Source organism: Humibacillus xanthopallidus, assembly GCF_006717145.1.
Classification (GTDB): domain Bacteria; phylum Actinomycetota; class Actinomycetes; order Actinomycetales; family Dermatophilaceae; genus Humibacillus; species Humibacillus xanthopallidus.
Genome location: NZ_VFQF01000003.1, coordinates 1 through 227,120, shown reverse-complemented (window position 1 = coordinate 227,120; position 227,120 = coordinate 1). Strand labels below are relative to the sequence as shown.

Here is a 227,120-nt window from a genome sequence, read left to right as displayed (position 1 = left end):
CCGAAGTGTCGATGTGCGGGGGCAGGTCGACCGCGCTGGATTCTTGAGTCGCCCCGCAGTGCCCTCCCGGGCCCGTTCCAGGCGTTCCACCGACGTCAGCTGCGGCCGCCAGGTGCGCTCGTTCGGCGTCGGCGACGAGCTGGCGATAGAGCGCGTCTGAGATCCTGCGCTTCAGGCAGCGCAGTGCTTCCAGCTTCGTCTTGCCCGCGGCGAGCTTTCGCCGGTAGTACGCGCGGCCGTCGGTGTCGAGCCGGATCTGGCTGATCGCGGCGATGTGGATCATGTGGTTCATCCGCCGGTTCCCGGCCCGGGAGAGACGGTGCCGGTTCTGCTCACCGGAGGACGCGTCCAAGGGCGCCGTCCCCGTCCAGGACGCGAACCGGTTCCGGTCGGGAAACCGGGCGATGTCGCCGACGTCAGCCAACGTCCGGGCCGCGACAACGGGTCCGACACCGCGCAGGTCCATCAGTCGGGACCCTCGCGCCTTGACCAAGACCTTGAGCTCGGCGGTGGCCTTCTTCATCTTCGCCTCGACCGCGACCAGGTCGGCCAGCTCCTCCGCAGCGATCCGGCGGCGTGTCTTGCCGGCGATGTCACGCGGGCGCACCGAGGCGAGGATCGCCTTGGCCTGCAACGCTGTCAGGTCCTTCTTCGCCGTGCCCGGGACCAGCTCGGCGAGGAGCCGGTGGAGCCGGTTGACGGTCTGGACCCGCAGCCGGGTCAGCTCCTCGCGGCGGTCGGACAGCATCCGCAACGCCTCGAGCTCCCCGTCGACCTGCAGGACCCGCAGCCCTTCGGTTCGCACGGCGACGACCGCGATGGAGTGCGCGTCCAGCGCGTCGGTCTTGCGGTTGTGGCCGGTGTCGAAGAGACGGACCCGCGCGGCGAGCTTCGCCGGAACGTCCACGACGTGCTCGCCGGACTCGAGGAGCCGCTGCGCCAGCGGACGCCCGGCGCCGTTGCTGCCCTCGACCGCCCACACCCGCTCCGGCCACGTCTTCACGTACGACCGCATCGCGGTGTACCCGGCCTGATCCGTACGGAACCTCCCCGACCCCAGCAGCTTCTCGTGTCGGTCGACGACCTCGATGGTGGCCGACAGCTTGTGCGGGTCGACCCCGATGATCACCTTCGTCATAGCCTTCCTCCTGCACTTCCTCGAACCGACAGGGACGGCGAGGTGGGCAGTGCTGCTACGAGCTGGGCAGACCCCTTTCGAGCCACGCCTCGTCACGGTGCCCGACGGACTGCAGACCGGAAGAGAGCCACACCCCAAACGGGGTGGGCAGCCGCTTGAAGAGCCTCCCGCCGGACACCTGGACCGAGTCTGGCCAGACACCGATCCTGTCGGCAATCGTCTAGCAGCCGCCTGAGGGGCGCCCACGCTTCACCCACATGATGCCGATTTGAGGACGTGGGTGTAGGTGGGCGGTGTCAAGCCGTGGAGCCACCGCGGACTCCGGACCTGTCGAGGTCCCACCCGCGGGGAGGGTCTCGCAGCTTAGTAGCCGGGGAAGACCTTCCGGAGCTCGTCCAGCGTGACGTTGCCGGTCACGGTCACGCCAGCGGCGTGTTCGGGGCCGAGCCGTCCGCTGAGCAGCCGCACCACGGCCTCCGCCGGACCCTCGAACGTGGCCGTTGGATGATCGAGGGAGTCGGTCACGGTGACCGCGTCGGTGATCTCGAGTGCGCCGCCCGGGATCGTCAGGCGGACCTCCCGTTCGATCGCGTCCGGCTTTGCGGAGAACCCCAGCAGGAAGGCCAACGGCCGGCGAAAGAGCTCGACGAGCAGTTCGGCAGAGTCCTGGTCCACGGTCGCCGACGGGTCGACTCCAACGCGGACGTCCCAGGCATGGTTGGCAACTTCATTGAGCCGCATGCCGAGCGCGACCAACAGCGGCACTGGCTCGGGAAGGAAGCCCAGGTCGATCATCAAGCTGTCGCGCTGCTCGATGCTGAGCGCCTCGATTGTGTCGAGGTACGCCTCGTCGTGTTTGACGAACTCGGCTGCCTGGTCGGCCGGGGAGGACGCGTTCCACCGTGCCCAGATCGCCTGGTTGTCCTCAGCCTCGACCCGCTCGCCCGCGGCGGTCGCGATCGGCTTGCTGCCGATTTCCGCACCGCTGCCGATGTGCGAGAGCGCCTGCGCGACGCTCCACTCCGTGGCCCCACTGGGGTCGCTCAGATTGTCCTCGGACAACGTCGGCACCAGCGCGGCGAGGGTGTTGTGGTTGACACGCAGCGCCGCGATAGTGCGCTCGACAAGTGTGCTCATGCCCGACGCAACCATGCAGACCGCGGCCTTCTTCCCGGGGTCACCCAGTACTCCTCGCAACCGTCGGATGTGGTGTCCGGACTCAGACGACGGCTGGGACTGGACGAACATCACGGCAGAAGCCTCCGGCGCAGCCTCGGTGTCCATGTCAAGGGAGCGGCACACCGTGTGGGGTCTGCCGCATGGAGCGGTGGGCGCAGGGACATTGCCCCCTCATTCAAAACCGCGGTTCGTCGGCGTGCGACGCTCCTATGCTTCGTCAAGCAGCTGCGGAGCCATTTTCAAGCAGACGGTAGAGGTCGCGCGCGACGTAGCGGGCTAGGCATCGTCTGATCTCTCGGCTGGTCTTGCCTTCCGCACTGCGGCGGGCGACGTAGTCGCGGGTGGCCGGCTGGTACTGGATCCGGATCCGGACCACAGTGTGCAGGATCGGTTGAGCTGGCGATCGCCGTACGGCCGCCCCACGGCGGCCGGCCAGGCAGTTCAGCGTCCATCTGGGTGGCGGTGGGCCATCCGGCTCGGTGGTTCGGCGCCCGTTCCAGCGACTGGCAGACAGCAGGACGCGTCGCCCGTAACGTGACGAAGATGAGCCGGCCGCCGGCCGCCGACCGTTCAGAAGGAGCGGGACCCATGCGCAGACATATCCTCTCGGCGCTCCTCACGGCCGTCCTTTCCGCTGTCCTCGCGGCCGTGACGGTGCCGTCGGCGACCGCGGCATCGGCCGTCAGCCAATGCCCCACGGGCGGCGTGAAGGTCTCCGCGGCGGACAGCCCGGACACGATCACCGACATCGGCGGCACGGCATCTGCCCCCGTGGTGGTGACGATCACCGGCCCCAGCTTCACGATCACCGCGCCCCGCGACGCGAGCTACACCGTGTGGAACGCGCACTGGTGCCTGAAGTCTTCGACCAAAACTGTCAGCGACCCGTACCCGGGCACCGGCACCGGTGGAACCACCCTCGCCACCAACAGCAAGGGCAAGCCGCAAGACATCGGCTACGTCGTCGTCTACGACGTCACCACGACAATCGGCGCGACGCCGCGCCCGGGGTGCTTCGCGTTCGATCGAGGCTCCTTTTTCGGGACGCTCTATGTCCAAGTCAACGGCGAGAACCCGCAGGCCCCGACCTACGGCACCTACTTCCTCTTCTTCCGCGACTCCGCTTGCACGGAAGCGTCCGGTTACGGGCTGCCGAGCGTCGGCTTGGTCTGGGAGATCCCGGGGACAGACACGTTGGCGAGGTGCCAAGCCCTCGGCGGCTACAGGGCGGAGAAGTCCCTGGAGCCCGGCCTTTTCAACTGCCAGTAGGGGGACGCAGCTCCGCAGCGGTAGGCAGACAGCGACCACTGTCAGGCAGGGCCTCGACTTGAATGCCTGGTCGGGCGGGCGAGTCGCTGATGGCGACGAGGAACACTTCGAGCTACTCATCGAGGAAACCTCCGCGCTCTAGCCGACCTCGGTATTCCGCAGTGGCGGCTCGGACCCGCCCCACATCGCCGTGAAGCGGCAGTGTCCTTCCGCCGCCTATCGCCCACCGCGTGGGCACGCGTCACAGCGCCGCGAGTCATTCCCGGTTGTGGGAGCGCGGGCTCGACTTACCGAAGTGCCTCGGGACCCATTCGTGTCGCCTCAGATCATGGCTCTGTGCGCGGCCCATACTGCTGCAGTTCTGCGCGTACCTGTTCGAGCATTGCTGTGTTCGAGTGCAGGTCCTGGTGCATCATCGCCCGGTCGAGCTCAACCACCTGCTGCAACTCCTCAATCGCGTCCTCGTACCGATCAGCCATGCGGTGGATCATGGCGATGATGTACCGGCGGTTCACGCTCGCGACCCGATCGCCGACGAGCACGCCGACGGGACCGGCGCCCGCATTCGCCGACGCCGCCGGCATGCCTCGCGCCCGTTTCTACAAGACGGTCAAATGGGGTCGCCGCGACGCCCGGCTCGCGGGAGTCCGCATTCGCTCGCCTGCCGCAAGTCCGACAGGTGAAGTTGTGGCCTCCCGGCGTCAACCCTGGATGAGGTTGTGGGCTGTTCATGGGTGAGGCGAGTACCCGTCCGTCCGGGTGGGTGCCACTCATTCCAGGAGGTAACCGTCATGCGCCAACTTCACCGCCGCAGCGTTGTCGCCGCAGTCGTTCTCGTGCTGTTCCAAATGAGCACCCCATCGTCGGCGATGGCGGATGCGCCGACGCCTGTCGATGAGTCGCGCCTGGTGCCAGCGCTGAGCCCGTCCTTCGAGCCGTGGTCGTGCCAGACGAAGCAGGAAGGGCCGGTCTGCAAGGGCGAGCGCCACACCTCGTCGGGTTGGGTGCCTTTCGACCTTGCCTGTGGCGACACCCAGCTATGGGCCAACGGCACCTCGGACCGCTTTCAGACGCGTTACTACAACAAGGACTATCTCGACACCTACCGGGAGTTCCGCACCAACGACATCGACCAACTCAGCACGTCGCCGACGGGGCCTGCGACGGCGACGATCAGCACCAACGTCCGCTTCTCGGAGCCGTTCGCTGTGCCCGGCGATGATCAGACCCGCACCATCACCACCGAGGGTGTTCTCTGGGACATCCGCTCCTCCCAGGGTGCCGCGGTGTGGCGCGCGGTCGGCAGACTGGTCGAGCCTCCGGACGCCGTGGGCACCTTCAGCGGCCATGTGACCGCTGCCGGGAAGACGACCCGCTTTGTCGACGCGCCGCTGCCAGAGGTCCTCAGCGACGAGACCTTCGTCTCGGCCGTGTGCGCGGCCGTCACGGGCAGCAAGTGACTTAAGCCGGACGGGAGGGCGCCCGTCCGGTTCTGCGGTAATGCGGTCGACGCATCGCGGCAATGGACATACTCGATTGCAGATCGGAGGCGCCCGGTGGGCGACGAGGAGCGGCAAGACTACGAGTGGGTCTACCGCGCCCGGTTTGCGTCGGTGGCCCGCACCGTCTTTCTCATCGTGGGCAGCCCCGCGGTCGCCGAGGAGATCACTCAGGACGCGTTCGTCAAGCTGCTGCAGAAGTGGTCATCCGTGTCCGACTACGAGCGTCCGGAGGCGTGGGCCCGCAAGGTCGCGGTACGGATGGCAGTGCGCCACGTCGGCCGTGAGCGGTCCCGCCCCGGTCGCGAGCTGCGCGCCCAGCCAAGGCAGAGCGAGCCGTCACTGCCCGATCCGGAGGTGGCCCGGGCGGTGGCCGCGCTCGCCCCAATGCAGCGTGCAGCGGTCGCGCTCTACTACTGGGAGGACCGCCCGATTCTGGAGATCGCCCGGATGCTGCAGGTGTCCGAGTCGACCGTCAAACAGCACCTCTACCGGGCCCGTGCGCGGCTGGCCGACGTCCTGAAGGAGGAGGTGACCGAGGATGTCCGTTGACGAGAGACTGCGCATCGGCCTCGCCCGGAATGCCCAGAGCTGCGACCCAGACGTCGAGCTGCTGCTGAAGGCCGCGTTGACGCGGGGGCAGCGTGACCGTCTGCTGCGCTGGGCCGGCGTCACGGCTGGCGTCGTGGCCGCGGCGTGCACCGCACTGGTTCTGGCGCTTTCTCTGGGGTGGCGCAGCGACCGCGCGCCCCTGGTCCCGGCGGACGGGGCGACATCGACCGCAGCCCTGCAGGGCCTGTATGCGGCTGACGTCCCCGCGCAGCCGTCGACGCCGAGTGTCGCAGGACGCTGGGTGCTCGAGTTCAAACCCCAGGGCGTGCTGACCGTTACCGCACCGCCGGCCTACCCGGGCGTGGTCTCCGGGGTGCTCTACGCCGTCGCCGGCGACGAGCTGCGGACCGACCTGTTCAGCCAGGACCTCTGCGCCGGCCAGCCGTTGGGCAGGTACGCCATGACCAGAAGCGGGACACGGCTGACCCTCACCACGACCGTGGATCCCTGCCCGCAGCGGGTGGCGGTCCTCACCGCAGCGAGCTGGACGGCACTGCCGTGACGAGGCAAAGACCTGACGAGTCCTGCGGCCGCGCCCGCAGGACTCCACCGAAAGGGACCTGAACGATGAGGGCAGCACGTGCAGCGACGGCAATCCTGGCCAGTGGGGCCCTGCTCGGGGGATGCTCCGGAGGTGCCCAGCCACCTGCCGGTCAAGGGGCAGGGAAGCCGGTAGCCGCCGCGCAGAGCGTCTCGGCCCGACCTTCACCCACCTCCGCAAGGCTCACCGCGATTCCCGATGGGGCCTGGGCTAGGGACATCACCACGGCCGAGCTGACACGACGCGGACTGCACCTGTCGCCGGAGGAGATCACCGCCAACTACCTCGACGACGGCACGGTCCGCATCGTGCTCAGGACGCAAGGATCGCGGTGGTCACTCCTCGTCCAGGACGACCTCGGCGCATACGAAGTCGGTGACCTCGGCACCACGAGCTACGACAGCACCGGGCGTTGGGTCCAGGGCAGCGACAGCACCGGTGGCAGCCTGACAGTGGCCTGGAGAGTCAACGGAGACACCCTGGTCACGTCCGGGATCAAACCCCCTCCGGGGCAGCCGCCTTTGGGCGACGCCGAGCACGTCTTCCTCGAGGGCACCTGGAAACGCCAGAGCTGACTCACGCGCTCTCGAGAGGACGGACCATGCGCATCCCGCAACGCACCCATCGCCCAAAGCTCGCGGCTGCCATCACAGGCTGCCTCATGACCGGGCTGCTCCTGGGGTGCACCCCCACGCCGCCGCCGGTGACGTTTCGACCGTCGCTGGTGTGGGGGGTATGCCCGGCCGACGTGGAGACCACCTTCTTGTCCCCACACCAGTGCGGCACCCTCACCGTGTTGGCCAACCGAGCTGAACCCGAAGGCGCCACCATCACGCTGCTGGTGGGCGAGGTCCCGCCGCCAAGCGGCGTCGCAGTTCCCGGGATCGGAACCAGCTTCGGCCCCAACTTCGGCGATGCCGAGGCGATCTCTGGCGCTATGGCGGCCGGCACCTCCAGGATGGGCCGCACAGGCCTACAGATGGAATGGCGGGGTTCAGGCCCCCACAGCACGCCCTCACTGCGCTGCCCCGAGGTGGACCGTCTCGGTGTGCGGGCGGCCGGTGTAGCCCACGACGACGCCGGTCTACGCGCGACCTTCGTCACCGCGGTCGCCGCCTGCGCGAAACGCCTGCGGTCCCACGACGTCGACCCCGCCGACTACACGACTGCGGCGATGGCTCAGGACATGGAGGACCTGCGAGTCGCCGCCGGGATCGACCGCTGGGAGATGGCCGGTGCGTACGGCACCCAGTCGGCCGTGCTGTTCGAGTACCTGCGCCGCTACCCCGGACGCGTCAAAGCCGCCTACCTCGACTCGCCGGCATTCACCAGCCCCACCGGCTTCTACGGCGGCGCCGCCGCGCTGCAGCAAGGGCTCGACGCCTTGTTCCGGACGTGCCAGCAGACGCCCGCCTGCCGTGCCGACTACCCCGACCTGCAGGGGCTGTGGAGCCAAGCCCTGGACGGGGTTGCCACCCACCCCTTGCGAGGCAGGACCAGCGTCGGTGACCAGCACGTCAGCGTGCTCGTCGACGCCCCCAAGCTGCTGCGCGCCACGAGGCTCGCCCTGGGAGCGGAGGGCGGCCCCCTGACCGCTCTGCCGAGAATCATCAGCGACGCCGCTCACGGCCGGCTCGCCCCCGAACTAGCCCAGACGGTCGCAACAGACCCCATCTTCTGCAGCGGGTACCGACCGCAGTGCCGCGATCCACGATTCAGCCTGGGCGTCTTCCTCACCAACTTCTGCCACACGCCCGCCGTGCATGGCCAGGAGGCCACCGATGCGATCCGCGGAGCCAGCAGCAACCCGGCCTACCCTTCCGTCTTCAAGGACTCGCCGTACACCGAGGCGTGCCCGGCTTGGGACACCCCACCCGAAGGCACCACCCCCACCCTCTCCAGCATCGGGATCCCGCTGCTGCTGATGTCGGGCGGCCTCGACTCGTTCAGCCCTCCGGCCACCACCCAGACAGCCGCCGATACGCTCGGGCCGCAGACGTCTGTCCTCGAGGTCCCGGGGGGCATCCACAACGTCCTCGGCTTCTACGAATGCGCCATCACCGCCCGTAACACGTGGAACCGAGAACCGGCCCGACCAGCCCCAAGAGATGTGTGCGCCAACGCCCCCGCCATGCACTTCCGATAGCTGTCATACACCGTTAGTCGGACAGGCTCTATCCGTCATCTGAGTCTGCAGGGGTAGCCCATTCCGCCGCGAAGCGCCGTCACATTGGGTTATCGACGCGAGTCGTCCACGAGGAGCCCGATGGTGTGTTCGGCTTCATGCGGGAAGACGCCTGTCAGCGCGGGGGGAGATTTGGAGCTGTTCGCTGGGGAGCCACCGGGCCGGGCACGGCGCCGTCTTGGGCGGAAGTCGAGTCGCTGACTTCGACGGGGCGATGAGCGGGCCTGGGCCTGAGGTGTACGCGCTTGGCCTTCATGCTTCCTGGATCTGTTGTAGTCGCTCGAGGGCGAACCAACCGACGGGGACTCGCAGGTTCGCCACGGCGAGGAAGGCGTGTCCGAGGAGGAGCTCGTCCGAGCCCGGCGACACTTGCACGAGGTAGTCGCGCAGTCCCCCGGCCAGGCCTGCCTCCGGCGTCTCGACCGCGCCGTAGTCGAGGAACAGGGCGTTGAGGTAGCGGTTGTTAGTGGCGGCCGCGTCCACGGGGGTGACGGTGAACCTGGCCCATTCGCGACGACCGTCGCGCTGGGCTCGCTCGGTCCAGGGCGAGGTCAGGTCGCTCCCGACGACCGACACGTTGTATCCCAGCGCTCGCCCGTCGGCGGTGTGGAAGCCCTTGATGAAGCGCCGGATGCCGAGCAGGCGCGAGGAGGCGGGCAGGTTCGTGCCGCGCCACTCCCAGCCGGACAGAAGGTTGAAGTCTGGTGTGCCTCCTCGCCGCATGACCTTGCTCAGCCGCCGCGTAGGTGTGGCGACGAGAGCCAGGTAGGCAGGAGAGGCTGGCCGGATCGGTCGCGGGTCGGTGGGCGTCACCATGTCTCGATGATCCTTTCAGCAGCGCGGGTGGCCAGGGCCATGACAGTGAGCATCGGGTTCACGCCAACGGGTCCGGGGAACAGGCTCGCGTCGGCCACCGTCAGCCCACGCGTTTCATAGACCGCGCCGAAGGGGTCACACACGGCCCACAAGGGATCAGACCCCATCCGTGCCGTGCCCATCAGGTGGACGGTCAACAGGTCCAGGTCGGAGGCCCGCACCCGGCGCGCTGCCGCGCGACGAATGTCGTCGCCGGTACGCAACGGCTGATGTCCTCGAATCGGAAGGTGCACGGTGTGGGCTCCCGCGGCCATCAGTGCCTCGCTGACGAGGAGAACCGCTCGGGTCACCCGGTCAGCGTCGGTGGCCGTGACGGCGTACGTCACGGCGACGCCGGTCGATCCGATCGGCCGGACACGCCCGGCGCCGGTGTCCTCGACGAGCACTCCAGCGGTGACGATCTGGTTGTAGGCGGCGAGGGCCTCCCCAAGGGCCGCCCCGTCCAGGGGGAGCGCACGGGCGACGAGGGACGGTGGGAGGTTGACGGCGGCGAGGATAACCCCGTGGGACTCGAACTCACGGACCTGCAAGGACTGGTGGGCGCCCTTCCACCCATCGACGACCTCCTCGAACACGGCCATCACCCCAGCACCCGGGTGGAGGGTGAGGTTGCGTCCGAGCTGGCCCGAGGGTGGTCGCATCCCGGAGCGCAGCAGCAGGGCGGGTGTCTGGATCGCGCCCGCGCAGACGACGACGTGACTCGCCCTCACCTCGAAAGCCCTCGCGGGCCTTGAGGCACCGCTGACCCGCCCGCGAACCCCGACGGCCTGCTTGCCGTTGTGGAGGACACGCTCGACCCGACAGTCGGTCCACACCGTCGCCCCGAACGCCAGCGCACGGGGGAGGTAGCTGACCAGGGTCGACTGCTTGGCGCCGGTCGGGCATCCCCACGTGCAGACGTTGCAGCCCCCGCAGTGAAGGTGGTTGCGCGGGTCCTCGATGACCCGCCACCCCAGCCGCTGCGCGCCCAGGCGCAGCAGTTCCTGGTCGCGTCCGACGGACCCGGCATCGGGTAGTCCCACCGACAGGAAACGTTCGACCCGGGCGTAGTAGTCGTCGAGGCCGCCGCTCGAGAGGGCGGGGTCGCCGCAGGCGACGGCCCACCTGGACAGCACGCCGTCTGAGGCACGGAAGGCCATGCCGCCGTTGATGACGGTGCCGCCGCCGACACAACGCCCCTCGGCGTAGCCGACCGGAGCCCGGCCCAGGGTGGTCGTCGCGCCGCCGTCGCGGTAGAGGGTCCGCAGGGCCTGGGTAGTGGATGTCGTGAACGACTCCGTCGGGTGGTGCGCACCCTCCTCGAGCACCACCACGGACAGGCCGGCCTCGGCCAGCTCGGCCGCCATCACGCCACCCCCGGCTCCGGAGCCCACCACGACGACGTCGCACTCGAGCCGGCCGGGCATCTGCGTGCCGGGTCGGATCGCACCAACTCGGTCACCACGAGACCGGTCAGGGCTGGGCTGGCTGCTGCCGGGTCGGCCGGCGGCGGTCGTCGACCCGGACCCCCGGGAGCGACTCTGCGACGAGGCTGTCGGGGGCAGCGGCGCCGGCGTGACCAGCAACCTGCGATGCGAGGCGATGTCGCTGGACCACGACTGCAGCCGTTCGGCCCTCTTGGCGGCAATGTAGGGATCCGGGTTGTAGCCCACCCGAATGCGGACCTGGGGCTGCTCGTAGTAGGCCATCACCACAACGTCCCGCAGAAGCTGCAGACCGCGACCGAGCGGCCCCCGACGTGACCGGGCCAGGACGTCCCGCGCGACGACCGGGTCGATCGCGCTGAAAGGGAGCCCCCGACGTACCCGTGTGCCGTGCTCGAGAACCCCGGCCAAAGTGAGCAATGCTCGTCTCGACGTGAGATTGAGGGCGCCCACGAAGGCATCGGCCTCGTCGACGGTGGCCTCGATGAGCTCGTCGGTCAGCCCATCGGGCGGACACACCCCGCGAACCAGGGCGGCGATCACCGGACGGCGTCGCCTAAACGACCTCGCCCGCCCACCCCGGCTTCGCTGGAAGGCGGTCACGGTCATCCGGCCCCCACATGCCTGCAGGTCTCAAGTGGGACCGGCGAGGCCCCCACTGGATCGGGCGCAGCGCTCACACCCTCATGGTCCCCCGAGTCACGCCGTCACCGGGCAGAAACGGTCCTGAACTGGCATTGCCTCTCGCCGGCACTCCGACCCGAATTCGAGCCGGTTCAGTCTGCAACTTCAGACCGCCAGCGCCGACGTGACGGCCTCGACCTGCACCCTCGCTGTAGCGACCGGCAACTCGACAAGCCTTCCGTCTCACGGCTGCGCCCACATCCGGCTCGTGGGCAGACGCGCCTACCGCCGCTGGCAGTCATCCCAGCGGGGCGTCGATCGGCAACCGCATCACCGGTGGCCCGATGATGCTGATCGCCCTTCGCACTCGCGGCTGATCGGTGCGGCGATAAGGATCGTCATGGCGACAGTCAAGGTCAGCGAGGTAGCCGCGTTGAGGTCCTCCTCAGCGCCAGCTCGAAGGCCAACCGCAGGCTCCGGATCATGGCCGAGGAGCTCGTCGAGTCCGGCGAGGTCCGAGGTGTGCCAGCCGTGACGGCAGATGACGGCCCGGGTGACGTCAGCCCCGAAGGCTAGGGAGCATCCTCAGGTTCGTCCACGAGGGGCTGTGGTTTCAGCCCCAGTGGGTTGACCCGTAGCCGGTCCGCGGTGACGGAGGCCCAGTCTGGGCGGCTTGCCAGCGTCCGGGCGTGGTCGATGGCCACACCGAGTGCCTGCTCGCGGAGCTCGGGCGTGATGTCCATCGGCTGCGCCGTGATGAACTCGATGTCGGTGACACCGATGAACCCGAAGATGGCGCGGAGGTAGGGCTCCTGGAAGTCGAAGGCGTTCATCGGCGATCCGGGGGAGTAGTCCCCTCCACGCGAGGACACCACGATCATCTTCTTGCCGTGGACCAACGGCACGGCCTGCCCGATCTCGTTGTAGCGGAAGACGTATCCGGGCTGGATGATGCAGTCGATGTAGTACTTGAGGGCGTAGGGGATGCTGAAGTTCCACATGGGGGTCGCGAGCAGGTACGCGTCGGCGGAGAGAAAGTGTTCGATGGCGCGCTCGATCTGCGCCCACGACTCGGCGTGGTCCCTGCTGATCGGCTGGCCGACCATGAGCGTGTACTTCGCCTCGATGTTGTCGCCCGCGATGGCCGGCAGGTCGTCGTTGTAGAGATCGACGGTGTCCACCTGGGCGTGAGCGTGGTGCTCCTGCAGGCTCGCCACGAATGCCGCCGCGACACGCTCGGTGTTGGACTTCTCGCCCCGCGGGGATGCGTTGATGTGCAGCAGCTTCATGGGGATCGCTCCATCTCTGGGTGCAGCCTCGCGATTCAGCTGGCGGCGGCATCCACAGAGTCGCGCCAGACAGAGCGCGCAGACCAAGCGTATGGCGCGGACGGCGACCGGACGCCCGTTGCCGGAAATGATCGGTCCGTAGGTTCCCTCCTCAAACCAACCTGGGCCGGGGCTTCGTGACGGTGAGCGCCGAACGTCCCCCGTACGGGCGACACTGAGCATGCAGCGGATGCATGCAACGGATCGAGCTCAGACGCCCAGTGTTTCCCGGTCCTCGGCCGACAGGACCACCGTGCGCGGACTCCACGCCGTCGGCTGCATCACCTGCTCGGCCAGCCCGAGAGCCGTCCAGCCAGCCTGAGCAGCCGGGCGGCACCCGCCGTAGCGGACCCCGCAAACGTCGGGACGCCCAACGGCTCATGCGCAGGCGGCTCGCAGCAGCAGGCCCGCCTCCTCGCCAGGAACGGGGAACGCTCGGACGAGGAATGCTCTGCAACGGGGCCACCGTTTGTAGCCGGACGCGGGCGAAGTACTGGCTGCGCTCGGTGCGCCGACTACCTGAGTCATACCGGCTCCTATCGCCCACCTTCTCAGCCGGTCGGGAGGCCGTGGTCGTTGCGGTAGGTGCGCAACTGCTGGATTCGGCCGTCCTCGACGGTGAAGATGTGGCAGACCGTGCTGACGTGGTCCTCGCCGTCGAGGGTGATGGTGGACAACTGCTCCACGAGGACGTCCCTGCCGGCTTGGACCACGTTCGTATTCTCTGTCGTCAGGGTGGGTCCCTGGTTGATCGGGGCGTTGAGCCGGTCGACGATCTGGTTAGCGCTCGTGTAGGCGATCCGCCAGGGCGAGTCCGTCCATGGACTGGCTAGTTTCACTTGGACATCGTCTGCGAGGAATCGGCGCAAGGCGTCGAAGTCCTCGGGCCTTTGCGAGTTTCGGGCGCGCTGGCTCGCCTCGATCCACGCCAGGACGAGGGCGACATCGTCGGACATGGCTCGATTGAAGCAGGCCGCACCGACTCGGTTGTTGTCTATGGCGCAAGTGCGCTGACGGAGCAGCGCCGAACCGCCCCGTGTCCCGACTTGCAAGACACTGGGCGGTTCGGCCATAACTGAGTACCTGACATGCGGAAACGCCCATCGGGGTTGTCAACATGTGTCATCGCGTGCGATTAGCGTGCGGTTAGCGGGACGTCCGGTCTCCCGGCCGGGGGACGGTTCGCCACATGCACCAACCCCGCTGCCGTCTCCCGTTCCCCGCACCCAGCAGCGCGTTCTGGCCATTCGCCGAGGCGACGACGTTTCAGGGCCGAGTGCTCGGCCAAGTGCCGCAAGCATGGCTCTGTTAGCCACATCGAAGCCGAAGATGAGCGACCGAGCGACCCTGCCCGCCTCGAACACCCCAGCGCGTCTGTGCTGGCGAAGCATGTGGCCGCCGGACTCGGTGTGCATTCGCCGCGTAGCGCCCGGATGGGTCAGGCGCTCTGCAGGGGATGGATCCGGTCGAGGGCGGCGCCGAGGTGGTCCTTCTCGATCTCGAGGTCGTAGCGGGTCTGCAGGTTGAGCCAGAACCGGTCGGTGGTGCCGAAGTAGCGCGCCAGCCGCAGCGCGGTGTCGGCGGTGATCCGGCGCTTGCCGTGGACGATCTCGTTGATCCGTCGCGGCGGGACACCGATCGAGACGGCGAGGTGGTGCTGGGTGACCTCCAGCGGGTTCAGGAAGTCCTCGAGGAGAACCTCCCCCGGGTGGATCGGCGCGATGGTGGCCATCGGTGTTCCTCCTTCGGTCAGTGGTAGTCGAGGATCTCGACGTCTTCGGGCCCGGCGGGTGTCCAGGTGAAGCAGATCCGCCACTGCTGGTTGATGCGGATGCTGTGCTGTCCGGCTCGGTCACCTCGCAGCGCTTCGAGCCGGTTGCCTGGTGGGACCCGCAGGTCGTCGAGGGTCTCGGCCGCATCGAGCACGACAAGCTTGCGAAGGGCAGTCCGCTCGATCCGCGGGTCGAGCTTCTTGGTGCGTTCTCGTGACCACAGCCGTTCGGTGATCGCGTTCCCGAACGACCTGATCACACAAACGAGCATAACGCGGCGCGTTATGCTCGTCGATCCGAAAGTGCCGACCAAGGGTCTGGCTCGGGGAGATAGCCCATTCCGCGGGCTGTCGCCCACATGGGGCCGGCGCCGCAGCGCCCCCTGTGGGGCAGCGTCGCGGCGCCGTACGAGTCAGGTTTCCCAAGGGGAGCGGCAGTCCGGCCGCCGGACTGTGGCATCAGGGCTGGCCCGCGAGGGTCAGAACGCGGGAGGCATGTCGTAGGTGACCCACATCGTCCGCGTGGCCATCTGGTCGTACTTGGATCGTGCGCGATGGTTGTCGTCCGCGGTGATCCACCGGACCACACTCCATCCGCGCTCAGCAGCGATCACACTGAGCCGTTCAAGCAGCAGGGCGGCGGCTCCCGAGCCACGGTGATCGGGGGCAACGAACAGGTCGTCGAGGAAGCAGCCGGTTGTGGCGGAAAGCGGACGTGCGAAGGCACGGTAGTGCGCCAGGCCGGCCAGCCGGCCATCGGCGGTCTCGGCCACCAACGCGTTGACCTCATGGCCTGGGTCGTTCACCCACGACCACACGAGCGCGGCGGATTGCTCCGTCTGATTCACCTTGTAGAAGTCCGCGTATCCGCGGTACAGGGCCCGCCACTGCGGGAAATCCTCGGGGCGTGCGTCACGGACCTTGACCTCGGACATGTGAGCTGAACTCCTGTGGGTGCGAAAGCCTTAGGTGCAAGACGGTGAGTGTTGTGCCAGGCAGAGGCGGCTGCGCCGGGCGCAGAGCGCACCAGGATCGTCGGCTGCCGGGAGTTGAACGTGATGGCTCGCCCGGCTGTTGCAGGCGAGGATACGTGCGCGTCGGAGGCGGTCACTCGCCGGTGGCGCCGTCCACAGACTCACGGATGAGGTCGGCGTGCCCGTTGTGCCGGGCGTACTCCTCGATCATGTGCAGCAGGATCCATCGGAGGGTGAACTGCCCGTCCCCACGTCGACTCGGCATCACCGACAGCTGGTCCAGCCCGCCAAGACTGAGTGCCTCATTGATGTCACGACGCGCCTGGGCGACTGCATCGTCCATGAGCCGACGCAGCTCCTCGGGGCTGTCGTCGCTCGCAGAGTGCATCTCCCAGTCAGGGTCGGCGTCCCAGTCCGCCGAGTCCCACGGCTCACCCATCGCCCGGCCGTGCAGCACCCGGCCGAACCAGCTCGCCTCGTTCAGGGCCACATGCTTCAGCAGCCCACCCAGGGTGAGTGTCGACGGCGGAAGGGTCTGTCGCAGCTGGTCGGCCGTCAGGCCGTCAGCCTTCATCCGCAAGGTGTCTCGGTGGTAGTCCAGGAAGGCCACGAGCATGCTCGCCTCGTCGGCAACCAACGGCGGGTCGGTGCGCTCAATCGTCATGGGTTGCGACCGTAGTTGTCCCAAGCCCGAAGCGGCACCCAGTTATCGCGGCCGCTCGAGCTGTGCGCCCCCCTCACACGCCCGCTTCTGAGAGCAGGGCGAGGAACCGCTCCGCGTCCCTTACGCGAGGCAGGTTGTTGAACATGACGTACGGCGACGGTCGACCGACGACCCGGTCCCGCAGCCGGAGCAGCTCGTCATCGGTGTGAACGTGGCGCGAGCCCTTGGTGCCGTGCAGCCGGTAGTACGTCTGCTCCGGAGTCACCGTCTCGGTCTGCATGGGGTCCACGACGTGAACGAGGTCCAGCTCGGCGCAGAGCTCGGTGAGCAGCTGCGTGGGCCACTCACCTCGGGGCTCCCACAGCAGGCGACCGACCGGCCGCTCCACCTGCCCCACGAAGTCCCGCAGCCTCTGGACGTTCTCGGCCGTCGGGCGAAAGCTCTTCGGGCACTGAAGCAGGACCGCGGTCGCCCGCAGGACGCGGGCGCACTCGAGAGTGCGCTCCCACCCCGCAAGGACCGTAGGAGTCGTCCGGAAACCTCCCACCTGACCATGTGCGTCTTCCGGCAGAGGTCGTTTCATGCGCCGGTAGGTCGGGCTGTTGGACTCGTGAGTGACGATCTGCCACGCCTTGATCGTGAACTCGAAGTCTGCCGGCACCTGGCTGCGCCATCGCGTCAGCACACCGTCCGACGGAGGCTCGTAGAAGGTGTGCTGCACCTCGAGGACGGGGAAGCGCTGGACGTACGACGCCTGGGAGACCGTCCAGCCGCACAGCCCTACGCGAACGTCCACGTGCCCATCCGTCCCGTCGAGACGTGACCCTGCTGGACGGCATACCCACGCAGTCGCCCTTGGACACCATCGTCACGCCGAGGCGTGCGGGTCCTCCAAGACGTCGCGCCACGAGTGCTGCGGCTCGTAGCCGAGCAGACGGCGTGCCTTGTCGATCGAGTAGAACGTCTCGTCGCGCCCCATCGGTCGGCGCAGCTCCACCCCGGCATAGAAGCGCTCGCGCACCTCGTCGGTCGTCGCGGCGACGGACAAGTCGGCGTTCGCGACGTTGAAGACCTCGTAGCCCAGGCCGTCGACCTCGAGACACCGCTGCACCATGAGCCCCAGGTCGCGGGTGTCGATGTAGGCGAAGATGTTGCGCCGTCGCAGCGCCGGGTCAGCGAGGAAAGCCGGGAACAGCTCGACGTACTCGTGCGGCTCGATGACGTTGTTGATCCGCAGGCCGTAGATGTCGGCGCCGGTGCGGGCCTGGAACGACCGCGCCGTCACCTCGTTCGCGACCTTCGACATCGCGTAGGAGTCCTCCGGCACCGTCGGGTGCTCCTCGTCGACCGGCACGTAGACCGGCCGCCGCTCACCCTGCGCGAAGCACACCCCGTAGGTCGTCTCCGACGACGCGAAGATCACCTTGCGGATGCCGAGCCGCGTCGCCGCCTCGAGCACGTTGTAGGTGCTGAGCACGTTCGTCGCATACGTCTTGGCCTCCGACGTCAGCAGGATCGCCGGCACCGCGGCGAAGTGCACGACGGCGTCGTATGCCGGCTTGGCCGCAAGCTCCAGCTCGTCGAAGCGCGCCAGTCCCGCGAGCGCCGAGTACGTCTCGCCGATGTCGGTGAGGTCGACCCGCAAGTCGGCGACGTCCGGGTGCCCGAGCCTCACGAGGTCGGCGTTGGTGACCTGGTGGCCCTGCTCGGCGAGGAAGGGTGCGACGTGCTTGCCGGCCTTGCCGCTGCCGCCGGTGAAGAAGATGCGCATGCCCTGATCCAACCACCGGCGCGTCCGGCGAAACTCACCCCCACGGCATACGCCGGACGCGCCCACCCCAAGAAGAGCAGCCCCCTACGGGAGGCGGATGGCCACCACCTGAGGCCCGAGCTTGGCGGCGTCGAGGGCGACCTCCTGCGCCCACGGGTGCTCGTCGGCCGTCTTGCCACCGAGGTCGACCCTGAAGCTGACGACGCCGGGCGAGCGGACGACGTCAGCCGACGCCGACCGTGCCGAGAGCAGCGCCTGCACACGGTCGGCGGCACCGGGCCGCACGCTGATCACCATGCGGTCCGAGACTGCCGGCGCCGAGGTTGCCTTGAGCGCAACCGCCTTGGCCTGCACGGACGCTGAAGGATCCGGCCCCATGATCGCGTTGAGCAGCATCCGCGCCGTGCCGCCGGTGAACGCGCGGTAGTTGGGGTCGAAGCCGAAGAGGACGACCCGGCCGTCACCCACCTTCTCGTCCACGACAGCGGACTTGCCGTGCAGCTGCTCCTCGCCCTCGGCGAAGCCCGAGATGAACCAGTCCGGGTCACCCGCAGCCGGGTAGCGCACCGGCGTGGCCCCAGCCGCAGCCGACCAGACGAAGTCGTACTCGTACATCGCCCACGCCGTGTCGCCCACGCCGGCCGCCAGCGGGCTGCGCCCGTCGACCTCCACCCGGATCAGCGAGCCGGGGATGTCGGAGGTCGCGGCCGTGTAGGTCGCGGAGGTGAGGCCGAGCCGGGTGGCCAGCCGCGAGCTGTCGCGCAGCGTGATGAGCCGGCCGCCGTCGCGCACCCACTGGTCGAGGGCAGCCCGGCCCGCCGTGCCGAGGGCGTTGGAGGCGGTGGCGTCCGACCCACTGGGCACGACGAGCACGTCGATGTCGGCCAGCGCACCCCCGGCGATCTGTGCCGCCGTCAGGTCGGTGTGCTCCAGCCCGACGCGGTTGTCGAGCCACCAGCGCAGCCAGCCGGCCGACTCGATCGAGGCGGTCGAGGTGGCAGAGATCTGCCACACGCCGAGCCGCGGGGCCGCCCCCGTGACAGCCGAGACCGGCTCGGCCTGCAGCGCCAGCGGAGCGGCCTGGGGCTTGAGGTCTGCGCCGGAGCGGCCACCCGCGATGTTCTCGAGCAGCGGCGAGCTCCACGCCGTCACGTCGTAGAAGTAGGGGAACGGGACGTAGGTGTCCTCGTTGAGCATCGCCTGGACCCAGTGCTTCTGGCCCTGGGCCATGGGGATCCAGTAGGTGCCGGTCGGCAACGTCGTCGAGGCGGCAGGCCGGCCGTAGGGCGTGTAGTCGGGCACCGTCAGCGGGCGCACGAGCCGGAAGACGTCGACATCCATCCGCTGGAGCCGCCGCACGACGCGCTGCACCTCCTCGGTCTTGGCCGGGTCGTCGGTGCGCAGGAAGTAGTGCCTGACCTTGGTGTCGGGGACGGGGTTGGTGATCTCCGCGCCCTCCCAGTAGAGCTGGTTGGGCTCGAGCTCCCCGGCCACTCCCTGCTGGTAGGCCTTGACGTGCTCGGCACACCACTGCGTCAGCAGCTCGTCGTCCTTGGCTCCCGCGGCGCTCAGCGTCGCCCAGATCGCGACGTACTGCTCCCGCACCCGTTGCGAGGCCGGGTCACCGCTCGACTTCTCGAATGTCATTCCGGCGGCGTTGAATCCGGTGGCCGGCACGCTGTCGCCGTAGCCCATGTAGAACAGGTCGTAGACGTCGCCGTTGAAGAAGGGGATCGAGAAGCGCCCGAAGGCCTCCTGCATCGCCGGGCCGTAGAGCTTGTAGATCCAGTCCAGCGGCGTCTCGCCGATGTCGTGGTAGACCGGGTCGGCGTTGGGCGGGAAGAAGTAGGTCGCCCGCCCCATCTCGTGCGCGTCGATGAACAGCTGCGGTGGCAGCTTGCGCAGCATCTCGACCTTGCCGTCGGTCTCCGGCTGGGTCCGCGCGAACCAGTCGCGGTTCATGTCGAAGCCGTATGCGTTGCGCCGGGTGTCAGCCTCACGCCCGTCGGGGTTCTGGGTCGGGAGCACGACGACGATCGCGTCGTCGAGGATCCCCTGGGAGGCGCAGTCGGTGCGCGCGGCGAGCTCGTAGAGGACCCGCAGCGCGGCGTCGGTGCCGCTCTCCTCCCCACCGTGCACGTTGCCGGCGACCCAGAGGATCGACGGCATCGAGCGGATGATCTGGCGGGCCTGGGCCTCAGGGGTCTTCGGGTCGCGGAGTCGCCCGAGGTCGCGGCCGATGCGGTCCAGCCCGGAGGGGGTCACCCACTTCTCCTGGCCGACGACGGCATACCTCAGCGGGCGCCCCTGCACCGTGGTGGCGAGCACCCCGTCGACGACCTTCGGGCTCGCCGCGGCGACGGCGGTGAGGTAGCTGTCGGACTCCTGCGTCGTGACGTCGCGGTCGCCGAGGTCGATGCCGATGACGTCGCGCGCGGTGGGCACGCTCGCGTCGAGCGTCGGGGCGGTGAACGGGTCACACGGCGCCGCCGCGGCAGCCGACGAGGCCGCCGCGAGCGACGCGGGTCTGGGCGGTGACGCGGCCTGCGCCCCAGCAGTAGGGGCGGTGACGAGCAGCGCCGCGGCGAGCGCCAGCGCAGTCATGCCGCCTGTGAGTCGGACGAGGTGAGTGGTGCCCCTGCCGTGCATGAAAACCCCCATCGAGCGGACGGAGAATCCTGAGAGTTCACTGAACCACTGCTGTCAGAAGTCCGTCAATGCCCACAGATATGGACATATGGCAGCGCGCGTCGACGGCACTGCCCTGGGCCAGCCAGAGGCCGCCACCCCCGTCAGGGCGCCGGCGCAGGTGACGAGGCACCCAGCACGGGCAGCAGCAGCTCGAGCAGCGCCTGCTCGGTCTGCCCCCTGGAGAGGTGCCCGTCGAACCGGAGCACGCGCCAGGTCGTCGCATCGCAGATGGCGATGACCTGGGCCATCCGCCGCTCTCGGGTCCTCGCGTCGGCCACGTCGGCGAGGGAATCGGCGAACGCCTCCCGGCACCAGCCGACGTGATAGGTCCGGGCGCGGGCCGCGAGCTCCGGCACGCCGGGCGCCTGGCTCGCCTCGGCATAGAGCTTGAGGATCAGCGCGCCGTAGGTCTCGTAGTAGCGCACGAGCGAGTGGAGCGTTGCCTCCGGGCTGTCCGCGAGGGCCGCCGCGCGATCGGCGGCGAGCCGGGCGAACTCACGCTCGATCGTGGCGGCCAGCAGCCCGTGCTTCGTGCCGAAGCGCCGGATCACGGTCTGCACGGTGACCTCGGCGTCAGTGGCGATGTCGTCGAGGCGGATGCGGTCGTAGGGGGTGTCGGCGTAGCGCCGCAGCATCGCGTCGATGATCCGTTCGCCGGTCCGCTCCGCGGCCTCGGCCCGAGCCGTCATCCGGTAGGGCCGGACCTCTCCACTTTTCATGCGATCGATGTTAACCTCAATATATTCATGTTAGTAACACTCCTATCAAATGATCCTCTGAGGAGCCCTGATGAACCACCCTGCCGACAGCGTCGAGACCGCAGCGAGCATCCAGCCCGTCCCCACCAAGCCCGTCCCCACGAGGCTCGGCCGGCTCCACGTCCGGTCCATCGGCGACGGCATCCCCACCGTCCTGTGGTCGTCGATGTTCGTCGACAGCCACACCTGGGACCCCCTCCTGCCCCTCCTTCCGACCGGCCGGCGCTACGTGCTCGTCGACCCGCCCGGCCTCGGCCTCAGCGAGCCCCTGCACGCGGCGAGCGACATCGCGGGCGCCGCGGACGCCGCCCTCGACCTCCTCGCCTGGCTCGGCATCGACGAACGCGTCGACTGGGTCGGCAACGCGTTCGGCGGCCACGTCGGCTTCAAGCTCGGCGCGCGACCGGGCGTGCTGCGCAGCCTCGTGGCCGTCAGCTCACCGACCCAGCCGATCCCCGCGCCGCTCCGCCGGCAGATCCACCTCCTGCTCCCGGTCGTGCGGACCGCGGGCCCGGTGGGACCGGCGCGCTCGGCCATCGTCGAGGCGATGCTCACCGACGCCTCTGCGGCCCGTGAGCCGATCCGGAGGGTCGTGACGGAGTCGCTCGGGCGGCCGACCCGCCGCAGCCTGGCCCTGGCCGTCCGGTCGTTCATCCTGAACCGCGTCGACGTGACCGGAGAACTCGCCGACCTCACCGTGCCGAGCCTCTTCATCGCCTCCGACGACCGAGGCGACTGGAGCCCCGCCGACGCCAAGGCAGCAGCCGCACTCGCACCCGACGCCGAGGCCGTCACCATCGGCGCGGCCCGCACCCTGATCCCGCTGGAGCAGCCGGAGGCCCTGGCCGTCCACATCCGGCGGTTCTGGGAGCGGCAGACGCCCGGCCACGGGGACACGCGACGCACGTGACGGCATACGGCCCCACGACGGTCGCTCAGGCGCCCGACCCGTCGTCGGCCGGTCAGTGCTCGTCTCGCGGCTTCGCGGTCACAGCCTCCTGCGGGATCCTGAGGCCGAACGTGCTGCCTTTCCCGAGAGCGCTCCGCACCCACATCGCGCCCCCGTGCAGCTCGACGATCTGCTTGCTCAGCGTGAGCCCGAGGCCTGTGCCCTCCGTCGTCGACGCAGACCTGCTGCCCTGCTGGAAAGAGTCGAAGATGCGGGCCTGGTCCTCTCGCGAGATGCCGATGCCGGTGTCGGTCACCGTCACGACGAGGTCGCCTGCGTCGCGATGTGCGTGAATCTCGACGGAGCCGCCGTCCGGCGTGAACTTGACGGCGTTGCTGAGCAGGTTGAGCAGCACCTGCTTGAGGCGCAGCTCGTCGGCGGTGACGAGCCCGAGGTCCTCCTGGGCTTCGAGCGTGAGCTCGATGTCGTGCAGGGCCGCCCGCTCGCGAACCAGCGATAGGGCCTGGCCGATGATGTCGTCCACCTGGAACGTGGTGAGGTCGAGCTCCATCCGCCCCGCCTCGATCTTCGACAGGTCGAGGATGTCGCCGAGCAGCGCGAGCAGGTGGCTGCCGGCAGCATGGATGTCCTTGAGGTAGTCCTCCTGCCGCTCGTTGAGGTCACCGAACATCCGCTCGAGGAGCACCTCGGAGAAGCCGATCACGGCGTTGAGCGGGGTGCGCAGCTCGTGCGACATGCTCGCGAGGAACTCCGACTTGTGCCTGCTCGCCTCGGCCAGGTCGGCGCTCTGCAGCTCGAGCTGCTGGTAGAGGCGGGCGTTCGTCAGTGCCACCGCGGACTGGCTGGCGAAGGCGTCGAGAAGGTCGCACGTCTCACCACTGAAGGAGCCGGTCTTCTTTCTCCGGACGACCAGGACGCCGACGACCCGGTCAGGACTGGCGAGCGGGACGGCGACGAGCGACTTCCAGCCGGCTGCGTGCAGGACGGCCAGGTGCTCGTCGAGCGGGGCCTCGTCCAGGTCGGGAATCTGCAGGACCCAGCGGCTCCGAGCCGCCTTGCCGACCCACGTCCGGTCGATGTGGATCTCGGCGGCCCGAAGGGCAGAGACCGTGTCCTCGCTCGTGCCGTAGACGGTTCGCACCCGGAAGAGCCTGGTCGCCTCGTCGTACTCCATCAGCGACCCGCCGTCGGTGCCGGAGAGCTCGACAGCGTGCGACACGATCGTGGCGAGCATCTCGTCCGGAACGAGCGTCGAGCTGATCGCGGCACCGACGTCGGCGAGACCCTCCAGCTGCTCGACCTTGCGGGCCAGCTCGGCCGACCTGCTCTCGAGCGCGGCGGACCTGCTCTCGAGCGTGGCGAACAGGTCGACGTGGCGTAGCGCGAGCGCCGCCTGCTCGGCGAACGTCGCGAGGACGCGCTCGTCGACGTCGTCGAAGGGGGCCACCCGGTTCCGCATGACATTGAGGGCGCCCACCACCTCGTCTCCCACGATGAGCGGTGCGCCGATCATCGACCGGAAGCCGGCCATCCGCTGGAGGTCGGACCGGTTGTAGTCCGGGTCGGCGACGGCGTCGGTGATGTGGTGGATCCGGCGGTCGATGGTCACGCGGCCGACGAGGGTGCCGCGGTCGCGCTTGATGGGATGTTGCTCGAGGAGCCGGCGGTGTTCCTCCGACATGCCGCTCTGGCGCGCGATGACGTACGTCGAGCCCTTGACGAGGTAGATCTGCGCGACAGCCGCGTTGAGCAGCGTCCGGGCGTTCTCGACGACGGCGTCGAAGACCTTGTCGGGGTCTCCCGACGAGCTCGTCAGCACCTTGAGGATGTCGCTCGTGGCCCGGAACTGCTCCTTGACCTGCGCAAGACGCCCCACGAGCGCCTGGCGCGACATCACGGCGATGCTGTCCTCCGTGGCCTCTCCGGACCAGACCATGCTCGGCTCCCCATCCTTGGTGCCTCGATGCGCTCCAAGGTGCAGTTTCCTCCCGTCGGACGGCGCGCGGTCGAGAAAGCCGCAACCTCGCGGGGTCGGCAGCGGAGTCGGCGCCGGCTCAGGCCCTGCTGCTCGCGCCCGGGCGACGCGCTCAGCGGCCACCCCGCTAGAGTCGGAGCCGCAACACCCTGTCCTCTCGCCAGGACGGGGTGTTGCGCGTTGCCCACCGGTGCGCGAGCCACCGGCACGGGTACGGAACGTAGGCTCTAGGGTCAACTGGCCCCAGACCAGCACGCCGAGGAGGCACCGTGTCTCAGACTTCATCCCGGATCAGGACGATCCTGCCGACGTCGAGCCGCACCGCGCTCGGCGCGACCGTCGCCACCGGTCTGCTGACCGCGCTCGCCCAGGCACCCGAGCGGCTCAGCCGGCTGCTGCGCGACCGCTACCCCATGGTCGCCGTCACGGGCATGACCGGCGTCGGCAAGAGCCAGCTCGTCGACCGGCTGACCCGCCGCTCCACCGACGACGCCGTGGCCGAGGTCGGCTCGGCCACGATGGAGCGCCGCACCCGCAAGGGCGCCAAGCTGCACGGCTTCCGCTTCCTCGTCGTCCCGGGCGACAACGCCGCCACCCGCCTCGCCGCCCTCGACGAGGTCTTCCACGACGAGCCGGTCGACGGGCTCATCCACGTCGTCGGCTACGGCCACGCCACCCCCCGACGCGCCGGCGGCACGACCGGGGTCGCGACTGCCACCCGCGAGGAGCAGCTCGCCGCCGAGCTCGAGGACTGGACCATCACCTCGCACCGCATCGCCTCGCTGGCCGTGCGCCGCCACAAGCCGATCTGGCTCATCATCGCGGTGACGAAGACCGACCTCTACCCCGACTCCATCGACGAGGCCGTCCGCTACTACTCGCCCGGCAGCGGCACGCCCTTCGGCGACAAGGTCGACGCGCTGCGCGCCCTCGCTGGCGGCGCCAAGCTCTCGATCGACGTGCTGCCCGTCTCGAGCAGCGGCGGCGACCGCAAGTCCGCCTTCCCCGAGAAGCGCGCCGGCGCGATGGTCGACGCCCTCGCCGACCGCCTGGGTCAGCTGAGCGGCCACGCCTGAGCACACGGCATACGGCCCCCGCCGGCGTATGCCGTGTGGCCGAGCGAGCGCCCGCGCGGGCCGTCGGACTCACAAAGTCGGGGCCGACCGCGGTCCTCGTGCTGCGGCCCTGGCCGAGCTCGGCATTTTGTGAGTCTGACGAGCGCTGCGGCGCCGCTCGTCAGGAGACGGCGGCCTTGACGAGGGCAGCGACCTTCTTCTCGACGGCGGGGCTCCAGCTCAGGAGCGCGTAGGAGGCCGGCCACATGTCGCCGTCGTCGAGGTTGGCGGCCTCCTGGAAGCCGAGCGTCGAGTAGCGGTACTTGAACTTGCCGGCGTCCTGGAAGAAGAGCACGACCTTGCCGTCGGTGTTCGCGTAGGCCGGCATGCCGTACCACGTCCGCGGAACGAGCTCCGGGGCGTTCGCGGTCACCGTCACGTGCACGCGTTCGGCGAGGGCTCGGTCGTCCGGCGCCATCTGGGCGATCTTGTCGAGGACCTCCTGGAGCCCGTCGGCCTTCTTGGCGCCCTTCTTGCCCTCGGCGCGCAGCTCGGCCGCGCGCTCCTTCATCGCGGCGCGCTCCTCTGCGGTGAAACCGTCTGACGTCTTCTCGGCCATGCTCGGATCCTCTCGACGCATCAGGACTCGGCACCACTGCCGGTCGGCACACAGGCTAGGCCCGGCCGACCCCGCGGCGCCTCCCGATTGCCGCCTCGGATCTCCCGCCACCCGCACACCTCGGAGCCAGCGGCACACGGCATACGGCGTGCGGCTGACCTGGGCGTGGGTGGGTCAGCTGACTCCGGCGAGGTCGAGGGTCCAGACCGGGTTCGTGGGCAGCTCGGTCACCCGCGGACCGTGCGCGAGGTGGCTCGACGGCTGGAAGAGCGGCACGAACGGGCCGGAGGTGTTGAGCGCGCGCTGCCACGCGGCATACGCGGCCGGTCGGTCGTCGCCCACCGAGGAGCGCGCCGCGTCGGCCAGGGTGTCGATGTCGGCGTCGGCTCCGACCGCCCAGCCGGCGCGCTGGCCGACGAGGCCGCCGGGTGCGAAGGCGAGGTAGTTCTCGGGGTCGGTGTAGTCGGGGTTCCAGCTCCAGAGGCTGAAGGCGTCGCGGCCGGCGCGGTAGCGCTCGAGCGCCTGGGCGGCGGGCAGCGGCGTCGGGACGACGGTGATGCCGACGGAGGCGAGCTGGGTCTTGATGATCGCGGCGACCGAGGCGGTCGGGACCCCCTGGATCGGCAGGTCGCGGGCGAAGGTCAGCGGGATGGGCTGGCCCTTGTAGCCCGAGCGCGCGAGCGCCGCGCGGGCGCCGGCCAGGTCACGCTGCGGAACGACGGGCTCCGGGGCGGCGGTGGCAGTGGCTCCCGGTGTCGGCGTGGTGCCGTCGGGGCCGGGCTCGGTCGTTGGAGGCGCGGACGCGGACGTGGTCGTCGGCAGGGTCGGCGGCACGGTCTCGGTGCCCGGGGCCGTGCCGGTGGGGGCGAGGAGCGAGCCGACGATGCCGACGGGGATGACCCCGGCGGCCGGGATCGCGTCACGGACCGCCGTGCTCACGGCCTGCCGGTCGATGCCGAGACGAACGGCCTCGGCGAAGTCGGCGTTGGCGGTCCAGGCGTTGACGGTCGGGTCGCGGTGCAGCATGAGGAAGGCGGTCGTCGACGACAGGGCCGCCATCACCGACAGCGGCGACGTGGCCGGCGAGGTCGACCCCGGCGTCGGGGTCGGCGTCCCTGCGGCAGCCGCCACCGCCCCCGGGGTCGCGGTCGACGTGCCCGAGCCCGAGCCCGCCCCGGTCGCCGCAGCCGCGATCCGGTCGGCCTGCGCCGGCGACAGGTCGAGCGCGACGTCAGCCTTGCCGGAGGTCAGGTCCGAGACCTGCCGGCCCGGGTCGGCGTCTCGCACGACGACCTCGGGGAAGGCGGGCTGGGCGCCGGTCCACGTGGGGCTGACGGTGAGGCGCACCTCGGTGGCGTCGGCGCCGGAGAGGACGTAGGGACCGGAGCCGGCCGAGTGCGTCGAGAGCCATGTGTCGGCCGTGTCGCCGGGCCCGATCGCGCCGCCGTTGGCCTTGACGACCCGCGAGTTGAGGATGCCGAAGGCCGGGTTGGCGAGCATCGCAGGCAGCGCGAAGTTGGCGTCGGGCGAGGTCAGCGTCAGGGTGCGGTCATCGACCTTGCGCGCGGTGACGTTGCCGAGCATGGAGGCGGCGGCTCCCCGCAGGCCCTTGACCCGTTCGAGCGTGAAGACGACGTCGTCGCTGGTCACCGGAGTGCCGTCGGAGAAGGTGCGTCCGCTCCGCAGCCGAAGCGTCAGCCACTTGCCCTCGGGCGACATCGTGTACTCCGCGAGCCCCGCCTGCGGCTTCGTCTGGTCGGCGCCGTCGTAGGTCGTCAGCGTCTCGTACAGCGCCTTCGACAGGAGGGCGCCGCTGCGGTCGTACTGCCGCGTCGGGTCGAGCGTCGAGTGGTCGAAGACGGTCTCGACGACGAGCGGCGCCGGCGTGGCGCTCGTCGATGTGACCGTCGGAGTCGCCGTCCCCGTCGTCGTCGTGGGGGTGGTCTCGGGCGCCGTCGTGCAGGCCGCCGTGCCGAGCAGCGCCGCCACTGCGAGCAGGCCCATCGCCCGAGCCGCGCGCTGCGCACGTCGGGCGGCGGGACGACGCATGGGGCTCCTCACTGGGCGAGCGCCCCTCGGTCATGAGCGGCGCGACTGGTGCCGGCTGACCACCCGGACGCGTCGAGCGCGCTCCCAGCCGTCGCCGCAGTCTATCCAGCCGAGCCCGCGACGCTCGCTGCGCGCTCGACCCCCGGCGCCAGCACGAGGTAGCCCTGCGCCACGAGCACGACCCCGATGGCCACCCACTTGCCCGTCGGCAGCTCCACCCCGTAGCGCCAGCGGTCGATGAGCACGAGCCCGACCTGGAGCATGACGACCCACCCCATCGTGACGAGGGCGAGCTCGGCGTACTTCAGCGACGACGCGTAGACCCAGAAGAGCACGAGGAAGGCCCCGGCACCGAGCACGAGGGCGCGGACGTTGCCGTTCTCGGCCCACTCCTTGGCGAAGAGAGCGCCGGCGAGGTCGAGCCCGGCGAGCAGCACCATCGCCAGCGTCGCGACGACGGGCACGGGCCAGGCCTCGGGGGCCTTGATCAGCAAGACGTCGGAAGTGCTCATGACAGGGACCTCACGGACAGGGGGCCCACGCCGCGCGGGCCTGTTCCTCTCAGAGCGACCAGCGCCCGGGCTTGATACCCGGCCCCAGCGCGGCGGGTGGGTGCCCCGGCTCCCCGGGCACACGGCATACGCCGTCGGGGTATGCCGTGTGGCCGAGTTCGCCCGGTCAGCGCTGCGACACGACGGCCGCCAGCCGGGGGTCGACGAGCTCAAGCACCCGCACGACCGAGGACCGGGCGTCCTCCCGGGAGGCGGCGGTGACGAGCGCCCCGTAGAGCATGCGTTGGAGCAGGATGACGTCTCCGGCCGTGAGCTTGTCGTCGACGAGCCCGGCCTCCTGCGACCGCGACAACGCGTCGCCGAGAAGGGCCTCGAGGCGCGCGGCCCCTGCCCACTCCGGCCGCTGGTCCTCGTCGAGCAGGGCCTCCACGAAGGCCGCCGACTCGAGGAGGTGACCCACGATCCGGTCCCAGAGAACAAGGAACGCGTCAGGCCCGGTCTGCTCGGCCGCAAGCTGGGCGATCTCGTCGATGTTGTCGCTGAAGACCGCCAGGGCGAGGTCGGTGCGCGAGGGGAAGTGCCGGTAGAGCACCCCTTGGCCGACGCCCGCCTCACGCGCGATGGCGTTGAGCGGCACCCGATAGCCCTCCTCGGCGAAGAGTCGTCTACCCGCGGCGACGAGCGCCGCCCGGTTCGAGGAGGCGGCTGCCGGTCCCCTATTGCGTTGCTGCGTCGGTGGGGCCATGCTGAGATCGTATCCGGACAACAGTGTCCGGATTGGGACGAGAGGTGACCATGGACCGGGTTTGGGACGAGGAGTTCGACGTCGTCGTCGTCGGCACCGGCGCAGCAGCGTTCGCGGCGGCGGTCACGGCTGCGGATGCCGGGCGGTCGGTGGTCATGCTCGAGTCCACGCCTCGCTGGGGCGGGAGCAGCTCCATGTCCGGGGGCGGGCTGTGGCTGCCGACGAACCCGCTCATGGAGCGCGCCGGCGCCGCCGACTCCCGCGACGAGGCCCTGGCCTACCTCGAGGTCACGGTCGGCGACGCCGGGCCAGCCGCCTCGCCCGAACGGCGTGCAGCCTTCGTCGACGGCGTCGCCGACTTCGTGACGATGGCCGAACGCCTCGGGATGCGCTTCACCCGCGCCGCCGAGTACCCGGACTACTACCCGGAGAAGTCGGGCGGCAAGATCGGGCGCGCCCTCGAGGTCGAGCCCTTCGACGTGCGCCGCATCGGCCCGTGGTGGACGTCCGCCCGCGGCCAGGACGGCGTGCCCGCCCCGGTCAAGACCGATGACTTCTGGCTCCTCCAGCGAGCCTGGTCCTCTCCTGACGGCTTCGGCCGTGGGGCGCGGGTGGTCGGGCGCGTCGTCGCCGGCCTCGCGCGCGGTCGCCGGCTCGTCGGCATGGGCGCGGCACTGACGGCCTCGTTCCTCGAGATCGCGCTGCGCCAGGGCGTGGGCATCTGGCTCGAGTGCCCTTTGGAGGAGATCCTCGTCGAGGACGGCCGCGTCGTCGGCGTCCGCGCATCGCGGGGAGGCTCAGCGGTCGACCTTCGCGCACGTGAGGGCGTCGTGCTCGCGGCAGGCGGCTTCGACCACAACACCGCCCTGCGTCAGCAGCACCAGGGCGTCGACGGATCGGCGTCCTCGGGCTCCAGGGGCAACGTCGGCACCGTCATCGAGGCCGCGGCGCGGCTCGGTGCCGCGCTCGACCTCATGGACGACGCCTGGTGGGGCGCTTCGATCCCCCCGGCGACGCCGGACGGCAGCGCCGCCTTCCTCGTGAGCGAGCGGTCGGTGCCGCACAGCCTCATCGTCGACTCCGAGGGGCGACGCTTCGCCAACGAGTCCGAGTCCTACGTCGACCTCGGCCATCACCTGCTCGAGCACGCCCGGCAGGTTCCGGGCCGCTTCTGGATGGTCACCGACGTGCGTCACGCCCGCCGCTACCTGCGGTCGTATGCGCTGGACCCCCGCGCCAACAAGGCCATGGCGTCCGCAGGCATCCTCCACCGGGCCGACACCCTGGCGGAGCTCGCCGACCAGATCGGCGTCGACCGGCAGAGCCTGCAGGAGACCATCGACCGCTTCAACGGCTTCGCGAGGACCGGCATCGACCACGACTTCGGACGCGGCAACTCTGCCTACGACCGTTACTACGCCGACCCGTCCTCGCGCCCCAACCCGAACCTCGGAACGATCGAGAAGGGTCCCTTCGCCGCGGTGGAGATCGTCGCGGGCGACCTCGGCACCAAGGGTGGGGTCGTCACCGACGAGCACGCCCGCGTGCTGACTCCGGACGGGTCGGTCATCCCGGGCCTCTATGCCGCCGGCAACACGAGCGCCTCCGTCATGGGACGCACCTACCCAGGGCCCGGCTCGACCCTCGGGCCGGCCTGCGTCTTCGGTCACCTCGCGGCACGCCACCTCACCGGGACGGTCGCCGCTGCGGCGCGCCCCGCGACGCCGGCCGCAGCCCACTGAGCCTGAGGAGAGAGCCATGCAGATCCAGGACAAGGTCTTCGTCGTCACCGGTGGAGGCAACGGCATCGGCCGTGAGGTCGTGCTCGGCCTCCTCGCCCGGAGAGGCCGGGTGGCTGCCGTCGATCTGAGCGAGGAGGGCCTGGCCGAGACCGTGCGGCTCGCCGGCGCCAACAGCGCTCGCCTCAGCACGCACGCCGTGGACATCACCGACAGCGGCGCGGTCGGTGCTCTCCCCGAGGCTGTGCGCGCTGCCCACGGGGTCGTCGACGGGCTCGTCAACGTGGCGGGCATCATCCAGCCGTTCGTGCGCTTCGCCGACCTCGAGCTGCGCCAGATCGAGAAGGTCATGGCGGTGAACTTCTGGGGCGTCGTCCACACGACCCAGGCCTTCCTCCCCGACGTCACGCAGCGCCCCGAAGGGTGCATCGTCAACGTGTCAAGCATGGGGGCCCTCGCGCCCGTCCCCGGCCAGACGGCATACGGCGCCTCGAAGGCCGCGGTCATGCTGCTCACGGAGGGGCTGTATGCCGAGCTGCGCGCGACGAAGGTCGCTGTGACCGTCGTGTTCCCGGGCGGCGTGGCCACCGACATCGCGCAACACTCCGGCGCGGCGATCCCCGGCGCGGATGCTGCGGCAAGCGCAGCAGCGGGCTCGCTGACGACGCCCGCCGAGGCGGCCCGACAGATCATCGAGGGCGTCGAGAAGGGAGCCTTCCGCGTCGTCATCGGCAAGGACGCCCGCTCCATCGACCGCATCTCCCGGCTGTCGCCCCGACGAGCCACCGACCTCATCGCCAAGAAGATGGCGTCACTCCTCGGCTGAGCGGGCGTGCGCGAGGCGAAGGGCCGGGATTACCTTGTGTGGCATGGGAACAGCGTCGACCGAGCGGCCGCGAAGGCTCGGGCTGGTCGCCGCGGCGTTCGTCGCCGTCGCCGGCGTGCACCTCGTCCTGCAGCTCGCCGACGCGACGGGGCTGCTGTCCGACATCACGCAGGACCTCCTCATGCCGCTGCTGGCGCTCACCCTGGTGGCCGCGACCGTGCCACCGCGCAGCCGCCTCGTGCGGTGGGTCCTGGTCGCGCTGGGCTTCTCGTTCCTCGGCGACGCCGTGCCCGACTTCGTGCCCGGCGACCTCTCGTTCCTCGCGATGGTCGGGGCCTTCCTGCTGGCGCAGGTCGCCTACATCGTCGCGTTCTGGCCGTTGCGCGGCGGCAGCGTCATGCGCCGGCCGGCGCTCCTGCTGCCGTATGCCGTCGTGTTCGTCGCGCTCGTCGTGGCCTGTCGCGAGGGTGCCGGGGCGATGCTCGTCCCGGTCGTCGTCTACGGCGCGGCGCTCGTGACGATGGCCGCGCTCTCGACCGGGGTGTCACTGCTCGCGGGGGTCGGCGGGGCCGTCTTCCTCGTCTCTGACGCCCTCATCGCGCTGCACGAGTTCGCGGGCCTCGACCTGCCGCGGCACGGCTTCTGGGTGATGCTCACCTACGTCGTCGGGCAGGCGCTCATCGTCGCGGGTGTCGTGGGCCGTGAGCGCAGCTCGGCGATGACGACCGCGGCGGCCGCGGCGGAGGCTCAGGGCAGCAGGTCGTCGAGGTAGAGCGGGAGCATGGCCCACCACGTCGGCCAGTCGTGGTCGTAGGACGGGCCCCAGTCGTCGACGCGGTTGGGGATGCCCTTGCTCCCGAGCACGTCGGCGACGGCACGGGACTCGCCGACGTCCTCCCAGCGGCCGCTGCCCGAGGCCAGCACGATCATCCGGGTGCGCAGCGTGTCGAGCGCCGGGCCCTCGAGGCCGCCGAGGAAGCGCAGCGGCGAGCTGAAGTAGAGGTCGTCGTTGACGTGGCCACCGATGAACTGCTCGATGGCGTAGGTGCCGCTCATGCACACGGCCGACCGCACGAGCTCGGGGTAGCGGCAGGTGATGGCGAGGGCGTTGAAGGCCCCGATCGAGGCGCCGGCGACGGTGACCGGGATCTGCTGCCCGCCGAGGTCGGAGTGGATCGCCGGGATGACCTCGCGCGCGATCGCCTCGTGGAAGCCGTTGAACAGGGCGAGCTGGTACTCGGCCGAGCCGTGGCGCTCGGCCATGGCGCGACCGGCGACGCTGTCGACGGAGTAGACCTTCGCCCGGCCGGCCGCGATGAGCGGCTCGAGGTGGGCGATCATCTTGTGCCGCTCGACCTCCTCGGCGTCACCTCCGGCCGTGGGGAAGAGGAGCACGGGACTGCCGTAGGAGCCCCACCGTGCCACGGTGAGGTCCTGGCCGAGGCGGTCGGAGTACCACCGGTCGGTCACCTTCATCGCGCTACCTGCCTCTCTGTCGGTGGGGCAACTCAACCACGGGTGTTTCCGGGGGTCCACGGGCGTCCACGAGCGTCCACCGGGGCCTCTCAGGCCGGTGACCTACTCGTAGACGAACTTCTGGGGGCCGGGGAAGAGCCACGCCAACCCGTCGCCGAGGCGGTCGCGCCAGTTCTCCCAGTTGTGGCCGTCGCGCGACTCGACGTAGCGCACCCGCATCCCGGTGTGGCGGAAGACGGGCACCATCGAGCGGTTCGGCGTGATGAGCGGCTCGTAGACGCCGCACGTCATGAAGATCCGGTCGACGACGGCGGTGGGCCGCTGCCGGTAGCGGTTGACGAACTTCACGACCGGGTCGAAGGCCGGGCCCCCGCCGTGGTCGAAGCCGATGTCGGTGAAGACGAGCGAGGCCGACTGGAGCAGGAGCGAGCCGAAGTATCCCGGGTAGCGCACCGCCGTCGACAGCGAGGCGACGCCGCCGAAGGAGCTGCCCATGAGGCAGCGCGCCTCCGGGGTGTCGATGAGGGGCAGCCGGTCGTTGAGCAGCGGCACGAGCTCGCGCGCGATGAAGCGGGCGTGCGGGGCGTGGTGCGGATACTCCTTGAGCCGGTCGCGAGGCGGCACGAAGACGGCGACGAGCGGGTCGACGTCGAGGCGGTGGATGAGGTTGTCGAGCACCGTCTTCATAGCCGCGAACTGGAGGTAGTCGGTGCCGTCGTGGACGATGAGCAGCGGATAGCGCTGCGCCTGGTTGAAGCGCGCCGGGAGGTAGATCTGCACCGGCTGGTCGCGGCGAAGGGCCTTGCTGCGGATCTGCTCCTCGACGAGGGTGCCCGGCCGGGCCTCCGGGTCGAACTCCGCCCAATCGGGCACGCGGTAGCCGATCGCCGCGCACACCGATGACGACCCCATCGGGCTGTGCGCGAGGCGGCTGTTGAGCGGGTCGTTGAAGCGCTCGTAGTGCTCGCCCTTGCGGATCTCGATCTGGTACTCGACACGCGACCCCTCGGGCAGCACCGTCGTCACCGACCAGAGGTCCGACTCGCCGATCCGCTTGAGCGGCAACGGATCCGGCAGTCCGACGACACGGTGGCGCACCCACGCCTCGTCGACGTCGCCGCGATAGAGGAAGGTGGCGCGCTCGCCCTCGATGATCGGCGAGCCGAAGCGGGTGACGAAGCGGTCGATGGTCGGGCCGTCGAGCGGCAGGTTCTCGCGCAGCCGGTTGACGGCGAGGCGCTCGGGCGGGCTCATGCGGCACCCACCACGGCGATGTGACCGTCGAGGCCGATGTAGCGCGCCCCGGCCGGCAGGTCGGTCGCCCCGTCGGGGAAGCGCACGACGGCGCCGTCGTCGAGCAGGGTGAGGCGGTGGTCGGGGAAGCGCACGACGGCGCCGTCGTCGAGCAGGGTGAGGCGGTGGTCGGGGAAGCGCCTGGCCATGATGCTCATCCGGTCGTGTTCCTCGAGGCGCAGCCTCCGCTTGGCGTGCGGCAGGGCGATGATGCCCGGCAGCCGTCCGAGGCCCCGGTCGAACACCTCGGCCGCGGTGACGCCATGCGGTGCGTGGTCGTGGAAGAGGACGACCTCGTCGGTCAGGGCCATGGCACCCGCCGACCAGGCGACGACCGGCAGCTCCGGCCGGATCTCGACGTCGAAGACGCGCAGGGTCCGCAGCAGGGTGCGCACGTTGCCGCCCGCGATGACGACGCCGGCACACCCGTCGAGGACGGCCCCGATCTCGCCGCGGTGCCAGCCGATCGTGCCGCTCTCGTCGAGAGGCGCGGTGGCGCGGACCGAGCGGTAGAGGTCGTCGAGCTCGGCGGCATACCAGGCGTCGACCGCGCGCACCGCGTCGACGGCGGACTCGAGGGCCGCCGGCCCGATGGCGTGGAGCGACGAGCGGTGCGCGACCGCCTGCACCGCGTCGATGGCCGCCTGCAGCCGTATGCCGTAGAAGGCGCGCAGCTCGTCCTGCCGGTCACGGAAGAGCAGCGCAGCGGCGGCGAAGTGCTCGTCCTTCTCGAGGACGTCCATCATCCGGTGGTGCAGCTGGAGGTTGACCCCCCGACCGTCGAGGTGCCCGGCGAGCTCGGCGTCCTCGCTCTCGCGCTCCTCCCATCCGGAGTTGATCATCGCGATCGGGCCGTCGAGCTTCAGGGAGCGCACCGTGGCCCCGACGGTCGTCGTGAACCGTTGCGGCCCGAGGAGGATCGTCGTCATCAACGCGCGTGCATGCGGATCGTCTGGCCCACGTCGTCGAGGATGGCCCGCGCGGTGTCGTAGTCGTGGTGGCGCACGCGCACCCAGGCGTTGGCCATGTAGCCGGCCTCGACGGACTGCGTGCCGTGCCCGACGGGCGGGAAGTGGGCGTCGATGATCGAGTCGCCGTGCCGGCCCTGGATCTCGTCGATGCCGCTGTAGCCCGTCACCACCCCGTCGTGGTCGGGGCGCAGCGCGACGATGCCGGCGGCATACGTGCGCCTCATCGGCTGCTCGGGGCGACCGTGCGTGATGACGTGCGCCCACTCGCGGTAGACGTCGACCTCGTTGGCGGCGGAGTAGAGGTCCCACGCGCCGACGCCGGGCGGCCGGGCGCCGATCTCGCTGAACTTCAAGCCCTTCGGGCCGTAGAACCACTCCATGTGCGTCGCGGACGTCTCGATGCCGAGGGCCTCGATGACGCGGTGGCCGAGCTCGCGCACCTCGCGGTAGAAGGAGTTGGAGGGGTCGTCGATGATGCGGTTCGTCGTGATGAACTGCGGCGAGATCCAGCGGTGGCGCATCGCCTCGAGGACGTTGGGGTAGTAGTGCGTCGCCCAGTCGTGCGCGACCTGACCGTCGACGGTGATGGTGTCGTAGAAGCCCTCGTGGCCCTCGACGAACTCCTCGATGGCGATGGAGGTCGCGCCCTCGCGCGCATAGCCCTGGAGCGCGTGGAGCAGCTCGTGCTCGTCGTCGACGCGGATGGTGCCCTGGGCGCCCGCGCCCGCGCGCGGCTTGAGGATGAGCGGGTAGCCCTCGCGGTCGGCGAACTCGTGCGCCTCGGCCGAGGACTCGACGGCGGCGCTCGCGGCCGTCGGCACGCCGGCCTGCCGGAGCGCCTCCTTCATCGAGGGCTTGTCGCGGCACAGCCACGTCGTGCGGACGCTCGTGCCCGGTATGCCGGTCGCCTCGCGGACCTGCGCCGCGGGCATCGTGTGCGCCTCGACGGTCGCCTCGAGCCCGTCGATCCAGATGCGGTCCTGGAAGTAGCGCACCGCCTCGACCATCTGGTCGACGTTGGTGACGGAGCCGACGCGGTAGTAGCCGCTCAGCTGGTCGCGCAGCTCGCCGTCGAGGTGCCCCTCCTCCGTCTCGCCGATGCCGTAGACGTTGGCCCCCACGGAGGCGAGCGCGTGCACGAAGCGGCGCTGGTTCGCGGGGAACGAGGGCTCCACGAAGATGATGTTCACGGGCTCGACGCTATCGGTCGGCCCGCACCACCGCCACGGAACTCGGGCGGCGCGCCCCAGCCGGCCGGACGGCATACGGCCCCCGGCGGAGGTATGCCGTCCGCACCTCGCCGCCGACCGACGACCGCGGGCGTATGCCGTCCGCACCTGGCCGCCGACCGACGACCCTTGGTCGTCGCCGGGGTGAGACACGCCGGGTGACAGGCGCTGGCCCGGCACCTCCGCGGACCGATGGTCGTCGGTCGGCGGGGCCGTGGGCACCGACAGTTGAGCCGTTCGTCACGCCGGAGCACGAACGAGCCCGGCCGCTCAACTACGTCTCGTAGTATTCAGAAGGACGCAGCCGACACCTCGGCGACCCGGCCGGGGACTGCCTCGCGGACCTAGGAGACGCCGGTGTCCGGACCGCAACGCGACCTCACCCCGCTGGCCCCGCTCGGCCTCGCCCGTCTGCGCTCGGGCCCGGTGCGCACGCAGCGGCCGGTCTACGTCGACCTCCTGCCGCCGTGCAACGCCGGGTGCCCGGCCGGCGAGAACATCCAGTCGTGGCTCGCGCTCGTCAAGGCCGGCGACCACGAAGGGGCCTGGCGGCAGCTCACCCGCGACAACCCGCTGCCGGCGATCCACGGCCGGGTCTGCTACCACCCGTGCGAGGCGGCCTGCAACCGGGCCGAGCTCGACGGCGCCGTCTCCATCCACGGCGTCGAGCGCTTCCTCGGCGACCTCGCGATCGAGCGTGGCTGGGGCTTCGACCCGCCCACGACGAGCAGCCGTCGACGCGTGCTCGTCGTCGGCTCCGGACCGAGCGGGCTCTCCGCGGCCTACCACCTGACCCGCCTCGGTCACGCCGTCACCGTCCGCGACAGCGGCGAGCTGCCCGGGGGAATGATGCGCTACGGCATCCCCTCCTACCGGCTGCCGCGCGACGTGCTCGACGCGGAGGTCGGTCGGCTCGTCGACCTCGGCATCACCTTCGAGCAGGGGCATCGCGTCGAGGACCTCGACGAGGAGCGCCGCGAGGGCGGCTTCGACGCGGTCTTCGTCGCGGTCGGGGCACACCTCTCGAAGCACGTCGACATCCCCAACGGCGATGCCGCCCGGGTCCTCGACGCCGTGTCGTTCCTGCGCGAGGTCGAGACGGGTGAGCGCGCCGGTCTGGCCGGACGCGTCGCCGTCTACGGCGGTGGCAACACCGCGATGGACGCGGCCCGGGTCGCCCGGCGGCTCGGCGCCGACGACACGATCATCGTCTACCGCCGGACCCGCGAGCAGATGCCGGCACACGAGGAGGAGGCCCACGACGCGGAGGAGGAGGGCATCCGGATCAACTGGCTGCGCACCATCTCCTCGATGGGCGAGCACGACCTCACCGTCGAGCTCCAAGAGCTCGACGAGCGCGGAAAGCCCCACGGCACAGGCCGGTTCGAGACGCTTGAGGCCGACACGGTCATCCTCGCGCTCGGTCAGGCGAGCGACACGACGTTCCTTCGCGGCATACCCGGGGTGGAGTTCGACGACGACACGGTGCGGGTCGACAAGCGCACCCTCATGACGGGTGCGCCGGGCGTCTTCGCCGGCGGGGACGCGGTGCCGAGCCAGCGCACGGTGACGATCGGCGTCGGGCACGGCAAGCGGGCCGCCCACACGATCGACGCGTGGCTGCGCGACACCGAATGGACGCCCCCGCCCAAGCACGAGCGCGCCGACTTCGACAAGCTCAACCTCTGGTACGTCGGCGAGCACGACCGCCGGGAGCAGCACGAGATCGACGCGGCGCTCCGCAGCCGCACGTTCGACGAGGTGCTGACGGGGTTCAGCCGTGACGAGGCCGCCTTCGAGGCCGGTCGGTGCCTCTCGTGCGGCAACTGCTTCGAGTGCGACGGCTGCCTCGGGGCCTGTCCGGAGGACGCCGTGATCAAGCTCGGCGTGGGCCACCGCTACGAGTTCGACCTGGACCGATGCACGGGCTGCAGCGCCTGCTACCGCCAGTGCCCCGTCCACGCCATCGAGATGGTCCCCGAGCCGGGTCCGGAGGGCTGAGCAGCCATGCGCGTCACGATCGACGGCAACGAAGCAGCCGCGGACGTCGCCTACCGCCTCAACGAGCTGTGCGCGATCTACCCGATCACCCCGTCGTCGACGATGGCCGAGCTCGCCGACGAGTGGTCGAGCCACCGGCGGCCCAACGTGTGGGGGACGGTCCCGACGGTCATGGAGATGCAGAGCGAGGGAGGCGCGGCCGGGGCGATGCACGGCGCGCTCCAGGGCGGGGCGCTGAGCACCACCTTCACCGCCTCGCAGGGCCTGCTCCTCATGATCCCGAACATGTACAAGATCGCCGGTGAGCTGACCTCGACCGTCTTCCACGTGGCGGCGAGATCGATTGCGGCGCAAGGGCTCTCGATCTTCGGCGACCACTCGGACGTGATGGCCGTCCGGCAGACCGGCTTCGCCCTGCTGTCGTCCGCCTCGGTCCAGGAGGCGCACGACCTCGCCCTCGTCGCCCAGGCGGCGACGCTGCGCACGCGGGTTCCGTTCGTCCACTTCTTCGACGGCTTCCGCACGTCTCACGAGATCAACACCGTCGAGCTGCTGCCCGACGAGGTCCTGCGCGAGCTCGTGCCCGAGCAGCTCGTCCGCGAGCACCGGCTGCGGGCCCTCACCCCGGAGCGCCCCTTCGTGCGCGGCACGGCGCAGAACCCCGACGTCTACTTCCAGGCGCGCGAGACGGTCAACCCGTTCTACAGCCGCACCCCCGGCATCGTGCAGTCCGTCATGGACGAGCTGGCCGCCCACACGGGCCGGCCCTACGGGCTCGTCGAGTATGCCGGCCACGACGCTCCCGAGGTCGTCGTCGTCTGCATGGGGTCGGGTGCGCAGACGGTCCGCGAGACCGTGACCCACCTCGTCGGCGGGGGCGCGCGGGCCGGCGCCCTGCAGGTGCGCCTCTACCGGCCGTTCCCGGCAGCCGAGCTCGTGGCTGCGCTGCCGGCGAGCGTGCGGCGGGTCGCGGTGCTCGACCGGACGAAGGAGCCCGGCTCCAACGGTGAGCCGCTCTTCCTCGACGTGCTGACGACGCTAGCGGAGGCCCACCAACGGGGAGCGATCGAGACGATGCCCCAGGTCATCGGCGGCCGCTACGGGCTGTCGTCCAAGGAGCTGACCCCGGGCATGGTCTGCGCGGTCTACGACGAGCTCTGGGAGGAGTACCCGCGGTCGCGCTTCACCGTCGGCATCACCGACGACGTCGGCGGCACGAGCCTGCTGTGGGACCCCGACCTCGTCATCGAGGACCCGGCGATGCTCCGAGCCGTCTTCTACGGGATCGGCTCCGACGGGACGGTCGGCGCGAACAAGAACACCATCAAGATCCTCGGGTCGGACCCGAAGGTCCACGCCCAGGCCTATTTCGTCTACGACTCGAAGAAGTCGGGCGGGCTCACCGTGTCGCACCTGCGCTTCGGGCCGCACCCGATCCGCGCTCCATACCTCGTCTCCAAGGCCCACTTCGTCGGCTGCCACCACCTCGGCCTGCTCGAGAAGATCGACGTGCTCGCGAGCGCAGGTGACGGGGCGACCTTGCTGCTCAACGCTCCCCAGCCGGCAGACGAGGTCTGGGACGCACTGCCCAGGCCCGTCCAGCAGGCCATCATCGACAAGAAGCTGACCGTCTGGGCCATCGACGCCGACGCCGTCGCGCGCGAGGCCGGTCTGCCCGGTCGCACCAACACCGTCCTGCAGACCTGCTTCTTCGCGATCTCCGGTGTACTGCCGCGCCGGGCCGCGATCGAGAAGGTCAAGGCGGCGATCCGCAAGACCTACGGGCGGCGCGGCTCGGAGGTCGTGCGGCGCAACGAGGCGGCGGTCGACGCGACCATCGCCGCACTCCACGAGATCCCGGTGCCGGCGGCGGTGAGCACCGACCGCGAGCCGGATCCCGCAGTGCCCGCCGACGCGCCGGACTTCGTGCGGACCGTCACCGCGGCGATGATGGCCGGTCGCGGTGACGAGATCCCGGTCAGCGCGCTCCCGGTCGACGGCACGTATCCGAGCGGCACGACGGCATACGAGAAGCGGCGGATCAGCGACCTCGTGGCCACGTGGGACCCCGACACGTGCATCCAGTGCGGCACGTGCAGCTTCGTCTGCCCGCACAGCGTGCTCCGGGCCAAGTATGTCGGCGAGGACGCCCTGACCGGTGCGCCAGCGGGCTTCCCGACTGCGCCGCTCAATGCCGCCGGGCTGCCGGACACCCGATACACGCTGCAGGTCTATGCCGAGGACTGCACCGGATGCTCGCTCTGCGTCGAGGCGTGCCCGGTCAGCCCGGTCGGCGAGCCGCACCGCAAGGCGATCAACCTCGAGCCGCTCGAGCCGCAGCTGCAGGCCCAGCGCGGCAACGTCGCCTTCTTCGAGACGCTGCCCCTGGCCGAGCGCTCGCGCGTGGACTTCGGCACGGTGCGCGGAACGCAGTTCCTCCAGCCCCTCTTCGAGTTCTCGGGAGCCTGCTCGGGCTGCGGCGAGACGCCCTACCTCAAGCTGCTCACGCAACTCTTCGGCGAACGGGCCACCGTCGCCAACGCGACGGGCTGCTCCTCGATCTACGGCGGCAACCTGCCGACGACGCCGTGGGCGAAGAACGCCGCCGGCCGGGGCCCCGCCTGGTCGAACTCGCTCTTCGAGGACAACGCGGAGTTCGGGCTCGGGCTGCGCCTCGCCGCCGACCTGCACACGGGGCTGGCCCGAGAGCGGCTGCGCGAGCTGCGAGACGTCGTCGGGCCGGAGCTCGCCGACGCCATCCTCGACGCCCGGCAGGTGCGCGAGTTCGAGCTGACGGCCCAGCGGGAGCGGGTCGCCGAGCTGCTCCGACGGCTCGCCGACATCGGCGAGGTCGGCGGCCCGGCCGTCGCCGACCTACGCAGCGTGGCCGACCACCTCCTGCGGCGCAGCGTCTGGATCGTGGGAGGCGACGGCTGGGCCTACGACATCGGCTCGGGCGGGCTCGACCACGTGCTCGCCTCGGGCCGCGACGTCAACGTGCTCGTGCTCGACACCGAGGTCTACTCCAACACCGGCGGGCAGTCGTCCAAGGCGACGCCCCTCGCAGCGGTGGCGAAGTTCGCGTCGGGCGGCAAGGCCACCGCCAAGAAGGACCTTGCGCTGCAGGCCATCGCCTACGGCAACGTCTACGTCGCACGGGTGGCGATGGGCGCCGACCCGCACCAGACCCTCACGGCGTTCCGCGAGGCCGAGGCCTACGACGGGCCGAGCCTCATCATCGCCTACAGCCACTGCATCGCCCATGGCATCGAGATGAGCAAGGGGCTCGACCAGCAGTACCGCGCCGTCGCCTCGGGTCACTGGCCGCTCGTTCGCTACGACCCGACCGTGCGGGCCCGCGGCGGCAACCCGTTCCAGCTCGACTCGCCGCGCCCTCGGATCCCGCTCGGCGACTACGTCTACAACGAGCTGCGCTACCGGATGCTGCGCAGCTCCGACCCCGCCGAGGCGGAGCGCCTGCTCGCGCTCGCGCAGGAGGCCGTCGACCAGCGGTGGGCGACCTACGAGGAGATGGCGACCCGTCCACCCGCGCGGTATGCCGCCGACGCCCGAAGGAAGGGGTGACCCCGATGCCCGACCTCACCACCCACTACCTCGGGCTCGCCCTGCGCAACCCGGTCGTTGCGAGCGCCTCGCCCCTGTCGCTGCACCTCAAGGGCGTGCGAGCCCTGGCCGACGCCGGTGTCGGCGCGATCGTGCTCTACTCGCTCTTCGAGGAGGAGGTGCACCGCGAGCAGCTGCGCGACCTCCAGATCGTCGAGGCCCACGAGGACGCCTTCGGCGAGGCGCTCAGCTACTTCCCGCGCCAGCACACGCCGGAGCCCGGTGCGGCCCACCACTACCTCCGGCAGATCGAGCGGGCGGTAGCCGCCGTCGACGTGCCGGTCATCGCGAGCCTCAACGGCAGCACGCCTGGCGGCTGGGCAAGCTTTGCTGCGTCGATGGAGTCGGCCGGAGCGGCGGCGATCGAGCTCAACATCTATGCCGTGCCCGGTGACCCGCACACGCCGGGCCGCATCGTCGAGGACCGGCACGTCGAGATCCTGCATGCGGTGAAGGCCGCAGTGACGGTCCCGGTCGCCGTCAAGCTGAGCCCCCACTTCAGCTCCGTCGGCGAGGTGGCCCTGCGGCTGGACCAGGCGGGCGCCGACGGGCTCGTCCTCTTCAACCGGTTCCTCCACCCCGACATCGACCCAGAGACCCTCAGCGTGGAGCCGGGGGTCGCCCTGTCCACCCCGCAGGAGGCCAGGCTGCCGCGCGCGTGGATCGCCATCCTCCACGGCCACGTCGCCGGGTCGCTCGCCGCCACGACGGGTGTCGAGACCGCGGAGGACGTCGCCGCCTACCTCCTCGCCGGAGCCGACGTCGTCATGACGGCCTCGGCCCTGCTGCGCCATGGCGTCACCCACGCCACCACCCTCGTCGAGGGTCTCGAGGCCTGGCTCGACCGCAAGGGTTTCGCGCACATCGACGGGGTGCGTGGCCGGCTCGCCGTGCCCCGCGAAGCCGACCCGACGGCATACGAGCGGGCGGGTTACGTGGCAGCCCTCGAGAGGGGACGGGCCACCTACGGATCGCTCACGGGGCAGGGCGGGTAGCCGGCGGGGCTGACCCCGCCGCGGTCAGGAGCGCAGGCCGCCCTGCACGGTCTCGATGTCGTGCGAGCCCTGCTGGTCGCGGATGTCCGCCGGCAGGTCCTCGAACTCCATGACGCGACGCACCTCGACCGACACCTCCCCGAAGAGGTCCGCGAAGCGCTGTCCGAGCTCGATGGCCTGCTCGCGCGAGTCGACCTGAAGCACGGCGAAGCCGCCGATGACCTCACGGGCCTCCGTGAAGGGCCCGTCGGTGACGGCCAGGCCGGCCGCGCTCTTGCGGATGACCGCCCCCTCGGAGCTGTCGTGCACGCCCTCTGCCGCGAGCAGCACGCCGGACTCGGCACACTCGGTCATGAAGGCGCCCATGGCGTCGACGAACTCGGGGCTCGGGTTCCAGGCCTCAGGAAGGCTCTCGTCGAGCTTGTGGATGAGCAGGTAGCGCATGTCGTCTCCTCGGACGGTCGGTGGTGGAGTGGTGAACTTTCGAGGGGCTGTGGTGCCCAGCCTCCACCCCAACGTCGATCGACGGCCGCCCGATCCGACACGAGATTCCTCGAAAATCCAAAGAGCACTCCGTCGCCCCGCGCCCAACCCCAAATCGAGAGAGCACTCCGTCGGCACGCACCCACCAATCGAAAGAGCACTCCGTCGGCAAACGCCCGCCTGAGCCAATCGAAAGAGCAGTTCGTCGCCCTTCGCGTGACCGCGCGGGGTCGCTCGACGGGGCGGATTCCAGTGGTCGTCGCAACACCCGTGTGAAGGGTGTTGTCAATGGTGGGATGCAGTGGAGCGCGGCAGGGTCGTCCCCCGGTACGTCGTGAGGTGTGGCGGCGGTTCTGGGAGCTGACCCGGGCCGGGGCCTCGGTGGAGGCCGCCGCCGCCGGTGTCGGGATCACCCCGACGCCGGCGTGGCGCCAGTTCCGCAAGGCTGGTGGGGTGAACCCACGACTGAAGCCGCCGTCCGGGCGGTACCTGTCCTTCGAGCAGCGCGAGCTGATCGCGGTGTGGGCCGCGGAGAAGGCCGGGGTCCGCGAGATCGCCCGGCGTCTGGGCCGGTCGCCCTCGACGGTCAGCCGCGAGCTGGTGCGTAACGCCCGGTTCGCGGTGCCCGCCCCGTCCGCGCCGCCGGGGACGCGCCCGTCGCCTCGGCCCTACCTGGCCTCGGTCGCCCAGGCCCGGGCCGAGGCCCGCGGCCGGCGACCGAAGCCAGGCAAGCTGGCCAGCAACCCGCGCCTGGCCCGGTACGTGCAGGACAAGCTGGGCGGGCCGTCGCGGTGGAGCCCGGAACAGATCAGCGCCACGCTCGCCCGGACCTACGCGCACGATAAGACCATGCAGGTCAGCCACGAGACGATCTACCAGGCGTTGTACGTCCAGGGCCGCGGCGGGCTGCGCCGTGAGCTGGCCAGCTGCCTGCGGACCGGGCGCGCGGTCCGGCGCCCCCACCGCAACCCCGGCCAGCGCCGCACCCGGGTCCCGGACGAGCTGCTGATCAGCAACCGCCCGGCCGAGGCCGCCGACCGGGCCGTGCCCGGGCACTGGGAAGGAGACCTCATCATCGGCGCCGACAGCGGCTCGGCAATCGGCACCCTGGTCGAGCGGACCACCCGCTACACGATGCTGCTGCACCTGCCCGGCCGCCACGACGCGGTCGCGGTCCGCGACGCGATGAGCCACGCGATCACCACCCTGCCCGCTCACCTGTGGCGGTCCCTGACCTGGGACCAAGGCTCGGAGATGGTCGGCGCCCACACCGACATCCACCTCGCCACCGGGTTGCCGATCTACTTCTGCGACCCCCACTCACCCTGGCAGCGCGGCACGAACGAAAACACCAACGGGCTTCTGCGCCAGTACTTCCCCAAAAGCACCGACCTGTCCACCCACACCGAGGCACACCTCAACGACGTCGCCGCAGCCCTCAACGCCCGACCCCGGAAAACCCTGACCTGGGACACCCCAGCCCAAGCCCTGGCCAAGCTACTCTCAGGCACCAACGAGTCACGTGTTGCTACGACCCCTTGAACCCGCCCGGCGACGAACTGCTCTTTCGATTGGGGAGGGGTGCGCTCTCGATTGCGGGTAATGGGTGGGTGGACTGTCGGGGAGCCGACGAGGTGCTCTCTAGATTGGGTTTGCGCTTTCGGTGGGGGTCAGAGCCAGCCGCGCTCTTGCGCGACGCGGGCCGCTTCGGCGCGGGTCGACGTGCCGGTCTTGCCGATCGCCGAGCTGAGGTGGTTGCGCACCGTGCCGGCCGAGAGGTGTACGACGGCGGCGATCGCCGCGACCGTCCCCCCGGCCAGGGCAACGGTCAGCACTTCGCGCTCACGCTCGGTGAGGGGGTTCGCGCCGTCGACGAGCGACTCGGTGGCGAGCGAGGGGTCGACCACCCGCAGCCCGGCGTGCACCCTGCGCACCGCCTCGGCGAGCTGGCGGGCCGGAGTGTCCTTGACGACGAAACCCGAGGCTCCCCCCTCGAGGGCGCGCCGGAGGTAGCCCGGGCGGCCGAAGGTCGTGACGATGAGCGTGCGCACGCCCGGCAGCGCGTCGCGCACCGCCGCCGCGGCCGTGATGCCGTCAGCACCGGGCATCTCGATGTCGAGCAGGCAGACGTCGGCGCGACTCTCGCGGGCCCGCTCAACCACCTCGTCGCCACGCCCCACCTCGGCGACGACCTCGAGGTCGCTCTCGAGGGCGAGCAGCGCGGCGAGCGCACCGCGCACGAGGGCCTGGTCGTCGGCGAGCAGCACGCGAATGGTCGTGCTCACAGGACCACCTCCAGCACCGTGCCGTGACCGGCGTCTCCGGTCGTGAGCGACAACCGCCCACCAGCGGCCTCGACCCTCTCACGGATGCCGCGTATGCCGTTGCCCTCCGGCCGCCCCTCAAGGCCACGGCCGTCGCGCACGACGAGCCGGTTGCCCTCGAGCTCGACCCAGCACTCGTCGGCGTCGCTGTGCCGCACGACGTTGGTCACGGCCTCGCGCAGCACCCAGGCGAGCACGGTGCGGTGCCGTGGGTCCACGACATCGACGGCGTGCTCACCGTCCGGCAGGTGGGCCTCGATACCGGCACCCGCGAGCGCCCCTGCTGCAGAGGCGATCTCGTCACCGAGTCGCGCCACCCGCAGGCCTCCGACGGTCGCCCTGATCTCGGCGAGCGCCTGGCGGCTCAGCGCCTGGATCTCTGCGAGCTCCGCCTTGGCCCGCGCCGGGTCGAGGTCGACGAGGCGCTCGGCGAGCTCGGCCTTGACCGTGACGACCGTCAGCGAGTGGCCGAGCACGTCGTGCACGTCGCGCGCCACCCGCTCGCGCTCGGCGACGAGCACGAGCTCGCGCGACATCGCCTCGTACTGCCCGCTGCGGTCGCTGACGACGCGGATGCCCGCGGTCATCACACCGACCGCGAAGACGATGATGACGACGACCCACGTGCCCTCGCCGCCGTCGACGAAGAGCGCAACGGCAACTGCCGCAACGACGCTCGCGACACCGATGCCCACGGCCCAGCGCAGCGGCAGCGCGAACATCCCGAACGACACGACGAAGGGCAGGAAGCTGAGCGCCCCGACTCCGATGAACGGCACCGTGGCCAGGGCGCTGACGACGAGCGCAACCGTGAACGCCACGCCGCGCCGCGCGTCGGGCTCGCAGTGCCGACGGCGGCGGCGGTCGAGGTGCTCGCTCCCGAACACGTAGACCGCTCCGAAGGCCACGACGAGCAGCAGCCCGAGGGCGACCTGCCACCAGGGCAGGCCCGACCCGACGATCGCGATGACGGGGAAGACGAGGAAGACGAGCCAGACGGCGCGGATGCCCCACCCGTAGCGCTCCCACGGGTCACGCCCGTGAGAGCCGCTGCGGTCGGCGCCGGTCGTCGCCGGCGCCGCCGGTCCCGTCACCGCGGGTCCCGTCACTGCCGCTCCCTCCCGCGGCGCACGAAGTGGACCGCGCCGAGACTGAAGATCGTCAGCCACACGACGACGTTGAGCACCGGCACCCACAGCGGGTCCTGCGACCCGTCGGTGAGGTAGCCCTCGGTGAGCGGGTAGCGCGCCAGGGCGGCATACCCGTAGAGCGGGGTGAACTTCGCGATGGTGAGCAGGACCCCGGAGAGCGGGATGAAGAGGTTGCCGAGGAAGGCGAAGATCACCATCGTGCCGCTCGCGGCGCCGACCGCGGCCTCGGAGCGGAAGGCCGTGCCGATGAGCAGCCCGTAGACGGCGAAGACGGCCGAGCCGACGAGGCACAGCAGGCCGCTCAGCAGCCAGGCCGACGCGGTCCCGCGGGCTCCGGTGGCCGCGCCCAACGCATACGTGAGCAGGATGGGCACGGCGGCGACGGTCATCGCGATGAGCGACTTCATCGCGATGTAGGAGGAGTCCGGCAGCGGCGTGAGCCCGAGCTGGCGACCCCAGCCCTGCTGGCGCTCGAGCGCCGCCTGCCCGCCGATGCTCGTCGTCGCGGTGACGGCGCCGTAGGCGGCCATGCTGATCATGACGTACATCGCGACGTTGCCGTTGCCGATGGTCTCGCCCTTGGCGTCGACCGTCGCGCCGAAGATGAGGTAGAAGAAGGCGGGCAGCACCGCGGTGAAGAACATCCCGCTCCAGTCGCGGGTGATCCGCCGCATCTCGAGCAGCGTGAAGGTGGCGTTCATCGGGCGACCTCCTCGGGCACGCCGTGCCGTCGAGCCGGTATGCCGTCCGGCGGGCTCTCGGGAGAGGGCTGGGCGGGTGACCGTCCGGTCAGCGCCATGAACGCCTCCTCGAGGCCCGCGGTGGTGATCTCGAGGTCGCGACCGCCGAGCTCGCCGAGCAGGATCCGGGCGACGGCGTCGGAGTCGCTCGCGGTGATGGCGAGGCGCTCGCCCCGGCGCCTGACGTCGGTGACTCCCGGGAGGCCGAAGAGGGCAGCGGTTGCCCTCGCCACGGCGTCGTCGGCGACAACCGCCGTCACCGTGCGACCGCTGGCGCGCGAACGGATCTCGGCCGTCGGGCCGTCCGCGACGACCCGGCCACCGGCGACGAGCACGATCCGGTCGGCGAAGGCGTCGGCCTCCTCGAGGTAGTGCGTCGCGAAGACGACGGTGCGGCCGGCACTCGCGTCGGCGTGCATCGTCTGCCAGAACTCGTGCCTCGCGGTGACGTCCATCCCTGCCGTCGGCTCGTCGAGGACGAGCAGGCGCGGGTCGGGCAGCAGGGCGAGGGCGAAGCGCAGGCGCTGCTGCTCGCCGCCCGAGCACTTCGACACGCGACGATTGGAGAGCTCAGCCAGCCCCGCGCGGTCGATCACCTCGTCGACGGGGGCGGTGACGGCATACGTCGACGCGATCATGCGGACGGTCTCGCGCACGGTGAGGTCGCGCAGCAGGCCGCCCGTCTGGAGGACGGCCGAGACGTGTCCGCCGACGACCGCGGTGCGCGGCGGCCGGCCGAAGACCCGGGCGGTGCCGCTCGTCGGCTCGGTGAGGCCGAGCACCATGTCGAGGGTCGTCGTCTTGCCGGCGCCGTTGGGGCCGAGGAAGGCGACGACCTCGCCCTGGCCGATGGTGAGGTCGATGCCGTCGACGGCGGTGACCACCGTGTCGGTCGACCCGCGCAGCGGACGGAAGGTCTTGACGAGGTCGCGCAGCTCGATCGCCGGCTCCCCCGAGGAGGCGGCGGTCGGGGACGGTGTGGTGTGCATGCGCCCAGCCTGCCCGGCGAGGCGGCTCGGCGTGAACCGCAGACGTCACGACCGGACCATGACAGGTGTCACGGCTGCGGGCTCGGGGGGCGGTGGCTGCGGCGGCACCGCCCGTCGGACTCACAAGGTCGTCGGGGGCTGCCCCCGTGCGGGGGCGGCGGTGGTCGGGCGAGGTTTGTGAGTCTGACCGGCACCGCGCAGCCGGGCGCGATGGCCCCAACGGCGTTCAGGACGTGCCGGATTCGGTTCCGTCGAATCTGCTGCCAGCGCCCCGCGTGCGCCGCTAGGGTCCGAGCAACCGATGAGGAGAGCACGATGACGCCGAGCACGCGCCCGACCCCCGTCACCCAGACGCCGTCGACCGGTTCGACGCGTCCCCCGGCCCGCTGGAGCGGCGTGCTGCGACGCGGCTCGCATCGGCGCGGCGGGGCCGTGACTGCCCTGACCGCCGTGGTTGCGGTGGGCGCCCTGCTGTCGCTCGGCGCCTGCGGCAGCAGCTCGAGTCCCGACCTCAACGGCAAGTCCTACACCTCGACGCAGGTGACGGGGCACGAGCTCGTGGCCGGCAGCACGGTCACGCTCGCCTTCGCTGACGGGCGCATCTCCGCCAACGCCGGCTGCAACACGATGAACGGCGCGGCGACCTGGGACACCGGCAAGCTCGTCGTCCCCGGCCCGCTGGCCTCGACGATGATGGCGTGCAGCGACGAGCTGATGAAGCAGGACCAGTGGGTCAGCTCGTTCCTCACCTCCTCGCCGGCGCTCAAGCTCGACGGCGACACCCTCACGCTGGGCGACTCGACGACCGGGATGACGCTCACGGCGAAGAAGTAGCACGGGTGCTGCACTGACGGCGCTGATGGCGCTGATGGCGCTGACGGGCAGTCGGCGCTGATGGCGCTGACGGGGCTGTCGTGGCGGCAGGGGTGGCAGGGCTGCCCCTGACGAGCGACGGGCTGACCGGCATGATGAGGCCATGGCGGCCTTCGACGTGCACCTCGAGACAGACCTGCCGCCCGCAGAGGCGTGGCGGCGGGTGCTCGACCTGCGCGCGCACAGCGAGGTCATCCCGCTGACGACGGTGACCGGCGACCAGTTCGAGGCCGCATCGCTCGTTCCGGGCTCGCGCTTCGTCGCCCGCACCGCGCTCGGTCCGCTCGGCTTCGACGACATCATGGTCGTCGACTCGATCGAGCAGCCGGCCCAAGGGTCAGGTGCGCAGGCGCGAATCCACAAGGAGGGCAAGCTGATCCGCGGCACGATCGACTTCCGGGTGACTCCCACGACCTCGGGCTCGACGGTCGACTGGGTCCAGCAGATCAGCGTGCGCGGGGTGCCCCGAGTGGCCGACCCGGTGGTCGCCCGAGTGGCGCGGACGGCATACGGCAAGGCCCTCGTCGAGCTGTTGCGCCGCGGCTGACGGCCCGGCGCCGGCGGGCGTTTCGTCCGAAACGGCCCGCTCGCCACTGCGGCGCTGTCACGATGGGCGGATGAGCGACGACTCCGTGGAGGGCGAGCGAGCCATCTTCCGAGTGGGCCAGGGCGCCGGCGGGCAGGGAGACCCAGCGGCACCCCCCGCCGGGCCACCGGCTGCCCCTCCAGCAGCACCACCGGCTGCCCCTCCGGCAGCGCCCCCAGCGGCACCACCGGCCGCGCCCCCGACTGCCCCTTCGGAGCCAGCGTCCATCTGGCACAACGGTTTTGCCATCGTGGCTGCCATCGTGCTCGGGGTGCTCCTCGTGGCCTTCGTCTTCGTGTCACAGCTCTTCGCCGGTGACCTCGGGCTCGACGCCACCCAGACGGCGAAGCTCGACGGCCGGGCGCTCATCGCCGCGCGGGTCATCGGTCCGGTGACGGTCGTCGGCGTCGCCGTGACGCTCATCGGCGTCTGGATGGCGGCGACCGAGTGGCGGGGACGGTTCGCCACCCAGGAGGGGGGCGAGGGTGAGCGGGAGATCCCCGACCCGTCGAAGATCATCGAGGCGCTGGGCAAGCTGCGCGGCGCCGCCCTCGTGCTCGTCAGCGGCGTCGTCATCCTTCTCGGCGTCGCGTGGATGACGAGCGCGACCGCCTCCGCCCCGCCGGCACCCACGCCGAGCTCGACGTCGACCTCGACGTCAACGACACCCCCGGGCCCGACCCCGACCTCGACGGCCACGCCGACGACCTGACGTCGGGCGGCGAACGTCGGGCGGCGAACACACCGAGCAGTCGACAACTCTGCGTGGCACACCTCGCGGGTTTGGCGACTGCTCGGTGTGTTCGCGAGTCAGGGCGAAAACAATCCGGGCGGCGGCGGGGTGACGAACCCCCGGGCATGACCCGCCTCCGACTCGCCCTCAGCGGCATCCTGGCCGCCATCGCCGGGATCGCCGCCGGACACCTCGTGGCCGGTTTCGTCGACCCGGCGACCTCTCCCGTGCTCACGATCGGCTCGACCGTCATCGACCTCACGCCGACGCCGGTCAAGGAGTGGGCGGTGGCCCACTTCGGCACGGCCGACAAGCCGATCCTGCTCGGCTCGGTCGTGCTCGTCACCCTCGTGGCGGCCGGGCTCATCGGGCTGCTCGCACGCCGCCGGCGCGGTGTCGCGACCGGCCTGCTCGGGCTGCTCGTCCTGCTCACCGCGGCCGCCGCCGTGCTGCGACCGGCCTTCGCCGTCGTCGACCTCCTGCCGTCGCTCGTCACCCTTCTCGTCGGGCTCACGGCCCTCTGGTGGCTGACCGGGCTCGCCCTCGCGACAGATCCCGACGGCGAGCACGTCTCGGCACGGCCCACCCGCGAGGGCACGGCGCGGCGCGAGTTCCTCGGCGGCGCCCTCGGTGTCGCCACGTTGTCGGTCCTCGCCGCCGCGGGTGGTCAGCTGCGCGCAGGCGCCCAGGCGGCCAAGCGGCTCGTCCTGCCCCGGCCGTCGGACCCCGCGCCCGCCTTCCCCGCGGGGCTCGAGGCCAAGGTGCCGGGCATCACGCCGCTGCGCACCCCGAACGACACCTTCTACCGCGTCGACACCAACCTCGCCGTGCCGCGCGTCGACGTCGACCGCTGGACGCTCGAGGTCGACGGCATGGTCGAGCGGCCCTTCAGCCTCACCTTCGACGAGCTCGCAGCGATGCCGCTCATCGAGCGGGACATCACGATGACCTGTGTCTCCAACGAGGTGGGCGGCGGCTACGTCGGGGCCGCGCGGTGGCTCGGCGTCCGCCTCAGCGACGTGCTCGACCGGGCCGGCATCACGGGCCCTCCCGACCAGGTGCTGAGCACGGCGGTGGACGGCTTCACCATCAGCACGCCGCTCGACGTCGTGCGCGACGGCCGTGACGCGATGGTCGCCATCGGCATGAACGGCACGCAGCTGCCCGAAGCCCACGGCTACCCGGCCCGCCTCATCACGCCCGGCCTCTACGGCTTCGTCGGCGCCACGAAGTGGCTGACCAAGCTCACCCTCACGACGTATGCCGCCGAGCAGGCCTACTGGACCCAACGCCAGTGGGCGACCGACGCGCCCATCAAAACGAGTGCCAGGGTCGACACGCCCCGACCCCTGTCGACCATCCCCGCAGGCAGGACCGCCATCGGCGGAGTGGCCTGGGCGCAGCACCGGGGTGTCGGCAAGGTCGAGGTCCGCGTCGACGACGGCGACTGGCAGCAGACCGAGCTCGGGCCTGACGTGGGCATCGACTACTGGCGACAGTGGTACCTCCCGTGGGATGCGAAGCCGGGCCTGCACCGCATCGCGGTCCGCGCCGTCGACCGGTCCGGACGACCACAGCTGACCGAGCGCGCCACCCCCTTCCCGAGCGGGTCGAGCGGCATCCAGGAGGTCGTCGTCACCGTCGAGTGATGAACGCCTCTTCCGCGAAAAAACCTGTCCCCCAATCCAATCCGGTTTCCCGCGCGGCTTCGAACCACCGATGACCGTGCACCACAGAGCCACACAGCCACACACACAAGGAGTGACTGACATGAAGAGCATGAAGACGCGCACCACCTTCGTCGCCCTCGCGATCGCCCTGCCCCTGAGCCTCGCCGCGTGCGGCAGCTCCACCAGCTCGACGACCACCCCTGCCGCCGGCTCGACCCCGATGGCCACGAGCTCCGACTCGATGACGAGCTCCACGCCCTCCGACAGCATGACGACGTCGGAGTCGATGGACGCCGCCTCGGCGGTCTTCGGTGAGGGCTGCGCGGCGGTGCCGAAGGACGGCAAGGGCTCGTTCACCGGCATGGCCACCGACCCGGTCGCGACCGCCGCGAGCAACAACCCGCTGCTCTCGACCCTCGTCACCGCCGTCAAGGAGGCCGGGCTCGTCGACACCCTGAACTCGGCGCCGGAGATCACGGTCTTCGCACCGACCAACGACGCGTTCGCCAAGATCCCGGCTGCCGACCTCAAGAAGGTGCTCGCCGACAAGCCGACCCTCACCAAGATCCTCACGAACCACGTCGTGGCCGGCAAGCTCTCGCCGGACCAGCTCGCGGGCGACCACAAGACGCTCGCCGGCACGACGATCACGGTCAAGGGCTCGGGTGAGAACTTCACGGTGGGCAAGATGGACGCCAAGGTCATCTGCGGCAACGTGCCCACGGCCAACGCGACGGTCTACATCGTCGACTCCGTGCTGATGCCCTGAGCGACGAGCACCCTCACTGACGCAGACTGACGGCTTGGGCGACACAATGGATCCCATGTCACGGTTCTCGGTGGTCCCCTCCGGCGACACCTCGCCGGAGGGGACCGCCCGCATCGACCTGGAGCGGCTGCTGCGGCGGTCGGCTGCGGGTGACGAAGAGGCCTTCGCCCAGCTCTACGACGCGGTCTCGTCCCGGCTCTACGGGATGGTCCGCCGCGTGGTGCGCGACCCGGCCCAGTCCGAGGAGGTCACCCAGGAGGTCTTCCTCGACATCTGGCGGCAGAGCGCCCGCTTCGACCCGGCCCGCGGCAGCGCGCTGTCGTGGATGCTCACCATTGCGCACCGCAAGGCCGTCGACCGGGTGCGCTCGGCGGAGGCCTCCCGCCAGCGCGACGACAGCTACGGCACGAGCAACCAGGACGTCACCCACGACTCCACGTCGGAGGCCGTCGTCGAACGGCTGGATGCGGAGCGGGTTCATCGGGCCCTCGCGACCCTGACCGACGCACAGCGACAGGCCCTCGAGCTCGCCTACCTCTCGGGATACACGCACACGGAGGTGGCAACGATGCTCGACCTCCCCCTCGGCACGGCGAAGACCCGCATCCGAGACGGACTCATCAGACTTCGAGACACGTTGGGGGTGACCTCATGAGCGACGACATCCACGCGCTCTCCGGCGCATACGCCGTTGACGCCCTCGACGACAGCGAGCGGGCACAGTTCGAGCGGCACCTCGCCGGCTGCTCCGCCTGCCAGGCCGAGGTGGCGAGCCTCGTCGCGGCAGCGACCGCCCTCTCGTCGCTCAGCGACATGACACCGCCGCCGGCCCTGCGGGCCAAGGTGCTCCAGGGCATCACGACCGTCCGTCCGCTGCCGCCCATCGTGGCGGGCAACGCACAGCCGGTGGACGTCGCCCACAGCGCCCCGGCCCCTGCCCCCGCGGCAGCCCCGGAGCCGGAGCCCGCTGCGCCGCTGCCCCTCGAGACGACCGCTCCCGCGGTCGGGAGCACGCCCGCGGCGCCGGAGACGGCGCCCGACGAGCTCGCGGCACGTCGAGGAGGTCGCCACGCCGAGACCCGCCGAAGCGGCCCGCTGCGCTGGCTCGTCGCGGCGGCCACCGCAGCCATCCTCGCCATCGGCGGCTTCGCGGTCTGGCGTTCCACCGACGGCGGCTCGACGACGGCCCCCACCGTCGCCGAGCAGGTGCGCTCCGCGCCCGACGCCAAGACCTCGTCGAACGTCGCGCTGCCCGGCGGTGGCACGGCCACCGTCGTCCGGTCGCCCTCGCTGGGCAAGGCGGTCGTCATCACGTCCGACCTGCCGAGCGCCCCGGCGGGCAAGGTCTACCAGCTATGGCTGCAAGACAAGTCCGGTCACTTCACGTCAGCCGGCCTCATGGCCGCGGCCGGTGACCAGACGGTCGTGCTCCAGGGCGACGCGGCCGACGCCCAGGCGGCCGGCATCACGGTCGAGCCGGCCGGAGGTTCCGAGCAGCCGACGTCCAACCCGATCGCGTTCTTCTCCTTCGCCTGACAGTCGTCGGGCGGTCACGGGCGCACTCCCGGCTTCCCCAGCTGGCGCCCGCGACCGCCCGACCTTCCCGTCGAGTGCCCACTTCCCGACGCCGGATGGTGTCGGGTCATGGGCACTCGACAGGGTGATGGAGCGCGGGTATTGCGTCGCCGCAGTTAGTGCGGCACGATTGACGGCATGGGCGATCCGCACGAGAGCACGCAGCAGACCATCGACGCCGCCATCGCGGCGGCGACGGCAGCGCTCTCGGCAGCCGACCCTGCTGCGCCCGCCGCGGCGCTGCCACTGCTGCGCGAGGCCCAGCAGCACCTCACCGTCGCCATCGACGAGGCCATGGCCGCGGTCCTCGTCACCGAGGGCGGCTCGATCCGCATGACCGGGGCCCTCGCCGGCCTCTCGGAGAACGCCGTGGGGCCCCGCCTCGCCCGCACGAGGCTGCTCGCGGCATACGGCTCGGACACGGGGCGCGTGACCGCGGCCGGCGTCGAACGCGCCCGCTACGACCTCGAGGAGGGCCGGCACCGCGACGGCACCGACCTGCCCGAGCCACCCCCGCCGATGCGCTTCCGCGCCCGACGGCCCACCTGAGCGAGAGAGGCACACCATGACCGACTCCACCCTCACCCACCTCTACTTCCTGCTCGACCGCAGCGGCTCGATGCAGTCGATCAAGGACGACACCGAGGGCGGCTTCGATGCCTTCATCGCCGAGCAGCGTTCCCAGCCGGGCGAGTGCCGGGTCACGCTGGCGCAGTTCGACGACACCTACGAGCAGGTCTACGCCGACCTCCCGGTCGCCGAGGTACCGCCGCTGCAGCTGCACCCCCGCGGCACGACGGCCCTGCTCGACTCCATCGGTCGGCTCATCGGCGACGCCGGCGCCCGGCTCGCGGCGCTCCCGGAGGAGCGCCGCCCCGGCGTCGTCATCGTCGGCATCATGACCGACGGTCACGAGAACGCCTCTCGCGAGCTCACCCACCCGCAGGTCAAGGCCCTCATCGAGCGCCAGACCCGCGACTACGCCTGGCAGTTCCTCTACCTCGGAGCCGACCAGGACGCCATCGAGGTCGGCGCGAGCATCGGTGTGGCAGCTGCCAATTCGATGACCTACAGCCGCGGCAAGGTCGCTGCGGCCATGGCGGCGACGTCGCGCAACATCGGCCGCACCCGCTCCGCCGTCGCGGCGGGCGCGACGCCCGCCGAGGCCGCCGCCCAGATGGCCTTCGACGAGGAGCAGCGCAACGCCGCCGCGGACTAGGGCGCCCCGACGACGCACGCCCAACTGCGGTGTCGCCGGCACCGGGCGGGGGTACGTTGTCGCCATGAGCGACGACGGGGGCCTGCGCCCCGACCCGACCTCGGGCGAGGAGCGGTTCACCGTGCCCATCCCGAGCAGGCCTGCGCCGCAGCCGGTCTCGAGCCCTGCACCCCCCACGGCCGCCCCGCCGTCGGGCGCTCCCCAGTCGATGGCTCCACCGGCAGCGGGCCCGCCGCTGTCCTACCCTCCGCCGACCTCACCGCCGGTGCCCCATCCTCCGCCCGCCGTCGACCGCCAGCAGACGCAGGTCCTGCCCGTGTCCGAGCCGACCCGCGCGCTGCCGCCGCCGCCCTGGGCAGGTGGCCCGGTGCCCGCTGCGCCCGCGGCGCCCGTTTCGACCCCGCCCGCCACGCCGTCGTTCGAGAGTCCTCCCGACCCGCTGCTCGCCCACATCGGCGCCGCCCTGTTCTGGATCACCGTCGGCTGGTGGGTGACGGTCCTCGTCCGGCTGCTCGGCACGCTCGTGCGCGAGGGCCCCATCTCGACGCTCTTCCTCGTGAGCGTCGGCCGGTGGCCCGAGGAGACGATCGTCGCCTCCGTCATCTCCGTGCTCGCTGCGCTCGTCCTCCTGCTCGGCCGAGGCTCCCGAGGCCGTGACCTGCTCGGGTGGGCGTCGGGCGCCCTCGCGCTCGTCACCGTCGCCGTCGCGATCTGGCGCATCCTGCCGTGAGCCCCGCTTTGGGCGGCCGCCCGTGCTGAGCGCCGCTGACGCCGACGCGGTCGCCGACGCCTACGGGCTGAAGCGTCCCGCGACGCTCGAGGGCCCGGTGGCCCGGGGGCAGCTCGGCCAGGTGTGGCGGCTCGACACACCCGGGGGGCCGTATGCCGTCAAGGAGTGGTTCGCCGAGCCCGACCTCGCCGAGGTGGCCCGGGACACCGACCTCGTGGTGGCTGCCCGCGCCGAAGGGGTGACCACCCCGGAGATCATCCGGACCCCCGATGGCGCCGTCGCGACCCTCCTGCCCGGTGGAGGCGGAGCCGGCGGCAACGGCGGCAACGGCGGCGACGAGGGCACGGCCATCCGCGTCTTCGAGTGGGTCGACCTCAGGCCCCGGACGCGCCTGCTCGACCCTGCCGCCGTCGGCACGATGCTCGCCGGGCTCCACCGGGCGGGCACCCGCTCTCGTGGGTCGGTCGACAACTGGTTCTCGACGGGTGTCGGCGAGACGAGCTGGGTCTCCCTGCAGCAGAGGGTGGCTCGTGAGGGCGCACCCTTCGCTGCCGTGCTCGGGAGCCTGCTTGGCGACCTCGTCGCCGTCGAGTCGGTGATGGAGCCGCACGAGTCTCCGATCGTGTGCCACCGCGACCTCTGGGCGGACAACGTGCTCGGCACTGCCGGCGGCGACGTCTGCGTCATCGACTTCGAGAACCTCGGGCCGGCCGATCCGAGCCAGGAGCTCGCCATGGTGCTCTTCGAGTTCGGTGACGACGACCCCGCGCGGGCGCGGACGATCCACACGGCATACCTCGACGGGGGTGGGCCCGGGCGGGTCACGCGACGGGGTCACTTCACGATGCTCGTCGCGGAGCAGGCGCACATCGGCCAGCTCGCGTGCTCGCGCTGGGTGGGTGCATCGGACGCGGCGGAGCGCGAGCGGCTCGCCGCGTGGTTCCTCGAGATCCCCGAGGACCCCGTGACGCTCGCCCGGATCGACCGGATCCTCGCTGCGGTGACCTGAGCGCGCTCGTCGGGAATACCCCATGGGGGTATGCGGGTTGACGCTCACATGGACACCTCACTGAAGCACCCCGGCCAGGCCCACCCGGCGTCCGACACCGGGCCCGCCCACCGCGCAGCCGACACCCGCCGCCACGGGCAGGAGGCGCATGGCGGCCACCAGGGCCACGACGGACACGAGGGGCACCAAGGGCACCAGGGACATGGGGGCCACGACGGGCACCAGGGTCACGGCGCCGACCATGCCGCGATGTTCCGCAGGCTCTTCTGGCTGATGCTCCTGCTCGCCGTGCCGGTCGTCGCGACCTCCGGGATGTTCGCGATGGTCGCGGGCTACTCCGTGCCCGACACCGGCTGGGTGTCGTGGATCTCGCCCGTGCTCGGCACCGTGATGTACGCGTGGGGTGGCCGGCCCTTCCTCACCGGCGCGGTCAGCGAGGTCCGCTCGCGCCGCCCGGGCATGATGCTGCTCATCGGGCTCGCCATCACGGTCGCGTTCGTCGCGTCGTGGGGCGCCACCCTCGGCCTGCTCGACCACCAGCTCGACTTCTGGTGGGAGCTCGCCCTACTCATCGTCATCATGCTGCTCGGGCACTGGCTCGAGATGCGCTCGCTCGCGCAGACCTCCTCAGCTCTCGACTCCCTAGCGGCGCTGCTCCCCGACGAGGCGGAGCGGCTCGAGGACGGCGAGATCGTCAGCGTGTCGCCGGCCGACCTGCGCGTGAGCGACGTCGTCGTCGTGCGCCCGGGCGGTAGCGTGCCGGCTGACGGAGTCGTCGTCGACGGTCGCGCCGAGATGGACGAGTCGATGGTGACCGGCGAGTCGCGCACGGTGCTTCGGGGCGTCGGCGACCGGGTGACCGCCGGGACCGTCGCCACCGACTCTGGCCTGCGCCTCGAGGTCACGGCCGTCGGTGACGAGACCGCCCTCGCCGGCATCCAGCGACTCGTCGCGGCGGCGCAGAGCTCGACGTCTCGAGCCCAACGGCTCGCCGACCGGGCCGCGGCGTGGCTCTTCTGGTTCGCCCTCGGTGCCGCGGTCGTCACGGCCGTCGTGTGGTCAGTGGCCGGGAGCCCCGACGACGCCGTCATCCGCACCATCACCGTGCTCGTCATCGCCTGCCCCCACGCCCTGGGGCTCGCGATCCCGCTCGTCGTCTCCATCGCGACCGAGCGCGCGGCCGCGGCCGGGGTGCTCGTTAAGGACCGGCTGGCCCTCGAGAGCATGCGCACCGTCGATGTCGTCCTCTTCGACAAGACGGGCACGCTGACGACCGGCGAGCCCACCCTCACGAGCATCGAGGCCGTCGACCCCGCAGACCTCGACGAGTCGGGCGTGCTGGCCATCGCCGCTGCTGCGGAGACCGACAGCGAGCACCCGCTCGGGAAGGCAATCGTCCGGGCAGCTCGTGAGCGCGGCGTCGCAGCGCCTGAGGCGACCGGCTTCACGTCGTCGCCCGCCGTCGGCGTCACCGCCACCGTCGACGGACGCGAGGTGCGCGTCGGTGGGCCGCGCCTGCTCGAGGAGGCCGGCGCGGCCGAGGTGGCGGTGGCCGAGCAGTGGCGCAGCCACGGCGCGATCATCCTCCACGTGCTGCGCGACGGAGCGGTCGTCGGGGCACTGCGGCTCGAGGACGGCATACGCCCCGAGTCACGTGGGGCCGTGACTGCGCTCCACGAGCGTGGCGTCGAGGTCGTCATGATCACGGGCGACGCCGAGGCGGTCGCGCGGTCGGTGGCCGAGGAGGTCGGCGTGCGCCGCTGGTTCGCCGGGGTCCGGCCCGAGGACAAGGCCGCCACAGTCGCGCAGCTCCAGTCCGAGGGCAAGCGCGTCGCCATGGTCGGCGACGGCGTCAACGACGCGCCCGCCCTGGCCCAGGCCGACGTCGGCATCGCCATCGGGGCAGGCACCGACGTCGCGATCGCCTCGGCGGGAGTCATCCTCGCCAGCGACGACCCGCGCTCGGTGGTCTCGGTCATCGACCTGTCGACGGCGAGCTATCGCAAGATGGCGCAGAACCTCTGGTGGGCCGCCGGCTACAACCTCGTCTCGGTGCCGCTCGCGGCCGGGGTGCTCGCCCCCGTCGGCTTCGTCCTGCCGATGTCGGTCGGTGCCGTGCTCATGTCGGTCTCGACGATCGTCGTGGCGCTCAACGCCCAGCTCCTGCGTCGCCTCGACCTGCGGCCGGCCGCGCGGCCGTCGGCAGACCGGGACCACGCGTCCGAGATGGCGACGACCCGTCGTTGAGTCGCCCGGGGCCGGGTGGCGGGCCCTCGATCTCAGGGTCGAGCGGGCGCGTCACCTCGGGCGACGAGCGCCAGCTCGCGGATGTGCGCGATGTCGTCGTCGGTGAAGACCCCGTTGACGCCCGAGATCGTCGCCAGCTTCATCCCGTGCTTGCGCCCGAGCTTGTAGATCTCCTTGACCTTGGCCCACTCGATGTTGCGCCCGACCGTGAAGGTCTCGTAGCGGCCCTCGAGGGCGAGCACGACCGTCTCGGCGAGGCACGCATACGCGACGCCGTCGGGCAGGCCGATGTTGCGCATCCTGACGTCGCCCGGTAGCTCGATCTCGCCCGACTGCACGACGAGGACGTCGGGGCGCTTGGCCACGTCGGCCGCGGAGAGGTCGAGGGGCCGGGCCACGTCGGTGATCACGGCGCCCGGCTTGACCGCCATGATGTCGAGGACCCGCTTGCCCGCCCCCGAGGTGGCGGTGACGATGAGGTCCATCTCGCCGAGGTGGCCGTCAGGGGTCGCCGCGACATGCACGGTCGCTCGGGGGTGCTCGCGCTCGATGTCGTGCTTGAGGTCGAGCAGCTTCGCAGCCTCGGGCGAGACCAGCCAGAGCTCGTCGCTCGAGAGCGCGAGCAGGCGCGCGCAGACCGAGCCGATCGCGCCGGTGGCGCCCACGACCATCGCCGTTCCCCTCAGCCGCCCACCCTCGTCGACCTCGACGAGCCCGAGCCGCTCCAGAGCGTCCTGGGCCGCCCAGAGCGCCCCCGATGCGCTGTAGCTGTTGCCCGTCGTGATCGGCAGCGGCGCACGCTTCGCGACGGTGACGCCCGCGTCACCGACGACCTTTGTGAAGGCCCCCAGGCCCATGACCTGGGCCCCGAGCTTGCGGGCCGTCTCGGCCGCCGCGAGCAGCCGCGAGTAGGTGAACTCCGGGCTGTGCGCCATCAGCTCCTTGGGCGTGCCGCCCACCGTGATGAGCCAGCCCTCCGCCTCCGCGCCGGTGGGCGAGCGTATGCCGGTCACGTGGCTGTAGGTGAAGGGCGGGGTGTAGGCCATCGCTTTCTCGAGGACGTCCATGACCGGGCCGGGCGCCACCTTCGTGATCGTGGCCAGCGGCTCGACGTGGCGGAAGTACTGCTGCGACAGCGGGTGGATGACGAAGGCGAAGCGGCTCTTGCGTCGCGGGCCGTTGGGGTACAGCAGCCGCGCCTCGAGGCCGGCCGCGATGATGAGGTCGAGCAGGTCGTCGTCGGCGAGCCGCCCCGACCGGTCGACGGTCGCCAGCATCATCGCCTCGAGCGCCGCCGCCTCCACCGTGACCTCGAACGGCTGGGGCGTGGCGTCGATCACGAGGTCGACGCCGCGGCTGCCGAGCTCGGCGAGCTGCTCGTCAGAGATCGACGACGTGACGACCGTCTTGCCGGCGAGGTCCTCGAGACCGAAGCCCGTGAGCTCGTCATAGGTGGCCACGACGACGTCGCAGTCCCGGGCCGCCCGTCGGGCGAAGGCCCGGCTGACCGGGCCGGGCGCCCGCAGCAGCGACTGCACCTCGTCGGGCAGCCGTCGCACCGGCCAGAGGCTGAGGTCGGCCGCCTTGCCGACCACCGGGAGCGACACGAGCTGCTCGAGCAGGTCGAGCAGCGCGGGATCGGCGGACTCGACGTTGGGGGTGAACTCGCGCAGGATGCGGATCGAGCGGGCGTGGTTGAGCCCGCCGAGCACCACGGTGCGCGCATTGTTGAAGAAGCCGGGCATTTCCGTCTGGACACGTCGGATCGCCCACTCCTGCAACACGTTCCGCAGCGCGACGCCATCGGTGACGGGAACCGATGTGACTGTCCGACGGATCCTCTCGAGCAGCTGCGGGTCGCCGTCGTAGAGACCGAGCACGCGCGCCTCGTGGATGCCGGTGACGGCGATCGCCGCGGCCTGCTCGGACCATGCCGCGACGAGCGACTCGGCGGCATCGACGTCGCCACTCGTGCCCACCCGCACGATCCGGAAGGGGCGGTCGAGGAAGGTCACCTCCTCGTCGTAGTCCCGCTCGGGACCCGTGAGGCTCACGTGGACGACGACGAGCGGTGCCTGGCGTGCCATCAGGCCTCCTTGGTGTCAGGGGCCGGTCGCCCGGCCCTGGGGCCGCGATCAGACCATGGCGGCGGAATCGATCTCGGGGTGGTGGGTCATGAAGTCGAGGAGGCGGCCCGCGTAGGAGTCGAAGGGCGGGCAGACCAGCCCGGTGCCCTCGAGGTCGGCGAGGGTGTTGCCGGTCGAGTAGGTCGTCGGCGACGCGAAGTAGTCGAGGGCCTCGGCAGGCAGCCCGAGGAGGCGCTCGGCCCCCGGCACGATGCCGACGGCTGCCCGGGTCACCCCGAGGGGCAGGCGGGCCCACACGACGCGCCGGCCGAGGTGCCGCGCGAAGGTGTCGACGAGCTCACGGACGGTCGGCGGCGCAGGGTCAGTCAGCGCATACGTCCTGCCGAGCGAACGCTCGAGGCCGGAGAGGACGTCCATCGCCTCGATGACGAAGTCGCGAGGCACGAGCGAGACCCGCACCCGGTCGACGTCACCGACTGCCGGCACGAGGGCGATGCCGTACTGCCGTCGCAGGAAGGCGGCCAGGAAGTAGGGGCCGTCGTACTTCTGCGTCTCGCCGGTCGTCGAGTCACCCACGACGATGCCGGGACGGTAGACGGTCGCCGGCAGCCCGTGCGCCATCGCTCGGCGGACGAGGGCCTCGGCGTCGAACTTCGTCGCCTCGTAGTGGTTGAGGAAGCTCTGCCCCTCGTCGAGGTGCGCCTCGGTGAACTCGCCGTCGTAGCGCCCGCTGACGTAGCAGGTGCTCACGTGGTGCAGTCGCTGCAGTGCCGGTCGGGTGGCGCAGAAGTCGAGCACGTGGGCCGTGCCGTCGACGTTGACCCGCCGGGCCAGCCCCTCGTCGACGGCGAGGTCGTAGACCGCGGCGAGGTGCCAGACCTCGTCGACGTCGGCGAGAGCGTCGGCCTGCGCGGGGTCGATGCCGAGGTCGGACTCGGTGATGTCGCCCTTGACGAGACGCACCCGTCCGGCCGTGTGCGGGTGGGCGGCCTCGATCTCCGCGACGCGACGACGGGCCGTGTCGAGGTGCCGGTCCTGCACGAGGCAGAAGGCGTCGTCGCCCTGGCGTCGAGCGAGCAGCCGGGGCAGCAGGGCTGAGCCGAGGAAGCCGGGGAACCCGGTCAGGAGGAGTGCACCCACGCGAACCGCCTCATCGAGTCGGCCCGGTCTGGTCGCCGTCGAAGCTCGAGAGCCGGGTCCGACCACTTCATGGTGGACACCTTCGACTCTATCGACGGTCGGTGGGCAGCCCTACCGCTCAGGGGGCCGTCGGGGTGTGACGTTGGCGCCACTCCGGGCTGAGCCGCACGACGTCGCCGACGACGATGACGGCCGGTGCCTCCACACCCCGCTCGACGGCCAGGTCGGCGATCGTCGCGACCGTGCCGATCGTGACGCGCTGGTCGGGCGCGAAGCCGCGCTCGATGATGGCCACCGGGGAGTCGGCGCGGCGACCGTGCTCCATGAGCAGCGTCGTGGTCCAGCGCAGCCCGCCCACGGCCATGAGCAGGACGAGCGTGTGGTCGCCTCCCGTGGGCAGCACGGGGATCTCCTCGTGACCGGTGACGACGGAGAAGCCGCGCGCGACGCCGCGGTGGGTGACGGGGATCCCCGCTGCCGCGGGCACGCTGACCGCGCTCGTCACGCCGGCCACCACCTCCACCGGTATGCCGTGTGCCTCGCAGGCGTCGCGCTCCTCGCCTCCGCGCCCGAGCACGTAGGGGTCGCCCCCCTTGAGCCGGACGACACCGAGGCCGAGCTGGGCCTGCTCGATGAGGATCTCGTTGATCCGCCACTGGGGCACGGGGTGGTGGCCCGAGGTCTTGCCCACGTCGATGACCTGGACAGAGGCCGGTAGCCGGTCGACGACGGCGCGCGGTGCGAGCCGGTCGATGACGACGACGTCGGCCGACGCGAGCAGCTCACGGCCGCGGACCGTGAGGAGGCCGTCGGTGCCGGGGCCACCGCCCACGAGGGCGACCCAGCCGCGGCCATCGAGTGAGCGGGTGCGTCGGAGGTCGAGCGCGCCGGACCCGATGGTCTGCTCGACCCCGTCGAGGACGGTGACGGCTGCACGGGGGTCTCCGGCGGCATACGCGGCGATGGTGACCCGGCCGTCGGGGGTCGTGACGTCGGTGCGGGCGGCGACTGCGGCCGCGGAGGCGGCTTCGTCGGTCGCGTCGATGCACCAGACGCGCCGGGCCTCGGCGTCGGCAGCGACCTCGCGGTCGACCGACGGCTCACCGGAGGCCGTGTGGACGAGCCACGCGCCGTCGAGTTCGGAGCCGCCGAGGTAGTCGCGCTCCACCCACTCGACGCCGCCTGCGGCGACGAGGTCGCGCAGGTCCTCGCAGAGCCAGGGCGCGACGACGCGCACGACGGCCTGCTCGTCGAGGAAGGCGCGCACCTGGCGGGCCGAGACCGGGCCGCCCCCGACGGCGACGACGAGCCGGCCGCTCAGGTCGAGAACGACCGGGAGCGAAGACCTCAGATTTCCCATTCCTCGTCGCCCTCCGGCTCGGTGGGGGCCGGCGCGCCACTGGGCAGGGTCGCGCCGACCATGCCTGCGGCGAGGGTGCGCCCGTCGTGCGCGTCGATGAGCAGGAAGGAGCCTCCGCGCCGCGAGAGTGAGTAGTTCTCGACCGGCAGGGGAGCGGCGAGGCGCAGCGTCACGAGGCCGATGTCGTTGAGCGACAAGGCCTCTGCCGGCACTGCGTGGAGGTTGTCGAGGTCGAGCGCCCCATTGAGCGAGCGCACCGCGGTCTGAACCGTGCGCGAGCCGTGCTTGAGCAGCAGGCGCTGCGCAGGCCGGAGCGGGGCGTCGCCGAGCCAGCAGACGACGGCCTCGATGTCCTGCGTCGGCACCGGGGCGTCGGCCGCGGCTGCGATGACGTCGCCGCGGGAGATGTCGATCTCGTCGGCGAGCCGCAGCGTCACCGACTGGGGAGCGAAGGCTTCGTCGAGCGAGCGCTCGCCGAGGTCGATGCCGACGACGGTCGTGCGGCGGCCCGACGGGAGCGCCACCACCTCGTCACCGACGCGCACGACACCCGAGGCGACCTGGCCGGCATACCCCCGGTAGTCACGGTGCGCCTCGTCGCGGGCGGCACCCTGCGGGCGGATGACGAGCTGCACGGGCAGGCGGAAGGACTCGTGCGCGGGGTCGTCGGACGGCGGCAGCGCCTCGAGCAGCTCGAGGAGGCTCGGGCCGGCATACCAGGGCGTGCGCTCGGAGCGCTCGGCGATGTTGTCGCCGTCCAGCGCGCTGACGGGGATGGTCGTGGCGTCGACGACGCCGAGCTCGCGGGCGACAGCCCGGACCTCGGCCTCGACCCGCTCGTAGACCTCCTGCGAGAAGTCGACGAGGTCGATCTTGTTGACGGCGACGACGACGTGCGGCACCCGGAGCAGCGCGGTCACCGCGAGGTGGCGGCGGGTCTGCTCGAGCACACCCTTGCGCGCGTCCACGAGGAGCACGACGACGTCGGCGGTCGAGCTGCCGGTGACTGTGTTGCGGGTGTACTGCACGTGGCCCGGGCAGTCGGCGAGCACGAAGGAGCGGTTGGCCGTCGCGAAGTAGCGGTAGGCGACGTCGATCGTGATGCCCTGCTCGCGCTCGGCCCGCAGGCCGTCGGTGAGCAGCGCGAGGTCGGCCGCGGTGAGCCCGCGGTCGCGGCTGACCCGCTCGACGGCAGCGAGCTGGTCGGACAGGACCGACTTCGTGTCGTGGAGCAGGCGTCCGACGAGGGTCGACTTGCCGTCGTCGACGGATCCGGCCGTCGCGAGGCGCAGCAGGGTGCCGCGAGCGGCACCGGCGACGGCCGCCGGGTCGAGGACCGGAGTGCTCTGCGTGGGGGCGCTCATCAGATGCTGTCCTTGTCTTGGGGCCCCCGCGAAGTATCGGAGCGAGGGACGAGCGGAGAACTTCGTGGGGATTTCAGAAATAGCCCTCCTTCTTGCGGTCCTCCATGGCGGCCTCCGAGATGCGGTCGTCGGCGCGTGTGGCGCCACGCTCGGTGAGCGTCGAGGCGGCAACCTCGAGGACGATCTCGGCGTTGGTGCGCGCCGGCGACTCGACGGCGCCCGTGCACGACATGTCGCCGACGGTGCGGTAGCGCACGAGGCGCGTCTCGACCTGCTCGTCGTCACGCGGCTGGCTCACCGGGCCGACGGCCAGCCACATGCCGTCGCGGTTGAAGACCTCACGCTCGTGGGCGTAGTAGAGCGGCGCGAGCGGGATGTCCTCGCGGTCGATGTAGCGCCAGATGTCGACCTCGGTCCAGTTGCTGATCGGGAAGACGCGCACGTGCTCGCCGGGACGGTGCCTGGGGTTGAAGAGGTTCCACAGCTCGGGGCGCTGGTTCTTCGGATCCCACTGGCCGAACTCGTCACGGAGAGAGACGATCCGCTCCTTCGCGCGGGCCTTCTCCTCGTCGCGCCGCCCGCCGCCGAAGACGCCGTCGAAACGGTTGTCGTTGATCGCGTCGAGCAGCGGCAGGGTCTGCAGCGGGTTGCGCGTTCCGTCGGCGCGCTCACGCAGCCGGCCGTCGTCGATGTAGTCCTGGACGCTCGCGACGACGAGTCGCAGCCCGAGCCGCTCGACGGTCTCGTCGCGGTAGGCGAGCACCTCGGGGAAGTTGTGGCCCGTGTCGACGTGCAGCACCGGGAAGGGGATCGGCGCCGGCCAGAAGGCCTTGGTCGCGAGGTGGAGCATGACGACGGAGTCCTTGCCGCCGCTGAAGAGCAGCGCCGGCCGCTCGAGCTCGCCGGCCATCTCGCGGATGACGAGGATCGCCTCCGCCTCGAGGGCGTCGAGCTGGCTCAGCCGCCGATCATCGGAGGTGCTTGCGTATGCGTCGGGCTGCGTCCCAGGGTCGAGCCCGGTCCCCGGGACGGCCGGGGAGGCTTTGGTGTCAGTCGTGTTCACGGTCGTCGTCATGTGTGGAGTCCGCACTCGGTCTTGGCGAAGCCGGCCCAGCGGCCGGCGCGGGGGTCCTCGCCGGGCTCGACCCGGCGGGTGCACGGCTCGCAGCCGATCGACGGGTAGCCATCGGAGAGAAGGGAGTTGACCTCGACCCGGTGCTCACCGGCATACGCGAGGAGCTCGTCGAAGCTCCACGCAGCGAGCGGGTTGATCTTGACGAGGCCGTTCTTGGCGTCCCACGTGACGAGCGGGGTGTCGGCGCGGGTCGGCCCCTCGTCGCGCCGCACGCCGGTCACCCATGCCTCGTAGAGCGGGAGCGTGCGGGCGAGCGGCTCGACCTTGCGCATCTGGCAGCAGAGGGCCGGGTCACGCTCGTAGAGGCGGGGGCCGAACTTCTCGTCCTGCTCGGCGACCGTGAGCTCCGGCATGACGTTGACGAGGGTGATCGGCAGGTCCTCCGCAACGATGTCGCGCGTGACGATCGTGTCGGAGAAGTGGTAGCCCGTCTCGAGGAAGAGCACGTCGACCCCGGGCGCGAAGCGCGAGACGACGTGCGGCAGCACGGCGTCGGCCATGGAGCACGCGACCGCCAGGGTGCCGTCGAAGTGGAAGGCGGCCCAGGCCGCGACCTCGTCGGCGGTCGGCTCGTGCTCGGGGTCGGCGGCGAGCGTCGCGTTGAAGTCGTCGACGATCGCCTTGAGCTCGGCCTCCGAGCGGCGCTTGCGCGGCACCGTCGGGGTGGCGAGGGGGACTGCGCTCACAGGAGTGCTCCTTCGTCTGCTCGGCGGGTCCACGACGAGAAGGTCTCGCCGGACTCGCGCTGGTCGAGGAAGGTCCGCACGACGCGCTCGACGTAGTCGGGCAGGTCGTCGGCGGTGACCTTGAGGCCGCGGACCGTGCGGCCGAGGCCGGCCTCGTCGCGGTCGACGGAGGCGAGGCCGCCGCCGAGGTGCACCTGAAAGCCGGGCACCTGCTCGCCCTCGATCGTCACGAGCTGGCCCTTGAGGCCGATGTCGGCGACCTGGATGCGGGCGCACGAGTTGGGGCAGCCGTTGACGTTGAGGCTAATCGGGGTGTCGAGCTGCTCGGTGACGTCAGCGAGGCGCTGCTCGAGTGCGGCGATCGTCGTCGCCGCCGTCGCCTTCGTCTCGACGATGGCGAGCTTGCAGAACTCGATGCCGGTGCAGGCCATCGTGTGCCGGCGGAAGGGGCTCGGCGCGGTCGTCAGGCCGAGCTTCTCGAGCCGGCTCACGACGCCACGGACGCGGCGGCCGGGGACGTCGAGCAGGACGAGCTTCTGGTGCGGCGTCAGGCGCACCCGGTCGGAGCCGACGGACTCCATGATGTCGGCCAGGCCGGTGAGCACGTCACCGCTGATGCGCCCGACGGTGGGAGCGGCACCGACGTAGCGGTTGCCGTCCTTCTGCAGGTGCACGCCGACGTGGTCGCCGGGGCCGGTGGCGGGGGCCGGCGCGGGCCCGTCGGGCAGGGCACGTCCGAGGTACTCGTCCTGCAGCACCTGGCGGAACTTCTCGGGACCCCACTCGGCGAGGAGGAACTTGAGGCGTGCCTTGTTGCGCAGCCGGCGGTAGCCGTAGTCGCGGAAGACGCGGATGACGCCGTGCCAGACCTCGGCGGCCTCCTCGGGCCGCACGAAGACGCCGACGCGCTCGGCGAGGCGCGGCGCCGTGGAGAGTCCGCCGCCGACCCACAGGTCGTAGCCCGGCCCCAGCTCGAGGTGCACGACGCCGACGAGGGAGATGTCGTTGATCTCGTGCACGACGTCGAGGCTCGGGTGCCCGGTGATGGCGGACTTGAACTTGCGGGGCAGGTTGGCGAGCTCGGGGTCGCCGATGTAGCGCTCAAGGATCTCGTCGATGACCGGTGTCGGGTCGATGATCTCGTCCTTGGCGACCCCGGCGAGCGGGCTGCCGAGGATGACGCGGGGCGTGTCGCCACAGGCCTCCGTCGTCTGCAGCCCGACGGCCTCGAGGCGTCGCCAGATCTCGGGCACGTCCTCGACGCGGATCCAGTGGTACTGGATGTTCTGGCGGTCGCTGATGTCGGCGGTGCCGCGGGCGAACTCGTGGCTGATCTCGGCGAGGACCTTGAGCTGCGCGAGGCTGATCGCCCCGCCGTCGAGCCGCACGCGGAGCATGAAGTACTCGTCGGACAGCTCGGTGTCGTCGAGCTGCGCCGTGCGGCCGCCGTCGATGCCCGGTCTGCGCTGCGTGTAGAGGCCCCACCAGCGGAAGCGCCCCGAGAGGTCCTGTGGCGGGATGGAGGCGAAGCCCTCGCGGGAGTAGATCTGCTCGATCCGCTCACGGACGTTGAGGCCACCGTCCTCCTGCTTCCACGTCTCGTTGGCGTTGAGCGGCTCGACCCCGTCGACCTTCCACTGCCCGTTGGAGCGCCCGGCGCGCGGCGGTCGGGTCGCGGCGCGGGCTGGCGCGGTCGTGGCGTCGGTGATGGTCATGTAATCGAATGTATAACCGCCACTTATCGACACCCAAACGGGTCCGACATCCGGCCCTTTCCCACCCAACGGGAGGGATATCGCTATGCGGGACCGCCCGCTCGGGCACCCTGAGCGCTCGGCGCCCGGCGTCCCGCGCCGAAGACGTGGCGCCCGTCCGGCGCGAAGGGCAGCAGGTTGACGGCGTGGTGCAGGACGGTGACCGCAGCGGGCAGGGCGAGCGCCAACCAGGGCAATGCCATCGCCGCCCCGACGACGCCCACGACGGCCAGCCCCGAAGCAGCACCCGCGACCGGACCGGCCAGGGCGATGATGCGCGTGTCAGCCGCTGACGACTCAGGGGCGAGCACCGCGAGGCCCGCTCCGTGACGGACCAGCCGCACGCGGGAGCGGTCGGCGCCACGAGCGAGCGCCGCGGCTGCGTGCCCGAGCTCGTGGACGGCATACGACAGCCAGACCGCGACGGCGAGCGGCACGAGCGGCTTCGCCTGGGCGAAGACGCCGCCGACGAGGACCGCGGTGACGACGAGCGGGCCACCCCACCACGAGGTCAGCCAGAGCGCCCTGCCGAGCAGGCCGGGCCCCCACCACCGCGCCGACGACCCGGCGCCGGCAGGGCTCATGCCACGGCCGAGCCGCGTCGCCGCGCGAGCGACAGGGTGGCGAAGCCGGCGACGAGGAGCAGACCGAGAGCCAGCGGCTCGAAGACCGATGCCTCGACGGGCAGCCGCTCGGCGAGGAGGACCCCGCCCACGACGACGAGGGCGGAGGTGACCACGGCGAGCACGTCGACGGCCACCCAGGTCGAGGACTCACCGCGAACCACCGGCGTGACGTGCCCCCAGAAGAGCGCGGCTGCGAAGACGATGGCCACGAGCGGCCACTGGACGAGCTGCGGCGGCAGCCCGACGAGCACCCCCACCGCAACCTGGAGCGCGACGGCCCCGGCGACGAGAACCCCGGCGGCCACCAGCTGCGAGGCGACGTCGCGTCGCGTGGCCGGGGCTGCCGCGGCGCGCCACTGGCGCGCGCCCTGGGTGACGCCGAAGGGGTATGCCGCCGTGAGCGCGGGGAGGCCGATGGCATAGACGGCGAAGATCTCGGCGGGCAGCTGCGAGACCCAGGAGGCCCCACGCAGCAGGGCGGGCGCCGATGCGGCGAAGGCGAGCCACATCACGACGCTCGGCTCGCGGAGCGTCGCCAGCAGGGTCGCCGGGCCGAGGCCGAGCGGACCCCGGCGCTCGGGACGACGCAGCCACGCCGCCGGGCGCTCCACGACGGTGCGGGGCTCCGCGGCGGGGAGGCGGACCAGCGCCCAGAGGGTGGCGGCGATGAGCGCTCCGAGCAGGAGCCAGACGACAGGGGTGAGCCAGCCGGGCACGAGCGCGGCGCCCACGAGGCGGCGCCACAGCGGCGGCGAGGTGACGTCGGCGGCCGCGGGCTGGCTGAGCTTCATCGCCAGACCACCGAGCACGACCGTCGTGGCGCTCGCCAGTCCGGTGGCGAGCATGCGGGAGGCCCGGAGGTGTGACAGCGCGGCCACCACGGCGATGCAGACGGCGCGACCGACGAAGAGGCCCGCGACCGTGAGGGCGAAGGCGCCGACCAGACGCGTCGCGATGATGCCCGCGGTGAGCTCGCCCTGCAGCACGTTGACCGACATCGGGATGCTCAGCACGGCTCCGGCAACGGCGAAGAGGGCGAACATCGGCAGCTCGGTGCCGAGCCGCCGGACGCCGCGCGAGAGGCCGGAGGGGGCGATGAAGACCCCGAGGTCGTCACCGTCGGGCATCGTGAGGCCGAGCAGGGCGGCCATGACGAGCCCGATGACGAAGAGCACGATGCTCAGCGACGGTGCGAGCGCCACGACGGGCTGCGCGCCCACGGGCGTGGCGGCGCCCGCGCTGACGACCACCGCGGCCTCGACGGCCAGCACCCCCACGGCGAGGAGGGCGGCGACGGCGTGGAAGCGGGCCCGACCTCCACAGATGACGGAGGCGCGGTTGACCCAGGTGCGCACGACGGCGCGGGAGAGCCCCAGGAGGGCGCTGCGGTCGCTCATCTCGTCTGCGGGCGCGCCCGGCCGCCCAGGCGCTCGTCGGCCGCTGCGTCGCGGGGACCCTGAGGCCCCTGCCGACCCCGTCGACCCCACGGGAGGGAGCCGATCGCCGTCAGCACGATCCAGAGCAGCAGGGTCTCGACGAGCGAGAACCCGAACCCGATCGAGGACGCCTCAGCGGTCTCGGTGACGGTGACCGACAGCAGTCCCCAGATCGACAGGTCGGCCCTCAGGACGAGCGCCACGATGAGCTGCACGACCATGGCCACCATGATGGCTGCGGCAGAGAATGTCGCGGCCGCAATGATCCGACGGCCCGTCCCGGTGCTTTTCATTGTTGTCTCCAGATCAACTGCGTGGATGCGCGTGAAAGCTGCTTCGTGAAAAGGGATGCTTTTTGGGGGTGGTGAATGCGGTCGCGCATTCATGAGACGAGGTCTCGGGCGAGGCGGAGTTCCGCGATGTCGTCCTTCGTTCGTTCGACGACGACGTCGAGCCCGGTGAGGGCGAGGTAGCGCGCCGACAGGTCGACCTCGCCGTCGAGCACCTGCTCGAGCGGGCCGGAGCCGACGAGACGTCCGCCGTCGACGACGAGCACGTCGTCGGCGAGCTGCTGGGCCCGCAGCAGGTCGTGCGTCGCGATGAGCACCGTCCCCGCCCGGGCGAACTCCGTGATGAGGTGCGAGAGCACCGAGGTCGCCACGGGGTCGAGGCCGCGGAAGGGCTCGTCGAGCACCCAGACGGTGGGCCGGTGACCGAGCGAGCCGATCACCTGGAGCTTGCGCTTCATGCCGTGCGAGTACTCCGCGACGAGGCGGTCGAGCGCGTCGCCCAGGCCAAGGAGCTCGGTGAGCTGGTCGACGAGGGTGACGTCCCACTCGCGGTGCGAGGACTGAAGGAGGTCGAGCGCCTCGCGTCCGGTGAGGTTGACCGGGAGCGGGAGGTCGTCATAGACGAATCCGATCTCTTCACAGGCGTTTCGGGAGCCTGCGACCTCGCCGTCGACGGTGATGGAACCGTCGGTCGGAGTGATGAGGCCGACGATGCAGTGCACGAGGGTGGACTTGCCGGCGCCGTTGGGGCCGAGCAGGCAGGTGATGCGCCCGGGGGCCACGCGCGCCCTGACGTCGGTCAGGGCGGCGTGGCTCCCGTAGTGGTGGGACACCCGGTCGATGCGGATCTCGGTCATGATGGGTGTCCCTTCACGGAGTCAGTTCAGGCGGAGTGACGCTGGGTGCGAGGCGAGGGCCTCAGACACACTTGATCTCGACGCGGATGCCGACCGGGATCCAGCCCTTATACCACTTCGACACGTTGAAGTCGATGACGCCGCCGCTGCGACCACGGCTGATGCAGTAGATCGCGAGAGCCGCGGCGCCGATGATGAAGATGCCGAGGATGAAGACGACGATCCAGATGGCGCGGTACTCGCTGTCAAGCCGCCGACCCACCGCTGCCTGGGCCCGCAGACGGGCACCCAGAAGGGCGTTGGTCGTGGAGAACTGTGCTTCGGTGACCATGCTCATGTCTTTTCCCTGCTTTCTCGCTTCTCGTGGCCAGAGCCATTTCCCTGAACCCGAGAGAAAGGTAAGGAGCGGCGTCTCTCGAGCTCCAGCACCTATTTGTGATCCGAATGCGGAACGTGCTGGGTGCTCTTGGTGAGGCGCTGGCCGAGCATGACGATGGCCTCGGCGACGATGAGCCGCTCGCGACCCTCGGGGGTCAGGCGCAGCGGCAGGGAGTCGCGGTCGAAGAGCGGCACCCCGAGCTCTGCCTCCATGTGGCGGATCTGCTGCGTGACCGCCGGCTGCGAGTAGCCCAGGTGCGTGGCGGCCCGGCTGACCGAGCCGGTCTCTGCGACAGCGATGAAGGCTCTGAGATGGCGCTGGTCGAACATGGATCCCCCTGAGTCGAACGTCGGGAACCCGAGCCCGACACCTCTTGAAGGTAGGACGTCACACGCGCCCTCGGCCCTGCGCGGCGTGGCACCAACTGGTCATGGCACGTTCTGTCCCCGTCAGGACCGTCCGACCAGGGGGCAGGGGTCAGGGCAACCCGGTAGACGCGATCCGGTGCGATGCGGAGCACGAGCGCGGTGGCGCGGTCAGACCCGTCAGGGTGCGGCGTCCGCCCCCGAGGTCATCGCGTCCATGAGGCCGATCACCGTAGCGAGGTAGCGCTGGGAGCCGTTGTAGGACAGCACGGCCCGGGCGAGGTCGGCCGCACGCGAGAGGTCACGGCCACCGGCGCAGAGGTAGCGGGCGGCGGAGAGCGTCGCGTCCTCGATGTTCTGGGGATCGGCGACCCCGTCACCGTTGCCGTCGGAGCCCCACGCCCGCCACGTGCCGGGGATGAACTGCATCGGGCCGACGGCGTGGTCCCAGACCGGGTCGCCGTCGAGGCGCCCGCCGTCGGTGTCGCGGATCGCGGCGAAGCCGTTGCCGCTGAGGGCCGGCCCGATGACCGGGGGCACGACGTCGTGACGGGCGTCGAGCGAGCGCCCGCGCAGCGAGGACGACTCGACCTCGCCGATCGCCGCGAGCAGCGTCACCGGCATGTGGCAGGAGGTGGGGCCGCCCTTGGCCGCCGAGACGTACGCCGCCCACAGCAGCTGGTCGGTGGTCAGCGACGCCGGGCCGTTGGCCGCGCCCGCGGGCACGCTCACGACCTTGGGCGCGCGCAGGTCGGTCGGCGGCTTCCACGCGGCCCCGCCCGCACCGGTCGCGCCGGCCGCGGCCGACCCGCTGGCAGCCGACCCGCCCGCAGCGCCGCTCGGCTCGCTCGAGCCGACGACGTACGCGGCCGCGAGCCGGAGGCGGTCGAAGAGGGGCGCGACGACGGCGCCGGTCACCTGGCCGACCGTGGACCCCGGGCCGCTGCCCGAACCGTCGACCGAGCCGTCGCCGGAACCGGGCGCCGGCCCGAAGGGGTCGGCCGGGTCGCCCTGGACGCTCGGGGTCGGCGCGGGCGCGGGACCGTCGGCAGCCATCGTGGGCGCGGCCGACAGGACGACGCTCGCGGCCATCGCGGCGCACGCGAGCGCCACCCCCGTCGCGGCCCTGCCGCCACGTCTCATGCCCTCACCACGCCTCGTGCTCCGGTCCCCGGGTCCGTCAACCTCCAGTAGAACCCCGATCGCCGCCGCGCGCCTGCGGAATCCACGGACCGGTCGCGCGGCGGCGACCGCTCACCCGACGAGTGGCGTGATCGTGGCCTTGAGCTGGGCGGCCGTTCCTCCCGTCGCGACGAGGGTGACGGTGCGCCCGCCACCGAGCTGGAGCACGAGGTCGGTGACCGAGACCCGGCCTCCGTCGGCGAAGACCTCGACGGAGTTCCGGTCGATGACGATGCGCAGCCGCTGCACCGGTGTCGACAGGGGAGCCGACTCGACGCTCGGGAAGCGCTCGTGGAAGCCGACGAGGCCGGCCTGGCGCCGGTCGACGACGAGACGCACTGGGCCCGTCTGGCCGTCCAGGCCGTCGCGGCGCACGACGACGCGCAGCGGGTTGGCCCCGGCGGAGTCGCCGATGACGACCCCCGCCTCCGTCGCCGCACCGGGGTCGACGTTGACGTCGATGACCGCGACGTCGGGGGCAGCCACCTGCGATCCACCGGTCAGGCTGCGCGCGCTCGACTGCGTCGTCCTGGCCGCCGCCTTCCACAACGCAGGCACGGGCTGCTGCGCCAGGCGTATGCCGTCCGGTGCGGTCACGAGCGACAGCTCCCTCGGCAGCGTCATCTGTCCGCGCCACGGCGAGGTCGGCACGGCGCCGGCGTAGTCCCAGTTGCTCATCCACCCGACGAGGATCCGCTTGCCGGCCGGAGCGTCGTTGAAGGTGACGCCGGCGTAGTTGTCGCGGCCGTGGTCGACCCAGTGCGCGCGCTGGACCGAGCTGAGAGCCGGCGAGCCGGCGAGGGTGAACTGGTCTGCGAGCACGTGGCCCCAGCCGCCGCGGCCCGCATCGACCACCTCGATGCGAGCGGTGCGGCCCTGCAGGTCGGCGAGGTCCCACGAGGTCCAGTCGAGCGACTCCGAGTCCTGGCCCGTCGCGCTGCGCACGACCTGGCCGTCGACGACGAGGTTGACCGCGGTCGCCTGGGCGACCTTGTCGGCCGGACGGCTCGAGAAGACGACGTGGTCGACCATGAGGTGGCTCCAGTCACCGCCGGCGTTGTCGTCGACGATCTCGAGGTGGGCGTCCTTGCCGGCGAGGTCGCGCACGTCCCACGCGACCCAGTCCATCGCCCCCGAGGCCGGCCCGGTCGCGGTGCGCACGACCTGCCCGTCGACGACGAGGTTGACCGCCGTCGGTGACGCAGACCCCCACGGGTGGTTGCCGCCTGCCAGCAGGAAGTTGACCCACGCATCCTCGACGCGGAAGGTGGGCGACAGGAAGCGCCCGGTCGCGGCGTCGCAGCGGTCGGGCACGATGCACGTGTCGATGACGCGCTGCCCCTCCTGGTTCGGCAGGGCCGGCTCCGACGTGTGCGGGTGTGCCGCGAAGTCGCCGTCGGCGCTCCAGCCGGCCGGGAGGTCCCACGTGTGGCCCTCGAAGTCGGCGTAGGAGCGCACCCTGTCGTCCGAGGCCGTCACCTCGTCGAGCAGCAGGTGGCCCCAGCCGCCGGTGTTGTCGTCGACGACCTCGATGCTCGCCTGCCGGCCGACGAGGTCGGCGACGTCCCACGTCTGCCACGCGAGCGTCTCGCTGTCGCGGCCCGTCGCGCTGCGCACCACCTGGCCATCGACCTTGAGCACGACCGCGGTCGGGTTCGCCTGACCCCATGGGTGGTTGCCGCCACCGACGAGCAGGCCCAGCCGCGACCGGGTGATCGTGAAGGGCGCAGATGCGAGCGTGCCGGTCGTCGCGTCACCTTCGAGGAAGGTGTTGACCAGGCGTGCGCCGCGGAACTCCGTCACCGGCGCCTGCCCCGGTGCCGCGCCCGCGGTGGGACCGCGTCCGGCGAGGCCGCCGGTCGCGGTCCAGTCGCCCCAGCCGGTGGACTCGAAGCCGGCGAGGACGGTGCCCACCGGGTCGACGCCTCGGGTCGAGGTGCCCGGCACCCACGGGTGCCGACCCCCTCCGACGAGGAAGTTGAGGTAGCGCTGGTCGACCGTGAAGGCGGGCGAGGTCAGCGTCCCCGTCGAGCCGTCACCGCCGAGGAAGCTGTTGGCGAGCCCCGCCCCGAGCTGCCCCGACACCACCTGCTGGCCGGGGAGCGTGCCCGCGGCAGGAGCGGAGCCGAAGGCGGTCCCGGAGGCCTGCCACCCGGCGTACCCCTGCTCGAAGTCCTGGAGGACCCGGCCCGAGGGCGGCGTGTAGGCGCCCGTGTCGTCGGCCCTGAAGGTGGTGCCGTCGAAGTCGCCGACGAAGTACTGCGTGCCCGAGCCGCCCGCGATCGACCCGGGGTTGAGGCTGACGAGCATGACCCACGTGGTGCGGGTCGAGTCACCGTCGACGGGCAGGGGGAAGAGGTCGGGGCACTCCCAGATGCCTGACGTGGCACCGAGCGGGCCGAACGTCGAAAGCCGTTGCCACTGAGTCAGATTCGAGGACCGGTAGATCGCAACGCGGTGCTCCGTCGGCAGCGCGACGACCATCCGCCACTCGCTTCCGTAGCGAAAGACCTTGGGGTCACGGAACTCTCGCGAGCCCAGGTCGAGCACCGGGTTGCCGGAGTACTTCGTCCACGTGCGCCCGTCGTCGAGCGAGAAGGCGAGCGACTGCGCCTGGATGCCGTCGCGGCCCGATGCGGCCGTGTAGGCGCTCGTGTAGATCGCGACGATGGGCGGGTTCGTCGCCGTGCCGAGGCCCGAGCTGTTGGTCTGGTCGACGACGACGCTGCCGCTGAAGACGCCCTCGTCGGCGTCGTAGGGGATCGCGACCGGCTGCTCGGTCCAGTGCAGGAGGTCGGTGCTCGTCGCGTGGCCCCACGACATGTTGCCCCACTGGTCGCCGACCGGGTTGTACTGGAAGAAGAGGTGGTAGACGCCCTTGCTGAAGACGAGCCCGTTGGGGTCGTTCATCCAGTTCTTCGCCGGGCTGAAGTGGTATGCCGGCCGGTACGGCTCAGCGGTCGCCGCACCGGCCGCGGCGGCGGGCGCCCACAGCGTCGCGCCGATCATGAGGGCCACCGCGGCAAGGGCCGCGACGACGGGGTTGCGAAGGTCTTTCCGGGCAGCGGGCATGGCACGACGTCCTTGTCGCTCGGGAGTGTTCGGTCGCGAGGGGTGGTGGTGCGTTGTCGCGGGGGCTGCGGGTCAGCGGGCCTTGACGGCGAGGACCGAGCAGGGGGCGTCGAGGAGCACCTGCTGGGCGGTGCTCCCGGTGACGAGCTTGCCGACGGGCGATCGCCGCCGCACGCCGATGACGACGAGGTCGGCGCCCACCTCCTCGGCGGTCGAGAGGATCTCGTCTGCCGCCACGCGGCCCGATGTCGGCTGGCGCACCTCGTGCGAGATGTCGGCGTTGGCGAGCTGGAGGTCGATCGCGTCGATGTCCTGGGCGGTGGCGAAGGTCGGGTCGGCGTAGTTGCCCGCGCGGCCGGTGTTGACGACGGTGAGGTGTGCGCCGCCCTGCTTGGCGAGGTCGATGGCGCTCTTGAGGGCTGCCAGACCCTCCGGTGTCGGGATGTAGCCGACGACGATCTGGGTGAACATTTCTCTCCTGGGGTGGGGTCGTGCCGGGTCTGGTGGGAGCGGTGTGCAGCTGTCGAGGTGGTCGAGCGCTGTGACGGGTGGAGCGGGGCCGCCGCCTCGGTCGGCGACCCCGCGGCCCAGAGAGCCCGAGGTCAGCCCTCGAGCTTCATCGCTCCTGTCATGATGCCCACTCCGTCGGTCATCGAGTGCGACTCCGGCGTGATGACTCCGGCCCTGCCACCGAGGCGCTGGATGTGGATGCGGTCGGCGACCTCCCACACCTGCGGCATGTTGTGCGAGATGAGGATGACGCCGAGCCCCTTGGCGCGCAGCGACTTCACCATCTCGAGGACCTGGTTGCTCTCCTTGACGCCAAGAGCGGCGGTGGGCTCGTCGAGGACGACGACCTTGCCGCCGAACGCCGCCGCGCGGCTCACGGCCACCGCCTGGCGCTGCCCACCGGAGAGCGTCTCGACCGCCTGCCCCATGTTCTGGATCGTCTGGATACCGAGCTCCTGCACCGCCTTGCCCGCGCGCTCGCGCATGCCCTTCTTGTCGAGCATGCGCAGCACCGAGCCGAGCGGACCGGGCCGGCGCTCCTCGCGGGCGAGGTAGAGGTTGCTCGCGATGTCGAGCGCCGGGATGACGGCGAGCTGCTGGTAGACCGTCTCGATGCCGGCGTCGCGGGCGTCCTGCGGCCGCTGGAAGCTGACCCGCTTGCCGTCGAGCTCGAGCGTGCCGGCATCGGGGACGAGAGCCCCGGTGAGGCACTTGATGAGCGTCGACTTGCCGGCGCCGTTGTCGCCGATGATGGCAAGCACCTCACCCGCGTAGAGGTCGAGATCGACGCCGTCGAGCCCGACGACCCGGCCGAAGGTCTTGATCAGGCCCCTGGCGGAGAGGATCGGCTGCTGCGTGCCGCCCGCACCTCCCGTGGAGTTCGGTGCCACTGCGGTCATGACTTCACCTTCCTGATCCACTGGTCGATCGCGACGGCGACGATGACGAGGACACCGACGGCCAGCAGGCGGTACTGCTGGTCGACCCTCGCGAGGCTGAGGCCGACGTAGAAGGCCTGGACGATGAGCGCACCGATGAGCGTGCCGATGAGCCGGCCCCGTCCACCGAAGAGGCTCGTGCCACCGATGACGACGGCCGTGATGCTCTGCAGGTTCGCGTCCGTGATCGCGTTGGGGCTCGCCGCCCCGGCGCGACCGATGAGCACCCAGGCGCCGATGCCGTAGACGAGACCCGCCACGACGTAGACGCTGAGCAGGACCCGCTTGCTCGCGATGCCCGCGAGGCGAGCGGCCTCGGGGTCGTCGCCCACGGCATACACGTGCTGTCCCCAGGCGGTCTGGCTGAGCGCGAAGCCGACGATCGCATAGAGCACGAGGACGATGACGACGCCCACGGTCAGCCGGAAGGGCCCGACGGGGAAGCTGGTCCCCGTCCAGTTGAGCAGGTCGGGCAGCTCGTTGTTCTGGAAGCTCTTGCTGCCGGAGTAGAGCAGCGCGATCGCCGTGAAGATGCTGAGCGTGCCCAGCGTGACGATGAAGGGCGGGAGGTTGACTCGCGTCACGAGCAGACCGTTGAGGGCCCCTGCCCCGACGCCCAGCGCGATGCCGATGAGCAGCGCGAGCGGGGCCGGCACCCCGTTCTCGACCGCGAGCTTGGCCATCACCATCATCGAGAGGATGACGATGGCGCCGACCGAGAGGTCGATGCCCGCGGTGAGGATGATGAGCGTCTGGCCGATCGCGAGGCACGCGATGACGGCCGTCTGCTGGATCAGCAGCGAGAGGGCGGAGGGGTTGGAGAACCTCGGGTTGACGATGGTGAAGACCACCATCGTCAGCACGAGGATGACGAGCGGGCTGATCCACGGATAGCCGTGGAGCAGGTGCTGAACGCGCTGCAGAGGGCTGTGTCGACGACGAGCCAGCTCCGCCGCAGCGGCCGAGGTGCCAGCAGTCATCTCATCAGCCCCAGCAGATCTTCGAGGCCGCGTCGCTCGTGATGCTCTCGACGCCGTCGACCGGCTTGTCGGTCACGAGGGCGACACCGGTGTTGAAGAAGTCGAGGCCGTCCGAGGTCTTGGGCTTCTCGCCGCCGCGCGCGATCTTGGCGATGGCCTCCATGCCGAGCGTCGCCATCTTGAGCGGGTACTGCTGGGCGGTGGCGCCGATGATGCCGTCCTTGACCGACTTGACGCCGGCGCAGCCACCGTCGACCGACACGATGATCGCGTTCTTCTCCTTGCCGGCGGCCTTGAGGGCGTTGTAGGCGCCGACGGCCGCGGGTTCGTTGATCGTGTAGACGACGTTGATGTCGGGCGTGTTGGTGAGGCAGTTCTCCATGGCCGTGCGGCCGCCGTCCTCGGAGCCCTGGGTGGGCTCGTTGCACGCGATGGCGTAGTCGCCACCGGAGTATGTGCCGGTCTTGTCCTCGTCGCCGTTCTTCTGCTTGTCCTTGGTGTCGATGCCCATGCCGGTGAGGAAGCCCTGGTCACGGTTGTAGTCGACGGAGACAACCTTGTCGTTGAAGAGGTCGAGCAGCGCGATCGTCGCCTTCTTGCCGCCCAGCGTCTTGCTCGCCCACTGGCCGATGAGCTCGCCGGCCTTGAAGTTGTCGGTCGCGAAGGTGATGTCGACGGTGTCGGCCGGGTCGGGCGGGGTGTCGAGGGCGATGACGAAGAGGCCGGCGTCGCGGGCCTTCTTGATCGAGGCGTTGACACCCGGGCCGTTGGGCGTGATGAGGATGCCCTTGTCGCCCGCGGCGATGGCGTTCTCGATGGCCTGGACCTGGCCCTGCTCGTCACCGTCCTTGGCACCAGAGGCGATCGTGAGGTCGACGTTGTTCTTCGCGGCCTCGGCCTGCGCGCCCTTCTGCATCGCGACGAAGAAGGGGTTGGTCGAGTCCTTGGTGATGAGCGCGATGCCGACGGCGTCGCCGCCCGCGGCGGCGCCACCGGTGCTCCCGGCCGATCCGGTGTCCGAGCTGCTGCCGCACGCGGCTGCTCCGAGGACCAGGGTGCCGGCGGCCACGGCGACGAGGGCGCGGCGTGCGGTCGTGCGCGGTGCGGAAGGGATGGAGCTGCGCTGCATGACTTGACCTCTCTGTCTGGCGCTGTCGTGTGACAACGTTGTCATGTCAGGTTATATGGGGACACTTGCCTTGACGTCAAGACATGAGTTACACATCGTGTCGTGAGCGAGACAACGATGTCCCCGTCGGAGATGGGGGAGGTGCCTGCCTCCCACGGATCGTCCGGCCCCCTTGGGTCTTCCGGTGCGTCCGCGTCTCTCGGCGCCGCCGGGTGCTCTGCGTCTGCCGGGTCTGCCGCCTCCGCCGGCGCGGGACACCACGTCGCGCGCGCCACGATGAAGGACGTCGCCGCTCTCTCGGGCGTCAGCCTCAAGACCGTCTCACGGGTCGTCAACCGCGAGGCCGGGGTCTCGCCGGAGGTGCGCGAGCGGGTCGAGCGCGCGGTGGCCCGGCTCGACTACAGCCACAACGTCCACGCGAGCAACCTCCGGCGCTCCAGCGGGCGCACCGGCACCGTCGGAGCGCTGCTCCAGGACATCAGCAACAGCTTCTCCGCGAGCCTGCTGCGCTCGCTCGAGGACGTCGCCCGCGACCAGCGCACCGCCGTGCTCGCCTCGAGCCTCGACGAGGAGCCCGAGCGCGAGATCGCCCTCGTGCGCGGCCTCGTCGCGAGGCGCGTCGACGGGCTCGTGCTCATGCCCGCGACCGCCCGGCAGGAGTACCTCCTGCCGGAGCTGCGGGCCGGCCTGCCGACGGTCTTCGTCGACCGCCTGCCGCGAGGGGTCGACGCGGACTCGGTGACGGTCGACAACCTCGCCGGCTCACGCCACGCCGTCCGGCACCTCGTGTCGCACGGTCACCGACGCATCGTCGCGCTCGGCGACCTCCGCACGATCCAGACCGCCGAACTGCGCCTGCAGGGCTACCGCGAGGAGATGCAGGCCGCCGGCCTCGGCGACGAGATCCTCGAGCGCGCCGACCTGCGCACGCCCGAGGCGGCCGAGGCGGCCGTGCGGCAGCTCTTCCGCACCGGCACCGGGCCTCGCCCGACCGCAATCTTCGCCGGTCGCAACGACCTCGCCGTCGGCGCCGTCCGCGCGCTCCGGGCGCTCGGTCTCGTCCACCGAGTGGCGCTGGTCGGCTTCGACGACTTCCCGCTCGCCGACCTGCTCGACCCCGGGCTGACCGTCATGCGCCAGAACGTCGGGCAGATCGGCTCCGAGGTCGGCCGGCTGCTCTTCGCCCGCATCGACGGCGACGCAGCGCCGCCCCGCCGGGTCGTCATCGAGCCGACGCTCATCCCCCGCGGGTCCGGCGAGATCCCGCCGCACGAGTAACGCGCCGGGCTGGCTTGCCCCGCAGCGGGTTCCGTCCCTCCCCGCCGCCGAGGCCGGCCGTCCGCCCCTCTTCACCACCACCGCCGCGGTATGCCGTCCGCCCCTGTCGGCGCAGCCGCTCAGACTCACAAAGTGCTGAGTTCAGCGCGGGCGCAGCACGGGCCGGGCGGCATACCGGAGGTTTGTGAGTCTGGAGGGCAGGTGGCAACGCCGGCGTGGGGACTCGTGCTCGTCTGGTCGGCTAACGGAAGAGCGCGTAGTGCTCCGGCAACGCGCGCTGGTAGCCCGCCAACAGCTCGCGCGCGACGGTGACTGAGTCGACGAGCGGGTGCAGCGCAATCGCTTGTGCCGCAAGCGATCTCGAGCCCTCGCCAACCGCGCGGATGACGAGCTCGTCGACTGCCTTCACCTGCTGGGCGAGACCGAGCGCCGACCCGGTGAGAGGACTCACCGGCAGCGGTGTCGGCCCCGACGCATCGACCCGGCACGGCACCTCGACGACGGCGTCGGCGGGCAGCCCGGGGATCGCGCCGCCGCCCCGGACGTTGAGGATCAGACGGGCCGGGTCGTCACGGGCGATCGCCGCCATGAGCGCGAGCGCGACACCCTCGTAGCCGCCACCCTCGACATCGGCCTGGGCGCGCTCGGCCGAGCCCCCGTCGGCGGACTCGCGCGTCTCCTGCATGTAGGTCGCGTTGCGCTCCCGACGCACCGCGTCCCACCGCTCGAAGGCGTTCTCGGGCGAGCTCTCCACCGCCGCATAGAAGCTCGACTGCTGGGTGAGGAGGAACTCGCCCCTCGTGCTCGCACTCGACGTGATCTGGGCGATCGCGTCCCGGGTGAAGTAGTAGTAGTAGAGGTACTCGTTGGGCAGCACCCCGAGTGACTGGAGCCAGTCGGTGCCGAAGAGGTGACCCTCCTCGATCGAGGCCAGCGCGGCCGTGTCGGCGAGAAGGTCGGGCAGCAGGTCGCGACCGCCCGCACGCAGCCCAGACAGCCAGCCGAGGTGGTTGAGGCCGGCGTAGTCGATCTCAAGATCCGCGAGGTCGTGCCCGAGCGCCCCGGCGGCACGGCGAGCGAGCCCCAGCGGTGAGTCGCAGATGCCCACGACCCGGTCGCCGAGCACCGACTGCATCGCCTGCGTGACGAGGCCCGCCGGGTTGGTGAAGTTGATGACCCAGGCGTCCGGCGCGAGCTCCTGCACCCGGCGGGCGATGTGCAGGGCGGCGGGCACGCTCCGCAGCCCGTAGCCGACCCCGCCCGCACCGGTCGTCTCCTGCCCGAGCAGCCCGAGCCCGAGCGGCAGCCGCTCGTCGACGGTGCGCCCCACGAGGCCACCGACCCGGATCGCGGAGAAGACGAAGTCGGCGCCCTCGAGCGCGCGGTCGAGGTCGGTCGTGACGCTCACCGCCGGAGCGTCCTCGTGACCGGCGCCGGCCGCATCGAGCACGTGCGCCATGACGGCCAGCCGGCCGGCGTCGGTGTCGTGGAGCACGACCTCGGTGACCCGTCGCGACGACCGGTCACCGAGCAACGCTCCGTGGACGAGCGGCACGCGGAACCCACCGCCGCCGAGCACGACCAACCTCATGGCGTCACCACCCTCGTGACGGTAGCAAGTCACGACACCGGGGCGGGCGGCATACGCGCTCGGCGGGGGCGGCATGGTCTGCGGCGTTGTGCGGCATATGCGCTCGATGTGACGGACGGCGTCCGAGCGGGGCCTCGGTAATCCTGACGTCAAGGGCTCGCGGGTGCGCGATCATGGGGGCGTGCCGCACCACAGCTTCGACCCGCTCGCGGGGCGGCGGACCGCCGCCGACCCGGAGCTCGACGTGTTCGTGTGGGGCACCGTCTTCCTCGACATGATCTTCGCCGGACTGCCCCACGCGCCCCAGCCCGGCACGGAGGTGTGGGCCGACGGGCTGGCCTCGTGCCCCGGCGGCATCGCGAACCTCGCCGTCGCGACCCGCCGCCTCGGCCTGCGCACCTCGCTGGCGGCGGCCTTCAGCGACGACGACTACGGCGACTTCTGCTGGCGCACCCTCGAGGAGCAGGAGCACATCGACCTCGCACGGAGCCGGCGCTTCGCCGGCTGGCACAGTCCGGTGACGGTCTCGATGTCGGTCGACCACGACCGCAGCATGGTCTCGCACGGGCACCCGGCGCCCGTGTCGGCGAGCGAGCTCATCGGCACCCCGCCGCGCTCGCGGGCCGTCATGGTCGACCTCGCGGAGGACGAGGCCTTCGGCGGCTCGTCGACGTGGGTCGACGTCGCCCGCGCCCAGGGGTCGCTCGTCTTCGCCGATGTCGGGTGGGATCCGTTGCAGCAGTGGCCGATCCACGTGCTCGAGCGCCTCTCGCGCGTCGACGTCTTCATGCCCAACGCGGTCGAGGCGATGGCCTACACCGGCACGACCTCTCCGCTCGAGGCCGTCTATGCGCTGGCCGACCGCGTGCCCGTCGCCATCGTCACCGACGGCGCCAACGGCGCCCTCGGCATCGACGCTCGCACCGGCGAGGAGGCGCGCGTGCCGTCGCTGCGGGTGCACGAGGTCGACCCGACAGGCGCCGGCGACGTCTTCGGGGCGGCCCTGCTCGTCGGCACCCTCGCGGAGTGGCCGCTCGAACAGCGGATGACCTTCGCGAGCCTCTGCGCCGGGCTCGCTCTGCAGCAGTACGGCGGCTCGCTCGCGGCCCCCGGGTGGGGCGACCTCTCCGACTGGTGGACGGCACTCGTCTCGGACGCGAGCGGCGACGCCTACCACCGCTCCCTGCGGCGCCGCTTCGCCTTCCTCGACGACATCGTGCCGCGGGTGCCCGTCAGTGCGTGCCGGCGCGCCAGCGCGACGATCGCCCGCCGGGCCGACGTGCCGGCGCTCGACTGAGCTTCGGGCCTTGACCTCGCGCCGCCGACTGCGTATGCCGCGCGGCTCTCCGGCGCTCGAACACCCGTCAGTCGGTGATGCCCAGCCCACGCACCAGGTCGTGCAGCGCCCGTAGGCTCGTCACGTGGACGTCCGCCTCCGGACTCCCCTGCTCCGCAACGAGCACCGAGGTCATTCCCGCGGCCGTGGCGGCGACCACATCGAAGTCCACCGAATCCCCGACGTAGACGCACGCAGACGGAGGCACCCCCAACCGCTCTGCCGCGATCAGCAGCAGGGTGGGGTCGGGCTTGAAGTGCCCGACCTCCGCCGCGATCAGGACGTCGGAGAGCAGGCTCTGAAGGCCGGTCGCGACCACCCGCGAACGCTGGGGCTCGACGTCGTAGGCGTTCGAGACGACCGCGACGGGGAGCCTGCTCGCGAGCGCCCCGAGCAGCGCCTCGGCGCCCGGGGCAGCCACCGTGGCCTGGCGCAGTGCTGCCTGGTAGTGGCTCACCACGGCGGGATCGCCGGCCCTGCCCTCCTGCTCGAGGAGCGATCCCACCCGGAAGTCGTCCAGCCCGGCACGCGCTCCAGCCTCCGGGCCCGCACCCGGCCCAGCGGCGCGGGCGAGGCCGTAGTAGGCCGTCCGCGCACGGTGTGCGCGGACCGTGAACTCCTCCGCGGGGACCGCGGCGAAGTGCTTCTCCCGGAGTGAGCTCAGCGCCTGTGCGTCCGCGACGTGGTAGTCGGTGAGGGTTCCGTCGAAGTCGAAGAGCCAGGCCCGCGCCCGACGCAGCGCCTCCCTGGCGTGGTCCATGCTCACGCCCCCGCGTCGCCGCCGGCGGGCTCCAGCTCGAAGGACACGTGCCGCTCGACCTCGACCATGCGCTCGAGGAACTCCTCCCACGTGTCCGCACCGAAGACGACCTGCCACGACCAGAGCGAAGGGAAGACGGCGTGGACGGTGTCGCCCACCCGATGGCCCGGCTTGACGTCGACGACGAAGGGCAGGGAGCGCAGGGCCGCCTCGTCGGGCTCGCGGCTCACACGCCCAACCGCCGACGGAGCGTAGTTCCCCCAGCCGAAGACTGGCGAGCCCTGCTCGTCGCGACGCACATCGCCTCCCCGACCGAGCACCGACAGGAGCCACCGCGAGCGCAGGTCGTCGCCGAAGTAGGCGAACATCTCTGGGATCGCACCGCCACCGGGCCGTGTCGCGACCTCAGAGAAGACCCAGGAGCCGGCCTCGGTGAGGAAGAACTCCGTGTGAGTGATGCCTGTGTGCACGCCGATGGCCGCGTTGACGCGAGCAGAGAGATCCCGCAGCTCGGAGTAGAACCGCTCGTGCTCGGCCTCGCGCAGCATGCCCGAACCGTTGAGGTGACCGGGGTCGACGATCTGGACCCGAGGAACGGGATAGCGCCCGACGCTGAAGTCCATCGCCTCCCCCTCGATCCACACCGCATCGACGTGGAACTCCTCACCGCGGACGTACTCCTCGGCGATCATGAGCGTCTCGGGAGCGTTGAGCAGCCGGTTCGCAGCCTCGTCGCTGTCGGTCACGACCCAGGTGTCCACGGTGCCCATCCCGTCGAGCGGCTTGAGGACGAGGGGCCAGCCCAGCTCGGCACCGATGCGGTCGAGACCCGCTGCGGAACGGTCCTCGACCACCCGCTGCCGCGCGCAGGGCACTCCGGCAGCGACCGCGGCGGCCTTCATGGCGGCCTTGTCGCGCACGCGGATGCTGGTGCGCACCTCAGGCTCGGCGAGACCCAGCGCCTGCGCCAGGTAGGCCGCACCCAGCTGCGAGTACTCCGCCAGACTGAAGACCGCCCCGACGGCCGGCTCCTGCCGACCCAACGCCGCGGCGAGCGCCGAGAGCGCCCCGAGGTCGGTGAAGCTGGGAACGACGTGCTGAGCGCGTACTCGTTCGAGCAGCTCCGGAGCCAGCCGGCGGTTGGCGAACTCCCACTCGTCCATGACGAGCGTCACCTCGACCCCAGGGATCGAGAGCATCGACCGCAGCGCGACCTCGTCCCAACGGCAGGCAATCACGTGCATCTTCTTCAGGCTCCTCGGGTGGCGGTGTCGGTGATCATGAGGGTGGCGCCGTCGACGCGGGCGCACACTCCCAGGGGAAGGGTGGTCATCGGGCTGGTGTGACCCACGGGCCGGCCCAGCAGCACCGGGTAGTCGGCCTCGGGCGGCACGACGTCGTCGAGGATCTCTGCGAGGTCGTCAACCTGCTCAAGTGCGAACGGCCAGCCGACGACGAGCGCGGCAAGGTCGGACAGGTGGCCCGCCTGTCTGAGGTGCCAGAGGTCGGCTCGGGCGGCGTCCATGACGTACGGCGTCTGCGGCGTCTCGAGCACGAGGACGCTTCCGGTGGCCCGGACCTCCCACGGCGTTCCGATGAGGCTGGTGACGACGGGCAGGCACCCGCCGGCCAGAGGGCCGGAGCCACACCCGGGCCGGACGAGTCGGGGGGTGGGGGCCGGGACTCGGCGCCGCTGATGCGGCGCCTCCCAGTCGGTGCCCTCCACCACGATGTCGGACTGGGCGGCGATCTCTCCGAGCGGCCCGGGCACACCCACAGCCCGCAGGAACGCGTCAGCCGTCTCCGGGAAGGGGGTTGGTGTGTCCCCGAACTCCATCAGGACGGATGGACCGTAGAACGTGACGAGCCCGGTCTCGGCAGCGATGGCGCTGTGGAGCGACGTGATGTCGGAGTAGCCACAGAAGACCTTCGGGTTCGCGGCGATGACGCCGTAGTCCACGTGCTCGAGCACCTCGGCCGTGCCGCGGCCCCCGATCGCCGTGATGACACCACGCACCTCGGGGTCTGCGAAGACGTCCATGAGGTCGCGCGCCCGCTCCTGTGCGGTTCCTGCTGCCCACCTCCCGGTATGCCGTGCATGCGCGCTCAGCATCGTGCGAAAACCCATCTCGTGCAATGCCTTTCGTCCAGAAGCGAGGCGCGCCGGGAATTGCCCGGCGAGGCCTGACCCTGGCGAGACGATGGCCACGAGGTCTCCCGGACGGAGCGCCCGCGGGAGCACGGGCGCCCGTGGCGCCACCGTCACCGTCACCGAGCCTCCCCCAACCGGTCGAGGCGATCGCGCGGCACCACCAGTGCGGCCAGCACTGCCACCGCGAAGCACGCTCCGCCGAAGGTGACGGCCATGAGCAGTGCGGAGCCCTCGACCAGCAGCTGACCGGCGAGCAGCGGACCCACGAAGAAGCCGATGGACATCATCACGGAGTAGAGGCCGTTCGCCCGGCCGCGTGAGTCGTCGTCGACGAGTGAGTTGACCAGCACCGGAACGGTGACGCCGAAGACGCACTCTCCCACCGCGAACACGATGAGCCCGAGCGCGAGCCAGAGCAGGGCGGGGGTTCCGGCGTCGGCGCGGAGGGCGGCTGCCGTGCACACCCATGTAAGTCCCCAGATGAGACCGATCGCGATCGCGTTGGTCCGGGCGGACGCCTTCTCGAGGCGAGACTGCAGCACCATCTGCGACACGATCACGGCGACCGTGTTGACCCCGAAGGCGATGGCCAGCTGGGTGGGTGAGACGTGCCGGCCACCGATGAGGGCTGCCGGTATGCCGCCCTCGAGCTGGCTGTAGCCGACGGTGAAGGACAGCGCGACGAGAGCCAGCACCGGGGCGAGTCGGCGATCGCGCAACAGATCCCAGTAGGTGGAGCCCGTCGATCCCTCTGGTCTCTCCGGCCGCACCGACCCCTCGTCGACCGCAGACGTGTCAGCGGCCGCCGAGTCATCGCGCGACGGCACCGGAGCCAGCTCCTCGACGCCACCGGCATGGACCGCGACGGGCCGGGGGGCGGCACGGGCCGCCCTGACGAGGGGAATCGCCGACCGGATGAGGGCGAGCGCCGCCACGAAGGTCACCGCGTTCGCGAGATAGAGGAGGCGGAAGCTCGACTCGCTGAGCCCGCGCACGATGAGACCAGAGATCAGGCCGCCCAAGCCGATCGATGCGTTGACGGCGAGGAGGTTGAGGCCGAAGACCCGTGGCCGGAGCACGGACGGCACGGACTCGGCGAGCAGGGTGAACCACACGGCATTGCCGCCAAGACCCAGCCCCAGCAGGGCGGCGGCGGCGAGGATCGTCGGTATGTTGCTCGCGACGCTGTACCCGAGAGTGCCGAGCATCGACACGCTGAGGGCGGCCGTGATCGCGCGCTGACGTCCGAAGCGATCCGCGCCCCAGCCAGCGAGTGGGCCGCCCACGGCGACGCCGACGGACGTCACGGCCACAGCCGTCGTCGCGACCCGGACGTCGAGGTCGAGGACCAGGGTGACGTAGGCGACGAGCAACGGGAGGACGAGGCCGGTGCCGAGGTTGTTGAGCGCGGACGCGATCAGCAGACGGCGGGCTCCGGGCCCGAGGCTGTCGAGAGACGAGACGACGTTCTTCATCGGGCCGCCCCGCCTCGAACGGGCACGTGCGCAAAAGCTGTCGCACCGAAAGCCGGGCGGCGGCCCACCTCGGAGAGGTCGATGCGTCTCGCGACCCCGGTGCCGATGACCGCCGGCAGCACCGACTCCAGGTGGAGCCGGGTTGCCGCCGCGCCGAGGCAGAAGTGGGTGCCGCTGCCGAAGGACAGGTGATCAGGCACGGCACCGGCAGGGCAGCGGCCGCGCAGGTCAGCGTTGGCGGCAAGCAGGTTGAGCACCACCCGGTCACCCGCGCTCACCGACTGGCCACCCACCTCGAAGTCCGCCGCAGCGACGCGCGGCGCGAAGTGGAACGGCGGCTCCGTGGACAACGCCTCCTCGACGAGCGCGCGGATCGTGGGGGGATCGTCGGCGGCGGCGGCGGGCAGCGCCTGTGCCAACAGGCTCGCGACCACGAGGGCTGTGGTCAGAGGCTCCATCGCACCGGTGAGCAGCTGGGCGCAGGCGGCGACCGCATCCTCGGGCCCGATGCCAGCCTCGATCGCGGCCGCATCGGACAGTGCCCGAGCCACCTGACCACCGCGGGGCACCATGCCGTCCTCGAACACCGCCCTGAGGCGAGCGATCGCGTGCACGGCGCGTGCGGCCGCGGGCTCGTCGAACCCCGGCGTGGAGAGGTAGTCGATGAGCGCGGCAGAGGACTCCTCGAGCTCGGACATCTCCTCCGGCGTCGCCTCGAGGATCGCGGCGGTCGTGCGCCGTGAGAGCGGCACTGCGAGATCCGCGACGAGGTCGCCTCCCTGCGCCGCGAGGTCCGTGGCCAGGGTGCGCGCCACGTCGGCCAGTCCGACGAGACGTGCGGCGACCGCGGGACGCGCGAGGCAGGGGGCGAGGGCCCTTCGCACCCGTGACTGCAGCGGGGGGTCCGAGAAGACCAGCCACCGTCCGAGGAAGTGCTCGACCTCGATGATCGGGGAGCCCGGAGACATCTCGGACACCGCGGCCGGCACCCCGCGCGCCCGCAGGCGCGGATCCCGAGAGAGCCGCCGCACGAGCTCCGCCGAGAGCACGAACCACGAACCTGACGGTTCGTCGTGGACGACGTCCCCCTCTCTGGCGAGACGCGCGTAGGCCGTGTGGGGGTCGGCGACCGCCTCCTCGACCAGGCTCACGGCGCCGCCGCTTCGCCGAGATCCGGTCGGATGTCGATGAGGTAGTAGCGCAGGAAGGCGGCGTCGTAGCGCTGCTGCGACGTCAGGGACTCCTCCACCCGCCTCAGCACCGGGATGTCCCCCACCTCGAAGGCCAGGTGGGGGAAGGCGGCATACCGCTCACCACCGAGCTCGACGAGGCGCTCACGCAGGAGGTCGTGGAGCGCATCCAGGCTCGGGTCGCCGGGGGTGTAGAGGTCTGGCGTCGAGTAGAAGAGGTGCAGCCCGTCAGCCCGGGCCAGCCGGTAACCTGCGCGCTGCACGAGCGCCGGCACGTCGATGTGCTGGTGGTCGTGGTCGTAGACCGCGTCCGCCGCAGTGACGGCCTTGAGGAAGCCCGAGAAGACCGGACCGTTCTCGTTCGGGATACCGATGAGCACCCAGCGGTGCGACCGGGACGCCGAGATCCGCAGGAACTCGAGCTGCTCCTCTTCGCCGAAGTGCTCGATGACGCCGATGTGGAAGACAAGATCTGCCATCGGGAGGTCGACGAGAGCGCCCGGGTCGAAGAAGTCGGCGTCCACCAGCGCCGGGGCGGCCACGCCGAGAGAGCCTGCCGCCACGCGCGCCAGCTGCCGGGCGCCCGGGTCGCAGTCGACGCCGATTCCATGCACTCCCCGCTCCTGGAGCTGGATGAGCAGGGTGGCCGAGCCGCATCCGAGCTCCAGCGCCGTGGCGTCCGGGCCGGGGCGGCCGTTCCAGCACTCAGTGACGAGGCGATCACGAAGACTCTCGAGCGACTGCCACTTCGTCGGCTGCCAAGAGCGGTAGTCCCGGTCCTGCGCGCCGTCGCAGTGCTGCTCGAAGTCGTAGAGCTCGCGAGCCCAGTGGCTCATCGCCGTCTGAGTCACGGCACGATCCGGACACCGTTGTAGCGGGGCAGGATCGCCATGTCGCGGATGTCGTCGGATCGCAGGACCCACATGAGCCAGCGCTCCACACCGAGACCGAAGCCGGACGTCTGCATGGGGTGCTCGTCCTTCATTCGGATGTACCAGTCGTAGTCCTCCTCCGGGACCTCGTGGTGCTCGAGCGCCCGGCGGGCCTGCGCCCCGTCGACATGGCGCTCACCGCAGCCGACGACCTCGCCGATGCCGAAGAGGAGGTCGCCGTTGAGCGCGGTGCGCTGGGCTTCGTCGCCGTACGCCTGGTAGAAGGGCACCGACAGGTGGTCGAAGTGGGTGACCCAGATGAACGGGCTCACCTCGGTCATGAGGCGCCGTTCCCCGCGACCGGTGAGGACCCGGAACCCACCGGGCTCGTGGCGCACCGAGGCCGGGTCGTCATCGAGCAGCCGCTCCGCCTCGTCGAGCGTGATGCGAGGGAAGGGGGCTGAGTCGACCATGGCCGTCAGGTGGTCGACGGAACCAGTGAGGGCGGCGAGCCGGTCACCGAGCTCCGAGAGTGCGGCCGCGGTGATGTGCCGAACGTACGCCTCCGAGAGGCCCATGACGTCCCCAAGGCTGCCGATGATCTCGGCCTCGCTGTGGAAGAACTGGTTGAGGTGCCGCTCGTCCGCGTCCTCACCCCGGAAGCTCGGCATGAGGTACCACGCACCGTTGTCCGAGAGCCGTGCGCCGTACTCGAGCATGAACTGCATGGAGTCGGCGAGGTAGGTCGGCTGCCCGAAGAGGTCGATCTTCACCGGAAGGCTGTCGCTGCCGAGCCCCATCGGGCTGGAGATCGAGTTCGTCGTGATGGGCAGGTGCATGTTGCGCGTGCCACGACGGGCCCAGAACTCCGTCGTGGTCCGGGTCACGAGGTCCTGCAGGTCGACCAGCATGCGGGTCTGGGGGTCGCGCAGAATGCTGAGGAATCGATCTGCGGCGATGCCGGGAATGGTGCTGGTCACTTTTCTCCCCTGATGTCGGATTGGGTGGGCCCGGGTAGCGTATGCGCGGCTTGCCCGTTTCGCTCGTCGAAATTCCTGGGCATCACCAGGCTCACCAGAACTGAGGTTTGAATTGTCAATTCCTCTGACGCACAGAGCAATTCACGTTCTCGATGACTTCCGGGACACCTGCCGCTCCCACGGGCTCATCGAGTCGAGCAGGGCGCCGGTCATCTCTCGCCACGACCCGTCGATCCGCTTCACGAACTCGACCATCAGCGTCCTCAAGCCGGCCCTCGAGGTCGTCCCGGTGCCACGCACCTACCTGCTCCAACCCGCCCTGCGACTGCGCAACCTCGACCACTTCGACCGCACGGGCACGGTGTCGCCCTATGGGTGCAGCTTCCACGCGTTCGGCGCTCTCCTACCGGCAGCCGACCTCGAGGAGGCCTTCGCTCTCGCGAGCGACTTCCTCGCGCGCACACTCCTCCGGGGGCCTCGCGGAGAGGGGAGCGCGGAGCCGCTCGACCTCGTGGCGCGAGCCCATCCCGGCGACGGCGACCTCGTCACCGCTGCCACCGGTGCCGGGTGGGCCCTCGATCTCGACGACCCCCGTCTCGCCCCCTTCCGGCACGTCTTCGGTCTCCCCGGGACGACCGGGCGCAACGCGAACGTCGCCATCAGGTCATCGCGTGGCTCCGTGGACGTCGGCAACGTCATCGTCATCGAGCGCGACGCACGGCCAGTGGCTGTCGAGGTGGCGTTCGGCGTCAACATGGTCCTGCTGGCGCGGGATGGCATCGCGCACCCCATCCTCACCACCCCCGCCGCTGACGCCGACCACTGCTCGGGAGACCTCATGGCTCGCGATGCCCTGATGGCGAGCGCCGTGCTCGCCATCGAAGGGTTACGCCCCATCGCCCGCGGACGCGGCGGGCGCTACCGGCAGCTGCTCACTCTCCTCGTCGAGCGCCACGGCGGCACGGCTGCGGAGGTGACGGCGGACCTGAGCGCCACCATCACGCGCGAGCTCGAGGTTCGCAGGGCGAGCAGCCCCCTCGGAGTGGGCTTCAGCGAGCTCGGCGATCTCGAGGCCGTCGCAGCAGCGACTGCGCACGTGGAGCGCCTGACCGCGATGACCGCCAGCATGGGCTGAATCCCGGAGCCCGATCGGTCGCATCCCACCCGTCGGCGCGCGCGAGCACGGGTCTCGGCAACTAGGGTGGTGGCCGCCCGGACCCGCCCTTACAGGGCTGACCGTGCACCAGACCGTCGCTACGGCCCCGCGCCCGCCACGCACCGCCTTCCGGATGAGAGACATGACGCCAGTGCACCAGCCCCCGACCCTGCCCGCCGCCGTCGACCGTGCAACCGGGTCGCCGACGATGCAGGAGGCGATCCTGCGCCTCCAGGAGTTCTGGGCCAGCCGTGGCGCGCTCGTCATGCAGCCGTTCAACACCGAGGTCGGCGCCGGCACGGCGAACCCTGCCACGTCGCTGCGCGTCCTCGGCCCGGAGCCGTGGCAGGTCGCCTACGTCGAACCGAGCGTGCGACCCGACGACGCCCGCTACGGCGAGAACCCCAACCGCCTCCAGACGCACACGCAGTACCAGGTCATCCTCAAGCCGGCGCCCGACAACCCGCAGGAGATCTACCTGGAGAGCCTCGAGGCTCTCGGCATCGACACCCGCGCCCACGACATCCGCTTCATCGAGGACAACTGGGCCTCACCGGCGCTCGGCGCCTGGGGCCTCGGCTGGGAGGTCTGGCTCGACGGGCTCGAGATCACCCAGTTCACCTACTTCCAGCAGGCGGGCGGCCTCGTCCTCGACCCGATCGCCGTCGAGATCACCTACGGCCTCGAGCGCATCCTCATGGCGCTCGAGAACGTCCGGCACTTCTCGCAGATCCAGTACAACGACACGGTCACCTACGGCGAGGTCTTCGCCCAGGCTGAGTACGAGATGAGCCGCTACTACCTCGACGACGCCGACGTCGAGCTGAACCACCGCCTCTTCCAGCTCTATGCCGACGAGGCCCAGCGGATGCTCGACCGCTCGCTGCCGGTCCCGGCCTACAGCTACGTGCTCAAGTGCAGCCACACCTTCAACGTCCTCGACGCGCGAGGCGCGATCAGCACAACGGAGCGCGCCCGTTCCTTCGGTCTCATGCGCCGCCTCACCCGCGCGGTGTCGGAGCTCTGGGTCGCGCGCCGCGAGGAGCTCGGCTTCCCGCTCGGGCAGTGGACCCCGCCTGCGCCCGCCACCGCGGCCGCCCTCCCCGAGGTCACCGGGGCCCAGCCCCTCCTCATCGAGATCGGCGTCGAGGAGCTGCCGCACGTCGACGTGCGCCGCGCGACGGAGTCGGTGCGCGCCGCGGTCGAGGAGCAGCTTGCGGCGACTTCGCTCGAGCACGGTGCCGTCGCCGTCAAGGCGACCCCGCGCCGCATCGTCGTCACCGTCGAGGACGTCGCGCAGGCCGAGGCCGACACCACCCTGACGGTCCGGGGACCGCGCGCCACTGCGGCATACGGCGACGACGGCGAGCCCACGAAGGCGCTCCTCGGCTTCCTTCGGGGACAGGGCAAGACGCCGGAGGACGTCACGCGCGTCGATGCCGACGGGGTCGAGTACGTCGCGGTCGAGCGCTTCGTGCCCGGGCGCACCTCGCCGTCGATCGTCGCCGGCCTGGCCGACGCTGCCGTCCGCTCGCTGCACGCCGAGCGCAACATGCGCTGGGGCGACCCCGAGCTGTCCTACTCGCGCCCCGTGCGCTGGCTCGTCGTGCTCCTCGGCACGACCCACGTCCCCGTCGCGGTCTCCGCGCTCGTGTCGGGCACGTCGACGCGCGTGCTGCGCTCCGCCGACGAGCCCGTCGTCGAGGTGAGCGACGCCCGCGGCTTCGGCGAGCTGCTCGCCGGCGCCGGCATCGTCCTCGACCGCGACGAGCGTCGGCAGCGCGTCGTCTCCGCCGCGACGGAGCTCGCCGCGTCGGTGGGTGGCACCGTCGACGTGGACGGCGAGAGCGACCTCGTCGACGAGATCACCGACATCGTCGAGGACCCGCGCGCGATCCTCGGGTCGTTCGAGCAGCGCTTCCTCGACCTGCCCCCGCAGATCCTGCGCACCGTCATGCGCAAGCACCAGCGCTACCTGCCGGTGGTCGGCGACGACGGGCGCATGCTGCCGCACTTCATCACCTTCGCCAACGGCCCGCACGACACCGACCTCGTGCGCGCCGGCAACGAGTCCGTCATCCGCGCGCGCTACGAGGACGCCGCGTTCTTCTGGCGCGCCGACCTCGAGGTCTCGCCGGAGGAGTTCCGCAGCCGCCTCGGCGCCCTCACCTTCGAGGAGCGGCTCGGCTCCTTCGACGACCGCGTCAACCGCATCGCCGACCTCGCGCAGACGTTCACCGCGGCATACGGCCTCGACGACAAGGACGCCGAGACGGTGCGCCGCGCCGCCGCGCTCGGCAAGTTCGACCTCGCGTCGCAGATGGTCGTCGAGCTGTCGAGCCTCGCCGGCACGATGGCGCAGGAGTATGCCGTCCGCGCCGGTGAGAGCCCGGCCGTCGCCCAGGCGCTGGCCGAGATGGAGATGCCGCGCTCGTCGGCGTCGGGCGAGCCGCGCAGCGTGCCGGGTGCCGTCCTGTCGCTCGCCGACCGCTTCGACCTGCTGACGAGCATGTATGCCGTGGGGTCCGTCCCGACCGGCACCTCCGACCCGTTCGGGGTCCGTCGCACGGCCCTCGGTCTCGTCCGCGTGCTGCGGGGGTTCCCGATGCTGTCGGCGGTCTCGGTGCGCGACGGGGTGCGGGCTGCGGCCGATCGCCTTGCGCGGCAGGGCATCGAGACGGGCGCCGAGGTGCAGGAGGCTGCGGTCGACTTCGTGCGGCAGCGCTACGAGCAGCAGCTGAGCGAGGCCGGCCACCTGCACTCGGTCGTGCGCGCGGTGCTGCCGGCCGCGGACCGGCCGGCGCGGGCCGACGAGCTCGTCGCGGTGCTCAGCGAGTCGCTGGCGGAAGAGGGGGCCAGGTCGATCGTCGCGGCGCTCCAGCGCAGCATGCGGATCCTGCCTGCGGGGGTCGCCGTGGAGGAGGGCGGTTCGCTGCCCGACACGGCCGAGCCCGCCGAGCGCGAGCTCGAGTCGATCGTCGTCGCGATCGAGGAGGCGATGGCCGGCCACGAGGGCGATGTCGAGCGGCTGTTCTCGGTCGGTGGCGCGCTGCCGGCTGCTGCCGAGCGGTTCTTCGACGAGATCCGCGTCATGCACGACGACCCTGCCGTCAAGGCGTCACGGCTCGGGCTGCTCGCCCGGGTGGCGGCGCTCGGTGGCCGCGAGGTCGACTGGCTCGCCCTCTGACGCGAGTCTCTGCTTCGAGCTGCTGGGGTCGTGGCGCGACGGGTCGAGGATCAGGATGGTGTCGTGACCGCGACACCCCCTGACCTGCCCGTCGACGTCCTGACGCTCGCGGCGCTCGACCTGCGCGGCGCGCAGGTGCAGGACTGGCGCCACGAGCGCGACGCCTTCTCGTGGACGCTGCTCACCGGCGATGCCGACCGCGGGCACGAGCTCGTGGCCGTCACCTACGTCGGGGCGGTCGTGCTCCACGTCAACGGTCGAGAGCTCGACGCCGCGGTCCGGGGCGCAGCGGAGGTGGCCCGGTCGGAGGTCGTGCCCGCCGCGCAGGGAGGCTACGAGCACCACGTGACGTTGCGGGCGGCATACCGCCTCGTCGTGCGCTTCTGGAGCGTCGACCTGCGCCGGATGCCAGCCCCCGACCACCTCCGCCGCCCCCACCCCTGACCACCCCAATCGAAAGAGCACTTCGTCGGCCACTGTCCAATCGAAAGAGCACTTCGTCGGGTAATCCACCACTCCACCACCCGACGAATCGCTCTTTCGATCAGCGAGTGGGGTGCCCCACCCAATCGAAAGAGCACTCCGTCGGCCACTGTCCAATCGAAAGAGCACCTCGTCGGGTAATCCACCACTCCACCACCCGACGAATCGCTCTCTCGATCACGGGCGCGGCACCTCACCCAATCGAAAGAGCACTTCGTCGGGTAATCACGCATTCAACCACCCGACGGAGTGCTCTTTCGATTGCGTCGTTGGGGTCTGCGCTGTCTGTCAGGGGAGCCGCTCGTCGAGCATGAGGAACCAGTGCCGCGAGAAGCAGCGGACCTTCACGTGGCCCATGTCGCGCCACTCCACCCATGTCGGCATGCCGCACTCGGGGCAGTAGAGGGCGCGGCAGTCCTGCTCCGGAAGCGGCAGCGGCCCCGGGGCCAGGTCGTGGGCCTGGGGGTGTCTCTGGTCCTGCGTGGCCATGGCGTCCTCCGTCCTCGAGCGCTGAAGGACAGAGACACGCCCAGAACCGGTGATACCGGACGACGGGCGACCTCTCGGATGCGAGGCTGACGCTCCCAGGTCAACACGTCCTCACGAGGGTGGCCGTGGCTAGACGATACTGGAACGCCGTCCCCACCGGTATGTCGACGGACACCCCTCGCACGAGATCAGTTGTCTCCTCGCCGGTGGCATCGCGTCGCCAGATCTGACCCTCGCCCGAGAGCACGTGCCAGAACTCGCTCACGGTCGCATGGACTGTCGCTCGGTTGACCTGACCTGGCGCGACGGTGGAGTGGATCATGCTGCCGGTCTCGCCCTCGACGAGGACGCGGACCTCGGCCCCCGCAGGCGAGCGACCATCCGGGACAGAGGGGAACGAGCGAGTCTGCATGCCGACCTCCTGGTGATGCCGAGAATTGTCCCGCCGCTCAGGCGTATGTCACTACGCAGCTGCGACCGCGACCCGAGGCAGGCACTTGCCCGAGGCGCGAACTGCCCCGATCACTCCCGGAGTGGCGAAGAGCTGGCCCCGCCCCGGGGTGTCCGGGGTGGGGCCAGCTCGCTCTGAAGGGCGGCGCTCTACGAAACCCGCACCGCCTGAGCGCGCCGTATCACCGGGGCCAGAGCATCGCGTCGAGGTCGGGCAGGGTGCCGCGGGCCAGGTCGTCGGTGTCCTTGGCGGTCAGGCGCCCGGGAGCGAAGCTGCTCATCGGGCCGGAGACCGGCAGGTTCAACCGTGTGGAACGCAAGTCGACGGCATACGTGCCCGCGCTGGCGTCCACGGCGATGACACCATTGCTCGCCCCACTGACGACGAGACCCAGCTGGTGCCCGGCCGGGACGACGACGTCGTTGGCGGCCAGCTCGACAGTGACCTGGTGCTGGCCGGCCCCGTCGAGACGGGCCCAGCCGCGAGCGAGCACCTGCAGCTGGGTGCTCTGCAGGCGACGGGTGACGTCCTTGTAGCAGGCGTCATCCGTGGCGATCGATGCTCCCCAGCACGACTCCGTCCCGAGGGTCAGGGCGCCGTCACCGGTAGCGCTGACCCGATCCATCGCGCCGTAGTCGACGAGCATCACCGAGACCTGGCCGACCGGGGCCGTATGCGCCACGGCGAGGTCGACCGTCGGCGTGCCGGAGATCCGGACGTCCTGCGTCGTCGCCCCCGTGAGGAACTGCAACCGGTTCGGGTTGGCGGTCAGCGACACCGCGTTGGCCTCGCTCAGGCGGGAGTTGTTGACGTAGCTGGCGGTGCTGCGGTCCTGGGAACCGAGCGCCAGCGTGCCGTCCGCCCGAGGGTTGAGTGACATCGTGCGCGCGGACTGGATCGGCCACGTCCTGGACGTCTCGAACTGGTTCGGGGCGGTCTCGACCCGGACAGCCGGCTCCCGGTCGATGCCGTTGTCGATGCCCATGAGCTCGTGGTCGAACCAACGGTTCAGGGTGGTGACCCACTCCTGCCGGTCGCTGTCGAACGGGTCGACGTGACCGAGGCGAGTGAGCCACATCTTGCGCTCGACGCCCTGCTTGCCGAGGTCGGCCCACCACTTCGAGGCGTTCATCGTCTTGACGTTGTTGTCCTGCAGGCCGTGGACGACGAAGACGCTCGCCTTGACCTTCGAAGCGTCGTAAGAGCTGCCTGCGCGGTAGTCGCGCTCGGCCCAGAAGTCCGTGTAGGCACCGGTGGCGTCGGCGTCGTTGGCGTCCATGGAGGCCAGGCGAGCCGAGCAGTCCGTCGGGATGGTGCGGCGCTGGGCGATGGTCCGCGAGAGGCTGCTTGCGTAGTGCCGCGACTTCACGGCGCCCTGCCAGCGGTTGTAGTCGTACCAGGAGCTGATCGCGCTGATCGGCACGATCGTCTTCAGCCCGTCGACGCCGGTGGCGGCGACGCCGTTGGCGAGCGTCCCGTCGTAGGACTTGCCGATCATCCCAGTGTTGCCGTTGCTCCACGCGGCGTTGACAGCGGCGCCACTCGCGTCGCGGGCGGTGCCCTTGCCGTTCAGCCACTCGACGACGGCCTTGACCGACTCGATGTCGGAACGGCCGCCCTCGTCGGTGCACCCGGTGGACCGGGCGGTGCCCGCCATGTCGACGGCGACGAACGCGTAGCCGCGCGGGACGAAGTAGTTGTCGTAGTAGAGCGGGAACTTCGTCGGGTCGCCGTTGGTGCCGTACTCCTTGAACTCGGTGTCGTTGCCCCGTCCGAGGCTGAGGTAGTAGGGGCTGGCGTCCATGATGATCGGTATGCGTGCGGTGCCGTCGAGCTCGCGCGGCCGGATGATGTCGGCGGCGATGCGCTCCGTCTTGCCGTCTCCGTCGAGATCTGGGGTGTCGACCCAGACGGTCTCTCGGATGGCGTTGGTGTAGTCGTACATCGGCGACGTCATGCCCCCGACGAGCGAGACCGGGGGATTGTCGGTGGTGGTCGACGCCGCGTTGGCCTCGCCCAGCGTCCCGATGGCCAACGGTGCAACCACGGCGAGTGAGCTGGCGAGGGCCAGGATCCTGGCTTTCATGTGAGTCCTTCCTGCCCCCGGAACCGGCGATGTTCCTGGTGGGGTGAGGGGCTTTCACAAAGTAGCGGCGAAATGGCCGGAAAGGGGCGTGAGGTGAATCCGGATTCACCGATGACACAAGAAACCGTGTTCGTCGTGAGTTCACGCGTTTTCTGGGACCGGGCAGGATGTTGACTTGGCATTCCCTTAATCCCCACTGGTCCATAGTCATCGCAGTATCGTCACGTCACCGGAAAGGTGCTTCCGTGCAGGCGGAGGACGTGAACCAGGGGGCTCCCGTTGAGCAGTTTCGAGTCGTGGTCACTGGTGATCGGCGGCGCAGCCGTGGGGGTGAACCTGATCCTCTTCGTGGTGTTCGCACTCCAGCTGCGGGCCCTGAGACGGCAGGTTCAGCTGTCCGAGCGAATCGAGCAGGTGGCGGAAGGTCGCGCCCGACGACAAGCCACGGTGGAGTTCTACGCGACCACGCATGATCGCCGGATTCGATTCATGCGGTTGTTCGAGGAGCGCGGCCTGCTCACAGCCGAGGAGGTCTGCGAGGCGGCCCTGTCCGACAAGGAAGTTCGCAACCAACTCATTGACTACCTCAACTACTACGAGTTCCTGGCCGTCGGCGTGGCCACCGACACCTATGACTATGAGACGGTCAGGCGGCTCGCCGCCGGCCGGATCATGCGTATTGCCGAGGGTTACACGGCCTACATCGAATGGGCGCGCGCCACACAAGATCGCCGCCTGCTGTACACCGAGCTGGAGCACCTGGCGCAGAGGCTTCGGACGGACGCGGCGACCCCGCCGCGCTGACCGTGTCCAGGTTGGTCAGGCGAGCGGGTCGAATGCGAACTCGCGAACCTCCTGGGCACATCGGCAGGCGGTCGCCAGCTTCGCGGCCCATTCGAGGGCGGCCTCGCGTGAGGGCACCTCGACCACCGTGAACCCACCGGTGAGCTGGCTGGTCTGCGGATACGTGCCGCTCGTGACCGTCCCGTCGCCGGCCACGAGGACGGGCTCCACGGCCTCGTCGAGCCCGCCACTGAAGAGATACACACCGGCATCCTTGGCGTCCTTGATGACCGCGTGCGCGTCCGCCGAAACAGCAGGCCCCTCCTCCTGCGGAACGTCCATCGCGCTGCTGGGAAACGAGATCAGATACCGCGTCATGCCATGACTCCTTGTCCAGGCGGCCTCCACCGGCTGCCTTTCACCTCTTCCACGAACGCCGCCCCCCGGATCCGACACTCCTGCGCGAGTCGCCCGCCCTTCCACCCCGGTCCGGTGCGGACAACCGACGGGGAGGTCACGTGGCAGGCGGAGCCTTGCGCAGATAGAGGGCCCGGGCTGGGCAGTGCCGGATCGCCGTCCGCGCGTCGGGCTCGGGCACCGCGGGGTCGTCGACGACCGGATAGCCCCACTCGTCGAGGCGCACCTGGCTGAGCAGCTGGGCGCACACCCCGTGCCCCGTGCAGGCGATGCGGTCGACGGCCAGCGTCGTCTCCTCGGCGAGTCCGAGGCGGCGTCGGGTGTGGTCAGCGGGCGTGGACACGGGCACTCCTGCGGTCGTGGGTCGGGCAGCGCCCGGCCCGGTGCTCGCCGATGTGGTCGGCGAAGGCGTCGAGGGCCGACGCCGTGAAGCGGGCGATGCCGTCGGGGAAGCGACAGGCGCCTCGGCCGGGCAGCAGCCCAGCACGACCGCGCACGCGGGCGTATGCCGCAGGGTCGGCTTCCCCGAGCGCCCGCCAGTCAGCCGCGAGGGCCGGCAGACCGAACATGCACGGACCGCACTGGCCGGCGGACTCGCCCGCGGCATACGTCAGCAGTCGGTCGACGAGCTGCAGGGGGCAGTCGTCGGGGTGGGGGATCTCGATGACGCCAGGCCCCATGGAGGCTCCGACCTGCGCGAGGTCGGCGGACGACCACCGCAGGCCGGGCAGATCCGCCGTCCGGACGAAGGACCCGCCGAGGCCTCCGACGACGACGGCCGGCACCTCCGGCGAAAGCCCGCCGACGAGGTGGAGCAGGTGGCTGAGCGGCACGCCCGCCTGCGTCTCGACGACGACGCCCCGCGCGGTAGGCGTGTTGAGGGTGACGAGCCTCGGCCCGGGGTCGGCCGGCGTGCCCTGGGCGCGGAACCAGTCGGCGCCGAAGCGCGCGACCTGGCTGACCCGCCAGACGGTCTCGGCGTTGAGCACGACGGTCGGCCGGATGCGGCGCCCGTCGGAGCCGGCGCCGCCGCGGACGAAGGGCCGGCGCTTGGTCATCGGGCGGGCAAGGCCGCCGTGCGCGAGGGAGATGAGGGCCGACTCCTCGGACGAGACGTAGCGGGGAGGCGCCTCGAGCACTGGCAGCCCCGCGGCCAGCAGGGCTGCGGCGGTCGCGGAGCCCCGGTGGGCGGCATACCGGGCGGGTCGGCGGGCGCTGACGAGCGAGGCTCCCTCGACGAGCTCGGCGAGGTGGTGGGCGACGACCCAGCCGTCCTTGGCCGCGCCGATCTCGCCGTCGCAGGCGTTGACGACGAGGTCGGCAGCGCCGGCGACAGCCGCCGCGACCTTGGTGCCGGTGGGGAAGGCGGCCCCGCCCCGGCCCGTCAGGCCGGCGGAGTCGAGCAGGTGCGCGAGGGTCATGACCACTCCTGGGTTGCGACGTCGAGACGTCGTTGACGGTCGTGATGGGTGCCGGACCAGCGCCACGTGAGGGCAGCGAGCCCGGCCACCGCGCAGGCGATGGTCGTGCCGCGCAGCAGCGGCTCGCCGGAGGTGCCGAGGGCGAGGCCGTGGACGAGCGCCATCGGCCAGAGGGCGTAGGAGAGCACGTGGACCCGCCGCCACGTGCGCTCCGCGAGGCGGTGACGCAGCAGCGACGTGACGAGCACGGCGAGCATGATGTCGACGGCGAGCGTGCCGAGGCCGACCCAGAGCGGCTCGTAGCCCGACGTGAAGGGCAGCACAGCAGACACGAGGTCGATCGACACGTAGGTCTCCGCGATCGCTGTGGCGATGTGGCCGACCATGAAGACGACCATGCCGAGCGAGAGCCACCGGTGCAGTGCGACGACGACTGTCGCCGACTCGCCGTGAGGGCTCCGGCGGCCCGAGGTCACCATGCCGAGCACGAGCACGACGGTGAGCAGAACGATGCTGACGACACCCGTGGCGCGCGAGACATACCAGAGCAGCTCGTTCATCAGGCAGCCCACGCGACGGGGTCGGGCCAGCCGAGAGTCCGCACGACGCGCCCGTCGACGGCATCGAGGCGTGCCGGAATGCCCTGTGTCGCAAGCCATTCGGGAGCATCCTCGCCGAGGATGATCGCGGCCGTCGAGGCGGCGTTGGCCTCCAGGCTGCTGGCACCCGCGCAGCTGACCTGCGCCCACACCGTCGCGGCCGTCTGGCCGGTGCGCGGGTCGACGATGTGGTGGTGCGGACCGTCGTCGCCGAGCCACGCGCGGCGCTGGGTCGACGACGTCGCCACGGCCTGGCCCACGCTCGTGACGACCTGGAGCGGGTGCCCGGAGGCGTCGTCGATGCCGATCGACCAGCCACGGCGCGGCGGCTCACCGGCCACGGCGATGTCGCCGCCGAGGTTGACGAGGAAGCCGCCCGGCAGCGCGTCGGCGAGCATCGCGGCCACCGTGTCGGCGGCGTGGGCCTTCGCCGACGCACCGAGGTCGAGGAGGGTGCCACGGGGCACCTCGACGCGCCGCGCCGACGGGTTGAGGTGGACGGAGTGCCACCGTGGAACGCCCGCGATGCGCGTGCGGTGGAAGGTCCCACGCCCTCGCACCTGCGCGATGTCGGTGTCGTATCCCGTTGCCACGAGGGCCGATCCGACCGTCGGGTCCACGAGACCGCCCGTCAGTCGCGCTGCACGCAGAGCCGCCACGAGGTATGCCGTGAAGGTCGTCGTGACGAACGCATCCACCGCGTTGTGCTCGGCACGCGCCGCGAGACGGCTCACCTCGGAGTCGGGCCGGAAGCGGCTCACCGCGAGGTCGACGTCAGCCAGGTGGGCGAGGGCGATCCGCGCCGCTTCGCCCGCTACCTCGGGACGGGTGACGACGAGCGAGTTCGTCGTGCCGAACGCCTCGAGGGGAACGGTCGCGAGCGCCTCTCGGGTGGGCAGGGCGCTCATCACGACCCCCCGGAGCTGCTCTGGGCACCGGCCGCCGAGCCGCCGAGAGGCGCCACGGCGGCGAACCCGCTCGATGACGAGCCGGAGTCGGAGGCATTCGAGCCCGATGAGCTCGTGTCGGACGAGCTGGTGTCGGACGAGCTAGAGCCGCTGGAGGACACCTGGCTCACCGTCTGCGTGGCGACGGTCTGGGTCTGCGCCTCAGCGAGGTGGACCCCGACGGCGCCGACGAGGACGGTCGAGGCGGTGAGCAGGCCGGCGGTCCAGAGCTTTGCCCTCTGCAGCGCTCGGGGGGTGGCTCGGGGGGTGGCACGGTGTGACGGGTTCATGCGAACTCCTTCCGGGAATGTCTCCACCGTCGCCACCCCGGTTGTGGCCGTGCTGTGTGATGTCGATGACCTGACCCTGAGGTCCGGCGCGATCCGCTGCGCCGCGCAGCGTGTGCCGCAAGACTGAGGTGTGCCTCGCCGGCAGCGGCTTCACGCCCTCGATGCGATCTTCCTTCCGATGGAGACCAGCATCCAGTCGCTCCACGTCGGCTCGGTGCTCGTCCTCGAAGGAGTGCCGCCCGACCCCGGTGCCTTCCGTGATCACGTCGCCGCCGCTGTGGCTCAGGTGCCGTGCCTCGGCTGGCGCGCGATGCCGATTCCGCTCGACCTCGGGCGGCCGCTTTGGGTCGACGCGCCGGAGTCCGACCCGGCCGACCGCGTGCACCACGTGACGCTCGACGGGCCCGGTGAGGCGGGCGACGATGAGCTGCGCGCTCTCGTCTGCGAGGTCATGGGTCGGCGGCTCGACCCCGACCAGCCCCTCTGGGAGCTCTGGCAGGTCGACGGACTGGCCGGCGGGCGTTGGGCCGTCGTCGCCAAGGCGCACCACACGATGGTCGACGGCCAGAGCGGATCCGACCTCGTCGCAGCCCTGCTCACGGATACCCCGCCTCCGGCGGGCAGCCCGCGCCCTCCCACCGGAGGCGACAGTCAACCTCCCCCGACGCGGAGAGCGCTCGTCGCAGACCTCCTCCGGTGGCTCTGCCTCCTGCCGCTGCGGTCCCTGCGGCTGCTGCTCCGCTCGGCCCTCCACCCGCGGGCCGCCGGTCGCCGAGCCGCTCAGGTCCGCTTCGGCCTGCGCCAGGTGCTCGTGCCGGACCTCCCGCCGTCGGTGCTCACGGGCCCCCTTGGGGCGCAACGCAGTTGGGGGTGGACGTCGATCGACCTGACTCCGCTGGCACGTGCGGCCGAGGGGGCCGGCGCCACCGTCAACGACCTCTATCTCGCGGCACTTGCAGGAGGGCTCCGGCGCTTCCTGCTGGGCCGCGGAGAACCTGTCGACTCCGTCGTCGTGCGCGCCATCGTGCCTGTGTCGGGCCGCCCCTCCCAGCAGCACGCCGCGCGACAGTCCGGCCGGCCCCTGCGCCCGGGCAACCTCGCGTCGGCGATGTTCGTCGTGCTGCCGGTCGACCTCGACAGCACCGTTGCCCGGCTGGCCGCCGTCAGTGCACGAACGGCTGAGCAGAAGGCGCGCGGGGTGCCCGCCGCCACGGCGGCCGTCGTGCGGATGGCCGACCACATCCCCGCCGTGCTGCTCGCCCGAGGGGCCCGCGCGTACGGACGCTCGGGACAGGGCCGAGTCAACCTCGTCGCCTCCAACGTGCGCGGCCCGGCGACGGAGCAGCACCTGCTCGGCAGCCGGCTCGTCGAGCTGATCCCCTGGGTTCCGACCGCTGAGGAGGTGCGGGTCAGCACCGCGATGGTCACGTGCAACGGACGCATGACGATCGGCATCACCGCCGACGCCACCGCCCTGCCCGACGTCGACGACCTCATCGCGGCGGTGGCGCAGGAGCTCACCGCGCTGGCCGCGACCCACGGCGCCGGCTCGAGGAGCGGAACACGACGAGCCAATCGAAAGAGCACTCCGTCGCCCACCCCTCTGTAATCGAGAGAGCGATCCGTCGGGTCGTGGGACGCGTAACTACCCGACGAAGTGCTCTTTCGATTGGGGTTGCCCGGCCCCCCGCGCAACCGAGAGATCACTCCGTCGCCCCAGCCCATGATCGAGAGAGCGATCCGCCGGCCCACCCCATGATCGAGAGAGCGATCCGTCGGGTGGTGGAATGCTGAACTACCCGACGAAGTGCTCTTTCGATTGGGGTGGGGCCCCCCACCGCGGCTTACCCCATCGCGAGGGACACTGCCTGCGGCACGACCATGCGCCAGGCGTCGAGCACGATCTCGCGCATCCGCTGCACGTCGAGCGCATCGAGGCGCACCTCGACCCAGTTGAAGCGCAGGTCGGACCGCCGCGGCATGAGGAAGACGTCGGGCTCGCTCGCGACGAGGACGTCGCGCTCCTCCTTGGGGAAGGCGAAGCCCATCTGCGTCTCGTCGGAGGAGAAGGCGAGCCACACGATCTTGCCCACCCTGAACTTCACCCGGTCGCGCACGAGCACCTCGTAGGACCGAGGCAGCCCCATCGCGACCTCACGCACCTGCTCGACGGTCACCGGCACCATCCCACCTTGTCACGAGCGCCACCGCACCGCACCGGCGCGACCCCGCAGCACGCTCGCGCGAGCCCTTCCGCGGAGGCGGGCGGACGGCATACCCTCTCGGTGTCGCGACCTCGACGGCGCTGGGCCGGGCGGGCTGAAACGTCGACCCGACGAAGGAGCGACGGATGTCCGACGACCCCACACCCAACCCCGCCACCCCGACCATCCCCGCCGCGGGCAGCATGCCCGAGCGGCTGATGGCCTTCCTCGACCGCCTCGGCGCGGTGCTCGCAGCCCGCGGCGACGCCGTGGCGCTGCTCGGGCTCGGCTCGGTCGGGCGCGACCTGCACCGGCTCGACGAGCACTCCGACGCCGACTTCTTCGTCGTCGTCGACGACGCCGCTGCCCGGCAGCGCTACCTCGACGACCTCGGCTGGCTGGAGGCCGCGCAGCCGATCGTGTGGTCGTTCGAGAACAGTCCCGTCGGCCGCAAGGCGCTGCTCGTGGGCGGGCTCTTCGCGGAGTATGCCGTCTTCTCCCTCAGCGACATGGTGACCGCGGGCTACCCGCCGGGCCGAGTGCACTGGCAGCGCGCCGACGCGCCCGCGGGCCTCGACACCCCCACCGCGCCGCTTCCCGGCACACCGAGCCTCGGGGAGCAGGTGGGTGAGGCGATCACCAACCTCTACGTCGGGTTGCACCGCGACCTGCGCGGCGAGCGCCTGACGGCGACCCGCTTCATCCAGGGGTATGCCGTCGACCGCTGGGTCACGATCCTCGGCCTCCTCGGCCTGGGGAACGGGCCGCAGCAGGATCTCTTCGCCGTCGACCGGGGGGTCGAGCGGCGCTTCGGAGCCGAGCTGCTGCCCTTGGCCGACCTCGTGCCCGGCTACGAGCGCAACGCCCACGCGGCTCGCACGCTGCTCCGGCTGATGGAGCAGCACGTCGAGCTCGACCGGACGATCGTCGCCGCGGTGCGCGAGCTCCTCGAGCGCGCCGACGACGACGCCGAGGCGCGGGCTGGGGCGTAGCCGAAGGGAGCGTGGCCGGAGCGAGCGACTCGAAGGCCCGTCAGGGCTGCTGTCGAGGTGTCGTTCCGGCCGCTGGCCGCCTGATCAGCGCGCGGGGTGGGGCTCGAAGCGGCCGACGGCATCGACCACGACGTCCGTGCGGCCCGCGTGGTTGTAGATGTTGAACCTCCCCTGGCTGACCGGCATGACGGCGAAGCCGGCCACGGTCTGGCCCGCGGCCGGGTTGAGGTTGCTGCCCTTGGGCCGGCCGGCGCCGTAGGACCAGAGCGACAGGAAGGTCGAGGCGGTCGGGGCCACGGCCGCCACATTGGCCACGACGGCGCGCGTGCCAGCAGGGGCGGCCGTGCTCGGCGCCTGCACCCAGTTCGTGTCAGCCGTGCCCAGGGTGGTCGTGCCGCGCCCGATCCGGGTGTCGACGATGCGCTGGGGCGAGGAGGCCGGTCGGTAGATGAGTCCACCCGGCTCGGCCGCGCTGTAGGCACCGTTGACGTCGACGATGACGTCGACCGCGGCGGCGCCGAAGACGCTGATGTCGATGTACCTCGTGTAGAGGTCGTCGACGGGCGTGAAGACCGGCACGACGCCGGCGTTCGTCGTCGTCTGGCCCTTGCGGTAGTTGAGGTAGGACGTCTTGGGGTAGTTGATGCCGTCCCAGACGGAGAGGTAGCCGCTGCTGCTCGGACTCACGACGGTGACGGTGACGGCGAGGGCGGCCGTGCTGTTGGAGAGGCTGAGGTTGCTCAGGCGAACCGGGACGGTCTTCGTCGCCTCCGGTGACACCGGCGCGCTACCGCGCGTGTCGAGCACCCGCTGGGAGCCCAGCGGGAAGAAGTCGTACCCCGACACCGTGCCGGAGCCGTCGTAGTAGTAGCCCTGCACGTCGACGATGACGTGGACCGTGCCCGTCCCGTTGTTGCGCACGCTGACCCAGCCCTCGGAGTCCAGCGGCACGGTGACGAGGTTGGCGCGGGTGTCACCTGCGACGAAGTTGAGGCTGCTCGTGCCGGATGCCGACCGCCCCCGCGCGACCGCGGCGATGTTGCCGCTGCGGGACGGCTGGGTGACGGTGAGGTTGAGCACCGCGGCACCGAGACCCCGCGCCGGCACCTCGCCCCGGCCGGCCACCTTGACGTTGACCGTCTCACCCGCGCGGAGCGGGCGACCGAAGGAGGCCCAGCGCGAGTCGAAGAGCCGGTCGGGTCGATACATCGGCTCGAACGTGCCGACGACCCAGGGATCCGCTGCCGTCACCATGGCCGGCGCAGACGCGGCCGTGGCCGGCGCCGCCGTCAGCGCTGACTGCGCGGAGGGCAGCGTGGGCGCCGCGTCCGCGGGTGCGGTGAGAAGGGGGGCGGCGAGCACGGCGAGCGCCGTCACGACCCCGAGGAGAAGACTGCGTCGCACGAGCGCCCCTGATTGTCCGAAAGATCACCTCCGTGGTGGCCGAGCGCAAGGTATCACCGGTTCACCGCCGGGTGAGGTCGCAGGAGCCAGTGCGCTCGAGAAGAGTGGATCGGCCGGCGCATCGTCCCGCCCCCGAGCGGGTCAGCCGCCCGAGAGGTCGAGCTCGTAGGCGAGCAGGCCGAGCCCGGGCACGGGCGACCAGTCGCGACCCGGCGCACGCGTGAAGCCGGCGCGCTCGTAGACCCGCTGGGCGGCATACATCATCGGCTGCGTCGACAGCACCAGCCGGCGGCGCCCGAGCGCCCGGGCGCGGTCGATGCACTCCTGCACGAGGATGGTGCCGACGCCGCGGCCGCGGCCGGCCGGCGCGACGGCGAGCGTCCGGAACTCGGCCTCGCCCTCATGCGCGAGGTCCGCGAAGGGGCCCGGCCCGGGCACGAAGGTCACGCCGCCGAGAACCTGCCCCTCGCCGTCGACGGCGACGAGAACCTCGCCGTGGGCGGCCCGGTGGGCGACGTCGCGCAGCACCCGGAGGTAGGGGTCGTCGCGGCCGAAGTCGAGCAGGCCGTCGTCGAGGTACGCCGACGCCGTCAGCGCGCCGAGCTGCTCGTAGTCCGCGGTCCGGGCCGCACGGATCGTGACGTCATCCACGGCGCCAGTCTCGCAGGCGGGGGTGCGTCAGCCGGCGAGCTGCCAGGCGACGAGACCGAAGAGCACGCCGAGGGCGTTGGTCGCCCAGTGCATGCCGACGCTCGCGAAGATGCTGCCGGTGCGGCGACGCAGCTCGCCGGCGACGAGGCCACCCGCGGCGGTGAAGAGCACGGTGCCGATGATGACGCCGACCTTCGCGAAGCCGCCGAGTGCGGCGAACGCACCGCCGATCGCGGCGTTGCCCGTCGCGGAGGCCGCTGCGGGGAGGACGTGCCAGAGGCCGAAGAGCAGTGACGAGCCGACGAGCACCTGCCACATGCGGGCGTGCCGCGACAGGAAGCCCCAGAGGACGGACCGGAAGGCCACCTCCTCGAGCAGGACGGTGCCGACCGGGATGAGGACGAAGGCTGTCAGCAGCGCTCCGGCGGGCGGCAGGTGGTAGCGCGCGTCGAGGAAGGCGGTGCGGGTCGAGGGGAGCAGCACCCCGACGAGGTAGACGAGCGCGACGACGGCGATGACGCCCAGGCCCCAGCGGATGCCCTTGGCGTGGGTGCGTCGGGCGAGCCCGAGCTGGTGCCACGACAGGCCCTGGAGGCGGGCGAAGAGCAGCAGCGCCACCGCACCGGCCGGGCCGAGCCACATCGTGTCCCACCCGAGCACGTGGTTGGCGAGGTTGACGCCGACGAGGGCGAAGACGACGACGACGGTCGAGGCGAGACGGGCCCGACGGCCGCGGGCGATGAGCGCCAGGCGGCGCGTCGTGACCGCGGAGTGACGGGTCACCTCAGCAGTCACAGGGGACGCGTCAGACGCAGAGGTCCCAGAGGTGTGCAGATGTGCATCGGGAGTGGCGGTGAGGGTCAGCACGGGCGTCGTCATGTTCCCTCCATGGTCCCACGTCAACCTGTGGAGGGCCTGTGGTAGAGGCTCGCCCCGAGGTGGCTCGACTGGAAGGATCGGGCGGTGACCTCCTCACCGTCCCGCTCGCTCCCGTCCGCCTCCAGCACCCTCGCGGACGCGGGCGCCGAAGCCGCCGACCACGCGGCCGCCCACGCGCCCGCCAACCGCGCGGCGGACTGGTGGCGCAACGCCGTGGTCTACCAGATCTACCCGCGGTCGTTCTGCGACAGCAACGGCGACGGTGTCGGTGACCTGGCGGGCATCACGTCACGCCTCGACTACCTGAGCGACCTCGGCGTCGACGTGCTCTGGCTCTCGCCGGTGTACCGCTCGCCGATGGACGACAACGGCTACGACATCAGCGACTACCAGGACGTCGACCCCCTCTTCGGCTCGCTGGACGACCTCGACGCGCTCATCGCCGGCTGCCACGAGCGGGGCCTGCGGCTCGTCATGGACCTCGTCGTCAACCACACCTCCGACGAGCACCCGTGGTTCGTCGAGTCGCGCGACCCGAGCTCGCCCAAGCGCGACTGGTACTGGTGGCGGCCGGCGCGCCCGGGTCACGAGCCCGGCGCCCCGGGTGCCGAGCCCAACAACTGGGGAGCGGCCTTCTCCGGTCCGGCCTGGCACCTCGACGAGCAGAGCGGGGAGTACTACCTCCACCTCTTCTCGCCCAAGCAGCCCGACCTCAACTGGGAGAACCCGGAGGTACGCGAGGCGGTCTACGCGATGATGCGCTGGTGGGTCGACCGGGGCGTCGACGGCTTCCGCATGGATGTCATCAACTTCATCTCCAAGGACGTCACGCTGCCCGACGGTCCCCAGGGCCCCGGTCAGCCCCACGGGTCCGCCTTCCCCGGATCGGCGAACGGGCCGCGCCTCGACGAGTTCCTCGCCGAGATGAACCGCGAGGTGGGCCTCACCGACCAGCACCTGCTCTCCGTCGGTGAGATGCCTGGGTCGACCATCGAGGTGGCACGCCGGGTCACCGACCCGAGCCGCGACGAGCTCAACATGGTCTTCACCTTCGAGCACGTCGACCTCGACGTCGCTCCGGGCGGGCTCAAGTGGGACCTCGCGGACCTGCCCCTGCCGGTGCTCAAGCGCAACCTCGAGTCGTGGCAGCTCGGGCTGGCCGACGTCGGGTGGAACTCGCTCTACTGGAACAACCACGACCAGCCGCGCGCCGTGTCGCGCTTCGGCGACGACAGCGACGAGCACCGGGTCCACTCCGCCAAGACCCTCGCGACGGTCCTGCACCTGCACCGCGGCACGCCCTACGTCTACCAGGGCGAGGAGCTCGGCATGACGAACGCCGGCTTCGCCGAGATCGGGCACTACCGCGACATCGAGTCGGTCAACTACCACGCGGCCGCGCTCGTCCTCGGCGTCGACCCCGAGACGGTGCTCCGGTCGCTCGCGGTCAAGAGCCGCGACAACGCCCGCACTCCGATGCAGTGGGACGACACGGCATACGGCGGCTTCACGAGCGGGCAGCCTTGGCTGCCAGTCAACCCCAACCACAAGACGATCAATGCCGTTGCAGCACAAGCTGATCCGCGCTCGGTGTTTGCCCACTACCGATCGCTCATCGAGCTGCGCCACACGAGCCCCGTCGTCGTCGACGGAAGGTTCGAGCTGCTGCTGCCCGACCACGAGCAGCTGTGGGTCATCACCCGAACGCTCGGCAGTGACCGCCTGCTCGTGCTGGCCAACTGCTCGTCGTATGCCGTCACTGCACCGTCCGAGGAGCTGCCGCCGCTCGACGGGGCGGAGGTCCTGCTCGCCACCCACCCCGGCAGCACGGGGCTCGACCTCGCCCCGTGGGAGTCGCGGATCTACGCGCTGAGGGACTGAGCGGACACCTGCGCCCCGGCCGTGGGCGGTCCGATCCGGCCCATGAGTGTCAAGATAGACACATGTCGAATCTGGGTCTGGTCGCGATCTCCGCACCGACGGCGCCTTGCTGCCCGCCGGTCACGGCCGGTGCCCTCACGGCGACCGACGCCGAGGTCATGGCCGGCATGTTCAAGGCCCTCGGCGACCCGGTGCGGCTGCGCCTCTTCGCCAACGTCGCCTCCGCCGACGACGGGGAGGCCTGCGTGTGCGACATCCAGGACGTCGGCGTCTCGCAGCCGACCGTCTCGCACCACCTCAAGAAGCTGCGCGAGGCGGGGCTGCTGACCTCCGAGCGCCGTGGCAGCTGGGTCTACTACCGGGTCGCTCCGGGCGTGCTCGACGCGATGGCCACGATGCTGTCCCCGACCCGCTGACAGCCGCCATGTCCAGCCGGTCGGGCGCGGCGAGCGTCGACCCGCAGCGCCCGCTCGACGTCGTCGTGGTGGGTGGCGGCCAGGCGGGACTCGCGGTTGGCTACCACCTGCGGCGTGCTGGTTTCGTGGGGCTCAGTGACGTCGTCGTGCTCGACGCCAATGACCGCCCGGGTGGGGCGTGGCAGCACCTGTGGCCGTCGATGCGGCTCTTCTCACCGCCTGCTTACTCCTCGCTCCCGGGGTGGATGATGCCGTCGGCCGACACCGACTACCCGCCGGCGAGCCACGTCGTCGACTACCTCGAGCGCTACGAGCATCGCTACGACCTACCGGTGCTCCACGGGCAGCGGGTCACCGCCGTCACGTGTGGCGACGACGACCCTGCCGGGCTCCTGCTCGTCACCACCACGCCGCCCGCGTCAGGCGGCGTCGGCGCGACGTGGCGGGCACGCGCAGTCGTCAGCGCGACCGGCACGTGGGGCAGGCCTTTCGTCCCGCACTACCCGGGGGCAGGCTCCTTCACCGGTGAGCAGCTGCACAGCAGCGACTATCGCGGTCCGGAGCCGTATGCCGGTCGGCGGGTCGTCGTCGTGGGCGGCGGCAACACGGCCGCGCAGCTGCTGGCGGAGGTCTCGCTCGTCGCCGAAACGACGTGGGTGACGTTGCGCCCGCCGCGCTTCCTGCCCGACGACGTCGACGGGCGCGTGCTCTTCGACGTCGCCACGGCCCGACGGCTCGCCCTCGACGCCGGTGAGCCCGACACCGGGGGAGTGGCCGGGCTCGGCGACGTCGTCATGGTCGAGTCGGTGCGGGATGCCCGTGACCGGGGAGTGCTCCAGGCCGAGGCGATGTTCGAGCGCCTGACCCCGACCGGCATCGAGTGGGGCGACGGGGCACGGCAGGACGCCGACGTGATCCTCTGGTGCACGGGCTTCCGCCCGGACCTGCCGCACCTCGCGCCGCTCGGGCTGCGCCGTGACGGCACCCACCCGGCGACCATCGGCACCCGGGCGGCCGACGAGCCGCGCCTGCACCTCGTCGGCTACGGCGACTGGACCGGTCCGGCGTCGGCAACCCTCATCGGCGTCGGACGCACCGCCCGGCAGGCCGTGCGCGAGATCGCGGCGGGTCTCGCGAAGCCGGGCATCAACGCACGCTGAGTTGCCGTCGAACGGCTCGTTCCCGCCGGCCACGCCCAACGCATACCGCGACGGCAACTGAGCACACGATGTCAACGGACCCTCGGGGGCACGGTCCCGACGTCAGCGACTCACAGGTGCGACGTCGAGGGAGTCGAGGAGGCCGAGCACTCGCTGCCTGATCTCGTCGCGGATGGGGCGCACCGACTCGAGGCCCTGACCGGCAGGGTCCTCGAGCTCCCAGTCCTCGTAGCGCTTGCCAGGGAAGATCGGGCACGTGTCGCCGCAGCCCATGGTGATGACGACGTCGGACTCCTGCACTGCGTCGGTCGTCAGCACCTTGGGCACCTCGGCGGTGATGTCGATGCCTTCCTCCGCCATCGCGGCGACGGCCGAAGGGTTGACCTGGTCGGCCGGGGCCGAGCCCGCCGAGCGCACCTCGACGGCGCCGCCGGAGAGGTGGGCCAGATAGGCCGCAGCCATCTGGGACCGGCCGGCGTTGTGGACGCAGACGAACAGCACGCTGGGCTTGTCAGTCATGGGAGCTCCTTGCTCGATGATGGTCTGGAGGAACGGTGCGGCGGATCGGCTCAGTCGCCGAGGCAGTGGTCGGGCACGACGTCGGTGTCGTCAGTGCGCATCGATCAGAGAGCCCTCCGTGGCGGGTTTCGTCAGCTCGGACAGGGCTGCGGGGCCGACCGGCTCGTGGGCCAGCAGCGGCAGGACGGCGACGCGGCCGCAGAGCTCGTTCACGCGAGCGAGTGGTTGGGCTTCGGCTTGGGCGCGGGCGCGCAGGAAGGGCGAGGTGGGGGCCGCGGCCGTGAGGCTGCCGTTGACGACCCAGGCCCACGGCGTGATGCCGGCGCGGGCCAGGTCGTCCTGCAGCTCCTCGGCCTCGAGCACGGGAGTCGTCTCGGGGAGGGTGACGATGACGACCTTGGTCTGGGTCGGGTCCTGAAGGCGCATCAGCGGGGTGACGAAGCGCGCACCCTCGCTCATCTGACGCAGAATCTCGCGGTGGTAGGACCCGGTCGCGTCGAGCAGCAGCAGCGTGTGGCCGGTCGGTGCGGTGTCGAGCACGACGAACTGCTTGCGGGCCTGGAACACGACGTGCGAGAACTGCTGGAAGACAGCCACCTCGTCGGTGCACGGCGACTTGAGGTCCTCGGCCAGTGCGGCCTGGCCTGCGTCGTCGAGTGACTTGCCCTTGCCCGCCATGACGCGAGCGCGGTAGTCGGTGATCGCTTGCGCCGGGTCGATGCGCTCCACGGTGAGGCGCGGCGCCTCTGCCTGCAAGGTCTGGCTCAGGTGTGCGGCGGGGTCGGTCGTCGTCAGGAGCACCTCGTGCCCGCGGCCGGCGAGCTCGAGCGCAACGGCTGCAGCGACCGTGGTCTTGCCGACGCCCCCCTTGCCCATGCACATCACGAGACCGTGGCCGCCGACCTCGAGCTCATCGACGAGAGCCCCGAGACCGATGAATCCCTCTGGCAGAGCGGCCGGTTCGAGCCCATCGACCGGCGCAGCAGTCTGACCCTGGTCGAGAAGTGCGCGCAGCGACGGCACACCGACGGTGTTGGCGGCCAGCAGCGGCACGGTCGTTCGCGGCAGCGCGACCAGCTCGTCGGGGAGGGCGTCGACTGCTGCCTGCTCACGCGCCCGGATAGCGTCGACGACGACGTCGGGGGCGGCATACGCCGGCATGACGCCGTTGACGACAAGGTGCGCGTTGGTCATGCCCAGGGCACGCAGTTCGCCGAACGTGCGCGCCGTCTCCGTGATGGACGAGTGCTGCGGGCGGGTCACGAGGACGAGGCGGGTGCGCTCCGGGTCGGTCAGTGCCGCGAGGGCTCCCGCGTAGTCGTGACGCAGCCGGTCGAGACCGGCGATCGGGCCGAGGCAGGACACGTCACCCTTGCCGTCGGAGAGGTAGGTCGTCCAGTCTCCCGGCAGCTGGAGCAACCGGACGGTGTGCCCGGTCGGGGCGGTGTCGAAGAGCACGTGGTCGTAGGCGGCGGTGACCGCCTCGTCAGCCAGCAGCGAGGTGAACTCGTTGAACGACGCGATCTCGGTGGTGCACGCGCCGGAGAGCTGCTCGGTCATCGAGGCGACCTCGTCGGGCGGCAGGAGATCGCGCACCGGGTCGATGATGGTCGCCCGGTAGGCATCGGCCGCCTGCTGCGGGTCGATCTCGAGGGCATCGAGACCCGGCACGCTCGGCACGGGAGTGATCGCGTTGCCGATCGCGACGCCGAACACCTGCCCGACGTTCGATGCGGGGTCGGTGCTCGTCAGCAGCACCCGCTTGCCCTGCTCGGCGAGGCGCACCGCGGCGGCGCACGCGAGCGAGGTCTTGCCGACGCCGCCCTTGCCCGTGAAGAAGAGGAACCGCGGCAGCGACTCGAGGAACAGCGGCGTCGGCATCATCCTGCGCCGGACCCCGAGATGACCTGCGGCGAAGCGGTGAAGCGCTTGCGGAGGGCGAGGCTGACGTAGACGAGCGCGACGAGCGCGGGCACCTCGATGAGCGGTCCGACAACACCGGCGATGGCCTGCCCGGAAGCAGCCCCGAAGGTCGCGATGGCCACGGCGATCGCGAGCTCGAAGTTGTTGCCGGCGGCGGTGAAGGCGAGGGTGGCGGTGCGCTCGTAGCCCAGGCCGAGCCCGGCACCGAGGGCGAAGCCGCCGCCCCACATGAGGGCGAAGTAGAGCAGCAGCGGCACGGCGATGCGCACGACGTCGAGCGGGTTGGAGGTGATCGCGTCGCCCTGTAGGGCGAAGAGGATGACGATCGTGAAGAGGAGCCCGTAGAGCGCCCACGGCGCGACGCGCGGGATGAAGGTCGACTCGTACCACTCGCGCCCGCGGCGCTTCTCGCCGATGCGGCGCGAGAGGAAGCCGGCCAGCAGAGGGATGCCGAGGAAGATGAGCACCGAGCGAGCGATGTCCCAGGGGGAGGCGTCGATGCCGGTCTGCTCGAGGCCGAGCCAGCCGGGCAGCACCGAGAGGTAGAACCAGCCGAGGCCGGCGAAGGCGATGACCTGGAAGATCGAGTTCAGTGCGACGAGGACCGCGGCCGCCTCGCGGTCACCGCAGGCGAGGTCGTTCCAGATGATGACCATGGCGATGCAACGGGCGAGCCCGACGATGATGAGGCCGGTGCGGTAGGCCGGCAGGTCGGGCAGGAAGATCCAGGCGAGCGCGAACATCAGCGCCGGCCCGATCACCCAGTTGAGGAACAGGGAGCTGACCAGCATGCGTTTGTCGCCCGTGACCGAGTCGAGCCGGTCGTAGCGGACCTTGGCCAGCACCGGATACATCATGACGAGCAGTCCGAGCGCGATCGGCAGCGAGACCCCGTCGACCTCCACCTTCGCCAACCCGTCGCCGAGGCCGGGGACGACGCGGCCGAGCAGGAGCCCGACGAGCATCGCGACGCCGATCCACACCGGCAGGAAGCGGTCGAGCGTCGACAGCTTGGCCGCCACTGGCTCGTGACCGGTCGAGGCGGTCTGCGTGGGGGCACTGGGGCTGGCAGGTCGGCTCACCGATGTCCTTCGAACGTCGTCTGTGACGGTCACCCGTCGACTGGTTATCGACCGCGGTCGATACTTCAACGTTGGCAGTTGTATCGACGTGTGTCAACATTGAGACTGTTCGATGGAAGCGAACGGAAGGTGAACGCGTGAGCATCACGACACTGAGCACCACGCCGCAGCAGCTGCCGCGCGTCGACGACTGCGGGTCGTCCCCGGTTGTCGCGCTCGACCGTGAGGAGGCGGAGCGCCGGGCAGCCCTGCTCAAGGCGCTGGCCGACCCCGTGCGCCTCCAGCTGCTCAGCATCATCAGCGCCTCCCCGAACCGCGAGGCCTGCGTGTGCGACATGACCGAGGCCGTGCCCGTCTCGCAGCCCACCGTGAGCCACCACCTCAAGACCCTCGTCGACGCGGGCATCCTCACCCGGGAGCGCCGAGGCACGTGGGCCTGGTTCCGGCTCGACGCCGCCCGGCTCGACGCGATCCGCGGCTTCCTCGCCTGATCTCCGTCTCAATCGAATGGGCAGTTCGTCGGCTCACGGCGGGGGCTGGCCTCCCGACGAAGTGCTCTTTCGATTGGTAGTTGAGACCGCCCCGCCTGCCGTGGGCACGCTCCCGACGAAGTGCTCTTTCGATTGGGGGGTGGTGGTCAGGGGCGGCGGCGGGTGATCAGACCCTTGACGTACTCCGCCTGACCGAGGTGCTTGGCCGCGTCGTCCAGCACAGAGATGAGGCGCGCACCGACGGTGACCGGCGGGTCCCAGCGCGTGTCGATCACCCGCGCGTATGCCGCCGCGTCGAGGCTCGCGAGGTAGCGCACCGTCCGCTCGTGCACCGCCGCGTGATAGCCCGCGAAGAACCCTGGGTCGGCGACGGTGAACCGCCCGACGTCGCCGGAGCTCATGCTCCAGCCATGGGCCTCGGGCGGGTAGGGCAGGCCGAAGCGATCGAACCAGCCGTCGGCGCGCCAGGCCGAGTCGGCCTCGGCGAGCGCCGCGGCCTGGTCGTCCTGCTGCCGGGCGAGGTGCCAGAGCAGCCAGGCGACGTGGTTGGCGTCGGCATCGGGTCGCCAGAGCAGCTCGTCCACGGAGAGCCCCTCGACAACCCGTGGCAGGCCGTCACGGATGCGTTCGAAGCCGTCGGTCAGGAGGTCACGGGCCAGGTCCGTCGTCACGTCGTCCACCTACCCAGCATCGCGCCGATGCTCGCCAGCCACACGGCATACGGCAATGGGATGCGACGAGAACTGGCCACTCGACTTCGCGGGAGCGACCAGGAGTGGCCACTCGACTTGGGGTGGGCGGCAGATTGTGGCCACTCGACTTGGGCTGGCCGAGAGCGAAACACGTCGTTCACGTGACGGTGAACTCCCGGTGACACGACCTCCCTACGCTGGCGCCCGTGAGTGAGGACCTCACCGTCGACGCGACCCACGGCACCGACCCACCGGTCGGCGCCCTCTTCGACGGATACGACCCCCACCGCGCGTGGGACGAGATGCTCGCCGACGCGGGGAGCCCCCGCACGACCTACAAGGCCGTGCACCACACGCTCCGCTCCATGACGTCGACCTCGCTGACCGAGCGCGTCGAGACCCTCGCGCGCAACTACCTCGACCAGGGCGTGACGTTCGACCACGCCGGCGAGGAGCGGCCCTTCCCGCTCGACGCCGTGCCCCGCGTCATCTCGGCCCACGAGTGGGACGTCATCGAGTCCGGCGTCATCCAGCGCGTCACCGCCCTCGAGGCCCTGCTCGACGACATCTACTCCCGCGAGGGCGACATCCCCCGGGCGGTGCACCAGGGCATCCTGCCGTGGCAGCTCATCGCGAGCTCCAGCCACTACCACCGTGCCGTCATGGGCATCCGGCCCGCGAACGGCGTGCGGATCCAGGTCGCCGGCGTCGACCTCATCCGCGACGAGCACGGCACCTTCCGCGTGCTCGAGGACAACGTGCGGGTGCCCTCGGGTGTCAGCTACGTCATCGCCAACCGGCGCGCCATGGCCAACGTCTTCCCCGAGGCGTTCGCGACGATGCGCATCCGACCGGTGCACGACTACCCGCGCATGCTGCTGTCAGCCCTGCGCGCGTCGGCGCCCGACGGCGCCCACGACCCGACGGTCGTCGTGCTGACGCCGGGCGTCTACAACAGCGCCTACTTCGAGCACGCCCTGCTCGCGCGGATGATGGGCGTCGAGCTCGTCGAGGGCCGCGACCTCGTCTGCACCGGCGGCCAGGTGCGCATGCGCACGACCTCGGGCGACCGGCCCGTCGACGTCATCTACCGCCGCGTCGACGACGAGTTCCTCGACCCCGTGCACTTCCGCGGCGACTCGGTGCTCGGCGTCGCCGGCCTCGTCTCGGCGATGCGCGCGGGCCGGGTCTCGCTCGCCAACGCGGTCGGCAACGGCGTCGCCGACGACAAGCTGGTCTACAGCTACCTGCCCGACCTCATCCGCTTCTATCTCGACGAGGACCCGATCCTCCCCAACGTCGACACCTACCGGTGCAACGAGCCCGAGGCGCTCCAGCACGTGCTCGACAACCTCGACTCGATGGTCGTCAAGCCGGTCGACGGCTCCGGCGGCAAGGGCATCGTCATCGGCCCGCGCGCCGACGGGCCGACGCTCGACAAGCTGCGCGCCACCCTGCGCGCCAACCCGCGCAACTGGATCGCCCAGCCCGTCGTTCAGCTCTCGACCGTGCCCACCTTCATCGACGGCCGCCTGGCCCCGCGCCACGTCGACCTGCGGCCCTTCGCCGTCAACGACGGTGACGAGATCCGTGTGCTGCCAGGCGGACTCACGCGCGTCGCCCTGCCCGAGGGTGAGCTCGTCGTCAACTCCAGCCAGGGCGGTGGCTCGAAGGACACCTGGGTGCTCGCCGCCCGCGGCACTCCCGTCGGCGGTCCGGCCAAACGGGCCCAGGACGGCCGGGAGGTCATCGTCATGACACCCCCGACCGCCTCCTACGAGGACTCGCTGCGCGCCCAGCAGCAACAACAGCAGCAGACCCAGCGCCAGGGCGGCGGGGGTGAGGGCTCGTGCTGAGCCGCATCGCCGAGTCGCTCTTCTGGATCGGCCGCTACGTCGAGCGCGCCGACGGCACCGCCCGCATCGTCGACGCCCTGCGCCTCCAGCTCCTCGAGGACCCCACCGCCGACGAGTCGGCTTCAGCCGCAACGGTGCTCGGCGTCATCATGGGTATGCCGGTGAGTGGGCCCACGAGCGTCGCTGATGTCGGCTCCCGGCTCGTCTTCGACCGGTCGTCGACGAGCTCGGTCACGGGCGCCCTGCACGCCGCGCGCGAGAACGCCCGCCGCGCGCGGGAGACGCTCTCGACCGAGCTGTGGGAGAGCATCAACACGACGTGGCACCGGTGGAACGGCCTCGGCCGCCACAGCGTGACCGAGCGCCACCTGTCGTGGGTGCGCGAGCGGGCCTCGCTCATCGCCGGCATATCCGACTCGACGATGAGCCACGACGACGCGTGGCAGTTCCTCGTGCTCGGCCGCGCCCTCGAGCGCGCCGACATGACGGCCCGGCTCGTCGCGACGGGAGGGCTCTCGAGCGGTGGGCCGCCGTGGTCGGCGGTGCTGTCGAGCTGCGGCGCCCAGCAGGCCTTCATGCGCAGCCACCGCGGCATGCTCACCGACGAGCGCGCCGCAGCGTTCCTCGCCCTCGACCGGCAGTTCCCCCGCTCGGTGCTCTTCGCCCTCACCGAGGCCGAGTCGCGTCTGCGCTCGCTCTCGCCGGAGGTCGAGCGGCTCGGCGTCTCGGACGAGGCACGACGCCGGCTCGGCAGCATCCGCACCGTGCTCGAGTACGGCATCACCTCCGACGTCGTCGCGGGCCTGCCTGTGCAGATGCAGGCCGTGCAGACCGCGGTCACCGCCGCCTCCGCCGCCATCGCCGAGCGCTACTTCCAGTCCGGCCCGCTGCCCACGTGGACCGAGGAGCTCATCTGACATGCGCCGCTTCCGCATCGTGCACTCGACGTCGATGGCCTACGACCTGCCCGTCCGTGCCTCGCACAACGAGCTGCGCATGAGCCCGGTCAACGAGCCCGGTCAGACGACGCTCGACAACCGGGTGCGCGTCAAGCCGCTCACGTGGAGTCTGCTCTACCGCGACCACTGGGGCACGCAGGTCATGGCGCTCGAGTCGCTCTCGCAGCACAGCCACCTCGACATCGAGGCGACGAGCACCGTCGAGCGCGTGCCTGTCGACTCGCCGGTCGACTCCGCCGGCTGGACCACCCTGCAGGACCCCGCCGTCCGCGACCGCACCTTCGAGTGGCTCATGCTCTCGCGCCGCACCCGGCCCGGCGAGGGGGTGGACTCCCTCGCCGACTCGGTGCGCGGGCTCGCGACACCCCGCGAGGCGGCATACCGGCTGTGCGAGCTGCTCCACGACGAGATGACCTACGAGCCCGGCTCGACCGCGGTGCACAGCAGCGGCGAGCAGGCGTGGGCCGAGCGGCGCGGGGTGTGCCAGGACTTCGCGCACATCGCCGTCGGGGCGCTGCGCAGCCTCGGTATCCCGGCCCGCTACGTCTCGGGCTACCTCGTGCCCAAGCGCGACTCGGAGGTGGGTGAGACGAGCGTCGGCGAGAGCCACGCGTGGGTCGAGTTCTGGGACGGCGCCTGGCTCGCCGCCGACCCGACGAACGCCCGGCCCGTCGGGCTCGAGCACGTCGTCGTGGCCCGCGGACGCGACTATGAGGACGTGCCGCCGCTCAAGGGCGTCTACTCCGGCCAGGGCGTCGCGACCCTCGACGTCGCGGTGCGCTTCACGCGGCTCGCCTGAGCCGCCCACAGTCCGAGGTGACCCCGGCACAGGGGCGGGTGCCGGGGTCACCTCGATACGGGACGCGATCCGGGAGAGGATCGGGTCATGACCGCTGAGAGCTACGACGTCGAGCGGATCCGCTCGCACTTCCCCGCGCTGCGCGAGGGCGCCGCGCACTTCGACGGGCCGGGCGGCTCGCAGACCCCCGAGGTCGTCGCGCGCGCCGTCGCCGACACGCTGACCGCGGCCATCGCCAACCGCGGCACGGTGACGCCGGCCGAGCGGCGCGCCGACGCCGTCGTCGTCGAGGCCCGCGCCGCTGTCGGTGACCTGCTCGCCGTCGACCCCCGGGGCGTCGTCTTCGGCCGGTCGGCCACCGAGCTCACCTTCCACCTCGCGCGCACCCTCGCCAAGGGGTGGGGGCCCGGCGACGAGGTCGTCGTCAGCCGGCTCGACCACGACGCCAACGTGCGCCCGTGGGTCATCGCCGCCGAGGCCGTCGGGGCGACCGTGCGCTGGGCGGAGTTCGACCCTGCGACAGGCGAGTTCGCTCCCGAGGCCGTCGAGTCGGTCGTCTCGGACCACACCCGTCTCGTCGCCGTGACCGCCGCGTCCAACCTCATCGGCACCCGGCCCGACCTGCCCGCCATCGCCGCCGTGGCCCACGACCACGGCGCCCTGCTCTGGGTCGACGGCGTGCACGCCACCGCGCACGTGCTCACCGACGTGCCAGCGAGCGGCGCCGACTTCTGGGTCTGCTCGCCCTACAAGTTCCTCGGCCCGCACCACGGGGTCCTCGCCGCGAGGCCTGAGCTGCTCGAGTCACTGCACCCCGACAAGCTGCTGCCCTCGAGCGACGCCGTCCCCGAGCGCTTCGAGCTCGGCACGCTGCCCTACGAGCTGCTTGCCGGCACCACCGCCGCCATCGACTTCCTCGCCGATCTTGCTGCGCCGCAGTCGGATTCGCGTCGTGACCGCCTCGCCGCGTCGTTCGCCGCGCTCGAGGAGCACGAGGACGCTCTCCTCGTCACGCTGGAGGAGCGGCTGCGCGCGATCCCCGGCCTCACGGCATACAGCCTCGCGAAGCGGCGCACGCCGACGCTGCTCGTCACCGTCGAGGGCCACGACCCGCAGGACCTGCGCGCGGGGCTCGCCGAGCGCGGCGTCAACGCTCCTGCCGGGCACTTCTACGCGTGGGAGTGCAGCCACCACCTCGGGCTGGGCGCCACGGGTGGGCTGCGGATGGGCCTCGCCCCCTACACGAACGCCTCGGACATCGACCGGCTCGCTCGCGGGCTCGAGGAGATCTGCGGGAGCAGCTCGTGAGCCGGCCGGTGCCGCTGCCGGCGGGGCCGGGGCAGGAGTCGGCGTGGGACTACCCGCGCCCACCCGCCGTCGAGGCGAGCGACGAGCTCGTCGAGGTGCACCTCGGCGGCGAGGTCGTCGCCCGCACCCGTGCGTCCCTGCGCGTCCTCGAGACGAGCCACCCGCCGACCTACTACCTGCCGCGGGGCGCCTTCGTGCCCGGCGCGCTCGTGCCCGTCGAGGGCAGCAGCGTGTGCGAGTGGAAGGGACGCGCGGCGTACTTCGACGTCGTCGGAGGTGGCCGGCGGGCTCCCCGGGCGGGGTGGCACTACCCGACCCCGGTGCCGGCGTATGCCGTCCTGGCGGGTCACGTCGCCGTCATGCCGGGTCTCGTGGACGCGTGCTTCGTCGACGGCGAGCGGGTGCGCCCGCAGGAGGGCGGCTTCTACGGCGGGTGGATCACCGACCGGGTCGTCGGGCCCTTCAAGGGCGGACCCGGCTCCTGGGGCTGGTGACCGCGCGAGAGTCGAGAATGGCCGCGCCCTCAGCGCGGTCGGCCCTCAGCGCGGTCGGCCCTCAGCGCGGTTGCGCCCTCAGCGGGGGAGCTCGTGGATGTGGGCGTCGACCAGGGCGCCGTCCCGCACGTCGAGCACGGCGAAGGTGCCCGCCGGCTGACGACGGCGGTCGGTGGGCGAGCCCGGGTTGAGGATGCGCAGGCCGTCACCCGTCTCGTCCAGCGGGATGTGGGAGTGGCCGAAGACGACGAGGTCGGCGGTGGGGAAGGCCCGTCGCAGGCGGGCCGTGCGGCCCTGTCGCTGCCCGCTGTCGTGGACCATGCCGACGCGCAGGCCCTCGAGCTCGACCTCGAGGGTCTCGGGGGCACCCCACTCGGCGACCTCGGCCACGTCGTTGTTGCCCATGACGACGTGCACCGGCGCGAACGCGGCGAGCAGCTCGAGCACGTCGGGGGTGCACACGTCGCCGGCGTGGAGGACGACGTCGGCGGCGTCGAGCTCCGGCAGCAGGGCGGGCGGGCAGGCCTTCCAGCGGCGGGGGGCGTGGGTGTCCGACAGGACGAGCACTCTCACGGTGCGGTCACCGCTGCTGCCTCCCTTGCGCCGTGCGTCTCGACGAGACGTCGCTCACCGACGCTACCCCCGGCGGCGAACGCGGCGCGATGATGGTCCGGAGGGTCCGACGGCGGGCCCGCGCGACGAGGAGGCACAGTCATGCGCATCGCGGTGCTCGGCACGGGCGGGATCGGCGGCTACTTCGGCGGGCGGCTCGCGGCGGCCGGCCACGACGTCACGTTCCTCGCGCGGGGGCCGCACCTCGAGGCGATCCGCGACCACGGGCTCGTCGTGACGAGCGTGGCCGGGGACTTCACGGTGCAGCCGGCGAGTGTCACCGACGACCCGGCCTCCATCGGCGAGGTCGACACCGTCCTGCTCGCCGTCAAGACGTGGCAGCTGGACCCCGTGCTCGAGGTGCTGCCCAGCCTCGTCGGCTCCGACACGGCGGTCGTCACGACCCAGAACGGGGTCGAGGCCCCCGACCAGGTCGCCGCGGTCGTCGGCCGCGAGGCAGTGCTGCCCGGCATCGCGAAGATCTTCGCCTACATCGACGCACCTGGCCGCATCACCCACGCGGGAGGCCCGGCGTCGCTCGCCTTCGACGAGTGGTCGACCCTGCCCGGGTCACCCTCGGCCCGCGTCACCCGCCTCCGCGAGGCCGTCACGGCATCCGGCGCCGTGTCGCCCGTGCCCGACGACATCTGGGCGGAGCTGTGGTCGAAGATGCTCTTCGTCGTGCCCTTCGGCGGGCTCGGAGCGGCGCTCGACGCGACGATCGGCGCCCTGCGCTCGAACCCCGCCCGGCGGGCCCTGCTGGGTGACGCGATGCGCGAGGTGGAGACGCTGGCCCGGGCCCGCGGCATACACCTGCCTGAGAAGGTCGTCGCCGGCACGATGGCCTTCGTCGACGACCAGCCCGCCGACGCGACGACCTCGCTGCAGCGCGACCTGCTCGAGGGCCGGCCGTCGGAGCTCGACGCGTGGACGGGAGCCGTCGTGCGACTGGCTGAGGCCTCGGACGTCGACGTACCGCTGCACCGCCTCCTCCTCGAGGTGCTCACCTCGCGGCACCCGGGGGCGCTCATCGGTTGACGGGCGGCGCCGGGAGCGTCGCGAGCGGCTGCAGCGTCCGGGGGCGGCGGCGGGCCGGCGGCCTGACGTGACAGGGGAGTCGGCTAGGTTCTGCTGTCCGTGGAGTGGTTCGACGCGATCGCAGCCCGTGCCCGCCCGGCCACGGGTGAGGTCGCGCTCAGCGCACCCCAGGTGACGGTCGTGCTGCTGCTCGCGCTCATCGTCGTCATCACGCCGCCGGTCTGGCAGGTCGTGCGGCTCGGCGTGACCCTCGTGCACGAGCTCGGGCACGCCGGCGTCGGGATCGTCGTCGGCCGGCAGTTCACGGGCTTCGTGCTCCGGGGCGACATGTCGGGACACGCCGTGACGCGCGGCCCCGCCCGGGGTCTCGGGCGCATCGTGTCGACGTGGGCGGGCTACCCGATGCCGGCCCTGCTCGGCGCGGCGGTGGTGTGGGCCGCGCTGCGCGGCTGGTCGGCCCCGGTCATCACCGCGATGATCGTCATCCTTCTCCTCGCGCTGATCCGGGTGCGGTCGGCCCTCACCGTACTCGTCGTCCTCGCCGCGCTGGCGTGGCTCGGGGCGCTGTGGTGGTGGCGCAGCGACACCCTGCAGCCCCAGGTGCTGCTCAGCCTCGGGTGCGTGCTCCTCGTGGGCGCGTGGCGACACCTGTCGGCGGTGCTCGGAGACCACAGCTCGGGCAGCGACCCCGGAGTGCTCGCGGCCCTCAGCCACGTGCCTCGCGCGGTGTGGAATGCGAGCTTCGTGCTCGTCTGCGCGGCGTCGACCTGGGTCGTCGCCGGCGAAGTGCTGCACACCCTGCGCTGAGCGAATCACACCGCGCGGGTGAGGCCGACCCCCCCGTGCGCGGGCACGCTGGTCGGTATGAGCACGAACGGCGACACCGTCCCGGTCCCCACGACACCGACACCGACGTCGGCGACGGCGCCCGAAGCGACGCCCGCGTCGGCGGCGGCGTCGGCGCCCGCGTCGGCGCCCGCGACGACCGCGGGCCCGCCCGCCGCCCCCGTGCATCCCGTGGCAGAGCCGGTCTCGCCCCGCAGACGGTGGCTCTCCATCCTCTCGGCGCTCATGATCGTGCTCGGCTGCGTGCTCGTGCCGGTGACGGCCGCGTCCTTCTGGGCGCGGACGACGATCACCGACACGGACTCCTACGTCGGCGTCGTCGGGCCCCTCGCGAGCGACCCTCAGGTGCAGGCCGCCGTCGAGCAGGAGCTGACGGCCAAGGTCATGACGGAGCTGTCGAAGCTCGACATCATGGGATCGCTCACCACCGCCCTCGAGCAACGTGGCGTCTCGCCCGCCCTCGCCCAGGCGCTTGCCCTGCTCCAGTCGCCGGTCCAGGACCGGACCGAGGCGCTCGTCAGCCGGATCGTCGACCGCGTCGTCACGAGCGACGCCTTCGCGAACGTCTGGGTCAGCGCCAACCGCGTCGCGCACACGCAGCTCATCCGCCTCCTCGAGGGCCAGACCACCGTGCTCACCCAGCAGAACAGCGGCCAGGTCGTCGTCGACCTCAACGCGCTCTCGGGGGCCGTGCGGGTCGCCCTCCAGGACGCCGGCGTGCCGGGCGCCTCGCGGCTGCCGGACATCGGAGGCACGGTCGTCGTCGGCGACGGTCAGCGCCTCAGCCAGGCCAAGACCGCCTACCAGCTCATCAACGGCCTGCCGTGGGTGCTGCTCGTCGTCACCGTCGGCCTGCTCGTCGGAGGAGTCCTCCTCGCGCGGCGGCGGACCCGGGCGACGCTGCTGACGCTCGGCGGCGTGCTCGTGGCGGCCCTGCTCACGCTCGTCGCGGTGCGCGTCGGCGGCGACTACGCCATCTCCGGCATCAAGCCGGGCAACCGGGGCGCAGCCGGCTCGGTCGTCACCGCAGTGACCGACCGCCTGCGCGACATCCTGCGCGTCATCGGCTGGCTCGCCCTCGCCGCGCTCGTCGTGACGGCCCTGACGGGCAGCGGCCCCCGGGCCAGTGCCCTGCGCCGCTCCGTCGGTGGCACGACGAGCCGGGCCTGGGGCGCCGCGGTGGCGTGGCGGCACACCCCCCTCGTTGCCGGCGCGGTCGCTCTCGTGGCGGTCGTCGTCCTGCTCGCCGTCGACCTGCCGGTGTGGCTCGCCTTCGCTCTCGTCGTCGTGACCGTCGTGGCGGGCGTGCTCGCGTGGCGCAGCATCCGGCCCGCCGACGCCGTCGCCTGACCCATCCACCCCGAGGCGGTATGCCGCCCGCTTCCTCCCGGCCCACCGCGGGGTGTGCCGCCCGCCCCCTCCCCGTCCCACCGCGGCGGTATGCCGCCCGTCCCCTGCGCAACACACCGAGCAGTTGCCAACTGGGTGCGGCACACCGCGTGGGGTTGACGACTGCTCGGTGTGTTGCGGTGGCGGGTGGCTCAGCTCGCGGTGCGGCATACCGCGTGGGGTTGACGACTGCTCGGTGTGTTGCGGAGCTGGGGTGGCTCAGCTCGCGGTGCGCATACCTCGTGGGGTTGAGGGCTACTCGACCTGGTGCGGGGGATCGCCGGCGTCGCGGTGCTGGACGAACTCGACCGGGTTGTCGTCGGGGTCGAGGACATAGGCGACGCGCAGGCCGCGCACGTCGTGCGGCTCCTGCAGGACCCGCGCCCCGTTGCGCGTCGCGAGCGCGAAGGCCGCCTCGACGTCGTGGGTCCAGAGCACGAGCTCGGCGCCGCGGCCCGGCTCGTCGAGGCGGATCTCGAGGCCGTGGTCGCGGCGGCGGGCCTGGGCCGAGCCGACCCCGAGCGTCAGCCCCTCGAGCTTGAGCTCGACGTGGTCGGCCGCACCGTGCATCGGCGTGCGGAAGGACTCGACGAAGCCGAGGTGGGCATAGAAGGCGGCGGTGCGCTCCACGTCGTGCGAGTAGAGGTTGACCTGAGGGGTGGTGAACACGAGTCCGACCCTACGACGGCACCCCCTCGCCGCGCGGCTTGCCGGCGCGCCGTCAGTTGAGGTTCATCGGCGGGTGGGGCGGCTGCGACACCGCTCCCAGAGCCGTCGCGAACTCCTGCTCGCGTCGCACCAGCGCGAGGCCGAGACGCAGGCGAGACTCGGTGTCCGTGCTCTCGAGGAGGGACTGGCGGTCGCCGACGTCGAGCGGAACGACCTGCGGGACGGCATACGACAGCAGCCGGTTGTCGTCGGGGAGCTCGGGCTCGTCCTGCCCGAGGAGCGCGGCGAAGGCGAGGAGCTGCTCCCGCACCCGCTCGGCGAGGGTGCTGACCCGCAGGTCGTCGCCCTCCGGCTCGTCGAGCCACGTGACGTCGCCCGTCGCGTAGGGCGTCGCGGCTGCCGGGTCGATGCCGTCGAGGCGGAAGCGGTCGGTGCCGACGGAGACGACGAGGAAGCGCTCACCCTCGAGCGCCGCGGCCTGGGTCAGCAGGGCGGCACACCCGACGGGGTGCAGCGCCCGGACACCGTCTTCGCCGACCTCGTAGCCCTCGCGGATCGCGACGACCCCGAAGAGCGGCGAGCGTTCGTCCTGGCCCGCGAGGAGGTCACGGAGCAGGGCGACGTAGCGCGGCTCGAAGATCTGCAGCGGCAGCTGGGCGCCCGGCAGGAGCACGGTGCCGAGGGGGAAGAGCGGCAGGGTCGCCATGACTCCAGCCTAGGTCGCGACGGCGGGCGCGCCAGCCCTGACGGGTAGGTCGCCGCGCCCTGAGGCGCGTTCAGTCCTGGACGGGGCTCGCCATGAACTGTGTCGCGGCGAGCTGGTCCTCGAGGTCGCCGTTCGCGCTCGTCAGCGCCCGCGCGAAGCCGAGCGCGAGCCCCATGGCCTCCTGGTCGCCGAGGCCGAGGCGGACCGCGACCTCGTTGGCGTTGGCAGGGCGCTTCTCGGGGTCCTTCTCGAGGCAGTCGGCGATGAGCTCACGCAGGTCCTGGGGGATCTCGTCGGGCAGCGCGGGCGGCGGCTCGTTGACGTGCGACAGGGCCGTGGCGATCGGGGTGCCCCGGTCGAAGGGACGCTTGCCCGAGAGCATCTCGTGCCCGACGACGCCGAGGGCGTAGAGGTCGCTGGCGCCCGTCGCGGCGTGGCCGAGGGCCTGCTCGGGGCTGATGTAGTTGGGTGTGCCGAGCATCTCGCCGTGCTGGGTGTGACCGCTGGCGTCGAGAGCGCGCGCGATGCCGAAGTCGGTGAGCTTCACGACCCCGTCGGGGCGCACGAGGATGTTGGCGGGCTTGACGTCACGGTGGACCACCCGGGCCTCGTGGGCCACCCCGAGCGCGAGGGCGGCCTGCCCGAGGATCGAGCGCACCTCACCCGAGTCGAGCGGGGCGCGCTCCGCGAGGATCTTGGACAGCGGCTCACCGTCGACGAGCTCCTGGACGAGGAACGCGAGGCCGTCGTCCTCGCCGTAGTCGAAGACCGTCGCGATGTTGGTGTGCATGAGGCCCGCAGAGTGGACCGCCTCGTCGCGGAAGCGCAGGGCGAAGAGCCGCTCGTGGTCGGCGTCGGGACGCATGATCTTGATGGCGACGTTGCGCTGGAGCACGTCGTCGATGCCGGCCCAGACGTCTGCCATGCCGCCAGAGGCGATGCGCTTCTCGAGGCGGTAGCGGTTGCCGAGCACGAACCCTTCCTGCAAGCGGTTCATGTCAGCACCTCGGGCCTTTCGGACAGAAGGTGCACGTCGTTCGACATCTCGGAGGCCTTCGTCAGCGGGAATGGTACGGGAACGCGTGCGGTGGTGGCCGCAACGCGTGGGCGGCACCATCCCGCCCGTGCCCCCGAGGCACGGGAACCCCGTACCCGCCGAGGCGGCCCCGCGAACACCCCTGCTCGACCGGCGTGCTCAGGACTCCTCGAGCTTCTCGAGTCTCTCCTCGAGGCCGTCGAGGATGAGGCCGAGGCCGAAGTCGAACTCGGCAGCGTAGGCGTAGGACTTGCCGAGGACCTGCTCGGTCATCATCTCGGCGAGGTACGGGTAGCTGCCCACGGGCAGAGCCATCTCGGCGACGAGCACGTCGGCCTGCTCACCCGACTCCATCGGAAGGTTCAGCTCGGTGAGCACGAAGCCGTAGACGTAGGCGTCGATCGCGGAGAAGGCGTGGGCCGCGAGCGCCACGGTGAAGCCGTTGGTGCGCAGGCAGCCGAGCACGGTGTCGTGGTGGTGCAGCAGCGCGGGGCCGGGGTTGCGGCGGGACTCGATGAGCCCGAGAGCCCAGGGGTGGGCGGCGAGCCTGGCGCGTGACGAGGCGGCCCGCTCGCTCATGGCTGGGCGCCACGGCTGGTCGAGGTCGGGCAGCTCGATGCCCGTGAAGACCCAGTCGGCGAGGCCGTCGAGGAGGTCGTCCTTGCCGGAGAGGTGGTGGTAGAGCGACATCGCCTCGACGCCGAGCTCGGCGCCGACGTTGCGCATGCTCACCCCCGCCAGCCCCCGCCGGTCGGCGACCCGGGCCGCCGCGTCGACGATGCGGGCTCGGCTCAGGGCCGGGCGGTCGCTCATGGCACCTCGACTTCGGGGTTGTGAAACTTACACGTGTAAGGCTACCGTACCCCTGACAGGGACTTACGGGTGTAAGGAAGAAATGATGAGAGCAGCTGTCGTCGATCGCTACGGGCCGCCGGCCGTCGTGCGGGTGGCGGAGGTAGCCGCCCCGACGCCGCGCGCCGACGAGGTGGTGGTCCGGGTGTCGTCGGCGGCCGTCACGGTGGCGGACTCGCGGATCCGGGGCGCCCGCTTCCCACGCGGGTTCGCTCCGGTGGCCCGGCTGGTCTTCGGGGGCTCCTTCTCGGGGGTCGTCGAGGCCGTCGGGTCTGACGTCACCGGCCTTGCCGTCGGTGACGAGGTGTCCGGCACGACTGGCGCCTCGATGGGGGCGCACGCCGACCTCGTGGCTGCCAAGGCGAAGCGGGTCGTGAAGAAGCCGGCCGGCCTGACCCACGACGACGCGGCCGCCGTGCTCTTCGGCGGGACGACGGCGCTGTTCTACCTGCGCGACAAGGCCGGCGTGAAGCCGGGCCAGTCGGTGCTCGTCAACGGGGCCTCCGGTTCGATCGGCACCAACGCCGTGCAGCTCGCCAAGCACTTCGGAGCCACCGTCACCGGCGTCACGAGCGGGGGCAATGCTGCGCTCGTGAGCGACCTCGGCGCCGACCAGGTGATCGACTACACGCGGACTCCGTTGGACGAGGTCGGCGAGCGCTTCGACGTCGTGCTCGACACCGTCGGCAACGTGAGCCCTGCGTCGGGCAAGCGCCTGCTCCGTCCGGGAGGCGTGCTGCTGCTCGCGGTCGCCGACCTGTGGCAGACCGTCACCGCGCACGGCCAGGTAAAGGCCGGACCGGCACCCGAGCGCGCCGAGGACGCGAAGCTACTTCTGCAGCTCGTGGCTGACGGCACGCTGAAGGTCGTCGTCGACCACGCCTACGACCTCGTCGACATCGCCGCCGCGCACGAGCGGGTCGACACCGGCCACAAGGTCGGCAACGTCGTCGTACACCCCTGACCGCCCGCCTCGAGCGCTGCGCGATGGTCTGCGTGAATTGGGGGTAATCACCACCAGTGTGAGCAGACCATTCGTCAGGCCATCCGCAACGCCATCCGCAAGGCCATCGTCGAGGCTACGAGGTCGTTGCACGTGGGCGAGGGGGGAACCGTCGCCTCCGCTTCGCTCCGGCTCCTCCCAAATCCGCCTGTCCATACGCGATGACGAAGGGCCCAACCGACAGCGAAAGGGCCCCAGTTCACCTGAACTGGGGCCCTTCGTCATCGCGTGCGCGAGGGGGGATTTGAACCCCCACGCCCTTTCGGACACTGGCACCTGAAGCCAGCGCGTCTGCCGTTCCGCCACTCGCGCGTGACAAGGACACAGTGTGCTGTATGCCGCGCCGGATCGCCAAACCGGGTCCGCCCCGGCAACCACGTCGCGCTCACGCCACGGCACACCCCTGAGGCGCCGTGCCGTGAGCGTCCCCGGCGCTACGTCAGAGCGGGGGTGTCTGCGGGGCCTTCCTGGGCGGCATACCCCTGCGTGTGACGCCCGCGGGGGCGGTCACCGAGCGACAGGGTGGCGAGCAGCCCGAGGACGAGGAAGCCGGCGGCGGTGAACGCGGCATAGCGGGTGGCGTCGGAGAACGCCTGCTCCGCGACGGGGGCCGCCGCTGCGGTGCGCGGGTCACTCGACAGCCCTGGGATCGCCCCGCCCGCGCTGTCGACGACGGCGTTGACGATGCCCGTGCGGGCCGCCTCGGGCACGCCGAGGTCGGCGAGCCCGCTGTCGAGGCGCACGGCGGCGGTCGTGAAGAGGACGGTGCCGAGGATGGCGATGCCGAGCGCCGAGCCGATCTGCCGCGAGGTCGACTGCAGGCCGGATCCCTCGCCGCTGCGCTGCAGCGGGACGTCGACGAGAACGACGCCCGTGAGCTGCGCGGTCGCGAGCCCGACCCCGAAGCCGTAGACGAACAGGCACGGCACCACAGCGACCCACGACGACGTCGGGCTGATGACGAGCCCGAGGGCCGCGATGCCGACGATCTCGGCCACGATGCCCGCCCGCACCATCGCGGCGGGCTGGAGGTGGCGGCTCAGGGCAGCCGAGATGCCGCTGGCCGTGAACGAGCCGATGGCGAGGCCGAGCAGGACGAGACCGGTCTGGAAGGCGGTGTAACCGAGGACGTTCTGCAGCCACAGCGGCAGCGACAGGACGATGCCGAACTCCCCGAGGCTGACGATGAGCGCCGCGATGTTGCCGTTGCGGAAGGAGCCGATGCCGAAGAGGTCGAAGCGGAAGAGGGTCGGCAGCCCGGCGGCCGTGCGACGCAGCGTGCGCACGACGAAGATCGCTCCGGCGACCAGCGTCACGGCGAAGGCCACCGGCACGGGCGAGAGGGCGAACGGCCAGGTCCACGAGCCGATCTCGAAGGGCTTCGTGCTGCTCCACCAGCCGTAGGTGCGCCCCTCGATGAGCCCGAAGGCGAGGGTCGCGAAGGTCACCGCCGACAGCAGGGCGCCGACGAAGTCGATGCCCCGGTCCTCGTCAGCCCGCGACTCGTCGACGAAGAGCAGCACGCCGGCGACGATGAGCAGCCCGATGGGGAGGTTGATGCCGAAGGCCCACCGCCACGAGAAGGACGTCGTGAGCCACCCTCCGAGCAGCGGCCCGAGCGCGACCATGCCACCGATCGTGGAACCCCAGACGGCGAAAGCGATGCCGCGGTCGCGCCCCGTGAAGCCGACGTTGATGAGCGAGAGCGTCGTCGGCAGGATCATCGCCCCGCCGAACCCCTGGATGATGCGGGCGCCGATGAGCGCCTCGCCGGAGGTCGCGACGGCGGCCAGCCCGGACGCGACGACGAAGACGGCGACGCCCAGGAGCAGCATCCGCCGGCGCCCGATGCGGTCGGCGAGCGCGCCCCAGATGAGCAGCGTTGCGGCGAAGACGAGGGTGTAGGACTCCTGCACCCACTGCACCTGCGAGGAGGTGAGGCCGAGGTCGGCGACGATGTTGGGCACCGCGACGTTGACGATCGTCGAGTCGACGATGATGAGGGCGACCGCGATGCTGATGGCGACGAGCCCGAACCAGCGGCGGCGTGCGTGGTCCTCGGACACGATGACCTCGATTCTGACGAGGGCCGGATCGGCGCATCCTGCCTGATAGTTAGACGACCGTAGTATCGGTCACGGGCCATACAATCGCCAGATGCAAGGTCCGTCAAGTGGCGCCCCAGGGGGCCCACCGCACGCCCCGGAGACGATGGCGCTGCGAGACCTCGCCACCGCCGGTTCCGAGGCCACGACGGCCCTCGCCCGACGCATGACGATGCACCCCACCGACCTCGCCGCCATGAGCCACATCGCGTATGCCGCCGAGCAGCTCGGTCCCGGAGAGCTGAGCTCGCGCCTGGGCATCACTCCCGCAGCGACGACCGACCTCATCGACCGGCTCGAAGCCGCGGGTCACCTTCTGCGAGAACGCAACCCGGCGGACCGGCGACGGGTGCGGCTCGTGCCGACCGAGAGCGCCAAGGCCGCCGTGCGGGGCCAGCTCGCCGACCTGCTCGAGCGGCTCGACGCCGTCTCGGAGGACTTCACCCCGGACGAGCGCGCCGCCATCGGGCGCTACCTCGAGGCGGCGGCCGCGGCCTACCGCGACTTCGCTCAGGACTCCTAGCGCGGGGCGGCAGTTACCTCGAGGCGGCGCCGCCGTCTTGCGGGGCGGACCAGCCGCCGTGCGGGGCGGCGCTGACGCCGTGCGGGGCGGCCCGGCCGCCGTGCCGCTCGCCGAGCTGGTAGTCGTCATCGGCGAACACGCCACCGAGCACTCGGGGTGACACCGCCGGACCCAGCCGCTCGATCCGGCACGCGTGGACCTCGGCGTCGTCCTGCGGGTCGAAGCCGATGGCGAGCCCGGGCGTCAGGTCGACCTGGCTGCGCGTGTTGCGGGAGACACCCCACACGACGTGGTGCCCGTCGGCGCCCGTCGTCAGCGTGGCGAGGACGAGCCGGACCATGTCGGCGGGCGAGAGCCACCAGTGCAGGCCGTAGGTGCCGACGGGCGCAGCACTGAAGGCCATGATGCGCGCACTGACGACCGTCATCGCGAAGCGACGGGCGAAGAGCCCGCCCAGTGCCTCCACCGCCGCCTTGCTCACCCCGTAGTACGTGTCGGGAGCCGGCAGCGGCATACCGCGGCGCGCCCCGGTCGAGTCAGCGGGCAGGTAGCCGACCGCGTGCACGGAGCTCGCGAGCAGCAGCCGGTCGACCCCGGCGAGCCGCGCCGCCTCGCACACCGCGCGGGTGCCGTCGACGTTGACGGCGAGCAGTTCGGGCCAGGGTCGCTCGTCGGCAAGAGCGCCGAGGTGCACGACGAGGTCGGCGCCCGTGAAGGCGGCCACGTGCGCGTCGACGTCACGCAGGTCGGCACTCACCACCCGCTCGCCCGGCCCGCCAGCCGTGCCCGGCGCGCCAGCCGTGGCCGGGGCGCCAAGCGTGGCCGGCACACCCGGCATCTCGGCCGCATCGCACAGCACGAGCGAGTGCCCGGCCTCGATCAGCAGTGGCCGGATGGCCGTCGCGATGCGACCGGCAGCGCCGGTCATCGCGATGAGCGACACGTTCGGTCAGAGACCGTCGACGACGACGGCCGCCATCTCCATACAGGCGTCGTGCGTCTTCTTCGCGATCTTGAGCGGGTCGAGGTGCAAGCCCGGGGCGAGCATCGGGTCGAAGGGGATGTCGACGACCGCACGCACCCACTGCTCGAAGTGCTCGCGGGTGTGCACGCCGGCCCCGACGTCGTTGCCCTTCGCCGAGGTGTGCGAGATGACGCACACGGCGTTGCGCACGAGGTCGCCCCGGCCCATCGTCACGAGGGCGTCGAGGTTCTTCGCCGCGACGACCGACGTGTCGTCCTTGAGCGAGGTCGCGAAGACGAGCATGTCGGCCCGGGCCGCCGCCGCCAGCCAGTTGGGCGAGAGGCGGTTGTTGCCGGTGTCGATGACGATCATCCGGTAGAACCTCGAGAGCTGGGTGTGCAGGTCCTCGAACTCCTGCTCGCCGATGATGCGCATGGCCTCGTCGTCGTCGGCCGAGGCGAGCACGTCGAAGCTGAGGCCGCGCTGCTCGCGCACCCAGTGCTCGAGCTCGCTCGTGCCGGCGTTGGGGTCGCGGGCGATCTGCGGCAGCGCCGCGAGCAGGTCGACGACTGTGCGGTGGTGCGGCTGCGAGGGGGCGCGCATGCCGAGCGTGCCCTCGGTCTCGTTGTTGTCCCACGCGAGCACCGACCCGGAGCGGTAGCGCCCGAGGTAGCTCGCCAGCATCATCGTGACGAGCGTCTTGCCGCCCCCACCCTTGGTGTTGATGACCATGATCGTCTTGCGGCCGTTGAGCGGCCGGGCGATGCGGTCGACCCGGTCGCGCTCGAGCAGCTCCTTGACGCTCGGGCCGAGGCCGAAGGCCTTGCGCAGGCCGGAGTTGGCCTTGACCTTCTGCCGCTCGCCCTTGGAGCGGGCCGTGATGAGGTCCTCGGCGCTCGGCCGGTCGGTGGAGCCCGTGCGCGAACGCACCGGAGTGAGGTCGTAGCCGGTGTCGGGGTCCGACGGACCGCGCAGCGCCTGCGACCGCTCCAGCTCGGCCGGGTCGACGTACCCCTCCTCGACGGCAGCGGCCACGTCGGGGTCGAGAGCCGGCCGTGCGGCATACGCCTGCTGTGCGGCGGTGTGGTCGGTGGAGTCGATCGTCGGCGCCACGTCGTCGGACGAGTAGCCCGCAGGCGTCCAGCCGGAGTACTCCTCCTGCGAGGCGTCGGCGACGTCGGCATCGTGCTGCCGGTCGGCCCAGTGGTTCGTGCTCATGTCCGTGTCCCCCTCGGTCGAGCCGCCGGACGGCTCCCACGTCTCCCAGCTGGTCGGCGCCGCAGCGCCACCCAGGCCGTCATCAGCGGTGGTCCAGGCCGCGGCGGAGTCGCCGGCCTCGACGTGCGATCCGTTCTGGCCATACTGGCCGTACTGCCCGTAGTCGGCGGCGTACTCGCCGCCGTACTCGTAGGAGTCGGTCCAGTCGGTGCTGTCCACGGTCTCGGCTCCCTCAGCCCCGTTGACACCGATGGACGCGGGCGCGCCGTTCGTCGTCTCGTCGGTGTCGCCGCTGATGTGCCACGACGTGTCCTCCCACGTCGACGACCACGGGTCGGCGGGCTCGGGATCCTCGAGGTGGGTGGGCGCCGGCGCCAGCGGGATCGGCAGGGCGAATCCGCTCGGGATCGAGTTGTTGGCCGGGTATCCGGGCAGCCCCCGGACCTCGTCGCTTCCCGTCTCATCCTTGCTCATCGAGCACTCCTTGCCGTCTGCCGCAGTTCTGTCGCGCCCACCGAGGGGCTGACCTGCGCGGCCACCCCGGTGCGGGCACCCCGTGTGATCGTCCCACGACTGCCGCCCGCGGCAAACCCGCTGCCCGCCGCCGTGGACGCCAGGGCCCCCCACGTCCACAGCCACGACACAGACCGAGCAGGTATGCCGTCCTGCGGGCTTGTCGGTGGGACCTCCCGGGTGCCCCGCCCGTTACGATGAAGCGCTCAGAGGCAGAAGGAGACACCACGGTGGGGATCATCAACCGAGTCGAGCACGGGCTCGCCAAGGCTGTCCACGGTGCCTTCGCCAAGGCGTTCAAGTCCGAGGTGCAGCCGGTCGAGATCGCTTCGGCGATCCGGCGCGCCATGGACGACCGCGCGGCACTGCTCGGCCACGGCCGGGCCATGGTGCCCAACCTCTACACGATCGAGCTCAGCGAGACCGACTACGAGCGCCTGGGCGACTACGAGGACGAGCTCTCCGAGGACCTCGTCGCCGCGGCCCAGGAGCACGCCGACTCGCAGGGCTACCAGCCGCACGGCCCGCTCGAGGTCAACCTCATCGAGGGCGACGGGCTCGAGACCGGAGTCTTCCGCGTGCGACCCGCGACCTCGAAACGCGGCGGCCAGGAGGTCGAGCCGGCCCCGGCCGCTGCGGCCCGTGGTGTGCCGCCGCGCGTGCCCAGCGGCACTGTCGTCGACGAGCGGCCTGTGCAGCCGCGCCCGGCGCCGCGCACCAACCCGTCCTCGCGCCCGTGGCTCGACATCAACGGCGACCGCTACCCGCTGCTCGGCAGCCTGACGACGCTCGGCCGTGACGACTCCGCCGACATCGTCGTCGACGACCCGGGAGTCTCCCGGCGTCACAGCGAGATTCGCGTGACGACCGACGGGCCGCACCTCATCACCTCGATCCGCGACCTCAACTCCACCAACGGCACGTTCGTCAACGGCGACCGCATCTCGAGCCAGCGCCTCAACGACGGTGACCGCGTCACGCTCGGCCGCACCTCGGCGACGTTCCGTGCCGGGCGGCGGTGACGAATGAGTGAGCTCACCCTCACCCTGCTCCGGCTGGGTCTCCTCGCGCTGCTGTGGATCTTCATCTTCAGCGTCGTCGCGGTGCTGCGCACCGACCTCTACGGCACGTCGGTGAGCCGGCGCGGCCAGCGCAAGGCCGCCAAGCGCCAGGCCAAGGAGCAGCGCAAGGCTGCCCGCGCCCCCCAGCCGGTGGCCGTCGCGGCGGGCGGCGCCGGTGGCGCGGCTGCTGGGGTCGCTGCAGCCGGAGCCGGTGCGCCGGCCGCTGTCTCCGCGCCCGTCGCCGACGGCGCCCCCGCTCCGCGCTGGGGTCGCGGCCGGAGCAAGGGCACCCCGACGACTCTCGTCGTCACCGAGGGCCCGCTCACCGGCACGACCCTGCCGCTGCGCAGCGGCGGCCTGCTCATCGGCCGCAACCCCGAGTGCGCCCTCGTGCTCGACGACGACTACGCCTCGGGCCGACACTGCCGCATCTATCCCGACCCGACCAACCGTGGCGGCTGGGTCGTCGAGGACCTCGGCTCGACCAACGGCACCTTCATCGGCCGCGACAAGCTCACCTCCGCCCGTCCCGTCGAGATCGGCACCACCCTGCGCATCGGCAAGACCGTCCTCGAGCTCCGGGGCTGATCGGTGGCCATCGCCCTGCGCTATGCCGCGCGCTCCGACCTCGGCCTCGGTCCCAAGGCCCGCAACGAGGACTCCGGGTATGCCGGCCCCAACCTCCTCGTGCTCGCCGACGGCATGGGTGGGCACGCCGCGGGCGACGTCGCGAGCTCGATGATCGTCGGTGAGCTCGCCCCGCTCGATGCCGAGGACGTCACCGCCGACCAGGCGATCGGCCTGCTCGAGGAGGCGCTGCGCAGCGCCAACGCCAAGCTGACCAAGGCGATGCACGACAACGCCGACCTCACCGGCATGGGCAGCACGACCATCGTCATGCTGCGCACCGGCAACAAGCTGGCGATGGCCCACATCGGCGACTCCCGCGCCTTCATGCTCCGCGGCGGCACCTTCAGCCAGATCACGAAGGACCACTCCTTCGTCCAGCAGCTCGTCGACGAGGGCCGCATCTCCAAGGAGGAGGCCGGGCACCACCCGCAGCGCTCGGTCGTCACCCGCGTCATGACCGGCCAGCCCGACGACGAGCCCGACACGTCGCTGCGCGAGGCCAAGATCGGCGACCGCTTTCTGCTCTGCTCCGACGGTTTGTCCGACTTCGTCGGCGCCGACGTCATCGAGGAGATCCTCCGCGAGGCCGCGACGCCCGCCGACGCCGCCGAGCGGTGCATCGAGGTGGCTCTCAAGGCGAGCACCCGCGACAACGTCACCGTCATCGTGGCCGACGTCGTCGACGCCGACGGCGACGACCTGCCCTCGACCGTGCCGCAGGTGGTCGGCGCTGCCGCGAGCCGCAGCCTGCGCACGCAGACCCGCCCCATCCCGACCTCACCGGCCGCCAAGGCCGCCGCCCTCTCGCGCGAGGCGACCGGGCGTGCCGCCGCCGACGACGAGGTCGAGCTCGCCGAGGAGGCCCCCCGCTCACGCCGCTCGCGCATCGCCAGGCGGGTCACCGGCGCCGTCGTGATCGTCGCCGTCCTCGCCGCCGGGGGGTATGCCGCGTGGGCCTGGTCCCAGCGCCAGTTCTTCGTGGCCGCCGACGCCGGCCGCGTCGCGATCTTCCGTGGGGTGTCGCAGGACCTCGGGCCGATCAGCCTCTCGCGCGTCGAGAGCGCGAGCGATGTCGAGATGTCCGACCTCCCGCTCGACGTGCAGGGCTCTGTGCAGCGCACGATCTCGGCCCGCGACCTGCCCGACGCCCAGGCGAAGGTGCAGGCACTGCGCGCCGAGGCGATCCGCTGCCAGCTCATGGCGGCGACGGGCACGCCGTGCGGGTCGAACCCCACGCCCACCCCGTCGGTGACGACGCCGACGCCCGGGTCGACGACCCCGCAGACGCCAGGCACCGGCATACCGGGCACGCAGGCCACGCCGGGCGGCTCGGCGACGTTCCCCGGCTTCACGACCCCGACGACCCCGCCGCCCGCCGCGGCGGGTGACGTCGAGCGCCCCGTGCTCGAGGGGGTGTCCGCGTGACGACGACCGTCGAGCAGCTGACCCCACGCACCCGGCGCAACTCCGAGCTGGGGCTGCTCGTCCTCGCGATCGGCATCGTGCTGCTCGCGTGGGTGACGACCGACCTCAACCGCAACGGCACGGTGCCGGCCAACATCATCCCGATCGCCGGCGGCTTCACCGTGCTCGTGCTCTCCGTGCACGTCGTGCTGCGCTGGAAGGCGGCCTACGCCGACCCGGTGCTGCTGCCCATCGCCACGGTGCTCAACGGGCTCGGGCTCGTCATGATCCACCGGCTCGACCTCGCGCGCGGCAAGCTCGGCACCGACGGCGACGCCTACCGGCAGATCATCTGGACCACGCTCGGGGTCGCCCTCGCGATCGCCGTCATCATCGCGCTGCGCGACCACCGGCTGCTGCGCCGCTACACCTACGTGTCGATGGCCGTCGGCTTCGTGCTGCTGCTCCTGCCGCTCGTGCCCGGCCTCGGCCAGACGATCAACGGTTCGCAGATCTGGATCAGCCTGGGGCCGCTCAACTTCCAGCCCGGCGAGTTCGCCAAGATCGCCCTCGCGATCTTCTTCGCCGGCTACCTCGTGCAGACCCGCGACGTGCTCTCGCTCGCCGGCAAGCGGGTCCTCGGCTTCACCTTCCCGCGCGGGCGCGACCTCGGGCCGATCCTCGTCGCCTGGCTGCTCGCGGTGCTCATCCTCGTCTTCCAGAAGGACCTCGGCACGGCCCTGCTCTTCTTCGGCCTCTTCGTCGCGATGCTCTACGTCGCCACCGAGCGGGTGTCGTGGATCGCCATCGGCCTGCTGCTCTTCGGCGTCGCCGTGTTCTTCGCGCTGTCGGCCTTCACGCACTTCCAGAAGCGCGTCGACCTCTGGCTCGACCCCTTCTCCCCGCAGAACCTCGAGCGCTCCAACCAGCTCGCCAACGGCCTGTGGGGCATGGCGTCCGGTGGCCTCACCGGCACCGGGCTCGGCGCCGGCCGCCCCTGGCTGACCTCGTTCGCCGAGAGCGACTTCATCTTCTCGAGCCTCGGTGAGGAGCTCGGCCTCTTCGGGTCGGTCGCGATCCTCGTGCTCTACCTCATCTTCTGCGAGCGCGGCGTCCGCACCGCCCTCGGCGTGCGTGACGGCTTCGGCAAGCTGCTCGCGATCGGCCTCACCTTCTCGGTGGCCTTCCAGCTCTTCATCGTCATCGGCGGCGTCACACGGGTCATCCCGCTCACCGGCCTCACGACCCCCTTCATGTCGCTCGGTGGGTCCTCGCTGCTCGCCAACTGGGTCATCGTCGCCCTGCTGCTGCGCATCTCCGACCAGGCCCGGCGTCCGATGCCCGAGATCCCGGTCGGTGTCGCGTCCGACGACCCGTCGCCCGCCGAGGTCACGCAGGTGGTGAGGATGTCGTGAACACCCCCATCCGCCGCATCTCGGTCGTCATCGCCGCGCTCTTCACCGCCCTGCTCGTCGCCTCGACGGTCGTGCAGTTCGTGCAGGTCAAGTCGCTCGGCGCGATGGCCGCCAACAAGCGCACCCTGCTCGACAACTACTCCCGCGAGCGCGGCTCGATCATCGTCGGTGGCCAGGCCATCGCCAAGTCGGTGCCGGTCGAGGACCAGTACCGCTTCCTGCGCACCTATCCCCAGGGCGACCTCTACTCGCAGGTCACGGGCTTCTACTCCTACCAGGTGGGCGCGCCCTACGGCCTCGAGCACGCCTCCGACGACCTGCTCTCGGGCGATTCCGACAGCCTCTTCGTCCGGCGCATCACCGACCTGCTCACGGGGCGGCGCACGGCGGGCGCGACGCTCGAGCTGACGATCAACGCCAAGGCGCAGAAGGCCGCCGACGACGCCCTCGGCGCCAGCAAGGGCGCGGTCGTGGCGCTCGACCCCAAGACCGGCGCGATCCTCGCGATGGTGAGCCACCCGCAGTACGACCCCAACCCGATCTCGAGCCACGACCTCAACAAGGCCGCGAACGCGTGGGAGAAGCTGTCGAACGACCCGACGAAGCCCTACCTCAACCGCACGATCAACCAGCTCTACCCGCCGGGGTCGACCTTCAAGGTCGTCACCGCCGCGGCTGCCCTCGAGACGGGCTTGCTGAGCGACGAGAACTCCGAGGTGCCGGGCCCGGCGGTGCTCGACCTGCCGCTGACGACCGCGACGCTGCCCAACGAGAACGGCCGCGCGTGCGGTCCGAACAACAAGACGACGCTCATCCACGCCCTCGAGATCTCGTGCAACACGGCCTTCGGCTCGCTCGGCCTCGAGCTCGGCGGCGAGAAGATCCGTGCCCAGGCGGCGAAGTTCGGCTTCGGCGACTCGCTGACGATCCCCATGCGCGTCTCGACGAGCACCGTGCCGCCCGACCTCAACGCCCCGCAGGCCGCCCAGTCGGCGATCGGGCAGTACGAGGTGAAGACGACGCCGCTGCAGATGGCCATGGTCGCGGCGGGCATCGCCAACCAGGGCAAGGTCATGACGCCCTACCTCATCGACTCGGTCCGCAGCGCCAACCTCGACGTCATCGAGTCGACCCCCGACCCCGTCGAGCTGTCGCAGGCGACCTCGCCCGAGACCGCCTCGACGCTGACGAAGATGATGGTCTCCGTCGTCGACAACGGCAGCGGCGTCCGCGCCGCCATCCCCGGCGTCAAGGTGGCCGGCAAGACCGGCACCGCGCAGCACGACCCCGGCAAGCCGCCGCACGCCTGGTTCATCAGCTTCGCCCCCGCGAACGACCCTCAGGTCGCCGTGGCCGTCGTCGTCGAGGACGGCGGCGTCACCGGCAGCGAGATCGGCGGCGGCCGCGTGGCCGCACCCATAGCCAAGGCCGTCATGGAGGCGGTGCTCAAGTGACCGGCCCCATGACATCGGCGACATCGGCGACCTCCGCCCCGTCCGTCCTCGTCCCTGGTGACGTGCTCGGTGGGCGCTACCTGCTCACGGCACCCATCGCCGCGGGTGGCATGGGCGACGTCTGGGAGGCGACCGACGAAGTGCTCGCCCGGGACGTCGCCGTCAAGGTGATGCGGGCCGACGGGGTCGATGACGACGCCTTCACCGCCCGGTTCCGCGACGAGGCCCGCAACGCCGCCGGACTGCACCACCCCCACATCGCATCGGTCTTCGACTACGGCGAGCAGGACGAGCGGGCCTGGATCGTCATGGAGCTCGTGCCCGGCCACACCGTCTCCGACCTCATCCGCGAGCGCGGAGCCCTCCCCGCCGACGAGGTCCGGCGGATCCTCGGGCAGTCCGCGCTGGCCCTCGCGGCCGCACACGCTGCCGGCGTCGTGCACCGCGACGTCAAGCCGTCCAACATCATCGTCACGCCCGACGGACGGGCGAAGCTCACCGACTTCGGCATCTCGCGCGCCGACGACTCGCCCGGGCACACGCTCGTCGGCGAAGTCCTTGGCACGCCCGACTACCTCAGCCCCGAGCAGGCGCTCGGCCACGCCGCGACCGGCGCGAGCGACCTCTACGCCCTCGGCGTCGTCGCCCACGAGCTGCTCACGGGCACCAAACCGTTCGACCGTGGCGCACCGGTGGCCACCGCGCGGGCCCACGTCGTCGACGAGCCGCCGCCGCTGCCCGACTCCGTGCCCGACGACCTGCGCGAGCTCGTCGCCGCCTGCCTGCTGAAGGACCCCGAGCAGCGCCCGGCCGACGCCCACGCTGTCGGGTTGGCACTGCTCGGCGTGCCCGCCGTCGACCCCTTCGGTATGCCGTCCGCCCCCCTCGACGAGACCGCCGCCCTCCCACCCGTGGCTGAGTCCGGCGCCGTGCTCGCTGCAGCAGCGGATGAGCCCGCCACAGCCCCGGCTGCGACAGCGGACGAGCCCACCGGGGCGATGGACTGGACCTGGGACGACCCAGAGCCGCCGGTCGTCGCCCCGACAGGGATCGAAGCCACCGCGATCGAACCCGCGGCAGTCGATCTCACGGCGGTCGAACCCACGGCGATCGCGCCGACCGCGACCCGTCGCCTGCCCTCGCCCGTCCCCGCACCAGCGGACGGCGGCGGGCCTGGGAGCCGGGCCACGCGGCATACCGCAGCGGAGCGAGCGCGACCCGACCGGCGCAGGATCGCCCTGGTCGCCGCCGCGGCAGCCGTCGTCATCGGCGGAGGGGCGATGGCGCTTGGCTCCGCGGTCGACGACGGCAGCACGAGCACGGCGCGGCCGGCGGCCTCCACGACCCCGGCCGCTTCGGCGACGACGCCGGCTCCGACCAGCTCGGGGGCAAGCCCGACGAGCGCGACCAGCACCAGCACCACGAAGAGCTCGACCAGGGCGGCCGCCTCAACGGCGCCTGCTCAGGTCGCACCCGCGCCGCCGCCTTCGGCGCAGAAGGCGGGCAAGGGCAAGGGACACGGCAAGGGGAAGGGCAACGGCAGATGAGCCAAGACGAGACCGAGGCGCTGCAGGGTGGACCCGCGGGTCCCACCGATGAGGCGGCGCCGGGCGACCGGCGCACCGACGCGCACCCCCCGAACCAGGCGACAGAGGCGATCGACGTGACCACCCCACCCCGCATCCTCGGCGGACGCTACGAGGTCGGTGAGCTCATCGGCCGCGGCGGCATGGCCGATGTGCACCTCGGCCACGACAACCGGCTCGGACGGCAGGTCGCCATCAAGATCCTGCGCTCCGACCTCGCGCGCGACGCGAACTTCCTCATGCGCTTCCGGCGCGAGGCCCAGTCGGCGGCCGGCCTCAACCACCCGTCGATCGTCGCGATCTTCGACTCCGGCGAGGACGAGACGACCGTCGAGGGCCCCGGTGGCCACCCGACGACCCTGCCCTACATGGTCATGGAGTACATCGACGGCGAGACCCTGCGCCAGCAGCTGTCGCGGCGCCACCAGTTCGAGCCGGGCGATGCCATCCGCGTGACCGAGAGCATCCTCGACGCCCTCGCCTACAGCCACCGCATGGGCATCGTGCACCGCGACATCAAACCCGCCAACGTCATGGTGACGGCCACGGGAGCCATCAAGGTGATGGACTTCGGCATCGCCCGGGCAATCGCCGACACCGCCGCGACGATGACCCAGACCCAGTCGGTCGTCGGCACGGCGCAGTACCTCTCGCCGGAGCAGGCGCAGGGCCAGACCGTCGACGCGCGCTCCGACCTCTACTCGACCGGGTGCCTGCTCTTCGAGCTGCTCGCCGGCCGGCCTCCTTTCGTCGGCGACTCGCCCGTCGCGATCGCCTACCAGCACGTCGGTGAGCTGCCGCAGCCTCCCAGCGTCTGGAACCGCGAGGTCGGCGGCGACCTCGACGCCGTCACGCTGCACGCCCTCGAGAAGGACCGCGAGGTGCGCTACCAGGACGCCTCCGCCTTCCGTCTCGACCTCGAGAACGTGCGGCTCGGCCGCCCCATCAGCGCCGCAGCCCTCGCGACCGGTGCGGCCGTCGGGGCCGCGGCCACCCAGACCCTGCCCTCCGCGTATGCCGTCGCGGGCACCCCGACCGCGGTGCAGGCCCCGGTCGGCACCGGCCTGCCACCCGTCGGCCGCGACGAGGACGAGGACCGCAAGGGCGGCGGCAAGCGCACCGCTCTCATCGCCGTGCTCGCGCTGCTCATCCTCGGCCTCATCGGCTGGGGCGCGGCGACGTGGTTCGGCAACCAGACGCCCGAGGTCGTCAACGTCGCGGTGCCACGCATCACGGGCATGGACGAGGAGACGGCCCTCAGCACCCTGCGCACGGCAAACCTCCAGGGACAGAAGTCGACGGCGGCGAGCACGACCGTGCCCGAGGGGAACGTCATCGCGCAGGACCCGGCCGCCGGCACCCAGGTCGCCGAGAACTCGACGATCCGCTTCGTCCTGTCGCGAGGACCCGACAACGGCGCCGTGCCCGACGTCACCGGCTTCGACAAGAACGAGGCGCAGAAGGCACTCGAGGACGCCGGCTTCAAGGTCTCGGACTTCGTCGAGGAGAACACTCCCGACCAGCCCAAGGACAAGGTGACGAAGACCGACCCGCCCGCGAACTCGCAGGTGGCGCAGGGCTCCTCGATCAAGGTCTACTACGCGACCGGCAACGTGCAGGTGCCGCAGGGGCTCGTCGGCCGTGACTGGGCGATCGCCGCCTCGACGCTCAACGACGCCGGGGTCAACCCGGTGCGCCAGGACGTCGAGTCCGACAAGGCCCCCGGCACGGTGCTCGAGGTGGCCCGCGAGGGGGCCGTCGTCAAGGCCGGCACCGACATCACCGTCAAGGTCGCCAAGGCCAAGGCCACGCCGATCCCGACGGTGACCGTCACGGCGCCGCCGCCCACGCCCACCGGGACGGACACGCCGACGGACACAGGGACCACCGCTCCCTGACGCGAGCGCCAGCCGCACCCCTGAGGGCCACGCACACCTCGTATGCCGTGTGCGCTCGGCCCCGAGGTGTGCGGCTGGCTCCGGGGTGTGCGGCTGCCGCCTGACCGCCGGTGTCGCTGACGACGATCAGATCTCGATGGCCTTCTTGAGGTTGGCGAGCATGAGATCGAGGTCGTCGTCGCCGTTCCATCCGAACCGGTCCATCACCTCGCCGACGAGCGGCACCTTGCTCGACCAGCCGAAGGACCCCGTCAGGGTCGTGCCGGTCTCGTCGGGCGCGAACGTGAACGTCCACACCCCGCCGGTGTTGGCGTGGTCGACGATGCGCTCGTTCGGGACGTACTCCTCACGGGTCAACGTCCACTCCATGTGGAAGAAGAGGAACATCCGCCCCATCAGCCTGGCGGTCGACCCGACCCCCTCCGGGGTGGTGTGCACGTCGACGAGCGCCATGTGGCGGCGCCACTCCTCGTCGAACGCCTCGAAGAAGTGGTGGGGGTCCTTGACGTAGTCGAAGACCTTCTCGACCGGGGCGTCGACGTGCGTGCTCCGCGTGTGCAGCTCCTTGGTCATAGCGGTCAGATCCTTTCGTCCGACGCCCACCCGGACGCTGCTTGCGCCCCACCGCCCCGGGACGATCTCCGCCCGCAGGCTCCCTCACCTCGAACGTAACCCGGGCGCCTGCCACCGCAAGGGCCAGAGGTCCCCGGACTCCGCAGACGCACACCTCAGGGCCACGCACACCTCGTATGCCGCGTGCGCCCGGCCCTGAGGTGTGTCGCTGGCCCCGGGGTGGGCGGCTGGGGGGTGGGGTGCGGTGCGGTCAGACGGCGGCGGTGACCAGCGGGCTGAGGCCCGCAGAGCGCGCCACGGCACCGGTGTCGCCGCACATCGCGAGGAAGTTCGCGAGCATGCGGTGACCGCCCTCGGTGAGGACGCTCTCGGGGTGGAACTGCACCCCGTGCAGGGGCAGGTCGCGGTGGCGCACCGCCATGACGAGCCCCGAGTCGGTGTGGCCCGTCGCGACGAGCTCGTCGGGCAGGGTCGAGGGGTCGATCGTCAGCGAGTGGTAGCGCGTCGCCGTGAACGGGTCGGGCAGCCCCTCGAGAACGCCCGTGCCGTCGTGGTGCACGAGCGAGGTCTTGCCGTGGAGCAGCTCGGGCGCGCGGCCGACGGTTGCTCCACAGACGACGCCGAGCGCCTGGTGGCCGAGGCACACGCCGAACATCGGCTTCTCGAGCCGGGCGCACTCTTCGATGATGGCCATCGAGACCCCCGCCTCCTCGGGCGTGCCGGGGCCGGGCGAGACGAGGACGCCGTCGTATGCCGCCGCCTCCTCCGGTGCCACCGCGTCGTTGCGCACCACGGTGCACTCGGCACCGAGCTGCTCGAGGTAGCCGACGATGGTGTAGACGAAGCTGTCGTAGTTGTCGACGACGAGGATGCGGGTCATCTGGCTCTCACTGAAGGGGGGTGGCGTACTGGAAGTCGACCGAGCCGGAGTAGGCCGGGAACTCGACGTTGCCCAGGGTCTTGGCCGACCAGCCGAGGCCGACGGCGTCGACGTACTGCTTGTAGATGCCCACGGCCGTGTCACCGTCGAGGCCGCGCTGCATGCGCTCGACGTCGCCGATGGCCTTGATGCGGTAGGGCGGGGCATAGACGCGGCCCTGGAGGATGAGGGTGTTGCCGACGCAGCGCACGGCGCTCGTGGAGATCACCCGCTGGTCCTGGATCATCATCGCCTCGGCGCCCGAGGCCCAGAGTGCGTTGACGACGGCCTGCACGTCCTGCTGGTGCACGACGATGTCGTCGGCTGTGAAGCCGTCGGGCAGCGAGTCGACCGTGCGGTGCGCGTCGTCGAGCGCGACCTCGAGTGCGCCGCCGCGCACCTTGGTCGTCGCAGCCGTCTGGGCGAGCGCGTCCGCCCGCTCGTTGAGACTGGCGAGCCGCTGGTCCGAAGGGGCGCTCGTCTTCGAGAGGGCGTCGACCTCGGTGCGCAGCGTGTCGAGCTGCGCGGCCTTGGCCGACACCCTCGCGTCGCCGTCCATGATGAGCTGCGGCAGGTCGCGGTCGGCGCGCAGGTCGCTGCCCTGGGCGGCCTGGAAGCTCATCGCGAACATCAGGCCCGCGGCGGCGGTGACGACGGGAACGACGAGGCGCCACGTGAGGCGCGGGCGCAGGTGCGACGACGGAGCCGGGGGCGGGGGCTGCTGCCCCGTCGCCGGCTCGTCCGTGTCGTCCGTCTGCGCCTCCGGGGAGTCGGCAGGCGGGGTGGCGCTCGTCATCGCGGTCCTCGCTCGGCGCGGCCTCTCCGCGCCGACACCATTGTGCCTCGTGGGCCAGTCCAGGGGTGTCATGAGGTCACCCGCCCGCTCGTCGCTCACGGCCGGCATCGCCATTGGTTACCCTTGGCTCACCTCACAGCAAGGAGAGAGCAGTGCCCGAGTCGAAGGGTCGAGACCACAAGTCGACCACCTACACCCCGCCGCCCCGTAGCAAGGCGACCGAGCCCAACCCGACATGGTGGGCACCGGTCTTCATCACCTTGCTCGTGCTCGGCCTGCTGTGGATCGTCGTCTACTACGTGACGGCCTACAAGTACCCCATCGAGGCCATCGGCGTCTGGAACCTCGGCATCGGCTTCGCCCTGCTCATGGGCGGCTTCATCATGACGATGCGCTGGCGCTGACCCCCCTCCAGATCAGGGCACCTGCCGCCGGGGAGGGAGGCGGTCGACACCGTCGTCCACACCCTGATCGACAGGTTGTCCACAAGCTTTTCCCCAGCCTGTGCATGAATGACACGTCTGTAACTACGTCCACAACCTTGTCCACAGCGGTGGACAACCGGCCGCGGACACGCAAACGGCCGAGCACATCGTCGATGCGCTCGGCCGTTGTCGTCCCCGGCGCCAGGGGACAGACGAGGGGCGGTCAGCCGAAGCTGCTCGAGTCGATCATGCGGATGACCTCGGGGATGCTGAGGTACTTCGCGACGGTGACGGCGACGAGCACGACGAGGATGCCGCCGAGGGAGGCCCAGACGAGCTGCTGCCGGCGGCCGCGGAACGCCACGACGACGCCGGCGCACGCCAGGCCGACGACGAAACCCCCGAGGTGCGCCTGCCAGGAGATGTTGGGGTAGAAGAAGCCGAACGCCGCGTTGATCGCGATGACGACATACATCGCGGCCGACGAGCGGCCGAGGTGGCGGTTGAGGATGAGCAGCGCACCGAAGAGGCCGAAGATCGCGCCGGACGCCCCGACGACGGGCGTCAGCCAGGCCTCGTCGATGCCCGTGTTGAGGCCGACGACCGTCGGGGACCCCGCGAGGAGGACGACTGCCACCTGGCCGCCGATGCCACTGATGAGGTAGATGGCCGCGAACCGGGCCCGACCGAGCATCGGCTCGAGGTACTGCCCCAGCGACCACAGCGCGAACATGTTGAGCAGGATGTGGAAGATCGTGTACGGCGAGTGCAGGAAGGCCGCGGTGACGAAGCGCCACGGCTCCGTCCAGCCGAGGGCCGGCACGAAGGAGAACCGGTCGGTGATGGCGGGGGCGACTCGCTGGAGCAGATAGACGGCGGCGCACAGGCCGATGATCGTGAGGGTGACGACGGGTCGACCGTCGGTGGCACGCCCGCCGAAGACGGTGCGGGCCGAGGGGCTCGTCCGAGCGGCCTCGCGGACGCAGTCGACGCACTGGATGCCGACCGCGGCGGGTCGCTGGCACTCGGGGCACGTCGGGCGGCCGCACCGCTGGCAGCGGACGTAGGACTCGCGATCGGGGTGGCGCGGGCAGACGGGCGGGACGACAGGGGGGTTCACCGGTCCAGCGCCCGCAGGCGGCTGGTCTCCCGGCCCCCAGGTGCCCCCGGGCCCTCCGGTTCCCCCGGTTCCCCCGGTTCCATTGTCGGACAAAGGAATCCCTGCCGTCTCGTCTGTCTCGTGAGGCCCGGCCATTGGCCGGGCCTCAGGGTCGTGCGGGTGGGCTGCTCAGTCCTCGATGGTGACCGAGTTGATGATGACGTCCTCGCGCGGCTTGTCGTTCGGGCCGGTCGCGACGGCGCCGATCTTGTCGACGACCTCGCGCGACGCACCGTCGGCGACCTCACCGAAGATCGTGTGCTTGCCCTGCAGCCACGTCGTGGGAGCGGTCGTGATGAAGAACTGGGAGCCGTTGGTGCCCTTGCCCATCCGCTTGCCGGCGTTGGCCATGGCGAGCATGTAGGGCTTCGTGAAGTCCTTGTCGGGGCTGATCTCGTCGTCGAACGTGTAGCCCGGGCCACCGAAGCCCTGGCCGACGGGGCAGCCGCCCTGGATCATGAAGTTGGGGATGATGCGGTGGAAGATGAGCCCGTCGTAGAACGGCGTGGGTGAGGTGCGGCCGGCATCGTCCTTGTAGTCCTTCTCACCCTTGGCGAGGCCGACGAAGTTGTCGACCGTCTTGGGAGCCTGGTGAGGGAAGAGCTCGACGACGATGTCGCCATGGTTCGTGTGCAGGGTTGCCTTCATGGGCCAATCCTTGCACGACGCGCAGGTATGCCGTCCGGTCGGGCACGCGGGCGCCGGGCGGGTCGTTGCGCAAGGAGAGTGGCACAGAGAACCGCACGACACCAGAACACCTGACACAGAACCGAACCTGACGAGAGGACCCTGATGTCGTTCCTGGACAAGATGAAGAAGAAGGCCGAGGAGCTCGAGCTCGACAAGAAGGCCAAGGAGCTGCAGGAGGCAGCGACCACTGCTGCGAAGCAGGCTCGCGAGAAGGCGGGTGACCTCACCGCCCAGAACCGCGAGAAGATCGACGGCTACGTCGAGAAGGCCGCGACGACGATCGACGCGAAGACCGACGGGAAGTACGCCGACAAGGTCGCCAAGGCCAAGCAGACCGTCGGCAAGGGTGTCGACAAGGTCGCGGAGGGCTCACCGAGCACCTCGCAGAGCACGTCCACACCGCCTCCTGCGGGATCGCCTGCGGCAGAGGCGGATTCGCCCAACCATGCCACCTTCCCCGTCGACCCGGACGCCCCGCGTCCGCCCGTGCCCGGCGAGCCGGGTGCGACTCCGCCACCACCTCACGGAGTGTGATCTGCGCCGCGACGACACCGCATACGCCAAGGGTGGTGTGTCGCGTGGCGGATGTTGGCAGGATGGGTAAGGACGTTTGGACCTAGGAGGACGCATGTTTCGCACCAAGCAGTCCCGCACGGAGGCGGCTGTAGACCAGGCACGCGCGGCGGCAATCGACGTCAGCAGCTCCACAGGGGAGCGTCTCGACGCCCTCAAGAGCACCGCTGCCGACCAGGCGAGCGTTGCCGCAGAGGCGGCCAAAGACCGGCTCGACGCGGCCCGCGCGGCAGCCGGGCCGGCTGCCAGCGACGCCGCCGCCGTCGCGAAGGAGAAGCTCGTCGCGGCGAAGGTCGCTGCCACGCCCGTGATCCAGGACGCCGCCGACACCGCCAAGGAGCGCCTCACCGAGGCCGCCTACCAGGCACGAGAGGCTGCAGGCGAGGCCCTGCACGAGGCGGCCGACCGGGCCAAGCCGAGGGTGGAGGCCGCCCAGGCGACCTTCGTCGACACCGTGCTGCCCAAGGTCGGCGCAGCCATCGCCACCGCGACCGCGGCCCTCGCGGCCGGGTCGCACCAGGCGATGGAGGCCGCGGCCCCGCACCTCGAGCAGGCCAAGGAGGCCGCGTTCGTCGCCGGCGACCGGAGCAAGGACGCGTATGCCGTCCTCACCGGTGACGCCGTCGCCAAGCGCCGGCACAGCCGCACGAAGTGGCTCATCGGGATCGGTCTCGCGGCGGCGGCTGTCGCTGCCGTCGCGGCGTTCCGCAAGCAGCAGCAGAAGGCCGACGACCCGTGGGCCACGCCCCTCGAGACGTCGCCCGGCGCCGCCGGCACGAGCAGCTACGGCTCGACCGGCAGCACGCTCAAGGACAAGGCCGCCGTGCAGGTCGAGGCCGCCAAGGAGGCCGTGACCGACGCCGCCGCCAAGGCCAAGGAGAAGGGCGCCGAGCTCGCCGACGCGGCCAAGGACAAGGCCGGCGACCTCGCGGCCAAGGGCCAGTCGGCCATCGCCGACGCCAAGGACCACTCCGGTGAGGCCGTCGACGAGGCCAAGGATGCCGCTGGCGACGCGAAGGACGCTCTGGTCGAAGCCGCAGGCGACGCCAAGGACGCGGCCGTTGACGCGAAGGATGCTGCGGTCGACGCGGCCGGCGACGCCAAGGACGAGCTGGAGGGTCAGGTCACCGCCGTCGACCCGACGCCGGACTCCGACGCCATCACCTCCGACGCGGTCGAGGGCGGCACCATCAACGGCGCCTCCACGAAGGCCTCGCCGCGGGGCTCGGCCAAGGCCCGCCTCGCCCAGGAGGGCGACAGCGCGAGCTGATCGCCGGCAGGCCACACACGCCAGACAGAGAAGGACCCGGGTGCCAGAGGCATCCGGGTCCTTCTCTGCGTGAGCTGGCTCGCACCGACAGGGGGACAGTGCGAGCCAGCACAAGCAGAAGGGCTGGGCGCGGTTCGTGCGGGCCCAACCCTTCGCTACCCACCAGTGTAGAACCTGAACTGATGGCTGCGCGAGGGGTTCGGTGAAGATTGCATCACATCGAGCAGATCTGAAAACGACCTTTCTCCGCAAAACGCCCACGAGCCGTCGATCCTGCGTTGTGCGCCTGGGCGCGACGGCCGTCCTGCATGCCCTGCTTCCCTCGAGCATGACACCGCACGGTGCTCCGCGCCAGAGAAATCACCCTGTCGATCTCCTGAGACCCGGATAGGCGTGCACGGCGTTGTCGCGCGCGATCATCCGCGCGACCCGGCTGGCGTCGGCCTGGCACCACTCGCCCCGGGCGACGAAGCCGCCCACGACGCGGGCCATCGCCTGCCGCCAGAGGCGGGCCCCGAGCAGGTGCAGGTCGGCCGGGCCGCACGCGTCTGAGCTGTAGAGCACCTTGTGGAAGGGGGCGAGCTCGAGGCTGCGGGCGACGAGCGAGGTCGAGCGAGCGCCGACGAAGCTCACCGAAAGACCGACGTCGAGGTAGACGTTGCCGAACGCCTGGGCGAGGTAGCCGGCCTCGCGCTCGAACGGGTAGCAGTGCAGGAGCATGACCGGCACCCGGCGAACGGCCGGCTGGCGCAGGAAGTCGGTGAGCAGCAGCGGGTCCGACCGCCGCAGGTCCATGTCGCGGTCGCCGAGGCCGACGTGCAGCTGGAGGGGCAGTCCTAGATCGATCGCCTCGTGGATGCCGAAGGCGATGAGCTGCTGGTCGGTGAGACGAACCGACCCCGACCTCGCGACGTCCCGCGCCCAGCTGCCGGCGTGCCGGGCGACCACGGCGTCGCTCGGTCGGCTGAGGTCGACGTCGAACCCGGCGCGGTAGGCGAGCACGGACTTCACCGCGACCGCGCCACGCACCCGCTCGGCGAGCAGCGAGCGGAAGGCGGCGGCATACCGCTGCGGTGGGGTGTCGGCTGACGCGAGCTGCTCGGCCAGGGTCTCGAGTCGCACGACCTCGTGTGCGCGGCCGCCGCTCGCGGCCGCGAGCGCCTCGGGCGTGAGCAGGTCGTCGGCGCGGTGGCCCGTGTCGACGAGCCAGTCGCTCACGCCGGCTGCGGAGAGGAAGCGGCGGTTGACCTCCGCCTCGCCGAGCTCGGCCCGCCGCGCCCAGTAGTCGTCGGGGCTCGCATGCGGCTCGAGCCCGAGCACCGGCGCGCACCATCGGCGGATCGCGAAGCCGACCTGGGTGTCGAAGGGGTCGACGCGTGCGGGCAGCGGCTCGGTGTCAGCCTCGTTGAGGGCGTTGTCGTATGCCGTCCGCTCGGGGGAGGCGCGGAACGCACCGTGCACGTGGTGGTCGACGAGCGCGATCGTGTCGAGCTCGGCGAGCAGGTCGCGAGCGGGGCCCTCCGACGGCGCCTCCACGTCAGATCGACCACCGCAGGCGGAGGCGCTCGCAGAGCTGCTCGGCGTCGAGGTCGGCGAAGGCGGTGACTTCATGGAGGCGGACGGCGAGCAGCGCGGCCGCGGCGTGCTCGCCGAGGACACGCTCCGCGACGGATCCGGCGAAGGCGTCGAGGATGGTCTCCTGGTCGTCGAGGACGAGGCTGAGCCCGGCCTCGGCGCGGGCGGCATCGTCGAGCCGTCCTGTGTCACGGACGATCTCGGGCGGCAGGGGCAGCTCGTGCTCGATGCCGTCGAGGGCGAGACCGAGGAGGACGGCGGTGGCGAGGTAGGGGTTCGCGGAGGTGTCGACGACCTTGATCTCGATGTTGGCCCCGTGGGGGTTGGCCGGGCCGGCGCGCAGGTAGCGGACCGCCGCCTCGCGGTTCTCGGTGCCCCAACAGAGGGTGGCGCCCGACCACATGCCGGGTCGCAGGCGCGGGCCGGAGAGGATCGACCCGGTGAGGACGGCCTGTGCGCCGAGGAGTCCGTCGAGGATGCCGGCGATGGCCTGGCCTCCGGTGGGTGTCGGTCCGTGCGCGGTCTCCTGGTGCAGGGTCGCGGGCGGGTCGTCGAGAAGGTTCACGCCGCCTGAGCGGAGCGAGAGGTGCTGGTGGGCGCCGTTGCCGACCGCGCCGGCGAAGGGGACCGGTGAGAAGGACGCAGCAAGGCCGTGGGCGCGGGTGATGATGCCGATGAGCGTCTTGAGGAGGATGACCGAGTCGGCCGCCTCGACCGGCGCCTGCGGGGCGAGGGAGAGCTCGAGCTGGTGGGCGCCGTACTCCGCGTGCACCTGCTCGATGCCGAGCCCGGCCACGTCTGCTGCCTCGAGGAGCTCGCCGATGAGGGCGCTCCGGTCGACGACCGCCGACAGTCCGTAGGGGGTCCAGGCGCCGGGTGGTAGGGCAGAGCCGTCGGGGGCGACGAGGACGAACTCGAGCTCGTGGCCGACGAGGGCGGTGAGGTCCTGCTCGCCGAGCCGCTCGACGACCCGGGTGAGGACGTGTCGGGGCGCGGTCGGGTCAGGCTCGCCCTCCTGAGTGACGACGTGCGTGGGTCCGGCGGCCAGGCCACCGGGGAGCACACGGACCGCCTCGGGCACGAGCCGCATCCGCAGGTCGCCGACGGCGTCGTAGAAGGGGGTGAGCTGGATCGTGCCGTCGAGGGCGTAGCCGTGGTGGACCGGTGACATCCCCGCACCGGCGGTGACGAAGGCGCTCGTGCGGGCCACCGGCATCGACTTGGCGTGCACGAGGTTCGCGGCGTTGGTCGCCCAGCCCGCCACGACGCATACGCCCTCGCGACCCAGCACCTCGGTGAGGTCGGCCGCCGACGTGCCCTCGCTCACGCTCATGACGGCAGTCTGCCCCGGTCGGCGCGTGGCCGCGCGTCAACGGGTGGGAGGGCTCACGGCGGCTGTTCGAGGGGCCGCAGATCCTGTCGGTGAGGGGCCGAGAATCGACGGGATGAGCACGGCGGAAGGCGTGGAACCTGAAGAACTTGCCCAAGTCGTGTCCGGCCGCGCGGCGTGGCGACCTTCGGGAGGGTGGATCATGGATAGGTGAACACCCCACGAAGCCGCCTCAAATCCAGCCCCTTCGCCGAGCGCGTCGCCGACGAGGTGCTCGACCTGGCCGTCGCCGACCGCGTCGCGCACGACAAGTACGGCCTGGGCGAGGTCAAGGCCGTCGGCGGCGGCTGCGTCATCGTCGCGTTCGGCTCAGAGCGGGTGCGCGTCGCGAGCCCTTACGCCAAGCTCACCCGCCTCTGAGTCGGTTCTGAGGCATCTCGGGGGCAGCAGTGAACCGGCGCTCAGCCGACCCGTCGCCGGGTCACCACACGCGGATGCGTGAGGTGCCCGACGAGAGGGTGTTGAGCGGACCCGCCGGGTAGGACCCGTCGGGGCTCTTGAGCTCCCCGAGGAGGTCGCAGTCGATCGTCACGGGTGAGCCGTCGCGCTCCTCGAAGTCGGCGTCGACAAAACGCACCCGGGGCAGGTCGGCGCCGGTGACGAGCCCGACCCGCAGCCCGTCGAACGCCTCGGCCAGGTCCGCCTCGAGCCAGACCTCGTCGCCGTCGTCGGTGACGGTGAACAACGCGGAGGAGAGGCGCAGCGGGGCGTCCTCGGCGGCATACGGGCGGGCGGCGCCGGCATACGCGTTGTGGCGGATGTAGACGGGCTGCGGCACGTCGGGGAAGCGGTTGTGGTCGCCCGGCGGCTGCGCGTCGATGAGCGCGAGGTAGTCGTCGAAGGTCGCCGGGTGGCCGTCGTAGCCGGCGGTGCCGACCCAGGCGCCGTCGAAGGTGTGGGCGTGGGTGCCGTAGGCGTCGTCGATCTCGCCGCCGGCGAAGACGTTGCCGATCCAGCGGTCGTCGGCGCCGTAGATGACGGCGTAGCCCGCGACCTGCGTGCTGTGCGGGCGGTGGTAGGGCGTCGCGCGGTCCATGACGCGGATGAGGCCGAGCGTGCCGGCGAGGAGGTTGCCGACGTAGGCGCCGCCCTGGCTGAAGGACTCGATGGAGACCGGGGAGGCCAGCAGGTTGTGGTCGATGACGTACGGGCCGTGGCTGACCTCGACGAAGAGGTCGCGCGAGTTGCCGTAGAGGACGTTGCGCGCGACGCGGGTGCCCTGGGTCTGCCAGTCGAGCCAGATGCCGAGCGAGCACGCGTGGATGCGGTTGTGGGTGATCTCGACGTCGATGGCCGCGTGGAGCTTGATACCGGCGATCTCGTGGCCGTAGAACTCGCGCTTGAGGGCGATGCGGTGGATGTGGTTGTCCTCGATGGTCGAGAACACGCAGCCGAGGTGGCCGGCGATCGCGCACTGGCCGCAGTCGTAGATCGTGTTGCGGCGGATGACGTGGCTGCCGATGTGCTCCTTGTCCCAGCCGATCTGCTGGGCGGAGAAGACGGACTCGAGCTGGTACTGGTAGCCCGGCTTGTCGCCGCGGCGGGTGTAGTTGTTGTCGCCCGTCGAGGCCTCCTTGCCGATGGAGATCGCCACGCACTTCGCGTCGTGGATGACGTTGTCCTCGATGACCCAGCCCTTGGCCCAGTTCGGGCCGATGAGCCCCGGCTGGTCGGCGGTCGGCGGCGCCCACGGGGAGGCGGCTTGGCACAGCTCGAAACCGCGGACGGTGATGAAGTCAACATGGTGCTCGGTGGGGTAGAAGACCGAGCGGCGCACGTTGATCTCGACGAGGCGTTCGTTGGGGTCGGCGTCGTGGAAGTTCGCCCAGATGGTCGTCGTGTCGGGGGTGACGCGCGCGTGCCAGACGTATGCCGTCTGGTCGGGGTCGTGGACGGGGACCTGTCGCTCGGTCCAGTCGTCGCGAACCTCGGTACGGCGGGTGGGCTGGTGGACCTCGTCGGGGCTGCCGACCTCGTAGAAGCTGCGGCCGTCGAGGTAGACGTCGCCGAGGTGCTTGCGCTGACCCTCCTCGATGGGGCGGACGACCCAGTCGCCGACGATCTCTTCTGCGAAGGGGTTGAAGGCGCCGAAGAGCTCGTTGGGGACGTCGACCTGCCAGACGGTGCTCGGGGTGTGGGCGGTGGTGGCGGCGCTGCGCTGCCACCCCGTGATGCGTTCGCTGCCCTTGATGACGACGTGCTCGCCGGGGGCGGCTTCGTAGGTGATGCGGCGGGCGTTGCTGAGGCCGCCACGCTTCGGGGAGACCCACTCGCGGTACTCACCCTCGTGGACGAGCACCGTGTCGCCCGGCTGGGCCTGCTGCGCGGCGTGGTTGATCGTGCGGAAGGGACTGGCCTCGGACCCGTCCGCCTGGTCGGAGCCGGTGGTGGCGACATGCAGCACGGTGGTCACGACAGTGTGTCCTCTCGGTGGATCTCGATGGGTGCGCTCTCGACCCTACGCAGGTTGCGGGCGAGTCGGCCGGGCCGGGTCGGTCGGGTCGTTCCGGCCGCGCAGGCGTTTCGGTGCAACTCGCACGATCGGTGACGAACCTCCGCCCCGGCTGTGGGTTGCGAGGTTCGATGTGGTGCGAAAGCCATGACGGGGGCGTGAAGTCAGGAGCACACTCGGGAGTTGGGGAAGACAGGGAGCTCGGGGGTTTCGGGGGGTCTCGGGGGTTCGGGGGCAACACTCACACCCAGCACGAAGGTGGCATCTCATGAAGCGAACTCGCCATGCCCTCGCCCTCAGCGCCGCAATCGCCGTCGCGAGCGCCGTTCTCGCACCTGCGGCATCGGCGGCCAGCGGACCACTGGCCGGCACCTGGACATCGATCGACACCGACGGGAGCAACCAGACCCTGACCATCGTCGGGTCGGGAGCCCATGTGTATTCGATGTCGTACTTCGACGACGTCGCCAGCGGTGCCTGCGGCGGCGATCCGGCCATGGTCAAGGGGCCCGGCTACCCGGACGGTGACACCCTGACGATGGTCGGGACGCTCACCTGCCTGCCCGGCGGCAACGTCTTCCGAGAGCGGCTGGTCCTCGGCTACGAGTACGACGCCGAGACGGACACGCTCACAGACGGCTCCGACGTCGTTTGGCACCGGACGGGCTGACAACTCTCCGCCCAAACTGATCGACGTATCTCTCGCCGTTGTCTGACCGATGTGACGGATATCCGTGCGTCGGCCTGGCAAGCTGCCTAAGGTGACGAATGGGGACGAAAGTCTGCTCGAGGGCCTTTACGAAAGCCTGATCACTCGGTCTTTGGAGAAGCGCCTCGAAGGTCTGGCGGCCCCCGAGATTCACCGCGGTCTGGTGGACGAGGCTGACGAGCCGGAGGTTCTGGCCCGGCACGTCCGCGACGTCACGCTGCGCGCGTTGCGCGCCGAGAGGAATGCGCAGCGCCGACTCGCCCTCGTCAATCGGCTTGTCGAGAATCTGGGTGCGCAGCAGGATTCCCTGGCGGAGGCCAGGCAGCTCCTCGCGGTGCTCTCGCGACCCGGCGCCGGTCAGTCAGCGGGGGTGGTCGTCGACCGGCCTTCCACGCCGCTGTCCGACGCCGCTCTTCTCACCAACGCACCTGGAGAGCCGGGGGTGGGTCACGAGATCCGGGCCGAATTGGCGAGCGCCGACAGCGCCGATGTCATCATGGCCTTCGTCAAGTGGTACGGCCTACGACTCTTGGAAGATCGTTTGGAGCTGCTCCGAGATCGTGGAGCACCGTTGCGCGTCATCACGACGACCTACATGGGAGCCACCGAGCGCGCCGCACTGGATCGGCTGGTGCGGGACTTCGGAGCACAGGTCAAGGTGCAGTACGACGCCCAGCGCACGAGGCTGCACGCCAAAGCGTGGCTGTTCCGTCGCAACACGGGGTTCGACACGGCATATGTCGGCTCAAGCAACCTCTCGCGCGCGGCGATGCTCGACGGGGTCGAGTGGAACGTGCGGTTGTCTGCGGTCTCCACCCCGGCTCTGCTCCAGAAGTTCCTGGCGACGTTCGACAGCTACTGGCACGACGAGACGTTCGAGACCTACGACCCCGCAGTCGATCGTGATCGTCTGGACGATGCGCTGGCCGAGGCCTCCGGGAAGCGAGTCCCAGACAGGGTCACCCGGCTCTCGGGCCTCGAGGTTCGGCCCTACCCCTACCAGCAGGAGATGCTCGACCAGCTCGACGTCGAGCGTGCCGTCCACGGCCGCCACCGCAACCTGCTCGTCGCAGCGACTGGCACCGGCAAGACGGTCGTGGCAGCACTCGATTACCGGCGTCTGGCCGCTGGTCGACCGACGCTGCCGCGACTGCTGTTCGTCGCGCACCGCCGGGAGATCCTGCAGCAGTCGCTGCGCACCTACCGCGAGGTCCTCAGCGACGCCAACTTCGGGGAGCTCTACGTGGACGGCCATCGGCCCGAGCGTTGGGACCATGTGTTCGCCTCCGTGCAATCCCTGTCGGCCTACGGGATCACTAACGTGCCGGCCGACGCCTATGACGTCGTCGTGATCGACGAGTTCCACCACGCTCAGGCGAACACTTACAGGCGCCTCCTCGATCACCTGACCCCTCGAGAGATGTTGGGCCTGACGGCTACTCCCGAACGTGGAGATGGCCTCGATGTGCGGTCGTTCTTCGAGGGCCGGACCGCAGCGGAGTTGCGTCTATGGGACGCGCTCAAGGCTGATCTGCTGACGCCGTTCCACTACTTCGCCATCGCCGATGGCATGGACCTCACACGGGTCGACTGGAAGGCCGGCGCCTACGACCCGGGTGAATTGTCGAACCTGTTCACGGGCAATGACGCCCGTGCCCGGATCATTCTCAAGGCGCTGCAGGACAAAGTGGTTGACCTCAGCACCATGAAGGCGCTGGGATTCTGCGTCTCGCGCGATCACGCGCGCTACATGACCCGGGTCTTCAACGACTCCGGGGTTGCGTCGGCCGCAGTCCTGGGCGACACCCCGTCGGGCGAGCGCGACGCGGCAGTGAAAGATCTCGCCACCGGCGCCCTCCAGGTGATCTTCACCGTTGACGTCTTCAACGAAGGTGTCGACGTGCCCGCCATCAACACGGTGCTCTTCCTGCGTCCCACGGAGAGCTCGACCGTCTTCCTCCAACAACTGGGTCGAGGTCTGCGTCGCGCCCGGGACAAGGCAGTCCTGACCGCGCTCGACTTCGTCGGTCACCACCGTAAGGAATTCCGTTTCGACCAACGATTCCGGGCCATGACCGGGAGCACGCGCGCTGCCCTCCAACGCGACGTCGAGCACGGATTCCCCTTCCTTCCGGCCGGCACCCAGATCATCCTCGACCGACAAAGTCAGCGGCTCGTCCTCGAGAACATCAAGAGCCAGGTGACTAGGCGGTGGCCGAGTCTGGCGTCCGAGCTGCGCGCCCACCCCACCGACGACCTCGGGACGTTCCTGTACGACGCTGGGGTCGAAGTCTCTGACGTTGTGTCTGGAACTGGACGCTCCTGGGCCCGACTGAGACGGGAGGCTGGACGGGATGTTGCAGCGCCAGGACCCCTCGAGGAGGCCCTCCTCAAGCGGGTCCGCGCCGTGTGTCACGTGGACGACCCCGATCGGGCCGCGGCCTACCTGACCTGGCTCGCGGACGACGCTCCGCGTTACAGCGACGCGGACCCAGTCCATCAGGCGTTCGGGCGAATGCTCCTCTTCTCGCTTTGGCCGGACGGCGGCGGATTCGCTTCTTACGATGCGGCGCTCGACGCTCTTGCGCGCGAGGTGGCCGCTCGAGAAGATCTTCGGGCGGCCGTTCATCTCGCGTTGGAGGGAGCAGAGCGCGTCACAACTCGTCTGACCGGTGACCTGTGGCAACGACCCCTGCGGGTGCATGCCCGCTACACGCGCGAAGAGATCGTCGCCGCCCTCGACTACGTCTCGATCGAGGGCCGCAAGGCGAACAGCTTCCGGGAGGGAGTCCTCTTCGCTCCTGAGGCACGAGCCGACGCCTTCCTCGTGACCCTGGAGAAGTCCGAAGCGGAGTACTCACCCACGACGATGTACGAGGACTACGCGATCAGTCCGCAACTCTTCCACTGGGAGTCGCAGTCCGGGACGACGGTCGCCTCCAACACCGGTCAGCGCTACCTCAGCCATCGAGCCGCGGGGACCCACGTGCTGCTGTTCACCCGCCCTCGAAAGGTATCCGTCTTCGGAACGGGGGCGCCCTATCTGTTCCTCGGGGAGGCGGATTACGTGGAGCACCGGGGCGAGCGTCCCATCGCCATCACGTGGCGCCTCCGCACTCCGATGCCAGCCGCAGACTTCGCCGCGGCGAGCGTCGTTGTCTGAGGCATACACGGTCCCGGCCACTGGCTGCTGGGCGCGACCTATCGCATCGTTTGCCGGGAGGTCAGTTGCGGTTGAGCCCGAACTCGCGGCTCATCAATGCGCGCTTGTAGTGAGCCTCCGCTGCGTCGACCTCTGCCATCGGTGTGGACGGCCCGAATACGCGAAGGATTGACCATTGGAAGTGGCGGGCGTGTGCGGTGTCGATGCCCTTCAGCTCTCGCAGCGCGACGTTGCCGCCGTGGCCGTCCCGGGCGTAGGCAGTCCAGCGCCCCAGGAGTCGCTCCGCGCCGTCGGCCTTGCCGACGTACTGCCTACCTGTGCTCGTGTCGGTGATGAGGTAGATGCCCTGCACCACACCAAGGGCCGTCCGCCAAGCGTCGTAGCGCGAGTCTTCGATCATGGTGCGAAGACTCGCGCTGTCCAAGAGAACCTGGTCATAGCCGGGGAAAGGCACGACCTCTGGATCAGCAATCTCGACGACGGGGAAGGTTGCCGCGGAAGTGCCCTTCTTCGCCCAGTTGATCGCGTCCTTCGACCACTCGGTGACAAGCCGGTTTGCCAGCGATGACATGACCCTTGATGGCCTCAAGTCGAAGTGGCGGAGCGTCGCCGTTCGCTCCGACTCGAGCTCGCCATGGTTCTCGAAGGCGCCCCAGTAGCGGCATCGTCTTCCACTCTCTGCCAGGAAGTTCAGCCAGATCCGCGGTTGATGCGAGTTGAAGCGGAGCCCCTGTGCCCGCGTGTAAGCCAACACGTTCTCCGGCGTGGTTTCGCCGCGACGAAGACCATCGAGGTTGTAGGTATGGCGAACGACCAACACGTCTGCCGGGTTGAGGCCGCACGCGATGAAGATGTGGCTGAGGGTCAGGTCACCGGCTGTCGAGGGATTCGCGTTCACGGACCGCAGCGTAGGCAACACGCGGTACCGGGTGTGGGACAGAGCGCTTCGGCTGCGACCCCTCCGAACAAATGAAGGAGCCCCTCACCGGTGACAGGCAAGGGGCTCTGAGCTGTGGTGGAGCCAAGGGGACTCGAACCCCTAACCCCCTGCTTGCAAAGCAGGTGCGCTACCAATTGCGCTATGGCCCCTGGGTGGTGCTGGGTGCTGCGATCCCGAGCGGATCAGCTCAGGAAGCAGCTGGTGCTTCGTCGCCGTCGGCGGCTGCGTCGGCCGGAACGCTGACCTGCGTCGCCGCCGGGGCGGCGGGTGCCACCGGTGCCTGCACGTCGTCGGTCGCCGCGGTCCAGAGGTCCTGCTCGGCCTGCTGTTGCTTGGCCTTGTTCCGCAGGAAGATCGCTCCGCCGACTGCTGCGCCGATGATGACGAGTCGCTTGAGCATGGATCCTCCTGGTGCAGTGACGGTAGGTGATGGTGGGCCTAGGAGGACTTGAACCTCCGACCTCTTCCTTATCAGGGAAGCGCTCTAACCGTCTGAGCTATAGGCCCATCGTCACCGTCGCGCGCCCGCCGGACCAGCAGAATCCGATGACCGGACGCGAGGGCAAACGTTACCCGATGCCGTGTCGCTCGCACAAAACGGCTCGGACGAGGGGTGCCGCCGAGCCATGCCCGCGCCGCTTGCACTGCCCGCCGTCCTGGCCAGCGAGGCGAGCCGGGCCCACATCACCTGGTCGATCAACCGGTGGATCAACTCGGGTGAGGTGTCGTCAGGGCAGCACCAGCGCCTAGTTGATCGCCCAGTTGATCAACCAGTTGATGGTGCCGTCAGCCTCGGCGGCGTCCGAGCGCCCGAGGCTGACCCAGTCACTCGCCAGCCCCGCACCAAGCCACCCGCAGACGCACGTATGCCGGGTGGCGGGCCACCCGGCATACGTGATCGCCCCGACGGGGCTGGGAGATCTGGCTGCTCAGTCGTCGGTGAGCGTGAGCTGCACGCCGCCGACGAGGGCGGAGCAGATGTTGTAGAGGAAGGCCATGACCGTGGCGATGGCCGTCATGAGGATGACGTCGATGACACCGATGACGATCGAGAGCGACACGACGCGGCCGAAGCCGACGTAGTCCTTGATCGAGAACGGGTCGGACGTCGTCGTCTGGAGCGACTGGAGCACGCCCTCGATGTCGCTGAAGACGTTCATCGTCGACAGGATCATCCAGAGCACAGCGGTGAGGATGACGCCGGCGATGCCGAGAGCGACCGAGAGCAGGAAGCTCATCTTCATGACCGACCACGGGTCCATGCGCGCGACGGCCAGGCGGACCCGGCGCGGGCCCTTGGCCTTGCGCGCGGCCGGGCGGGCGGCCGTAGCGGCGGGGGCGACCTTCTTCGTCGGTGCCGTCTGCGTCGTCACGGCGCCACGGGTCAGCGGCGTGCCGCCCGTGTCGGCACCCGAGGTGTTGGGCGCTGAGCCGCTCGAGCCCACGGCCGCCTGCGAGCCCGAGTCGAAGCTCGCGCCGTTGCTGCCGTAGTAGGTCGTCGAGCCACCGGTCGAGCCACCGGACCCGTTGGATCCGCTGCCCGACGAGGTGCTCACGGCCTGCGTGGAGGCAGAGCTGCTCGACGAGCCGTTGCTCGTGATGGGGGCCGTCGGGTCAGATCCCCATTGGGTCTTCCCGAGTGACCCGCCCTCGCTGGTCGTGCTCATTCGTCACCTCCGCTGTCGCCCTCTGACGAAGCGTCGTTGGTCCCGGTCTCGTCCGACGGTACGCCATCGGGGCCGGGAACCGTAGCGGGCGCCCCGTCCGCGGACGCACCCGACACGCCGGTCGTGTCCGCATCGACGCCGTCAGAACCACCAGCCGGTATGCCGTCCGCCGCCTCCTCGAGCTCGGCCTCCGTGGCCGACTCCGCGTTGCGGGCGACGGCGACGATCGAGTCGCCCTTGTCGGGCGTCGCGAACTTAACGCCCTGCGTCGAGCGGCCGGTGTGGCGCACCTCGTCGACGCGCGAACGCACGATCTTGCCCTTCTCCATGACGACCATGACCTCGTCCGTCTCGCTCACCGTCAGGGCACCGACGAGGTCGCCGCCCTTGTCGGAGAGCTTGGCCACCTGGATGCCGAGACCGCCGCGGCCCTGGAGGCGGTACTCCGCGACCGGGGTGCGCTTGGCCAGGCCGTTCTCGAAGACGACGAACACGTCGGGGCTCTCGCCCTCCTCGACGACTGCCATCGCGAGGAGGTGGTCGCCGGCACGGAACTTCATGCCCGTGACGCCGGAGGTCGAGCGGCCCATCGGGCGCAGCGCCTCGTCGGTCGCGGTGAAGCGCACCGACTGGCCCTTGCGCGAGACGAGCAGCAGGTCGTCGCGGTTGGAGGCGAGGCCCACACCGACGAGCTCGTCGCCGTCGCGCAGGTTGATCGCGATGAGTCCGCCCGAGCGGGGCGAGTCGTAGTCGGACAGGCGCGTCTTCTTGACGAGCCCGGCGCGCGTCGCGAGCACGAGGTAGTCACCGGCCGCATAGTCGCGCAGCGCGAGCACCTGGGCGATCTGCTCGCCCGGCTGGAAGGCGAGCAGGTTGGCGACGTGCTGGCCCTTGCTGTCGCGCGAGCCCTCCGGCAGCTCGTAGGCCTTGGCGCGGTAGACCCGGCCGAGGTTGGTGAAGAAGAGCAGCCAGTGGTGGGTCGTCGTCGTGAAGAAGTGCTCGACGACGTCCTCCCCGCGGAGAGAGGCACCGCGCACGCCCTTGCCGCCGCGCTTCTGCGAGCGGTACTGGTCGACGCGCGTGCGCTTCGCGTAACCGCCACGGGTGATCGTGACGACGACGTCCTCCTCGGGGATGAGGTCCTCCATCGACATGTCGCCGTCGAACGGGAAGATCTCGGTGCGCCGCTCGTCGCCGTACTTGTCGACGATCGCCTGCAGCTCCTCCGAGACGATGTCGCGCTGGCGCTGTGGCGAGGCGAGGATCGCGCGGTACTCGTCGATCATCTCCTGCAGGGCGTCGTGGTCCTGCTGGATCTTCTCGCGCTCGAGGGCGGCGAGGCGGCGCAGCTGCATGTTGAGGATCGCCGCCGCCTGGATCTCGTCGATCGAGAGCAGCTCGATGAGGCCGTCACGCGCGATCTCGACCGTGCGCGAGGCCCGGATGAGGGCGATGACCTCGTCGAGCATGTCGAGGGCCTTGAGGTAGCCCCGCAGCAGGTGGATGTCGGCCTCGGCCTTGTTGAGCCGGAAGGTCGTGCGCCGGACGATGACCTCGATCTGGTGGTCGACCCAGTGCCGGATGAAGCCGTCGAGCGGCAGGGTGCGCGGCACCTCGTCGACGAGCGCGAGCATGTTGGCGCCGAACGTCGTCTGCAGCTGCGTGTGCTTGTAGAGGTTGTTGAGCACGACCTTCGCGACGGCGTCACGCTTGAGCGTGATGACGAGTCGCTGGCCCGTGCGGCCCGACGTCTCGTCGTTGATGTCGGCGATGCCCGAGACCTTGCCGTCCTTGACGAGGTCGGCGATCTTCATCGCCAGCATGTCGGGGTTGACCTGGTAGGGCAGCTCGGTGACGACGAGGGCCTGGCGGTTGCCGACCTCCTCGACGTTGACGACCGCGCGCATGATGATCGACCCGCGGCCCGTGCGGTAGGCGTCCTCGATGCCCCGGTGACCCATGATCAGGGCGCCGGTCGGGAAGTCGGGGCCCTTGATGATCGTCAGGAGGTGCTCGAGCAGCTCCTCGCGGCCGATCTCGGGGTGCTTGAGGTAGTACTCGGCGCCGGCCGCGACCTCACGCAGGTTGTGCGGCGGGATCTGGGTCGCCATGCCGACGGCGATGCCGGCCGAGCCGTTGACGAGCAGGTTGGGGAAGCGGCTCGGCAGGACCGAGGGCTGCAGCGTCTTGCCGTCGTAGTTCGGCACGAAGTCGACGGTGTTCTGCTCGATGTCGCGCACCATCTCCATGGCGATGGGGGCCATCCGGCACTCGGTGTATCGAGGGGCGGCCGCACCGTCGTTGCCGCGCGAGCCGAAGTTGCCCTGGCCGTCGACGAGCGGGTAGCGCAGCGACCAGTCCTGCACGAGGCGCACGAGGGCGTCGTAGATCGCCGAGTCGCCGTGCGGGTGGTAGTGGCCCATGACATCGCCGACGACGCGCGCGCACTTGTTGTAGCCGCGGTCGGGACGGTAGCCGCCGTCGTACATCGCGTAGACGATGCGCCGGTGCACCGGCTTGAGGCCGTCCCGCACGTCGGGCAGCGCACGGGACACGATGACCGACATCGCGTACTCGATGTAGCTGCGCTGCATCTCGTTGTTGAGGTCGACGGCCTCGACCCGGTCGGTCTCGTCGTCGTCGCGCTCGATCGGGGCGGTGCCCTGCTCGTGCGCCGTGTCGACGACGTCGTCGTCGGGCTCGGTCGTCTCGTCGGGCGTCTCGTTGACGTCGTCTCCGTCGATGGGAGGCAGGTCGTCGCTCACGTCAGTCCCTTTGTCTCTCAGTCAGATTCAGTGCAGTGCAGTGCAACGCAGGAGGTATGCCGTCTTCGTCGAGTGCTCACTTCCTGACCGTCCCAGCGGGGCTGGCGGGCCCTTCAAAGGGTCAGGAAGTGAGCACTCGACGGGTCAGATGTCGAGGAAGCGCACGTCGCGGGCGTTCTTCTGGATGAAGCTGCGCCGGGACTCGACGTCCTCGCCCATGAGGACGGCGAAGACCTCGTCGGACTTCGCGGCGTCCTCGAGGGTGACCTGGAGGAGCGTGCGCGTCTTGACGTCCATCGTCGTCTCGCCGAGCTCGGCGTAGTTCATCTCACCGAGGCCCTTGTAGCGCTGGACGGGGTTGTCCTTGGGCAGGCGCCAACCCTTGCCCTCGCCGATCTGCTGCAGGCCGTCGCGCTCGCGGTCGCTGTAGGCGAACTGGTGCGGCGCGTTGCTCCAGCGCATCCGGTAGAGCGGCGGCTGGGCGAGGTAGACGTAGCCGGCCTCGATGAGCGGGCGCATGAAGCGGAAGAGGAGCGTCAGCAGCAGCGTGCGGATGTGCATGCCGTCGACGTCGGCATCGGCCATGAGCACGATCTTGTGGTAGCGCGCCTTGTCGATGTCGAAGTCCTCACCGATGCCGGTACCGAACGCCGAGATGAGCGCCTGGACCTCGTTGTTGGCGAGGATCTTGTCGATGCGCGCCTTTTCGACGTTGAGGATCTTGCCGCGGATCGGGAGGATCGCCTGGGTGTGCGGGTTGCGGGCCTGCGTGGCCGAGCCCCCGGCGCTGTCGCCCTCGACGATGAAGACCTCGGAGATGCGGGGGTCCTTGCTCTGGCAGTCCTTGAGCTTGCCCGGCAGGCCGCCCGACTCGAGCAGGCCCTTGCGGCGCGTGGCCTCGCGGGCCTTGCGGGCGGCCATGCGCGCGGCAGCGGCCTGCACCGACTTGCGCACGATGTCCTTGCCCTCGTTGGGGTGGGCGCCGAGCCAGTGGCCGAACTCGTCGGTCATGGCGCGCTGGACGAAGCCCTTGACCTCGGAGTTGCCGAGCTTGGTCTTCGTCTGGCCCTCGAACTGCGGCTCGGCGAGCTTGACCGAGATGACCGCGGTGAGGCCCTCGCGCACGTCGTCGCCGGTGAGGTTCTCGTCCTTGTCCTTGAGGAGGTTCTGGCGGCGGGCGAAGTCGTTGATGAGCTTGGTCATCGCCGCGCGGAAGCCCTCCTCGTGCGTGCCGCCTTCGTGGGTGTTGATCGCGTTGGCGTAGGTGTGCACCGACTCGCTGTAGGCGTTGGTCCACTGCATCGCGAGCTCGAGGCTGAGCGACCGCTCGGTGTCCTCGACCTCGATGGAGATGACCTCGGGGTGCACGGGCTCGCTGCGCTTGCTGCCGTTGATGTGGTTGACGTAGTCGACGAGGCCGTTGTCGTAGCGGTAGCTGACCTTCTTGGCCGTGACGGTCTTCTTCGCGGCCTGGCCGTCGGGGCTGGTCGCGCCGGGGGTGGTGGCTGCGGCGTCCTCCTCGGCCTCGTCGTCCTGCTCGACCTCGGTGATCTCGTTGTCGATGTCGTCGAGGTCGACGTCGTCGTCACCGACCTCGGGGCGCTCGACGCGCTCGTCGACGAGGTTGATCGTCAGGCCCTTGTTGAGGAAGGCCATCTGCTGCATGCGGGCGCGGATCGTCTCGAAGTCGTAGTCGACGCTCTCGAAGATCTCGTCGTTGGGCCAGAAGGTGATCGTCGTGCCGGTCTCGTCGGTCGCCTCCATCTGCTCGAGGGGGCCGTCGGGCACGCCGTGGGTGAAGCTCATCCGGAAGACGTGGCCCTTCTGGCGCACGGCTGCCTTGAGCCGCGTCGAGAGGGCGTTGACCACCGAGCTGCCGACGCCGTGCAGGCCACCGGAGACCTTGTAGCCGCCGCCGCCGAACTTGCCACCGGCGTGCAGCTGAGTGAGGACGAGCTCGACGGCGCTGATCTTCTCGATCGGGTGGATGTCGGTGGGGATGCCTCGACCGTTGTCGCGCACCCGGACACCGCCGTCGGCGAGCAGGGTGACGTCGATCGTGTCGGCGTAGCCGGCGAGGGACTCGTCGACGGCGTTGTCGACGATCTCGTAGACGAGGTGGTGAAGACCGCGGGGGCCGGTCGAGCCGATGTACATGCCCGGACGCTTGCGCACGGCCTCGAGACCCTCGAGCACAGTGATCGCGCTCGCGTCGTAGTCGACCCCGTTGGGACGCGCGTCGACCGCGGCGGTGGCAGCCGGGGTGACGGTGGCAGCGGCTGTGTCGGCGGCGACAGGTGGGAGACTTGGGGGCAGGCTGTTGTCGGGCATCTGGTCGGGCGTCTGATCGGCCTCGGACACGTTTCTCCTCGGTTGTGCACGGCAGGCCCGGGCGCGGAGCCCAGGCATGCGGTCGCCCGCAGTGGCGACACATGGGACGGCCCGAGCGAGATGACACGCTCGAGCCGAGTCCCTGTCATTCTAACGGTCTGCGGGCCCCCGACGTGCCTCCTGACGCACAGGAGAGCCACTTTCCGGCCCCGAAACCCTCGGATCCGAGGGGAGGATCACGAATGGGGGCCGCGGCGCCCCTCCGGCGCTTCCTCGGACCCGCTCGGCCCGCGTCCTCCACACCTCCCTCACGGCTCGCCGGACGGTGGACAACACGGACTGTGGAACGTGGTTCCAGGGCCTCAGTCGGTGCGCAGGGTGCGCTCGAAGAGGGAGTGGATCGCCTCGGGCAGGTGCGGCTCCTGGAGAGTGACGTCGCACCCGGCCTCGTCGCAGACGACGGAGTAGATGTAGGCATCGGGGTGGGTGCGCTCGGTCGAGGCGGCGATGCGCTGGAGGGTCGGCGCCGAGAGCAGGTGCTGCCAGTCCTTGGCATCGCGGTCGGGAAGCTCGTGCAGGGACAGCCGTCGCTCCCGGACGAGGCCGGCGAAGCCTCCGGTGCGTCGCAGCACGACCTCGGCGTCGGTGCTCGGCCCGTCGGTGGTGGACCCGTCGCCACCTGTTTGGCCCGTCCCCGGTACCCCACTGCCGTCGGCCGGTGCCCCGCTGCCGTCGGCCGGTGCTCCCGTGCCGGGGTCGGCCGGTGCGGGCGGGACGGGCGGAGTCGTGCTGGGCTCGAGCACCCCCACCTGCTCCCAGGCCGAACGGACCGCGACCTGCTGCGACGAGCCCTCGCCGTGCGCACTTCCGGCCGCGGCCACCGTGAGGCCTGCGAAGGTCGCGAAGTCACAGTCGGCGCGGATGCCGTCACCCGACAGGACGGCATACCAGATGGCGCCGGGCGCCTCCCACGCGTTGCCACCGATGGCGAGCGCGGCGAGCACGAAGGCGCGGTTGGGGATGCCGGAGTTGATGTGGACGCCGCCGTTGTCGTCGCGGGTGTCGACGTAGTGGTCCATGTGCGCGGGCTGCGGGTCGGTGCCGAGGCGCGGGTCGTCGTAGGCGGTGCCGGGGTTGCGCATGTCGCGCAGCGCGCGCCCCTGAACCGACGGGCTGAGCAGCTCGGCGCCGACGAGCCAGTCGGCCTGCTCGGCGCTCTGCCCGAGGCTGTGCTGCTTGACGAGCACGCCGAACACGTCGGAGATCGACTCGTTGAGCGCCCCTGACTGCCCCTGGTAAAGCAGACCGGCCGTGTGCTCGGTGACCCCGTGCGCGAGCTCGTGCCCGATGACGTCGAGGCTGCTCGTGAAGCGCTCGAAGATGACGCCGTCGCCGTCGCCGAAGACCATCTGCGAGCCGTCCCAGAAGGCGTTGTCGTAGTTGCGGCCGTAGTGGACGGAGGCGAGCAGCGGCATGCCCTTGCCGTCGAGGGAGTCGCGGTCGTAGGCCTGCGACCACAGCTGCCACGTGGCGCCGAGCCCGTCGTAGGCCTCGGTGACCGCGACGTCGCTCGTCGGCGGCTGGCCCTCCGTGCGCACCGTCGTGCCGGGAAGCTTCTGCGAGCCCTTCGCGTCGGCGATCGTGCGGTGCGGACCCGTGCCGTGGGCTCCGGGAGCGCCGGCACCGACGTCCTCGCGGCGCGGCGCGCGGGTGCGGGTCGGCCGCGCAGTGGGCGTGCGACGGGAGGCCCGCAGCTCGGCGTCGTGCGCGAGAGACTCCTGGGCGCGCCGCGCGACCAGCGGCTCGTCGCTCTGGGCCAGCGTCTCGAGCATGTAGGGCGGGATGATGGCGGGGCAGTACGGCGAGGTCGATCGGGTCATGGACGACAGTCTGCGACGGAACACCGACACCCGCCCGTCAGGACACGTGGGTCACCCGAGGTCAGCGGCGTGCGTGGGCGCGGCGGACGGCATACGCCCGTCGAGCGGCGGCCGACGAACTGCTTTCGATTGGCTCTCCTGTCTAATGGGTGAGTCAGGAGCGGGCGGCCGACGAAGTGCTCTTTCGATTGAGGGGCGCGGGCGGTCGGGAGACGGGTCAGCCGTAGGTGTCGCGAGGGCCACGGGAGTCGGGGGAGCGGCGGGCGCCGCGGTTCCACGACGGTGCCGACGGGCCGACGACGCGCAGCTCGGTGACCGCGCCGGCGCCGATCTCCTCCTCGACGCGGGCGAGGAGCGACGAGGCGAGCAGCCGGATCTGCGTGGCCCACGCGGTCGAGTCGGCGCGCACGGTGAGCACCCCGTCGGTGAAGCTCACCGGCTCGACGTGGGCGGCGATGTCGGCCCCGACGATCTCCGGCCAGCGCCCCATCACCGAGCCGACGGCGACGTCGACCTTCCACCCGCGGTCGACGAGCAGCCGGTCGAGCTGGTCGCCGAGCAGCGCGGGGTCGCGGCCGTCGCGGGCGCTGCCCGACAGCGTCGCGCCGTCGCCCTGGAGGCGCCGGCGGCGCTTGGGCTTCATGCCCGGGCGCAGTCCCTTCTCGGCGGCCGCGGCTCGCGCGCGGGCGAGGGCGGAGGCCGCGGCGTCGGCGATGCGGGTGTCGGCGTCGGTCGGCTCCGGCAGCGGGTCCGCGGCTGCGTCCGGGGTCGGCGGCTCGTCACTCATCGGCGGGCACGGGCTCGAGCGGCTCGCCTCCGGCCTCGGTGACCACCTGACCGAGCTCGACGAGGACGGTGCTTCCGCGCTCGCGCAGGACGTCGGGCACGTCGGCGCCCACCGCAGCCGTGATGAGCACCTGCTCGCAGTCACCGACGAGCGCAGCGAGCCGCTCGCGTCGCCCTGAGTCGAGCTCGGCGAAGACGTCGTCGAGCACGAGAACCGGGTCGTCGCCGAGGTCGCGCCGCAGCAGCCGGTATGCCGCGAGCTTGAGTCCCAGCGCGAAGCTCCAGGACTCGCCGTGGCTGGCATAGCCCTTCGCGGGCAGGTCGCCGAGGGAGAGCACGACGTCGTCACGGTGCGGGCCGACGAGCGAGATTCCGCGCTCGATCTCGCCCGTCCGCACCGAGTCGAGCGTCTCGAGCATGCCGGCGCGCAGCTCGTCGATCTCGGGGACCTCGCCGGCCGCGATGCGCGCGGCGAGCTCCTCGTGGAGCGAGCTGCGGTAGGTCGCCCGAGCGTTGGACGGCGCGGCGCTGACGGCGTCGTAGCAGTCGGCGAGGTCGGGCACGAGGTCGCGCAGGAGCCGCAGGCGGGCATAGAGCAGCTGCGAGCCGACGGTCGCGAGGTGGTCGTTCCACACGTCGAGCGTCTGGAGCGCCGACTCGCGCGCCTCGTCGACGAGTGGCTCTCCGTCACGCGGCGGGCGTGGTGGTCGACGGGAACCCTTGCGCAGCACGGGCGCCGCCGACTTCAGCAGAGCATTGCGCTGCTTGAGGATCTTGTCGTAGTCGGAGCGCACCCCCGACCAGCGCGGCTGGCGCTGCACGAGCAGCTCGTCGAGGAAGCGGCGGCGCTCCGACGGGTCGCCCTTGACGAGGGAGAGGTCCTCGGGGGCGAAGAGCACCGTGCGCACGGTGCCGAGCACGTCGCGCGGGCGTGCGACGGGGGAGCGCCCGAGCCGCGCCCGGTTGGCTCGGCCGGGCGTGATCTCGAGCTCGACCATCGTCTCGTGCTCGTCGCGCACGATGGCCCCGCGCACGATCGCCTGGGCGGCCCCGAAGCGGACGAGCGGCTGGTCCGTCGCCACCCGGTGCGAGCCGAGGGTGGCGAGGTAGCCGATCGCCTCGACGAGGTTGGTCTTGCCCTGCCCGTTGAGACCGACGAACGTCGTGACCCCCGGCGTCAGCGCGAGCTCGGCGCTCGGATAGCTCCGGAAGTCCTTGAGGGTCAGGTGGCGGACGTGCAAGAAGGACCGGCGCTCCTGGTCAGGACTTCGACGTCTTCTTCGCGGCGCGCTTCTGCCCGCGGGCCGAGTCGGCGGTGTCGGTCGCCTGCGTCGAGGTGGCCGTGCCCGAGGCGACGGCCTTCTTCGCCGCGCCGACGTTGGCCCGGGAGGCCGACGCCTGTGCCCCGGCGCTCGCCTTCTTGGCCGCGCCACGCCTGGCCGCCTGCTTGGTCGGCGACTCCCTGCGGGCGGCCCGCTTCGCGGTGGCCGGCACGTCGCCGGTGCGCAGCTTGTCGCCCTCGGCGATCGTCATGACCTGGTGACCGCCGAACTGGCCGCGCAGCGCCGCGACGGCCTGCATCGTCGGCGAGCTCTGCTGGCGCGAGGCGAAGCGGGCGAAGAGCGAGGCGGAGATGACCGGCATCGGCACCGAGAGGGCGATGGCCTCCTCGACGGTCCACCGTCCCTCGCCGGAGTCGTTCGTGTAGTCGGAGACGTCGTCGAGGTGCGGGTTCTCCTCGAGCGCGTCGACCATGAGGTCGAGCAGCCAGGAGCGCACGACCGTGCCACGGCTCCAGGCCTTGAACGCGCCGGGAACGTCGGTGACGATGTCCTTCTTCTCGAGCAGCTCGAAGCCCTCGGCGTAGGCCGCCATGAGGCCGTACTCGATGCCGTTGTGCACCATCTTCGTGTAGTGCCCGGCGCCGACCTTGCCGGCGTGGACGAAGCCCTCGTCACGCGGGCCCTCGGGGCGCAGTGCGTCGAAGATGGGCATCGCGCGCGTGACCCACTTCTTGTCGCCGCCGCACATGAGGCCGTAGCCGTTCTCGAGGCCCCAGATGCCGCCGCTGACGCCGCAGTCGACGTAGCCGATCTTCTTCGCGCCGAGCAGCTTGGCGTTCTCGAAGTCGTCGGTGAAGCGGGAGTTGCCGCCGTCGATGACGAGGTCGCCGGGCTCGAGCAGCTCGGCAAGCTTGGCCACGGTCTCGCGGGTCGGGTCACCGGCCGGCACCATCACCCACACGACGCGAGGGGCCTCGAGCGCCTTGACGAGCGCCGGCAGCGTCTTGACGTCCGCGACGTCGGGGTTGCGGTCGAAGCCGACCACCTCGTGCCCAGCGCGGCGCAACCGCTCGCGCATGTTGCCGCCCATCTTGCCGAGACCGATGAGACCGAGCTGCATGTCGCGTGCCTTTCTGCGGAAGGAGCGGGGCGGGGCTGTTCGAGGCTACGTCAGCCGGACGGCATACCGCAGCGGTGACGCGAGGGGCGTCGGTCAGCTGGCGAAGCGGACCGGCATGAGGACGTAGCGGTAGGTCGCGTCGGCGTCGCTGTCGGCCTCGGCCTGGCCGCTGAGCACGGCGGGGCGGCTTGGCTGGGTGAAGGACAGGCGGCTCCACGGGGTGCCGACCGCGTGCAGGCCGTCGAGGAGGAACTGCGGGTTGAAGGCGATCTGGATCTCGGGGCCGGTGAGCGTGGCCTCGACGGCCTCGGACGCCTGGGCGTCGTCGCCCGTGCCGGCCTCGATGGCGACCTGACCGTCGGTGAACTTCAGCAGGACGGGGGTGTTGCGCTCGGCGACGAGGGCGACGCGCTTGACGGCCTCCTCGAGCGCCGCGGTCTCGATGACCGCCTCGGTGTCGACGGAGGTCGGGAAGATCGAGGTCACCTTGGGGTACTCGCCGTCGAGCAGGCGGGTCGTCGCACGGCGCTGACCTGCCTCGAAGCCGATGAGTCCGTCGCTGCCGGAGCCGAGCGACAGCTCGATGGAGCCCGAGGCGCCGAGCGCGCGGGCGGTGTCGGAGAGCTGACGGGCCGGGATGAGCGCGACGTGGCTCGCGTCGGTGGCGGCCGGCGACCAGGTCAGCTCACGCATGGCGAGGCGGTAGCGGTCGGTGGCGAGCAGGGTCACCTTGTCGCCGTCGATCTCCATGCGCACGCCGGTGAGGATCGGGAGGGTGTCGCCCTTGTCGGCGGCCACCGAAACCTGGGCGACGGCCTGAGTGAAGACGTCGCCGGCGATCGTGCCGCTGACATCTGGGGAGGTCGGCAGCGTCGGGTAGTCGGCGACGGGCATCTCGCGCAGGGCGAAGCGGGAGGAGCCGCAGGCAACGTTGACTTTGGTGCCGTCGGTGCTGACGTCGATGGGCTTGTTGGGCAGGTTGCGCGAGATGTCGGCGAGGAGCCGACCGAGCACGAGCACCTGACCCGCCTCGGCGACGTCGGCCGACACGGTGATGCGGGCCGAGACCTCGTAGTCGAACGCCGACAGCGTCAGCGTGCCCTCCTCGTTCGCCTCGATGAGCACTCCAGCGAGCACCGGCACCGGCGGGCGGGCCGGCAGGCCCCGCGCCACCCAGGTCACGGCGTCGGCCAGGACGTCTCGCTCAACGCGGAACTTCACGGTGCACTCACTTCGACGAGGAACGACAGATCGGGGGACAGACACTAGTGCCTGCCGCCATGGTGCACCACCGAGTCCACACAAGCGCGACAGGCTCGCTCCCGAGGGGTGGTCGGCTCCTGCCCTCGTTGTCGGGGCGAAACCCTTTCTCGGGAGGTTCGTCATGGTCGTAGGTGGTGTGGACACTGTGGAAAACCGCTGTCGCGGCAGGTCAGGGCGCGAGTCGGCGTGTGGTTCGGCTGTGGGCGACGGACTCGTGAACGACAGTCGGGGTGTGGACGAGCCGGGCGTCCCCACATGGTTCACACAGGTCGTGTGGGAGTTGTCCGCAGGATGCGGCCCTTCATCCACAGCTGTCCACACCCTGCTGTGGAAAAGTGTGGACGGGAGGCCGGGCCGGGGGACGCGCGGTGGGTGTCCTGTGGAGAAGGGACCTCTCGGACGTCCACATGGTTATCCACAACCAGTGGACAAGTCGCGACAGGTCCGCCTCTGGGCGCACAGGTCTCGGACAGGTCACGCTGTGCACACAGCTGTGGATGGATCTGTGGATGACTGTGCACGGTGAAGCGCCGGCTCCGGGGTGGGGCTGTGGAGACGGCTTGCGTGTGGGCGTCGTGCCGGACTGTTCGTGGGGCTACGGAGATGTCGGCGGCAGGCCGTTCGCGGACAAAATGGTGGAGCCGGCGGCCGTGAGGAGCACCTCGAAGAGGGCGTCGGGGTCCGGGACCGGACCCAGCTGACCGAAGATCTCGCTCGTCACGGCGCCGAGAAGCAGGGTCCAGGCGCACAGTCCCTGGGCGAGGGCCGCCGGGTCCAGTCCGGTGCTGGCGAACATCGGGTCACGCAGGAACGGGCCGACCGCCGCGTCGAGGTCGACGGCGGGGCCGGCGGCGACAGCCTGGTGGCGGGTGTCGTTGGTGGCGGTGGAGTCGACACCGAGGCCGAGCTGGTCGGGGTCGGCGAGCCGGCCTGCGTCGCGGGTGTCCACGACGAGGGTGACGAGGATGGCGAGCACGGCGGTGCCGGGCTCTCCGGTGCGGTCGGCCGGCGCCTCGTAGTCGGGCACGGGCGAGCCGTAGAGCAGGGTGAAGTCGTGCGGGTGGCGCAGGGCCCACGTGCGCAGGCCGTGGCCGATGGCCCGCCAGCGCCCCGCCAGATCATCGGCCGGCACGACGTCGTGGGCGGACCGCACCGCCTGCGCCGAGGAGCGGTAGGAGTCGACGATGAGCCGGGTGAGCAGCTCGTCGCGGCTCTCGACGTAGCGGTAGATGCCTGACGAGACCATGCCGAGGTCGCGGGCGATCGCGCGCAGGCTGAGCGCTGCTGCTCCCTCGGTCGCGAGGTGGCGTCGCGCGACGACGAGGATCTCGGCCTCGACCGCGGCCCGGTTGCGGGCGCGCTTGCCGGGGGGTGGCGCAGTGCTGGCGTCGGCCGTCATGCGTCGAGCCTCCCACAGATCAGAGATAAATGTGAGCAGTGCTCTTGCTTTTGCCAGCCACCCCGTGCATCCTTGAAGTGTGAGCGGTGCTCACACTTCAATCTGAGGAGACCACCATGACCCACCACCTCGTCCTCGGCGCCGGCGGCGTCGGCCGGGCCACGACCGCCGCCCTCGTCGGCCTCGGCCACACCGTCACCCTCGCCTCGCGCTCCGGCCGGGTCACCGACCGTCCGTGGGAGGCCGAGCACCCCGACGCCGTCGAGGTCGTCGCCCTGGACGCCGGCGATGCCGCTGGGCTCACGGCCGCGGCCCGTGGGGCCGGGAGCATCGTCAACGCCGTCAACCCGCCGAGCTACCTCACCTGGGACACCGACTGGCCGCCGGTGGCCGCAGCCACCCTGGCCGCCGCGGAGGCCACCGGCGCGGGACTCGTCATCGTCGGCAACCTCTACGGCTACGGCGAGGTGAGCGCCCCGATGCGCGAGAGCGACCCGATGCGGCCGGCCGGCCACAAGGGCGCCCTTCGCGCCGACATGTGGACCCAGGCCCTGGCACTGCACGAGGCTGGGCGCGTGCGGGTCACCGAGCTGCGCGGCAGCGACTACTTCGGGCCCGGCACGACGAAGATGTCGAGCTACCTGAACGACATCGTGATCGACTCGATCCTCGCCGGGCGTATGCCGTTCGTGCCGGTCGGGCGCCCCGACGCCCCGCACTCGTGGACCTACGTGCCCGACGTCGGAGCCCTCGCGGCGCGCCTGGCGACCGACGACCGGGGGTGGGGCCGCGCCTGGCATGTGCCGACCTCACCGGCGCGCACCTTCATCGAGGCCGCGGCCGACGTCGCGAGGCTGGCGGGCGCCAAGCCGCGTCGCGTGCTGACGTTGCCCCGCCCCCTCGGCACCGCGGCCGGAGTGGTCGTGCCCTTCATGCGTGAGCTGCGCGAGACCCGCCACCAGTTCGAGCGGCCCTTCGTTCTCGACTCCACGCTCACGCAGGAGACCTTCGGGCTGGCCCCGACGCCGTGGGAGGAGGCACTCACGGTCACCATCGCCGCACGACGTCACTGACGGCATACGGCATCGGGCCCGCAGGGCACCAAGGAACCCCGAGGCACTGAGCGCGCCGGCAGGACGAGAGCCGCGCGGCCCTCATCTGCTCAGTGCGACTGCTGGCGGATCCGGTTGGTCAGCTCGGTGACCTGGTTGTAGATGGCGCGGCGCTCACCCATGAGCTCACGGATCTTGCGGTCGGCGTGCATGACCGTCGTGTGGTCGCGACCGCCGAAGTGCTGGCCGATCTTCGGCAGGCTGAGGTCGGTCATCTCCCGACACAGATACATGGCGATCTGGCGCGCGGTGACGAGCTGGCGCGAGCGGGAGGAGCCGCACAGGTCCTCGAGCGTGACCGCGTAGTAGGCGGCGGTCACCGCCATGATTGTCGCCGCGGTGACCTGGTTGGGGGTCTCGTTGGGCAGCACGTCCTTGAGCACGATCTCAGCGAGCGGCAGGTCGATCGGCTGCCGGTTGAGGTTGCTGAAGGCGGTGACGCGGATGAGCGCGCCCTCGAGCTCGCGGATGTTGGTGCTGAAGTTCGTCGCGATGTACTCGAGCACCGAGTCGGGCACGGTCATACGGTCCTGGATCGCCTTCTTGCGAAGGATCGCGATGCGGGTCTCGAGGTCGGGCGGCTGCACGTCGGTCAGCAGGCCGGACTCGAAGCGCGTGCGCATCCGGTCCTCGAAGCCCGATAGCTCGCGGGGCGGCAGGTCGCTCGTGATGACGATCTGCTTGTTGGCGTTGTGCAGCGTGTTGAAGGTGTGGAAGAACTCCTCCTGGGTCTGGAGCTTGCCCTGGAGGAACTGGATGTCGTCGATGAGCAGCACGTCGACGCTGCGGTAGCGCGACTGGAACGCGCTCGCCTTGTCGTCGCGGATGCTGTTGATGAAGTCGTTGGTGAACTCCTCGGAGTTCACGTAGCGCACCCGGACGTTGGGGAACATCGTGCGTGCGTAGTGGCCGATCGCGTGGAGCAGGTGCGTCTTGCCGAGCCCAGACTCGCCGTAGACGAAGAGCGGGTTGTAGGCGCGGGCCGGCGCCTCGGCGACGGCGACGGCGGCCGCGTGGGCGAACCGGTTGCTCGCACCGATGACGAAGGTGTCGAAGGTGTACTTCGGATTGAGGCGCGTCTCGTTCGAGGAGGTGGTCGGCTCCGGCCGGATCTGGCGCAGCGGGCCGCTCTCACCACCGGACATCGGGGTCTCGTGGTCGCGATGGCCCGTGGCGAACGGCGACGGGCGTCCAGCGTGCGAGCCAAAGTGGTCGACGGCGCGCATCGGCTGCATCGGCTGGGTGCGGGGGTCGTCGAGGTCGGCGCCGTCGAGGTCGGGCGCGCTCTCCTCGAGGTCGCGCAACGGGTTGTATGCCGGCAGGCCGCTCGCGTGCGAGCCGTTGCGGTCGCCGGCGGGGCCGGCCGAGCGGGACGCCGCCCCGGTGGGCTCGTCGGTGAGCATGCCCATGTCGGGCTGGAGGCTCTCGTCGACCGACACGGCGAGCTGGACGGGGTGGCCGAGCCGCTGGCTCAGGGCCTGGTGGATCTGCTCGCGGATGCGGGTCTCGAGGAAGTCCTTGGTGTAGGTGTCGGGGGCCCGCACGACGGCGGTCTGGTCGAGCACCCCGACGAGCCTGCAGAGCCGGGTGAAGGCCCGCTCCTGGGCCGAGAGGCCGACGGCATCGAGGGCCAGCAACGTCTGGCGCCACACCTCTGCATAGTCGACGCTTGCGTCGCTCACGTACTCCACCTGCCCCTGAACTGTCCTCGTGCCCCCTGCTCGGCGCACTCCGTACGGAGTCTCCGCCGGTTCCATCCGCTGCACCCTGCCCTGTTGTCCACACGTTTGTCCACAGCCTGTGCAAGGAGGGACCGCGTCCGTGAGAGTCGAAAACCTAACAACTCCTGCAGGTACCCACAACCGAATCATCCACAGATCTCGTGTGTGTCGGCGTGTCGGCTTGCGCTGTCCGTCCTGCCCCACCATAGGGGTTGGCACTGGGCGGGTTTGACCGCTCTTCCACGGCTCCCGTATCGTTGATCGAGCGTGTCTGCGACCGCTTTCGCATGCCCATGGCCCCGACCTCGCGAAATCCCCGGACCAACTCCGGGGACGCCGCCTGCCGGAGCTCCACGGGCCTGCCGATTGCGGTCGCCGAAGACCAGCAGAAGCCCACCATCGGGTGCGGTGCCGATTCTCCTCGGTGCGCACTCGCAAGCAAACGGAGATCCTCGTGAGCAAGCGCACCTTCCAGCCGAACAACCGCCGTCGCGCCAAGACGCACGGCTTCCGCCTGCGTATGCGCACGCGCGCCGGCCGTGCCATCCTCGCCGGCCGCCGCCGCAAGGGCCGCGCCGAGCTCTCGGCCTGACGCCTCCAGGGCCGCGCGATGCTGCCCGCCCGTCACCGTCTGCGTGAGAGCGCGGACTTCACGGCGGCAGTGCGCGGACCCGGCGCCACCAGAGCAGGCGGGCGACTCATCGTCGTGCATGCCAACCGGACCGATGCGCGTGCGGAGCTTCCGCCGCGCGTCGGTTTTGTTGTGTCCAAGTCCGTCGGCAATGCCGTCGTCCGCAACCGGACCAAGCGCCGGCTGCGCGCGAGCATGGCGACCCGGTTGCACGGCATACCGGCTGGGGTGGACGTCGTCGTGCGCGCCAACGCGGCCGCGGCCGACGCGACCTACGCCGACCTCGACGTCGCGCTCGAGCGGCAGCTCGCCAAGGCGTGCCGGCGATGAGCACCACGGTGAACCGCTGGCTGGCCGCGCCCCTCGTGCTGCTGGTGCGGCTCTACCAGCGCTTCATCTCGCCGATGCGGCCCCCGACGTGTCGCTTCTACCCCAGCTGCTCCGCGTATGCCGTCACCTCCCTCGAGCGGTTCGGTCCCCTCAAGGGTGGCTGGCTCGCGGCGCGCCGGCTCGGACGCTGCCACCCGTGGACACCGGGTGGGGTCGACCCCGTCCCGCTGACCTGGGAGACACGCAACGACGTGCGACCCGAGGACTTCCGGCCTGCTGACCTCGGCGACGCGCCCGACACTGGTGTCGAGGCTGGGCTCGGGCCGACCGGCGCCACGAGCACGAGCACCACACGACCTGACCACCCCGGCATATGGTGTGCCGACTGACGGTGTCCGCCACCGCGAGCATCTGAGCACTGAGGACTGACGTTGATCGAATTTTTCAACACCCTGCTCTATCCGATCAAGTTCGGTGAAGCCTGGGTCATGTACGGCTGGCACTGGCTCTTCGACAAGATGGGCCTCAACGGCGACCTGTCGGGCTGGGCCTGGGCGCTGTCGATCGTCGGCCTCACGGTCGTCGTCCGGATCCTGCTCATCCCGCTCTTCGTGCGGCAGATCCACTCCTCGCGGCGGATGCAGCTCATCCAGCCGGAGATGCAGAAGATCCAGAAGAAGTACAAGGGCAAGCGCGACCCGGAGTCCCAGAAGGCGCAGCAGGCGGAGATCATGGATCTCTACCGCCGCACGGGGACCAACCCCTTCAGCAGCTGTCTGCCGATCCTCATCCAGAGCCCCTTCTTCTTCGCGCTCTTCCAGCTGCTCAACAACCTCAAGGCGCAGGCCGAGGGTGTGCCGGGGCACGATGCGATCGGCCCGATCACCCAGCAGGTGGCGCAGCAGATCGAGAGCTCGACGATCTTCGGAGCCAAGCTCTCCGACAGCTTCGTGACGGCGAACGGCAACCTCAACGTCCAGATCCTCACCGTCGTGCTCATCATCCTGATGTCGGCGACGACGTTCACGACGCAGTACCAGCTGATGCGCAAGAACATGCCGCAGGCTGCGCTCGACAACCCGTTCGCGAAGCAGCAGAAGGTGCTGCTCTACCTGATGCCGATCTTCTTCGCGATCTCTGGCATCAACTTCCCGATCGGTGTCCTCATCTACTGGCTGACCACCAACCTGTGGACGATGGGCCAGCAGTTCTACGTCATCCGCAACATGCCGGCCCCCGGGTCGGAGGCGGAGCGCCGACGGAGTGAGCGCCTCAAGCGCAAGGGCAAGGACGTCGAGCCGCTCGTCGTGCCGGGCCTCGTGCCTGACGACGCCGAGGTGCCGGACGACGCGCCGAAGTCCGGGCAGCGCCAGCAGCCCAAGGGCAAGAAGCGAGCCAAGACCTCGACGCCGAAGAGCCGTCGCTGATCCTCTGATCCCCTGATTTCCTGACCCGCCTGAACCCCCTGAACCCCCTGAACCCCCTGAACCACTGCCTGAGGGCTGCTGACCTGCGGTGACGACACACGTCGACCAGTCAGTGAGCCAGTGAACGAAGGAGCAGCACCATGAGCGACACCACGTCCACCGAGGACCTCACGACCGACCTCGAAGCCGCCCCGTCGGCGACGGAGCCCGAGAGCACCAACAGCACCGACAGCGCCGAGGGCTCGATCGACACGGCCGCCAGCCCGAGCGACGCCGAGCAGGCGGACGCTCCTGAGGGGGAGGACGGCGACGACGCTGTCGACGCAGAGGACGCCGAGGGTGCGGATGTTGCTGAGGCCGACGCGCCCGCGAAGAAGGGCTCGCGCGTGCGCCAGCTCGAGCGGGAGGGTGAGGTCGCGGCTGACTTTCTCGAGACCCTGCTCGACATCGCCGACCTCGACGGGGACCTCGACGTGGACGTCGACGGCGACCGCGCGGCCGTCGCCATCGTCGACTCCGATGAGGGCCGGGTGCCCCGCCGTCTCGTCGGCCCGGACGGCAAGGTCCTCGAGGCTCTCCAGGAGCTGACGCGTCTCGCCGTGCAGGTCGAGACGGGTGAGCGCAGCCGCCTCATGCTCGACATCGCCGGCCACCGTGCGCAGCGCCGCGCGACCCTCGTCGAGCTGGCCCGCGTCGCCATCGAGGACGTCAAGGCGACCGGCGAGAAGAAGTCGCTGGAACCGATGAGTGCGTTCGAGCGCAAGGTCGTTCACGACGAGGTGGCCGCTGCAGGGCTGGAGTCCGAGTCCGAGGGCGTCGACCCGAAGCGCCACGTCGTCATTCTCCCGGCCTGACGACCTCGACCGGCGGGTACGTTTCACGTGAAACACGGGACGGTGTGCTCGACGCTCGTCCCGTCGGGCACCCCCATCCGGTCGCTGCCAGCGGGAGCCTGCTCGTGACTCAGGGGCACGATGGCGCTCCGAGCGACCGTCCTGGTGGAGGGTCCGGGGAGCCGGAGGTGGCCGTTCCACCGACGCCCCCGGCAGCCGGCGTCGTCTTCGGGGACCGGTTGGCCCTGGCTGAGGAGTTCGTGCGAGTACTGGCCGACACAGGGATCAGCCACGGACTCATCGGGCCGAGGGAGGCACCCCGGCTGTGGGACCGGCACGTCCTCAACTGCGCCATTGCCCATCTTGCGATTCCGAGGCGCGACCAGGTCCAGGACGTCATCGATGTCGGCAGTGGCGCGGGCCTGCCAGGTCTGGCGCTCGCCATCGCGCGCCCGGACCTGCACCTGCACCTCGTCGAACCACTGGCGCGCCGCACCGGTTGGCTGTCCGGCACCGTGGCCGAGCTGGGCCTGACGAACGTCACGGTCCACACCGCTCGCGCAGAGTCGCTCTGGGACCGCATCAGCGCTCCCTGGGTGACCGCTCGAGCCGTCTCGACCATCGTGCAGCTCGCCGAGTGGACGCTGCCGCTGCTCCAGCCCCGGGGCACGCTGCTGGCCCTCAAGGGGTCCAAGGCCCATGACGAGCTCAACCAGGCGCGCACCGCACTCACCAGGCTGGGCGCCGTGGACGCCTCGGTGCTGGAGCTGGGCGTGGACGTGCTCGACGAACCCACGCGGCTCATCACCGTCACTATCGGTGACCACCTCGATCGACGACGCTTCCGCTCGCGGCCACCGAGCAGCGCCGGCTCGGCCCGGCGACGCAGTGATCGACCCCGTGACCGACGCAGTGCCCAACACGGCGGCACCCGGCGTGGCCCAGCCGCGCCCGGTGGAGAACGCCGCGGCTCCTGATGACCTTTGTCCCACCCACCCGGACTGACCATCGCGTGACCCTGGCCGACCCGGCTAGGGTCGGGTCACGTCCCCCTCTTGCGGAGGTGCCCTTCCAGTGACCCTGTCGACCAGCCTCGGTTGGCCCTCGGAACCCGAGCCGACGCCAGAGCACCGGCGCCTCGGCTGGCTGGCGAGGATGCTCAAGGTTTCACGTGAAACAGACGACGAGGCCGGCGGGGCGGACGACGTGGCCGCCCCGGAGGGGGCCGTCGAGACGGCGTCCCCAGCCCAGGTCCAGCAGCGTGTGGATCGTCACTTGCCTGTGGACAACGCAGTGGACAACTTGACCGGAGAGCCGGTTTTTGAGCATGAAACTACGGACCTCGGGGCTGGGGACAACACTGTGGACGAAGTGACTCAAGCCGTCCCCGCGCCTCGCGTCGAGGGGCCGTCGGCAGGGGATCGAGATGCGCTCGCGGCGGCCATCCCCGACGCAGGTGACGACACCCCGCTGGCCCGCGACCTTGCCGACAACGCACGTCGGCGGATCCAGCTGACCGGTCGACCCTTCCCCAAGCCCGCGGTGCCGAGGGTGCTGACAGTCGCCAACCAGAAGGGTGGCGTGGGCAAGACGACCACCACCGTGAACGTGGCCGCGGCCATGGCCCAGGCCGGCCTCCAGGTGCTCGTGATCGACCTCGACCCTCAGGGCAATGCGAGCACCGCGCTGGGGATCGACCACCACGCGGAAGTGCCGTCGATCTACGACGTGCTCGTCGACGGCGCGCCACTGCTCGAGGTTGTGCAGCCGTGCACCACGGTGCCGGGCCTGTTCTGTGCGCCGGCGACCATCGACCTGGCCGGCGCCGAGATCGAGCTGGTCTCGCTCGTCGCACGCGAGTCCCGCCTCCAGCGTGCGATCGCGGCAGCCGCAACCACCGGGCACGCCTACGACTACATCCTCATCGACTGCCCACCCAGCCTCGGACTGCTGACGGTTAACGCCATGGTGGCCGCGAGCGAGGTCTTCATCCCGATCCAGTGCGAGTACTACGCCCTCGAGGGCCTCTCGCAGCTCCTCAAGAACATCGAGCTCGTCCGGGCCCACCTCAACCCGCCACTGCACGTCTCGACGATCCTGCTGACGATGTACGACGGGCGCACCCGACTGTCGGCCCAGGTCGCCGAGGAGGTGCGCGAACACTTCCCCGAGGAGGTCCTGCGCACGACGGTGCCGCGGTCGGTGCGCGTGTCGGAGGCGCCGAGCTTCGGTGAGACCGTGATGACCTACGACCCGGCAAGCAGTGGCGCTCTGGCCTACCTCGAGGCCGCCGGAGAGATCGCGGACCGCGGCGCGTCGGGTCCGCAGTAACAGTCTTCCTCCACAACCCCGTTCACAACCCCGCTCCACAACCTGTTCAAGAGCCCTCCACAACGCCGCCAACTCTCCATCGAGGGCTCGGTCACACCAAGAATCTCCCGCACCCTTGGGGCGGATGTTTCACGTGAAACAGGGTGGACCGTCACCAACGCGCCGTGAGCACGTGCTGAGCTGCAGTAGTGGCTCCCCGCGCACCACCGACACCGGGGCCCTGTTTCACGTGAAACATGGCCTCGGTGTTTCACGTGAAACACGCACCCATCGACGCGGTGACGGCGCCCTCGTGGCGTCACGAACCCCCTCCTCGCTGCGCCTAGACTGACCCGGGGCGCGATGGCCGCGTCACCACCAGCGGGACAGCAAGGGGTTGGCATGGCAGAGAAGCGGCGAGCACTGGGTCGAGGCCTTGGGGCACTCATCCCGAGCGCACCGAGCGGCGGCGCGAACCGACCTGTCGACGTCTTCTTCACCGAGCAGAAGCGGCCCGAGGCTGGGCAGGCTGGTGGCACGACCACGCTCACCGAGGAGCCGCCCGGACCTGTGCACGAAGCGGGCGAGCACGGCGACATCGCCGGGGGAGACGGCCAGGGTCAGAGTGACGGCTCGGCCCGCAGCTCGGTTGGTACCCCCGCCGACGGCAGCCCGGGCGCTCCGGTCAGCCCGAACGCCGGCGAGACTGACACGCAGGTCGACGTCACGCCCGACGTGGACGCAGGTCCGGTCCTGGCGCCGGTGCCGGGCGCAGAGTTCGCCGAGCTGCCCGTGGACTCGATCCGCCCCAACCCCAAGCAGCCGCGCACCGTCTTCGACGAGGACCAGCTCGCCGAGCTGGTGCACTCGATCCGCGAGATCGGCGTCCTACAGCCGGTCGTCGTGCGCCGCATCGCCGAGGGGGAGCTCGAAGCGGCCGAGGGTCGCCGGTTCGAGCTCATCATGGGCGAGCGTCGTTTGCGAGCGACGCGTGAGGCGGGCCTCGCGGTCATCCCCGCGATCATCAAGGACACCCACGACGACGACCTGCTGCGCGATGCCCTCCTCGAGAACCTTCACCGCAGCCAGCTCAACCCGCTCGAGGAGGCTGCTGCCTACCAGCAGCTCCTCGACGACTTCGGCTGCTCCCACGAGGAGCTCGCAACGCGCATCGGCCGCTCCCGCCCGCAGATCTCCAACACGCTGCGCCTGCTCAAGCTGCCGCCCCTGGTGCAGCGGCGCGTGGCGGCCGGAGTGCTGAGCGCCGGACACGCCCGCGCCCTGCTCGGCCTGAGCGACGGCGCCGCCATGGAGCGGATGGCTCAGCGCATCGTCGCGGAGGGGCTGTCGGTGCGCACCGTCGAGGAGCTCGTCTCACTCGGTGACGACACCACGCCGGCCAAGCCTCGTCGCCCGCGCGCCGGCAGCCGCCACCCCCAGCTCGACGACTTCACGTCGAACCTCTCGGACCACCTGGAGACCCGGGTCAACATCGCTCTGGGTCAGCGCAAGGGCAAGATCACGGTCGAGTTCGCCTCGATCGAGGACCTGCGCCGCATCATGGGCCTCATGGGCATCGAGGAGCAGCGCTGAAGCCCTTGAGCTCGACGGCGACCCCTCCTCGTACTGCGAGGGGTCACCGTGCCTGAGGGACATACGATCCATGCCCTCGCCGGCCGGCTCGGTCGCGCGTTCGGCGGTCGACCGGTGGAGGCGACGAGCCCACAGGGGCGTTTCGCCGACGAAGCACGGCGCCTCGACGGCGAGGTCGTCCAGCTCGCCCGGGCGGTGGGCAAGCACCTCTTCGTCGAGTTCCCGGACGAGATCCTGCACGTGCACCTCGGACTCATCGGCTCCTTCCCGGTCAAGCCTCTGGCCGGCCGTCCGCCGGTCGAGCCCCGCGGAGCCCTGCGCCTGCGTCTGCTCAACGACGACTATGTCGCAGACCTGCGCGGCCCCATCACCTGCGAGCTGATCGACGACCCCGAGGTCGCTGCGATCGAGGCCGCCCTCGGCCCCGACCCGCTCGACCCGGCTGCGGACGGCAACCGCGCCTGGGAGCGCATCCAACTGCGGCGCAAGACGATCGCGGAGCTGCTGATGGACCAGTCGGTCCTCGCCGGCGTGGGCAACGTCTATCGGTGCGAGGTGCTGCACCGTCACCGCACCAACCCGTTCACCTTGGGCACGCAGCTCAAACGTGCGACGTGGGAGCTGATCTGGGCCGACCTCGTCGACCTCCTGCCCCTCGGAGTCGCCTTCTCGCAGATCCTCACCGTCGACGACCAGGTGGAGGAGGCGCAGCTCATGGTCGCCGACGGGTCGGCGACAGCAATCACCCACGAGTCGACGGGGGAGCGCCTGGGGGCCCACTTCGAGCGTCGCTTCGCCGTCTACAAGCGAACGGGGCAGGCCTGCCCTCGCTGTGGCAAGACGGTGCGCGAGAGGGAGATCGCCGGCCGGCGGCTCTACTGGTGCGCCAACTGCCAGCGCCGTCACTGAGTGCATCCACCGGGTCGGCGGTCAGCCCTCGTCACCACCCGCGCCACGGCGTGCGCTCGAGCACGGGCAGCTCCACCCAGTCCTCGCAGCCCAGCAACGGCAGCATCGTCCGGGGCGGCTGCGGCATACGGGCAAGGCCCTCGGCGGGCGGCAGGTCACGCGGGGCGCCCAGCGTCAGCAGCTCTCCGCGCAGGTGCATCCTCCCGCCGCCGGCGGACCGGAGGTTCGCCAGCCAGTCGACGCCCCGGCCGTAGGTGAGCGCGATGGTGACCACGTCGGCACCGTCGAAGGCCATGAGCGGCACGCGGAACACACGCCCGGACCGTCTGCCGCGATGTTCGAGCTCGACGAACCAGCCGTGACCGGCCAGATGGCGCAGCCCCTTGTTGAGCACAGCCTTGTTGACCTTCGTCACCGCCTGCGGCACGGGCATCGCAACATCCTTCCTCCACCCTGCCACGCCTAAGGTGGCTGCATGGCCCTGAGCGGCGGTCGGCCCGCCCCCACGCACGTCATCGCCCACCTGTCCGACCCACACCTGCTCGGGTCGCGGGGCGGGCGGCTCGCCGGCCGCATCGACACCGCGGAGCAGCTCCGGCGGGGCCTCGAGCGGGTCGAGTCCTGCAGCGAGGCGATCGATGCCCTCGTCATCTCCGGCGACCTCGCCGACAGCGGCGAGCCCGCCGCCTACGAGCTGCTCCTCGAGCTCGTCGGCCCGGTCGTCGAGCGTCTCGGCTGCGAGCTCGTGGTCACCGGTGGCAACCACGACGAGCGCCGGCCGCTGGCCACGGTGCTCTTCGGCGTGGATGACGATGCACCTCAGGATCGGGTCACCACCGTCCGCGGCCTGCGCATCATCACGATCGACTCAGCCGTTCCGGGCTACCACCACGGCGGCTTCTCTGACGACCAATACGCTTGGCTCGCGAAGGAACTCACGACACAGGCTGACCACGGCACGATCCTCGTCATCCATCATGCGCCCATCACCTACCGCTCCCCGGTCATGCAGCTGCTCGACTTCGACGACGTCGACCGCCTGCGCGAGGTCGTCGAGGGCACGGACGTCCGGGCGGTGCTCAGTGGGCACCTGCACGTCACGAGCTTCGGGATGCTCGGCTCGGTGCCGGTCATGGTCGCCGGGGGAGTGAGCTATGTCGACGACGTGGGCGCTCCGCGGGAGCTGCTCATGGGCGTGGACGGCCCGCAGTCGTGGAACCTCGTCGAGATCCACGCCGACGAGGTCGTCGCGACGGTGGTGCCGGTCAGCCAGCACGAGACCTGGCCGGCTCTCAGTGAGGCGGTCATGGACTACATGGCGACGGTGCCGACGGAGCAGCAGCGCGAGGTCTTCTCGCGCAAACGCACCTGAAGAGAAGATTCGAGCTCGACGTGTCGAAGCCGACCACCGTCGTTCGACGAGGACATGAGAGCCCGACCAGCGGGCCAGCCCGGAGGAGTGACAGATGACCACGCAGACCAGCACGGTGGAGCAGACCACCTCGACCGACGGCACGACCATCGCCTACGAGCGCTACGGATCGGGGCCGGTCGTCGCTCTGGTCGGAGGGGCCTTCTGCGATCGCGGCGCCCTTCGCGACCTCGCCAAGAGCCTCTCCGAGGAGGGCTTCACCGGTGTCACCTACGACCGGCGAGGCCGGGGTCACACCGGTGACACCCAGCCATATGCCGTGCAGCGCGAGATCGAGGACCTCACCGCCGTGATCGAGGCGAACCGCGAATCCGGCTCTCCTGCATACGTCTTCGGAGTCTCGTCCGGTGGCGCACTCGTCATCGAGGCCCTCGCGGCGGGGGCGCCGGTCGACAAGGGTTCGGCCATCGAGGTGCCCTATCGCAGCCAGTCGTGGCCTCCCGCACCCGACGACTACATCGGCACGCTCGAGCGCTTCGAGGCGGCAGGGGACCGTGAGGGCATCCTGCGCTACTTCAACCACGAGGTCGTCGGCATGCCCGACGAGATGGTCGACGGCATGGTCGGCACGCCGATGTGGGAGCCGATGCTCGCGATGACCTACACGCTGAAGTACGACGGGCTGTGTCTCGGCGGGGACGAGCAGGGGTTGCCGACCGAGACCCTGGCGAAGGTCTCCGTGCCGTTCCTCGCGGTGTGCAGCAGCGGCACGGCGATGCCGTGGCTGCACGACTCCGCTCAGGTGCTCGCCGACGCGCTGCCGCAGGCCCGGGCGGTCGAGCTGCCGGGCGCCTTCCACGAGGTGCCCGCGCCCGTGCTGGCGCCGGCCCTCGCGGAGTTCTACCGCTCCTGATCCCGAGTCCAGCGGCAGGCATACCTCGGGAATCGAGAGAGCGATACGCGTGGGGCGGGGCGCTCATTCGATCGGCCCGCTACGACGGAGTGCTCTTTCGATCGGCTGGTAACGACGGAGTGCTCTTCCGATTGGGTGGGGGTAGCAGTCAAGGCAACGTCGCCCAGTTCCCTTGCAGCGCAAGGGAACTGGGCGGCATACCTCTGCTCAGTCTGCGAGCATCGCGAGCACGGGGTTGTGCTCCGGCGGCACCACCTCGCGGGGCGGCCCGGGCGGCGTGCCGTCACCGAAGGGCGACCCGCCGAGCGCCTCGCGCCCGTGCGGGCTCGCCCAGCTCTCGAGCGAGGGGCCGAGCGGGACGATGCCCGTGGGGTTCACGTCGCGATGCACGATGTAGTAGTGCCGTTTGATGTGGGCGAAGTCGACGGTGTCGCCGAAGCCGGGCGTCTGGAAGAGGTCGCGCGCGTAGCCCCAGAGCGCCGGCATCTCGATGAGCTTGTTGCGGTTGCACTTGAAGTGGCCGTGGTAGACGGGGTCGAAGCGCACGAGCGTCGTGAAGAGCCGCACGTCGGCCTCGGTGATGTGGTCGCCCACGAGGTAGCGCCGGGTCGACAGCCGCTCCTCCAGCACGTCGAGGTGGGCGAAAAGCCGTTCGTAGGCGGAGTCGTACGACTCCTGCGTGCCGGCGAAGCCACAGCGGTAGACGCCGTTGTTGACCTCGGTGTAGATCGGCTTGCTGACCGCCTCGATCTCGTCGCGCAGGTGCTCGGGGTAGAGGTCCGGGGCGCCCTTGCGGTGGAACTGCGCCCACTCCGTCTCCATGTCGACGGTCATCTGCTTGAAGTCGTTCGTCACGACGGCTCCGGTCGCGATCTCGACGAACGCCGGCACGGTGATCCCGCGGGGGTAGTCGGGGTCGCGCTTGAAGTACGCGTCCTGGATGCGCGGGATCCCGAGCACCGGGTCGACACCGCCCGGGTCGAGGTCGAAGGTCCAGCTGCGCCTGTCGTGCGTCGGCCCGCAGATCCCCATCGACATCGCGTGATCGAGACCGAGCAGCCGGCGCACGATGATGGCGCGGTTCGCCCAGGGGCACGCACGCGCCACGACGAGTCGGTAGCGCCCCGCCTCGACCGGGAAGCCGTCGCGGCCGTCGGCCGTGATACGCGTCGTGATGTAGTTCGTGTCGCGCTCGAAGGACTTCTCGACGTAGGTGCCCTGCTCGCTCATGGCGCCACCCTAACTTCCGTATGCCGTGTGGCTGGACGCCGCACGCGCGGTGACGGAGCACCGGGTCGGGGCCGAGCAGCTGGCGCGCGTCCGGTGCTCGACCGGCGCGGTCCGAGGAACCCGTCTAGGCGGTATAGCCGGACACGCCGCCGCGGGGAGGGCCCTTGAGGATCTTGGATCTCGGGGGCGTGGGGACGGCGAAGGTGTCGTTCCACCCGTAGAACTCGAAGGTGGCGACGTCCCGGTCGCGGTCACTGACCCGGATCACGTCGAAGGTGTCCTTGCTGATGTAGACCGTGCCGGCCCGGGCACCGCGCCGGTCGGTCAGCGACCACGACGAGATGCCCTGGCTCTCGGCGTTGGTGACCTCGGGCACCACGCGGGCGCTCGCGGTGGTGATGAGCTGCCGCAGTGTCCGCTCGAGGGTGAGGTCAGTTGCGGGACCGATCCGGTTGGTCGGCACCTCGATGAAGACGTCCTTGCCGGGGTCGGGCGTCCTGGCCTGGGCCCAGAACTGGGCGTTGCCCCGGATGTAGGCCGTCGCGCCGTGGATGTAGAAGACGGCCTCGGTCGCTCCCACGACGAGGAGGATCCCGTAGTCGGTGCGCGAGCCACGGAACGAGATGCGGACGGGCTCCTTGCCGCCGGTGAAGCGCGCTTCGTAGGCCCCGGAGCGCAGCGCCTTGGCCCGCGCTTCCGCCTTGGCGAGGACCGCCTTCGAGCTCGGCGCCGAGGGGTCAAGGGTCGCCGAACCCGAAGACGCCGTGGCGCCTGTCGCGGAGGCGCTCGGGGGCTGCGTGCGGGTGCCGCGTGCCACCGCTCGGGTGGCGTCGCTGGATGGCGTGGTGGGGCTCGGACCGCAGCCGGCCAGTGCGAGGAGGACCCCCACGGCAACAACGACACCAGCGCGCGCGGCGACCTTCATCTCACGTCCCTGTCGAGCTCAGACCCTCACGGCGGGGTCGTGTCGTCACACGGTAGGGGCAGCCGCCGACAGCTGCTCGCCGAGAGGTGACGACGTCGCCGGGGCCCGCACCGACCTCTCCGGTATGCCGTGTGGCGGGCCACCGCGTGTGGCGCGCGGGCCGTGGGGTGAGAATGGGGTCATGCCAGACCTGCGACTGCTCACGCCCGATCGGGTCGGTGACCTCGTCGGGTCGTGTGCGCCGTGCACCTTCTGGCAGACCGTCCCCCACAACGGGCACGGAGGACCGCGCGACGCCCAGGCGCACCTCGACGCGCTCGCCGCGTGGGTCGAGGAGGTCACGGCCGACTGGGGCCCTCCCGGCCGCATCGCCTATGTCGACGACCGTCCCATCGGGCACGTCGTGTTCACGCCGGCGCGCTTCGTGCCCCGGCTCGCGGCCTTCCCGACGGCGCCGGGTGACCCGGCAACGGTCATGCTCGTCACGGCCGTCACCTCGCCCGAGGCCAACGGCGACGGGCGGGGCCTGTGCAAGGTCCTGCTCCAGACGGCTGCCAAGGACGCTCTCAAGCAGCACGTACGCGCCCTCGACGTCATCGCCTCCCGTCCCGCCGCCGTCGGACCGCACGCCTGCGTGCTCGAGACCGAGCCGCTCGAGAAGTTCGGCTTCCGGGTGGAGCGCGACCACCCGGCATACCCCCGCTTGCGGATCGACCTGCGCACGGCGGTCACGCTGCGCGACGAGGCGGCCGCCTATCTCGCGCGGGCGCTCGCCCGCATCCCCGGCGCGCACCCGGCGCCCGAGGTGCACCCGCGCGGGTCGGGCTCGGCCCGCTCCGCCGACCAGCCCTGAGTGCCCCCGGAGCGGCAGCGACCCTCAGGCTCGCCGGCCTCAACGGAAGACCTCCGTCACCTTGACCCGACGGCCGGTGATGACGAGGGCCCGACGGTAGATGGCCGACGCCATCGCGACGAGCAGGACCGCCGTGCCGACGGTGAGCGCCATGGCGAGGAGGAGCTGCCACACCGGGACGAGTCCGCCGGCCCACCGCACGGGCATCGCGATGGGAGCGGTGAAGGGGAAGAGCGAGGCGGCGATGCCCCAGACGCCCTCGGGGTTGCGCGCCACGACGGTGATGGCGACGAGGTAGGAGCCGGTGAGCACGAGCGTGACGGGCATGATCGCCGAGCCGACCTCGGTGATCTTGTCGACGAGCGATGCGGCGGCGGCGAAGAGGAAGGCGTAGAGCGCGAAGCCCAGCACGAACCACACGACCGCGATGGCGAGGTCGCCCCCGGCCACGGGTGGCAGCTCGACGTCGTTCATGACCTGCACCGCCACCGCCAGGGGCGTGACGAGCACGAGCAGCTGGAGGAAGGTCACCGCGCCCACTGCGGCCACCGTGCCGACGAGGGCCTGGCTGGGCCGCAGCACGGCCAGCAGCACCTCGGAGATACGCGTCGACTTCTCCATGGCCACCGTCGTGGCGATGGTGTTGCCGGCGAAGGTGAGGGCGAGGAAGAGGACGATGCCGACGGCGAAGCCGACGACGGACCGGGCGTCCTCCACCCTGCCGACGTCGACCTGCTGCGGTGGCCTCACCGACTGGATGCCGCTGATCTGCGCGGGCGTGAGCCCTGCCTCGACGAGCCGTCTCGAGGTCTCCAGGGCGACGACCGACTGGGCGACGACGATGGGGAAGGTGCCGCTGCCCACCGACGTGTAGAGCGAGTCGCCGACGAGCCCGGCGGTGGCGTCGCCGTCTCGGACCGCCTGGCGCACAGCGGCCACATCGGCGCGCGTCTCGTAGCGCACCGTGAAGTCGGCTGCCCGGCCTGCGGCGTCGAGGGCTGCGACGAGGCCCGCCGGTGCGGGACCGGCCGTCGCGAGCGTGTAGGTCGTCTGGTCCGAGCGCAGCATCTGCGGGACGACGACGGCCGCGACCGACAGGACGAGCAGGATGCCCGTCACCACCTTGAACGTGCGCGACCGGATGCTCTCGACGATCCCTCGCTCGGCGACCAGTGCGGTGCCGCGCCACCACGTGCCCATCAGCCCGCCCCCACTCGTTCGTCGGGTCGCGCCGCCGCCGCGAGGAACAGCTGCGACAGCGTCGGCAGCTCGAGCCCGAAGTCGACGACGCGCCCGGCCCGGCGGGCGCCGTCGAGCACCTCGAGCGGCTCGGTGCCGACGGGGATGTCGAGCCGCAGGTCGTCGGCCTCGTCGGAGATGACCGTCACGGCCGGGAAGCCGGCGAGCCACGCCCGGTCGGTCGACTGCACGTGCAGGCGCAGCTGGCGCCGACCCGAGGCGGCCCTCAGCCGCGCCACGTCGCCCTCGAGGACGGTGCGGCCGTGGTCGACCATGACGATCTCCTCGCACAGGTCCTGGACGAGGTCGAGCTGGTGGCTCGAGAAGAGCAGGGTGCATCCGGCGCGCGCCCGCTGCCGCAGGGTGCCGGACAGGCTCGCCACAGCGACCGGGTCGAGGCCCGCGAACGGCTCGTCGAGGACGATCACCTCGGGGTCGTGCACGAGCGAGGTGGCCAGCTGGAGCCGCTGCTGCATGCCGCCGGAGAGCTTGTCGGTGCGGTCGCCCCACCGGTCGCCCAGCTCCAACTCATCGAGGAGGGCGCGGGCGCGGATCGTCGCGTCGTGGCGCGAGAGTCCGTGGAGGCGGCCGAAGTGGACGACCTGGTCACCCACCGGCATACCGGGATAGAGGCCGCGCTCCTGCGGCATGTAGCCCCACCGGCGGCGGTCCTCCTCGCCGACGGGGCGCCCGTCACACAGCACCTCGCCCCGCGTCGGGTCGAGGACACCGAGCATGACCCGCATCAGCGTCGTCTTGCCCGCGCCGTTGGGGCCGAGCAGGCCGGTGAGCACCCCCGGGGTCACGTCGAGGCTCACCCCGTCGAGGGCGACCCGGTCGCCGAACGCGTGGGAGACGTCGCGCACGGCGAGCCTCATGTCTCGACCATACGCGCGGGCGAGCCAGGCCCCGGGGCGTTTCACCGGACCTGGGGCTGGGTGTGGCGGGAGCCACTTCTGGGACCCTCAGGCGCCACGCCGTGCCACTCAAGGGCCACCCCGTGCCACTCAGGGGCAGGCGGCGGAGCTCAGCGGTCGCCGGCTCCGACGCCGTGCATCGATGCCAGGTGCCGGCGCAGGTCATCGAGGCGCAGCATGCCCGTGCGGGACGTGTCGGCCTCGCCGAGATAGACGCGCTGGAGCGCGACGACGACCGCCTCGGCCACGTGGTCGAGCGTGTGCGGGTTCGCGAGGGCAGCAGCGTCGCCCTCGTGGCTGAGGTAGCCGACGTCGAGGCGCACGGCCGGCATCCGGGTGCGCCGCAGCAGCGGCCAGGTGCGTGCGTGGGTGCGGCAGTCGGTGAGGCCCGTGCGGGCGACGACCTCGCGCAGCAGCAGGTCGGCGAAGTGCTCACCGATGCTCGACCACCCGGCGTGGTCGCCGGCGCCGTAGAAGTAGGTCGCGACACCGTGGGCCGACCCGGTCTGCGAGTGGTCGGTGTGCAGCGACAGGACGAGGTCGGCGTCGCACGAGTTGGCGAAGGCAGCGCGCTCCTCATCGGTGCCGCCGTCGGTGACCTCGGTGTGCGTGAAGACGACACTGACCCCGTGGGCCGACAGGCGGCCCTCGATGCGGCGGGCCAGGTCGAGCGCGAGCCGCGCCTCCTCGAGACCGAGGTGCCCGCAGGCGCCGCGGTCGGTGCCGCCGTGCCCGGGGTCGACGACGACGGTGCGCCCGCTCAGGCTGTAGCCGCTGCGACGGATGCTCTCTCGCTCGCGCAGGGCGCTCGCCGACCCGCCCACGACCGAGCGGCGGAGGCCGGCGAAGGCTCGCATCGTCTCGGGCCCGACGGTGCCGTCCGACTCGAGCCCGAGGGCGGCCTGGAAGGCCCGCACGGCCGCGTCGGTGGCGGGTCCGTGGATGCCGTCGACCTTGCCGGGCGTGAAGCCGAGCTCGGCGAGGCGGGACTGGAGGGCGACGACGTCGTCGCCCTCGACGAAGTACTCGGGGATGTAGCGCAGCACCCGGTCACCGAGCGTCCAGCGCGCCCCGTCGAGGACGGCATACGTGTGGCGGCCGACGACGCCGTCGACGAGCAGCCCGCGACGCTGCTGGAAGGACTTGACCGCCTGCTCGACCCGCTCGTCGAAGATCGGGTCGCCATGGCGGTCGGCGTGCCCGGAGCCGCCGGGGAGGTCACCGGTGAGCACGAGGCGCTCACAGACCGCCGCGACGGCCGGTCCGGCGTCGCCGCGGCGGAGCGCGATGGACGGTGGTGGGGTCATCTCGGCTCCCTCCTCGAACTGGTCGCCGACAGGTCACGGTGGCGTGGCTGGCCGTGTGCAGCGTAAACGGCACAGGGGTGGCAGCGCATCCCAGGAGGACACGCGCCACCCCTGCGGGGGCGTTCTGGAGCCGGCATCGCCGACCGCGCGTTGAGCACGCTCAGGCGATGAACTCCTCGAGCTCACGGAGCAGCTTGGGCTTGGGGTGCGCGCCGACGATCGTCTTGACGACCTGGCCCTTGACGTAGACGTTGAGCGTCGGGATGGACACGACGCCGTAGCGGGCGGCGGTGTCCATGTTGGCGTCGGTGTCGAGCTTGACGACCTCGATCTTGTCGCCGTACTGCTCGTTAATCTCCTCGAGGATGGGGGCGACCTTGCGGCACGGGCCGCACCACGTCGCCCAGAAGTCGACGAGCACGGGCTTCTCGCTCATGAGGACGTCGTCGGCGAAGGTGGCGTCCGTCGTGTTCTTCAGGGCCATGGAGGTTCCTTTTCGGTATGCCGCGGGGCTGGGCTGGGTGGGTCTGGCAGGTCTGTCGTCGAGGTTACGCGGAGGCACCGACGGTCACGCTCGGCACGGCGATCTCGCCGGAGTCGGTCTCGTCGATCGCGGCAGCCTCGGCGGCCGCAGCTTCGGGGCTGGTGGTGTCCTCGAGGGCGGCGAGGTAGTGCTCGGCGTCGAGGGCGGCCGCACAGCCGGAGCCGGCGGCGGTGATCGCCTGCCGGTAGGTGTGGTCGACGAGGTCGCCGGAGGCGAAGACGCCGGGCACGTTGGTGCGGGTGGACCGGCCGTCGACGAGGACGTAGCCGGCGTCGTCGGTGTCGACGACGCCCGTGATGAGCTCGTTGCGGGGGTCGTGGCCGATCGCGACGAAGAGGCCGGTGATCGCGAGCTCGCTCGTCTCGCCGGTGACGCTGTCGCGCAGGGTCACGCCGGAGAGCTTGCCCTCGCCGTGGATCTGTGCGACCTCGGAGTTCCACGCGAAGCGGATCTTGTCGTTGGCGTGGGCGCGGTCGGCCATGATCTTGCTCGCGCGCAGCTCGGAGCGCCGGTGGATGATCGTCACGGTGCGGGCGAACTTCGTCAGGAAGGTCGCCTCCTCGATGGCGGAGTCGCCACCACCGACGACGGCGATGTCCTGGTCGCGGAAGAAGAAGCCGTCACAGGTCGCGCACCACGACACCCCGTGGCCGGAGAGCTCCTTCTCGCGGGGCAGACCGAGCTCGCGGTAGGCCGAGCCCATCGCGAGGATGACCGAGCGGGCCCGGTGGACGGTGCCCTCGCTGTCGGTGACGGTCTTGATCTCACCGGTGAGGTCGACAGCGGCGACGTCGTCGGTGACGAGCTCGGCGCCGAAGCGCTCGGCCTGGGCGCGCATGCCGTCCATGAGGTCGGGCCCCATGACGCCGTCCTTGAAGCCGGGGAAGTTCTCGACCTCGGTGGTGTTCATCAGCGCGCCGCCTGCCGTGACGGCACCCTCGAAGACGAGGGGGGCGAGGTTGGCGCGGGCGGCGTAGACGGCAGCCGTGTAGCCGGCGGGGCCGGAGCCGATGATGATGACGTTGCGGACGTCGGACATGGTGCTGCTCCTGATTGCTGCTCTCGGGTTCGCGGCCCGACCTTCCGGCACACCGGTGGTTCGTGGCTGCATAGGCCTCAACCGATCCTAGGCGGTCGATGTTCCCACACACGGGAGCTCACGGCCGTGAACGGCCTGCGCCCCCGTGGACCCCCGAACCACGCCTGCGTGGGGACTCAGGGGGCGGGACGGTCAGGGGACGGGGGTGGCGCCCGCCAGCGCGGTGACGTTGCCGGGAGCGCAGCTGCGCTCGACGGCATACGCCGTGCTCGTGCCGTCGCGGGTCACGACGATGACCGCCGCCGGCCGCCCCTCGAAGCTCGCGAGGTCGAGGCTGACCGCCCCACCGCCTGCCCCGATCGCGTCGAGGCAGGAGGCCAGCCCGACCGGCGTCGCGATCGGACCCAGCGAGGGGGACTCGGCTGCGAGGTCGGGCAGCGGCGTGGCCGGGTGGTCGAGCAGGTCGCGCGCCTGAGCGCCGAAGGTGCCCGAGCGGTAGTCGGTCGTGCTCAGCTGGATGTGCGGGTTGCCCACCGCGGCCGGGGTTGCGCTGGTCGTTGTGATGCTCGGCGTCTCTCCCGCGACGACGGCGGCCGGGCTCGGGCGCTTCGTCACGTGCAGTGCCGATGCGCCCACGGCCACGACGGCTGCCGCGGCGGCGACCGCGGCGACGGCGACCCACGGCCGCTGCCGCCGACGGCTCTCGAGCGGCACGACGGCTCCGACCGCGCCGCCCGTGCCTTCGGTGCCGTCCGTGCCGGCGAGCGGGCCACGGCTGACGCGAAGGCGTGCCTCGTCGGCCAGGGCGGCCGCGATCCGGTCGGAGACGACACTCGGCATCGGCGCGCCGCCCGCACCCTGACCCGCCTCGGCGAGGAGGGCCCTGACGCGGGCGTCGACGGCAGGGTCGAGGGGTGCCTCGGACCCGGACGGCTCGCCGGGTCGGTCGGCAGGGGTGGGGTGCTCGGACTCGTCCACGGGTGAGGTCCTTCGTGCGATGTCGCGGGTGGTTCAGGGGTCAGGGTCGGCAGGCCGGAGCCGCCGGGGTATGCCGGTCGCCGCGTCTCCGACGATGCGTGGCCTCACGAGGTTCCATCGTTCTCAGACCCCGTGTGCCACGGCCGCTGGCGCTGACCCTCACCGTTGCGCCCACCCGTCGCCCACCCGTCGCGCACCGGCCTTGTCATCCGGGCTTGACGACGAGTCCGAGGTGCTCGGCGAGGGCCGCTCGCCCGCGGGCACACCGCGACTTGATGGTTCCCTCGGCGACGCCGAGGATCGCGGCCGCCTCGGCCACCGGCACCGCGTGCATGTCGACGAGGACGAGTGCGGCGCGCTGCCCCTCGGGGAGCTTCGCGAGGGCCTCCTCGATGTCGAGGCGCACCTCGGTGGAGGCGTGGTCGTCGTGGCGGTCGGCGAGCTCGAACTCGGGCAGCTCGCTCGTCGGCCGGCGCCGGCGCAGGCGGTCGAGGCAGGCGTTGACGACGATGCGGTGCAGCCAAGTGGTGACGGCGGCCTCGCCGCGGAACGAGCCGGCGCGGCGGAAGGCGGCGATGAAGGCGTCCTGCACGCAGTCGGCGGCGAGCTCCGGGTCGCGGACGGTGCGCAGGGCGACCGCCCACATCCGGTCCTTGTGCCGGCGGAAGATCTCCCCGAAGGCCGTGGCGTGGCCCTCGACGTGCAGCTGGAGCAGCTCCGCATCGCTGAGGCCGACGAGGTCACCGGGCGGGGCGCCGCCGCCCGGCTCGGTGAGCGCCACGGTCAGCGCACCGTCACTTCGTTGATCTGGGCTCGGTAGCGGGTCGGGGACTCGGCCGGGGCCGCCTTGGTGACGAAGACGATGAGCGTCGTGCCCGGCTCGAGCTTCTTCGAGGCCTTGATCGTCACCGTGCCCTCGGCGCCCTTGGCGGAGCCGACCTCCTGCGCGCCGCTGCGCGAGGTGCCGTTGGTGAGGTAGACGGTGACGTCCTGCTTGGCCGGCAGGACGAGCTCGACCTCGCTGACGGCCGTCGGCTGGCTCAGGGTGAGGATGACCCCGACACCCTCCTTGCCGCCGTTGTATCTGGGCGTGCCGTACCACCGCGACTGCCAGCCGGTGCTCGGGTCGCCGTCGTAGACCTTCTTGACGTTCTGGTCGGCCTCGGTGCCGTCCTGCTCGTCGTAGCCGGTGCCGCCGACGATCGACACGGGCGTGGCCGGGGGAGCGGACGACGACGTCGGGGCGGGCTCGCTCGTCGTCGGCGCTGCGGAGCTCGAGGTCGAGCGGGTCGCCGTGACGGTCACCACGGCAGCAGCGGTGTCGCCGTCGCTCTTGCCGATCTTGGCGACGTTGTTGATGCCGATGATGAGGGCCACGATGACGAGGACACCGACGATGGCCAGCGCGATGCGCGACTGGGTGCCCGACGGTCGCTCGGGGGCATCGCGGCCGAAGACGGGCAGCGGCGGCTCGAGGTCGGTGTCGGGCGCCTCGTCGAGCGCGTCGGTGAGGGCGATCTCCTCACCGTCGTAGTCGTCGTCGGCGGCGGAGTGTGCGGCCCGGCGCTCGGCGGCGCGGGCGGCGGCCTTGTCGGCGGCGGCCCGGGCGAACGAGCCCACCCGGTCACCGATGGCAGCGGCGGCACCGGCTGCCGCAGCCCCGGCAGCGGCGAGGCCGGCCGTGCCACTAGCGCCACCCGAGGCCGCAGCCCCGGCGGCTCCGGCAGCGGCGCCCGCCCCACCGGCAGCAGCGCCGCCGGTGGACGATCCGCTCGCGAAGGCCCGGGTCTCGTCGGCGCCGCCGACAGCGGGGATGACGTCGGTCGAGCCCTCGGCGCGGGCGGCACCGGCACCGGCAGCGCCAGCGGCACCGACAGCGGGCAGGACCCGGGTCGAGCCGGCCGACGCGCGCGGGGCGGGCAGGCGGATGCCGCTGGCCCCGTCGGACTGCGGTGGAACGGAGGGCCACGGAGCGATCTGGAGGGCGAGGTCGCCGGGCGACAGCGGTCCGCGTCGGCCGCCGCTGCTGCTCAGGGTCATCCGGCAGATGAGGTCGAGGTCGTTGGGCACGCCGGTGACGATCTCGGAGGGAGCGGTGACGCCGCCCACGACGGGTGGCGCGTTCTCGAGCCCGGTGCCGGCAGCGGGTCCGGGGCCGACGAGGCCGTCGTCGACCGAGACGGCGGGCCAGCGTCCGGTGAGGCCGGCATACGCGACCTTGACGAGCCCGACGGCATCGGCGCGGGCCGCCTGCTCGTCGGAGATGCGGTCGGCGCCGGTGAGCACGGCCTCGGTGGCGAGGCCCCGCACCTTGACGGCGCCGTCGGGCATGCGCAGCACGGTGCTCGGGGTGAGAGCGAGGTGGTGCAGCCCGCGGTGGCTCGCCTTGTCGAGGGCGCTCGCGGTCTCGCCGGTGAGCCGGCGCACCTCGTCGGCGGAGAGGCCGCCCGACTGCAGCAGGTGCGAGAGCGGCACGGCGCCGGTGAGCGGCTCCTCGACGACAAAGGCGATGCCCTGGTCGGTGCCGACGTCGAGCACGCGCACGAGGCGCGGGTCCTCCACGCCGGCAGCGCGGCGTGCCGCGTCGAGGGCGGCGGCGGCGATCGGCGACGACGCCGGGAAGCAGACGAGGACGACCTCTCGCTCGAGCGTGTGGTCGCTCGCGCGCCAGCGCTCGTGGGAGGGCGCCTCAGACGTGCGCAGGGTGACGGCATACCGCCCACCGAGAAGTGTCCCGGGTCCGACCCCTTGCATGCGTCACCCCTCCCTGATGTGGCCGCGGCCAGCGCTGCCGCTGGGTTTGCCCGTCATCCTAGGCGGAATCAGCGCGGATCCATGTCCTCGCCAGCGGCGTGTGCGGCGGTGACCGCCTCGATGTCCTCGATCTCGTCGATGCGCGACGTGCCGCGCAGGACGGTGCGCGCGATGCCGGCGAGGAGCACGAGCCCGACGAGCGTGCCGCCGACCCAGTAGATCGTCGAGTCGAGCGGGTTGGCCTGGACGCGGATGGCCGCCGGGGTGCCGATGACGGTGCCGTCGGCCGTCGTGAGGTAGGCGTTGATCTCGACCTTGCCCGCGGCGACCGCTGCCACCTGCACCGGCACGATGGCGCGCGACCCGGGCTGGATCGTGATCGGACCCGGCTGCTCGATGATCTGGATCCGTGGGTTGTTGGGCACGAGCTCGAGCCGGATGTCCTCGACGACGTCGTCGAGGCCGTTGACGACCGTGACCTGGAGGGTGCCGCGCTCGGCGAGCAGGTTGACGCTGCGTGGGACGACGCGAATCGCCCGGGTCGCGGCGGTGATGTCCGAAGAGACGGAGGTGCCGAGGGTCGTCCAGCCCGCCCGGTTCCAGCGCCAGCGGGCGCTCGTCAGCTCGTCGAGCAGCTCGCCGTAGGTCGCGGCGACCACGGCGCCGTTCGCGAGCACCTCGGAGACCGAGAGCATCGTCGACCGCTGGGTCGACATCTGGGCGAGGCGCGCGGTCGTCAGCGTCGGGGCGGGAGCGGCCGAGGGCGGGGCCTGGGCCGGGCGCTGCTGGGCCAGGGCCCGCGCGGAGGCGCGGTCCGTGAGCAGGCTCGTCGCGTCGACGGGCTCGAGCCAGGGCACGCTCGAGGTGGCCTCGAGGAAGGCGGAGAGCGCGCGCGGGTCGGTGTCGTAGGTGCGCGGCGCGACGACGAGCGCCGAGCGTGGCGTGCCGCCCCGCTCACCGAGCAGCACGAGCGACTCCGCGAGGTAGCGCTGGGTGGCGAGCACCGGCGTCGGGTCGCTGCGCTTGGGCAGCTGGGCCGAGAGGCGGGAGTCGTAGCCGAGCAGGCGCGTGCCGCCGGCGGCCACCCGCCGCGCGGTCGGGGTGAAGGGGGAGTCCGCACTGATGGCGCGCTGGTCGACGACGATGCCGGCGAGCTTCTTGACGGTCGAGCCCGCCCAGATCGTCTTCAGCTGCTTCTCACGGCCGTTCGGCAGCAGGCCGTCGACCGGCCAGGCGATGTCGCCCCTCGCCGCCCTGCCGAGCTCCTCGGCGACGAGCGACGACCGCCCGACCAGGGTGCGCACGGGTGGGTCGGTAGGGTTGATCGCACCGCTCGCCGCGACGTCGGCATCGGCATACGGCAGGGCGATGACCGGGTGGCCGCGCAGGGCGGCGGCCAGCTGGTCGGCGAGGCCGGACACCACGGCGTCGGGCCCGGCTGCGGCGCCCGTGCCGACCGCGCCCGGGGTCGCTGTCGCCGACGGCGTCGCGCCTGCGCCGCCGGACGTGGCGGCAGGGGTGCCCGACGGTGAGGGCGTCGCGGCCGGTGTGCCCGAAGGTGCCGTGGTCGTCGGAGTGCCGGTGGACCCCGTGGACCCCGTGGACCCCGTGGACCCGCTCGACCCGCTCGACCCGCTCGACCCGCTCGACCCGCCCGCCCCGCCGGCGCCCTCGACGGCCGGGCCGAAGACCGAGGGGTCGACGGCGAGGGTCACCCGCGAGCCCTTCGTGCCCTCCACGAGGCGGCTGAGGCGAGAGCCGGGACCGATGACCTTCGCCCAGGCCGCGTCGCGCACCGCCTGCTCCTGCGAGAAGAGCGCGACGACGGGGTCGAGGGTCACCGGCATGAGGGTGGCGACCTGGATCGGCTCGAACTCCTTGCGGGAGTTCCAGGCGAGGAAGGTGCGGGTCATGCCGATCGGGGCCGACGCCCCCTGCTGCTCGACCTCGACCGAGATCGGCAGCACGGCGAAGGCCTCGGGGGTGCGCAGCTCGGCGACGGGCACGACGACGGTGAAGGGGGCCTCGTCGCCCGCCGCCACGTCAGCGAGGGTGGTCTCGGCCACCCGGCGCCCCGAGCTCGTCGTGCGCCCCGACGCCCAGTCGTCGAGCGCTGTGCGCGTCGTGATGTCTCTCGAGCCGAGGCGCACCTGCACGGTGGGGGCCGTGAGCGGCCCGGTCAGGGGGGCGGTGACGATGCCCGTGATGGTGACGTCGGTGCCGGGCTTGACGACCGTCGGAGTGACCTTCGTCAGTGTGATGAGCGCCTTCGTGCGGTCGGGCTTGACCGCCGAGACCACCGGCGGGAGCTGCGCAGACGGCGTGGTGGACAGGTCCGGAAGAGCCGGGTCCGCGACCGCCCCAGCCGACCTGCCGAGGGGCAGGCCGAGGAGGGCGATCAGGACGACGAGGGCGGCGACCACGACAGGCGTCCTCCCGCGGCGCCCCCGTATGCCCGGACGCCGCCACCTCCCGCCGGTCACGCCGTGCCTGCCAGCCGGTTCCAAGCCGTCTGCGCGATGCGACGCTCGTTGGGGAAGGTCAGGCGGCGGTGCACCTCGTCGAGGCGCATCCAGGCCACGTCGATGGCCTCGTGGTCGGGGTCGTTCTCGATAGAGAGCTCACCGCCGAGGGCCTCGAGCAGGTAGTGGTGGACGTACTTGTGCACGCGCTTGGTCGACGTCGCGAACCAGTAGTCGATCGTGCCGAGCTCGACGAGCACCCGCCCCACGATGCCGGTCTCCTCGGCGACCTCGCGCGCTGCCGTCTCGACGAGCGTCTCGCCCGGCTCCACGTGACCCTTGGGCAGGCACCACTCGATGCGGCCCGCCCGGTTGCGTCGCGCGATGATGGCGATGAGGGCGCAACCGTCCTTGACGTCGACGACGATGCCCCCCGCGGAGCGCTCCTCGACCGCGGGCAGACGCCTCCCCTGCACCGGGGTGGGGAGGGGCTGCGCGCTCACCTCGCCACCATAACCGGGTTGTCCCCGTCGCCGCCTTCGTCCCGACCCTCCCACGCCGCCTCCCGTATGCCGTCCGGCCCCCTCCCGTATGCCGCGCCACCCGCCGTCCGACCGCCGTCCGGCCGTCTGCACCCGGTGGGGCACGGCGGCATACCGCGGTCGCGTGGTGAGGGGCGCGGGCCGAGCCGTCCGCGCGCGACCGGGCGCGGCGGCATACGTCGGTCGGCGGGTGCCCTCGCTCGCCTAGGCTGACGTGGTGCCTGATCGACCCCTCAGCCCCGCCGCCACGACGGCGCACCGCCCCCTGCTCGAAGCGGCGGTCGCTCGGCTAGCCCCGGTGCTGCCGATGCTCACCGAGCTCGGGGAGCTCTTCGCGGCCGCGGGGCACGAGCTGGCCCTCGTCGGCGGCCCGGTGCGCGACGCCTTCCTCGGCCGGGTCTCGCCCGACCTCGACTTCACGACCGACGCGCGGCCCGACGAGATCCTCGAGATCGGTGCCCGCTGGGCCGACGCCCACTGGGACATCGGCCGAGACTTCGGCACGATCGGGCTGCGCAAGGGCCCGCTCCAGCTCGAGATCACGACCTACCGGGCCGACGTCTACGACCGCACGTCACGCAAGCCCGAGGTGATGTTCGGCGACACCCTGGAGGGCGACCTCGTGCGGCGCGACTTCGCCGTCAACGCGATGGCGATCCGGCTGCCGAGCCTCGAGTTCGTCGACGTCCACGGGGGCCTCGACGACCTCGTCGCCCGGCGCCTCATGACGCCGGCGGCGCCGGAGGAGTCCTTCGCCGACGACCCGTTGCGGATGATGCGGGCCGCGCGCTTCAGCGCCCAGCTCGGTTTCGAGGTCGCGCCGCAGGTGCGCGCGGCGATGACCGAGCGGGCCGCGACGCTCGAGATGATCTCGGCCGAGCGGGTGCGCGAGGAGTTCAGCAAGCTGCTGCTCGCGCCCGAGCCGCGGGGCGGGCTCACGCTGCTCGTCGACACCGGCCTCGCCGACGTGTTCCTGCCCGAGCTGCCTGCGCTGCGGCTCGAGGTCGACGAGCACCACCGGCACAAGGACGTCTACGACCACTCGCTCATCGTGCTCGAGCAGGCCATCGACCTCGAGGGCCCGCCCGACGGCCCGCCCGAGTCGGTGCCCGGCCCCGACCTCGTGCTGCGCCTCGCCGCCCTGCTCCACGACATCGGCAAGCCGGCGACGCGGCGCTTCGAGCCCGGCGGCGGCGTCTCCTTCCACCACCACGAGCTCGTCGGCGCCAAGCTCGTCAGCAAGCGGCTCAAGGCGATGCGCTTCGACAAGGACACGACGAAGCAGGTCGCGCGGCTCGTCGAGCTGCACCTGCGCTTCCACGGCTACGGCGACGGGCAGTGGACCGACTCGGCCGTGCGGCGCTATGCCACCGACGCCGGCCCGCTCCTGCCCCGGCTGCACCGGCTCACCCGCTCGGACTGCACGACCCGCAACGTCCGCAAGGCCCAGCGGCTCTCCCGCGCCTACGACGACCTCGAGAAGCGGATCGAGCGCCTCGCCGCCGAGGAGGAGCTCGGGAAGGTGCGCCCCGAGCTCGACGGCAACGAGATCGCCGAGGCGCTCGGCATCAGGCCCGGGCCGGTGCTCGGACAGGCCTACAGCTACCTGTTGTCGGTGCGCCTCGACGACGGGCTGATCGGCAAGGACGCCGCCCGCGCCAGGCTCCTCGCGTGGTGGGCGGCCCGCTCCGAATGACGCGAGCCTGACTGCAGCGTGGGCGGGGGGCGACCGGGGCGTGACCGGGGCGGCCCTGAGGGGCATGGTGGGGTCATGAGATATCTCGATGTCCCGGGCCTCGGCCTCGTCAGCAGGGTCGGTCTCGGCACCTGGCAGTTCGGTGCGCGCGAATGGGGCTACGGCGACGACTACGCCGACCGCGCCGCCCGCGACATCGTGCGCCGCGCCCTTGCGCTCGGGGTGACGCTCTTCGACACCGCCGAGGCGTATGCGTTCGGCCGTAGCGAGCGCATCTTGTCGCAGGCGCTGGGCGAGGACCGCCACTCCGCCGTCGTGGCGACCAAGCTCCTCCCGATCGCCCCGTTCCCGCCGATCGTGAGGAACCGGGCGCACGCGAGCGCGACCCGGCTGCGGCTGCCCCGCATCCCGCTCTACCAGGTGCACCAGCCCAACCCGCTCGTGCCCGACAGCATCATCATGCGCGGCATGACGCCGATGCTCGACGAGGGCCGGATCGGCGCCGTCGGCGTCTCCAACTACTCCCTCGAGCGATGGCGCAAGGCCGACGCCGCGCTGGGCCGGCCGGTCGTCAGCAACCAGGTGCAGTTCTCGCTCGCGACGCCCGCCCCGCTCGAGGACCTCGTGCCCTTCGCGGAGCGCGAGGACCGCATCGTCATCGCCTACAGCCCGCTGGCCCAGGGTCTGCTCGGTGGGAAGTACGGCGTCGACCACCGTCCCAGCGGGGTGCGTGCGGCCAACCCGCTCTTCGGCACCGAGAACCTGCGCCGCATCGAGCCGCTCCTTGCAGTGGTGCGGGAGGTCGCCGACGCCCACGGCGCGAAGCCGGCCCAGGTGGCGCTCGCGTGGCTGCTCGGCCTGCCGCAGGTCGTCGTCATCCCGGGCGCCTCGAGCGTCGAGCAGCTCGAGTTCAACGTCGCTGCGGCCGACCTCGAGCTGCGGCCCGACGAGCAGCAGGCGCTCACCTCGGCGGCGCAGGCCTTCACCCCCGTCTCGGCGGGGCGCACCCTCGTCGACAGCCTGCGCGAGCGTTTCTGACTGCACGGCTTGTCGACAGCCCTGCGGGCGCCGCGACGTGGAGTCCTCCCCATCGCGCAGGGCCCCGAAGCGACCTAGGCTCGGTGGAGGCCTTGACCCCGGGCGCCGATCTGACAGCACCGGGTCACGATGGTTGACTGACCGCGCCGTCCTGAGCGTCATGAGCAGGAGCGACTCCCAGAACCCAGAGGATCCCATGAGCAGCACCGTGCACTCCGTCGAGGTGGGCCTGGCCAGCGATGTCGGGCGGGTGCGTCAGCACAACGAGGACAGCGCCGCCGTCGTCGGCACCGTCTACGTCGTGGCAGACGGGATGGGCGGCCATGCCGCGGGCGAGGTGGCGAGCCGGATCGCGGTCGACGCGCTCGTCGAGCTCGCCGACCGCGACGTCCTCGAGGTGCGAGACATAGAAGCCCAGGTCGAGGAGGCAAACCGCCGCATCGTCGCATCCGCCGAGCGGCACCCCGAGCAGACCGGGATGGGCACGACCGTCGCGGGCCTGGCCGTCGTGTCGGTCGACGGCTCGCGTCACTGGGCCGTCTTCAACCTCGGCGACTCCCGGGTCTACCGGAGCATCGACGGCGAGCTGAGCCAGGTCACGGCCGACCACTCGGAGGTGTGGGAGCTCGTCGAGCGCGGCCTCATCACGCCCGAGCAGGCCGCCCGGCACCCCGCCCGCAACATCGTCACCCGGTCGCTGGGGCGTGAGCCGATGGCGACGGTCGACACCTGGGTCCTCCCGCCCCACCCGGGCGAAACCTTCGTCATCTGCTCCGACGGGCTGTCCAACGAGCTGTCCCGCGAGCGCATCGAGCAGATCATCGCCGAGCACGCGCACGCCGACGCCGCTGCCCACGCCCTCGTGAAGGCCGCCGTCGACGCAGGGGGTCGAGACAACGTGACCGCCGTCGTCGTGCGGTCACCGGGCGACCTCGACGAGGACACCACCGCCGCGAGCAGCTGAACGACGCCCCGCCTGACGCGGAGCAGGTGAGGGTGGTCGTCCCGGACGGGACGGCCACCCTTTCTGCGTCACCGACCGCCCCGGACGCTACGAATTGGCGTCAAGTGCCACTCAGGCCGTAGATTCTTCTGTAGGAGTACATCCGCACGCTCAAAGTTCCTGAAGGAGGACGACGCGATGGGCATCTTCCCGACCGTCTCGGTCCGCACCACCACCCCCGGCCTGCGCGAGGCGCTCGCGCACCGCGGCTGCGTCGTCACCGACGCGCCCGAGCTCGCCGACGTGCTGGTCGAGGCCGGCCAGGCTGCCGAGACCAACCGCGACGGCATCACCGTGTCGTCCGGGTCTGGCAGCGATGGCGAGCCCGCCGAGGACCTCTTCGCCCGCGTCGACCGCGCGCTGCTGACCCCGGCCAGCCCGTCCGAGGGCCTCGTCGTCACCGGCAGCGCGACCGGCCGCTCCGTCACCCTCCCCTTCGCCCCGACGGCGGACGACGCCTCGGCCCGCAGCTTCGCCGAGCTCGTGCACAACGCCGTCTGCCACGTCGCCGTGCGCCCCACCCGTCGCCAGGCCGTCACGGTGCACCCGCTCGTGCAGACCGCCGCCTGGGCCGACCTCAAGGCTGCGGTCACCGACCTGCGCGACCTGCAGATCGCGGACGGCTCCGTGCCCGAGCCGGGCGACCACGCCCGCGCCGCCGCCCTCGTCGGCCGCGTCGTCACCGGCATCGAGGCCCTCGCGCCCTCCCTGACGCACGACGCCGACTACCTCGAGGCGCTCGTCAAGGACTTCGGCCGCTGGGCCGACGGCGGCTTCGAGGTTCCTGACTTCTACGACTCCATCGTCGCCTTCGCGCCGGCCCAGCACCGCGTCGACGGCCTGCCGCACCTCGTCGTCTTCCCGATGTACACCCAGAACGGCAACCCGAACCGTCAGGTCGAGGCCGTCCTCCTCGAGGTGATCTGGCCCGAGTTCATCGCCGACCTCGAGGCGGGCGACTACTCCAACAAGCTCTTCCTGCCGATCCGCTTCCTCGACTTCACGGCGGGCTACGACACGAACTCCGCGGTCCTCTTCCCCGAGACGGTGGCCATGCGCGAGGTGCCGGCCTTCACGTGGGGCGGCATCTTCGCCGACCGCGAGGCGGCCCGCTTCCGTCGTGTCGTCACCGAGGCCGCCGCCGTGACGCGCCTGACGCTGCCGCCGGACGCCGCGCGCCTCATCGCCGACCAGGAGCTCGCCGAGCGCACGTTCGTCATGTGGGACCTCATCCACGACCGCACCCACATGCACGGCGACCTGCCCTTCGACCCGTTCATGATCAAGCAGCGCATGCCGTACTTCCTCTACTCCCTCGAAGAGCTGCGCTGCGACCTCACGGCCTTCCGTGAGGCGGTCGCGCTCGAGGCCGACGGGCACCCCTACGCCCGGTCGGTGCAGTATGCCGTCCTCTTCGACCGCATCTTCCGCTTCGCGATCACGGGCGACCGCACCCGCAACTACGACGGTCTGGGCGGCCAGCTGCTCTTCGCGTGGCTGCACCAGCGCGGCGTGCTGCACTGGACCGACAACCGCCTCTCGATCGACTGGGCCGACGTGGCTGAGCCGGTGCTCGAGCTCGGTCGCGCCGTCGAGGAGCTCTACTGGCGCTCCATCGACCGGCCCAAGATGGCGCACTGGCTCGCTGCCTACGCGCTCATCTCCTCGGTCCTCACACCGCACCCGCTCTCGGCGTGGGCCCGCAACCAGGCCGGTGACCTCTCCGCCCTGCCGCTCGACGGCCCGCCCAAGGGTCTGACCGACGCCGTCCTGCCCGACGAGTTCCCGCTCTCGATGTTCTATGAAGCCCTCTCGAAGAAGATGAAGGGCGTCATCGAGTCGACCGCCGGCATCACCGCCGCGTCCGCATGAGCAGGTATGCCGTCCGGCCAGGTCAGCGCGTCGTCGTCGTGACGGGCGCGACCGGGGCCACCGGACGCGCGACCTGCGCAGCCCTGCTCGCCCACGGCGAGCGGGTCGTCGCGGTGGGCCGTGACCCCGAGTCGCTGCGCGAGCTCTCCGAGGCGCTGACCGGCGGACCCGACGCAGACGGCGACGCAGCCGACCGCCTCGACGCGCGGGTCTGCGACCTGCTCGACGGCGACGCGGTGCGCGCGCTCGCCGAGGAGGTCGTGACGGCATACGGCAGCGTCGACGGCCTCTTCCACCTCGTGGGCGGCTGGCGCGGCGGCACGAGCTTCACGGCATCGACCGACGACGACTGGCGCTGGCTGTCGGGCAACCTCGTCGACACGCTGCGCCACGCGACGCTCGCCCTGCACGACGCGCTGCTCGCCAGCGGGCACGGCCGGGTCGCGATCATCAGTGCGGCAGCGGCGGCGACGCCGGCCGCGGGCAACGCCGCCTACGCGAGCGCCAAGGCGGCCGCCGAGACGTGGCTGCGGTCGATGGCGGACTCGTTCGCCGGCGACGACGCGACCCCCGGCTCGGCGGCGGTCATCGGTGTGGTGAAGTGGATCGGCAGCGGCCGCACGGCGACCGCGCCGGCCGAGGTGGCAGACTGGCTCGTCGGGCTGCTCGACACCGATGCAGCGCCCCTCAACGGCGCACGCATCGACCTCTGACCCGATCGACAGAGCGCACGTCCCCATCGAAAGAGCACTCCGTGGCCGGGGTCTCGTCCGAAAGAGCAACCCGCCCGGATTCCCCCGCAACCCGTGATCAGCCGACCGAGAGACCGAGTGAGGACATCGTGACCAGGCTCCACGACCCCCAGTGGCGCGGCTTCGCGTCCGACAACTACGCCGGGCTGCACCCCGAGGTGCTCGCCGCGCTGGCCGATGCCAACGGCGGCCACGAGGTCGCCTACGGTGCCGACGCCTACACGGAACGGCTCCAGGAGGTCATCGCCGGTCACGTCGGGGCGGGCGCGGTCACCTGGCCGGTCTTCAACGGCACAGGCGCCAACGTCGTCGCGCTGCAGGCCCTGCTGCCGCGCTGGGGGGCCGTCGTCTGCTCCGAGACCGCCCACATCAACACCGACGAGGGGGGCGCGCCCGAGCGGATGGGCAGCATCAAGCTGCTCACCGTGCCGACGCCCGACGGCAAGCTCACCCCCGAGCTCATCGACCGGCAGGCCTGGGGCTTCGGCGACGAGCACCGCGCCCAGCCGCTCGTCGTGTCGATCACCCAGACGACCGAGCTCGGCACCTGCTACACCCCCGACGAGGTGCGCGCGATCAGCGACCACGCCCACTCGCTGGGCATGCGCGTCCACCTCGACGGAGCCCGCATCTCCAACGCCGCCGCGACCCTCGGCACCGACCTGTCCGCCTTCACGGGTGACGCCGGCGTCGACGTGCTCAGCCTCGGCGGCACGAAGAACGGCGCGCTCGCCGCAGAGGCCGTCGTGGTCGTCAACCCCGAGCTCGCCGCCGACCCGTCGCTCGGCCTCGTGCACGTGCGCAAGCTGTCGATGCAGCTGGCCTCCAAGATGCGCTTCACGTCCGCGCAGCTGCTCGCGCTCTACGGCACCGACCTGTGGCTGCGCTCGGCCGGCCACGCCAACGCCATGGCGGCTCGGCTCGCGGCAGGGGTCGGGGGTCTCGACGGGGTGCGCATCACGCAGGCCGTGGAGGCCAACGCCGTGTTCGCCGTGCTCGACCGCGGGGTGGCCGACGCCCTGCGCGAGAGCTTCCGCTTCTACGACTGGAACCCGGCCACCGGTGAGGTCCGCTGGATGTGCTCGTGGGACACGACCGAGGCCGACGTCGACGCCTTCGTCGCCGAGCTCCGGCGCCTCCTCGAGGCCACGTCCTGAGCCCGACGGCTCGGGCCTGACGTCACGGACGGCGGGATGACCGACTACGCCGCGGTGCGCCGCGCCTACGACACCGTCGCCGAGGACTACGCCGAGCGGCTGCCCGACACGCGTGCCGAGGCCACGCTCGACCTCGCGATGGTCGACGCCTTCGTCGCCGCGGTGCTGGCTGAGGTGAGCGACGCGGCCGCCGCTCCGGTGCTCGACGCCGGGTGCGGGGCGGGTCGGATGAGCGGCTACGTCGCTGCCCGCGGCGCGTCGGTATGCGGCGTGGACCTCTCCCCGGGGATGGTGGCCATGGCGCGCCGCGACCACCCCGACCTCCGCTTCGCCGTCGGCTCGCTCGACGAGCTGCCTTGCGGTGACGGCGAGTTCGCGGGCGTCATGCTGTGGTACTCGATCATCCACACGCCGCCGTCAGGTCTCGACCGCGTGCTCGCCGAGGCGGTGCGGGTGCTGCGCCCCGGAGGGCATCTGCTCGTCGGCTTCCAGTCGGGCACCGGCGTGCGTGACGTCGGTCCCGCCTACCGACGACTGGGCCACGACATCCGCCTCGAGCGCCACCTCTACACCGCTGATGACGTCGCCGGCCGGCTGGCCGCCGCCGGCGCCCACGAGGTGGCGCGGCTCGTGAGACGCGCCAAGGCCGACGAGCGCGACGACCAGGCCGTCGTCCTCGCCCGCCGCGCCTGAGACGCAGCCCGCCACAGACCGCGCCAGGGCGCGGGGCGAGCCGGACGGCACACCCGGGTGCACGCCTGCGACAGGTGCGCACCCGGGTGCCGAGGCTCAGGCCGGGGCGCTGGTGAAGCGGAGGTAGGGCGTGACCTCGTCGACGGCGTCGTCACCGAAGCGCTCGCGTGCGTCAGCCGTCGACACGGTCGGCGCGACGATGACCTTCTGGCCCGTGCGCCAGTCGGCGGGCGTGGAGAAGGGGCCGCTGTCGGTCAGCTGGAGGGCGTCGACGGCGCGAAGGATCTCGTCGAAGTTGCGGCCGACGCTCTTGGGGTAGGTGAGCGACAGGCGGACCTTGTTGGCCGGGTCGATGATGAAGACCGACCGCACGCCCGAGGTGTCGCCCTCGCCGGGGTGGATCATGTCGTAGGCCTCGGAGACCTGGCGCGAGTCGTCGGCGATGATCGGGTAGCCGACGGTCGCGCCGCCGACCTGCTCGATGTCGCCCTTCCACTTCTCGTGGTCCTCGAGGGGGTCGACCGAGACGGCGAGCACCTTGACGCCGCGCGCGGCCCACTCGTCCTCGAGCGCGGCGACGCGGCCGAGCTCGGTCGTGCAGACCGGCGTGAAGTCGGCAGGGTGGCTGAAGAGCACGGCCCAGCTGCCGGCCTTCCAGTCGTGGAAGCTGATCGGGCCCTCGGTCGTCGTGGCCTCGAAGTCGGGGGCGATCTCGCCCAGTCGCGGTGTTGCCATGGCTCGTCCTCTCACGGTCGGGCGCACGTCACGCCCCGGCAGGCGCTCATTCTCGCGACAAGACCATGCATCGCGTTATGGGTGTCCAAATGTTGTGATGCTCGAGGCGGTTCGTGCGGGCGACGGGTGCCCTGTGCGGCGGGACGGTGCCGCCGGTGCGAGCTCCCAGCGGACGCCCAGACTGCCGACAGAGACTCGAGAGGTCCGAGCGCGCCGCCGGCGCTGACCAGGAGGAGCCCTTCGTGAGTGGCCTGATCGACACCGTGACCCGTGAGGTGCTGAGCGCCCCGACGTGGCTGGTGCTCCTCGTCGTCGGAGGGATCGTCTTCCTCGAGGACGCCGTCTTCGTCGGCTTCGTCGTGCCCGGAGAGACGGTCGCCCTCCTCGGCGGGGTGGCCGCCTCGCTCGGCCACGTGCCGCTACCGGTCGTGCTCGTCGTCGTGGTCGTCGCGGCGATCGTCGGCGACAGCGTCGGCTTCGAGGTCGGGCGCCACCTCGGGGGGCGGGTCGTGCAGCTGCGCGCGTTCGACCGGCACCGGTCCCGCATCGACCAGGCCCAGGACTTCCTCGGCCGTCGCGGCGGGTCGGCCGTCTTCCTCGGTCGCTGGACCGCGTTCCTGCGTGCGGTCATGCCGGCGCTCGCGGGCATGTCGAAGATGCACTACCCGACCTTCCTCGCCTGGAACGCCGCTGGCGGCATCGCGTGGGGCAGCGTCGTCGTGACGGCGGGCTACCTCGCCGGCCGGTCCTACGCGCGGGTCGAGACGTGGCTCGGACGCGGCGCCGCGGTCGCGGTCGCCGTGATCGCCGTCGTCGCGCTCGTCGTCTGGCAGGTGCGGCGCCACCGCAGCGAGGCCGAGGGCGCCGAGGGTGCCGAGGGCGAGCGCGGCGGGCCCCGCGAGCCCGCCTCCGAGACCTCGCCGATCGCCTGAGCCCGCGCCGACCCTCGCGGTTACGTCACGATTGCGCGCTCGGCGTCCCCTTTCGTCCCGACGCACCCCGCGCTCGTGTCATGCTCCCGGGCGTGACCGTCGACCTGCCCCCGCCCAGCGGGGCCCCGCAACCCACGCCCGGCCAGCAGCCGGGACCCAATCCCGAGGCCGACGCGGTGCCGCCGCCGATCATGCCGCCGCCGATCATGCCGCCGCCGTATGCCGGCCAGCAGCCTCACCCCGACCACCCCGGCTTCCCGGGCCAGCCGGGCTTCCCTGGCCAGCAGGGTCAGTTCGGCCAGCCCGCCCAGTTCGGCCAGCCGGCTCCGTTCGGCCAGCCGGCTCCGTTCGGCCAGCCGGCTCCGTTCGGCCAGCCCGGCCAGCCCGGCCTGCCGTTCGCGCCGACGGGACCCGCGGGCCGCAACGCCCTGGCTGTCGCGGCCCTCTGCTGCGGCATCGCCGCCGTCATCCCCCTCGTCGGGGTGGTCGCGATCGTCCTCGGCGTCGTCGCCCTACACCAGCTGCGCGGCGGCTTTCAGCGCGGCCGCGGGATGGCGATCACCGGGATCGTCCTCGGGGCTCTCGGCACGCTCGCCTGGACGGCCTTCATCGTCATCGCGATCGCCTCGGGAGTGACGGCCGAGCCGGAGCGCAGCGCGTCGGGGCAGGTCACCGGCCAGTCGCAGGTCTTCGTCGACAAGCTCAAGGCGGGCGACTGCTTCTCCGGTGGCAAGAAGGACCAGATCGACCTCGTCACCGCGATCCCGTGCACCTCCCCGCACGAGAGCCAGGTGGTGACCATCGTGCAGCTGCCCGACGGGCCCTACCCGGGCGAGGACAAGGTGACGTCGCAGGCCGAGCAGGACTGCACCGACAAGGCCGACCCGCTGCTGACCGACAAGGCCTACGACGAGCTCGACCCGTCCTACATCTATCCCGACGCCGACACGTGGCGCGGTGACCGGTCCGTGCTCTGCCTCGTCGAGGCTCCGACCGGCACGACCACCGGCTCGGCCCTCAAGTAACTCTGCTCGACCCGGCCCGAGCGCAAAGACACCGAGCAGTCGTCAGCCCCACGCGGCATACCGCGTTGGGTTGACGACTGCTCGGTGTGTCGGGTCACGTTTGCACCTCCGCACGTATCTGCTGCGATCCAGCCACGTCTGTGGGGGGTGAGCCCTAAACTGACCGTTTCGGAGAGGGGCGTGGCATGGGCGACCCGGAGAGCCTCACGGCACTCGTCGCTGCCGCGTCCGACGGCGATGCCGAGGCGTGGAACGCCATCGTCGTCCGCTTCTCGTCCCTGCTGTGGAGCGTGGCCCGGTCACACCGGCTCCGGCAGGAGGACGCCGCCGACGTCGTGCAGAACACCTGGCTACGTCTCGTCGACCACCTGGACGGCATCCGCGAGCCCGAGGCTCTCGCCGGCTGGCTCGCGACGACGGCCCGCTACGAGTCGCTCTCGAAGCTGCGCCGCACCGGTCGTGAGGTGCCGGTCCGACACGATGACCTGGGGGTCGACTTCGCCGATGCCGAGGCCGCCGAGCTCGACACCGCGCTGCTCGACGACGAGCGCGACGCGGAGCTGTGGACCTGCTTCGCTCAGCTCTCTGAGCAGTGCCAGCGCCTGCTTCGAGCCCTCATGGCGGTCGACCGCCCCAACTACCGCGCGGTCGGTGAGGCCCTCGGCATGCCGATCGGCTCGATCGGCCCGACCCGGATGCGTTGCCTCGACCGGCTTCGCTCCCTCGTGGGCGACTCCGGCTACACCTTCGACTCCAGGGGGCGGTCATGATGCCTGCCGATGAGCTCGACGCGCAGGACGCCGCCCTGCTGGAGCGGCTGGGGGCCATCGCCCGAACCGTCGATCCCGTGCCCGAGCACGTCGTCGAGCTCGGCAAGGCGGCCTTCGGCTTCCGCGACCCGGACCACGAGCTCATGCAGCTGGTCTCGAGACCCGTCGACGCAGGCCTCGTCCGGTCGTCGTCGGCGACGAGCCACCTGCACTTCTTCGAGCACGGTGACGTGGCCCTCGACCTCGAGGTGACCGTTCGCGGGGGTCTCGCGTCGGTCGTTGGCGTCATCGGAGTGACCGGGGCCGCCGCAGCCACCGAGTCAGCCGGAGTCACCGGCACGTCGGGACTCGAAGGACTCGCCGTCACGGTCGAGACCACCGACTCCTCGAGCGCGCCGGAGGTGCTCGAGGGCCGCTTCACCGTCGCCCGCCTGCCCGTGGGGCTCGTGCGGATCGTGGTCCGACGCGACGACGGTCCGGGGCTGTCGACCGGGTGGTTCGACATCGGCTGAGCCCGAGGTGCCCGCCCACCTCCCCGGCAGGGAAAGGTAGGCCGCGTGGCCGGCCGAGCGGCATACGCGCTGGGGTGACCCCAGGGGGTATGTGGCTTGGCCGGCTGAGCGGCATACCGGCTGGGTCAGGCGCCCCACGTCGTGAACGATGCTGCCGTCGCGGCCTGAAGGGGGTCGTCGTCGGCGGCACGCCGAGCAGCGAGCAGGCCTTCGGCGAGGGTGGCGCCCGCAGCAGCGCTCTCGTGGACCCGGGTCATGACTGCAAGCGTCGCGAAGTCGTTGACCGGCACGACGCTCGCCATCACCTCGCTCGTGCCCATGCCGAGCAGGCTCGACACGAGACCCAGGGCCTCGTAGGCGCCGATGGGCGCGACCCCGCCCGAGTCGCAGGCCGACAGGACGAGCGATCGCGGCGGCCGGCGCAGCCCGTGGAGGTCGTGCACGGTGAGCGGTCCGTCGGCGAGCGTCAGCGTCGAGAAGAGCGGCGCGTCGGCGCGGAAGTGGCCGTGCGCGGCGACGTGGCCGAGGGCGGCGCCGTCGAGCACCGCCACGGCGGCGGCGACCGTGGCCCGGTCGGAGGAGAGCACGCGGGCTCCGTCGTGGAAGGCGTGCAGGGTCGACACCTCGGCCTCGCGCGACGTGAGTCCCGGACCGGTGACCAGGGCGACGTGTCCGGCCCTGGCTGAGTCCGACGCGCTCGAGCGGAGCCGGCGCGCGCGCAACCACTGCGTCGTCGACGGTGCGACGGTCACGACCGCGTCGCGAAGGAGCGGGAGCAGCCCCCACGGTGCGGTGAGCAGGTGGGCGGGGGGCACGATGACGACGTGGCGGGGCCGCCCGGTCCCGTCGCCGGCAAGCCGTCTCACGGCGGCCGGCGGCCGCTCGCCCAGAAGAGCGTCCTGCAGCAGGCGGCCCTGCCGTGCAAGGTCCACCTGCCGTCCGTGAGCGGCCCGACGCAGGGCGAAGCGTGCGAACTCCGCCTCGCGATGGGCGACGGCCAGCGGTCCCACGGGGCTGTGGACGACCCGGCCGCCGGTGGTGGTGAGCAGGTGGAGCGTGTCGCGGTCGTTGACGAGGTAGAGCAGGATGCCGCCTCCCTCGCGGGCATCGAGCCCGTCGAGTTCGTCGGCCTCGCGGGGCGCGTCGAGCTCGGCCAGCTCGCTGAGGACCGCAGGCAGGTCGGGGCCGTGCAGGGGTGGGTCGCCCGAGGCACCCGGACCGACGGCGCGAAGGTGTCGGTACCGCTGGCGGATCGAGGTCTCGAGGCGATCGCGCTCCTGGACCAGCGCGGGCGCACCCGGGCCGGGGTCGCTCGCCGACTCGAGCCGGCGAGCCACGTCGCGCAGGGCGGCGAGCTCGTGCGCGAGCGCAGCGTCCGACGGCTGGCGGACCGAGCCGTCGAGGGCGGCCGCCCGCCAGCGTTCCGTCCACCAGAGCAGCTGCCGCGGGCCTGCACCCCGGACCGCGTCGGCGACGGCCAGGCGCGTGAACTCGATGCCGTGACCGCTCGCGAGGGCGCGCAGCTCGATGTCACCGAGGATGCTCCGGTGCTCGTCGACTGCGTCGAGCCCGTGGCGACACGCGAGGTAGAGGGAGCGGCGGTCGCCGCGCTGCTGCGCGAGCAGCGCCTGGGCGAGCCAGCCGGCGGCCCGTGCGAGAGGCGGACCGGCGTGTCGGGTGGAGGCCGCCGCGGCGAGGCTGCGCCGGGTGTCGTCGGCCTGCCCCGCGTCCTGGGCGATGCGACCGTGGAGCAGGAGGGCCACGGGCAGCTCGGGCGCGGCGTGGTGGCGCATCGACTCCACGAGGGCGCTCGCGTCCTGCAGCATCCGTCTCGCCCGCGCCGCCCTGCCCTCGGTCGAGCGGGCGGGCGGGTCCAGCCAGTCGACCATCCACGGCAGCAGGTCGGGATGCTCGGCGAGGTACTGCGCCCGCAGCCTCAGCAGGCGCGCCCGGTCGCCCCACCCCACCCGCAGCTGGGCGTCGAAGAGCCGGATCGCCTCGGTGGCGCTCGCCTCCGCCGCCTCGGCGTCGCCCTGGGCGAGGGCGGCGTGGGCGAGGGTGAGGAGCAGCTCGGCCCGCCGGATCGGTGCCCTCTCGGTGCTCCCGAGTGTGCTGGTGCACAGCTCGCGGGCATCGTCGATGAGCCCGGCGGTGAGCAGTACCTGGGTGCGCTCGATGATGAGGTCGTGACGGACGTTGCCGAGAGCGCTGTAGCGCTCGGCGGCCCGGTCGAGCAGCGTCAGCGCGGCGGGGATGTCTCCGCGCAGGTGGGCGGCGAGGCCCTGGTTGTGGACCGCCTGCACGGCCTCGAACTCCTGCCCCACGCTCGTCAGGAGCCGCTCGGCGAGGACGGCGTCGGCCTCCGCCGCATCGACGTTGCCGAGGGCGAGGTGCACGTCGCAGCGGGTGTTGAGCGAGCGTCCTTCCCACAGCGTGTCCCCCAGCGCGTGGCTTCCGGCGATCGCCTGCGCGAGCTGCTCCAGCGCCTCGATGTTGCGGGCGAGCATGTGGAGCACGTGGGCCCGACGGTGGAGCAGTCTCGGCAGCTTGCTCGCCGGGGTGAGGGGCACGGCCTCGTCGAAGCGCCGCAGCCCGTCGGCCGTCCGGCCGGCGAAGGCCAGCACGATGCCGAGCGTGGCGAGCACGTCGCCCTGGCGCTCGGCGTCGACGCGGCGCGCGAGGCGCAGCGCCGTGAAGCCGTGCGTCACGGCCTCGTCGGACTCACCCCGGTCGCGGTGGACGATTGCCGCGGCCTGGTGGGCGATCGACAGCTCCGTCGGATCGGACGAATGGGCGAATATCAGCGATGCGCCCGCGAGGGCCTCGGACGGTTGGGATAGTGCCAGAGGGAGCAGGGACTCGACCGGGCCGGGACCAGGGACCGGACTGCCGCCGCGGGCGGGGGCTCGCCGACGGGCCGCAGAGGTCGGAGTATCACGACCGCGCGACGCCGCGTCTGGCTTCATGACCCAACCACGACCTTCTGGAGGTGGACATGTCCAAGTCCGATTATCGCAGCCGGGGCGTCCCGGACGACCCGCATCGTCGATGGTGGCGCCCATCGATACCCAACGACGTCCAACGTGCTCGCTACGCGGACCAGGTGCAGATGATCATCGACGGCCTGAGCCTGGAGCTCACCGCTCTGCGGGGAGATGAGTCGAACCCGGTGCTGGTGACGGCCTACCCGGACCCGAACGACCTTGCCGGGGCGGACTTCCTCTATCGCACCGACACCATCCTCGTGCGCGGGGAGGATCTGACTGAGGTCCTCGGGCTCCTCGGCCTCAGTGCGGAACCGCTCGCCTCACGACTTCCTCGCTCCGTTGAATGGCTCACCGTCGTGGCACTGCCGCCGGAGCAACGGTGGACGGAGGCCGACGACAGGCTGACCGCGGCGGAGTCGGCTCTCGTGCACATCGAGCGGGAGCTCGGCCCGGGCAGGGCCAGCTTCGACCGCGTCGTGCACCTGACGTCGAACAGCGGGTGCCCGGCGACGGAGCCGGTCCCCGCGACCGGCGGCCCCGACCCGTCCGTCAACGCGGACCCCACCCTCGGCGCCGGCGTGACCGTGGCCGTCATCGACTCGGGCTGGTCGAGCGAGGACCACGTGCCGGTCGAGTTCCCAGCGCTGCACTGGCTCCGCGGGGTGTCCGGTGACGCCGAGCCGGAGGCACCGGCCGGCGACCCCGCCGCGCAGATGCGGATCGGTCACTACCGCGGTCACGGCATGTTCGTCGCGGGTGTCATCCGTGCCATGGCTCCGGCCGCAGACGTGTTCGTCCACTCGTGGGGGCCCACGACGTACGGCACCATCGAGAGCGAGCTGGCACCGATCCTGCAGGACGTCCTCGACACGGACCCGGACATCATCAGCATGTCGGCAGGGACGGGTCTCTCCCCGGCCGACGGCTCACCGCGCCCGGATGGCGACCTCCAGCGGGCCGCCGGCGCCGCCGAGCAGGCGGCCATGAGTCTCGACGCCTTCGGGGACGTGCTGCGCCCCACGAAGACCCTGCTCGTCTGCGCTGCGGGCAACGACGGCAACCAGGGTCCGTTCACTCCGGCGAGCAGCTCGTGGTCCCGGCCCGACGAGCCGCCGATCAAGGTCGCGGTCGGTGGCCTGAAGAAGGACGGCAGGCTGGCCAAGTGGAGCAACCGCGGGACGTGGGTCGACGTCTACGCGCGCGGGGCCAAGCTCGTCAACGCCTACCCGAACGGCGAGTACACCTATCTCGAGACGAAGCCCAAGGGAACCACGGTGACGTTCACCCACCGGCTGGCCACGTGGAGCGGCACGTCGTTCTCGACCCCGCTGGTCGCCGGCCTCATCGCCGCCCGGCTCTCCTGGCGCGACGATCCCGTCTGGACGGCGCGGGACGCCTGGGTCGCCCTGCGCGCCAAGGCGGCCGCGAACGCCCCGTTCGGCCTGGCGACCCTCGAGCCCGGGGACGCCGACCGGCCCTAGCCGACACCCCCGCCGTACGCGTGAGGCCCCCTTCCGTCGGGAAGGGGGCCTCACGGCATACCGACGTTCGTCAGTGCATGACCGGGAAGGTCAGCGCTCCTCGGTGCCCGCGATGAAGGCCTCGAGCTTGGCGCGGCCGAGGTCGTCGGGCCGCTGCTCCGGCGGGGACTTCATGAGGTAGGACGAGGCGGACAGCAGGGCGCCGCCGATGCCGCGGTCCTTGGCGATCTTCGCTGCACGGATGGCGTCGATGATGATGCCGGCCGAGTTGGGGGAGTCCCAGACCTCGAGCTTGTACTCGAGGTTCAGCGGCACGTCGCCGAAGGCGCGACCCTCGAGGCGCACGTAGGCCCACTTGCGGTCGTCGAGCCACGCGACGTAGTCGGACGGGCCGATGTGGACGTTCTTGCTGTCGACGAGGCCGGAGAGCGGTCCCGTCAGGTTCGACGTGACGGCCTGCGTCTTGGAGACCTTCTTGGACTCGAGGCGCTCGCGCTCGAGCATGTTCTTGAAGTCCATGTTGCCGCCGACGTTGAGCTGGTACGTCCGGTCGAGCACGACGCCGCGGTCCTCGAAGAGCTTGGCCATGACGCGGTGCGTGATCGTCGCGCCGACCTGGCTCTTGATGTCGTCGCCGATGATCGGCACGCCGGCGGCCTCGAACTTCGCGGCCCACTCGGGGTCGGAGGCGATGAAGACCGGCAGGGCGTTGACGAAGGCGACCTTCGCGTCGATGGCGCACTGGGCGTAGAACTTGTCGGCCTGCTCGGAGCCCACCGGGAGGTAGGAGACGAGGACGTCGACCTTGCGGTCCTTGAGGACCTGCACGACGTCGACCGGCTCGGCGGCCGACTCGTCGATCGTCAGGCGGTAGTACTTGCCGAGGCCGTCGAGCGTGTGGCCGCGCTGGACCTCGACGCCCGTGGTGGGCACGTCGGCGATCTTGATCGTGTTGTTCTCGGAGGCGTTGATGGCCTCGGAGAGGTCCTTGCCGACCTTCTTGTCGTCGACGTCGAACGCGGCGACGAACTCGACGTCAGAGACGTGGTAGTCGCCGAACTTGACGTGCATGAGGCCGGGGACGCCGGTGGTGGCATCGGCGTCCTTGTAGTACTCGACGCCCTGCACGAGCGAGCTCGCGCAGTTGCCGACGCCGACGATGGCGACGCGTACGGATCCCATGGATCACTCCTTGTTGGTGGTGGTGGTGCCGTTGATGGCGTTGGTGGTGCCGCTGTTGGTGCCGTTGTGGGCGCTGGTGGTTGCGCTCGTGGTGTCGTCGTATGCCGTGGGGCCCGGGTCGAGGGCCGCGCGGCGCTCGGCGACGATGAGCTCCTCGAGCCAGCGCACCTCGCGCTCGGCCGCGTCCTCACCGTGCTGCTGGAGGGCGAGGGTGTAGCCGTCCATGCGCTCGCGGTTGCGCGCCGAGGCGTCGCGGATGTTGGCGAGGCGTTCCTCGAGCCGCGAGCGGCGCCCCTCGAGGATGCGCAGGCGGACCTGCGCCTCCGTGCGGGAGAAGAAGGCGAAGCGCACGTCGAAGTCGTCGTCGTCCCAGGCGTCGGGTCCGCTGGCGGCGACGAGGTCCTGGAAGTGCTCCTTGCCGTCGGCCGTCAGCTCGTAGGTGATGCGGGGCCGCTTGCCGCCGGTCGCGGCCGGCTCCTGGGTCTCGTGGATCCAGCCGGCGTCGACGAGCCGCTTGAGCGCGGGGTAGAGCGAGCCGTAGGACAGGGCCCGGAAGATGCCGAGCGCGGTGGTGAGCCGCTTGCGCAGCTCGTAGCCGTGCAGCGGTCCGTCGTGGAGCAGGCCGAGCACCGCGAACTCGAGCAGCGCAGCACGGCGGCTCTGGGGTCGGTCGGTCTTCGGCACGTCTTCACCCTACACCGCGATGTATCGCTGCGATACATCGCGGTTCCACTGACCGCCGAGTGCTCTGTCATCGTCGCGTCAGGAATTCGTCATGTCCGCAGGATCTTTCGTCGGAAACATCCGCAGATGTCGGATCGATGGCGGCCAGGGGGCGATGAGCCTGCATCTTTTCCCCACCCGACCCGCCTGGAACGGCGCATACTCAAGAATCTTCGGGGAGGGGATTGCCATGAGCACTGTCATGGTCGTAGACGATGAGGAACGCATACGCAGCCTGTTGAGCCGATCACTGTCGTCAGAGGGGCACACGGTGATCACGGCGTCGAGTGGGTCTGGAGCACTGGCGCTGATGGACACGGCGAGCGTCGATCTCGTCCTGCTCGATCTGCTCATGCCAGGCGGCAACGGGATGATGGTCCTGTCGGCTCTGGGTCAGCGCCATGAGCGCCCAGCGGTCATCGTCCTCTCCGGCGTGACGGACGTCGGAGCCCGGGTCCAGGCCTTCGAGCGCGGGGCGGTCGACGTCATCGCCAAGCCCTTCACGCTCGCTGAGCTGCTCGCCCGCGTTCGTCGGAGCCTCCCGTCGGGCGCTCCGGGGCGCGACGACCGCTACGTCACGGTGGGCGGGCTCCGACTCGACCTCGACCGGCGTCGGGCCCGGCTGGACGGACTCGACGTGTCGCTGACGGAGCGGGAGTTCATGCTCCTCGCGCACCTCATGCAACGAGCCGGCGCGGTCTGCCGCAGGGAAGAGCTGCTGCACGACGTGTGGGGCCTCGACTTCGACCCCGGCAGCAACCTCGTCGAGGTCTGCGTGGGTCGCCTGCGAGCCAAGCTCGGGCCGGCGGCGCCGATCGAGACGGTTCGACGTGTCGGGTACTGCCTGCTCGAGGAGTGACCGGTGAGGAACCCGCTGCTCTGGGTGTGGGGGGCCGTGGCGACGGTTGCCTGCGGCCTCATGTGGCTGCTCCCCGGTAGTGAGACGGTTCCCTACCACGTGGCATGGGCGACCTTCGCCCTGTGCTACGGGCTCGAGCCGTGGCGCCCTGTCGTGACGGCAACGGGCCTCGTCCTCTACACGGTCGTCAGTGGCGCCATCCTCGTCGACCGGGTCGTCGACGGGACCATCGACTGGCAGGAGACGGCCGAGATCCCCCTCATGTCGCTGCTCATCGCGCTCATGGTGTGGCACGTGCAGCGTCGCCAGCGACTCCTCGCCGAGGTGACCCGGCTTGCCGACCGCGAG

At 71.1% G+C, this 227,120-nt stretch carries 207 protein-coding genes and 3 tRNA genes (1 of these 210 running past the window's edge); 89 read left to right on the top strand and 121 right to left on the bottom strand.

The annotated features are described in order from the left end of the window. Positions 1-1,138, bottom strand: the 5' portion of a protein-coding gene (locus tag FHX52_RS19070) for an IS110 family RNA-guided transposase (RefSeq protein ID WP_141823968.1). It extends 95 nt beyond the left edge of the window; 1,138 of the gene's 1,233 nt are visible here — the first part of the coding sequence; it begins with the start codon at positions 1,136-1,138; the stop codon falls past the left edge of the window. A 363-nt stretch (positions 1,139-1,501) separates the two neighbouring features. Next, positions 1,502-2,275 (bottom strand): maleylpyruvate isomerase family mycothiol-dependent enzyme, encoded by a 774-nt coding sequence (locus tag FHX52_RS19065; protein ID WP_141823967.1) that lies wholly within the window; start codon positions 2,273-2,275, stop codon positions 1,502-1,504. Between the two features lie 630 nt (positions 2,276-2,905). Here FHX52_RS19065 and FHX52_RS19060 point away from each other — a divergent pair. Further along, the gene (locus tag FHX52_RS19060; RefSeq protein ID WP_141823966.1) at positions 2,906-3,586 is read left to right on the top strand and encodes a hypothetical protein; all 681 of its coding nucleotides are present in this window, start codon (positions 2,906-2,908) and stop codon (positions 3,584-3,586) included. A gap of 326 nt (positions 3,587-3,912) precedes the next feature. On the opposite strand, the gene FHX52_RS19055 is transcribed toward FHX52_RS19060, so the two are convergent. Then, the gene (locus FHX52_RS19055; protein WP_141823965.1) at positions 3,913-4,170 is read right to left on the bottom strand and encodes a hypothetical protein; all 258 of its coding nucleotides are present in this window, start codon (positions 4,168-4,170) and stop codon (positions 3,913-3,915) included. Between the two features lie 207 nt (positions 4,171-4,377). Here FHX52_RS19055 and FHX52_RS19050 point away from each other — a divergent pair, with 207 nt between their 5' ends. The 5 genes from FHX52_RS19050 to FHX52_RS19030 all read left to right on the top strand — a co-directional run bounded on the left by FHX52_RS19050 (position 4,378) and on the right by FHX52_RS19030 (position 8,384). Beyond that, positions 4,378-5,046 carry a hypothetical protein gene (locus FHX52_RS19050; RefSeq protein WP_141823964.1) on the top strand — a complete coding sequence of 223 codons (669 nt, stop codon included), beginning with the start codon at positions 4,378-4,380 and terminating at the stop codon, positions 5,044-5,046. A gap of 96 nt (positions 5,047-5,142) precedes the next feature. Continuing rightward, a complete protein-coding gene (locus FHX52_RS19045; protein WP_185747387.1) occupies positions 5,143-5,637 on the top strand; it encodes an RNA polymerase sigma factor in 495 nt (164 codons plus the stop codon). Further along, positions 5,627-6,199: a hypothetical protein gene (locus FHX52_RS19040; protein ID WP_141823962.1), complete on the top strand. Its 573-nt coding sequence runs from the start codon at positions 5,627-5,629 to the stop codon at positions 6,197-6,199. Before FHX52_RS19045 ends, FHX52_RS19040 begins: the two co-directional genes overlap by 11 nt. A gap of 65 nt (positions 6,200-6,264) precedes the next feature. Further along, complete coding sequence (locus tag FHX52_RS19035; protein WP_141823961.1) at positions 6,265-6,813, top strand: hypothetical protein; 549 nt, start codon at positions 6,265-6,267, stop codon at positions 6,811-6,813. A gap of 26 nt (positions 6,814-6,839) precedes the next feature. Further along, positions 6,840-8,384, top strand: coding sequence for an alpha/beta hydrolase (locus tag FHX52_RS19030; RefSeq protein WP_141823960.1), 1,545 nt, complete (start codon positions 6,840-6,842; stop codon positions 8,382-8,384). A gap of 291 nt (positions 8,385-8,675) precedes the next feature. On the opposite strand, the gene FHX52_RS19025 is transcribed toward FHX52_RS19030, so the two are convergent. The 12 genes from FHX52_RS19025 to FHX52_RS18970 all read right to left on the bottom strand — a co-directional run bounded on the left by FHX52_RS19025 (position 8,676) and on the right by FHX52_RS18970 (position 21,265). Next, positions 8,676-9,239, bottom strand: coding sequence for a hypothetical protein (locus FHX52_RS19025; RefSeq protein ID WP_141823959.1), 564 nt, complete (start codon positions 9,237-9,239; stop codon positions 8,676-8,678). Further along, positions 9,233-10,987: a GMC family oxidoreductase N-terminal domain-containing protein gene (locus FHX52_RS19020; RefSeq protein WP_185747386.1), complete on the bottom strand. Its 1,755-nt coding sequence runs from the start codon at positions 10,985-10,987 to the stop codon at positions 9,233-9,235. The genes FHX52_RS19025 and FHX52_RS19020 overlap by 7 nt, the downstream gene beginning before the upstream one ends. 932 nt (positions 10,988-11,919) lie before the next feature. Next, positions 11,920-12,636 (bottom strand): FMN-dependent NADH-azoreductase, encoded by a 717-nt coding sequence (locus tag FHX52_RS19015; protein ID WP_141823957.1) that lies wholly within the window; start codon positions 12,634-12,636, stop codon positions 11,920-11,922. A 590-nt stretch (positions 12,637-13,226) separates the two neighbouring features. After that, complete coding sequence (locus FHX52_RS19010) at positions 13,227-13,631, bottom strand: nuclear transport factor 2 family protein (protein WP_185747385.1); 405 nt, start codon at positions 13,629-13,631, stop codon at positions 13,227-13,229. Positions 13,632-14,113: 482 nt separating this feature from the next. Further along, positions 14,114-14,407, bottom strand: a complete 294-nt coding sequence (locus FHX52_RS19005) for a HigA family addiction module antitoxin (RefSeq protein WP_141823955.1) — start codon at positions 14,405-14,407, stop codon at positions 14,114-14,116. A 17-nt stretch (positions 14,408-14,424) separates the two neighbouring features. After that, positions 14,425-14,706, bottom strand: a complete 282-nt coding sequence (locus tag FHX52_RS19000) for a type II toxin-antitoxin system RelE/ParE family toxin (RefSeq protein WP_141823954.1) — start codon at positions 14,704-14,706, stop codon at positions 14,425-14,427. Positions 14,707-14,925: 219 nt separating this feature from the next. Next, the gene (locus FHX52_RS18995) at positions 14,926-15,381 is read right to left on the bottom strand and encodes a GNAT family N-acetyltransferase (RefSeq protein WP_141823953.1); all 456 of its coding nucleotides are present in this window, start codon (positions 15,379-15,381) and stop codon (positions 14,926-14,928) included. A gap of 172 nt (positions 15,382-15,553) precedes the next feature. Further along, positions 15,554-16,084 carry a DinB family protein gene (locus FHX52_RS18990; RefSeq protein ID WP_141823952.1) on the bottom strand — a complete coding sequence of 177 codons (531 nt, stop codon included), beginning with the start codon at positions 16,082-16,084 and terminating at the stop codon, positions 15,554-15,556. A gap of 73 nt (positions 16,085-16,157) precedes the next feature. After that, positions 16,158-16,880: a DUF72 domain-containing protein gene (locus tag FHX52_RS18985; protein ID WP_185747384.1), complete on the bottom strand. Its 723-nt coding sequence runs from the start codon at positions 16,878-16,880 to the stop codon at positions 16,158-16,160. A gap of 72 nt (positions 16,881-16,952) precedes the next feature. Then, the gene (locus FHX52_RS18980) at positions 16,953-17,855 is read right to left on the bottom strand and encodes an NAD-dependent epimerase/dehydratase family protein (protein WP_141823951.1); all 903 of its coding nucleotides are present in this window, start codon (positions 17,853-17,855) and stop codon (positions 16,953-16,955) included. A gap of 84 nt (positions 17,856-17,939) precedes the next feature. Next, on the bottom strand, positions 17,940-20,459 hold the full coding sequence (locus tag FHX52_RS18975; RefSeq protein WP_185747383.1) for a M14 family zinc carboxypeptidase: 2,520 nt from the start codon (positions 20,457-20,459) through the stop codon (positions 17,940-17,942). A gap of 188 nt (positions 20,460-20,647) precedes the next feature. Then, complete coding sequence (locus FHX52_RS18970) at positions 20,648-21,265, bottom strand: TetR/AcrR family transcriptional regulator (RefSeq protein ID WP_141823949.1); 618 nt, start codon at positions 21,263-21,265, stop codon at positions 20,648-20,650. Positions 21,266-21,335: 70 nt separating this feature from the next. Between FHX52_RS18970 and FHX52_RS18965 the strand changes: the two genes are divergently transcribed. Further along, positions 21,336-22,214 (top strand): alpha/beta fold hydrolase, encoded by an 879-nt coding sequence (locus tag FHX52_RS18965; RefSeq protein ID WP_141823948.1) that lies wholly within the window; start codon positions 21,336-21,338, stop codon positions 22,212-22,214. A gap of 52 nt (positions 22,215-22,266) precedes the next feature. On the opposite strand, the gene FHX52_RS18960 is transcribed toward FHX52_RS18965, so the two are convergent. Then, a complete protein-coding gene (locus FHX52_RS18960) occupies positions 22,267-24,150 on the bottom strand; it encodes a GAF domain-containing protein (protein ID WP_246070273.1) in 1,884 nt (627 codons plus the stop codon). 308 nt (positions 24,151-24,458) lie between these two features. On the opposite strand from FHX52_RS18960, the gene FHX52_RS18955 reads away from it, so the two are divergent. After that, the gene (locus FHX52_RS18955; protein ID WP_141823947.1) at positions 24,459-25,265 is read left to right on the top strand and encodes a GTPase; all 807 of its coding nucleotides are present in this window, start codon (positions 24,459-24,461) and stop codon (positions 25,263-25,265) included. A gap of 160 nt (positions 25,266-25,425) precedes the next feature. Here FHX52_RS18955 and FHX52_RS18950 read toward each other — a convergent pair whose 3' ends face one another. The 4 genes from FHX52_RS18950 to FHX52_RS18935 form a co-directional block, all read right to left on the bottom strand. Further along, on the bottom strand, positions 25,426-25,863 hold the full coding sequence (locus FHX52_RS18950) for an iron chaperone (protein WP_141823946.1): 438 nt from the start codon (positions 25,861-25,863) through the stop codon (positions 25,426-25,428). Positions 25,864-26,037: 174 nt separating this feature from the next. Next, positions 26,038-27,912 carry an ABC transporter substrate-binding protein gene (locus FHX52_RS18945; RefSeq protein WP_141823945.1) on the bottom strand — a complete coding sequence of 625 codons (1,875 nt, stop codon included), beginning with the start codon at positions 27,910-27,912 and terminating at the stop codon, positions 26,038-26,040. 101 nt (positions 27,913-28,013) lie between these two features. Further along, on the bottom strand, positions 28,014-28,424 hold the full coding sequence (locus FHX52_RS18940; RefSeq protein ID WP_141823944.1) for a hypothetical protein: 411 nt from the start codon (positions 28,422-28,424) through the stop codon (positions 28,014-28,016). Between the two features lie 166 nt (positions 28,425-28,590). Continuing rightward, a complete protein-coding gene (locus tag FHX52_RS18935; RefSeq protein WP_141823943.1) occupies positions 28,591-29,169 on the bottom strand; it encodes a TetR/AcrR family transcriptional regulator in 579 nt (192 codons plus the stop codon). Positions 29,170-29,219: 50 nt separating this feature from the next. Between FHX52_RS18935 and FHX52_RS18930 the strand changes: the two genes are divergently transcribed. The 3 genes from FHX52_RS18930 to FHX52_RS18920 are packed head-to-tail and all read left to right on the top strand — an operon-like array spanning position 29,220 to position 32,506. Continuing rightward, positions 29,220-30,911 carry an FAD-binding protein gene (locus tag FHX52_RS18930; protein WP_141823942.1) on the top strand — a complete coding sequence of 564 codons (1,692 nt, stop codon included), beginning with the start codon at positions 29,220-29,222 and terminating at the stop codon, positions 30,909-30,911. Between the two features lie 16 nt (positions 30,912-30,927). After that, the gene (locus FHX52_RS18925; RefSeq protein WP_141823941.1) at positions 30,928-31,734 is read left to right on the top strand and encodes an SDR family NAD(P)-dependent oxidoreductase; all 807 of its coding nucleotides are present in this window, start codon (positions 30,928-30,930) and stop codon (positions 31,732-31,734) included. A gap of 43 nt (positions 31,735-31,777) precedes the next feature. Continuing rightward, complete coding sequence (locus tag FHX52_RS18920) at positions 31,778-32,506, top strand: lysoplasmalogenase (protein WP_141823940.1); 729 nt, start codon at positions 31,778-31,780, stop codon at positions 32,504-32,506. Here the strand turns inward: FHX52_RS18920 and FHX52_RS18915 are convergent. The 4 genes from FHX52_RS18915 to FHX52_RS18900 all read right to left on the bottom strand — a co-directional run bounded on the left by FHX52_RS18915 (position 32,482) and on the right by FHX52_RS18900 (position 36,664). Then, positions 32,482-33,210 (bottom strand): esterase family protein, encoded by a 729-nt coding sequence (locus tag FHX52_RS18915; RefSeq protein WP_141823939.1) that lies wholly within the window; start codon positions 33,208-33,210, stop codon positions 32,482-32,484. The two genes, FHX52_RS18920 and FHX52_RS18915, sit on opposite strands and share 25 nt — an antisense overlap. Before the next feature lie 102 nt (positions 33,211-33,312). Then, positions 33,313-34,464 carry an alpha/beta hydrolase gene (locus FHX52_RS18910; protein ID WP_141823938.1) on the bottom strand — a complete coding sequence of 384 codons (1,152 nt, stop codon included), beginning with the start codon at positions 34,462-34,464 and terminating at the stop codon, positions 33,313-33,315. Then, positions 34,461-35,432, bottom strand: coding sequence for a Type 1 glutamine amidotransferase-like domain-containing protein (locus FHX52_RS18905; RefSeq protein ID WP_246070272.1), 972 nt, complete (start codon positions 35,430-35,432; stop codon positions 34,461-34,463). The genes FHX52_RS18910 and FHX52_RS18905 overlap by 4 nt, the downstream gene beginning before the upstream one ends. Further along, positions 35,432-36,664 carry an ATP-grasp domain-containing protein gene (locus FHX52_RS18900; RefSeq protein ID WP_141823936.1) on the bottom strand — a complete coding sequence of 411 codons (1,233 nt, stop codon included), beginning with the start codon at positions 36,662-36,664 and terminating at the stop codon, positions 35,432-35,434. The genes FHX52_RS18905 and FHX52_RS18900 overlap by 1 nt, the downstream gene beginning before the upstream one ends. Positions 36,665-37,060: 396 nt before the next feature. Here FHX52_RS18900 and FHX52_RS18895 point away from each other — a divergent pair, with 396 nt between their 5' ends. The 3 genes from FHX52_RS18895 to FHX52_RS18885 are packed head-to-tail and all read left to right on the top strand — an operon-like array spanning position 37,061 to position 43,323. Beyond that, a complete protein-coding gene (locus FHX52_RS18895) occupies positions 37,061-38,704 on the top strand; it encodes an NAD(P)-binding protein (RefSeq protein WP_141823935.1) in 1,644 nt (547 codons plus the stop codon). Positions 38,705-38,710: 6 nt separating this feature from the next. Further along, complete coding sequence (gene nifJ / locus FHX52_RS18890) at positions 38,711-42,289, top strand: pyruvate:ferredoxin (flavodoxin) oxidoreductase (protein ID WP_141823934.1); 3,579 nt, start codon at positions 38,711-38,713, stop codon at positions 42,287-42,289. Between the two features lie 5 nt (positions 42,290-42,294). Continuing rightward, positions 42,295-43,323 (top strand): dihydroorotate dehydrogenase-like protein, encoded by a 1,029-nt coding sequence (locus tag FHX52_RS18885; RefSeq protein ID WP_141823933.1) that lies wholly within the window; start codon positions 42,295-42,297, stop codon positions 43,321-43,323. 24 nt (positions 43,324-43,347) lie between these two features. Here FHX52_RS18885 and FHX52_RS18880 read toward each other — a convergent pair whose 3' ends face one another. After that, on the bottom strand, positions 43,348-43,767 hold the full coding sequence (locus tag FHX52_RS18880) for a YciI family protein (protein ID WP_141823932.1): 420 nt from the start codon (positions 43,765-43,767) through the stop codon (positions 43,348-43,350). A 327-nt stretch (positions 43,768-44,094) separates the two neighbouring features. On the opposite strand from FHX52_RS18880, the gene FHX52_RS18875 reads away from it, so the two are divergent. Continuing rightward, positions 44,095-45,348, top strand: a complete 1,254-nt coding sequence (locus tag FHX52_RS18875) for an IS30 family transposase (protein ID WP_221630664.1) — start codon at positions 44,095-44,097, stop codon at positions 45,346-45,348. 128 nt (positions 45,349-45,476) lie between these two features. Here FHX52_RS18875 and FHX52_RS18870 read toward each other — a convergent pair whose 3' ends face one another. From FHX52_RS18870 to FHX52_RS18855, 4 genes are read right to left on the bottom strand one after another with little or no spacing between them, the layout of a single operon-like run. Continuing rightward, positions 45,477-46,091, bottom strand: coding sequence for a response regulator transcription factor (locus FHX52_RS18870; RefSeq protein ID WP_141823931.1), 615 nt, complete (start codon positions 46,089-46,091; stop codon positions 45,477-45,479). After that, positions 46,088-47,239, bottom strand: a complete 1,152-nt coding sequence (locus FHX52_RS18865) for a sensor histidine kinase (RefSeq protein WP_246070264.1) — start codon at positions 47,237-47,239, stop codon at positions 46,088-46,090. Before FHX52_RS18865 ends, FHX52_RS18870 begins: the two co-directional genes overlap by 4 nt. Then, positions 47,236-47,982 carry an ABC transporter permease gene (locus FHX52_RS18860; protein ID WP_141823930.1) on the bottom strand — a complete coding sequence of 249 codons (747 nt, stop codon included), beginning with the start codon at positions 47,980-47,982 and terminating at the stop codon, positions 47,236-47,238. Before FHX52_RS18860 ends, FHX52_RS18865 begins: the two co-directional genes overlap by 4 nt. Then, the gene (locus FHX52_RS18855) at positions 47,979-49,010 is read right to left on the bottom strand and encodes an ABC transporter ATP-binding protein (protein WP_141823929.1); all 1,032 of its coding nucleotides are present in this window, start codon (positions 49,008-49,010) and stop codon (positions 47,979-47,981) included. Before FHX52_RS18855 ends, FHX52_RS18860 begins: the two co-directional genes overlap by 4 nt. A 315-nt stretch (positions 49,011-49,325) precedes the next feature. Between FHX52_RS18855 and FHX52_RS18850 the strand changes: the two genes are divergently transcribed. From FHX52_RS18850 to FHX52_RS18800, 11 genes are all read left to right on the top strand, one after another. Next, positions 49,326-49,844, top strand: coding sequence for an META domain-containing protein (locus FHX52_RS18850; protein WP_141823928.1), 519 nt, complete (start codon positions 49,326-49,328; stop codon positions 49,842-49,844). Positions 49,845-49,986: 142 nt separating this feature from the next. After that, positions 49,987-50,430, top strand: a complete 444-nt coding sequence (locus FHX52_RS18845) for an SRPBCC family protein (protein WP_141823927.1) — start codon at positions 49,987-49,989, stop codon at positions 50,428-50,430. Positions 50,431-50,719: 289 nt separating this feature from the next. Next, positions 50,720-51,181, top strand: a complete 462-nt coding sequence (locus tag FHX52_RS18840; RefSeq protein ID WP_185747382.1) for a hypothetical protein — start codon at positions 50,720-50,722, stop codon at positions 51,179-51,181. A 146-nt stretch (positions 51,182-51,327) separates the two neighbouring features. Further along, a complete protein-coding gene (locus FHX52_RS18835) occupies positions 51,328-52,851 on the top strand; it encodes a molybdopterin-dependent oxidoreductase (protein WP_141823925.1) in 1,524 nt (507 codons plus the stop codon). A 121-nt stretch (positions 52,852-52,972) separates the two neighbouring features. Further along, positions 52,973-53,641 (top strand): fasciclin domain-containing protein, encoded by a 669-nt coding sequence (locus FHX52_RS18830; protein WP_141823924.1) that lies wholly within the window; start codon positions 52,973-52,975, stop codon positions 53,639-53,641. Positions 53,642-53,696: 55 nt separating this feature from the next. Then, positions 53,697-54,296, top strand: a complete 600-nt coding sequence (gene sigK, locus FHX52_RS18825; protein WP_246070262.1) for an ECF RNA polymerase sigma factor SigK — start codon at positions 53,697-53,699, stop codon at positions 54,294-54,296. Further along, positions 54,293-55,177 carry an anti-sigma factor gene (locus FHX52_RS18820; RefSeq protein ID WP_141823923.1) on the top strand — a complete coding sequence of 295 codons (885 nt, stop codon included), beginning with the start codon at positions 54,293-54,295 and terminating at the stop codon, positions 55,175-55,177. Before sigK ends, FHX52_RS18820 begins: the two co-directional genes overlap by 4 nt. Positions 55,178-55,354: 177 nt before the next feature. Further along, positions 55,355-55,765, top strand: a complete 411-nt coding sequence (locus FHX52_RS18815) for a hypothetical protein (RefSeq protein ID WP_141823922.1) — start codon at positions 55,355-55,357, stop codon at positions 55,763-55,765. A 16-nt stretch (positions 55,766-55,781) separates the two neighbouring features. Further along, on the top strand, positions 55,782-56,435 hold the full coding sequence (locus FHX52_RS18810) for a vWA domain-containing protein (RefSeq protein ID WP_141823921.1): 654 nt from the start codon (positions 55,782-55,784) through the stop codon (positions 56,433-56,435). A 64-nt stretch (positions 56,436-56,499) separates the two neighbouring features. Beyond that, positions 56,500-57,165, top strand: a complete 666-nt coding sequence (locus FHX52_RS18805; protein WP_141823920.1) for a hypothetical protein — start codon at positions 56,500-56,502, stop codon at positions 57,163-57,165. 22 nt (positions 57,166-57,187) lie between these two features. Continuing rightward, complete coding sequence (locus tag FHX52_RS18800) at positions 57,188-58,174, top strand: phosphotransferase enzyme family protein (RefSeq protein ID WP_141823919.1); 987 nt, start codon at positions 57,188-57,190, stop codon at positions 58,172-58,174. Between the two features lie 57 nt (positions 58,175-58,231). Here FHX52_RS18800 and FHX52_RS24780 read toward each other — a convergent pair whose 3' ends face one another. Next, the gene (locus FHX52_RS24780; RefSeq protein WP_425460120.1) at positions 58,232-58,405 is read right to left on the bottom strand and encodes a hypothetical protein; all 174 of its coding nucleotides are present in this window, start codon (positions 58,403-58,405) and stop codon (positions 58,232-58,234) included. Positions 58,406-58,423: 18 nt separating this feature from the next. Here FHX52_RS24780 and FHX52_RS18795 point away from each other — a divergent pair, with 18 nt between their 5' ends. Beyond that, positions 58,424-60,421 (top strand): heavy metal translocating P-type ATPase, encoded by a 1,998-nt coding sequence (locus FHX52_RS18795; RefSeq protein WP_425460119.1) that lies wholly within the window; start codon positions 58,424-58,426, stop codon positions 60,419-60,421. Positions 60,422-60,453: 32 nt separating this feature from the next. Here the strand turns inward: FHX52_RS18795 and FHX52_RS18790 are convergent, their stop codons facing one another. The 19 genes from FHX52_RS18790 to FHX52_RS18695 form a co-directional block, all read right to left on the bottom strand. Continuing rightward, positions 60,454-62,508 (bottom strand): dehydrogenase, encoded by a 2,055-nt coding sequence (locus tag FHX52_RS18790; RefSeq protein WP_141823917.1) that lies wholly within the window; start codon positions 62,506-62,508, stop codon positions 60,454-60,456. A gap of 48 nt (positions 62,509-62,556) precedes the next feature. After that, positions 62,557-63,648 (bottom strand): SDR family oxidoreductase, encoded by a 1,092-nt coding sequence (locus FHX52_RS18785; RefSeq protein WP_221630663.1) that lies wholly within the window; start codon positions 63,646-63,648, stop codon positions 62,557-62,559. A 118-nt stretch (positions 63,649-63,766) separates the two neighbouring features. Then, on the bottom strand, positions 63,767-65,008 hold the full coding sequence (gene cobA, locus FHX52_RS18780; RefSeq protein ID WP_141823916.1) for a uroporphyrinogen-III C-methyltransferase: 1,242 nt from the start codon (positions 65,006-65,008) through the stop codon (positions 63,767-63,769). Further along, positions 64,996-66,372 carry a sulfate adenylyltransferase subunit 1 gene (locus tag FHX52_RS18775; RefSeq protein ID WP_141823915.1) on the bottom strand — a complete coding sequence of 459 codons (1,377 nt, stop codon included), beginning with the start codon at positions 66,370-66,372 and terminating at the stop codon, positions 64,996-64,998. Before FHX52_RS18775 ends, cobA begins: the two co-directional genes overlap by 13 nt. Positions 66,373-66,445: 73 nt before the next feature. Then, positions 66,446-67,447: a sulfate adenylyltransferase subunit CysD gene (gene cysD / locus FHX52_RS18770; protein ID WP_141823914.1), complete on the bottom strand. Its 1,002-nt coding sequence runs from the start codon at positions 67,445-67,447 to the stop codon at positions 66,446-66,448. Continuing rightward, a complete protein-coding gene (locus tag FHX52_RS18765) occupies positions 67,444-68,193 on the bottom strand; it encodes a phosphoadenylyl-sulfate reductase (protein ID WP_141823913.1) in 750 nt (249 codons plus the stop codon). The genes cysD and FHX52_RS18765 overlap by 4 nt, the downstream gene beginning before the upstream one ends. After that, a complete protein-coding gene (locus FHX52_RS18760; RefSeq protein ID WP_141823912.1) occupies positions 68,190-69,908 on the bottom strand; it encodes a nitrite/sulfite reductase in 1,719 nt (572 codons plus the stop codon). Before FHX52_RS18760 ends, FHX52_RS18765 begins: the two co-directional genes overlap by 4 nt. An 83-nt stretch (positions 69,909-69,991) precedes the next feature. Next, entirely contained in the window at positions 69,992-70,531 is a 540-nt protein-coding gene (locus FHX52_RS18755; protein WP_141823911.1) for a M50 family metallopeptidase, read from the bottom strand. After that, the gene (locus tag FHX52_RS18750) at positions 70,528-71,970 is read right to left on the bottom strand and encodes a hypothetical protein (RefSeq protein WP_141823910.1); all 1,443 of its coding nucleotides are present in this window, start codon (positions 71,968-71,970) and stop codon (positions 70,528-70,530) included. The genes FHX52_RS18755 and FHX52_RS18750 overlap by 4 nt, the downstream gene beginning before the upstream one ends. Next, positions 71,967-72,230, bottom strand: coding sequence for a hypothetical protein (locus tag FHX52_RS18745; protein WP_141823909.1), 264 nt, complete (start codon positions 72,228-72,230; stop codon positions 71,967-71,969). The genes FHX52_RS18750 and FHX52_RS18745 overlap by 4 nt, the downstream gene beginning before the upstream one ends. A 161-nt stretch (positions 72,231-72,391) precedes the next feature. After that, the gene (locus FHX52_RS18740) at positions 72,392-73,156 is read right to left on the bottom strand and encodes an ABC transporter ATP-binding protein (RefSeq protein ID WP_141823908.1); all 765 of its coding nucleotides are present in this window, start codon (positions 73,154-73,156) and stop codon (positions 72,392-72,394) included. A gap of 61 nt (positions 73,157-73,217) precedes the next feature. Then, a complete protein-coding gene (locus FHX52_RS18735) occupies positions 73,218-73,493 on the bottom strand; it encodes a hypothetical protein (RefSeq protein WP_141823907.1) in 276 nt (91 codons plus the stop codon). A 92-nt stretch (positions 73,494-73,585) separates the two neighbouring features. Next, entirely contained in the window at positions 73,586-73,864 is a 279-nt protein-coding gene (locus FHX52_RS18730; protein ID WP_141823906.1) for a helix-turn-helix domain-containing protein, read from the bottom strand. A 216-nt stretch (positions 73,865-74,080) separates the two neighbouring features. Beyond that, positions 74,081-75,043, bottom strand: coding sequence for a lytic transglycosylase domain-containing protein (locus tag FHX52_RS24440; RefSeq protein ID WP_246070246.1), 963 nt, complete (start codon positions 75,041-75,043; stop codon positions 74,081-74,083). 111 nt (positions 75,044-75,154) lie between these two features. Then, positions 75,155-78,154: a glycoside hydrolase family 32 protein gene (locus FHX52_RS18715; RefSeq protein WP_141823904.1), complete on the bottom strand. Its 3,000-nt coding sequence runs from the start codon at positions 78,152-78,154 to the stop codon at positions 75,155-75,157. Positions 78,155-78,226: 72 nt separating this feature from the next. Then, the gene (locus tag FHX52_RS18710; protein WP_141823903.1) at positions 78,227-78,625 is read right to left on the bottom strand and encodes a universal stress protein; all 399 of its coding nucleotides are present in this window, start codon (positions 78,623-78,625) and stop codon (positions 78,227-78,229) included. A 131-nt stretch (positions 78,626-78,756) separates the two neighbouring features. Then, the gene (locus FHX52_RS18705) at positions 78,757-79,563 is read right to left on the bottom strand and encodes an ATP-binding cassette domain-containing protein (protein WP_141823902.1); all 807 of its coding nucleotides are present in this window, start codon (positions 79,561-79,563) and stop codon (positions 78,757-78,759) included. Continuing rightward, a complete protein-coding gene (locus FHX52_RS18700; RefSeq protein ID WP_141823901.1) occupies positions 79,560-80,582 on the bottom strand; it encodes an ABC transporter permease in 1,023 nt (340 codons plus the stop codon). The genes FHX52_RS18705 and FHX52_RS18700 overlap by 4 nt, the downstream gene beginning before the upstream one ends. Positions 80,583-80,586: 4 nt before the next feature. Then, complete coding sequence (locus FHX52_RS18695; protein WP_141823900.1) at positions 80,587-81,711, bottom strand: substrate-binding domain-containing protein; 1,125 nt, start codon at positions 81,709-81,711, stop codon at positions 80,587-80,589. Between the two features lie 102 nt (positions 81,712-81,813). Here FHX52_RS18695 and FHX52_RS18690 point away from each other — a divergent pair, with 102 nt between their 5' ends. Then, positions 81,814-82,989, top strand: a complete 1,176-nt coding sequence (locus FHX52_RS18690) for a LacI family DNA-binding transcriptional regulator (RefSeq protein ID WP_246070236.1) — start codon at positions 81,814-81,816, stop codon at positions 82,987-82,989. A 241-nt stretch (positions 82,990-83,230) separates the two neighbouring features. On the opposite strand, the gene FHX52_RS18685 is transcribed toward FHX52_RS18690, so the two are convergent. Further along, positions 83,231-84,580, bottom strand: coding sequence for a 6-phospho-beta-glucosidase (locus tag FHX52_RS18685; protein WP_141823899.1), 1,350 nt, complete (start codon positions 84,578-84,580; stop codon positions 83,231-83,233). 181 nt (positions 84,581-84,761) lie between these two features. Between FHX52_RS18685 and FHX52_RS18680 the strand changes: the two genes are divergently transcribed. Beyond that, the gene (locus FHX52_RS18680; RefSeq protein WP_141823898.1) at positions 84,762-85,877 is read left to right on the top strand and encodes a carbohydrate kinase family protein; all 1,116 of its coding nucleotides are present in this window, start codon (positions 84,762-84,764) and stop codon (positions 85,875-85,877) included. A gap of 67 nt (positions 85,878-85,944) precedes the next feature. Here the strand turns inward: FHX52_RS18680 and FHX52_RS18675 are convergent, their stop codons facing one another. The 7 genes from FHX52_RS18675 to FHX52_RS18645 are packed head-to-tail and all read right to left on the bottom strand — an operon-like array spanning position 85,945 to position 93,345. Beyond that, a complete protein-coding gene (locus FHX52_RS18675) occupies positions 85,945-86,676 on the bottom strand; it encodes an HAD family hydrolase (protein WP_185747381.1) in 732 nt (243 codons plus the stop codon). A gap of 2 nt (positions 86,677-86,678) precedes the next feature. Then, positions 86,679-87,920 carry an ATP-grasp domain-containing protein gene (locus tag FHX52_RS18670; RefSeq protein WP_141823896.1) on the bottom strand — a complete coding sequence of 414 codons (1,242 nt, stop codon included), beginning with the start codon at positions 87,918-87,920 and terminating at the stop codon, positions 86,679-86,681. Between the two features lie 5 nt (positions 87,921-87,925). Further along, positions 87,926-88,885, bottom strand: a complete 960-nt coding sequence (locus FHX52_RS18665; RefSeq protein ID WP_246070365.1) for a S66 peptidase family protein — start codon at positions 88,883-88,885, stop codon at positions 87,926-87,928. A 59-nt stretch (positions 88,886-88,944) separates the two neighbouring features. Then, positions 88,945-90,303, bottom strand: a complete 1,359-nt coding sequence (locus tag FHX52_RS18660) for an MFS transporter (protein ID WP_141823894.1) — start codon at positions 90,301-90,303, stop codon at positions 88,945-88,947. Continuing rightward, positions 90,300-91,454, bottom strand: a complete 1,155-nt coding sequence (locus FHX52_RS18655; protein WP_141823893.1) for a cytochrome P450 — start codon at positions 91,452-91,454, stop codon at positions 90,300-90,302. Before FHX52_RS18655 ends, FHX52_RS18660 begins: the two co-directional genes overlap by 4 nt. Then, positions 91,451-92,344 (bottom strand): class I SAM-dependent methyltransferase, encoded by an 894-nt coding sequence (locus FHX52_RS18650; RefSeq protein WP_141823892.1) that lies wholly within the window; start codon positions 92,342-92,344, stop codon positions 91,451-91,453. The genes FHX52_RS18655 and FHX52_RS18650 overlap by 4 nt, the downstream gene beginning before the upstream one ends. After that, positions 92,341-93,345 (bottom strand): amino acid--tRNA ligase-related protein, encoded by a 1,005-nt coding sequence (locus FHX52_RS18645; protein ID WP_221630662.1) that lies wholly within the window; start codon positions 93,343-93,345, stop codon positions 92,341-92,343. Before FHX52_RS18645 ends, FHX52_RS18650 begins: the two co-directional genes overlap by 4 nt. A gap of 112 nt (positions 93,346-93,457) precedes the next feature. On the opposite strand from FHX52_RS18645, the gene FHX52_RS18640 reads away from it, so the two are divergent. The 3 genes from FHX52_RS18640 (at position 93,458) to FHX52_RS18630 (ending at position 98,132) form a co-directional block, all read left to right on the top strand. Next, positions 93,458-94,480 carry a hypothetical protein gene (locus FHX52_RS18640; RefSeq protein WP_141823891.1) on the top strand — a complete coding sequence of 341 codons (1,023 nt, stop codon included), beginning with the start codon at positions 93,458-93,460 and terminating at the stop codon, positions 94,478-94,480. Positions 94,481-94,643: 163 nt separating this feature from the next. Continuing rightward, entirely contained in the window at positions 94,644-97,688 is a 3,045-nt protein-coding gene (locus FHX52_RS18635) for a glycine--tRNA ligase (RefSeq protein ID WP_246070234.1), read from the top strand. Positions 97,689-97,751: 63 nt separating this feature from the next. Next, entirely contained in the window at positions 97,752-98,132 is a 381-nt protein-coding gene (locus FHX52_RS18630) for a hypothetical protein (protein WP_141823890.1), read from the top strand. 327 nt (positions 98,133-98,459) lie between these two features. On the opposite strand, the gene FHX52_RS18625 is transcribed toward FHX52_RS18630, so the two are convergent. Beyond that, entirely contained in the window at positions 98,460-98,660 is a 201-nt protein-coding gene (locus FHX52_RS18625) for a hypothetical protein (protein ID WP_141823889.1), read from the bottom strand. A 632-nt stretch (positions 98,661-99,292) separates the two neighbouring features. Beyond that, entirely contained in the window at positions 99,293-101,197 is a 1,905-nt protein-coding gene (locus FHX52_RS18615; protein ID WP_141823888.1) for a CocE/NonD family hydrolase, read from the bottom strand. A 279-nt stretch (positions 101,198-101,476) separates the two neighbouring features. Between FHX52_RS18615 and FHX52_RS18610 the strand changes: the two genes are divergently transcribed. Next, positions 101,477-102,001 (top strand): DUF4760 domain-containing protein, encoded by a 525-nt coding sequence (locus FHX52_RS18610; protein ID WP_141823887.1) that lies wholly within the window; start codon positions 101,477-101,479, stop codon positions 101,999-102,001. A 15-nt stretch (positions 102,002-102,016) separates the two neighbouring features. On the opposite strand, the gene FHX52_RS18605 is transcribed toward FHX52_RS18610, so the two are convergent. From FHX52_RS18605 to FHX52_RS18580, 6 genes are all read right to left on the bottom strand, one after another. Beyond that, complete coding sequence (locus tag FHX52_RS18605) at positions 102,017-102,358, bottom strand: YciI family protein (protein ID WP_141824762.1); 342 nt, start codon at positions 102,356-102,358, stop codon at positions 102,017-102,019. 136 nt (positions 102,359-102,494) lie between these two features. Next, complete coding sequence (locus FHX52_RS18600) at positions 102,495-102,740, bottom strand: ferredoxin (protein ID WP_185747379.1); 246 nt, start codon at positions 102,738-102,740, stop codon at positions 102,495-102,497. Then, positions 102,724-103,818, bottom strand: coding sequence for an NADH-ubiquinone oxidoreductase-F iron-sulfur binding region domain-containing protein (locus FHX52_RS18595; RefSeq protein WP_141823886.1), 1,095 nt, complete (start codon positions 103,816-103,818; stop codon positions 102,724-102,726). Before FHX52_RS18595 ends, FHX52_RS18600 begins: the two co-directional genes overlap by 17 nt. Next, positions 103,815-104,378, bottom strand: coding sequence for a ferric reductase-like transmembrane domain-containing protein (locus FHX52_RS18590; RefSeq protein WP_141823885.1), 564 nt, complete (start codon positions 104,376-104,378; stop codon positions 103,815-103,817). The genes FHX52_RS18595 and FHX52_RS18590 overlap by 4 nt, the downstream gene beginning before the upstream one ends. Next, positions 104,378-105,325, bottom strand: coding sequence for an FAD:protein FMN transferase (locus tag FHX52_RS18585; RefSeq protein ID WP_141823884.1), 948 nt, complete (start codon positions 105,323-105,325; stop codon positions 104,378-104,380). The genes FHX52_RS18590 and FHX52_RS18585 overlap by 1 nt, the downstream gene beginning before the upstream one ends. Further along, on the bottom strand, positions 105,325-105,654 hold the full coding sequence (locus FHX52_RS18580; protein WP_141823883.1) for a hypothetical protein: 330 nt from the start codon (positions 105,652-105,654) through the stop codon (positions 105,325-105,327). Before FHX52_RS18580 ends, FHX52_RS18585 begins: the two co-directional genes overlap by 1 nt. 130 nt (positions 105,655-105,784) lie before the next feature. Here FHX52_RS18580 and FHX52_RS18575 point away from each other — a divergent pair, with 130 nt between their 5' ends. Continuing rightward, positions 105,785-107,263, top strand: coding sequence for a wax ester/triacylglycerol synthase family O-acyltransferase (locus FHX52_RS18575; RefSeq protein ID WP_281288034.1), 1,479 nt, complete (start codon positions 105,785-105,787; stop codon positions 107,261-107,263). A 235-nt stretch (positions 107,264-107,498) separates the two neighbouring features. Here the strand turns inward: FHX52_RS18575 and FHX52_RS18570 are convergent, their stop codons facing one another. After that, positions 107,499-107,837, bottom strand: a complete 339-nt coding sequence (locus FHX52_RS18570) for an MmcQ/YjbR family DNA-binding protein (RefSeq protein WP_141823881.1) — start codon at positions 107,835-107,837, stop codon at positions 107,499-107,501. A 167-nt stretch (positions 107,838-108,004) separates the two neighbouring features. Here FHX52_RS18570 and FHX52_RS18565 point away from each other — a divergent pair, with 167 nt between their 5' ends. Further along, on the top strand, positions 108,005-108,850 hold the full coding sequence (locus tag FHX52_RS18565; protein ID WP_141823880.1) for a hypothetical protein: 846 nt from the start codon (positions 108,005-108,007) through the stop codon (positions 108,848-108,850). An 84-nt stretch (positions 108,851-108,934) separates the two neighbouring features. On the opposite strand, the gene FHX52_RS18560 is transcribed toward FHX52_RS18565, so the two are convergent. The 3 genes from FHX52_RS18560 to FHX52_RS18550 form a co-directional block, all read right to left on the bottom strand. Beyond that, positions 108,935-110,254, bottom strand: a complete 1,320-nt coding sequence (locus FHX52_RS18560; RefSeq protein ID WP_141823879.1) for a hypothetical protein — start codon at positions 110,252-110,254, stop codon at positions 108,935-108,937. Between the two features lie 141 nt (positions 110,255-110,395). Beyond that, positions 110,396-110,905 carry a GNAT family N-acetyltransferase gene (locus tag FHX52_RS18555; RefSeq protein ID WP_141823878.1) on the bottom strand — a complete coding sequence of 170 codons (510 nt, stop codon included), beginning with the start codon at positions 110,903-110,905 and terminating at the stop codon, positions 110,396-110,398. A gap of 27 nt (positions 110,906-110,932) precedes the next feature. Then, positions 110,933-111,784: a CPBP family intramembrane glutamic endopeptidase gene (locus FHX52_RS18550; protein WP_141823877.1), complete on the bottom strand. Its 852-nt coding sequence runs from the start codon at positions 111,782-111,784 to the stop codon at positions 110,933-110,935. A gap of 84 nt (positions 111,785-111,868) precedes the next feature. Here FHX52_RS18550 and FHX52_RS18545 point away from each other — a divergent pair, with 84 nt between their 5' ends. The 3 genes from FHX52_RS18545 to FHX52_RS18535 all read left to right on the top strand — a co-directional run bounded on the left by FHX52_RS18545 (position 111,869) and on the right by FHX52_RS18535 (position 115,241). Continuing rightward, positions 111,869-113,665: an alpha-glucosidase gene (locus FHX52_RS18545; protein ID WP_141823876.1), complete on the top strand. Its 1,797-nt coding sequence runs from the start codon at positions 111,869-111,871 to the stop codon at positions 113,663-113,665. 62 nt (positions 113,666-113,727) lie between these two features. After that, positions 113,728-114,081 (top strand): ArsR/SmtB family transcription factor, encoded by a 354-nt coding sequence (locus tag FHX52_RS18540; protein ID WP_141823875.1) that lies wholly within the window; start codon positions 113,728-113,730, stop codon positions 114,079-114,081. Positions 114,082-114,089: 8 nt separating this feature from the next. After that, positions 114,090-115,241: an ArsO family NAD(P)H-dependent flavin-containing monooxygenase gene (locus FHX52_RS18535; protein ID WP_141823874.1), complete on the top strand. Its 1,152-nt coding sequence runs from the start codon at positions 114,090-114,092 to the stop codon at positions 115,239-115,241. A 102-nt stretch (positions 115,242-115,343) separates the two neighbouring features. Here the strand turns inward: FHX52_RS18535 and FHX52_RS18530 are convergent, their stop codons facing one another. From FHX52_RS18530 to arsB, 3 genes are all read right to left on the bottom strand, one after another. Continuing rightward, on the bottom strand, positions 115,344-115,760 hold the full coding sequence (locus tag FHX52_RS18530) for an arsenate reductase ArsC (protein ID WP_141823873.1): 417 nt from the start codon (positions 115,758-115,760) through the stop codon (positions 115,344-115,346). A gap of 90 nt (positions 115,761-115,850) precedes the next feature. Continuing rightward, positions 115,851-117,644, bottom strand: a complete 1,794-nt coding sequence (gene arsA / locus FHX52_RS18525; protein WP_221630661.1) for an arsenical pump-driving ATPase — start codon at positions 117,642-117,644, stop codon at positions 115,851-115,853. Further along, positions 117,641-118,765 carry an ACR3 family arsenite efflux transporter gene (arsB, locus tag FHX52_RS18520; protein ID WP_141823872.1) on the bottom strand — a complete coding sequence of 375 codons (1,125 nt, stop codon included), beginning with the start codon at positions 118,763-118,765 and terminating at the stop codon, positions 117,641-117,643. The genes arsA and arsB overlap by 4 nt, the downstream gene beginning before the upstream one ends. Positions 118,766-118,902: 137 nt before the next feature. Between arsB and FHX52_RS18515 the strand changes: the two genes are divergently transcribed. After that, on the top strand, positions 118,903-119,256 hold the full coding sequence (locus FHX52_RS18515; protein ID WP_141823871.1) for an ArsR/SmtB family transcription factor: 354 nt from the start codon (positions 118,903-118,905) through the stop codon (positions 119,254-119,256). Positions 119,257-119,402: 146 nt separating this feature from the next. Here FHX52_RS18515 and FHX52_RS18510 read toward each other — a convergent pair whose 3' ends face one another. Beyond that, entirely contained in the window at positions 119,403-119,927 is a 525-nt protein-coding gene (locus FHX52_RS18510; protein WP_141823870.1) for a mycothiol transferase, read from the bottom strand. Positions 119,928-120,250: 323 nt separating this feature from the next. Between FHX52_RS18510 and FHX52_RS18505 the strand changes: the two genes are divergently transcribed. From FHX52_RS18505 to FHX52_RS18485, 5 genes are all read left to right on the top strand, one after another. Beyond that, on the top strand, positions 120,251-121,804 hold the full coding sequence (locus FHX52_RS18505) for a circularly permuted type 2 ATP-grasp protein (protein ID WP_141824759.1): 1,554 nt from the start codon (positions 120,251-120,253) through the stop codon (positions 121,802-121,804). After that, on the top strand, positions 121,798-122,721 hold the full coding sequence (locus FHX52_RS18500) for an alpha-E domain-containing protein (protein ID WP_141823869.1): 924 nt from the start codon (positions 121,798-121,800) through the stop codon (positions 122,719-122,721). Before FHX52_RS18505 ends, FHX52_RS18500 begins: the two co-directional genes overlap by 7 nt. A gap of 1 nt (position 122,722) precedes the next feature. Continuing rightward, positions 122,723-123,562 (top strand): transglutaminase family protein, encoded by an 840-nt coding sequence (locus tag FHX52_RS18495; RefSeq protein ID WP_141823868.1) that lies wholly within the window; start codon positions 122,723-122,725, stop codon positions 123,560-123,562. 87 nt (positions 123,563-123,649) lie between these two features. Continuing rightward, complete coding sequence (locus tag FHX52_RS18490) at positions 123,650-124,870, top strand: cysteine desulfurase-like protein (protein WP_141823867.1); 1,221 nt, start codon at positions 123,650-123,652, stop codon at positions 124,868-124,870. After that, entirely contained in the window at positions 124,867-125,364 is a 498-nt protein-coding gene (locus FHX52_RS18485) for a DUF427 domain-containing protein (RefSeq protein ID WP_246070232.1), read from the top strand. The genes FHX52_RS18490 and FHX52_RS18485 overlap by 4 nt, the downstream gene beginning before the upstream one ends. 78 nt (positions 125,365-125,442) lie before the next feature. Here the strand turns inward: FHX52_RS18485 and FHX52_RS18480 are convergent, their stop codons facing one another. Next, positions 125,443-125,937, bottom strand: a complete 495-nt coding sequence (locus tag FHX52_RS18480; protein ID WP_141823866.1) for a metallophosphoesterase family protein — start codon at positions 125,935-125,937, stop codon at positions 125,443-125,445. Positions 125,938-126,078: 141 nt separating this feature from the next. On the opposite strand from FHX52_RS18480, the gene FHX52_RS18475 reads away from it, so the two are divergent. From FHX52_RS18475 to FHX52_RS23975, 3 genes are all read left to right on the top strand, one after another. After that, positions 126,079-127,014, top strand: a complete 936-nt coding sequence (locus FHX52_RS18475; RefSeq protein WP_141823865.1) for a 2-dehydropantoate 2-reductase — start codon at positions 126,079-126,081, stop codon at positions 127,012-127,014. Positions 127,015-127,113: 99 nt separating this feature from the next. Further along, a complete protein-coding gene (locus FHX52_RS18470) occupies positions 127,114-127,821 on the top strand; it encodes a M50 family metallopeptidase (RefSeq protein ID WP_141823864.1) in 708 nt (235 codons plus the stop codon). A 57-nt stretch (positions 127,822-127,878) separates the two neighbouring features. Beyond that, a complete protein-coding gene (locus FHX52_RS23975; protein WP_185747377.1) occupies positions 127,879-129,210 on the top strand; it encodes a hypothetical protein in 1,332 nt (443 codons plus the stop codon). Positions 129,211-129,504: 294 nt separating this feature from the next. Here the strand turns inward: FHX52_RS23975 and FHX52_RS18460 are convergent, their stop codons facing one another. The 4 genes from FHX52_RS18460 to FHX52_RS18445 all read right to left on the bottom strand — a co-directional run bounded on the left by FHX52_RS18460 (position 129,505) and on the right by FHX52_RS18445 (position 132,473). After that, on the bottom strand, positions 129,505-129,918 hold the full coding sequence (locus FHX52_RS18460; RefSeq protein WP_141823863.1) for a VOC family protein: 414 nt from the start codon (positions 129,916-129,918) through the stop codon (positions 129,505-129,507). 52 nt (positions 129,919-129,970) lie between these two features. Then, positions 129,971-130,624, bottom strand: coding sequence for an LON peptidase substrate-binding domain-containing protein (locus FHX52_RS18455; protein ID WP_141823862.1), 654 nt, complete (start codon positions 130,622-130,624; stop codon positions 129,971-129,973). Positions 130,625-130,694: 70 nt separating this feature from the next. Beyond that, positions 130,695-131,621: a serine/threonine-protein kinase gene (locus FHX52_RS18450; protein ID WP_141823861.1), complete on the bottom strand. Its 927-nt coding sequence runs from the start codon at positions 131,619-131,621 to the stop codon at positions 130,695-130,697. A gap of 198 nt (positions 131,622-131,819) precedes the next feature. Beyond that, positions 131,820-132,473, bottom strand: a complete 654-nt coding sequence (locus FHX52_RS18445; RefSeq protein WP_141823860.1) for a TetR/AcrR family transcriptional regulator — start codon at positions 132,471-132,473, stop codon at positions 131,820-131,822. An 85-nt stretch (positions 132,474-132,558) separates the two neighbouring features. Between FHX52_RS18445 and FHX52_RS18440 the strand changes: the two genes are divergently transcribed. After that, entirely contained in the window at positions 132,559-133,476 is a 918-nt protein-coding gene (locus tag FHX52_RS18440; RefSeq protein WP_141823859.1) for an NAD(P)-dependent alcohol dehydrogenase, read from the top strand. Positions 133,477-133,744: 268 nt separating this feature from the next. On the opposite strand, the gene FHX52_RS18435 is transcribed toward FHX52_RS18440, so the two are convergent. Further along, a tRNA-Leu gene (locus tag FHX52_RS18435) sits at positions 133,745-133,827 on the bottom strand. Positions 133,828-133,949: 122 nt separating this feature from the next. Continuing rightward, the gene (locus FHX52_RS18430) at positions 133,950-135,581 is read right to left on the bottom strand and encodes a DHA2 family efflux MFS transporter permease subunit (RefSeq protein ID WP_141823858.1); all 1,632 of its coding nucleotides are present in this window, start codon (positions 135,579-135,581) and stop codon (positions 133,950-133,952) included. Between the two features lie 91 nt (positions 135,582-135,672). Here FHX52_RS18430 and FHX52_RS18425 point away from each other — a divergent pair, with 91 nt between their 5' ends. Next, positions 135,673-136,143 (top strand): MarR family winged helix-turn-helix transcriptional regulator, encoded by a 471-nt coding sequence (locus FHX52_RS18425; RefSeq protein ID WP_141823857.1) that lies wholly within the window; start codon positions 135,673-135,675, stop codon positions 136,141-136,143. Positions 136,144-136,156: 13 nt separating this feature from the next. On the opposite strand, the gene FHX52_RS18420 is transcribed toward FHX52_RS18425, so the two are convergent. Then, entirely contained in the window at positions 136,157-137,086 is a 930-nt protein-coding gene (locus tag FHX52_RS18420; protein WP_141823856.1) for an NAD-dependent epimerase/dehydratase family protein, read from the bottom strand. A 6-nt stretch (positions 137,087-137,092) separates the two neighbouring features. After that, complete coding sequence (locus FHX52_RS18415; protein WP_141823855.1) at positions 137,093-138,799, bottom strand: MinD/ParA family ATP-binding protein; 1,707 nt, start codon at positions 138,797-138,799, stop codon at positions 137,093-137,095. A 269-nt stretch (positions 138,800-139,068) separates the two neighbouring features. Between FHX52_RS18415 and FHX52_RS18410 the strand changes: the two genes are divergently transcribed. From FHX52_RS18410 to pknB, 7 genes are read left to right on the top strand one after another with little or no spacing between them, the layout of a single operon-like run. Beyond that, complete coding sequence (locus FHX52_RS18410) at positions 139,069-139,860, top strand: FHA domain-containing protein (RefSeq protein WP_141823854.1); 792 nt, start codon at positions 139,069-139,071, stop codon at positions 139,858-139,860. A 3-nt stretch (positions 139,861-139,863) separates the two neighbouring features. Further along, a complete protein-coding gene (locus tag FHX52_RS18405) occupies positions 139,864-140,487 on the top strand; it encodes an FHA domain-containing protein FhaB/FipA (RefSeq protein WP_141823853.1) in 624 nt (207 codons plus the stop codon). Between the two features lie 3 nt (positions 140,488-140,490). Next, a complete protein-coding gene (locus FHX52_RS18400; protein WP_141823852.1) occupies positions 140,491-141,954 on the top strand; it encodes a PP2C family protein-serine/threonine phosphatase in 1,464 nt (487 codons plus the stop codon). Then, positions 141,951-143,348: an FtsW/RodA/SpoVE family cell cycle protein gene (locus tag FHX52_RS18395; RefSeq protein WP_141823851.1), complete on the top strand. Its 1,398-nt coding sequence runs from the start codon at positions 141,951-141,953 to the stop codon at positions 143,346-143,348. The genes FHX52_RS18400 and FHX52_RS18395 overlap by 4 nt, the downstream gene beginning before the upstream one ends. Beyond that, positions 143,345-144,802: a peptidoglycan D,D-transpeptidase FtsI family protein gene (locus FHX52_RS18390; protein ID WP_141823850.1), complete on the top strand. Its 1,458-nt coding sequence runs from the start codon at positions 143,345-143,347 to the stop codon at positions 144,800-144,802. The genes FHX52_RS18395 and FHX52_RS18390 overlap by 4 nt, the downstream gene beginning before the upstream one ends. An 8-nt stretch (positions 144,803-144,810) precedes the next feature. Next, on the top strand, positions 144,811-146,349 hold the full coding sequence (locus FHX52_RS18385) for a serine/threonine-protein kinase (protein WP_141824757.1): 1,539 nt from the start codon (positions 144,811-144,813) through the stop codon (positions 146,347-146,349). Continuing rightward, positions 146,346-148,286, top strand: coding sequence for a Stk1 family PASTA domain-containing Ser/Thr kinase (pknB, locus tag FHX52_RS18380; protein ID WP_246070231.1), 1,941 nt, complete (start codon positions 146,346-146,348; stop codon positions 148,284-148,286). Before FHX52_RS18385 ends, pknB begins: the two co-directional genes overlap by 4 nt. Before the next feature lie 126 nt (positions 148,287-148,412). Here pknB and FHX52_RS18375 read toward each other — a convergent pair whose 3' ends face one another. The 3 genes from FHX52_RS18375 to FHX52_RS18365 form a co-directional block, all read right to left on the bottom strand. Then, entirely contained in the window at positions 148,413-148,859 is a 447-nt protein-coding gene (locus FHX52_RS18375; protein ID WP_141823849.1) for an SRPBCC family protein, read from the bottom strand. Positions 148,860-149,109: 250 nt separating this feature from the next. Continuing rightward, complete coding sequence (locus tag FHX52_RS18370; RefSeq protein WP_141823848.1) at positions 149,110-149,739, bottom strand: aminodeoxychorismate/anthranilate synthase component II; 630 nt, start codon at positions 149,737-149,739, stop codon at positions 149,110-149,112. A gap of 7 nt (positions 149,740-149,746) precedes the next feature. Further along, a complete protein-coding gene (locus FHX52_RS18365) occupies positions 149,747-150,574 on the bottom strand; it encodes a DUF881 domain-containing protein (protein ID WP_141823847.1) in 828 nt (275 codons plus the stop codon). A gap of 152 nt (positions 150,575-150,726) precedes the next feature. Here FHX52_RS18365 and FHX52_RS18360 point away from each other — a divergent pair, with 152 nt between their 5' ends. Then, entirely contained in the window at positions 150,727-150,978 is a 252-nt protein-coding gene (locus tag FHX52_RS18360) for a cell division protein CrgA (RefSeq protein ID WP_141823846.1), read from the top strand. Positions 150,979-151,222: 244 nt separating this feature from the next. Here the strand turns inward: FHX52_RS18360 and FHX52_RS18355 are convergent, their stop codons facing one another. Together FHX52_RS18355 and FHX52_RS18350 are read right to left on the bottom strand one after the other, a co-directional pair. Beyond that, entirely contained in the window at positions 151,223-152,119 is an 897-nt protein-coding gene (locus tag FHX52_RS18355; protein ID WP_246070229.1) for a rhomboid family intramembrane serine protease, read from the bottom strand. A 168-nt stretch (positions 152,120-152,287) separates the two neighbouring features. Further along, positions 152,288-152,806, bottom strand: coding sequence for a peptidylprolyl isomerase (locus tag FHX52_RS18350; RefSeq protein ID WP_141823844.1), 519 nt, complete (start codon positions 152,804-152,806; stop codon positions 152,288-152,290). A gap of 144 nt (positions 152,807-152,950) precedes the next feature. Here FHX52_RS18350 and FHX52_RS18345 point away from each other — a divergent pair, with 144 nt between their 5' ends. Then, positions 152,951-153,382 (top strand): antitoxin, encoded by a 432-nt coding sequence (locus FHX52_RS18345; RefSeq protein WP_141823843.1) that lies wholly within the window; start codon positions 152,951-152,953, stop codon positions 153,380-153,382. A 94-nt stretch (positions 153,383-153,476) separates the two neighbouring features. Further along, positions 153,477-154,691, top strand: a complete 1,215-nt coding sequence (locus FHX52_RS18340) for a hypothetical protein (protein WP_141823842.1) — start codon at positions 153,477-153,479, stop codon at positions 154,689-154,691. A gap of 360 nt (positions 154,692-155,051) precedes the next feature. On the opposite strand, the gene FHX52_RS18335 is transcribed toward FHX52_RS18340, so the two are convergent. Together FHX52_RS18335 and FHX52_RS18330 are read right to left on the bottom strand one after the other, a co-directional pair. After that, positions 155,052-156,227 carry an amidohydrolase family protein gene (locus tag FHX52_RS18335; RefSeq protein WP_141823841.1) on the bottom strand — a complete coding sequence of 392 codons (1,176 nt, stop codon included), beginning with the start codon at positions 156,225-156,227 and terminating at the stop codon, positions 155,052-155,054. 1 nt (position 156,228) lies between these two features. Next, the gene (locus tag FHX52_RS18330) at positions 156,229-157,599 is read right to left on the bottom strand and encodes a type I glutamate--ammonia ligase (protein ID WP_141823840.1); all 1,371 of its coding nucleotides are present in this window, start codon (positions 157,597-157,599) and stop codon (positions 156,229-156,231) included. Between the two features lie 207 nt (positions 157,600-157,806). Between FHX52_RS18330 and FHX52_RS18325 the strand changes: the two genes are divergently transcribed. Next, positions 157,807-158,016 carry a hypothetical protein gene (locus FHX52_RS18325; RefSeq protein WP_141823839.1) on the top strand — a complete coding sequence of 70 codons (210 nt, stop codon included), beginning with the start codon at positions 157,807-157,809 and terminating at the stop codon, positions 158,014-158,016. Between the two features lie 61 nt (positions 158,017-158,077). On the opposite strand, the gene FHX52_RS18320 is transcribed toward FHX52_RS18325, so the two are convergent. Next, positions 158,078-160,069, bottom strand: a complete 1,992-nt coding sequence (locus FHX52_RS18320) for a right-handed parallel beta-helix repeat-containing protein (RefSeq protein ID WP_141823838.1) — start codon at positions 160,067-160,069, stop codon at positions 158,078-158,080. A gap of 307 nt (positions 160,070-160,376) precedes the next feature. Here FHX52_RS18320 and FHX52_RS18315 point away from each other — a divergent pair, with 307 nt between their 5' ends. Both FHX52_RS18315 and FHX52_RS18310 read left to right on the top strand, forming a co-directional pair. Continuing rightward, positions 160,377-160,778 (top strand): hypothetical protein, encoded by a 402-nt coding sequence (locus FHX52_RS18315; protein ID WP_141823837.1) that lies wholly within the window; start codon positions 160,377-160,379, stop codon positions 160,776-160,778. Positions 160,779-160,890: 112 nt separating this feature from the next. Beyond that, the gene (locus FHX52_RS18310) at positions 160,891-163,980 is read left to right on the top strand and encodes a DEAD/DEAH box helicase (RefSeq protein WP_141824755.1); all 3,090 of its coding nucleotides are present in this window, start codon (positions 160,891-160,893) and stop codon (positions 163,978-163,980) included. 61 nt (positions 163,981-164,041) lie between these two features. Here FHX52_RS18310 and FHX52_RS18305 read toward each other — a convergent pair whose 3' ends face one another. The 13 genes from FHX52_RS18305 to FHX52_RS18245 form a co-directional block, all read right to left on the bottom strand. Next, positions 164,042-164,878, bottom strand: coding sequence for a GIY-YIG nuclease family protein (locus FHX52_RS18305; protein WP_246070224.1), 837 nt, complete (start codon positions 164,876-164,878; stop codon positions 164,042-164,044). Positions 164,879-164,993: 115 nt separating this feature from the next. Further along, positions 164,994-165,069: transfer RNA gene (locus FHX52_RS18300), tRNA-Ala, on the bottom strand. A 38-nt stretch (positions 165,070-165,107) separates the two neighbouring features. Then, a complete protein-coding gene (locus FHX52_RS18295; protein ID WP_141823836.1) occupies positions 165,108-165,320 on the bottom strand; it encodes a DLW-39 family protein in 213 nt (70 codons plus the stop codon). A gap of 30 nt (positions 165,321-165,350) precedes the next feature. Beyond that, positions 165,351-165,427, bottom strand: a tRNA-Ile gene (locus FHX52_RS18290). A gap of 422 nt (positions 165,428-165,849) precedes the next feature. Further along, positions 165,850-166,587, bottom strand: a complete 738-nt coding sequence (locus tag FHX52_RS24435) for a DUF3566 domain-containing protein (protein ID WP_246070222.1) — start codon at positions 166,585-166,587, stop codon at positions 165,850-165,852. Further along, a complete protein-coding gene (gene gyrA, locus FHX52_RS18280; RefSeq protein ID WP_141823835.1) occupies positions 166,584-169,352 on the bottom strand; it encodes a DNA gyrase subunit A in 2,769 nt (922 codons plus the stop codon). Before gyrA ends, FHX52_RS24435 begins: the two co-directional genes overlap by 4 nt. A 144-nt stretch (positions 169,353-169,496) precedes the next feature. Next, positions 169,497-171,683 carry a DNA topoisomerase (ATP-hydrolyzing) subunit B gene (gene gyrB, locus FHX52_RS18275; protein ID WP_141824752.1) on the bottom strand — a complete coding sequence of 729 codons (2,187 nt, stop codon included), beginning with the start codon at positions 171,681-171,683 and terminating at the stop codon, positions 169,497-169,499. 362 nt (positions 171,684-172,045) lie between these two features. Beyond that, positions 172,046-173,563, bottom strand: coding sequence for a protealysin inhibitor emfourin (locus FHX52_RS18270; RefSeq protein ID WP_141823834.1), 1,518 nt, complete (start codon positions 173,561-173,563; stop codon positions 172,046-172,048). 217 nt (positions 173,564-173,780) lie between these two features. Further along, the gene (locus FHX52_RS18265) at positions 173,781-174,350 is read right to left on the bottom strand and encodes a DciA family protein (RefSeq protein WP_141823833.1); all 570 of its coding nucleotides are present in this window, start codon (positions 174,348-174,350) and stop codon (positions 173,781-173,783) included. Next, positions 174,343-175,590: a DNA replication/repair protein RecF gene (gene recF / locus FHX52_RS18260; protein WP_141823832.1), complete on the bottom strand. Its 1,248-nt coding sequence runs from the start codon at positions 175,588-175,590 to the stop codon at positions 174,343-174,345. The genes FHX52_RS18265 and recF overlap by 8 nt, the downstream gene beginning before the upstream one ends. A gap of 19 nt (positions 175,591-175,609) precedes the next feature. After that, positions 175,610-176,752, bottom strand: a complete 1,143-nt coding sequence (gene gnd / locus FHX52_RS18255; RefSeq protein WP_141823831.1) for a phosphogluconate dehydrogenase (NAD(+)-dependent, decarboxylating) — start codon at positions 176,750-176,752, stop codon at positions 175,610-175,612. A 93-nt stretch (positions 176,753-176,845) separates the two neighbouring features. Continuing rightward, positions 176,846-177,973 carry a DNA polymerase III subunit beta gene (gene dnaN / locus FHX52_RS18250; RefSeq protein ID WP_141823830.1) on the bottom strand — a complete coding sequence of 376 codons (1,128 nt, stop codon included), beginning with the start codon at positions 177,971-177,973 and terminating at the stop codon, positions 176,846-176,848. Positions 177,974-178,610: 637 nt separating this feature from the next. Continuing rightward, positions 178,611-179,414, bottom strand: a complete 804-nt coding sequence (locus tag FHX52_RS18245) for a TetR/AcrR family transcriptional regulator (RefSeq protein WP_141823829.1) — start codon at positions 179,412-179,414, stop codon at positions 178,611-178,613. A 116-nt stretch (positions 179,415-179,530) separates the two neighbouring features. Here FHX52_RS18245 and FHX52_RS18240 point away from each other — a divergent pair, with 116 nt between their 5' ends. Further along, the gene (locus FHX52_RS18240) at positions 179,531-180,487 is read left to right on the top strand and encodes an NAD-dependent epimerase/dehydratase family protein (RefSeq protein ID WP_141823828.1); all 957 of its coding nucleotides are present in this window, start codon (positions 179,531-179,533) and stop codon (positions 180,485-180,487) included. An 89-nt stretch (positions 180,488-180,576) separates the two neighbouring features. On the opposite strand, the gene dnaA is transcribed toward FHX52_RS18240, so the two are convergent. Then, the gene (gene dnaA, locus FHX52_RS18235; protein ID WP_246070220.1) at positions 180,577-182,208 is read right to left on the bottom strand and encodes a chromosomal replication initiator protein DnaA; all 1,632 of its coding nucleotides are present in this window, start codon (positions 182,206-182,208) and stop codon (positions 180,577-180,579) included. A 493-nt stretch (positions 182,209-182,701) separates the two neighbouring features. Here dnaA and rpmH point away from each other — a divergent pair, with 493 nt between their 5' ends. From rpmH to FHX52_RS18190, 9 genes are all read left to right on the top strand, one after another. Continuing rightward, positions 182,702-182,839 (top strand): 50S ribosomal protein L34, encoded by a 138-nt coding sequence (gene rpmH, locus FHX52_RS18230; RefSeq protein ID WP_028051105.1) that lies wholly within the window; start codon positions 182,702-182,704, stop codon positions 182,837-182,839. Between the two features lie 18 nt (positions 182,840-182,857). Next, on the top strand, positions 182,858-183,208 hold the full coding sequence (rnpA, locus tag FHX52_RS18225) for a ribonuclease P protein component (protein ID WP_141823826.1): 351 nt from the start codon (positions 182,858-182,860) through the stop codon (positions 183,206-183,208). Further along, positions 183,205-183,597: a membrane protein insertion efficiency factor YidD gene (yidD, locus tag FHX52_RS18220; protein WP_141823825.1), complete on the top strand. Its 393-nt coding sequence runs from the start codon at positions 183,205-183,207 to the stop codon at positions 183,595-183,597. Before rnpA ends, yidD begins: the two co-directional genes overlap by 4 nt. Before the next feature lie 42 nt (positions 183,598-183,639). Then, positions 183,640-184,635 (top strand): membrane protein insertase YidC, encoded by a 996-nt coding sequence (gene yidC, locus FHX52_RS18215; RefSeq protein WP_141823824.1) that lies wholly within the window; start codon positions 183,640-183,642, stop codon positions 184,633-184,635. Positions 184,636-184,775: 140 nt separating this feature from the next. Next, on the top strand, positions 184,776-185,489 hold the full coding sequence (locus FHX52_RS18210; protein WP_141823823.1) for a Jag family protein: 714 nt from the start codon (positions 184,776-184,778) through the stop codon (positions 185,487-185,489). 167 nt (positions 185,490-185,656) lie between these two features. Then, the gene (gene rsmG / locus FHX52_RS18205; RefSeq protein ID WP_141823822.1) at positions 185,657-186,445 is read left to right on the top strand and encodes a 16S rRNA (guanine(527)-N(7))-methyltransferase RsmG; all 789 of its coding nucleotides are present in this window, start codon (positions 185,657-185,659) and stop codon (positions 186,443-186,445) included. 394 nt (positions 186,446-186,839) lie between these two features. After that, positions 186,840-187,799: a ParA family protein gene (locus FHX52_RS18200; RefSeq protein WP_342777968.1), complete on the top strand. Its 960-nt coding sequence runs from the start codon at positions 186,840-186,842 to the stop codon at positions 187,797-187,799. A gap of 381 nt (positions 187,800-188,180) precedes the next feature. After that, positions 188,181-189,371 (top strand): ParB/RepB/Spo0J family partition protein, encoded by a 1,191-nt coding sequence (locus tag FHX52_RS18195; RefSeq protein WP_141823821.1) that lies wholly within the window; start codon positions 188,181-188,183, stop codon positions 189,369-189,371. 48 nt (positions 189,372-189,419) lie between these two features. Then, positions 189,420-190,280 (top strand): Fpg/Nei family DNA glycosylase, encoded by an 861-nt coding sequence (locus FHX52_RS18190; protein ID WP_141823820.1) that lies wholly within the window; start codon positions 189,420-189,422, stop codon positions 190,278-190,280. A 31-nt stretch (positions 190,281-190,311) separates the two neighbouring features. On the opposite strand, the gene FHX52_RS18185 is transcribed toward FHX52_RS18190, so the two are convergent. Beyond that, the gene (locus FHX52_RS18185; protein WP_141823819.1) at positions 190,312-190,713 is read right to left on the bottom strand and encodes a PNPOx family protein; all 402 of its coding nucleotides are present in this window, start codon (positions 190,711-190,713) and stop codon (positions 190,312-190,314) included. Positions 190,714-190,755: 42 nt separating this feature from the next. Between FHX52_RS18185 and FHX52_RS18180 the strand changes: the two genes are divergently transcribed. After that, on the top strand, positions 190,756-191,652 hold the full coding sequence (locus FHX52_RS18180; protein ID WP_141823818.1) for a metallophosphoesterase family protein: 897 nt from the start codon (positions 190,756-190,758) through the stop codon (positions 191,650-191,652). 94 nt (positions 191,653-191,746) lie between these two features. Continuing rightward, positions 191,747-192,565 (top strand): alpha/beta fold hydrolase, encoded by an 819-nt coding sequence (locus FHX52_RS18175; RefSeq protein WP_141823817.1) that lies wholly within the window; start codon positions 191,747-191,749, stop codon positions 192,563-192,565. A 207-nt stretch (positions 192,566-192,772) separates the two neighbouring features. On the opposite strand, the gene FHX52_RS18170 is transcribed toward FHX52_RS18175, so the two are convergent. Both FHX52_RS18170 and FHX52_RS18165 read right to left on the bottom strand, forming a co-directional pair. Continuing rightward, positions 192,773-193,795, bottom strand: coding sequence for a glutathione S-transferase family protein (locus tag FHX52_RS18170; protein ID WP_141823816.1), 1,023 nt, complete (start codon positions 193,793-193,795; stop codon positions 192,773-192,775). A 124-nt stretch (positions 193,796-193,919) separates the two neighbouring features. After that, the gene (locus FHX52_RS18165) at positions 193,920-194,720 is read right to left on the bottom strand and encodes a hypothetical protein (RefSeq protein WP_141823815.1); all 801 of its coding nucleotides are present in this window, start codon (positions 194,718-194,720) and stop codon (positions 193,920-193,922) included. 181 nt (positions 194,721-194,901) lie between these two features. Between FHX52_RS18165 and FHX52_RS18160 the strand changes: the two genes are divergently transcribed. Further along, entirely contained in the window at positions 194,902-195,573 is a 672-nt protein-coding gene (locus FHX52_RS18160) for an N-acetyltransferase (RefSeq protein ID WP_141823814.1), read from the top strand. Positions 195,574-195,612: 39 nt separating this feature from the next. Here the strand turns inward: FHX52_RS18160 and FHX52_RS18155 are convergent, their stop codons facing one another. The 10 genes from FHX52_RS18155 to FHX52_RS18110 all read right to left on the bottom strand — a co-directional run bounded on the left by FHX52_RS18155 (position 195,613) and on the right by FHX52_RS18110 (position 207,316). Beyond that, positions 195,613-196,773, bottom strand: a complete 1,161-nt coding sequence (locus tag FHX52_RS18155) for an ABC transporter permease (RefSeq protein WP_141823813.1) — start codon at positions 196,771-196,773, stop codon at positions 195,613-195,615. Then, on the bottom strand, positions 196,773-197,690 hold the full coding sequence (locus tag FHX52_RS18150; protein ID WP_141823812.1) for an ABC transporter ATP-binding protein: 918 nt from the start codon (positions 197,688-197,690) through the stop codon (positions 196,773-196,775). The genes FHX52_RS18155 and FHX52_RS18150 overlap by 1 nt, the downstream gene beginning before the upstream one ends. 149 nt (positions 197,691-197,839) lie before the next feature. Further along, complete coding sequence (locus FHX52_RS18145) at positions 197,840-199,036, bottom strand: N-acetylmuramoyl-L-alanine amidase (protein WP_141823811.1); 1,197 nt, start codon at positions 199,034-199,036, stop codon at positions 197,840-197,842. 160 nt (positions 199,037-199,196) lie between these two features. After that, entirely contained in the window at positions 199,197-199,520 is a 324-nt protein-coding gene (trxA, locus tag FHX52_RS18140) for a thioredoxin (RefSeq protein ID WP_141823810.1), read from the bottom strand. 64 nt (positions 199,521-199,584) lie between these two features. After that, positions 199,585-200,619 carry a thioredoxin-disulfide reductase gene (gene trxB / locus FHX52_RS18135; protein WP_141823809.1) on the bottom strand — a complete coding sequence of 345 codons (1,035 nt, stop codon included), beginning with the start codon at positions 200,617-200,619 and terminating at the stop codon, positions 199,585-199,587. Between the two features lie 192 nt (positions 200,620-200,811). Then, complete coding sequence (locus tag FHX52_RS18130; RefSeq protein ID WP_141823808.1) at positions 200,812-201,597, bottom strand: hypothetical protein; 786 nt, start codon at positions 201,595-201,597, stop codon at positions 200,812-200,814. A gap of 205 nt (positions 201,598-201,802) precedes the next feature. Next, entirely contained in the window at positions 201,803-202,378 is a 576-nt protein-coding gene (sigM, locus tag FHX52_RS18125; RefSeq protein WP_141823807.1) for an RNA polymerase sigma factor SigM, read from the bottom strand. Positions 202,379-202,380: 2 nt separating this feature from the next. After that, positions 202,381-204,351, bottom strand: a complete 1,971-nt coding sequence (locus FHX52_RS18120; RefSeq protein ID WP_141823806.1) for a protein kinase family protein — start codon at positions 204,349-204,351, stop codon at positions 202,381-202,383. A 68-nt stretch (positions 204,352-204,419) separates the two neighbouring features. Then, entirely contained in the window at positions 204,420-206,774 is a 2,355-nt protein-coding gene (locus tag FHX52_RS18115) for a DUF6049 family protein (protein ID WP_141823805.1), read from the bottom strand. A gap of 56 nt (positions 206,775-206,830) precedes the next feature. After that, on the bottom strand, positions 206,831-207,316 hold the full coding sequence (locus FHX52_RS18110) for an NUDIX hydrolase (RefSeq protein WP_141823804.1): 486 nt from the start codon (positions 207,314-207,316) through the stop codon (positions 206,831-206,833). A gap of 256 nt (positions 207,317-207,572) precedes the next feature. Here FHX52_RS18110 and FHX52_RS18105 point away from each other — a divergent pair, with 256 nt between their 5' ends. The 7 genes from FHX52_RS18105 to FHX52_RS18075 all read left to right on the top strand — a co-directional run bounded on the left by FHX52_RS18105 (position 207,573) and on the right by FHX52_RS18075 (position 215,566). Then, a complete protein-coding gene (locus FHX52_RS18105) occupies positions 207,573-209,051 on the top strand; it encodes a CCA tRNA nucleotidyltransferase (protein WP_246070218.1) in 1,479 nt (492 codons plus the stop codon). A gap of 75 nt (positions 209,052-209,126) precedes the next feature. Beyond that, entirely contained in the window at positions 209,127-210,089 is a 963-nt protein-coding gene (locus tag FHX52_RS18100; RefSeq protein ID WP_141823802.1) for an aldo/keto reductase, read from the top strand. Positions 210,090-210,285: 196 nt separating this feature from the next. After that, the gene (locus tag FHX52_RS18095; RefSeq protein ID WP_141823801.1) at positions 210,286-211,053 is read left to right on the top strand and encodes a PP2C family protein-serine/threonine phosphatase; all 768 of its coding nucleotides are present in this window, start codon (positions 210,286-210,288) and stop codon (positions 211,051-211,053) included. Between the two features lie 549 nt (positions 211,054-211,602). Next, the gene (locus FHX52_RS18090; RefSeq protein ID WP_425460125.1) at positions 211,603-212,964 is read left to right on the top strand and encodes a DUF6421 family protein; all 1,362 of its coding nucleotides are present in this window, start codon (positions 211,603-211,605) and stop codon (positions 212,962-212,964) included. Beyond that, positions 212,961-213,677, top strand: coding sequence for an SDR family oxidoreductase (locus tag FHX52_RS18085; protein WP_141823800.1), 717 nt, complete (start codon positions 212,961-212,963; stop codon positions 213,675-213,677). Before FHX52_RS18090 ends, FHX52_RS18085 begins: the two co-directional genes overlap by 4 nt. A 128-nt stretch (positions 213,678-213,805) precedes the next feature. After that, complete coding sequence (locus FHX52_RS18080) at positions 213,806-214,873, top strand: threonine aldolase family protein (protein ID WP_141823799.1); 1,068 nt, start codon at positions 213,806-213,808, stop codon at positions 214,871-214,873. A 36-nt stretch (positions 214,874-214,909) separates the two neighbouring features. After that, positions 214,910-215,566, top strand: coding sequence for a class I SAM-dependent methyltransferase (locus tag FHX52_RS18075; protein ID WP_141823798.1), 657 nt, complete (start codon positions 214,910-214,912; stop codon positions 215,564-215,566). Positions 215,567-215,662: 96 nt separating this feature from the next. Here FHX52_RS18075 and FHX52_RS18070 read toward each other — a convergent pair whose 3' ends face one another. Then, on the bottom strand, positions 215,663-216,301 hold the full coding sequence (locus tag FHX52_RS18070; protein ID WP_141823797.1) for a peroxiredoxin: 639 nt from the start codon (positions 216,299-216,301) through the stop codon (positions 215,663-215,665). Between the two features lie 242 nt (positions 216,302-216,543). Between FHX52_RS18070 and FHX52_RS18065 the strand changes: the two genes are divergently transcribed. The 4 genes from FHX52_RS18065 (at position 216,544) to FHX52_RS18050 (ending at position 219,540) form a co-directional block, all read left to right on the top strand. Further along, a complete protein-coding gene (locus FHX52_RS18065) occupies positions 216,544-217,233 on the top strand; it encodes a DedA family protein (RefSeq protein WP_185747375.1) in 690 nt (229 codons plus the stop codon). Between the two features lie 92 nt (positions 217,234-217,325). Continuing rightward, the gene (locus FHX52_RS18060) at positions 217,326-218,258 is read left to right on the top strand and encodes a DUF4190 domain-containing protein (protein ID WP_185747374.1); all 933 of its coding nucleotides are present in this window, start codon (positions 217,326-217,328) and stop codon (positions 218,256-218,258) included. 185 nt (positions 218,259-218,443) lie between these two features. Further along, entirely contained in the window at positions 218,444-219,028 is a 585-nt protein-coding gene (locus FHX52_RS18055) for an RNA polymerase sigma factor (RefSeq protein ID WP_141823795.1), read from the top strand. Then, positions 219,025-219,540, top strand: coding sequence for a carboxypeptidase regulatory-like domain-containing protein (locus FHX52_RS18050; RefSeq protein ID WP_246070216.1), 516 nt, complete (start codon positions 219,025-219,027; stop codon positions 219,538-219,540). Before FHX52_RS18055 ends, FHX52_RS18050 begins: the two co-directional genes overlap by 4 nt. A 125-nt stretch (positions 219,541-219,665) precedes the next feature. Here FHX52_RS18050 and FHX52_RS18045 read toward each other — a convergent pair whose 3' ends face one another. After that, positions 219,666-222,248, bottom strand: a complete 2,583-nt coding sequence (locus tag FHX52_RS18045) for a CHAT domain-containing protein (RefSeq protein WP_246070214.1) — start codon at positions 222,246-222,248, stop codon at positions 219,666-219,668. A 401-nt stretch (positions 222,249-222,649) separates the two neighbouring features. Here FHX52_RS18045 and FHX52_RS18040 point away from each other — a divergent pair, with 401 nt between their 5' ends. Continuing rightward, a complete protein-coding gene (locus FHX52_RS18040; protein WP_246070362.1) occupies positions 222,650-224,008 on the top strand; it encodes a S8 family peptidase in 1,359 nt (452 codons plus the stop codon). A gap of 90 nt (positions 224,009-224,098) precedes the next feature. Here FHX52_RS18040 and FHX52_RS18035 read toward each other — a convergent pair whose 3' ends face one another. Beyond that, positions 224,099-225,190 carry an inositol-3-phosphate synthase gene (locus FHX52_RS18035; protein WP_141823792.1) on the bottom strand — a complete coding sequence of 364 codons (1,092 nt, stop codon included), beginning with the start codon at positions 225,188-225,190 and terminating at the stop codon, positions 224,099-224,101. A gap of 3 nt (positions 225,191-225,193) precedes the next feature. Beyond that, positions 225,194-225,874: a PadR family transcriptional regulator gene (locus tag FHX52_RS18030; RefSeq protein WP_246070212.1), complete on the bottom strand. Its 681-nt coding sequence runs from the start codon at positions 225,872-225,874 to the stop codon at positions 225,194-225,196. A 91-nt stretch (positions 225,875-225,965) separates the two neighbouring features. Between FHX52_RS18030 and FHX52_RS18025 the strand changes: the two genes are divergently transcribed. Both FHX52_RS18025 and FHX52_RS18020 read left to right on the top strand, forming a co-directional pair. After that, entirely contained in the window at positions 225,966-226,772 is an 807-nt protein-coding gene (locus FHX52_RS18025) for a response regulator transcription factor (protein WP_141823791.1), read from the top strand. Positions 226,773-226,775: 3 nt separating this feature from the next. After that, positions 226,776-227,120 (top strand): hypothetical protein (locus FHX52_RS18020; protein ID WP_141823790.1); only part of this gene is annotated, 345 nt, incomplete at its 3' end.

What these genes read in the sequence shown, in the direction of transcription:
- FHX52_RS19065 (WP_141823967.1), bottom strand. Translation starts at nt 2,275, where the DNA reads ATGAGCACACTTGTCGAGCGCACTATCGCGGCGCTGCGTGTCAACCAC.
- FHX52_RS19060 (WP_141823966.1), top strand. Translation starts at nt 2,906, where the DNA reads ATGCGCAGACATATCCTCTCGGCGCTCCTCACGGCCGTCCTTTCCGCT.
- FHX52_RS19055 (WP_141823965.1), bottom strand. Translation starts at nt 4,170, where the DNA reads ATGCCGGCGGCGTCGGCGAATGCGGGCGCCGGTCCCGTCGGCGTGCTC.
- FHX52_RS19050 (WP_141823964.1), top strand. Translation starts at nt 4,378, where the DNA reads ATGCGCCAACTTCACCGCCGCAGCGTTGTCGCCGCAGTCGTTCTCGTG.
- FHX52_RS19040 (WP_141823962.1), top strand. Translation starts at nt 5,627, where the DNA reads ATGTCCGTTGACGAGAGACTGCGCATCGGCCTCGCCCGGAATGCCCAG.
- FHX52_RS19035 (WP_141823961.1), top strand. Translation starts at nt 6,265, where the DNA reads ATGAGGGCAGCACGTGCAGCGACGGCAATCCTGGCCAGTGGGGCCCTG.
- FHX52_RS19030 (WP_141823960.1), top strand. Translation starts at nt 6,840, where the DNA reads ATGCGCATCCCGCAACGCACCCATCGCCCAAAGCTCGCGGCTGCCATC.
- FHX52_RS19025 (WP_141823959.1), bottom strand. Translation starts at nt 9,239, where the DNA reads ATGGTGACGCCCACCGACCCGCGACCGATCCGGCCAGCCTCTCCTGCC.
- FHX52_RS19020 (WP_185747386.1), bottom strand. Translation starts at nt 10,987, where the DNA reads ATGGCCTACTACGAGCAGCCCCAGGTCCGCATTCGGGTGGGCTACAAC.
- FHX52_RS19015 (WP_141823957.1), bottom strand. Translation starts at nt 12,636, where the DNA reads ATGAAGCTGCTGCACATCAACGCATCCCCGCGGGGCGAGAAGTCCAAC.
- FHX52_RS19010 (WP_185747385.1), bottom strand. Translation starts at nt 13,631, where the DNA reads ATGTCCGACGATGTCGCCCTCGTCCTGGCGTGGATCGAGGCGAGCCAG.
- FHX52_RS19005 (WP_141823955.1), bottom strand. Translation starts at nt 14,407, where the DNA reads ATGGCCACCATCGCGCCGATCCACCCGGGGGAGGTTCTCCTCGAGGAC.
- FHX52_RS18995 (WP_141823953.1), bottom strand. Translation starts at nt 15,381, where the DNA reads ATGTCCGAGGTCAAGGTCCGTGACGCACGCCCCGAGGATTTCCCGCAG.
- FHX52_RS18990 (WP_141823952.1), bottom strand. Translation starts at nt 16,084, where the DNA reads ATGACGATTGAGCGCACCGACCCGCCGTTGGTTGCCGACGAGGCGAGC.
- FHX52_RS18980 (WP_141823951.1), bottom strand. Translation starts at nt 17,855, where the DNA reads ATGCGCATCTTCTTCACCGGCGGCAGCGGCAAGGCCGGCAAGCACGTC.
- FHX52_RS18975 (WP_185747383.1), bottom strand. Translation starts at nt 20,459, where the DNA reads ATGACTGCGCTGGCGCTCGCCGCGGCGCTGCTCGTCACCGCCCCTACT.
- FHX52_RS18970 (WP_141823949.1), bottom strand. Translation starts at nt 21,265, where the DNA reads ATGAAAAGTGGAGAGGTCCGGCCCTACCGGATGACGGCTCGGGCCGAG.
- FHX52_RS18965 (WP_141823948.1), top strand. Translation starts at nt 21,336, where the DNA reads ATGAACCACCCTGCCGACAGCGTCGAGACCGCAGCGAGCATCCAGCCC.
- FHX52_RS18960 (WP_246070273.1), bottom strand. Translation starts at nt 24,150, where the DNA reads ATGGTCTGGTCCGGAGAGGCCACGGAGGACAGCATCGCCGTGATGTCG.
- FHX52_RS18950 (WP_141823946.1), bottom strand. Translation starts at nt 25,863, where the DNA reads ATGGCCGAGAAGACGTCAGACGGTTTCACCGCAGAGGAGCGCGCCGCG.
- FHX52_RS18945 (WP_141823945.1), bottom strand. Translation starts at nt 27,912, where the DNA reads ATGCGTCGTCCCGCCGCCCGACGTGCGCAGCGCGCGGCTCGGGCGATG.
- FHX52_RS18940 (WP_141823944.1), bottom strand. Translation starts at nt 28,424, where the DNA reads ATGAGCACTTCCGACGTCTTGCTGATCAAGGCCCCCGAGGCCTGGCCC.
- FHX52_RS18935 (WP_141823943.1), bottom strand. Translation starts at nt 29,169, where the DNA reads ATGGCCCCACCGACGCAGCAACGCAATAGGGGACCGGCAGCCGCCTCC.
- FHX52_RS18930 (WP_141823942.1), top strand. Translation starts at nt 29,220, where the DNA reads ATGGACCGGGTTTGGGACGAGGAGTTCGACGTCGTCGTCGTCGGCACC.
- FHX52_RS18925 (WP_141823941.1), top strand. Translation starts at nt 30,928, where the DNA reads ATGCAGATCCAGGACAAGGTCTTCGTCGTCACCGGTGGAGGCAACGGC.
- FHX52_RS18920 (WP_141823940.1), top strand. Translation starts at nt 31,778, where the DNA reads ATGGGAACAGCGTCGACCGAGCGGCCGCGAAGGCTCGGGCTGGTCGCC.
- FHX52_RS18915 (WP_141823939.1), bottom strand. Translation starts at nt 33,210, where the DNA reads ATGAAGGTGACCGACCGGTGGTACTCCGACCGCCTCGGCCAGGACCTC.
- FHX52_RS18910 (WP_141823938.1), bottom strand. Translation starts at nt 34,464, where the DNA reads ATGAGCCCGCCCGAGCGCCTCGCCGTCAACCGGCTGCGCGAGAACCTG.
- FHX52_RS18905 (WP_246070272.1), bottom strand. Translation starts at nt 35,432, where the DNA reads ATGACGACGATCCTCCTCGGGCCGCAACGGTTCACGACGACCGTCGGG.
- nifJ (WP_141823934.1), top strand. Translation starts at nt 38,711, where the DNA reads ATGCGCGTCACGATCGACGGCAACGAAGCAGCCGCGGACGTCGCCTAC.
- FHX52_RS18885 (WP_141823933.1), top strand. Translation starts at nt 42,295, where the DNA reads ATGCCCGACCTCACCACCCACTACCTCGGGCTCGCCCTGCGCAACCCG.
- FHX52_RS18880 (WP_141823932.1), bottom strand. Translation starts at nt 43,767, where the DNA reads ATGCGCTACCTGCTCATCCACAAGCTCGACGAGAGCCTTCCTGAGGCC.
- FHX52_RS18875 (WP_221630664.1), top strand. Translation starts at nt 44,095, where the DNA reads ATGGTGGGATGCAGTGGAGCGCGGCAGGGTCGTCCCCCGGTACGTCGT.
- FHX52_RS18860 (WP_141823930.1), bottom strand. Translation starts at nt 47,982, where the DNA reads ATGAACGCCACCTTCACGCTGCTCGAGATGCGGCGGATCACCCGCGAC.
- FHX52_RS18855 (WP_141823929.1), bottom strand. Translation starts at nt 49,010, where the DNA reads ATGCACACCACACCGTCCCCGACCGCCGCCTCCTCGGGGGAGCCGGCG.
- FHX52_RS18850 (WP_141823928.1), top strand. Translation starts at nt 49,326, where the DNA reads ATGACGCCGAGCACGCGCCCGACCCCCGTCACCCAGACGCCGTCGACC.
- FHX52_RS18845 (WP_141823927.1), top strand. Translation starts at nt 49,987, where the DNA reads ATGGCGGCCTTCGACGTGCACCTCGAGACAGACCTGCCGCCCGCAGAG.
- FHX52_RS18835 (WP_141823925.1), top strand. Translation starts at nt 51,328, where the DNA reads ATGACCCGCCTCCGACTCGCCCTCAGCGGCATCCTGGCCGCCATCGCC.
- FHX52_RS18830 (WP_141823924.1), top strand. Translation starts at nt 52,973, where the DNA reads ATGAAGAGCATGAAGACGCGCACCACCTTCGTCGCCCTCGCGATCGCC.
- sigK (WP_246070262.1), top strand. Translation starts at nt 53,697, where the DNA reads ATGTCACGGTTCTCGGTGGTCCCCTCCGGCGACACCTCGCCGGAGGGG.
- FHX52_RS18820 (WP_141823923.1), top strand. Translation starts at nt 54,293, where the DNA reads ATGAGCGACGACATCCACGCGCTCTCCGGCGCATACGCCGTTGACGCC.
- FHX52_RS18815 (WP_141823922.1), top strand. Translation starts at nt 55,355, where the DNA reads ATGGGCGATCCGCACGAGAGCACGCAGCAGACCATCGACGCCGCCATC.
- FHX52_RS18810 (WP_141823921.1), top strand. Translation starts at nt 55,782, where the DNA reads ATGACCGACTCCACCCTCACCCACCTCTACTTCCTGCTCGACCGCAGC.
- FHX52_RS18805 (WP_141823920.1), top strand. Translation starts at nt 56,500, where the DNA reads ATGAGCGACGACGGGGGCCTGCGCCCCGACCCGACCTCGGGCGAGGAG.
- FHX52_RS18795 (WP_425460119.1), top strand. Translation starts at nt 58,424, where the DNA reads ATGTTCCGCAGGCTCTTCTGGCTGATGCTCCTGCTCGCCGTGCCGGTC.
- FHX52_RS18790 (WP_141823917.1), bottom strand. Translation starts at nt 62,508, where the DNA reads ATGGCACGCCAGGCACCGCTCGTCGTCGTCCACGTGAGCCTCACGGGT.
- cobA (WP_141823916.1), bottom strand. Translation starts at nt 65,008, where the DNA reads ATGGGAAATCTGAGGTCTTCGCTCCCGGTCGTTCTCGACCTGAGCGGC.
- FHX52_RS18775 (WP_141823915.1), bottom strand. Translation starts at nt 66,372, where the DNA reads ATGAGCGCCCCCACGCAGAGCACTCCGGTCCTCGACCCGGCGGCCGTC.
- cysD (WP_141823914.1), bottom strand. Translation starts at nt 67,447, where the DNA reads ATGACGACGACCGTGAACACGACTGACACCAAAGCCTCCCCGGCCGTC.
- FHX52_RS18760 (WP_141823912.1), bottom strand. Translation starts at nt 69,908, where the DNA reads ATGACCATCACCGACGCCACGACCGCGCCAGCCCGCGCCGCGACCCGA.
- FHX52_RS18755 (WP_141823911.1), bottom strand. Translation starts at nt 70,531, where the DNA reads ATGAGCCCTGCCGGCGCCGGGTCGTCGGCGCGGTGGTGGGGGCCCGGC.
- FHX52_RS18750 (WP_141823910.1), bottom strand. Translation starts at nt 71,970, where the DNA reads ATGAGCGACCGCAGCGCCCTCCTGGGGCTCTCCCGCGCCGTCGTGCGC.
- FHX52_RS18745 (WP_141823909.1), bottom strand. Translation starts at nt 72,230, where the DNA reads ATGGTCGTGCAGCTCATCGTGGCGCTCGTCCTGAGGGCCGACCTGTCG.
- FHX52_RS18740 (WP_141823908.1), bottom strand. Translation starts at nt 73,156, where the DNA reads ATGACCGAGATCCGCATCGACCGGGTGTCCCACCACTACGGGAGCCAC.
- FHX52_RS18735 (WP_141823907.1), bottom strand. Translation starts at nt 73,493, where the DNA reads ATGAGCATGGTCACCGAAGCACAGTTCTCCACGACCAACGCCCTTCTG.
- FHX52_RS18730 (WP_141823906.1), bottom strand. Translation starts at nt 73,864, where the DNA reads ATGTTCGACCAGCGCCATCTCAGAGCCTTCATCGCTGTCGCAGAGACC.
- FHX52_RS24440 (WP_246070246.1), bottom strand. Translation starts at nt 75,043, where the DNA reads ATGAGACGTGGCGGCAGGGCCGCGACGGGGGTGGCGCTCGCGTGCGCC.
- FHX52_RS18715 (WP_141823904.1), bottom strand. Translation starts at nt 78,154, where the DNA reads ATGCCCGCTGCCCGGAAAGACCTTCGCAACCCCGTCGTCGCGGCCCTT.
- FHX52_RS18710 (WP_141823903.1), bottom strand. Translation starts at nt 78,625, where the DNA reads ATGTTCACCCAGATCGTCGTCGGCTACATCCCGACACCGGAGGGTCTG.
- FHX52_RS18705 (WP_141823902.1), bottom strand. Translation starts at nt 79,563, where the DNA reads ATGACCGCAGTGGCACCGAACTCCACGGGAGGTGCGGGCGGCACGCAG.
- FHX52_RS18700 (WP_141823901.1), bottom strand. Translation starts at nt 80,582, where the DNA reads ATGACTGCTGGCACCTCGGCCGCTGCGGCGGAGCTGGCTCGTCGTCGA.
- FHX52_RS18695 (WP_141823900.1), bottom strand. Translation starts at nt 81,711, where the DNA reads ATGCAGCGCAGCTCCATCCCTTCCGCACCGCGCACGACCGCACGCCGC.
- FHX52_RS18685 (WP_141823899.1), bottom strand. Translation starts at nt 84,580, where the DNA reads ATGAGGTTGGTCGTGCTCGGCGGCGGTGGGTTCCGCGTGCCGCTCGTC.
- FHX52_RS18675 (WP_185747381.1), bottom strand. Translation starts at nt 86,676, where the DNA reads ATGGACCACGCCAGGGAGGCGCTGCGTCGGGCGCGGGCCTGGCTCTTC.
- FHX52_RS18670 (WP_141823896.1), bottom strand. Translation starts at nt 87,920, where the DNA reads ATGCACGTGATTGCCTGCCGTTGGGACGAGGTCGCGCTGCGGTCGATG.
- FHX52_RS18660 (WP_141823894.1), bottom strand. Translation starts at nt 90,303, where the DNA reads ATGAAGAACGTCGTCTCGTCTCTCGACAGCCTCGGGCCCGGAGCCCGC.
- FHX52_RS18635 (WP_246070234.1), top strand. Translation starts at nt 94,644, where the DNA reads ATGACGCCAGTGCACCAGCCCCCGACCCTGCCCGCCGCCGTCGACCGT.
- FHX52_RS18625 (WP_141823889.1), bottom strand. Translation starts at nt 98,660, where the DNA reads ATGGCCACGCAGGACCAGAGACACCCCCAGGCCCACGACCTGGCCCCG.
- FHX52_RS18615 (WP_141823888.1), bottom strand. Translation starts at nt 101,197, where the DNA reads ATGAAAGCCAGGATCCTGGCCCTCGCCAGCTCACTCGCCGTGGTTGCA.
- FHX52_RS18605 (WP_141824762.1), bottom strand. Translation starts at nt 102,358, where the DNA reads ATGACGCGGTATCTGATCTCGTTTCCCAGCAGCGCGATGGACGTTCCG.
- FHX52_RS18595 (WP_141823886.1), bottom strand. Translation starts at nt 103,818, where the DNA reads ATGACCCTCGCGCACCTGCTCGACTCCGCCGGCCTGACGGGCCGGGGC.
- FHX52_RS18590 (WP_141823885.1), bottom strand. Translation starts at nt 104,378, where the DNA reads ATGAACGAGCTGCTCTGGTATGTCTCGCGCGCCACGGGTGTCGTCAGC.
- FHX52_RS18585 (WP_141823884.1), bottom strand. Translation starts at nt 105,325, where the DNA reads ATGAGCGCCCTGCCCACCCGAGAGGCGCTCGCGACCGTTCCCCTCGAG.
- FHX52_RS18580 (WP_141823883.1), bottom strand. Translation starts at nt 105,654, where the DNA reads ATGAACCCGTCACACCGTGCCACCCCCCGAGCCACCCCCCGAGCGCTG.
- FHX52_RS18565 (WP_141823880.1), top strand. Translation starts at nt 108,005, where the DNA reads ATGTCCGACGACCCCACACCCAACCCCGCCACCCCGACCATCCCCGCC.
- FHX52_RS18550 (WP_141823877.1), bottom strand. Translation starts at nt 111,784, where the DNA reads ATGACGACGCCCGTGCTGACCCTCACCGCCACTCCCGATGCACATCTG.
- FHX52_RS18540 (WP_141823875.1), top strand. Translation starts at nt 113,728, where the DNA reads ATGTCGAATCTGGGTCTGGTCGCGATCTCCGCACCGACGGCGCCTTGC.
- FHX52_RS18535 (WP_141823874.1), top strand. Translation starts at nt 114,090, where the DNA reads ATGTCCAGCCGGTCGGGCGCGGCGAGCGTCGACCCGCAGCGCCCGCTC.
- FHX52_RS18530 (WP_141823873.1), bottom strand. Translation starts at nt 115,760, where the DNA reads ATGACTGACAAGCCCAGCGTGCTGTTCGTCTGCGTCCACAACGCCGGC.
- arsA (WP_221630661.1), bottom strand. Translation starts at nt 117,644, where the DNA reads ATGATGCCGACGCCGCTGTTCCTCGAGTCGCTGCCGCGGTTCCTCTTC.
- FHX52_RS18505 (WP_141824759.1), top strand. Translation starts at nt 120,251, where the DNA reads ATGCTCGCCGACGCGGGGAGCCCCCGCACGACCTACAAGGCCGTGCAC.
- FHX52_RS18495 (WP_141823868.1), top strand. Translation starts at nt 122,723, where the DNA reads ATGCGCCGCTTCCGCATCGTGCACTCGACGTCGATGGCCTACGACCTG.
- FHX52_RS18490 (WP_141823867.1), top strand. Translation starts at nt 123,650, where the DNA reads ATGACCGCTGAGAGCTACGACGTCGAGCGGATCCGCTCGCACTTCCCC.
- FHX52_RS18475 (WP_141823865.1), top strand. Translation starts at nt 126,079, where the DNA reads ATGCGCATCGCGGTGCTCGGCACGGGCGGGATCGGCGGCTACTTCGGC.
- FHX52_RS23975 (WP_185747377.1), top strand. Translation starts at nt 127,879, where the DNA reads ATGAGCACGAACGGCGACACCGTCCCGGTCCCCACGACACCGACACCG.
- FHX52_RS18455 (WP_141823862.1), bottom strand. Translation starts at nt 130,624, where the DNA reads ATGGCGACCCTGCCGCTCTTCCCCCTCGGCACCGTGCTCCTGCCGGGC.
- FHX52_RS18450 (WP_141823861.1), bottom strand. Translation starts at nt 131,621, where the DNA reads ATGAACCGCTTGCAGGAAGGGTTCGTGCTCGGCAACCGCTACCGCCTC.
- FHX52_RS18445 (WP_141823860.1), bottom strand. Translation starts at nt 132,473, where the DNA reads ATGAGCGACCGCCCGGCCCTGAGCCGAGCCCGCATCGTCGACGCGGCG.
- FHX52_RS18440 (WP_141823859.1), top strand. Translation starts at nt 132,559, where the DNA reads ATGAGAGCAGCTGTCGTCGATCGCTACGGGCCGCCGGCCGTCGTGCGG.
- FHX52_RS18425 (WP_141823857.1), top strand. Translation starts at nt 135,673, where the DNA reads ATGCAAGGTCCGTCAAGTGGCGCCCCAGGGGGCCCACCGCACGCCCCG.
- FHX52_RS18415 (WP_141823855.1), bottom strand. Translation starts at nt 138,799, where the DNA reads ATGAGCAAGGATGAGACGGGAAGCGACGAGGTCCGGGGGCTGCCCGGA.
- FHX52_RS18405 (WP_141823853.1), top strand. Translation starts at nt 139,864, where the DNA reads ATGAGTGAGCTCACCCTCACCCTGCTCCGGCTGGGTCTCCTCGCGCTG.
- FHX52_RS18385 (WP_141824757.1), top strand. Translation starts at nt 144,811, where the DNA reads ATGACATCGGCGACATCGGCGACCTCCGCCCCGTCCGTCCTCGTCCCT.
- pknB (WP_246070231.1), top strand. Translation starts at nt 146,346, where the DNA reads ATGAGCCAAGACGAGACCGAGGCGCTGCAGGGTGGACCCGCGGGTCCC.
- FHX52_RS18375 (WP_141823849.1), bottom strand. Translation starts at nt 148,859, where the DNA reads ATGACCAAGGAGCTGCACACGCGGAGCACGCACGTCGACGCCCCGGTC.
- FHX52_RS18370 (WP_141823848.1), bottom strand. Translation starts at nt 149,739, where the DNA reads ATGACCCGCATCCTCGTCGTCGACAACTACGACAGCTTCGTCTACACC.
- FHX52_RS18365 (WP_141823847.1), bottom strand. Translation starts at nt 150,574, where the DNA reads ATGACGAGCGCCACCCCGCCTGCCGACTCCCCGGAGGCGCAGACGGAC.
- FHX52_RS18350 (WP_141823844.1), bottom strand. Translation starts at nt 152,806, where the DNA reads ATGAAGGCAACCCTGCACACGAACCATGGCGACATCGTCGTCGAGCTC.
- FHX52_RS18345 (WP_141823843.1), top strand. Translation starts at nt 152,951, where the DNA reads ATGTCGTTCCTGGACAAGATGAAGAAGAAGGCCGAGGAGCTCGAGCTC.
- FHX52_RS18340 (WP_141823842.1), top strand. Translation starts at nt 153,477, where the DNA reads ATGTTTCGCACCAAGCAGTCCCGCACGGAGGCGGCTGTAGACCAGGCA.
- FHX52_RS18330 (WP_141823840.1), bottom strand. Translation starts at nt 157,599, where the DNA reads ATGAGCGTGAGCGAGGGCACGTCGGCGGCCGACCTCACCGAGGTGCTG.
- FHX52_RS18315 (WP_141823837.1), top strand. Translation starts at nt 160,377, where the DNA reads ATGAAGCGAACTCGCCATGCCCTCGCCCTCAGCGCCGCAATCGCCGTC.
- FHX52_RS18295 (WP_141823836.1), bottom strand. Translation starts at nt 165,320, where the DNA reads ATGCTCAAGCGACTCGTCATCATCGGCGCAGCAGTCGGCGGAGCGATC.
- FHX52_RS24435 (WP_246070222.1), bottom strand. Translation starts at nt 166,587, where the DNA reads ATGAGCACGACCAGCGAGGGCGGGTCACTCGGGAAGACCCAATGGGGA.
- gyrB (WP_141824752.1), bottom strand. Translation starts at nt 171,683, where the DNA reads ATGCCCGACAACAGCCTGCCCCCAAGTCTCCCACCTGTCGCCGCCGAC.
- FHX52_RS18270 (WP_141823834.1), bottom strand. Translation starts at nt 173,563, where the DNA reads ATGACCCGATCGACCTCGCCGTACTGCCCCGCCATCATCCCGCCCTAC.
- FHX52_RS18265 (WP_141823833.1), bottom strand. Translation starts at nt 174,350, where the DNA reads ATGAGTGACGAGCCGCCGACCCCGGACGCAGCCGCGGACCCGCTGCCG.
- gnd (WP_141823831.1), bottom strand. Translation starts at nt 176,752, where the DNA reads ATGCAGCTCGGTCTCATCGGTCTCGGCAAGATGGGCGGCAACATGCGC.
- FHX52_RS18245 (WP_141823829.1), bottom strand. Translation starts at nt 179,414, where the DNA reads ATGACGGCCGACGCCAGCACTGCGCCACCCCCCGGCAAGCGCGCCCGC.
- FHX52_RS18240 (WP_141823828.1), top strand. Translation starts at nt 179,531, where the DNA reads ATGACCCACCACCTCGTCCTCGGCGCCGGCGGCGTCGGCCGGGCCACG.
- rnpA (WP_141823826.1), top strand. Translation starts at nt 182,858, where the DNA reads ATGCTGCCCGCCCGTCACCGTCTGCGTGAGAGCGCGGACTTCACGGCG.
- yidD (WP_141823825.1), top strand. Translation starts at nt 183,205, where the DNA reads ATGAGCACCACGGTGAACCGCTGGCTGGCCGCGCCCCTCGTGCTGCTG.
- FHX52_RS18210 (WP_141823823.1), top strand. Translation starts at nt 184,776, where the DNA reads ATGAGCGACACCACGTCCACCGAGGACCTCACGACCGACCTCGAAGCC.
- FHX52_RS18195 (WP_141823821.1), top strand. Translation starts at nt 188,181, where the DNA reads ATGGCAGAGAAGCGGCGAGCACTGGGTCGAGGCCTTGGGGCACTCATC.
- FHX52_RS18185 (WP_141823819.1), bottom strand. Translation starts at nt 190,713, where the DNA reads ATGCCCGTGCCGCAGGCGGTGACGAAGGTCAACAAGGCTGTGCTCAAC.
- FHX52_RS18180 (WP_141823818.1), top strand. Translation starts at nt 190,756, where the DNA reads ATGGCCCTGAGCGGCGGTCGGCCCGCCCCCACGCACGTCATCGCCCAC.
- FHX52_RS18175 (WP_141823817.1), top strand. Translation starts at nt 191,747, where the DNA reads ATGACCACGCAGACCAGCACGGTGGAGCAGACCACCTCGACCGACGGC.
- FHX52_RS18170 (WP_141823816.1), bottom strand. Translation starts at nt 193,795, where the DNA reads ATGAGCGAGCAGGGCACCTACGTCGAGAAGTCCTTCGAGCGCGACACG.
- FHX52_RS18165 (WP_141823815.1), bottom strand. Translation starts at nt 194,720, where the DNA reads ATGAAGGTCGCCGCGCGCGCTGGTGTCGTTGTTGCCGTGGGGGTCCTC.
- FHX52_RS18160 (WP_141823814.1), top strand. Translation starts at nt 194,902, where the DNA reads ATGCCAGACCTGCGACTGCTCACGCCCGATCGGGTCGGTGACCTCGTC.
- FHX52_RS18155 (WP_141823813.1), bottom strand. Translation starts at nt 196,773, where the DNA reads ATGGGCACGTGGTGGCGCGGCACCGCACTGGTCGCCGAGCGAGGGATC.
- FHX52_RS18150 (WP_141823812.1), bottom strand. Translation starts at nt 197,690, where the DNA reads ATGAGGCTCGCCGTGCGCGACGTCTCCCACGCGTTCGGCGACCGGGTC.
- FHX52_RS18145 (WP_141823811.1), bottom strand. Translation starts at nt 199,036, where the DNA reads ATGACCCCACCACCGTCCATCGCGCTCCGCCGCGGCGACGCCGGACCG.
- trxA (WP_141823810.1), bottom strand. Translation starts at nt 199,520, where the DNA reads ATGGCCCTGAAGAACACGACGGACGCCACCTTCGCCGACGACGTCCTC.
- trxB (WP_141823809.1), bottom strand. Translation starts at nt 200,619, where the DNA reads ATGTCCGACGTCCGCAACGTCATCATCATCGGCTCCGGCCCCGCCGGC.
- FHX52_RS18120 (WP_141823806.1), bottom strand. Translation starts at nt 204,351, where the DNA reads ATGCAAGGGGTCGGACCCGGGACACTTCTCGGTGGGCGGTATGCCGTC.
- FHX52_RS18100 (WP_141823802.1), top strand. Translation starts at nt 209,127, where the DNA reads ATGAGATATCTCGATGTCCCGGGCCTCGGCCTCGTCAGCAGGGTCGGT.
- FHX52_RS18095 (WP_141823801.1), top strand. Translation starts at nt 210,286, where the DNA reads ATGAGCAGCACCGTGCACTCCGTCGAGGTGGGCCTGGCCAGCGATGTC.
- FHX52_RS18085 (WP_141823800.1), top strand. Translation starts at nt 212,961, where the DNA reads ATGAGCAGGTATGCCGTCCGGCCAGGTCAGCGCGTCGTCGTCGTGACG.
- FHX52_RS18075 (WP_141823798.1), top strand. Translation starts at nt 214,910, where the DNA reads ATGACCGACTACGCCGCGGTGCGCCGCGCCTACGACACCGTCGCCGAG.
- FHX52_RS18070 (WP_141823797.1), bottom strand. Translation starts at nt 216,301, where the DNA reads ATGGCAACACCGCGACTGGGCGAGATCGCCCCCGACTTCGAGGCCACG.
- FHX52_RS18055 (WP_141823795.1), top strand. Translation starts at nt 218,444, where the DNA reads ATGGGCGACCCGGAGAGCCTCACGGCACTCGTCGCTGCCGCGTCCGAC.
- FHX52_RS18050 (WP_246070216.1), top strand. Translation starts at nt 219,025, where the DNA reads ATGATGCCTGCCGATGAGCTCGACGCGCAGGACGCCGCCCTGCTGGAG.
- FHX52_RS18040 (WP_246070362.1), top strand. Translation starts at nt 222,650, where the DNA reads ATGATCATCGACGGCCTGAGCCTGGAGCTCACCGCTCTGCGGGGAGAT.
- FHX52_RS18035 (WP_141823792.1), bottom strand. Translation starts at nt 225,190, where the DNA reads ATGGGATCCGTACGCGTCGCCATCGTCGGCGTCGGCAACTGCGCGAGC.
- FHX52_RS18025 (WP_141823791.1), top strand. Translation starts at nt 225,966, where the DNA reads ATGTCCGCAGGATCTTTCGTCGGAAACATCCGCAGATGTCGGATCGAT.